We start from the raw sequence: 223,547 nt of genomic DNA, 5'->3' as shown, positions 1-223,547 counted from the left end.
CTGCTGCTTGACCTTGAAGAACCCGGCTGTGGCATGGGGCCAGATCGCAGCATCCCACTCCCGCCGCCATTCGCAGAGCGTGATGCCCCGCGCCTCCAGCAGCGGCGCCGCCTGGGCCAGCCAGTCATGCAGGGGGCCCCGCGTCACATAGCCCGTCGCGATCTGCGTGACGCCGGCGGCGGCGGCCCAATCGACGAGCGTCTCGGGTGTCGCGGCCTGCAGGGCCACGGCTTCGAACCCTGTCCTCGATGCGGCATCGGCGAGCGCCTCGGCTTCGAAGCGCGCGACGGCCTCCGCCACCGGGCGCGGCGAGCGCAGCGGGCTGGCGGCGAGCGTCGCCGCAGCGCGGATATCGAAGCCGGCGAGGTCGTGTTCGTCCAGCCGGCAATCCTCTTCGGTGATCAGCAGGGCCGTCGGCCGGCCGGCCTGCGGCGGCGCCACGCTGCGCAGCGGCTGCGGCGCCGGCAGCCCCTCCGGCTCCTCGTCCTCGATTCCGGCGACGACTTCGGCCAGTTCAGTGTCCGCGGGCGTGAAGCGCCCCTCGGTGAAGCGGGCGATGTTCCAGGCCTGTGCCTGGTAGAACTTGCCGCGCGTGTGCAGTCCGCCGACCCAGCGCCAGCTCAGCGTGTTGGAGGCCGGATCGCCATCGAGCAGATGCCGCAGGAAGAAATCGGCCCCCAGACGCCAGGGCAGCCTGAGCGTGAAGATCCAGATCGAGGCGAACCACATGCGCGCGTGGTTGTGGAGATAGCCGGTCGTCGTGAGCTCCTGCGCCCAGGCGTCGAAGCAGGCGAGCCCCGTGCGACCTTCCTCCGCCGCCGCGATGCGCCCCGCCAGCGCGGGATCGGAGGCGAGGGCTGCGAGATCCCGTTGCAGCCCCTGGACATAGGACGCCCAGATCTGGGGACGCCGCTCCAGCCATCCCTTGAAATAGCCGCGCCAGAAGACCTCGCTGATGAAGGCATCCGCCGCCTCGGGGCCGTGATCGGCCAGCGCGGCGCGGACCGCCTCAGGTTCGGTCACCAGCCGGCGGCGGAGATAGGGCGACAGGCGCGAGACGAAGCCGTGCCGCCCCGGGCCGCGGTCGGTATTGCGCCGTTCGGCATAGCTGCGGCCCATGAGCGGTCGAAAGGCGTCCAGCAGTCCAAGCCCTGCCTCCCGCGTCGCCACATCCTTCACCGTCGCCATCGCGCACCTCGTTCCCGTCGCGCGTCGTCTACGGCTGGCGCGGCCATCTCGGCCCATGCTGCGACGCGATGTCCCAATCGCAGGCCGCGCTCAGGGAAGGTTCTCGCGCAGCACGATCTCGGTGCGCGGCCGCTCGACCCCCTGCGTTGCGGGCAGGCCGGCGCGCAGATTGGCAAAGATCGAGACGCAGTCCATCAGCGCCGCCTGCGGGTTCTGCGTCAGCACGGCATCCATCGCGCCCTCGATCAGCAGGTCGCGCGTCGCCGGCGTCAGGCCGTGACCGACGAAGACGACCTCCTGCTGGCGGCCGGCTTCCTTCAGCGCCCGCGCGATCCCCTCCGGACCGCCGCCGATATTGTAGATCCCGGCAAGGTCGGGATGCTGCGCCAGCAGCGTCTTGGTCTGGCGGTAGTTGCGCGCCTCCTCGTCATGGCCCTCGCGCAGCCCCACGACCTGGATCGCCGGGAACAGGTCCTGGAAGAGATGCAGGAAGCCCATCTCGCGCTCCTCATGGGCGCGGTAGCTCAGGCTGCCGGCGATCATGGCGACTTTGGCCGGGCGGTTGCCGATGAAACGCCCGATCAGATATCCGGCCGTGCGCCCGGCCGAGCGATTGTCGAGCCCGACATAGGCGACGCGCCTCGTATTCGCGATGTCCGAGATCAGCGTCACGGTCGGGATGCCGCGCTCCGCCAGCCTGTCGACCGCCTCGCGCACCGTCGGATGTTCGAGCGCCATGAAGGCGATGCCGTCGACCTCGCGGCCGACCGCCTTGAGATGCTGCGCCAGCAACTCCGGCCGGAAGCTCTCGATATGCTCGACCCGGGCCCGCATGTTGAACGAGGCGAGTTGCGCCTGCGAGCCGCCGATCAGCCGCCCCAGCATTCCCAGGAAACGATTGTCCCCCGCCGGCAGGAGGAAGGCGAGCCGCAGCGGCCTCAGCGCGCTTGCCGGCTGGGCCTCGTCGATCAGATAGCCGATCTCCCCCGCGGCTCGGAGCACGCGCTGGACCGTCAGCGCCCGCACGCCCGGACGCCCGTTCAGCACGCGGTCGACCGTGGCGGTGGAGACGCCGGCACGCGCCGCGACGTCGTCGATCCGGGCCGAGCGGCTGCGCCTGGGCTTGTCATCCACCTCCAGAGTCATCGCCGGGAATCCATCAAAAACCATCAGAAACTGAGTTTGACGCCCATCATGCCCGCTTCCTATCGTCGGGGGAAGAACACCAGAACGAGCGATCGCGCAGCGATCCAAGGGAGGAAGAGATGGCCATCGTCACCCGCCGCGCGGTTCTGCGCACGCTTGCCGCCGCACCCGCCGCCATGCCGTTGATCGGCTTCCCGCACATCGCGCGGGCCGCCGAGTTCGAGCTGAAATACGGCAACAACCTGCCGCTGAGCCACCCGCTCAACATCCGCGCCCAGGAGGCGGCGGAGCGCGTCGCGCGGGAAAGCAACGGCCGGGTCGAGATCAAGATCTTCCCGAACAACCAGCTCGGCGGCGACACCGACATGCTGAGCCAGGTCCGCAATGGCGGCATCACCTTCTTCACCCCCTCGGCGCTCGTCATCGCGACGCTGGTGCCGGTGGCGGCGATCAACGCGGTGGGCTTCGCCTTCGCCGATTACGACCAGGTCTGGAAGGCGATGGACGGCAAGCTCGGCGCCCATGTCCGCGAGGCGATCTCGAAGGTGAACCTCTTCGCCTTCGAGAAGATGTGGGACAACGGCTTCCGGCAGATGACCACGTCGGGCAAGGCGATCGAGCAGGCGAAGGACATGACCGGCCTGAAGATCCGCGTGCCGGTGAGCCCGCTCTCGATTTCGATGTTCAAGGCGCTCGACGCCGCGCCGGCCAGTCTGCAGTTCAGCGAAGTCTACACCGCGCTGCAGACCCGGGTCGTGGATGCGCAGGAGAACCCGCTGCCGATCATCCAGGTGGCGAAGCTCTTCGAGGTGCAGAAGAGCTGCGCGATCTCCAACCACATCTGGGACGGCTTCTGGTTCATCGCCAATGGTCGCGCCTGGCGCGGCCTGCCGGCGGATCTCCAGAAGATCGTCGGCGACGCCATCAATGATGCGGGCGTCAAGCAGCGCGGCGACATCAAGGCTCTGAACGAGACGGTCCAGGCCGATCTCCAGTCGAAGGGGCTCGCCTTCAACAAGACCGACCCGGACAGCTTCCGTGCCAAGCTGCGCGCGGCCGGCTTCTACAAGGAGTGGCAGGAGCGCTTCGGCACCGAGGCCTGGAGCCTGCTCGAGGACGCCGTCGGCAAGCTCGCCTGACCTGCGTCGCTCCGATCACCACCGACCGGCGGGTGCCATGCCCGCCGGTGTCTCCCGACAGGCCGCGTCGCAACCGCCCCTCGCCGCCAGACCACCACAAGGATGCCCGCATGAGCCGCTTCTTCGGCCAGATCCGCCAGGCCGGCTATGTCGTGCCCGATATCGAGGCGGCGATGGACTATTGGAGCCGCGTGCTCGGCATCGGCCCCTTCTTCTACAATCCGAAGGTCCCGATCCGGAACTATCTCTACAGGGGCGAGGCCTACGAGCTTCACAACTCGGTCGCGCTCGCCAATTCCGGGCCGCTCCAGATCGAACTGATCCAGTGCCGCAACGCCGTGCCGTCCATGTACAAGGACTTCACCGATGCCGGCCATTCAGGCCTCCAGCACGTCGCCTACTGGACGGAAGACTACGACGCCGACCTCGCCCGCCTCACGGCGCAGGGCCTCGTGCCGGTGATGTCGGGCGAGGTCGGAGAGCGCGGTCGCTTCGTCTATTTCGACACGCATTACCACCCGGGCACGGTGATCGAGCTCTCCGAGGTCGCGGGCCCGAAGGGCGAGATGTTCCGGTTGATCCGCGAGGCTTCCGAGGGCTGGGACGGCCGCGATCCGGTGCGTCCTTTCCCGGACCTCTCGAAGCTCTGATCGGGCGGAAAGCCCGGATCTGCGGAACGGCCCCCTGCCGCCGACGTTGGCCTCTTAATGCTCCAGCATCCGAGAGGACCCATCATGAGCGACGACAAGACCATCATCAGCCGGCGCAACCTGGTCGGCGCGGCGGGAACCGGCATCGCCGTCGCGGCGGCCGGCAGCAGCGCCTCCGCACAGACGGCGGCGACCTCCACGGCCCAGCCGATGACGGACCCGACGACGAAATACCCCAAGCCCCCCTTCGAAAAGCAGTCCCAGCCCTGGCCGGGCCTCGCCGGCAAGATGAACCCGCGGCCCGACCATGGCGAGAAGAGCTACAAGGGCTCGGGCCGGCTCGCCGGCCGCAAGGCCCTGATCACCGGCGGTGACTCGGGCATGGGCCGGGCGGCGGCGATCGCCTATGCCCGCGAGGGCGCCGATGTCGCGATCAACTACCATCCCGACGAGGAGCCCGATGCGCGCGAGGTCGTCGACCTGATCAAGGCGGAGGGGCGCAAGGCCGTCGCGCTGCCGGGCGACCTGCGCGACGCAGCCTTCTGCGCCAGGCTGGTCGAGGATGCGGTCGCGGCCTTGGGCGGGCTCGACATCCTCGTCAACAACGCCGCGCGTCAGCAGACCCAGGCCTCGGTGCTCGACATCACGCATGAGGAATTCGACGCGACGATGAAGACCAACATCTATGCGCCGTTCTGGATCATCAAGGCGGCGCTGCCGCATCTTAAGCCGGGATCGTCCATCATCGGCACCTCCTCGGAACAGGCGACCAACCCCTCCGCCGAGCTCTACGACTACGCCCAGACCAAGGCCGCGACGACGAACTATGTGAAGTCGCTCGCCAAGCAGCTGGGGCCGAAGGGGATCCGGGTGAACGCCGTTGCGCCCGGCCCGGTCTGGACACCGCTTCAGGTCAGCGGTGGCGCGACGCAGGAGAAGCTGCAGACATTCGGCGGCAAGAGCGCGCTCGGCCGGCCTGGCCAGCCGGCCGAACTGGCCTCGATCTATGTCCAGCTGGCCGCCAGCGACGCCAGCTTCACCACCGGCGGCATCTACGGGGCCAATGGCGGCGGCACTGTCGGCTAGCGGGCGTCTGGGAGACAGCCGGGCCTTTCGCCCGGCTGTCGCTTCCGCGAGCGGCAGAGGGCGAAGCCCTCGCATGTGATTGCGAACAAAACCGGAAACTGATCGAGTCCGGTCCATGCTCGCCATCGATTCGCCGGCTCCGGCCACCGCCTATCTCGACACGCTGAATCCGGCGCAGCGCAAAGCCGTGACCCATGGCGGCGGGGCTGCCCCGGCGCCGCCGCTGCTGGTGATCGCGGGCGCAGGCTCGGGCAAGACCAATACGCTGGCCCATCGCGTCGCCTATCTCATCGTCAGCGGGGCCGATCCGCGGCGCATCCTGCTGATGACCTTTTCGCGCCGCGCCGCCGCCGAGATGACACGGCGCGTCGGGCGCATCGCCCGCAAGGTGATGGGGGAGGGCGCCAGCGCCGTCACCGACGCGCTGAGCTGGGCCGGTACTTTCCACGGGCTCGGCGCGCGCATTCTGCGCGACCATGCCGACCAGATCGGTCTCGACCCCGCCTTCACGATCCATGATCGGGAGGACGCCGCCGACCTGATGAATCTCGTCAGGCACGAGCTCGGCTTCTCGAAGACGCAGGCCCGCTTTCCGGCCAAAGGCACCTGCCTCTCGATCTATTCGCGTTGCGTCAACGCGCAGGCGCCGATCGAGACAGTGCTCACCCGTTCCTTTCCCTGGTGCGCCGCCTGGAGCGCCGAACTGCGCGAGCTGTTCGGTGCTTATGTCGAGGCCAAGCAGCAGCAGAACGTGCTCGATTACGACGATCTGCTGCTCTACTGGGCCCAGGCCATGGCCGATCCCGGTCTCGCAGCCGAGGTCGGCGAGCGCTTCGACCATGTCATGGTCGACGAGTATCAGGACACCAACCGCCTCCAGTCCTCGATCCTGCTGGCGCTGAAGCCGGATGGTCGGGGCCTCACCGTCGTGGGCGACGACGCGCAGTCGATCTACGCGTTCCGGGCCGCGACGGTGCGCAACATTCTCGACTTTCCCGCCGCGTTCTCGCCGCCGGCGGAGATCGTCACGCTCGACCAGAACTACCGCTCGACGCAAGGGATTCTCGCGGCCGCCAATGCCGTGATCGACCTTGCCGAGGAGCGCTTCACCAAGAACCTCTGGACGGATCGCGCGACGGGCGCTGCGCCCCAGCTCGTCCATGTTCGCGACGAGACCGACCAGGCGAGTTTCATCGCCACGCGCGTGCTGGAGAACCGCGAGGCCGGCGAAACGCTGAAGCAGCAGGCGGTGCTGTTTCGCGCCTCGCATCACAGCGGGCCGCTGGAGATCGAGCTGACCCGCCGCAACATCCCCTTCGTCAAATTCGGCGGGCTCAAATTCCTCGATGCCGCGCATGTGAAGGACACTCTGGCGCTGCTGCGCTTCGTCGAGAACCCGCGCGACAAGGTCGCCGGTTTCCGGCTGATGCAGCTTGTGCCCGGCGTCGGACCGACCTCCGCTCGTCGCGTGCTGGATCTCGTCGCAGCGGCGCCCGATCCCCTGCAGGCCCTGGCCCAGGCGCCGGCCCCTCCGCGAGCCGGCGAGGACTGGCCCGCCTTTCTCGACGTCCTGGATGAGCTTGCCCGCGGCCGGGCCGGCTGGCCCGGCGAGATCGAGCGGGCGCGCCTCTGGTACCAGCCGCATCTCGAACGCATCCACGAGGACGCCGCGACACGACAGGCCGATCTCGTCCAGCTCGAGCAGATCGCGGGCGGCTATCCCTCGCGGGAGCGCTTCCTGACCGAATTGACGCTGGACCCGCCCGACGCCACCAGCGACCAGGCTGGCGTACCGCTGCTCGACGAGGACTATCTCATCCTCTCGACGATCCATTCCGCCAAGGGGCAGGAGTGGAAGTCGGTCTTCGTCATGAATGTCGTCGACGGCTGCATTCCATCCGATCTCGGCGTCGGCACGACTGAAGAGATCGAGGAGGAGCGCCGGCTGCTCTATGTCGCGATGACCCGCGCGAAGGACGACCTGCACCTGATGGTGCCGCAGCGCTTCTTCACCCACGGCCAGTCCGCGACCGGCGACCGGCATGTCTATGCGGCGCGCACGCGCTTCATCCCCAATGCGCTGCTCGACCGGTTCGAGCGCACCGCCTGGCCGATCGCCCAGCCGGAGGCGGCTCGGGTGCCGCGCGAGGGTCCGCGTATCGACCTGCGCGCCCAGATGCGCGGCATGTGGCGCTGAGCCCTCGCGAGCCGGGGCGACCTCGCCATATCCGCGCTTGCCGGTCTCAGTCCAGCGAGACGCTGATATTGCGCCGGAAGAGCTCCTCGTCATCGGGCGTGCCGCTGATCTTGTCCTGGTCCGGCAGCGGCGCCACGAGCGTGAAGACCACACCCGACGCCCTGTATTGAAGGTCGCCGGTGCCGCCGAGCTCGGCGGCGAGAACCTTCTCGATCAGGCGGGTGCCGAAGCCGCGCCGGCTCGGCCGGCCGCTCACGGGTGGGCCGCCCGCCTCCTGCCAGCGGAACTCGATCATCGGCCGCGACCCATGCCGGACGATCTGCCAGTCGATGAAGACATGGCCCTCCGGCACCGAGAGAGCACCGTATTTCACCGCATTGGTCGCCAGCTCGTGCAGCGCCAGCACCATCGCCATCGCCGCCCGCGGCGGCAGGCTGAGATAGGGGCCGCCGATGCGGAAGCGCCGCGACCCCGGGATATCGAAGGATTCGGTCGCGCTGGCGACGATCTCGGCGATCGTCGCGCTCTGCCACTCCTCCCGCGTCAGCAGGTCATGGGCCGAGGCGAGCGACTGCATCCGCGCCGTCAGAACCTCCGTCGCCTCCTTCAGCGATTCGGCATGGCGCAGCGTCTGGGTCGCGATCGACTGGATCGTCGCCATCGAGTTCTTCACCCGGTGCTTCAGCTCTGCCGTCAGCAGCAGCCGCTGCTCCTCGTTGCGGCGGCTCTCGGTCACGTCCAGCGTCACGCCCGACATGCTGATCGGCCGGTCGTCGGCCGCGTAATGCGGGCGGCCGCGGGCCATGATCCAGCGCGTGTCGCCGGCCGGGGTCACGATCCGGTATTCGAGCTCGTAGTCCTCGTGGCGCGCGATCGCCTCCTGCACCGCATGCTCCATCTTCGGCCGGTCCTCGGGGAGAAGCGCCGCCAACAGATCGTCATGGTCGAAGGGCTCATCGGCACGGCGGCCGAAATTCGCCTTGCAGATGTCGGAGCAGGTCAGCCGCATATCGTTGAGGTCGAGGGTCCAGGAGCCGAGCCGCGCGGCGCGAATGGTGAAGCGCAGGCGCTCCTCCGAGAGCCTGAGATCGCGCGTGCGCCGCTCGACCTCCTTTTCGAGCTTGTCGTGGTCCTGCTGCAGCCGCACCATCCGGTCGCGCTCCAGCGTGACGTCGAACTGCGAGGCGAAGAAATAGGAGAGGTGGCCGTCCTCGTCGAAGACGGGGGAGATCAGCACGCGGTTGTGGAAGCGCGAGCCGTCCTTCCGGTGATTGATGAGCTCCATCTCGATCTGGGCCCGCCGGCCGATTGCCTCGCGCAGCCGCGCGATATCGTCGGGTGCCGTCTCCGGGCCCTGAAGGAAACGGCAGTTGCGGCCAATGACCTCCTCCCGCGTATAGCCCGTCAGCCGCAGGAAGGCGTCGTTGGCGAAGACGATGGGGTTGTCCGGCTGGTTGGGATCGGTGATCAGCATCGGCATCCGCGTGGCGCGGACGGCGGACGCGAAGGGGTCGGACGATTTGCCGATCTTCTCGATCTCCGCATCGATGCGGTTGTGTTCGGTCTGCGCGGTCATCGGAATCGAAAGCTCCGGAATCGGGACGCTGGCGGTTCGTCGTCGGGCGGGTCGGTCGGGCTTCGCGCACCGGGCGGCCGCCGACGGTGAGGCGGTCGCCCGGGATCGCGGGAGGCGACCGGAGGAAATGGGCTCGACCAGAACGCGCAGCGCCCCCCGCCCGTTCCGCAGGCCGGAGACCGTCTGATCCGCGGCCGCGGCTGACCCGACGCGTCGCTGGCCAGCCGGTTGACCATCGGCATGCGCCTCGACGGCGCGCCTTCGGTGAGGGCGACGGCGAGAATTCACGCGGCTGTCATCTCGCGTTCATGCTGCCAACAGGCGTCGCTCAGATTGGCTCGCCATCTCGGCTTCAGTGGCCAATCCGGCCCCTGGGAGATGATGATGTCCATGCATTCGACGAAGCGTTCGGTCCTGTTCGGCGCGCTTGCCCTGTCCATTCTATCCGGCCAGGCCGGCGCCTTCGATCTGCAGAACGGCGTGATCAGCGAGCAGGAGGTGCTGGGAGCCCAGAAGGCCTGGGGCGATGCGGTCGTCGCGATCGGCCGCGATCACGAGACGGGCGGCGTCGCGGCCGCGAAGGCCAAGGCCGAGGCGGCGCTCGATGGCGCCTATGGCTACCAGCTCGGCCCGGTGCTGTTCAAACCGACGTTGACCAAGCAGCCCCACACCTTCCGCACCACCCGCGAGGCCGCGCTGTCCTATTTCGTCGGCGGCAATCCCAAATTCCCCGAGGACACTGGCTTTGCCCTGAAGGGCTGGCGCAAGGTCGAGATCCGCAACGTCGCGATCCAGCTTCACGGCCAGACGGCGACCACGCTCGGCAACGTGATGTTCACCGACAAGGACGGAAAGGTGACGACGGTCGACAAGTCCTGGACCTTTCGCAAGGACGACAGGGGCGTGGTGCGGATCGTCCAGCACCATTCCTCGCTGCCCTATACGGGCAACTGAGCCATTGCCGCCGCGGGGATGGGCCGTCAGCTTTCGAGCCGATAGCCCAATCCCCGCAGCGTGCTGATCAGCGAGGTCTCCGCGGCGCGGTCGAGCTTGCTGCGGAGCCGGCGGACATAGACGTCGACGACATTGGTGAGGGGGTCCTCGTCCACTCCCCAGACATTGGCGAGAATCCGTTCGCGGCTCAGCACGCGGCCGGGCGCGGACATGAACAGCTCGAGCAGGGCCAGTTCCCGCGCGGTGAGCGAGATCTCCTCGCCGTCGCGGAACACCCGCATCGTCGCCCGGTCGAGTTCGAGGCATCTGACCACGAGGCTGCGGTCCGCCACGGGCCTGATGTCCCGCGAGCGGCGCATCAGCGCCTCGATCCGGGCCAGCAATTCGTCGAAGGCGAAGGGCTTGACCATGTAGTCGTCGGCGCCCATGCGCAGGCCGGAAATCCGGTCACTGACGGCACCCAGCGCGGTCAGCATCAGGATCGGCGTCGCGATGCCGCCGGCCCGCAAGGTCTGGCAGACCTCGATGCCGTTGATGAAGGGCAGCATCAGATCGAGCAGGATCACGCCGCTCTGCTCGAGCTCGCGCCAGCTCGCCGCGAGTTCGCGCGCCTGCTCGATCCCCGAGGGGCCGTCGCGGGCGACATGGACGCGATAGCCTTCGCCCCGCAGCCCCCGCTCCAGGAAATCCGACACGCGCGGGTCGTCTTCGACGATCAGGACGTTCACGCAGATTGCTCCCGGGGAAAAGCCTGCCCCTCGCCGATGATCGGGAAGCGGAGCGTCACCGTTGTGCCTTCGCCGAGGCGGCTGTCCAGAACGATCGTGCCCTCCTGGCGCTCAGTGAGATGCCGTGCGATGGCGAGGCCGAGGCCCATCCCGTTGGGCCGATGGCTGCGGGCATTGCCGGCACGGTAGGTTCGCTCGAAAACCCTGTCGAGATCGTCGGCCGCGATCCCGATGCCGTCATCGACGATGTCGAGGCGCCATTGGCCTGCCCCGGCGCCGCCGCTGTCGGCCTGGCTCGCCACCCGCACCCTGCCTCCCGGATGCGAGTAGCGGACCGCATTGTCGAGAAGCAGGGTGATGATCTGCTGCAGCCGGACGGGATCGCAAAACAGCGTCGCCGGCGTGTCCACCTCGGTTTCGAGCCGGATTTGCCGCTGTTGCGCCGCCGAGGTGACGGTGACGAGCGCCTCTTCGACCGGCAGCCTTGCATCGACGGGCTGCCGGTCGAGCGGAAGCGTCTCGCCGTCGCTGCGGGCCATCATGATCAGGTCGTCGATCAGCGCCGCGAGCTGTTGCGACGCCTGGCCGACGCGGGTCAGGGCGGCGCGATACTCCGCTTCGCTGCGCGCGCCCCTCAGCGTCACCTCCGCTTCCCCGCGGATCGCCGCCATCGGCGTGCGCAATTCGTGGCTGATCTCGCCGAGCAGTTGCCGGCGCCGTCGCTCGGACTGGCGCAGCCCGTCGAGCGCCTCCTCGAGCGCCGCCGTCCGTTCGGCCACGAGCCCCTCGAGTTCGCCGCGGATCCGCGCTTCCTGGTCGCGGCGCAGGCTCAGCTCCTGCGCCATCCGGTTGATGCTGGTGGCGGCTCCCGCGAATTCGTCGCGACCGCGCACGGGGATGCGGTGGTCGAGCTCCGCCCTCGCGAAGGCCTCGGCCCCGCGCACGAGGTCGTGGAGCGGCCTGCGCAGGGCGCGGGCGAAATAGACGGCGAGGCCCAGCGCCGCGAGGCCAAGAAGCACCGTCGTCGCCAGCGACAGCTGGTTGAGCCTGACCAGGGCCCGGTCCGCATCCGCCCGCCGGCTGGCGAGCAGGTCGGTCTCGGTGCGGATGCTCTCGTTGAGCACCTGGCGCAGGTCGCGCCCGGCCCCCTGGTCGAAGATGGCCTCGATCGCGGCCCAGGCGGCGAGGATGTTGCCCGAATTGCCCTGCGCGCTGATCGTGGCGATGGCGGGCTGGAGCGCGACCACGCTGGCGGCGAGAAGCTTCAGCGCCTCGTCGCGGCGCTCGTCGTCCTGCGACGCGCCGCCGGCCGAGCCGTCCAGCCTCTCCGCCTCGCGGCTGAGCTGCTGGAGGCGGCCGATGGTCTCGGCCATCCGCACCCGCAGCATCTCGCCATCGCCCGCTTCGTGGTCGGCGCCGATCAGCACGCGAAGAGACCACGCCCTCAGGCGCTGTTTGGTCGCCGAGAGATCCAGAAATCCGGACTGCAGATCGCCCGCGACCCGCCCGCGCAGCACCTGCCGTTCGGCCGTCTGCGAAATCCACGCATTGAACCCACCCTGTGCCAGGGCCAGCAGGCCCATGGCGGCGAAAGCGATAAGAAGTCGAGTCCTGAACAGCATGCGGGACAGCTTACCACAGCGTCCTCGGCCATAGCCTGCCGTCCCGAACGCGATCAGAAGGCGTGGGGCGGCAGGCCCAGTTCCGTGGTCAGCCACTGGGTGAAGAGGCGCACCGCGCGACGGGATTTGGCGACCCGCGGAAACACCAGGTAGTGGCCGGTATAGCGCACGTCGCGTGCGCGCCCGGCCAGCGGCGCGACGAGGCGGCCATCCGCGAGTTCGCGCTCGGCGAGACGCGTCGATTCGAGCGCGACGCCGAGCCCGTCGACGGCGGCCGCGATCGCCATGAAGGATCGGTCGAAGCGCGAGCCGCAGGGCGCGGGGGGGATGATCCCGTTGGCGCCGAACCAGTTCGTCCAGCGCACGCGCTTGTTGTCGCTCTCGATCAGTCTGGCGCCGGTCAGATCCTCCGGCGACGTGATCCGCGCGGCGAGTTCGGGCGCGCAGAGCGGGGTCACGGTCTCCTCGCCAAGCGGCACGACGATCAGCCCTTCCTGGCGGGGTGGGCCGTAGCAGATGTCGGCATCGAACGCGTCATGCTCGAAGCGCGGATAGTCGATGCCGGCCGCCAGGCGAACTTCCAGGCCGGGCTGCGCGATGAAGAGATGGCGCAGCCTTGGCAGCAGCCATTGGGCGGCCATCGAGGGCGCGCAATGCAGCCGCAGGAGATTGCCGGATCGGGCGCCGATGGTTTCGACGCCCTGCCGCAGCTGGTCGAAGCCCGCCGCGACATGCGCGAGCAGCGCCTCGCCCGCCCCGTTCAGGCGGACCGTGCGGCTCTGCCGGTCGAACAGGGTCGTGCCCATCAATTCCTCGAGCTTGCGGACCGCATGGCTGATCGCGCTCGGCGAGATGCCGAGCTCCTCGCCGGCGGCGCGAAACGATCCCGTCCTGGCCGCCGCCTCGAAGGCCTGCAGCGAAGACAGCGGCAAGCGGCTCATCAAAGTATCCTGTCTGCTCGGGTATCACGGTCGATGAGTGAACCAGATTCACTTCATCACGCAATTTTTGCGCTTATTGGCCCGGGAAAAACAAGTCAGTCTCACCGCCAATCAAAAAGCGTCAGGGACGGACATGCTTCTGCAGGGTAAGACAGCGGCCATTTCGGGCGCCGCAAGCGTGCGTGGCATCGGGCTGGCCACCGCCAGGCTCTTCGCCGCGCAGGGTGCGCGCGTCGCCATTCTCGACATCGACGAGGAGGCCGCGCGCGAGGCCGCGTCGGCGCTGGGCCCGCAGCATCTCGGCCTGCGCTGCGACGTCGCCGACAAGGCCTCCTGCCAGATGGCTGCCGACCGGGTCATCGACGCCTTCGGGCAGATCGACATCCTCATCAACAACGCCGGCGTGACGCAGCCGGTGAAGACGCTTGATATCGACGAGGCGAGCTGGGACCGCATCCAGGACATCAACTGCAAGGGCGTGCTCTTCCTCAGCCAGGTCTTCATCCCGCATATGCAGGCCCGGCGGCAGGGCTCGATCGCCTGCATGTCGTCGGTCTCCGCCCAGCGCGGTGGCGGGATCTTCGGCGGGCCGCACTACTCTTCGGCCAAGGCGGGTGTGCTGGGCCTCGCCAAGGCGATGGCGCGCGAATTCGGGCCGGATGGCATCCGCGTCAATTGCGTGACGCCCGGCCTGATCGAGACGGATATCACCGGGGGCAAGCTGACCCCCGAGATGCGGGCCGACATCATCAAGGGCATTCCGCTCGGCAGGCTGGGCAAGGCCGCCGACGTCGCTGGCATCTACCTGTTCCTCGCCTCGGACCTCTCCGCCTACGTCACCGGCGCCGTCATCGACGTCAATGGCGGCATGCTGATCCACGGCTAAGGAGGACACCGACCATGGACAGCGCTCCGATCGGCCATAACGTCTCGCTCGAACGCCGGGCCTGGAACATCCGCCGCCACGCCATCCTGATGGGCGAGGTGCAGGGCCAGGGCTACATTGCGCAGGCGCTCGACATCGCCGACGTCCTCGCCGTCGCCTATTTCCACGCCATGAAGTACCGGCCCGACGATCCGGACTGGGAAGGGCGCGACCGCTTCCTGCTCTCGAACGGCCACTACGCGATCGCCCTCTACGCGGCGCTGATCGAAGCCGGCTTCATCCCCGAGCAGGAGCTCGAAACCTATGGCTCCGACGAGAGCCGGCTGCCCATGTCGGGGATGGCCGCCTATACGCCGGGCATGGAGATGTCCGGCGGCTCGCTCGGACTCGGTCTGTCTATTGCCGTCGGTCGGGCGCTCGGGCTCAAGCGCAAGCAATCGGACGCGACGGTCTACACCCTGTTTTCGGATGGCGAGCTCGACGAGGGCTCGGTCTGGGAGGCGATCCTGTCCGCCGCCCATCACAAGCTCGACAACCTGATCGCGGTCGTCGACGTCAACAACCAGCAGGCGGACGGGCCATCGACGAGCGTCATGGCCTTCGAGCCCCTCGCAGAGAAGCTCGCCGCCTTCGGCTGGTTTGCCCAGCGGGTCGACGGGAACGACCTCGACGCCGTCCGGCGCGCCTTCGATGCCGCGAAGGCCGAGCGCGGTCGCCCCAGCATGATCGTCGCCGACACGCTGATGGGGAAGGGCGTGCCCTTTCTCGAAGCGCGCGAGAAGAACCACTTCATCCGGGTCGAGGCTCATGAGTGGCAGCTCGCGCTCGCGGCTCTCGACGAGAGGAAGCCGTCATGAAACCCAGCGCCCCGACTCCCGCCGGGAAGCCCCGGCTGACCACCTCCGCGATGATCGCGTCGATCGCCAGCGAGGGACAGCGCACCAAGCCCGCCCCCTTCGGCCATGCTCTCGTCGCGCTGGCTGAGAAGGACGAGCGGGTGCTCGGCATGACCGCCGATCTCGGCAAATACACCGACCTGCACATCTTCGCGAAGGCGTTTCCCGAGCGGCATTACCAGATGGGCATGGCCGAACAGCTGCTCTTCGGGGCGGCCTCGGGTCTCGCCGCCGAGGGCTTCCTGCCCTTCGCGACCACCTATGCCGTGTTTGCATCCCGGCGGGCCTACGACTTCATTCACCAGACGATCGCGGAGGAAGACCGCAATGTTAAGATCGTCTGCGCGCTGCCGGGGCTGACCTCGGGCTACGGCCCTTCGCACCAGGCCGCGGAAGATCTCGCGCTCATGCGCGCCATGCCGAACATGACCGTGATCGATCCCTGCGACGCCCATGAGATCGAGCAGGCCGTGCCGGCGATCGCGAGCCATGCGGGGCCGGTCTATATGCGGCTTCTGCGCGGGCAGGTGCCGCTGGTGCTCGACGAGTACGGCTACACCTTCGAGATCGGCAAGGCCAAGCTCCTGCGCGATGGCGGCGAGGTGCTGTTCATCTCCTCGGGCATCATGACGATGCGCGCGCTCGAGGCGGCTCAAGCCCTCGCGAAGGATCGGATCGGCGCCGCCGTCCTGCACGTCCCGACCATCAAGCCGCTCGATACCGCGACCATCCTTGAGGCCTGTTCCAAGCCCGGCCGCCTGGTCGTGGTCGCCGAAAACCACACGGTGATCGGTGGCCTGGGCGAGGCGGTGGCGGGCCTGCTCATGCGCGAGGGCGTCCATTGTGCCTTCCGCATGATCGGACTGCCCGACGAGTTCCTCGCCGCCGGCGCCCTGCCAACCCTCCACGATCGCTACGGCATCTCGACCGATGCGATCGGCGAGCGGGTGAAGAAGTGGCTCGGCTGAGCGGCTGGGGCTGAGCCGCCGTCCGAGGCCGGACATCCTGGCGCAGCTCGCGGCATCGCCGAAAGGCGAGGTCGTCTTGCGCCTCGGCAATCGCAAGCCCCGCCGCACGGCGATCTCTGCCGTGAAATCCGCTTAGGCGGCGGAGCCAACTTTTGCGACGTCCTTGCTGCGGCGCAAGGGCAGGATGTCCGTCGTCTCGATGAGCGTGTGAAGCTGATTGCGGACAGCCCACCGGAGCGGGACCACACCGGGCTGGCGCGTGCTTGTTAAAGCGCGACCCGGTCGAAACCCAGTGGACCACCCGACCGTCTCACTCGGGCGTCCCGTATCTATCGATTTTCGCTAAGGTCTTGAGGTTGGTAGCCCCTCAAGAAAAGTGGTGCCCAGGAGAGGACTCGAACCCCCATTCAAGGCGAAAAAGCATTATTTTACAACGAATTGAATAGGCTGCCGCTGTTGCTGGTGTCAAAGCGAAGTTGCAATGACGGTGTACTAAACTTTTAGCACGTCAGTGAGCTGACGCTAGCTCAAATCCTGAACGGTCGCCGCTTGAAACATCGCCACGAACCTGCGTGTTGGTCCGGCGCGCCCGTTCCCGCGCCCGGAGGGCTTCGATGCCCCACTCTTTCTTTGATATCGACGACGGCTCTGCACCCTGCATCGACACTACCGGTCGCGATCTGCCCGACGACGCAGCAGCCCGCTGGTTCGGCCTGGACACCCTCCCGGACATAGCCCGCGACAAAATCCCCGAGGGCGACCACCGCACCTTCGGCGTCAGCATCCGCAACTCGGACCAAGTCGTCATCTACACCGCAACGCTCGCGCTGATGGGCGGCTGGAAAAATGGTCACCAGAAGCCCTCGAAACAAAAGCCTCGACCGCCGGTCGTCCTGCCGTCGATTAAACCCACGATGGCGTACTGAAGGTCACTGAGAGCATCGGGCAATCAACCGGGCGAAAAGCGGTGAGGCCTAGGCGTGACCTATTGAGACGGCCTGCTGGTGCCGCCGCGATGGAAACGGCATCGTGGCGGGCGCGCACGTCGTGCTGCGTGTATTGGGCGACCAGCATCCGCCGGTCTCCGTGGACGTAGGCGAGGTGCCCGGTGTCTGAGGCGCCGGGCGGCGACTAGCACGGCGTGGATGCCGTAGCGATCACGGGAAAGACATTGGGCTCGCCGGTTATATTCGATAGTGAGGAACCCTCGCTCCATTCCCCATCTCAGGAAATCTCCCGTGACCAACAGCAATCCACTGTCGTGGAGCGCCGATAGCCTCCGTCTCGCGATCAGCGCGGCCGGCGTGGCCCTTTGGTCATGGAACGTTACGAACGATCACTTTTCGATGGATGGGAACGGTTTCGCGCTGTGGAACCTGCCGCAAAGCGAGACGGTCACCTTTGAGGATCTGTCTGCCCACATCCATCCTTCGGACCGCGAGCGGGTCCGGTCGGCCTTCGTCGCGACGCGGGCCATCGTCGGTGCCTACGAGATCGATTTCCGGATCGTCGTCGCCGGCGAGATCCGCTGGATCTCCGCGCGCGGCATCGGCGATGATACCGCCGTGCACATGGGGCTGGCCTACGGCATCTTCCTAGACGTGACCGGCCGCAAGCAGGCCGAGGAGGGCCATGAGCTTCTTGCCGGCGAGATGAGCCACCGCGTCAAGAACCTGTTGGCCATCGCAATGGGGCTGACGCAGCTGACGTCGCGGTCGACCACGACCGCCAAGGAGATGGCTGTGGAGTTGATCGCCAGGCTGGCCGCCCTGGGGCGGGCCCACGACCTGGTTCGCCCGCTACCAGGCCATCAAGGGACTGCCGCCTTGCTCGGCGACCTAGTAGCGGTCCTGTTGTCACCTTATGAGGATACCGGCGCCTTTAGCGGCCGCATTCGGGTCGCCGTCCCCCGTATGGGGGTGGGCGAGGCCACGGCTACGACGCTTGCCTTGGTTTTCCACGAGTTGGCGACCAATTCCCTGAAGTACGGAGCGTTGTCGTCCGATACAGGGCAACTCGACATTTCTGGAAATAACGAGGGCGAGGACATCCGGATTATCTGGACGGAACGCGGCGGCCCCACCGTCAAGGTTCGCGAGCGCCCGGCAGGATACGGCAGCCGCCTGGTCGAACGCAGTGTTGCCGGCCAGTTAGGCGGGTCGATCGATTATAACTGGTCTCCGGGGGGCCTGATCGTCACGCTGCGGGTTAAGGCTTCGAAGCTTTCGGACTAGGCGGCCTTCGCGAGGACGGCCAGTATATCCTCTTCCCGATATGGCTTAGGCAGGAAGACCGTGTCGGAGGGCATTTCCTCCACACTGGGCGAGACGCGCCCTGACGCCAGGATCAGGATGACAGGCGGCCAGCGTTTGCGAACAGCATGCATCAGCTTTAGGCCGTCCATTGAACCCGCCGGCATTTCTATGTCCGAGAAGACCACGCGAATTTCCAGGCGCGTTTCGAGCAGCTTGATGGCCTCGTCGGCTTCAGCGGCCTCGATAACGCCGTAGCCGGCGTCTTCGATCATCGCGACCGTGCTCATGCGAATGAAGGGCTCATCCTCCACGACTAGAACGAGCATCTTGGTCATGGCGAGCTTTCACGGGTCCAACTCGATCTAACTTAAGTGGAATGGAATGGTTGCACTCAAGTGCAGGCAAATCGCTAACGCGTCGTTCAGCCACGTGGCAGCGACAAAGCGCGAGGAATGCGCTGAGCCGCCGCAGGCGACGAGGTTACCTTAATCGGTACCGGTCTTTTGACAGGGACGTTCTCATGAAGCCCCGCTAAACGCCCACCCGTTTCCGTTCAGGTGGTTGCGATGGGTGCGACAATTTGGCATAAAGACGTCATCCCTGAGTGCGAAATGGCGTCGCAGTCATGTAGGGGGCGAGCATGCCATTCCGATCGATAACCGCCGATCCCGCCGATCTCCAGAAGCTGGCCGATGCCTTCGACGCCGCTTGGATCGCCGTGAACCAGCCGACGCCGATCGAGGCATCCGCAAGGCCTGCCGAGCGTGAGCGACTTAGCCACATCATCATGAGCGTTTGGCAGCGCGATCCTGGAGCGGACCTGGCGGAGACTGCCGTACAGGCCTTCAACGACGGTTCGGCCCGCATCGTTCTTCCGAGGCGGCAATCAGCCGGATAGGATTCGGGTTGGCCGTCAGTTGGTCAGCCGCGGCATCGGTGACATACGCGTCGGGCCGCGATCGCTCCCTCGCTTCTCGATCGCGCTGGCTCGACAGGTCCTCAGCATCGCATCACGGAACGAGGTCGCGTAGGCGTTCGGCAGGACCAAGTTCCGCGTCGTCCAGAATGGAGTGGCAATCTCTTCAGCCAGGCAGAGGCAGGTCTGCATCCGTAGAAGGGGCGCTTGTTCGCGTTCGGCCTCCACGCAGGGATGAACGACATCGTTGAAGGTCGGCACCCGGGATGCGACGAGATACGCGGCTCCGGAGCCACTCGCCAGCAGCACCGCGCAGGCGACCGCGACGGTCCGGATCACGGCGCGGCCCTTTGCGGCAGTTCGGCAACATCGTGCACGACCCAGCGCTTGATCTCACCCGCCACCTCGAAATTGAAATCGAGGTCGTTGGCCTTCCGGCGTGCCTCGGCCTCGTCCCCTGCTTCCACGACGACCGTTACGGATCGCTCGATATCCATCTGGACCATAAAGCTCTTGACTGGCTTTTCCATTGGTTCTCCCTCTCGCGCGACTTAATGCAAGCGGGCGATGACGCATAGTCAGTCGATCGGACTAGCGGCTATTAGCCGCCCAGCCGATCAGCCAGTTGACCGTCATCGCGGCGGCCGCGATCCAGACGATCACGACGAAGGCCAATCCGCCCCGGCTGACCGGTCGCTCAGTTCTTTCCGAGGCGGCCGCCCGGAACTCGATCATAAGCGATGCGGGGATCAGCTTGACGGCAAGCATGATGCCGACCGGCACGATCAGCAGATCGTCGAGGTATCCCAGCACGGGGATGAAATCCGGGATAAGGTCGATTGGCGACAGCGCGTATGCTGCGACGGCCCCCGCTGTGAACTTGGCAAGCATCGGCGTACGGCCATCCCGCGCGGCTATCCATAGAGCGACTACGTCCCGCTTTATGGCGCGGGCCCATGCCCTGATGGCGTCCAAGCCCATTATGCCCCTCGTGGCGCGAACATGAATATGGCGCTGCCGACCAAACAGACCGCCGCCCCGACGACGTCCCAGCGGTCCGGCCTATGGCCTTTGAAGCCCCAGAGCCAGAGGATCGCGGCGACGATGTCGATGCGCACTTGCTGACATTGGGGCATTGCCCATTAGGTGACATTCTCGTAGCGCCGATGTCACCTACACCTGCAGCCGTCCACCAGTAGACACTTAAGCGAAATGCCCTCCGTGAAACCTGGCGCGGTTCACCTCCAGCTTCAGCCGGGCCTTCAAACAAGAGTTTGGTTTGAAGCCGCGGGATGTGCGGGGTGCAGTGGCGTTGCCCCCTGTTTTCCCTCGTTCAAAGCTGGACTCCGTTCTCGATTTGTGGTGCTCCCCGAACCATAGCGTGATGGCGAACAGCCGCTCGTCAGGTATTGTATTCGCACACGATTTGATCTCGAAGTCATAGCACAGGACATCGATTCTGAGGATCAGCCCGTTCTGATGCAACTCTATTGCGAGAAAGGCTGAGGCTATCATTTCGGCGGTCGATGACCGTGTCTCGTTTTGTAGCTGTCCTCGCGCTGATGGACGAGCAAAAGGATCAATCCTTTGGGAACGCGGGATAGCTCTGCCACCTCACAAAACTGACACTTCAATCTCAGGTTGGAGCTAGCACTGTCTGGGTGTGAAGCGCGGTTCACTTTGGCTGCTGGTTGGCTACCTTGCACAACCTCCCGTGAGGTATCACAGGTTAATGTAACGAGCCCTTCGGTCGGTACGTTGCTCCCCAATGATTGCCTGCACATTCATCATTGGAGCCAGCATTGATGACCCACCACATCCGGCCAATACGGGCCATCGATAACGCTGTCGAATGGCAGCGTGCGAAGGTTGGGCCTCGCCCTTCGACGAGGGTGCTGAAGGTCGCTGACCTATGCATAGATTCGGCCTACCAGCGCGACCTGTCCCCCAAGTCGGTTCGCCTCATCCGGAAGCTCGTCGAAGAATGGGACTGGCGGCGCTTCAAGGTCCCAGTGGTGACCCGCGTGGACGACCAGTGGCATGTTATCGACGGCCAGCATACGGCAATTGCCGCCGTCACCCATGGCGGCATCGAGGAGCTCGAGGTGCTGGTGGTCGAGGCGGGTGAGCGATGCGACCGCGCGGGCGCCTTCATCGGCCACAACAGGGACCGGGTGCAGATCACCAACAGCCAGCTCTTCTTCGCTGCCGCAGCGGCCGGCGACGAGGATGTGCTGACGGCGCTGCAGATCTGTGAGCGGGCCGGCGCCTGCGTGCTACGCAACCCCTCGCCCGGCCGCCCCTTCCGCCCGGGCGAATTGATTGCGATCGCCGCGCTGATGCAGCTCGTGAAGCGCCGGACCGCGGTCAAGGCCCGCACCGTCATCGAGACGCTGGTGCGCGTCCGCGCCGCGCCGATCACCGCCGACCTGATCAAGGCGGTCGACATGGTCCTGCATGACCGCAACTACGGCGAGGTCGACCCAGAAGAGATTATCGTGGCCTTCGAGAGATATGGCAGCGTGCTCAATGCCAAGAGTGTCGAACTTGCTCTCGCCAAGGCGATCCCGCGGGCAAGGGCGATGGGCGTCGTGCTCTATCAGCACACCCGCAAGCGGAAGACCTCGCGGCCGGCCGAGTCGGCGAACGGCCATGAGACGGCCGGTGTGGCGTTGTCGTGAGCCGTTCAGAGTAAGCCCACGATCGGCGGCTCGGTCGGGACGCACGGGGCAGGGCTGAGGATGGCCCCCATGGATAATGACGCGCAGCCTCTCGCGCCCTTGCTACGCAAGTTGATTTCGCTCGGCCCAGTGACGCAGGGCGAGGTGGCGGCTACGGAAGCGCTGCCGCTGACCCTTTGCGAATACCGTCCGGGATATGAGATCGTGCGTGAGCGCGACCGGCCGGCGCAGGCTTGCATCCTGTTGAGCGGGATGTGCTGTCGCTTCAAGATCATCGGCGACGGAGACCGCCAAATCAATTCCTTCCATATCCCGGGAGACATGCCCGATCTGCAGAGCTTGTTGCTGCACCAGATGGATCACGGCTTACTGACGCTGACGCGCGCGAAAGTTGCGCTGGTGCCGCATCCGACACTGCTTCAACTAGTCGCTGCGTACCCTCGGCTCGGTCTGCTGCTCTGGCGCGACACGCTTATCGACGGCTCGATATTCCGAGAGTGGATGTGCAGCATTGGCCGGAGATCCGCACGCGTCCGCGTTGCACACCTGATCTGTGAGCTCTTCTTGCGCTATCGTAACGTCGGTCTAGTTGAGGACATGACGATGCCTTTTCACCTGACGCAGACCCATATCGGCGATGCGCAAGGGCTATCCGTCGTCCATGTCAACCGGGTCGTGAAATCGCTGAAGCGGGACGGGCTGATCAGCCTCTCCAACCGGCGGCTCACCATCGTGGACTGGGAGTCCCTGACGCAGATCGGAGATTTCGACGAGGCCTATCTCCATCTCACGCCGGAGAGCTAAGCGGCCGAGCCGGCCGGTAGCACCGTTCTGTCTCGGCCCGCTCGGTGCGACGTGCCCGGACGCCTGAGGTTCGCAACGCTTTCCCAGTCAAAGCTTTGGCGTCTGCGCTTTTGGCGCGGATTGCGGAACCGCTCTTCTGCACTTCGGTTGGCCATCGTGGATCGAACACAGGAGGACAGAATGGATCAGCAGCGCAAGTTGGCCGTCGTCACAGGTGGCTCCTCCGGAATAGGGTTGGAACTTGCGCGTCTCTGCGCCGCGGAGGGTTTTGATCTGGTGATCGCCGCCGACGAGCCTGAGATTCAGGCCGCTGCCGAAGAACTGCGGGACGAGGGTGTGGACGTGACGGCGGTAGAGACCGATCTCGCCACAATGGATGGAGTGGATGAGCTGCTCGCGGCCATTGAGGCTACATGCCGCCCGGTCGACGTCCTCTTCGCCAATGCGGGGCGTGGCCTTGGGCGAGGCTTCCTTGATCAGGACATCGCCGACATCAGCCATGTCATCGACACCAACATCACCGGTACGGTTTATCTGGTCCACAGTATCGGCCGGCAGATGCGCGAGCGGAACGCCGGCCGCATCCTGCTCACTGGTTCGATCGCTGGCTTCATCCCCGGCAGCTTTCAGGCGGTGTACAACGGGACCAAGGCCTTCATCGACAGCTTCGCCTTCGCCATCCGTAATGAGTTGAAGGACACGCGCGTGGTCATTTCCTGCCTCATGCCGGGTCCGACCGACACGGAGTTCTTCCGGCGTGCGGACATGCTGGACACGGCGGTCGGCCAGCAGGACAAGGACGATGCTGCCATGGTCGCCAGGGTCGGCTTCGACGCGGTGATGAACGGCGATGGCGACGTCGTCAGCGGCTGGAAGAACAAGCTCCAGACCGTGCTTGCCAATGTGACGCCCTCCGGGCTGCTCGCCGAGCAGCATCGCAACATGGCCGAGCCGGGCTCGGGCAGCGCTGACGGCCCATGACACAGGCCGTGCTGGAGAGGCGACCCTTCGCTGCCCCGTCGCCGCTGAAGAGTTATTTCATGGGCGGCTTCGAGTGTTCGACGCACCGTCGGCGGGACGGCCGTCGCCTGGATGTGATCGCCGCCACGCGCCATGACGAGATGGCTCTTGCCGATTATCGGCTGGCGGGATCGTTGGGCCTGGGCACCCTGCGCGACGGCGTTCGCTGGCACCGCGTCGAACGCATTCCGTATCGCTACGACTGGTCGAGCCTGCTGCCAATGCTACGGGCAGCGGGGGCAGCCGGTGTTCAGGTCATTTGGGATTTGCTACATTACGGCTGGCCCGACGGGCTCGACATTTCCTCGCCCGCCTTTGTTACACGCTTCGCGCGCTACGCTGCTGCAGCTGGCCGGCTGATCGAGAGCGAAAGTGGCGAGCCGCCGGTGGTTAGCGTCGTCAATGAGATCTCATTCACGGCCTGGGCCGCCGGCACGGCAGGCCTTTTTGCGCCCTATGGCCGGCGACGCGGTCCGGAGATCAAACGCCAGCTCGTCCGCGCCAGCCTCGCCGCCATCGCTGCCATACGCGAGGTCTGTCCGCGTGCCCGATTCATCCAGATCGACCCCTTGATCCATGTCCATCCCGATCCGCGGAACCGCCGCCTCGACGGACGCGCGGCGGCGCTCAATGCGGCGCAGTTCGAGGCCTGGGACATGATCTGCGGGCGGCGCGAGCCGGAGCTGGGCGGATCTGAGGAGGCCCTCGATCTCGTCGGAGTGAACTATTATTGCCACAACCAGTGGATCGTCGAAGGCGGCTCGCTCGATTGGCGTGGGGGGCATCCATTGCGACGCCTGAGCCACATGCTGGCGGACGTCGCCCGTCGCTATGACCGGCCAATCTTGATCGCCGAGACGGGGATCGAGGCCGAAGAGCGGGTGCCTTGGCTGCGTCATGTCGGCGCCGAGGCGCGTGCCTCCGCCGCCTACGGGGTCGACGTGATCGGGTTGTGTCTCTACCCGATCCTCAATCATCCCGGCTGGGACGACGATAGGCACTGCCCTAATGGCATGATCGACTATGACCGGACGAGCTATGCGCGCCGTGTCGAGCCCGCTTTGGCCGATGAGCTTGCCCACCAGATCAGCCATCACAAACAGCACGGCCTCCGCCAAACTTTGAACAGATGCTGCCCTGATCGGGCCGCGGACTGCAAAGACCAGTGACCGTCTCGAATGGAACTCTGTCCCGGATGGCGACCAACCATCGGGGGCAGAGGGTTTATCGACGGCATGAAGGCCTAGGGAGCGGCCTCGCCGTTGAGGTCGCGCAAGAGGATCGCGGGTGCGAGCTCACCGAACAATGCCGTTGCCTGAGAGGCAGCTGCACGGCGCTTGATCTCAAGCGCCTTACGGCTCGACAGTGGCACTGCCTCATCGATGCGACGGAAGGTTGCCAGGGCCTGACCCACGACCTGGTCCATGTTGTAATACCGATAGGTCGCCAGCCGACCGACAAACCAGACATTCTGCGTCGCCCGCGCCAGCGCCTCGTAGCGCTTGTAAAGCGCCTGCGATTCCTCGGTCGGGATTGGATAGTAGGGTTCACCCTCGGCGCGAGGATGTTCATAGACCAAACTGGTCAGCGGATGCTTCTGCCCCGTGAGGTGTTTGAACTCCGTCACGCGTGTGTAGTCCTGCGTCTGCGGAAAGTTGACGGTGCCGGTTTCCTGGCTCCATTCGCGGTCGAGCGTGACATGCTCGAAGGCGAGCGAGCGATAGGGCAGCTGGCCAAAGCGGTAGCCGAAATACGAGTCGATCGGGCCGGTGAAGATCAAACGCTGGAAGGGAATGACATCGGCGATCTCGCTCCAGTCGGTGTTGAGCATCACCTTGATCTGCGGATGCCCCAGCATCCTCTCAAACATGCGCGTATAGCCATGTCGCGGCATGCACTGGAAGCTGTCGGTGAAATAGCGGTCGTCGTCGTTCGTGCGCACCGGAATGCGAGCCGTGACGGATTTGTCGAGCTGCGAGGGGTCGAGCCCCCACTGTTTGCGAGTGTACCCGCGGAAGAACTTTTCGTACAGGTCCCGCCCGACCTGCGAGACGACCACGTCTTCCGAAGTTCGCAGTTGCGGCACCGGCTCGGCGCGGCTCGCGAGGAACGCGGCTGCTCCGGCTTCGTCCAGGTCGAGATCATAAAGCCGATTGAGCGTCGTGCGGTTGATCGGAATAGGAACCCGCCGCCCCTCGACCTCCGCCAGCACGCGGTGTTCATAGGGCCTCCACTGCGTGAACAGGGAGAGGTAGTCCACGATCTGTTGAGCGTTAGTGTGGAAGATGTGCGGCCCGTAGCGATGCACCAGAAGCCCGGCCTCGTCATGATAGTCGAAAGCATTGCCGCCGATATGGGAACGCCGGTCGATCACCAGCACCTTCTCATTGCGCTGCGTCGCCAGCCGTTCCGCAAGCACGCTACCGGCGAACCCGGCGCCGACGATAAGCCAGTCAAACATGGGCGGCCTCCGCCGTGATGGGAGTGGTCTGGGCGGGCGCCGGCAGCTTTTGCTCAAGGAGGCGGAGCATCTGCGCCCAGGTCGCGTCCCATGACGTCGTGGCGATCCGCGCATTGGCGGCCCGCAGACGTTGCGGATCGTCGCGCTCACTCAGGGCTTTTTCTAGCCTTGCGATCATCTCGGTGGGGCCGTCTGCAATCTCGACGAGGCCGTCATCGCCATAGCCGCGCACAACATCACGCACCGGCGTCGAAACGACGGGCAGACCGGCAGCCAGGAATTCGGGCGTCTTGGTGGGGCTGATGAAGCGGGTGGAGTCGTTGAGGGCGAAGGGCATGAACCCCGCATCCCAGCCACCGAGATAATTGGGCAGCGCGTCATAGGCTTTAGCCCCGAGCCAATGAATATTGGACGGGCGCGGCAGCTCGGCCGGATCAATCTTCACCACGGGCCCGAGCATGACGAAATGCCAGTCCGGCCGTGCCCGGGCGATCGCCGTTAGTAGGCTCAGGTCCAGCCGCTCGTCGAGCACTCCGAAATAGCCGATGCGGGGTTGGGGGATGTCAGCCTGGTCGGACGGCTCCGGCCTGTCTGCAGCCCGGGCTCGCTGGAAATGCGCCGCGTCAATGCTGCTCGGAAAGCAATGGGCGTCGGGGCGGTGGCTGCTCTTCGATTCCTGCAGGCTTTCACCGCCAGTGAAGAGCAGGTCGCAATCGCGCAGTAACTCCTGCTCCCGCTCGCGCAGATGCGGCGGCGGGTCCTTGAACATCGATAGTTCGTCCATGCAGTCATAGACGACACAGTCCGGCTCCAGGCCAGTGCCCAGAGGCAGCGCCATCGGGGTGTAGTACCAGAGCACCAGCCGACGCGATCGGCACATCGCCGCCAGCTGCCGAACCCGCTCCGCGACGACCGACTCGACGTCGATCGTGCCGTCGGCAACGATCGGCGTGGCAATCAGGACCTCCCCGTCCCAACGCAGCCGGACATCGTCGCGGTCCCCTGGCAGGGGCTCCTCGACATACACCACCCGGAAGTCCCGCGCGGCTCGATTGAGGAGGTGGTGCGGGCGCTGGACCACCAAGTCCCACCGGAGATGCGAGAGGCAGATCAGCAGGTCTCGCGGAGAACCGCTCGACATCTCGGTGAGGCTCATGGGAAGATCCTTTATCAGAGCACGGCGGGCGATCAGCGGCGGGTCAGATCGGCCTCGGCCGCGACTTCGCCGCGGTTCATCGCCTGCATGAACGGGATGATCTGGTAGAGAGCCGACAGGCCAACCGCGATGTAGACGAGGCGGCTCAGCATCGAGCCCGCGCCGAAGATGGCGGCGACAAGATCGAAATTCGCGGCGCCGACCAGGCCCCAGTTCACGCCACCGATGATGATCAGCAGCAGGGTCAGGATGTTGAGAAACTTCATGGGCGAGAACTCCGTGAGAGGATGATCTCAAGCCAACCGGCGAGCGGCGCGATGGTTCTCTCTGCAATGCGGAGGCTAAGCATGATTGGGCGGAGCCAGAGAAAGCCGGCTAATGAAAGCGCGCGTCATTTCGTTAGCGGGGCTGGATATCGGGCCAATCTTCATCAGCTCCATTAGTCGTCCGATTTGCGCGACTCCTGTGGAGGAGGCGGGTCAGCTGGGCTCCTGATCTAGAGCCGAACTGTATGGCGCGAAGGCCAAAGCTCTAGTCTGCGCGGTGCGGACCGGCGGCGATGTCAGGGCAGTGGTGCCGGGACGGGTCCAGCTTCGTCGTCCACATCCAACGCCATACCGCCGCGACGGCTGCGCCATCGGTGGCGGCAGACGTTTTGTCTGGTGGTGCGTTTGTGGTGATTGGCCCGCCGAAAAGAACGTCGTTCCAACGAGCCGTCGGTCCTTGCCTTCTGAAGTAATCTAATGGGGCGTTAGGGCTTGTCGGCGCTGCGGGGGTCGATGATGGGATAGACGCCTGCGGGTTGTTGAGCAATTGATCGGGCTCAACGCGATGACGCGCAGCGAGTTAACGCACGTGGGCAGCCGAACCGAGATCGGCCGAACGGTTTATCCCATGTTAATGCGGCGATCTGTCGCCCTGCCAGTCTGGAACCTGCGGGGGAACAAGACTGCGAAAGGAGCCGGCTATGATTACCGGCGATGCGAAGACGGTGCTTTTGCCCTGCTACTCCCCGATCGATTTTGCCCCTGCGGGGGACGCGACAGCCGGCTTTAGCGGCTACAGTCGGTGGCGCACCGCTGCGCGGCGCGAGCTGACACGCCATCTTGCCGAGGGATACGTGGTCGAACTTGTCTTCGTGCGACGGCATGAGTTCGAGGCTTGGAGGGTCGCCCATGACATCAAGGACGGACTGCAGGCGCGCCTCAATTATGTCCGGACGGCGCGGGTGGCGCCGCGCCGGACGCTCCGGCTGGGGACAGCGGGTGGGATGAGCCTCCGGAGATACGTCTCGTGAGCCGCCTGGGCGATTGCACATCGTGCCATCTTCTAAATCTGGCACCATACTGGGTAACCCACTTCTCATGGCCTCTTCACGTTCCAAAAACCGCTCATGAGCATCCCGGCTGACCCTTGAAAAAGCGCCTCTTCCTTCTGGCTACCGCCGCGCTGACGCCCGGCGCCGCTTTGCTCGGCATCAACGAAGTCACTTACCGCGCCGAGCGGGAGCAGGAGGTGCACCGCATGGCGCAGCAGGCCAGCCGCCAGGCCGCCTCCGAACTTGAGCGCATCATCGAAGGTATCGATGGGCTGCTGATCGCGGTTGCAGCCAATGCCGAAGTTTCGGAAACTGATCCGAGCGCCTGCAGCCGGGCGCTCGCGGCTGTCGCAGCATCTGTGTCATCCGTCCGGGTGATCTTCTTGATGTCCGTCGAGGGCCGCATCGTCTGCGACAGCGTCGGCGCGTCGCTCGGGCATGACCTGTCGGACCGCGGCTATCTGCAGGAAGCTCTGGTGTCGGATCGGACGGCAGTTGGTGAGTATACGCACAGCCGGATTACCGACACCGCCGTCTTGCCGCTCGCACGGGCCGTTCGGGACGCCCGGGGTGAGGTGCGGGGCGTGCTTGCAACCGGAATCCGCCTCGACTGGCTCGGCGAACGGCTTCGAGAACGCGGTGTCACCCCCTCGGGCGCATTGACCGTCGCCGACCGCAAGGGCGTGATCTTGGCACGTTACCCTTTGCCCGAGCGCTTCGTGGGCACGCGGATACCGGCAGCCTTTCGGCACCTCCTGCGCGGGCCGAAGCCGGGCAGCATCGATCTGACGAGCCAGGACGGGGAGGCCCGGATCGTCGGCTACCAGCCTGTGGGCATGCCGTTGCAGGGGCTCTACGTAAGTGCCGGCCTGGCCAGGTCGGAGGCCTTCGCGGCGCTCAACCGGTCGAGCCTGATCGGAGGCATCATCGTCGGGTTTGGTGCGCTGCTGACCTTTGCCGCGGCGTGGTTCGTAGGCAACGCCTTCGTCCGCCGGCCGATCATGCAGATCAATCAGGTTCTCGCCTCCTGGCGCCACGGCGAGAGCCGTCACCGCACCGGCATGAGGGGCAGCCAAGGGGAGATCGAAAGCGTTGGCCACGCCGTCGATGACCTGCTCGACGAACTGGCTGTGCGCGAAGAGGCGGCGATCCGGGCCCGTGAGCAGCGTGATCTGGCGACGCGCGAACTTGCTCATCGCGTCAAGAACCTGCTGACCGTCCTCCAGGCGATCGCGCGGCAGACCTTCGGACCTTATGTCGATGCCGAGCGCTCGCAAATCTTCTCAGACCGTGTCGTGGCGCTCTCGGCCGCACTGGATGTCCTGCTGTCCGATGAGGATCGCCAGGGTGCCATCGGCGACATCATTGCAACCACCCTGCGTCCTCATGTCGATCGACTGAGCCGGATCAGCAGTTCGGGGCCGATCGTGAGGTTGGAGGGCAAGATGGGGCTCGCCCTCTCGATGATCGTTCATGAACTCGCGACGAACGCGCTGAAATACGGCGCGCTGAAGGACGAGGAGGGTAGGGTGGAGATCCATTGGGATCTGGATGCCGAGGGCCGCATCACCCTGCTCTGGCGCGAATGTGACGGGCCGCCGGTGCTTCCGCCGGATCGACAGGGCTTTGGGAGCCGCCTGATCCGGCGGGCTCTCCCGGCCGAGTGCGACCCGCAGGTCGAGCTGGATTTTCCGCCGACCGGGCTAGTGTTGCGCCTGTCCTTCAACACGGAGAGCCGTAGACCAACAGACGCCGCGGGCTGACGACATCACGTACTCAGACGCTCATTGGCCTCCGCGGCGTCGATCAGAAGCCTGACTTCTTCGCCCTCGACTGTCGCGATGGTGGCCACATCGAGATAGCGGTGCGGCCCGAGCTTGGGATCACCTGCCTCGAGCGCGAGGAGGCTGCCGGCGAGGCCGGTGACCCGCCCGATAGCCTTACCGTCCGCGCCGACGACGCGCTGCCCCTCGCGTATGCGCTCCGTGATCGTCTGGGTGCCTGCCATCTCGCTTCTCCTGCTCCGCCACCGCTCTCATCAAGGCGCAGCACCGCCGCACTGTTCCGGCGGCTCAGCCGCCCGCCTCGTCGATCCGCCGCATCACCTGCTCGGGCCGTACATCACGGCTCGCTTCGGCAAGGTCGGGTGGCGGTTCACCGAGCGCGTCGAGGCGGCGTGCGATCGCCGTGACAAGCTCGATCAATCGGGTGATCTCATGCTCGGCCAGGAGGTTGATCTGCAGGTCCAGGTCGGCTCTGCGGTCCGCTGCCGCCGACATTGCGTTCTGGCTGATCAGGATGAAGGTCGACAGGAAGATCGCCTCGACGGACGCCACCATGGCCAGCACAACGAAGCTCGGATCCCAGGGTGGCACGGGGAGCAGGTCGAGATTGGCGACGATCCAGACGCCGAACACCGTCACATGCAGGAAGACGAAGGTCATGCTGCCCGTGAAGCCGGTAATCGCGTCGGCTATCCGCTCAGACAGGCCTTTGGCCGCCTGGCGCCGCTCCGTTTCCTCCCGCAGAGCGGCGATGTTCCGCTCGACGATCGCCGCCATCTGGCCCTCTGGCCTGTCCTGGGCTTTTTTCATGAACACTCGCTACCACGGCTGCTCCGGCAGAGCGCCAACCAGCCAAGTGAGTCTGCAGGCCATGGCAACCGGCTCTGGGCCGGGCCTGAGAGGCGAAAGGGCTACTTTGCAGATCGGATGCTCGCCTCCTTTTTGGAGGCCGAAGCTTAGTTCGGGGAAGACGGACCCGCCTTGTCAACGCAGTGACGGCAGCTCGATGAGCCGCCGCCACGGCACGCGCCATCCGACGCGCGTCAGAAATTGCGCTCGATCGCACCCTCAATCGTTCCCAAGACGCCGGTGGCACCGGAGTTCGAGTTCTGCGCCGCCTGGGCGCCGCTGTCGGGCCGTGCTGGCGCCAGCACGGGCTTGCCGCCCAGGGGCTCCGAGGCGCGGGCGCTAAAGCGCCCCTTGCCATCGAGGCTCTCGCCCTCGCTCCAGCGACCCTTCGGGATCGAACCGTCGGTCATGTGGCCGAGATAGACATAGGAGAACTCCGTATTCTCCTGGTCCTGCGGGAAGCTGTCGGGGATCGGGAGGTTGGCGGTGCCGCCCATCTCCTCGATGGCCGCGAGCCATTGCTGCTGGTGCATCGTGTCGCGGGCGATCAGGAAGGACAGCATGTCCTTCATGCCGGCGTCGTCGGTCATGTTGTATAGCCGGGTCGCGAGCACGCGGCCGGACGCCTCTGCCGTGACGTTGGCATACATGTCGGCGGCGATGTTGCCCGACGCGTAGACATGCGAGGCGTCGAAAGGCACGCCGTTGGCGTCCGACGGCAAGGCGCCGAGGCCTGTCGAGAGCAGGTGCCGGAAATCCATCCCGTTCAGAACCGAGCCGGCAACCATATTCGCGGAAGCCTCCTCCTGCATCGACAGCGGAGCTCCCTCGAGATTCAGCGCAACCGCCGTCGCCAGCATTTCGATATGGCCTAGCTCCTCCGTCGCGGTGTTGAGCAGCATGTCGCGGTACTTCGAGGGGCCGCGCGCGCCGAAGGCCTGGAACATGTACTGCATGGCGACGCGAATCTCGCCCTCGACGCCGCCGATCGCCTGCTGAAGCGCGCGGGCGAACGTGGGGCTGGGCTTGTCGACCCGCACCGGGTATTGAAGCAGTCCATCGGTGTAAAACATCTCGTCCTCACATGTTCGGCGCGCCGGCGCCTTATGACAGCGGCTCCACGTGGAAGCGCGGCGGGGACGCGTCCCCGTCCTGTCGCAACAGAACGGGCGGGGCGCAGTTCCAGCTTGGCCGGGTGCCGCGGGGGTCAAGCTTTGACCTCTTTGCAGGGTCGAATTCGCGATGCAGGAGCAGCATCTGCGGAGGCAGCTCTCATCCGGCCCATTCAGAGGGTGCGCGGCATCTTGTTTCCCCCTACCTGGGCGGCCAGCTGCGAAAACGGTGCGCCCTCAGCGCCCGGCTGTGTTGCGCAAGCGAGATAGCGGGCTGGAAACAGGAGGGATTCCCGCTGGCTCGCCCTGAGCTGGGCCAGCCGCTGGCCATCTGCGGTGATCACGGCCTCGGCACGTTTCTACCCCTCTTCGAGTTGAAGTTGGCGCGTCGGGTCGCCGTCGGCGAAGAGGCGGGCTAGCTCGCTCAGGACGACGAGCAGCCCTTCGAGCTGAAGATTAGCGACGTTCATCGGGGGGCCGAACTGTTGGCGTTCCTGCTGGGCGCGGGCCGGCCTCGCCGAACGTCCGTCGCTGACGCAACGCGGCCAGCGCTGCGTCCATCTGGCGAGCGCAGCCCTGGCGCGGGCGGCGATGGCTTCGCCATCCCCGTGCGGTTGAAGAGTCGGGTGTTGTGCGTCCATCGCGATGCCTCCACTGCCAATGCAGGGAATGACGCGCGAGGGGACGCTGGGTTCAGCGGTGGTCAGTTCTTTCTGCAGAGGTAGAGATCGTCAGCGGCCTGCATCTCGATGGTGAACCCCGCGCTGCGGATCATCGCTTCGAGGCAGGCACGGTTCGGGACCCACCAGTTCGTTGGGTCGCCCGCCAGGCGATGTTCGATGAAGGTGAGCCGCGGGGCGCCTTCGTCGGCGAAGAAGGCCTGCTCGGTGAAGTCATGATCCTGCCGCGGCGGCGTGATCGCTTCCGATCCCCTGATCAGCGACTGACAGACCAGCCGGTCTGCCGCGACGTGCTCGGCAATTAGGTCGAGCGCCAGCAACGGATGCCGCAGATGGTAGAGCACGCCCATGAACAGCACGAGGTCGAAGCGCTCCTTCAGCGCGGCGATTTCGTAGACGGACATGAGCCTGTATTCGATGTCGAGTTCGTTGACTTCGGCCGCCAACCGCGCCTGGTCGAGGTAGCGCGGATCTGAATCGATCGCGACCACGCGCTCAGCGCCGCGCCGCTTCATCTCGAGCGCGTAGAAACCGCCATTGCAGCCGATGTCGAGGACGCTGCAGCCGCTGAGATCGGCAGGAATGGCATGGGCAAAGCTGTTCCATTTGAAGCGCGGGTAGTCGCCGAGAAAATGCTCGGGTGCCGTGGCGATACCGTCGAGGTCGAGGTTGTGGAACCAGGGCCCAAGCGCACTGATGCGCTCGCTCAGCGCGCTGTCCCGGTTGCGCCGGGCCGGCGCGGTCATGCCACCCCTCCTGCCGCCGCAGCGAGCGCGGAGTCCGACGGAGCCGTCTCGCGCCAGGGCCGCGCGATGCCCGCGTCGAACCAGGCGATCGTCGCGGCAAGTCCCTGGCGGACCGGGACGCGCGGGCGCCACCCGAGAACTTCGGCAGCGCGGGCGATGTCCGGGCGGCGGCATTGGGGATCGTCCTGCGGCAAGGGTTGGTAGACCACCTGCGAGCGGCTCTGGGTCAGATCGAGCACGAGCTCCGCCAAGGCGTTGATCGTGTACTCCTCGGGATTGCCGAGATTCACTGGTGCCTTAGGATTGGGGTCGACCCGCATGAGGCGGATCAGGCCGTCGACGAGGTCGTCGACATAGCAGAAGGACCGGGTCTGCTCGCCGCCGCCATAGATGGTCAGGGCGTCGCCTGCCAAAGCCTGGACGATCAGGTTCGAGACGATGCGGCCGTCATCGGGCCTCATGCGCGGTCCGTAGGTGTTGAAGATCCGGGCGACCCGCACGTCCACATCGAAGCTGCGCAGATAGTCGAAGCACAGCGCCTCACCGGCGCGCTTGCCCTCGTCATAGCAGGCCCGAATGCCAATCGGGTTGACGCTGCCGCGATAGCTCTCGCGCTGCGGATGCTCCTCGGGGTCGCCATAGACTTCGCTGGTGGAAGCCTGCACAAAGCGCCCGCCGCTGAGCTGCGCCACGTCGAGCAGATTGCGGGTGCCGACCACGCTGGTCATCATCGTGTGGACGGGGTCTGCCTGGTAGAGCGGCGGCGAGGCAGGGCAGGCGAGGTTGTAGACCCTGTCCGCCCGCAGGCTCGCCGGCAGCGGGTCGCAGACATCGGCCTCGATGAATTCGAAGCGGCTGTCGCGGGCGAAGCGGCGCAGATTGTCCAGCCCGCCTGTCTGCAGGTTGTCGAGGCAGATGACGCGCTCCCCTTCGGCCAGAAGCCGCTCGCAGAGATGATTGCCAAGAAAGCCGGCGCCTCCGGCAACGAGGGCGCGCAGCCCCGATTTGCGACTGGTCATGCTCATCTCCTCGGGTCGAAAGCGGTGGCGGAGGCCTTGGGTCGTTCGGGCGACGCAGCCGCCCTTCGGGCGGCGCGGCCGGATAGGAGCGCCAGCAGTTGCGCCGCGCGATTTGTTCCGGTGTGGTTTGCAAGAATGATCTCGCGGGCGCGGGCCGCGCGTTCTCGCGCCTCCCTTGGGGGCTCCTCAGCAAGGACGGCGACAACGCGCTCCGCCTCGTCGGCGATGACGATGGCCTCGTCCTCGGGCAGCAGTTCATCGAGGCCCCGCCAGCGGTCGCTGATGATCGGCACGCCGCACGCGGCTGCCTCGAACAATCGCACGCTGGGAGACCAGCCGGCGGCGATCATGTCCTGGCGGGTGACGTTCAGCGTATGGCGCTGGGCGGCGTAGAAGGCCGCATGGTCCTCGGGGCCGACATGCTCGATCCGCTCGACATTGGCGGGCCAAGCGATCCCAGCCGGATATTGTGGACCTGCTACGACGAAGCGCAGATGCGGCAGCCGGCGCGCCGGCTCCAACAGCAGCCGCTCCAGCGCGGGCTGGCGGTCGTCGCTATAGGTGCCGAGATAGCCGAGGTCCCAACGTTTGGTGATGTCCAGGGGTCGGTAGCGGTCCTCATCTACCGCGCAATAGAGAGCATGGGGCGCGACGGCGCCGAAGTGATCCGCCAGAACATCCAGAACCTCGCCTCCCGAAAAGGAGAGATAGGCGTCGAGGGCCGGTATTTGGTGGCGGGCGAGATAATCGCAGTCGCCGCGTTCGAGGCGAGCAAGCGTCACCGGCGTGTCAATATCGTAGAAGGCGCGCACGCCCTGCGCCCGCGCCAGCACCTCGTCGATTACGGCGATGCCCTCGGGAACGAAGGAGCCGACGATAACGGCATCCGCGCCCGCGATCCTCTCGCCATAATCGCGGATCAGCGCGGCGCGGTCGCTATAGAGTGCGAGGTTGCAGAAATCCGGCCGGGGCAGGTCGCGGTTCTCCGCATACCAAGAGACGTCGCGCTCCAGGAACAGGGCGCGGTGGCCGAGACGCGCCAACCCGCGCAGCAGCGCGCGATAGGTGGTGGCGTGGCCGTTTCCCCAGGAGGAGGTCAGCGACAGGCCGATGAAGACGATGTCGAGGGGCTTGGTCATGCCGCGAGCTCCCGGCGCTTGATAGCGAGCGCGGCGCGCAGCTTGGCGTCCAGTTCGTGGGCCCGGCGGTCATAGGTGTGTTCGGCCAGCACCCGCGCGAGGGCCGCCTGGCCGATCCGCCTCGCCTTCTCCGGCGTTAGCGCGCTCAGGATCTCGGCGACGTCGGTGCCATCTTGGGCGACCAGGACTTCCGTACCCGGCGTGAGGAAGAGCTCGATCCCCTCCCAGGCGTCCGTGATCAGGCAAGCACCGGCGCCCGCCGCCTCGAAAACGCGAGTCGCCGGCGAGAAGCCGGTGGCCGCCATGCTCTCGCGTGAAATGTTGAGCACCGCCAGCGGCGTCACGTTGAAGGCGTTGTGTGCGGCCGTCGGTACATGGTCGAGCTTGCGGATATTGGCTGGGCAGGGCTTGTCGCCCCAGCCCGAGCCGCCGAGCAGAAAGCGTCGCTCCGGCAGCGCCCGCGCAGCGTTCAGGAAGAAGCGCTCGACCCGCACTTCGCGGTCCGGCAGCCGATTGCCGAGGAAAGCGAGATCGGCGGCGAAACGCGGATCGGGCGCGACCGGGTGGTGGCTCTGTGGATCGAGTGCGTTGTAGACGGGCAGGCATATTGCCGCTCCCAGCGCCCGGTAAGCCGAGACGACAGGCTCACCGCCACCATAGGTCAGCACGAGGTCGAGCCGCGGCAGCGCCGCCCGCAGGTGATGTCCCGGTTGAGCTCCGATCTCCGCCAGCGTCGCGGGGGCATCGACGTCCCACCAGATCGTCAGCGCAGCGGGGCGCGCCTGCGCCAGCACGCCGGCGAGCAGGGCTTCGTCGCCATAGCCGACCCCGCTCGCCTTCACGACCGCGTCAGCCTCGCTCGCTTCGGCCAGCACGTAGGCAAGGCCCTCGTGCGTCGCCGGATAGACCACGACACGGCACCAGTCAGGCGGCTCCATGTCGAGATGCGACTGCCGGTCGAAGGCGTCAGGCTCATAGAAGACGATGTCGTGTCCGAGTCGTGCGAGCCCCTGCAGAATGCCGCGGTAATAGGTCGCCGCACCGTTCCAGTAGGAAGACAGCAGGCTCGATCCATAGAAGGCGATGCGCATCAGGCGAACTCCGGGTCGACGAGGGCTTGGCGGGCGCGCTGCGTGCCGTGGCGGGCGAGGATCGCGAGCAGCTCGTCGACTCGATGCGCGCAGCTATGGCGGGCGCGGACGGTCTCCAGCCCTTGGGCCGCGACCGCTGCCGCGAAATCGGCATCGTCGCGGATGAGGCGCATGGCGCGGGCCATCTCCCCGCCGTCGCGGACCCTGACGAAATCGGTCTCGCGAAAAAGGCCCTCGGCATCGTCCCAGGGCGCGCTGATCAGCGGGATGCCGCAGGCCAGCGCCTCGAAAACACGGATAGTCGGGATGCCCGGCAGGCTTTCCACATAGGGCCGCCGCGGCACATGGACAGTCATGCGATGGCGGGCGAAGGCCTCGGGCACCTCTGCATTCGCGATCGATCCACCATAGCGCAGGCCGGCCTGCGCCACGCGCTCCAGCGCCTCCGCGGGATAGCGCACGCCGCGCACGGCGCCGGTCAGCGTCAGGAGCTGCGCCGGCTCGATGAGGAATTCCGTCAGTTCCTGTGCCCGTTCCCCGTCGCCCCAGTTGCCGACGAAGATCAGATCGGCCTCCGGCAGCGTCGCCGGCCGCGGCCCAAACAGGCGCAGATCCGCGGCCTCGTGCCAGGTGTGGACATGGTCGCCCCAGCCGCGCGCCAGATAGCGCTGCCGCAACGTCTCGCCGAAAGCCAGCACGAGATCGTAATCCGCCAGCGCAAGCGAGGCGATGTCGGCTTCCGCCGAGACGGCGCGGTGATGCGTGTCGTGGAAGCAGAGGGTGAAACGCGCGCCGTCATGGCGCAGTCGCCCGATGCGCGCCACCAGCTCCGGCGGAGTCCATTCATGCACGACCACGACGTCGGCATCCGCCAGCGCCGCCTCGTGGTCGAAGGCTTCGTCATGAAAGTCGACGTTCAGTTCGGGGAAGGTCTGTCGGAACCCGTCCTCCGCAGCCGCGCCACGCTCGGCCAGAAGATGGCTGCGGCTCCAGCCGTCGCGCGGTTCGAGCGCCAGCGTGCTGTGACCGCGGGCCTCGAGTTCGCGCAGGACGCCCCGCAGGAAGTGGGCGTTGCCATGGTTCCAGTCGGAGATCAGCGAATGGGTGTAGAGGACGATGCGCATTTCATTCCGCCGCGGCCAGAGTAGAAACTGACGCGCCGAGGGCGGCGCCGTAGCAGCGCAGCACGCCTTCGATTTGGCGCTCCGGGGAAAAATCAGCCGCGCGCCGCAACGCTGCTCCGGCTAGGTGGGCCCGCTCGCCTTCGTCGCCCGCGAGCCGGGTGATCACTGCAGCCAGCGCCGCCGGGTCTCCTGGTGGGACGAAAAGCGCCGCACCCCTCCACAATTCTCGGAAGGTGGGGATATCAGAGAGCACCAGCGCGGCGCCGCGCTGGGCGGCTTCAAGCACGGCCAGACCGAAGGGTTCGTAGAGCGAGGGCGAGGTGAAGACGGCCGCGCGCTCCATCAGCGTGGTCAGCGTCGCCGGTGCGAGGTCGCCCAGCGCGAGGGCGTGGGCCGGCTGCGGGCAGAGGCTATCGGGACCATCCAGTCCGCCCGCCATCAGAACGGGCCAGGGAGAGAGCGCGGCCGCCGCATCCAGCGTCGCCGCTCCCTTTCCCTCGTCCCACCAGCGCCCAGCCGAAAGCACGACTGGCTTGCGCTGGCGGGTCGGCGGGCAGACGGCCAGGCTCGCATTGTGAACGACATCGATGGACGCGACGTCCCCATAGGCGGTCCGGGTCGCGGCGGCATGGCTCGCACTCGGAGCGAGCACCCGGGCCGCCTGCGCCAGCCCTTCGCCCGTGAGGCACCGCTGCCAAAGCCATTCGGCCGGCAACGGGGCCCCGCCGCATACCGCTTGCCACCACGTCGCAAGGCAGGAATGGGTCGCCGCGACGACGGGGCACGAGACCTGGAGGCCGACTGCCTGCGAGGGCAGGTTGAGATGAATGAGGTCGGGCCGCCAGTCCGCCGCCAGCCGCTGAAGCGCCGGGGCGACACCTGTCAAAGCGGTCGCGTCCGACACCATCCAATCGAGCGACTCGTCGACCCACACCAGTGATGCGCGCCCAAACCGCTCGATCTCGCGCAGGCGGTCGGGGCTGGGTTTGGGGCCGAACCCGACCAGCAGGACGTCGATCCCGGCTTCGCCCAGTCCTTCGGCGAGATCGAGTGCGTAGCGCCAGACGCCGCCTACCGCATCGAGCGTCATCAGGACCCGCCGCGGGCGGGGCATTAATGGGCCGGACAGCATGACGCCTCCAGCTTTTCGAGCGGAACCGGCAGCTTCTCCTGGATGTCGCTGAAGGCTGAAAACGCCTGGAGATAATAGGCGTGCGCGCGTTCCCATGCGGCATCGTCGGGCTCGCCCCAGAGGCTACGGTAGCTGGGCGAGCTAGGGTAGGGATAGAGCGGCACGGGCTCGTTGGCCCAGACCCCGGCCTTCAGCAGCACGTCGCGCCAATAGGTCACGAGTTCGGCGCTGTCCTCCTCCATCCCGATCAGGTTCGCCTGGACGAAGGGAACATGGCGGCGCGCCTCGATGAGCAGCGCGGCAAGATCCTCGGTCTCCAGCCGGCAGCGCTTGGCCAGTGCCGCGCGGCCCTCGACGGTCAGGCTCTCGATGCCCGCCTCGATCGAGACGCAGCCGGCCCGGCCGAGCAGTTCCAGGAGATCTGGTTTCCACAAGTCGATGCGGGTCTGGATGCCGAACTGCACGTCGCGCTCGACCAGAGCTTCCAACAACGGCTTCTGCGGCAGGAAGATCTCATCAACGAAATAAATGTAGCCCACGCCCTGCGCGATCAGCGCGTCGATTTCCGACAGCACGAGATCCAGGCGGCGGCGCCGATAGGCATCGCGAAATTCGATCTTGGCGCAAAAGGAGCAGGTGTAGGGACAGCCTCTCGAGGCTTCGACCTCGGCCCCCAAGCCGCGGCGGTTGTCGTCGAAACGGTGGTGGTGATGGTGGTGTCGGGCGATCCACTCCGCCGGCCAGGTCAGGGCCGGAGCCTCCACGAAGGGGCTGGCGGCGGGCCCGCCATTGACGATTAGCTCCTCGCCTTCGCGAAAGGCGATCCCGGCGATACTGTGCAGGGGCAGACCGTCGGCCAGCCGCGCCACGACCTCCTCGCACTCGCCGCGCACGATCACGTCGCAACCGAGTTTGCGCAGCGTGGCGCCCGGCGTGACCGAGCCATGAGGGCCGACGGCGACGGTCTTGCCGCCGCGGCCGGCGAGGCTGCGCAGGAAGTCGGCCGGGACCCGCAGCTCGGGCGGCGCGCAACGCCAGAAGAGATAGCTCGGCGCCGTCGTGACGACGGTCATGTCCGCGCCAAAGGCGGCGATCTCCGCAGCTAGGCTCTCGTGCTCGCGGTCCATGAGATGGCAATCGAGCATCAGCGTCTGGTGCCCGGCGCGCTCCAGCAATGCGCGGCAGTAGCCGAGTTCCAGCGGCAGATGCGGCTCCCGGCAGCCGAAATAGATGCTGCCCTCGAAGCTCCAGCGGGGGTTAACCAGTGCGACCCTCATGCCGAGACCCTCCGTCGTGCGCTCGCCGCGGCCGCGACGGGCGCAACCGGGCCATGGCCGAATTCGCGTGTGGCCCAGCCATGGAGATCGCGCAGGCCGTCGCGCCAGTCGAAGCTCGCCCGCCATCCCAAAGTCTTCTGGAGTGCGCGGGTATCGGCGACGAACCAAGGCTGGTCGCCAGCGCGCCAGTCCTGATGATGCAAGGTCGGAGGCCGGCCGATCAGCATGCCGATCTCGGCGATGACGGTCGCGAGGCTGACGGAGTTGGCGGGACCGCCGCCGAGGTTGAAGGCTCGGCCACTGACGCTGTCGATGGCGCCGAGGACACGGCAATACGCATCGACCGCGTCGGCCACGTGAAGGATGTCGCGAACCTGCTGTCCGTCTCCGAAGATGGTGATGGGCTCGCCCCTCAGCGCCTTCAGTAGAAAATGCGCAACCCAGCCTTGGTCTTCTGTGCCGAACTGGCGCGGCCCAAAGATGCAGCTCATTCGCAACACGGCGGTGCGCAGCCCGAAGCTGTGGGCATAGTCCAGCACATACTGGTCCGCGGTGCCCTTCGAGCAGCCATAGGGCGTGCAGAAGTCGAGCGGGCGCGTCTCGTTCACGCCGTGGCGTCGAAACAGCCCGTTTGCAGGCGCCCAACCGTTCTCGGTCTGCTCCATGTCGAGGCTCGCCAGCGAGCCATAGACCTTGTTGGTACTGGCGAAGACGAGCGGGGTCTCGGGCGCTTGGAGACGCAAAGCCTCGAGAATGGTGAGCGTCCCCTGGGCGTTGACGGCGAAGTCATGACGCGGGTCGACGAGACTGTCGGTGACCGCGACCTGGGCGGCGAGATGGAAGCAGGCCTTGGCGCCGGTGACGGCGGACCGGACCGCCGCCTCGTCCCGGATGTCCGAGAGCCGCGTTTCGAGCGCAGCCCCGTGCCGTTCCTGAAGCCAGCGCAGGTTCCGCTCAACCCCCGGCCGGCCGAGGCTGTCGAACAGCATCACGCGCTGGCCCTCGCCGAGCAACCGCTCGCAGAGATTGGTGCCGATGAAGCCGGCGCCGCCGAAGACGACGACGGGCGCCGGGCGTACCGCGCGCAAGGGCCGCGCCGGGGGAGCGTCGGGCATTATGGTATCGAAGCCCGCCGACCCCTCCGTCTCCAGCAGGCGCCGCAGCAGCTTGGGCCGCCCATCCTCGCGGGTGACGCCGAGATGATAGTGGCGCGGGTCGAAATAGAGCCCCTCCTGCACGGGCACGTCGCGCGGCACGTCCTGCCAGCCATACCAATAGAGGCGGTCTGCCGGGGCTTCGCGCGCCTCGGTGAAGCGCCGCACCTGCTCGGCCTCGTCCTCGCGCCAGGTCGAATAGCCGGCCTCGGTGATCCAGATCTCGCAGTCGGGGTTGTGTCGTGCCAGAATCGCCCGCGCCTCGGCGATATGCGCGTCATAGCCGCGCCAGGTCCCGACTTCGCTGTCCCATGTGCCGGGGAACCCGTGCAACCCCACTGCCGAGACGACGCCGAGAACGCCGCGCTCGCCCATCAGCTCCAGCCAGTGTGGATCGAAGGGGGACGGGCCGCCGAGCACGGCGCGCCAGCCGCGATGCTGCACCCAATAGGCAGCATTACCGATCATTTCGCAGAACAGGCTCCAGTCGGGGTCGACGCGCCAATCCCAGTCGAGCAGGTTGTTGGGCTCGTTCCAGACTTCCACGTCGCGGAAATGCTCGCCGTAGCGGGTCAGCACGCCATCGATGAAGTCGGCATAGTCCTTGAGGACCCGCGGCGCTCCGGAGGAGGCGCCCGTCCGAGACAGCGACGGCGGCGTGTAGTGGATGCAGGGCAGAAAATCGAAGCTCTGCCCGAGCCGCGGGATCAGCCAGTCATACCAGTCCCGGCCGCCGTCGCCGTGATACTCAGCCCATGAGAGATGGCTGCGCAGCCGGTTGACGCCTGCCGCCTGAAGCCCGGCGATCGCCGCTTCTACGCGCCGGTGTTCGCCGGGGCGAAACCATTCGACGAAGCCGACGGCCGGCTGTCCTGCGGTGGCGGACGCGATGCCGCTCATGCCACCAGCCCCCGTTCCTCGAGCTGCCGACGGGCGCGTTCGCCGCCATCCTCGGCCCGCGAGGCTGAGAGCCACTCGACGACCTCCTCCATCGAATCCTCGAGGCGATGAGCCGGCCAGTAGCCGAGCACCTCCTTCGCGCGGCTGATGTCGGCAAAGCAGTGCCGGATATCGCCCGCGCGCGCCTTACTCAGGATCTGCGGTGCGAACCCTGTCCGCCCCAGCGCATCGGCCAGCAGCCGGGCGACGGTCTCGATCGTGTAGTCCTGACCACTACCGATATTGATGATCTGCCCATCGACATGGGGAGCGTGCATCGCCAGCGCGAAGGCGGTAGAGACGTCGCGCACATGCACGAAGTCGCGCTTCTGCTTGCCGTCCTCGAAGATCATGGGGGGCTGGTTGTTCAGCAGGCGGGAGCCGAAATTGGCGAGCACGCCGGTGTAGGGATTGGAGAGCGCCTGACCTGGTCCAAAAACGTTGAACAGCCGCAGCGCGACCGTCTGGACGCCATAGGCGCCGCCAACGATGAGGCAGGCCCGTTCCTGGGCATATTTGGTCAGGGCATAAATGGAGGCGAGGTCAACGGGCTTGTCCTCGGCCGTCGCGACTGGCAGGAGCGTCTCGCCATCGGGGCCGTGCGGATCCCAGTCGCGCTGGCCCCCCTTCAAGACCCGACGCACGGCGTTGAAGCGGGTGCCATCAGAGCCCTCATAGAGGCCCTCGCCGTAGACGCTCATCGAGGAAGCGACGACCAGCCGCTGGATCGGACTGCGCGCAATCTGGTCGAGCAGGACGGCGGTGGCCAGGTCGTTGCCGCCGACATAACGCTCGATCTCGTACATGCTCTGGCCGACGCCGACCTCGGCGGCGAGGTGAAAGACGCCGTCGATGCCTTCCAGCGCGCGTTGGACGAGGTCCGCGTCGCGCAGATCGCCTGTCAGAACCTCGACATCGGCTGGAGCCTGCCTGCTATCGCCGTGAACCTGTGGCACGAAGCTGTCGAGGATCCGGACATCGTGCCCGGCACCGAGCAGTTCGGCACAGAGATGGCGCCCGATAAATCCGGCTCCGCCCGTGATCAGATATCGCGCTGTCATTCCGGCCTCCGGCTGTCGCTCAGTTGCAGGATCAACAGCAGCAGCAGGAGGCGGTTCCTGAAGATGAAGAAGTCAAAGAAGTAGATGAAGAAGATGGTCTTCTGAGCGGGCCGCGAATGCCGTCATGCACAGCATCTTGATGACGCCGGTCGAGTGACCCCGTCAGTCTGGCGCAGATCCCGTCCGTATCCGCATCCGCGGTGCGGGCAAATCTGGCTGCGTGATACATGCGCGTGCTGCCTGTGCCGAGCTACCGGAACCGGCCCCAAAGCTTTGGTGCGCGAGGGGATGGCGAGGCTCAGTCGTCATCCTTGCGTAGAGCGCTGATGAAGGAGGGCACACCACTCATGGGGAGGAACTCCTCGTTCTTCTCGGCCTTCGGCGGCTTCGTGCGCATCTCGGGCTCCGAGCCGGATTGCGATGGCATCCCCTTATTGGAAGGCTGGACGATCGTGCCAGCCTCGCTGTCGATTTCCATCGGAGCGTCGACGTCGTTGGTTCGCGCGGCGAAAATGTCGTCCCGCCTGTCACCGTTCTGTGGGCGCAGCAGCGCCTCCACCTCTCCGGAAGCCTCGCGCAGGAACGGCGGCAATTCGCCGTCCTCTTGGAGATACCGCTCGACATCCCCCCGAGGCCGTCGCGCCGCCATGGCAAGCGCCGCCATCCAGTCTCGGCCTGGATGGCGGCGCTGCAGCGCGAGGGCGAGCGCTGGCCCGGTCGTCGGCAGATCCTGCGCGGCTTCGGTCATGCTCTCCGTCCTCTTCGTCGGCGGGTGCGGGGGCGGGGCCGACGGCGCTGCCTAGATCCCCGCGGCATCTGCAGGTGCGGCGGGATCCCATGTCTGCGACCGCTTTAGCACTTCGATAGCCTTCGGCCGTCGCAGACTGTTTCCCCCTCAACGAGCGTCATTGTCCCACGTTCCATGGGGCACAGGGGCCGCGCCAAAGCTTTGAGCCGGAATGGCCAGCAACGCGGCACCGCGCCGCCGTGGGGCTCTGCTACAGGCCTCGAACTAGGGGGTAATCCATCCGTTGAGGCCGGGAGCGGCGAGCGGGACGATCATTCGGAACGATGACAGGAAACGACATGGCAGCGCAGAGTAGATCCGCGGCGGGCGCGATGACGGCGCTGACGAGTTCTGCTACTGGCGATTCAGCACCGATCGTGATCGTGGGGGGCGGCTTCGGCGGCCTCGCCTGCGCCCGCCAGCTCGGCGCCGCTGGTGTCCCCACCGTCCTGATCGACCGCCAGAACTATCACCTCTTCGTGCCGCTGCTCTACCAGGTCGCCACCGCCGCGCTGTCGCCGGCCGATATCGCCCAGCCCATCCGGCGCATCCTCAGCCGCTATCCCACCGTCTCCGTCGTGCTGGGCGAGGTGGTGGGTGTCGACGCCGCCACAAAAAGGGTTCTGCTGGCTGGCCAGGCGCCCCTCGCTTACGGGAGGCTCATCCTCGCCGCCGGCTCCGTCTGCAACTATTTCGGTCACGACTCTTGGGCCGAATACGCCCCCTGTCCGCGCGATCTGCCCGACGCGACGCTGCTGCGCTCCCGTATACTGCTCGCGCTGGAGGCGGCGGAGGCCAGCACCAACTCCCGCGAGCGCGCGGCTCTGCTCAGCTTCGTTGTCGTCGGGGGCGGGCCGACCGGCGTCGAGATGGCTGGCGCCATCGCCGAGCTGATCCGTCCTGCGCTGCGGCGCGACTTCCGCTCGATCGATCCCGGCATTGCGCGTATTGTGCTGGTTGAGGCCGGCCCGCGCCTGCTCTCTGCTTTCCCGGAGGATCTGGCGCAGGCCGCGGCCCGTGGCCTCCAGCGGCTGCGAGTTGAGATCCGCACCGGAATCAGCGTCCGTGAGATTTCCGCAAGCGGGGTCGATCTCGCCGACGGCGCGCGGATCGACGCCGCGACGGTGGTCTGGGGGGCAGGCACCCGCGCCGCGCCGGCCGCCGACTGGTTACCCGGCATCGAGACGGCGCCCGGCGGGCGCTTGCTGGTCGAGCCGGATCTTAGGCTCCGCAGCCATGACGATATCTATGTACTGGGCGACCTGGCGCTGTGCCTTGGGAAGGACGGGAAGCCACTTCCCGCCCTCGCACAGGTCGCCAAGCAGCAGGGCGAGTATCTCGGGCGCGTCCTGTCAAAGCCTTTGGCGCCAGAACAGGCGGCTGCGCCCTTCATCTTCCGCAATCGCGGCAATGCGGCCATCATCGGTCGGAATGCGGCGATCTTCGATTTCGGCAAGGGCCGCACCCTGACCGGCCGGATAGCGTGGCTGCTCTGGGCGTTGGTTCACATCTACCTTCTTAACGGGCTGGAGCGCCGCTTCCTCGTGGCTGCGCAGTGGCTCGTGCGCTACGTCACGCGCCAGCGCGGGGCCCGCCTGATCACGGCGCGACGGCTGCCGGAGGCGGGACCGCGCATAGATTGATGCGCCCAAGCGCCGCAAGGCCCAGCAGCAGGCTCGTCACATGAAGCGATTGGCCGAGGATGCCGGTCGCTAGCCCATCCAGGACAGTCTGCAGCGGAAGGGGCGCGAGCGTCAGCCCCTCTTCGCCTACGTCGAGCCGAGGGGGGCCGACGGCCACCACCTCGGTCGCGATGCAGACATGGACTTGGTTGTTCTGGATGGCGGGGTTGGGATGCAGGGATGAAACCAGCGCGATGGCGCCGGCCTCGTAGCCGGTCTCCTCCGCCAGCTCGCGCCGGGCCGCAGTCTCCACCGCCTCGTCGCCGTCGATGACGCCGCCCGGCAGTTCGAGAAAGCTCTCGCCCGCACCGTGCCGGTACTGCCGGACGAGCAGCACTTCGTCGCGTGCGTTCAGCGCGACCACATGCACCCAATCGGGATAGGTCAGCACATAATAGGGCGCGATCGACTGTCCCGACGGCGTCACGCAGTCATCCGCGCGCAGGTCGATCCAGCGGTCCCTGATCACACTGCGCGAGGACAAGACGGTCCATCCCATCGGTATCCGCTCCAGCATGGCCGCGCTGCGCGGAACGCCGCCTTCCTCCGCCCGTTGGCCTCCAAAGGACCATTCGTCGGGAGGTGACCATGAGGGCGTTGTGCTGGCACGGCAAGGGCGACATCCGTTGCGACACGGTGCCCGATCCCCAATTGCAGGACGACCGCGACGTCATCATCAAGGTCACCGCCTGCGCGATCTGCGGCTCGGATCTGCATCTCTATGACGGCTATATGCCGACCATGGAGAGCGGTGACATCCTCGGCCACGAGACCATGGGCGAGGTCGTCGAGGTCGGGCGTGCCGTGACCAATCTCAAGGTGGGCGAGCGCATCGTCGTGCCGTTCAACATCGCCTGCGGCGACTGCTTCTTCTGTCGCAAGCAGCTCTTCTCGCTCTGCGACCGCTCCAACCCCAACGCCAAGATGGCAGCCGCCGCGATGGGCCACTCGCCGTCAGGCCTGTTCGGCTATTCTCACATGCTGGGCGGGTTCGCCGGCGGGCAGGCGGAGTATCTGCGGGTGCCCTACGGCGACGTCGGCCACATCAAGGTGCCCGACGGGCTCGATGACGAGATGGCGCTGTTTCTCTCCGACATCTTCCCGACCGGCTACATGGCCGCGGAGAATGCCGAGATCGAGCCCGGCGACACTGTCGCGGTCTGGGGCTGCGGCCCCGTCGGCCAGTTCGCCATCCAGAGCGCCTGGATGTTGGGCGCCGGACGCGTCATCGCCATCGACAACGTGCCCGAGCGGCTGGCGATGGCCCATCAGCACGGCCGGGCCGAGACGATCGATTTTGACAAGGTCAAAGTCTACGACCAGCTGATGGAGATGACTGGCGGACGCGGCCCCGACCGCTGCATCGATGCCGTCGGGACGGAAGCCCATGCCGGCGGCGCCATCGACGCCGTCGTCGACAAGGTCAAGGCCTCGCTCTATCTCGGCACCGATCGGCCCCATGTGCTGCGCGAGGCGATCATGTGTTGTCGCAAGGGGGGCACGATTTCGGTGCCGGGCGTTTATATCGGCTTCCTCGACAAGATCCCCTTCGGTGCGCTGATGAACAAGGGCATCACCATCCGCACCGGCCAGACCCACACCCATCGCTATCTGGCGCCGCTGCTGGAGAAGGTCGTGTCCGGCGAGATCGATCCCTCCTTCGTGATCACCCATCGGGCTTCTCTGGAAGAAGGGCCAGACCTCTACCAGACGTTTCGCGATAAGCAGGACGGCTGCATCAAGGTTATGATGAAGCCCTGATCGCGCAGCTATAAAGTCGCTTTTGGCGCGAGGACGAGCGTCTGTGCCATCCTCTCCCGCCATCAACACGCATCAGCTTGAGCGGATGAAGCAAGCGAGCCCCGGGCGGATGCCGATTAATCAGCGGCAGCGGTGATTTGATCTTCGCCATGCATGTAAGCTGTCCAGGCAAAGGCGCAGCACGTGATCGCATAGGCGGCGCCGAGAGCGCTGATATCCATCGCGCATGTGCGGTGAGCGCCAAGCTTCAGGCAGGATTTTTTGAAGATTGGCCTTCGGGTGCCCTTCGACCTTTCGGGCGCGTGTTTCGACAAGTGGCAGGGTAAGGAAGTCCGTGCAGATAGGTTTGGCTGGGCGAGTTCAGTCGGCCAGCATTTCGGCGACGAGTTCGAGCGCGGACAGGATCGTCGCGCTGATCAGGATGTCGGGCGCGGCCTCCAGCCAGTGATTGCGGCGGTGCCGCGTTGTACCTGCACGGGCGCAGGCGATTTCGACCAGCCCGACGGGATTGCCATCCTCATCGCAGGAAGGGCCGAGCACGCCTGTCACGGCGACGGCGATCTCGGCGCCAGAGCGCTGACGTGCGTTCTCCGCCATCAGCCGTGCCACCGTTTCCGTCACGGCGCCGGTGCTGGACTGCAGCGTCTCGGGAGGAAGGCCCAGCATCCGGACCTTGGCGTCCTTGCTGTAGCAGACGAAGCCGCCCTGTAACGCAGCTCCGGCGCCGTTGCCGGCTGCAAGCGCTCCGGCCAATCGTCCCGCCGTGCAGGACTCCGCGGTGGCCAGCCGCCAATTCCTTACACGAAGCGCATCGAGCACGCGTTGGGAGGCGGCTTCGACGGCCTTGTCGCTCGTATCTTGAGACGGGTCACTCGTCATGCCGCGCTGTCCCAGCTTGTGCAGTGGATGGCACTGCCTCGGCCGCCACCCTCGCCGTCACCTTTCTGCGGGCGGCGCAACCAAGGACCTATGAGCGGATCGGCAGGCTCGGCCAGGGGCTTGCACCGCCCTGTGTTCATGAATCCAGCCCTTCTACCGAGGTGAGCGCCGCCTGTATCGTCTCGATCGCGACCTGTCGGGCCACGCTGCCCTGCAACTCGCCGAGTGCGGCGCCCAGAAGGCCAGTCGCAGCATAGCACCGCAGCAGTGGATCATCCTGCGCGTCGATCACGGAGACGCCTTCGCTCTCAGCGCGCTTCATGACCCGCTCTCCGATGATGGTGAGACGGCGCAGAGCCGCGAGATCGCTCATGCCCCAGCTCGCCGGATGAAGTTCCTGATCGCCTTGTGGTCAGTTAGCGTGTCGCTATTGCTCATGGCCTCCAATCCTCGAAAGCTGTGCGCCTCGGCAAGGTACACCGCCTGTTGGAGCAACGGCGGGCGGCGATCACGGTTTCAAGCCGTCCCACCCGCCGGATGTGGTCCTTGCGCACGCGACGAGTCGGTGCTCTGCCGCCGCGGCAGACAGATCGCGCCTGCGCGTTCGAGATGTCTATCATGCTCGTGACAAGGCCCTGCTGGAACTGCGGGTCTACGGTCGGGTTCGCGTGGGGGGAATCGCGTGGTCCCGATCCCGGATCCAGCGTCCCTTGGAGGGCCGATCAGGCGGCATTCTGAGCCGGTCCCGGCGCTCTATGCCCAAGGCCAAAGCTTTGGTCAGAGGGTCGAGAAGCCAGCGGGCGATGTCGGACCGGCAGGTGCCCGGCCAAGTTGAGCGTTCATCGTCCGTGTCGGAAGGGCCATTATGCCGCAGCTCGATTGTGTCATCATCGGCGGGGGACCTGCGGGCCTCACGGCGGCGCTCTATCTCGCCCGCTTCCGCCGGCGCGTCGCGATCTTCGACACCGGCGCCAGCCGATCGAAACTCATTCCCCGCTCCTATAATTGTGCCGGCTTCGCGGAAGGCGTTTCTGGGCATGATCTGTTGACCTCGCTGGCCCGGCAGCTGTCTCGCTACCATCTTGTCCCTCGGCACGAAGAGGTGCTGAGGCTCGTGCGCGAGGATGCGGGATGGCGTCTGGTTACAGCGAGGGCCGAGGTATCCGCCGCCAGCGTGCTCATCGCGACCGGTATCCGCGATCTGCACCCTCCGATCGACGATCATGACGAAGCGGTCCGGGCGGGACTGCTGCGCTATTGCCCGATCTGCGACGGGTACGACGTTCAGGGGCAGTCGCTGTGCGTCATCGGTCCGCTGCAGCATGCCGGCCCCAAGGCACGCTTCCTGCGAACGTTCTCTGAGCGGGTGACCGTGGCGACGACCGACGAATGGCTGGCGCCGGGGACCCAAGCGCTAGAAAGCGACCTTGCGAATCTCGGCGTGGCGGTCCGCGCGGCCGCATCGGGAGCTGCTCTGCAGCGGGAGCGCAATGGCCTGGCGGTGACCTTCGCCGACGGCGGCCGGGGCGTCTTCGACACGATCTACCCCGCCATGGGCGCTTCGAAAGGTTCAGCGCTCGCTAAACCGCTGGGCGCCGCGATCGACCCGGAAGGCTGCCTCGTGGTCGATGCCCATAACAGGGCGACCGTGCAGGGGCTCTACGCGGCGGGCGATGTCGTCTCGGACCTCCATCAGATTTCCGTCGCTCTCGGCCACGCCGCCGTCGCCGCGACGGCGATCCATAACGATTTACCCGCGCAACCTGCCTGAGGCAGGACGTGGCCGAGCGGGAACTGCGCTGCGAATGGGGCGTAGGTGAGGGACAGGTCAGGGCCGGCCGTTTGAGGCGCCCTTCTGAGGAAAGGGACCGACATGAACGGTCGCAGTACAGCATATGTGGCGACGACGAGCTTGGTGCTCGCGGCGCTGCTGGGCTTCGTGGCGTCGGTGGATGCGCAGGTCGTGCCGTCCGGCCCGCCGCCGGACGGGGGCCCGGCAACCAGCGAGCTTCGCGCCGGCTCCAACAGTTTCACGCAGGAACAGGCGCGCGATCGCCTCGAGCGCTCTGGTTATTCAGAGGTCACCGGCCTCACCAAGGACGAGAGCGGCATCTGGCGCGGCAAAGCCCGCTATGGCGAGGCCCTTGTCACCGTCGGTCTCGATTATCGCGGGGCGATCCTGCGAACCCAGCCCTGAGCGCGCGATGGCCGGCCGCCGAGGCCCCGCTATCGAACCACCTGTGAGGTGCCGCATGACGTTCATTAATGATCCTCTTCCGCTTCTGCCGCGTCGCGCCCTTCTGGCTCTTGCGATGGCCGCAGCAGCCACGGCCCCTGTCGACGCGCGCGCCCAGGCTACGGGGGGCCGGGACGACGAACTGCAGCATGCGGCAGCGACACTTTCTTACGGCGCTGCCTCCCTCGACATGAGCCGTCTGGCTTTGGAGAAGGCGCAGAACCCCGCGGTGAAGCGCTTCGCCGACGCCGAGGTTGCCGAGCAGGAAACGCTTGCCACCGTACTGGCCAGCCTGAGCGAAGGGCGCAACAGCGTCGCGCCTCAGATCCAGCCGAAGTTGGAGCAGCGCCAGGAACTTGACCGCATGCGCCAGCTCAGCGCGGGCTTCGACCAGGCCTATGTCAACCACCAGATCGGCACCCACCGCGAGCTTCTAACCCTTCAGGAGCGCTACCTCGCCAAGGCGCAGGAGCCGGTCTTCAAGGCGGTCGCGATGCTGGCGCGTGGTCACATCAAGGAGCATCTCGCCACGCTCGAGGTTCTGAAACAGGACGTTCAGTAGGAGCGACAACATGGACCGTAATGACAGGCATTATCCCAATGGCAGCGGCTCCGTTGTCGCCATTATGGGTCATCCGCTGCATCCGATGATCGTGCCCTTTCCGATGGTCTGCTTCATCGGCGTGCTGGCGGGAGACCTGGCTTATCTTTCGACCCTCGACACGTTCTGGTCGCGCTTATCCTTCACGCTCCTCGCGGTTGGGCTTTTGACCGGGCTGCTCGCGGCCCTGCTCGGGGCTCTGGAGGCCGCCTCGCTGCAGCGGGCCCGGTCGGCGGGGGCGCTCTGGGCTCATGCAGGCGCCAATGTGCTGGCGATGATCGCATCGCTCGCCAATCTCAAGCTCCGCTGGGAGGCAGAAGGCCTCTGGGTCGGAGCCGGACCCTATCTCTCGGGCGTCGTCGTCGTGCTGCTCCTGATCGGCGGCTGGCTCGGCGGCAGCCTCTCCTACAAGCACGGTATCGGGGTCTCTGGGCGCGTCGGCTCAATGGCGCCCGATCAGAATCCCGACCTCACACCTGGTGGCCGCGTCGATGTCGCGCGCGAAGGCTGATCGATTTCCGGCCCGTCAACGCCCTGCTCGCATCTGGAGACTGCCATGGACGTCGTGAACCGGACCTATGCGAATTTCGAGGACGCCCGCAATGTCGCCCTGCGGCTCGAGGCGGCCGGTATACCCGCCGACCATATCAGCTGATCGGCCGTCAGCAGACTGGTGACGATCAAGCCGCACGGGGAGCGGCCATTGGCGGTGTCGCAGGGGGTGCCTCCGGGCTCCTGGCTGGTCTCGGCATGGTGACGATTCCCGGTCTCGGTCCCGTCGTTGCCATCGGTTGGCTCGCTTCGACCATCATCGGCGCCGGGACGGCGGCCGCGGTTGGAGGCGCCATCGGTGCAGTGACTGGATCCGGCCCTCAGGCTGCAACACCAACGCAGCCATGCTGCCGAGCGTAACGTCCATCCTCGACGAGGGCATGCCAATCGAAGCGCCCGATGAGCGAGATCAAGGCTCGAGCCCCGAGCGGGCAAGCGACCTGTCACGTTCGCTGTCCTGAACGTCGGCCGAAGGCCGCCGCCGGGAAGTGCCCGCCGTTCTGCGCGCCGCAATCGCAACCTAGGAAGGGCGTCCATCCACCGCCGTCGCAGAGATGACTGATGGAGTAGGTGCGCGACGCGATGAGATGGGACAACAGCGGCGACGATACGGCGATGGCTGGCCGCATCGCGCACTCCCGAACTGCGGGAGAGGATCGAACTGCATCTTCATCAAACCGAACACGGGCCTCGATGATCGAGGCGTGCATCAGCGACAAGGCGACGCTCTGAGGATTGGTTGGGCGCGCGCATTCCCGGGAAGAGGTGCACCTGGCGCGGTGTCTCGCTGAGGACCTGCCGCGCCTGATGGCGCGTACCTGTCGCGCGGGGAAACACCTGGCCTGGACGCGCAACCCTTTCTTCCGAGGCTGACACCTGGCGGATCCCTTCCGCCCGCTGATCCCGTTGTCGATCTTGTCGGGGCTGCGAACTGGCCGCGCCGGTTCTCCCATGCGGTACAGCCGCTGCTGCTTATCTCTTTCTCAAGACCGCGACCGGTAACTGCGCCAAGGCCGCCGCCACCAGTAACCCACCGTCACCCGTCACGATCCTCCCGCCGGTCAGGACATCCTCCCATTCACCAGCCACATCAGCCGTAACGCCCGCCCAATGCGGCCCGAGCGGCAGCGCGTCGGCGGCCGCTTCGCTGCCCACGATCCGGGTGGCCAGCACCAGCAGCGTTCCAGAGCGGTCGCTGCGCGTAAAGCCGACGAGGTCCGCCGCACGATCGCCGTTGAGCGCGAGCGGCTGGTAGTCTCCCTCTGCATAGAGGCGCGGGGATTCCGCACGGTCCGCGAGCAGCGCCGCGACGATGCGCTGCTTGATCCGCCCGTCCGGCCAGGCGGCGAGCAGGGCAGCCGCATGAGCGTCGTCCGCCAGCGCACGCGCCCTCGCGCTGTAATCGACCGGGCGGCGGTTGTCGGGATCGACCAGCGAGAGATCCCAGAACTCGGTGCCCTGGTAGAAGTCCGGCACGCCCGGCAGTGTCAGCTTCAGAACCGTTCGGCTCAAACCGCGCACCATGCCGCGCTGCGCGATCTCGCGCGCCAGCGGCCGGTAGGTCGCGAGGAAGGGGCTGCCCTGCGCCAAAGCCGAGGCGATCAGATCCTTGGCTGCCCGTTCATAGGCCTCTTGAGGGTTGACCCAGCTCGTCCGGCGCTTGGCTTCGCGCAATGCCTTCTCGACCCAGGCCTGCATCCGCTCGCGAAAGGCGTCGAGCGCCGCCTCATCGTCGGCTTCCAGCAGCTCGACAGGCCATGACGCCAGCAATTGCTGGAGAATGAACTGCCGGTCGTTCGCATCCGGCCTGGCCCGGTCGGGCGCCAGTTCCAGGCTGAGCGCGCGCCAGCGCCGGCTCGCCTCCGCCCAGCGCTGCGGCATCTCCGTCAGGGACAGGAGGCGGGCACGCCCGTCTTCGCCGCGCTTGGTGTCGTGAGTGGCGGTGGCGATCATCGCATGCGGCCAGGAGCGGCGACGCGCCACGTTGGCCGCGTGGAAATCCTCCGCCGAGACGCCGTGATGGCTCGGTTCGCCGCCGACCTCGTTGAGAGCGAGCAGCGGGCCGAAGCGGTAGAACAGCGTATCCTCCAGGCTCTTGGCGGTAACCGGGCCGCTAAGCTGCTGGAAACGGCGGCGGAAACGCTCCAGATGCTCGGCCGGGGGCGGGGCGCTCATCGCCTCGCCGGCCTCGCCGAGCAGGAGTGCGGCGACGAACCGGTGCAGGGACGTATCCGGCATCGGCGTGCCGGCGATGGCGGCTGCCACCGTCTCCTCGATCAGCGTCCGGTCCTCGGGCGACGGTTCGCTCGCGATGTAGCTGCGATAGACCGGCAGGCGCTCGATGATCTCCGTCAGCACCTGGCGCATGGCGTGGATCGTGTAGTCGCGGCTGCGCCGGTCGCCATGGGCGAGCCGGGCGAGATCCGACACCAGCACTTCCAGCTCACTGGCGAAGCTGGCATGCAGCGTCTCGCGCTTCGCCCGTCGCAGCAACTCCTCGAAGTCGTCGTGCTGGCCGGTGATCTCGCGATAGCTCTCTTCGATCGCCGCCGCTCCGGCGCGGTCGAGCAGGATCCCGTCGATCAGGTTGAGGACTTCGTAGCCCGTGGTCCCCGACATCGGCCAGGGCCGCAGCGTCTCGCCATGGCCGAGGATCTTCTCGACGAGGATGTAGAAACCCGGGCCGACCTGGGCCTGCAGCGTCCGGACATAATCTTCCGGGTCTGCGAGGCCGTCGATATGGTCGATCCGCAGCCCCTGGATGCGGTCGGCTCGCACCAGTTCGAGGATGAGCGCATGGGTCCGTTCGAACACGGCCGGCTCCTCGACGCGCACTCCCGCCAGCGTGTTGATGTCGAAGAAGCGACGGTAGTTGATGTCGCTCGCCGCGACGCGCCAGTTCGCCAGCCGGTAGCTCTGCATCTCGAGGATGCGGTGGAGCGTGTCGAAGCTTTCCGGGATGCCCTTGGCGCCGTTGACGAGGTCGAGCGCCCGGTCCGCCGCTTCGGTCAATCCCGGCGATTCGGCAAAGACCCGCTCGAGCCGGCGCTTGAGCGCCTCGCACTCGGCGACGAGGCCATCGGGGCCGGCGGTGGCGGTGTTCTCCGACAGTGCCCGCAGCCGCGACGAGATCGCGAGCAACTCCCGGTATTCCGGCCGCGCCTGGTCGGCGGCGAGGATCAGGACCCGGTCGAGTAGGATCGGATAGCTCAGCGGGCTGATCGGGAAACGGTGCTCGAAATGCCATAGGCTGAAGCCGCCGCCGCTGTCGTCGCGTGTCAGCTTCAGCTCGCCTTCCTCGAGCGCATCGCCATAGCGCCTGCCGAGGAAGGGCAGCACCAGCTTGCCGTTGGCGCCGAGGCGTTCCCAGTCGATGTCGAAGGTGACGGCATGGGGCGAGAGCTGCCCCCATTCGATCACCGAGAGCCACCACGCATTGTCGGCGCCGCCGATGCCCATATGGTTGGGCACGATGTCGAGGATCAGGCCGAGGCCTTCCTGCTTCAGCGCCTCCGAGAGCCGCAGGAAGCCTTCCTCCCCGCCGAGCTCCGGATTGATCCGCATGTGGTCGACGATGTCGTAGCCATGGGTCGAGCCCGGCCGCGCGGTCTGGATCGGCGAGGCATAGACATGGCTGATGCCGAGCCGGGCCAGATAGGGCAGGATCGCAACCGCGTCGTCGAAGGTGAAGCCGGCATGGAACTGCAGCCGGTAGGTCGCCCGCGGCGGAGGAGCCGCCAGGGCCGTCGCCACATGCGCCTCGCCGCCACGCCCCTCATTGGCGAACAGCGCGCCGAGCCGCGCTAGGCTCCGCCCCGGCGCCGTCAGCTCCGCCAGATCGAGCGAAAGCTTGCGCTGCCAATTGGGATGATCGGTGCCGGGGCCGGGCAGGTTTGGCTGGTTGAGTTCGCCGGCCGCATCCTCGAGCTGGATGGCCGCAAGTGCCGCTGTCGAGCGCCCTAGATAGACGCAGGCGGCCTCTACCGGCGGCTCGGCCGACGCTGAATCGGGCGGCAGTAGATCCTCGGCCGTCAATGCCGCGGTCAGCCGGTTGCGATCGCGCGCGCGTTCCTCCTGCTCGTCCGAGGCCTCGGTGGAAGCTATGCGTCCTGCGGTCTGGCGCATGTCGATATCAAGACCGCGCCACCAGCCCCGGAAGGTCGGCAGGTCGTGCGTCGTGAGCACGGCGAGCGCGCGCCGCGGATAGGCGACTGGCGGCTTAAAGGCGCTGTCCGCCTCCCTTTCGAAAGGCAGCACCCGATAGCTGTAGAGGCCGGCGGCCATGATGGAATCGGAGAAGCCGTCCGGCCCGGTCCCGAGATCCTCGGCGATCACCATACAGCGGGCGCGGTGGCTCTCGATCCGCAGGACGCCCAGCAGCGCCTCGAAGGGCATCGCCACATAGGCGCCCTCGCTCGCCGGCGCGCCTTCCGGGATCAGGAAGAGCCGCTCGAGCTGGAATGCGTGGTCGATGCGGACGGCGCCAGCGTGGCGCATCGCCGCTGCCACCATCCGGCGGAAGGCGGAAAGCCCGTCCTCTTCCATGGCGAAGGGGTCGAATGGGGGAAGCCCCCAATTCTGGCCCTCCGGTCCCAGCGGGTCTGGCGGCGCGCCGATCGACAGCGTCGGCGCAAAACGACCGGGTGAGGCCCATAGTTCCGAGCCCGCCCGGTCGACGCCCACCGCGAGGTCGCAAAACAGCCCGACATCCATGCCGGCCCCGCACGCCGTCGTCTGCGCAGCCCCCAGCTGTCGGTCGGCCTCATATTGGAGCCAGGCATGGAAGGCGACGCGCTGCTCATGCTCCGCTGCGAACCGACTCACGCTCTCACTGCCGGGATCGCGGAAGGACTGCGGCCATTCGCCGACCCAATGCGCGCCCTGTGCCTTGAAGTGCGCGGCCAATGTCTCAAACAGCGCATGGGACTGAAGATCCGCGCCTCCCGCAGCTCGGAATGCCGCGAATCCCGCATCGCCGCCCGGGCCGTCGCGCCAAAGTGCTTCTAGCAGCGGGAGCTTCAGCGCCCATGAGGCCTGCCGGTCGACCAGCGGAGCGGCGCGCAGCGCCGCCAGGCGTTCCTGCGCGTCCGCCGTCTCCAGCAGCCGCTGCGCCGCGCTTCCTGCGAAGCCGGGGACAAGCGATGGGTTGATGAACTGCACGTCGAGAAACAGCCGAGAGGACGGCGAGTAGGGCGAGACCTTGGTGAAATCGGAGGCGAACAGAGCGTGGACCGGGCTTAGGCCTAGGAAGTCGGCGCCGAGGCCGGCGGCCCGTCCGGCCAACATGGCGAGGTCGCCATAATCCCCGATGCCGAAATTTTCAGCGGAGCGAAGCGAATAGACCTGCGCCGTCACGCCCCAGGAGCGTCCGCCCTGCCCGAGAGAGGCCGGCTCGTAGCAGCGCTCGGGCGCGCTGATGACGAGGCCCTCCGCCTTCCGGTCGCCCTGACCGACGCGCAACCGCCAATAGCCCTGCGACAGCGCGGGTAGCTCGATCTGCAGGCTGGCACCATCCGCTACAGCTAACGTTGTTCCTTCGCGAATGACGCCGGCCTCGTCGGTGAGGGTGAAGACGGTGCGTCCGGCCCTCGCGCCGGGGCCCAGTCGCAATTTCGCTTGATGCTGCGTGCGGGCGACTACGAGAGGCGCGACCAAGCTGTTGTGCCGCCGCATGAGCCGCTTGAGGCTCTCCTGCGCTTCGGCGGGCGTGTCGGTTGGCAAGCCCAGGCCGGCGAGCACGGCGCGGCGTGCATCCAGACTGGTTTCGACGAGGGCGCCGGTGGCATCGCGATAATCGGCGGCGACACCGGCAAGGTCGGCCAGGCGGGCGACCAGCGCATCAGGGGCGCTCATGAGCGGTTCACCAGAAAGGCGCCCGTCCAGGGCTGAAGGCGGATTTCGGCTCCGAGTTCGACGCCGGGGCTGGCCCAGATCAGGCTCGACGAGCCAGGACCCTCCACGACCGCTTCGCTGTCGCCGAAATGAGCCACGAAGCGCAGCGTCCCGCGTTCGAAATCCCAGCGGATGTCGAGCGTGTCCGGCGCGGGGCGTTGGCACGTCGCACCGCGAAACCGTGTCTTCGTCACCGGCACAACCTGCTCCTGCCTGAGCCGCAGCAGGGCCTGGGTTTCCGCGAGCACCGCGGCATGTGGAGGGCGCTCGATCTCCGCCCAGTCCAGGCGCGAGCGGGCGAAGGTCTGCGGGTCCGTCGGGTCGGGCACTTCTTCCGCCGCGAAGCCGCCGAAACCGCCGAATTCCCGCCGCCGCCCGTCCCTGACGGCACGCGACAGCTCCGGATCGGCGAAATCGACGAAATACTGGAACGGCGCCGAAGCCTGCCACTCCTCACCCATGAACAGCATCGGAATCTGCGGGGAGAGCAGCAGGCCGGCGCGTGCCAGCGCGAGTTTCGCCGGCTCGGTCAGCGCGCCGATCCGCTCGCCCTGAGCCCGGTTGCCGACCTGGTCGTGGTTCTGCAGGAAGTTGACGAAAGCCGAGGGCGGCAGATGGGCGGAAGGCTCGCCCCGGACGGCGCCCTCATGCGCCGAGAACTCGCCCTGATAGGCGAATCCCTCGGCGAGGCAGCGGCCGAGATGCCGGGCCGGATCGTCGTAATCGGCATAGTAGCCGTCGCTCTCGCCGGTGAGCAGCCGGTGCCAGGCGTGATGCGTGTCGTCGGTCCATTGCGCATTGTGCAGGCTCGGGCGGCCGGCTTCGTCGCGTTCAAGCCAGCGCGCCTCGTTGGCGGCGTTTTCCAGAACGAGGTGAATCTCGCGCCCGGGCAGCCCTTCGCGGACGCGCTCGGCCAGTTCGCCGATGACGTGCCGGCTGCTGTCGTCTGCGATGGCATGCACCGCGTCGAAGCGCAGGCCGTCGAAATGATATTCCTCCAGCCAGTAGAGCGCATTGTGGACGAAGTAGTCGCGCACCACGGCGGCGGCCTCGCCGTCGAAATTGATGCCGGCGCCCCAGGCCGTCTCGTGCCGTTCGGTGAAGAAGGAGGCGGCGTAGTTGGGCAGATAGTTTCCGGACGGGCCGAAGTGATTGTAGACCACGTCGAGGAAGACCATCATCCCACGGCGATGCGCCTCGTCGACCAGACGCTTCAGCTCCTCGGGCGTGCCATAGGCATGGTCGGGGGCGTAATGCAGCACCCCGTCATAGCCCCAGCCGCGGTCGCCCGGAAAATCCGCCACCGGCAGCAGCTCGAGCGCGGTGATGCCGAGATCGTGCAGATGGTCGAGTTTCGCCGTCAGCGCCGCGAAGGTCCCTTCCGGCGTCGCCGTGCCGACATGGGCCTCGTAGAGGACCGTCTCCTCCCAGGGGCGCCCGCGCCAGTCGCCGTCGCTCCAGGCGAAGGCGCCGGGATCGATCACCTGGCTCGGCCCCTCGATGTCTTCAGGTGGGAAGCGCGAGGCGGGATCGGGAATCGAAAGCCCGCCCTCGATGCGGAAGCGATAGAGCGATCCCGGGCGCGCCTGCGGGTCGTGGAGCTGGTGCCATCCCTCGGCATCACGCGTCATGGGCCGCTCGGTCCCGTCAATCATTAGGGTGACCTCGCGCACGGAGGGTGCCCATATCGAGAATCGGACGGCCCCGTCGGCGACCTCGGCACCGAATGGCATGGAGTGGACGCGGCGCATGCAAGAGATCCTGTCGGGATGGCGGGGATGGCTTGCTCCCGCCAACAGCAACACGAGCTCGCTGAGGCAGTTCCGTGGGACATGGTCCCTCTCGCCACAGCTTTGTCGCAATAGGGCGACCGGCGGGAACAGACATGGCCGCAGGCCGGTTGCTGCCGGATCGCGATTAACTCGGGCTATGCTCATGAATGCTTCGTTCGATTCGCCAGGCATTATCAGTGCCGCAGCGCCAAGCCGCCCGACGTGTCCGCGTTCTAGGCCAAAGCAAGTCCGGGCTGATGCCGGCTCTATCGTCCCGTTACCAGGCGCGGACCGCTTCGGCATTGAAGGCGAAGTAACTCGCACTTTCGAGCCGGTCGCACAGGCCTTCATCGACAACTTCGAGCGGGAAGGGGAGGTGGGTGCCGCTCTCTGTGTGATCTGCGGCGGCGTCACCGTGGTCGATGTCTGGGGTGGCATTGCCGACCCGCAGGCTGGCACGCCCTGGCGGCGCGAAACGCGGGCACCGCTGTTCTCTACGGGCAAGGGCGCGATCGCCGCCGCCTGCGTGATGGCCGTGTCGCGCGGTCTCTTCGCCTATGACGATCCTCTCTCGCATAGTTGGCCGGCTTTCGGCTGTCTCGGGAAGGAGCGGATTACATTCCGGCAGATCCTCGACCACAGCGCAGGGCTCGCGCTGTTCGGCCAACACATGGATGCCGCCACGCTTGACGATCCAGAGGCGACGGCGCGGATCATCGAGCAGATGGAGCCGGTATGGGCGCCCGGCGAGCGCTGGGGCTATCATCTCGCGACCTTCGGCACCGTGCTGTCTCAGGCCTTCAGGCAGGCCGATCCGACCGGCCGTAGCGTCGAGAGCTTCTTCGCCGAGGAAATCGCCGCTCCGCTTAGCCTCGACATCACCTTCGGCTTAGCTGAGGGTGACGACTGCGCCGCTCCTGCGCTGCCGGGGATGCGGCAGATGACCGATCTGATGATGCGCGGCCGCTTCGGCCTGCAGGCCCAAATGCTCAATCCTTTGTCGCTACTGCACCGGACGCTGCGCGAGGTCGGCCTTCGGCTTGAGGACCGCTCCTGGCTGCGGCACGCCCTGCCGTCAGGAAATGCGGTCGGGAGCGCCCGTGCGGTAGCTCGTCTTTACGCCGCTCTGCAGTCAGGAATCGGTTTGGGACTGGACCCAGTTATGACCGCGGGACTGGCGGGTCCGGTTTGCGAGCCGCCGCTGGGCTGCCGCGACGAGGTGATGGGCGTCGCCAACCGGTGGGGGTTGGGGTTCGTGCGACCCAGCATCGACTTCCCCTTCAGCCCGTCCCGTCAAGCGTTCGGTATGCCCGGACTCGGCGGCTCCTTTGGCTTCGCCGACCCGCAGCGCAGGCTCGCCTATGCCTATGTACCGAACCGCCTGGGAATCCTGCCCTTCGACGACCGGCGCGACGCCCGTATCCGGCAGGCGCTGGACGGAGTATTGGCCGAGTACGAGCCAGCAAAAGGCTCCTAGACCGTTCCCTTGCCCTTACCGTCGGCAACATGGCTATGGTGCCGATCGCGCTCCCCGCCACCGCCCGACACGTCGCTGCGCGACTTGGCCGGGTCGCGCGGTCCCGGCTTTCTGGGATCGGGTGCCTCCTGCGCGTTTTCGAAGGATGCACCCGGCCCGCCCTGGCGGATGCTGTCGTGCGTCTTCCGCGCGGTCAACATGGCGCTCACCTGTCCTGCTGATACCCCTGATGCGTGATGTTCTGTTTGATGTCGGCTTGCCGCCCGGTGCGATCACTGGGCTGTGTTTTACGGTCGCCGGCCGCAGTGACGTCCGTCCGGGAACCGCCACCTGTCCCCTTGAAGCTGCGGTTCGCGGGCGGAACGGGCGGTGTCTTGGTGGTATGGTTGTGCTCCTTCACTCAATGGTATCAGCCGGAGTCGAGCGCTGGCGGGCGCTTCCACTCCTCTCACAGCGCGCGATGCGATGAGGCCGCCAACCTCGTCAGCGGAGGCCTCATCGCGGGCTTTGCTCAGGAGCGCGACGCACGCTCCACATGCGCCGCATGCCTCTGAAGGGTCGGCAGGGTCTGGCGCGCAAAGGCGGCGAGGCGGGGATTCTCGCCGTTCGTCCCATAGGTGCGAAACAGCGTGACGGCCTCGTCATGCGCCTGCGACTGCAGCGCCAGATAAGCCGCGTCGAATTCCCTATTCGGAGTGCTGGCGAGCTGATCCAGCATTGTCTGATGTCGTGTGCTCAGCACGGCCGGGGGCGTCGCGATCCCGGAGGCTCGGGCCACCGAGGCCATCCGCTGCGACGCGCGGCGATGGTCGCGGATCATCTCGTTCGCCAGCTGACGCACATGCGAGTCGCGCGAACGGCTCAGCGCCAGTCGGCTGCTCTCGATCTCCAGAAGATTGGAAGATACTGCCATCGGCACAAACGCGTCCGTGGTTGTCGCGGTGGTTACGGCCAATGTAGCCATCGGCTGGCTTGGCGCCATGCAGCCCCCCAGGGCGAGGCCGACGGCAACTGCGTAGGAAATTGATCTGATCATGTCCGTGCCCTTTGAGCAGGTTGCTTCTCCAGGGCCAACAATGCGCGCCGGCAGCTGTTCCGCGCCGTTGCGATGGGCCGGTAGCCGCGGCGGATTTTTGGATGCCGCATGCGCGGGCAGAGCTGTTGGAAGGGCTTGGCACTGACTATGCCCGCGTCGGCGAGGCTCTGATTTGGACCGAAGCTGACACTTCATGCCCTAAAGCATGGAGGCGGTCAGTGGAATTGGGGAGGGGGCCCTTCTTGGACACCCGTTGCTGAGGGTCACCGGTTTCACATCCGGCTGCTGCTTCTGTCAGTCATCGGCCCCGCACGACCTGATCCGCCCACAGCTTTGATAGGGGCCCGTCGGCGCCATGAACGGGATCTGATGCAGGAAAACTGAGCACCGCGATCTGGTTCAGCATGGCGGGCGTGGCAGCCTTCAGGACAATGTCAGGCACCTGGCCGGGCGGATAGGCGCCGATCACGAGGAAGTCGTCCGAGTGCCGGACGCAGCGGTGGCCGGTGCCGACGGGCAAAAGCAGGACGTCGCCTGCACTCACCTCGATGCAGCGGCCGCCTTCTCCGCCGAGAACAAGCGTGGCCGATCCCGCAGCAATGCCCAGCACCTCGTGCCCTTGCGTGTGGTAATGATCGTAATCGTAGATTCCGTTGCGCCACTGCGGCGGCCAGCCATTTGCCGCGAACCGCTTCTCCATCTGCGCCGCCAGGTCGACTGTGTCGGACGGGAAGGCAGCGTCATACACCACCAGCGGCAGGCGCGGGTTGTTGGGGATGAAGCCTCTCATTTCCAGATGGATGGCTGTCGCCGTCGTCATGGTCGTAAAGCAATCCTCTAACGGTAAATGGGAGATGGTCTAGGGCTTTGGCCGTCACCTGCTTCGTCTGGCGTTCGCGAGGGGGGGCGGCCATCGCCGGGGCCCCGCCACATTTGCTGCTGCCAAAGGCTGGGCGGCCGGCGACCGCCTTGGCCTAGAGGATCGGTTTGCCGCCGGTGACAGCGATGGTCGCGCCCGAGACATAGCTCGACAGTGGTTCCGCCAGCATCACGTAGGCCGTCGCCAGCTCTGCCGGTTGACCGGGCCGCTGCATCGGAACCTGCTTGCCGAAGTTCTTTACGGCCTCCGCGGGCATGGTGGAGGGGATCAGCGGCGTCCAGACCGGGCCGGGTGCGACCGCATTCGCACGGATCCCCTTTTCGGCCAGCAGTTGCGCCAGCCCGGCGGTGAAGTTTTGGATCGCGCCCTTGGTCGTCGCATAGGCCAGCAGGTGAGGACTGGGTGTGTCGGCATTGATCGAAGCCGTGTTGATGATGGCGCTGCCGGCGGGCATATGCGGCACGGCGGCCTTCGTCAGATAGAACATCGCGTGGATATTGACCTTGAAGGTCAGCTCCCATTCTTCGTCGCTGATCTCGCCAATGTCGCCGAAGCTGGCTTGGTGGGCAGCGTTGTTAACGAGGATGTCGATGCCGCCGAGCTCCGAGACGGCGCGATCGATGACAGCCCGGCAATGCGAGGCCTCCTGCAGATCGCCCGCCACCAACACGGCCTTGCGGCCGGCCTCCTCGATCAGGCGCGCCGTTTCGCGCGCATCCTCGTCCTCGTTGAGATAGGACACCAGCACGTCGGCGCCCTCGCGGGCATAGGCCAGCGCGACGGCACGGCCGATTCCGCTGTCGCCGCCGGTGATCACCGCCTTCTTCCCGGCGAGACGGCCGGAACCACGGTAAGAGGTTTCACCATGGTCGGGCACGGGCTCCATCCGCTCGGTGAGGCCGGGCATTGGCTGCTGCTGATCTGCGAAGGGTGGGGTGGGGTGGGTGTCGGACATAGTCGGAGTTCCTCCTGTCCTCGGCCAACGTCGCCGCCGTCGCACCGGTTCCTGAACGCTGCCGAGGCCGGGCCAACATCGCTGCCGGCCGGTCATGGGCGGCCTTTACCGGCACAGGTTTTCAATATCAGGGCATCGACGTCACGGGCGGAACGGCCGACGGCATTAGCGGTTGCCGCGGAGACAGCTCTCTGCGCAGTGGCGGCAGGCCCCATGAACGAACAGCACGCAGCAGACTGCGATAAGATGCCGCCCACCGCGCCGCGACCCTCTGCAGCCCTTCCACGCGGCCAGGCGCGGGCGCGTCCCTGGAGTGATGATCCGCCAGCATGCGAAGGCGGGGCCACTCCGGGACCTTTAGCAGGAATCGGAGTCCGAATAACGGAGAAAGCCATCCTCATCGGTCCTGAATACGTCCATATTGCCGAGGTCGGCACAGGGGCTCCCGTGATCTTTTTACACGGACTAGGAAGCTTCAGCGGGGAGATCCTGAGTGCGTTTACGACGCAGCCGCCGGCTGGTCGCTACATCGCGGTCGATCGGCCTGGCTACGGCTTTTCCGATCCCTTGCCGGCGGCGGCGTCTGGGCCCGACGCCCAGGCCGGCTGGCTCGAACGCGTTCTGGACGCCATGGAGATCAGGACGGCTGTCATCGTCGCCCACTCCATCGGCGCCGCCACGGCTCTGCACTTCGCCTCCCAACGACCGGAACGGGTGGCCGGCTTGCTGCTGCTCGCGCCATACGGCCGGCCGACCCGCCCCGCATTCGTGCCGCTGCTGCGCGCTGCCATGCTGCCGCTGATCGGCGGGCCGCTGAGGCGTCTGATCCGGGCCGCACCAAGCCGGTTTGCCCGGGCAAAGCTGGCGACGGTCTTCTATCCCAACGCAGTTCCGGCTCGCTTTCGGCGATTTCCCTTCCGTCATGTTACGCGTTCGCGTGCGCTCCTTGCCATCGGATACGAACTGCGCGGCTACAATCAGGCGATGATGCGTCTCAGCCTGCGCTTGCGGCAGATCCAGGCGCCGACGGTGATCCTGGCCGGAAACAAGGATCGCATTGCGCAAAGCGAGCGCCATGCATTCTGGCTGGCCAGTCGTCTGCCGAAGGCTGACCTTATCCTGCTGCCGAGAGTCGGACACATGCCGCACCACGCGGCGCCGAAGGTGGCCGACCGAGCCTTGCGTCGCCTCATCGGCACAACTGGTATAACGTGTGGTATAACGTGCGGATCAAAGCAAGGGCTCGGCGGCTTTAGGCCGTGACGATTGTCAACCCTAGCGACGCGGAGTGGTATGCAGTTCCGCGCATTCGGTTTTGATTGTGCGAGCCGCAGGGGTTGCCGCGGGAGTGTAGCCCCGCGTCACGTCGGACCGCCAGTTCGCCTTACATCTTTGGCAGTCCTGGACCGAGGCCGCCGCCACGACTGTGATTGGTAAGGTCGGTTCTGTGAATTTCACGGGCTGTCTTGCTTTGGAACCTCGGTCAACCGGTTGAGGCCCTAAGGATTTGCCCCTCGACGGCTCCCCTCAGCACACAATCAGCAGCGGGAACAGTGCCGCAGTGCTGCTGTTCATGCTGCTCAAGAGGAGCACGAACATGCTAGACAGCCACCGCTTCGACAGGGAGCCTGCGGAGGGTTCGCGGGAGGTCGTAGAGCACGAACTGAAGGAGAGCGGCCCCACGCCTCCCTCCGGTACCTCCGCTAAGCGAGCCGAGGACGGTGATGTCTTCGACAAGGCGCGCGACGACATCGAGGGTCAGCGCGATGAACCGTCTTCGCTCTCGCGGGAAGCTGCCAAGCGTCCCGCCAGCGGGCCCCACGCCCGTCCGGAGCTCACAAACGAGGACGCAACCCCGGGCGCGGGCACCTTGCCCGACCCCGACGAGACGGAGGTCGAGGCGACCTCTAGCTGAGACCTCGCAGCAGGATTGAAGGCCTTAACTGACCTGCGCACCTCCGATGCGGGCGTGAAAGGCTGAAGGCAATAGTCGGCCGGCGGGCAGTCGTGAAGTCGCCGCTGCAAAACAGGCTCCGCGAGGAGCACGCCAAGGATGTGGGATTGCGCGGACGATTTGGACTGGTGGTCGACAGCTCTGCGCGCGAACCGGACGCTGATGCGGCTTGTCCGGAGAGTCTCCAACACGGGTCTTCGCGTGATGATTGCGACGAAAGCGGCCGGCCACCGGGCCGGCTCCGAGAGCGGCAAAACCCTCATCCGCGGTCTGGGTACCGTCAGCATTGCGTTGGGCCTTGCTGAGATCTCAGCCAGCGGCCGGATCACGCGAGAGCTGGGTCAGCGCGACGGCGGCGGTCTGGTACGGCTCTACGGGTGGCGGGAGATCGGCAGCGGATTATTGTGCCTGGCCCTCGGCCCCACCGGCGTGGCCAGCCGCCTTGCGGCGACGCGCTCGACCTCGCAACGCTCGCGCCCGGCTTCTACGAGCGCAATCCCAAGCGCACTAATGTCGGCCTGGCACTGGCGATGGCCGCAGGCATCGGCGTCGTCGACTTGATCGCCGCAGTGCGTGCCCTTCGAAGGCGGGGCGCCGTCTGATGTCCCATCAAGTGCAGGAGGCTGCGATGAATTAGCAGATGTCGGCGAGGTCGGGGATGCGCCCCGAAGAGGACGGACCCGGGAAGACCAGATCTGAGGGATCGCCTATGAGCTTTGGCAGGACGCCGCGCAAACCGATGGCCAGGCTGATCGCCATATTGCCGGGCCTCCATGACCAGAGCGATGGCAACGTCGCGCCGTCTAATGCTGTCGTTCGGCGTCCCAGCTCCCAACGAGTCAGCGTTTGGATGCGTGCTCGGGTTTGCCTTTGCGTTTGGTCGAGGCCAGTTCGTCGAGCTGCTTCTCGGTCATCGATTTTTCCATCGATTTGGACGCGCCCCTGAGGTCGGTGTCAGGAATGTCGCCGCGCTTGGCCGCGAGCGCTGCGCCGGCCGCCTTTTGCTGCGCACCCGATTTTGCAGGCATTGCACCTCTCCCTGGTCATCGTGCTGATCAATGCGGCAACGAAGAGCCCCGTCTGCGAGTTCCATGGCGGAGCCGCATGCGGCATCAATGATGGCGAGAGCTGAAAGTGGACATGGACATAGCGGTCTGGGACGAACTCGATCTCGTCCTGCGTCTGTTCGCGGGAATGGCGGCTGGCGTCGTCGTCGGATGGGAACGTGCGCTCAAGCAGAAGAGCGCCGGCATCCGGACGTTCGGCCTCGTCGGACTTGGCACGGCAACCGCTGCGGCCATCTTCACTGAGGTCGGTCAGGTGGATGCCGCGAGCCGCGTCATCCAGGGCGTCCTGACGGGGATCGGCTTTCTCGGCGCCGGCGTGATCACGCTGTCGCGGGGCGAGCGCACGCCGCGCGGTCTAACGACAGCAGCGGCTATCTGGGTCACAGCTGCGCTCGGATGTGCCGCCGGGCGACGGTATGTTCGGTCACGCCGATGGGTCGACGCACGGTTCCGCACGTACCTCAAGCTTGGCCTGATGGACCGTCCGCCGGTGCTCATCGACTACCGTCAGCACGATCGTCAGAGGGCCGCTTTGTCCATCTGCGGCCATCTCGCGGACTGCAATTTCAGCCGCCTCGCATGCTGCTTCGAGTTTAGGGTATTCGAGCCAATCATCCGCGTCGGGCTCACGGCCCGCGAGATCCTGCGTCTGGAAGAGATAGCGTGGCATGCCTCACAAACGCGAATTGACGCAAATGGGTTCCCGGGCTCGACGGCCTTCGTTTGTCCAGAGCCGCCGCCGGGTCCCCGGCTGTCGAGACGCTGTTCAATTCAACATGCGCCGCCGCAACGCGCCGCTGCCTGCCGTCGCGAACTGGGCACGGCCACCATCCCGCAATGGAACCTGTTTAAGGACGAGGTAAGCGGGATCGAATTCGGCGAACCGGCGCAAGCGCTCGATATCGGGCACATGGACGGAGCCATCGTGAAAGCTGGCCATCCCCATCTTGCGCAGCGCACTCAATGTTCGGTTCATGTGGACAGGCGATAGGCCTAGCGCGTCCCCGAATAGCATCTGCGACAGCGGGAACGGGAACGCGCGTTCGACAACCAGCCCGACCGCGTCCGCCCTGGCATGCAGTTCGCAAAGGAGGCGCCCAGTCCGTTGAAGGGCGTCCATGCGGCCCATGCCGCACAGCCACTCTTGCCGAATGGCCTGTTCGAGAAGACCGAGTGTCCAGAATGCTTGAGCGATGGGCGGATGCTCGTCGACAAGCCGGAGCAGGGCGCCTCTGGAACACATCGCGACCTCGCAGTTCGACGCCGCAATGATCTGCTGCCCAGCGGCGCGGACGAAGAGCGAGTCGATATCGCAGGCGTCACCCGCGAGGTGAAACGCCAGAATCTGACGTCCGCCGGCGCGTGTCATCCGGCAACGATAGGCGAGGCCGCTCAGGATAACGTGGATAAACTCGGACATATCCATGTCGTCCACGATCGAGCCCCCTGCCCGAACGGGAGGCAGCAGCCGCAGAGCGCGGTCCAGCTGGGCTGCTGCGCAGGTAGACAAGGCACACAGTGTCTGCATCTTTCGGCTGAAGGGGCTCCCCATGCCGCATCTCCTCTCTGAACAGAAGGCTCAGCGAGCGCCTCGGGCACAAAATCGCCAAAAGAGGCCCGAGTTCCCGTTTTGGAGGCATTTTTTCGGCAGTGTCTTTAGGTTGTTTGAGAATCCCGGATCGGACCGATGGACGAGTGCGAGCGCGAATTTAAGAATCTCTCGAACGGAAATGACTTAAGGGCGTTGGAGGCTGGGAGAAGCACAGGGATGACACTCGGAGACCCTTCAATAATCCATCATCTGTCCGTCGGTACGAACGACATCGTTAGCGCGCGAAGGTTCTATGACGCCGTTATGCCGGTTCTCGGCATGCGTTTGCTCAACGGCTCTGCAGGGTCGACCGACTACGGCGCTACCTCATTCCTCATCAGTGTCGAGACGCCCGTAGACGGCAGGTCCACGACGCCTGGCAACGGCGTCCACGTCGCCCTTGCCGCTGGTCGACGGGCGATGGTCGAACAAAATTCAATCAGGCGGCCTTGGCCCATGGAGGGCGGGACGCTGGCCCGCCCGGCCTGCGCCCCCAGTACGACGCCCATGATTATGGCGCTTTCGTCTTCGATCCCGATGGCAACAAAATCTAAGCAGATACCTATTCCAGCAAGTGAGACCTATTAGATTTTCGCCTGCTGCCCTTGGTCCGCGAGCGAGAGAAACCGCAGCGTTGTCGGTTCGATCTGGGTCTCCAGCCACTCCTGCATCGCAACTTCCTCATCCAGGTTCTGGCGGAGGGCATCGATCGCGGCATGATCGCCTACGCGTTCGGCCATGGTGATTAGCGACTTGTATGCGGCGATCTCGAAGCTTTCGAAGGCGTAATTAGCGAACGAGTTCTTAAGGATCTCATCGCCGGCCATCGAGTGTCCAATAGCCGCCATATTGCCCATGACGGCTTGGACAGCATCCTTGATCGCCGAGCTGTCAGTGCCGTGCGACTCTAGGATTTTGACAAGGCGCTGTTGCTGGCCTTTCGTTTCGTCGATGTGCTGCCGCAGGCGAGCTTCCAATTCGGGATAGCTCGTCAGCCTCTCAACCTGTCGCCCCATAATCTGCAGGGCTTCGCCCTCCAGCGCGTGAGCGTTCCTCAAGCCGGTGAGATAGAGGGACCCGGATTCGGTGTCGTTGATGGCCATGTTCGCCTCCAGCGCTGATTAAATGATGATCTCAAGCTCTAACGACGCGAGGAAGTAGCAGTTCCGTCCGAGGTGACGGTTACGGACGGCCCTTTTCGCGGAGACCAAGGAATGCTCACCTGCTCTCACTCTTTCAGATCGAGCCGATCGAGAGGCGGGTCGAGCGGCACAAGCGCACTCCTTTCGACCGCCGCACGGAGATCGAGCTGTAACCGTCTTCGAGATGGATGAGTTCGGCGATGAGCTAAGTCCGAGCTGCGCGAGCGGGAAGGTGCCTGTCAGCGTCCGCCAGGGTCTTGATGCCAATGGAGGTGCCAGCTTTGGCCGGAGAACCCAGCAGGATGTAAGGTTGCCCGACCCGCGCCACGACACGCTCCGGCGAGCACCCGTGCCTGTCCGTGGTCGGCGCCAGGGGCGATGATGGCGAACTCGTCGCCTACAACGCTGGCGATCGGGTCGCCCTCGCGAGTTACCGTCGCCATTCCATGGCGACCTGGAGAAGGAGGTCATCGCCTGCGGCGTGGCCCAGCCGGTCATTCACCGCCTTGACCTGTCGAGGTCTAGCAGGTCGAGCGAAGGTCGTTAGGCCGTCACTAGCGATCTCAACATGCCGGCAACACGGTTCGCACCAGACCTCAGCCAGCCGATAGCTCTGGCAAGTTTTGATGCCGCTTGAGTCCGCCTGAGTGCTGCACCGCTCGGCGTCATAGGTTCAGCGCCGATCACGAATGGAACATCCATTGGTAGCTGACGGGCTAGCCATATCTCAACCGCAAAGATGGTTGCGGCTAGCTCAGCCTCGTCTTGTGTTCCCTCTAGGGCGCCGGCCAGCTCGGCAATACGTTCCTCAGCTCGCGTCAGATCGGCGGCGGTGTTGATCCTGATTATCGTAGTCATGTGGGCCTCACCTATTGGCCTCACAACTCGACGAGGGGCCCGCTGTTTCCGCTACGTGTCAGGACAGTAGAATCATCCCAAGTGAGCGGCAGACTAAGGGCGGCGTCCGTTCCGCCTCCTGCCGGGCTGGGAAACTCATCTCCCAATTGCCGGTTTGCCCACTGCCGGCAACATGCCACATCATAGCGCGCGACGATGTGGCGAGCGGGCGCTGCACGAGATCGCGCTCAGCATCAAGGCCAAGACGCTGTGGCTGTCGGCTTTCGACGAGGACCGCAAGCTAGTTCACCGCACGCTGCTGGAGGTGATCTACGAAGAGGGCGGGAACTCGACCGCCAGCGTGCGCCATCTTCGGATAGCTTTACCGCGAATGTACTGCCGAGCTGAGTCGTCCGGCTGCCGACGACTTTCATGCAAGGCCGGACCGTGCCAACGGGTCGAACGTTTCTGGTCGCGTCGCGCCCTCATCGCTCACGCGCATCACGGGGGTGTCCAGGATGTCGTAGCGGCGCACCGCCATCATCCGGGCTGCCTCGTTGTCTGGAATGATCGAACGCGGAGACGTGTCGACGAAGGCTATCGACCGCCTCCTTGAAGGCCAACTCGACTGGGAGCATAGCAATTTGAGAAGCGCTGCCTCGTGCGGATGCTAGCACCGTCGGTGCGTGCGCCGCGGATTTAGCGTCGCTGCCCATGGTAAGGGCCCGCCGAGTGCCGCTCGGCAGCCTTCCGATTGGGGCCCGAAATCAGGCCGCCCTTGCAACGGCCGCCTCGTTAGTCGAAGCGCTGATCTGCGTCAGCAACTCGTCCGCCTTGGTCTCCTCGGTTAGCGTGGCTTCAAGTAGGGTGACCGCTTCCTTCTGGCCGAGCTGCTAGGCCCAAGCCTTTAGCGTGCCATAGCGAGTTATCTCATAGTGCTCGACCGCCTGTGCGGACGCGACCAGCCCGGCATCGAGGGCCGGGCTGTCGGCATAGTCCTCCATGACTGCCTTGCCCTCCTCCAGGATGCCGAGGATCGCGTCGCAGGTCTTGCCACGGGGTGCCTTGCCGATCGTCTCGAAGACGTCGCTTAAGCGGTCGACATGGCCCTCGGTCTCCGTTCGATGCGTCTCGAAAGCCTTCTTCAGTTCCGGCGACTTCGCCATCTTGGCCATCCTCGGCAGGGCCTTCAGGATCTGCTTCTCGGCGTAATAGACGTCCTGAGCATGTCGTGGAACATGTCGTCGAGGGCTTTGGGCGGGGTTGCCATCGTCATCTCCGGGTTGGAATGGATTGCCTGGATAACTGGAGCCGGTCGGGCCTTTTTCCAGGTGCCCCGGTACGAGGATTCTAAAAAGGAGCGAGGACATCGCAGGTTAATGTTCAGGCGACGAACCCGCTTCAGATTTCCCGTTGCAGCTGGAAAACAAGTGGCCGCACCAGCGGGCCAGTCGTGGTGAAGCTCTCATGATGACGGTTCGGGCTCTGGTCACCGAAGGACAGCGGGACGAGGCGATCCGACGACTGCGTACGGAGCAAATCTCGGAAGAAGAAAAGCGACTGCTTTGGCAGGTTGTCGAGGACTGGAACGCATCGGTTCGATTTCCTCGGTGGTGCGCCCCCGTCAACAATAATCGGCATGCGCGCGACAGCGGCGGTTGGGGAAGCGATTTTTTCGAGTGAGGAAGAGGCCAGGACGGAACCATGACCTTTTCGCCGAGGCTGACGTCGCGGGCGAACGGCAGGCACCGACCGGGGGATGCACAATGGATCGTCGGACACTCATTCAAGGCTCGCTGGCGGCGACGATATTGTCGACGAGCGCTTACGCACAGAGCAACGTGAACGCGCCGACGCCTGGAACGGGCCACGCGGCGGCGATGCGGGTGTCCTGGCTGATCCGCCATTTCGCGGGCAGGAGAGGTCCCAGCACCTTGGCCACGAAGTCTCGGCGCGTTGGCATCCGAGGAGGCCGGGGCGGTTCAAAAACGGTGCGATGAAGCGCCATTCCTCATCCGTCAAATCCGTCGGGTAGAGCTTGGCATGCTGCTCAAATCCAGCCCTCGCTGGCCGAACACGTCAAAGCCGGCGCCGGGGCACAAGATCTTCCCCTATCTCTTGCGCAAGCTGCCGGTGACGCGACCTAATCAGGTCTGAGCGATGGACATCACCTACATCCCGATGGCGCGGGGCTTCGTCTATCTGACTGCCGTCGTCGACTGGTTCAGCTGCAAGGTCCTGGCCTGGCGGGCTCTCGATCACGATGGACGTCGCCTTCTGCATCGAGGCCGTCGAGGAGGCGATGGCGCGCTTCGGCAAGCCGGAGATCTTTAACCCGCCGCAGCCAATCCCGGTTGCGGCATAACCAGGGCCGAAATCCACTTAACAACAGACAGCAACTGTTCAGACAAACCGAGCCAGCTCTAATTGGCGTCGCAGTCATGTAGGGGGCGAGCATGCCATTCCGATCGATAACCGCCGATCCCGCCGATCTCCAGAAGCTGGCCGATGCCTTCGACGCCGCTTGGATCGCCGTGAACCAGCCGACGCCGATCGAGGCATCCGCAAGGCCTGCCGAGCGTGAGCGACTTAGCCACATCATCATGAGCGTTTGGCAGCGCGATCCCCAAGCGGACCTGGCGGAGACTGCCGTACAGGCCTTCAACGACGGTTCGGCCCCCATCGTTCTTCCGAGGCGGCAATCAGCCGGATAGGATTCGGGTTGGCCGTCAGTTGGTCAGCCGCGGCATCGGTGACATACGCGTCGGGCCGCGATCGCTCCCTCGCTTCTCGATCGCGCTGGCTCGACAGGTCCTCAGCATCGCATCACGGAACGAGGTCGCGTAGGCGTTCGGCAGGACCAAGTTCCGCGCCGTCCAGAACGGAGTGGCAATCTCTTCAGCCAGGCAGAGGCAGGTCTGCATCCGTAGAAGGGGCGCTTGTTCGCATTCGGCCTCCACGCAGGGATGAACGACATCATTGAAGGTCGGCACCCGGGATGCGACGAGATACGCGGCTCCGGAGCCACTCGCCAGCAGCACCGCGCAGGCGACCGCGACGGTCCGGATCACGGCGCGGCCCTTTGCGGCAGTTCGGCAACATCGTGCACGACCCAGCGCTTGATCTCACCCGCCGCCTCGAAATTGAAATCGAGGTCGTTGGCCTTCGGGCGTGCCTCGGCCTCGTCCCCTGCTTCCACGACGACCGTTACGGATCGCTCGATATCCATCTGGACCGTAAAGCTCTTGACTGGCTTTTCCATTGGTTCTCCCTCTCGCGCGACTTAATGCAAGCGGGCGATGACGCATAGTCAGTCGATCGGACTAGTGGTTATTAGCCGCCCAGCCGATCAGCCAGTTGACCGTCATCGCGGCGGCCGCGATCCAGACGATCACGACGAAGGCCAATCCGCCCCGGCTGACCGGTCGCTCAGTTCTTTCCGAGGCGGCCGCCCGGAACTCGATCATAAGCGATGCGGGGATCAGCTTGACGGCAAGCATGATGCCGACCGGCACGATCAGCAGATCGTCGAGGTATCCCAGCACGGGGATGAAATCCGGGATCAGGTCGATCGGTGACAGCGCGTACGCCGCCACCGCCGCTGCAATGACCTTCGCCAGCACCGGCGTCCTGCCGTCCCTGGCCGCGATCCAGAGCGCGACGACGTCTCGCTTGATCGAGCGGGCCCATCTCTTGATGGTCTCGAATGCTTTCATGGATTCGCGCTGGACCGCCCTTTGCCTGGAGGGATAGCGCGCATAGGAAAGGCCCGCCACGTTTGAGCTGGCGGGCCTTTCTTGATTACCTGTTTGATTAGGCTGCCTTGGCGCCCTTCGGCACTGCGGCCGCGTTGGTCGACGAGCTGATCTTGGTCAGCAGTTCGTCCGTCTTGGTCTCCTCGGCGAGCGTCGCTTCGAGAAGTTTGACCGCCTCCTTATGCCCCAGCTGCTGCGCCCAGGCCTTCAGCGTGCCGTACCGCGTCATCTCGTAGTGCTCAACTGCCTGTGCAGAGGCGACGAGGCCAGCGTCGAGGGCCGGGCTATCTTCATAATCTTCCATGACGGCCTCACCTTCCTTCAGGATGCCGAGGATGGCGTCGCAAGTCTTGGCGCGCGGCGACTTGCCGATGAGCTCGAACACCTGGCTCAGGCGCTCGATCTGTTCGGCCGTCTCGGCCTTATGGGTTTCGAAGGCCTTCTTGAGCTCAGGCGACTTAGTAGCCTTTGCCATCTTGGGCAAAGCCTTCAGGACCTGCTTCTCGGCGTAATAGACGTCCTTGAGCATGTCATGAAACAGGTCGTCGAGGCCTTTGGGTGCGGTCGCCATGGTGCGTCTCCCGGTGGTTGATTGGAATGCCCGGTAAACGAACTGGAACCATTCCTGTTCCTCACGCATCCGTGATTTGGAACGGAACCAGAAGAGGCAAGTCGCCGTTTTTCCGAGCAGCGCGGCACGACCGCAAATTCTCGGGAGCCCACCATGAAAAAGCTGATCATCGCTTCGCTGATCGCCACGGCGACCTCCTTTGTCGCCATGGCACAGACGTCGACAACCGCACCGACGCCGACCTCTCCGGTCGATGCCAACGCCCCGTTGCCGGGCGCCAATAGCTTCACCGAAGGCCAGGCCAAGAGCCGGCTGGAAGCCAACGGCTACACCGATGTAACCGACCTTAAGAAGGACGAGAATGGCGTCTGGAAGGGCTCGGCCATGAATGCCGGCGCCAAAGTCGGCGTCTCAGTCGATTACCGCGGCAACATCGTCAAGAACTGACGAAATGCCCCTCTCACCGAGACCTATGGAGACCGACATGACCCGGACGATCACCCGTTCCTATGGCGACTACGAGACAGCCCGTTCAGCAGTCGAGCGGCTTGAAGAAGCCGGCATTTCCAGCAGTAACGTCAGCATCGTCGGTCGCAACGGCGGCGGCGAGACCAACGCCGAGGAAGGCGCAGGGATTGGCGCAAGCGTCGGCGGCGCGGCTGGCCTCCTCGCCGGCTTGGGCATGCTGGCCATTCCTGGCATCGGCCCCGTCGTCGCCGCCGGTTGGCTCGCAGCCACCGCAGCTGGCGCGGTTGCGGGTGCCGCCGCGGGCGGCCTAGTGGGCTCGTTCATCAGTTCGCGCCGAGCCCGACAAGGAGTTAATCGTGGAGGAAATCCTTGACGGCGCAACGCCGCTCGATCGGACCGCGCGCACGGCTGAGCATCGTCAGGAGGGCTGGTCGCGCTTCGACGAGAATGCCGATCCTTATGATCGCAGTGCAACCGCCTCCAGCCGCATGACCCCGCCGGTCATCTGGCCTTTGCTCCCCGCCGTGCCGAGGCCTCCGGAGGGTTCCGGGGGCCTTTTCGTTTGGCGCCCTTCCTCAAGCAGCAATAAATCAGATCGCCACAATAGCTGGCTCTCCGGCGACACCCGCGCTGCCTCAGACCTTCGGAGCCTATATCATGAAGCTCAAACCCTGAGCCGGATCTGCGTGAGCTGCTGATCGGCATCAGGGCTGCTGCCCGCAATGGGCCAAAAGCCCGAGCCGCCTTTGCCCGCGAACGTCCGGTTCCGGGCCGGGCCTGCACGGCACCTTTTGGCGCATTCTGCTGCGGCGATGGTTAAACGATTTTTGCCCAAAGCCAACGCCCCGATAGTCCGCCTGCCGGAAATCTGCATTTTTAAGCTATGTGACATGCCGGCAGTGCGCTCGCCTTAAACCTGATCGCTCGCAGATTTTACGATCGGCTCCCTTGTTGAGTTAACCTCCGAACGATGTGCAGGTGTGAAGACTTCCTCGGACACTGAGATCTCACCTACCAATGGCGATCCGGGCGAACCCGGCAGCACGAGCCGAGAGGGAGTAGCAGGTCAGAAAGCGCCCGGCCGCCTTGAGGAGTTCCTGGTGCCTTGCCGCTGCCCCCAACTCAAATCAGAATGGCCGCGCCGGCCGGACTGGTACGGCGCCGGCAGTGAAGCCGGTCAATACAACAGGAAGATCAATCGAGGCCGGCGGTTCTACTGAAGCGTCCGGATATATAGCTGGCTGATAGCAGCCGTGACGAGACTGGCGTGCGGCACGCACGAGCCCCCGGAAATTGCTGCGTTCACAACGCCAGGGTCAGGCAAATTGTTCAATCGGCCTGATCCGCACAACTCACTCCTCAACCACGATGCACGCCGCTCTTTTTGAACTTGTCGATCGCGCGTTTGGCCAGATCATCCTCGTCCTCTGCCATGATGAGGAGCTCGACGATCATGGATGCAAGCCGAATGCGATCGCTTTCAGGGGCCACCAGAAGATTGTCTGCCTTCAGGCGCCGCCAGGCCAGGTCCAGAGCCCCTTCCGCTCGGGCCAGATCGAGAGGCTCTTTCAAGGTCGATAGAGGCATTACCGGTTCCGCGCCATAAAGTGCCGGACGCTAGCCGCAGACCCTTTGACGTCAATGTCTTTTGACCGGTTACCCATCGTCAAACGCCACAGCCCATATCCCAGCAGGGCAATCCACCCGCACTCCAGGACAATGAGCGAAACGGTCAGGAGGTAGGCAACGACATCGGCTGAGAGCCGCTCGCGCCGGTGAGGCTTCATGCTCAGGTCAGAGCTTGTGCCATTTCGAACCTCCAGGCGGCGCCTTGCAGCACACTGCAAGGCATGGGCCGGCAGGTTATGGGCGCGGTTGGGCAGCCTCTGCTTCCGTCCGGCGATAGAACTCCCGAAACGGGTCATGGATGGCGGTGAGTGTGGCGAGACTGGCCAGAATCGCAATGATGATTGTCCAAAGCCATACATTGGGAAATGACCGCATAACCCCAGCACACCCGTCACATTCGGCTGCCACGCCGCATTTTCTCTTTCTACGGCGCAGCGGTTTAGAAGGTTCAGTCCAGCGAAAGATTTGTAATGCCCATTGGATCGCGAAGGCCCGCTGCCGGCCTTTCGTACGATTCATTGCGAACGAAACCTCGCCTAAGGTGTTGGTGGCGGGGTGAGCTGCCGGAGTGGCCGATGCTTGAGTTCGTTTTAACCTTTTCCGCCGTTATCGGGGGCATGCTGATGTGCAGTGCGTTGGGGTGGCAGATCGGGCGGATCATGACGCCGCGCCCCTCCGACCTGCGCGAGCAGGCGCGGCTCCGCTTTCCAACATAGCCCAAGGACGGGAGCGGAAGTCAGCCCGCCTAAGGGCTGGCAACGTTCGAGGGCCACGGGCGCACCGGGTCCCGCGGGTGTGGAAAAAACCAGGAGCGTTGAGCCCTCAACGACCCGGTGGTGGTTACCGCCAATATGGCCCGGTCCAGGTCCTCCTGCTTTCCATGCACCGGCGGCAAATCCGCAAAGTCGGCCAAGGCTTTTGAGAGACATACATTGAGATCAGCGGCGGCACGGACCTGTTGCGACACAAACACCCATTCGACCCAGCCACGGAGCGACGCATCTTTGGCCGAAAGACATCGGCATGTGCTGGTTCTCACCCGATACGGGAGTTCATCGTGTTCCCTGATACAGGCAGAGGCAAAGCGGTTGGTCTCCGATGGAATGGCTTCGGCCAGTGAACCGGCCGTAACCGCCAGGGCCATCACGAGCGACAGGGGAGATCTCATGGCTACAACCGAGGGGCACAGGGCACGCGGAGGCCGGAAGCCCTATCGAAGGGTAAAAACTTGAACAAATGGTTGCGCGCTGCTCGCTTGCATCACGCTTTTGGCTCGGATGGGGCCGATGTCTGGACTTGCGCCCGTCAAAGACCCGAAATATCCCTGCTCGATGACGATCTATACCATCCGCCAAATGGCAGACGAGTTTGGGCTGACCCTGCGCGCCCTACGGTTCTACGAGCAGCGCGGGCTCATCAAGCCGTCCCGGATTTCGCCAGACCAACGCTCTCAGCGCGTTTACGACAAGGAAGACCGCGCCCGGATCGCCGAAATTGTGAATTTGACAAAGATGGGCTTCACGCTCTCTGAAATTGCCGAACACACGATCACCGACGAACAGTATCAGACTCAACTCAAATATTGCAGGGATACGATTAGAGAACTTGAGCAGGCTGTGCTTATGATCAAAGAGAGGCTCCGGTCCAAGCAATAGATCTTATGCTCGGTCCGCAGCCCGATAATATTGCTGATTAAAGGCCAAATTTGACCCTTGACGGTCCGGCTCAAGCCGCCTTCATGTCGGCGAAGAAGGTCCCGACCGCGCTACGCAGCGCATGGGCCTCCCGCGCCAGATTTTCGGCGGTGCTCAGCGCCCGGTTCGCCGACAGCATGGCCGACTGGGAGGTCGCGGTCACCTGCTCCATCTGATGGGCCACACCCGCCGTGCCATTGGCGGTGGCCTGCGCGCTGCTGGCGATCTCCGAGGTCGCGCCCATCTGCTGGGAGGTGGCGCCCGCGATGGCGACCGTGTGCTGCGCAACCTCGCCCATGACGCGCGCGATCGTCTCGATCGCTGCGACAGCACCCTTCGTTTCGCTCTCGAAGGCGATGATGCGCTCGGCGATCTCGTCGGTGGCCTGAGCGGTGCGCTCGGCCAGCAGCTTGACCTCGCCGGCGACGACCGCAAAGCCGCGCCCCGCCTCGCCGGCGCGAGCCGCCTCGATCGTCGCGTTGAGCGCCAGCAGATTGGTCTGCGCCGCGATCTCGCGGATCAGGTCGACGACCCGGGCGATGCTTTCCGAGGCACCCAGCAGGTTGCCGACATTGACGCGTGCCCGCGCCGCATCCTCGGCCGCCGACCGGACCACGCCATCCGTATGGCCGATGCGTTCGGCGATCTCGGTAATCGACTCCGACAGCTGCTCGGAGGCGGCCGCGATCGAGCGGACGTTGTCGGACGCGTCGAGGGCTGCGCCCCTTGCCTCGTTGGCCTGGGATGTGGCGCTGGTGGCGACGGCGTTGAGGCTGCGGGCCGTCTCCTCCATCTCGTCGACGCTGACCCGAACCGTGTTGAGAACCTGGTCGATGCGGATGTTGAACTCGGCGGTGAGTTCGTCGCGCTTGGCCTGGCGGCGCAGCCGCGCAACATCGCCCGCCTTTGCCTCTGCCTCAAGCCCTGCGCGTTCAGCGGCAGTCCGGTGGAACACCGCCACCGAGCGCGCCATGTCGCCTATCTCGTCGCGCTGCAAGATTGACGGAATCTCCGCGATCGGCTCAGCATCGGCGAGACGCTGCATTGTTGCCGCAAGCTGGTGCAAAGGCCGTGAAACCCTCAGATGAACCAGAGTCAGCGCCCCCGCGAACCCGGCCACCACCAGTAGTCCACACCCCAGCTGCCGCCAAAGACTGTGGCGTTGCAGGACGTCCCGCTCGGCATCCGTTACCGCGGCGCGGCTTTCATTAAGCATGGCGACGTTCCTCAGCGCCGCATTCAGCGCCTTTCTGTTGTCGCGGTTGCTCTCGTTGTTGCCAAATAAACGTGCAGCCGCGGGCCCCTCCGCCCGCGTACGCTCGACCAGCTCAGTCCTGAACCGCACGAAACTGTCGAGCTGCTCGGCCACCTCATCGAATGCGGCCTCGGCGTTGCTCCCAGGCAGCGCCCGCCAGTCCCGGACGAGGCGCTCGATCTCAGCGAGATTAGTGAGAAGCGGTGCCACGAAGCGCTCGGCATCGGCGATATCCGTCGCCAGATAGATCCCGCGCGACTCCATCACCACACCGTTGACCAGGCTGTCCATGCGTTCAGCCATTAGGATACGGCGCGTCTCTGCCTCCATCTCGCTTGTCATCGCCGCATAGCGCGACAGCGTCTGGACGCCAAGCCCCACCGCAAGCGTGGCAGCAAGCGCAAACGAGGCGAAAGCACCGAAGATTTGTGTCGAGATTTTGCGCGGGCCCATCATCTCGCAATTTTCCGACAGGGACACTGATGATTCCCTTTTCGTGGCATGATGGTGCGAAAGGATTAAGGGCGCCTAACTGAGGTTCTAAGGCCAGACAGGGGCCACCCGTTCGGGTCGCGGCAACTGATCTCCCATTCGTTATGCCAACTGGGTGCGCAATTTTGTGAGTGAACCGCTCCGGGTTTGTCGAAGGCTCCAACTCCTCAGAAGGTGGAGCCATGACGAGCAAGACAACGAACAAGTTCTCGCCTGAGGTGCGTGCCCGCGCGGTTCGGATGTTGCTGGAACACGAGGGCGAGCATCCGTCCCGCTGGGCGGCGATCATGTCGATTGCGGGGAAGATCGGCTGCACGGCGCAGACGCTGAACGAGTGGGTGAAGAAGGCCGAGGTCGACAGCGGCCGGAAGCCCGGTCTGACGACGGAGATAGCGGTGAAGCTCAAAGCTCTGGAGCGCGAGAACCGGGAGCTTCGACAGGCGAACGAGATCCTGCGCAAAGCATCGGCGTATTTTGCCCAGGCGGAGCTCGACCGCCCATTCAAGCGATGATGGCTTTCATCGACGATCACCGTCAGGTCCATGGGGTCGAGCCGATCTGCAGAGTGCTGCCGATCGCCCCCTCGACCTATCATGCCCATCTCGCCAGGCGCGCCGATCCCGAGAAGCTGTCAGTGAGGGCGAAGCGGGATATCGCCCTGCAGCCTGAGATCGCCCGCGTCTTCGCCGAGAACTTCGAAGTTTACGGCGTGAGGAAGGTCTGGCGCCAGATGGTGCGCGAACGCTTCGACGTGGCGCGCTGCACCGTGGCGCGACTGATGCGCGGCATGGGCCTGCAAGGCGTCATCCGTGGCAAGCCCGTGCGCACCACGGTGCCGGATAGGACGGCGCCGTGCCCGCTCGATCATGTGAATCGGGTCTTCCATGCTCCTGCGCCGAACAGGCTTTGGTTCTCCGACTTCACCTATGTCAGCACCTGGTCGGGCTTCGTCTACGTCGCCTTCGTCATCGACGCCTACGCCCGCCGTATCGTCGGCTGGCGCGTGTCGCGAACTGCGCACGCCGGCTTCGTGCTCGACGCGCTGGAGCAGGCCCTGCATGAGCGACGGCCTATCCATCGCGGCGGCCTCGTCCATCATTCCGACAGGGGATCGCAATACGTCAGCATTCGCTACACCGAGCGGCTGGCTGAGGCCGGCATCGAGCCCTCCGTCGGCAGCGTCGGTGACAGCTATGACAACGCACTCGCCGAGACGATCAATGGCCTCTACAAGGCCGAGGTCATCCATCGTCGGGGGCCTTGGCGATCCTTCGAGGCCGTCGAGTTTGCCACGCTGACCTGGGTCGACTGGTTCAACCATCGCCGGCTGCTGGAGCCTATCGGCAACATCCCGCCGGCCGAAGCCGAGGAGCGCTACTACGTCATGCTCGGTGAGCAGCAAATGGCGGCGTGACTTAAACCAAATGGCCTCCGGTGAAGCCGGGGCGGTTCAGTTCAGACTGGCCGGGTTTTCGGGGCGCACGTCAGTCGTAGGCGGCGCTGGCGCCATGCTTCTCGCCCTCTATTTTTTGCTGGCTTGAGCAGCGGCCGGATTTGAAGACGGCGAATTCCCTTAGCGTTGTACCGGTAGTACGGCATCTCGCAATAACGAAACAAGTTGGCTCTGTTGTTGTGTATCTGTCTTCTGGAAAATTCGTGAAAGATGAGTGCGCGCCGTCGAAACTCTGATGCTATGCAACTCAGCGGCCTCTGAAAGTGATAGCCCGGCGGCTAGTGAAGAGGCGATTTGAGCCTCAGAGCTGGTCAGATTGAAGAGTTCACGGCTGGTGACAGTAATGTCCTCCATCGTGCCCAGTGGCTTTATCGCTAAGAGATACAGTTCATTTGGATGGTGAGCTGCGGGCGAGGGCGGACACGGAACGATGCTGACTGATAGGGCCGCCAACGTCTTGATCTCGCTCCTCAAAAGCAAGCTGCGCCGATGAACTGTGCCGTGGCGGGCTGCTCCACACGCCCCCTCCAGAAATCGCCGGAAAGTCTTTTGGGTGTGGGGCTGTGAAGCGGTGATTCGCCCTTTGCTGAGATGGAGGAGGCCTGGTGCTGATAACAACCTACAGCCCGTTCGATTGATGTAGACGAAGCGACCGCTTCGCTCGACCAAGGCCATGGCGACTGCCACCGCATCGAGAGCCCCCAATGCGTAATCTCGCTGCATCTTGAGGTCGAAATTCTCTTGAATGAGCTCCGACACCAGGTGGGAAGGGTTGGTCACCCTTCGCTCTGACGCAGTTCGGCCAAAACCGATGAAGCATACTGGTAGGCGTATGACATATCTGCTTCTCGCTGACCCGCGATAGAGCCACACGCTAGCACCCACTGTCAGCAAGAAGAAGTCCAAAAGCACTCCAAACGGAAGGGCAAGTGATTCCAGCTGTCCAACTCGTGTCGTAAAGCGCAGGCAGCACGGCGGCCGTCATGCCAAGCTCGGCCGAGCGCACGACCATCTCTAAATGGAAAGGCCTCTCATAACGGTCGCGGGCTATTATCGTTGAGTGACGTACGAGCTGATCCCCATGATCGAGGGAAATTTAGCCATTGCCGCAATCGGACAAGCGAAGCAGCAGCCATGTCTGTGAAGAGGACGAAAAGGCCAGCATTGCTCAATCGATCAAATATGCGGTCGAGGCGCCTTGCAATTCAACCGCTCCAGGATAACGGTCTGCGCTCTCCGTCAATTGGATGACGCTGGCATAGGACCAGCCATCGATACTGCAGGGCAAATCACGAATGTGGCGGAGGCAGTATGCGGATGCGGTTTTGGTGCCTCGCGGCCTTCACTATGGTGGCGGCAATCAGCAGCTTGATGGCGTATGGGGGCGGTGCGGCTCTGGCCCAGGCCGCCGTCTCACCCAAGCGCCTTGCCTTCGTCATCGGCAACGGCACCTACAGCACCATCCCTCGACTGCAGAATGCATTGAATGATGCAACAGCGACGCGCACCGTGCTGCAGGAAGCTGGCTTCGAAGTGGTGCCTGCCAGCGATGCGACTTTGACGGACCTTCGTAACGCGCTCGATCGCTTTATTGATCGGGTGAGCGAAGCAGGCCGCGGCACCACCGCTCTAGTCTATTACGCCGGCCATGCGGTCCAGCTGGACGGGACGAACTACCTGCTTCCGATCGATGTCCGACCGCAGCGCTCCGCTGACATTCCAAACCAAGCGCTCTCGCTCAGCGAAATCCTTCGGCGCCTTGACAGCACGGATGCCGCCTCCAAGATTGTCGTGCTCGATGCCTGCCGCAACAACCCGTTTGCCACCGCGGAATTGTCACGTGGACTGGCACTGCAGCTCGTCGACGGAGCGCAGGAAGGCGTGCGATCCGAGGCAGGATTGGCACGTATCGATTCCGGCAGCGGCACCTTCGTTGCTTTTTCAACCTCACCGGGCGCTACCGCGGCCGATGGCACCGGCCCTAACAGCCCCTTCACCACGGCGTTCCTGCACGAGATCCGAGAACCCGGTTTGCCAGTCGAGCAACTTTTCCGGCGCATAAGGCTATCCGTTCACGACGTCACCGGTGGGCAGCAGATCCCATGGGAGACGTCCTCGCTGATCTCTGACTTCGCATTCTTCCAGCGGGCGGCAGCTTCCAGCGTACCGGGGCCCCAAACTCCTCAGCCGACCGTGCAAATGCCCTCCCTCACCGTGCGCCCCACAGCGGCTTCGCTTCGCTCGATGGCTCCCGCCGACGCCTATCGCGTGGCTATCGCTTGGGACCGTCGAGACATCTACCGGGCAACGCTTGATGCGCATCCCGACGACGAGAGGGCGCTGCGACTGCACCGAGGTCTCGCGCTGCGCACAGAGGAAACTGCGTGGGCCGAAACTGTGCGGGCTGGGGACGCAGAGTCCTTTCGGCTGTTCGCGCGGCTTTATCCTGGCTCTACCCATGTTGCTGAGGCACTGCGTCTTGCGCAGGCGGCCCCAAGTCGCAGTCGCGTTCAAACCGCTGCGATATGTCCTGTCTGCCCAGCTGCGGCACCACGCCCCCGCCGCGCGGACTACACACCGCGCTCAGTGGATCCGGCTCGCATAGTGCCTGTTCAGGCCGCACCGCCGCGTCTGCAGGTGCAAGTCCCAGCTCCTGCGGCACCCGAGGGCATCGAGCCACTGCCACCGGCCTTGGTTCCGGGAAAGCCGCGCTGGACGGGTTTCTATGTCGGCGGGGCGGTTGGAGGGGCCAGTCAGCGCTCGCCTACGCGCATCCAAGGCGTCGGGCCCGGAAATGAGGTGCAAACCTCAATCGACGCCGGCAATGTCGCGTCGCGGCTTTCGCCTTCCGGCAACAACGCCGTCTTCACTGGGCAAATAGGCTTCAACTACCAATTGGGACCGATGGTGCTGGGCGCCGAGACGGATTTTTCAGCCATGCATACTGGGGGCCGCAAAGCCTCGACGGTCAATCCGTTCGGCGTACAGGTCACAACTCAGGCACAGACCGAGTTATTTACGCTAGGAACAGTGAGGGCACGGGCCGGCGTTGCCTTCGGCGACCTGCTCGTGTTCGCCACCGGCGGTTACGCCTATGGCTATTTCGGCCAGCGCGGCGCAATAACTCCCGTGCCAACGAATAACCCAACATATGCTGGGTCCAATCCGCAGATGGCCTCTGGTTGGGCGCTCGGCGGCGGCCTTGAGTATGCTGTGGGCCCGATGGTCTCGATAAGGCTCGATTATCTGCACTACGATCTGGGAAGGCAGCGGCTTGTTATTGGCGAGACCGCCGGGTTCTTCACCGATGAATATGCAACCATGCGGGCGAAGACGAGCGGCGATACCGTACGTATGGGACTCAACATTGGGTTCTGAATACCGGGGGGAAGCGTGACAGGGGAACCTTTCGGCTCCCGCGGCTCGTACCGGGGGGATCAGCCGCTCGATGAGCCCCCCGCACATCGCCCGTCACGTCGGCCGAGGCCGCTCATTAATGGACACCGATTTTGGTGTCTCGGCAACTGTTATCCGCCGTCGACGATATGAACGCCTTCCCAAATTCGACAGGCTCCTAAGCGCGAACGTGATACAATGACACCCGAGGTCTGGAGTGGATGACGGAAGCGACCTACGAGGGCCGAACGGCAGCCGGCGCGGGAATGGCCAAGCCCGGCTCTGGGAAATACATCCAGACGATAACGGCCGTGAGGGCAACAATGCCCGAAACTCCTAGCCACAGCCAAACATCTATCGAGGGACGCATATAAGACTCTCGGGTCGCGGGAAGCATCCAGTTCGAAAGGTTTGTACGACGCCAGCGGCGCGCGGTTCACTATGAGGCCCAAAGATGGAGACGCTGACCTGGGCGCCCTATCGGAAGCCTTCCGCTCAAGCGGCCCCTTTTCATGGCGTCGCCGAGGCCGGAGTAAGCTTGACATCATAGCGACCAACTCTGAGGGAATTGAACGTCGGTCGAGCTCAGGTATCAGAGCGAGCGACATCCAGAACTTCGCGCCAGTCCGCGAGTTAAAGACGAGAGCGGGGGCAGCAACTGCGGAGCTGGCTGCATGCCGATCTACTTTTTTGATTCTGATGATGAGCTTCTCCAGGTCCTGGATGATGTCGGCATCGAGCTCCCGAACGACCAGACTGCCGAACGGCACGCACTCCTGGGCCTACGCGAGATGGCCTATTTTTCGAACGCGTCGGGGCCTAAGAACAAGTTTCACATCCGTGTTCGTCGCGCGGGCTGCGCTGTTGTCTTTGTCGCGTCTCTCACGTTAATCGCAGGCCCAGAACGATTGATCGACGCACTTTGGCCGCCGGATTAGCGGGTTTCACGTCGTCCGCAAGACGCCGATGGACGTTGATAAGCGATACGCTGCTGGAACCGGATCGCAATACGGCCATTGTTAGGTCGCCGCTGACCCCGATAGCGTCAGCCAGAACCTACTCCGTGCAGGTGCCAGAAAGGGGCACTTTAACATTTTCCGCCACGGGCTTGTGACGAGGATATGGTCATGGAGCGCCTGATACGAGCGCTGTCGCTACGAGACGAGCTGTCAGAGGAAAACCTGCAATTGCTGCGGTCCCTTTCATTCACACAAAAATCCGTCAGTCGAGGTAAGACGTTCGTCGAAGCCGGTAGTTGGCCGCAGGCGTGCTTTCTCATGCTGTCAGGCATCGCTTGCCATGAGCGCAAACTGGAAAACGGCAGGCGTCAGCTGACAGGTCTGCGTCTTCCCGGAGATCTAGTCGCTATTGGCGCATATCTCTCTAAGCAGATCGGAAGTAACCGTCCGGTGTCGGCCCTTTCAGCGTTCTGATAGGCGGCTTTTGGCGAAGGCGGCTTTTCCGATGGCGCGACGCCTGGTCAGCTTTGCGATGTTGGCCTTGATGGTGGGAAGGTCGATGTCCTCTGGGTCGAAGACGCGTCCGTACCATTCGATCAGGCGTTTGCGTTCGGGATGTCTGGGCTTGGCCATGGCCTCGACGAACTCTTCGAAGCCGGGGATTCCGCCGACGTCTTCCGGCGGAGCGCGGCGGGCGCCGTCGACAAAGCGCGGGTAGTCGAGGCCGGGATCGGCGTCACCGGTGGCCTCGATCGTGAGCGTGTGCTCCCAGTTGTCGCCGAAGTCGTAGGTGTAGGCGAAGCGCTTCAGACCGCGATTGGTCAGCGGCCCGAGCTTGGTGTTCTTGGCGTCGCTGAGCTTGATCCACCCATCCGGGTCGGGGATGCCGTAGCGCCTGCTTTGGCCGTCGATCTCGATCGTGAAGTCGAAGAGGTGATAGTTCTCGAACAGCATGACGGCCTGGATGACCTCGTGGAGGCCTCTCAGGCTCGTCGTCAAGGGAACCTCGACGCGCCGCCAGATGGCCGGCTCGACATGATCGAGCACGATTTTGATGCAGGCGATGCGATCGACATGGGAAGCGGCCGAGATCATGCCGCCAGCATAACGGCCTCTCGTGGCGTCTGCCAGTTCCAAGGCACGAGTTCGCCGATCCGGTTGATGGGATGTTCGCCGATGCGAGCCAGGACGTCCCGGAGATAGGCCTGCGGATCAAGGCCGTTGAGCTTGGCCGTCTCGATCAGGGTGTAGATGACGGCGGCGCGTTCGCCGCCGCTGTCGGAGCCGGCGAAGAGCCAGTTCTTGCGGCCGATGGCGAGCGGCCGGATCGCGCGTTCGGCGGCGTTGTTGTCGATCTCCAGACCGCCGTGATCGGCATAGCGGGTCAGAGCCGGCCAGCGCGACAGGCCGTAGCGGATCGCCTTGGCGAGTTCGCTCTTGCCCGACAGCTTGGACAGCGTCGCGTCGAGCCAGCTTCGCAGATCGGCGAGCCGTGGAAGGGCGTGCTCCTGACGCGATCGTCTTCGTTCGTCGGGCGGGCGACCGCGGACGGCGTCCTCGACCTGGTAGAGCTCTCCGATCCGGCGCAGGGCCTCGGCAGCGACCGGCGAGGCGTTGGACTGGTGGATATCGAAAAACTTGCGCCAGACATGGGCCCAGCAGGCGACCTCGGTGATCGCGGTGCGCTTACCGGGGCTGTCGGCATATAGCTTGTCGAAGCCCGCATATCCGTCGGCGTGGAGATATCCCGCAAAGCCCTGGAGATGGCCTTGCGGGCGGATGCCCTTGCGATCCGGGGTATAGCGATAGAGGACGGCGGGCGCTGCATCACCGGCATGAGGGCGCTCGTCGCGGACATACACCCAAAGCCGCCCAGTCGCGGTCTTGCCGAACCCGGGAGCGAGCACCGGCACGGGGGTATCGTCGGCGTAGAGCGCGGGCCCGGCCATGGCATGCTTGCCGATCGCCTCGGCCAGGGGCGTCAGCAGCGCCGCCGCCGATCCGACCCAATCGGCCAGGGTCGAGCGGTCGAGCTCGACGCCTTCGCGGGCATAGATCTCGGACTGGCGGTAGAGCGGCAGGTGGTCGGCATACTTGGCCACCAGCACATGAGCGAGCAATCCAGGGCCCGGCCGCCCGCGCTCGATCGGAAGGGAGGGCATCGGCGCCTGCACGATCGCTTCGCACTGGCGGCACACGATCTTGGGGCGGATATGGCGGATTACCTTGAACAGGGTGACGCGCTCCAGCACCTCGGTCTCGTCCTGGCCGAGCCGGCGCAACTGTCCGCCGCAAGCAAGGCAGCCACAGCCGAGATCGTCACTGGCGATACCCACTGGCCAGTGGATGACCTCCTCGCGCGGCAGGTGGTCGGGCAAGGGACGACGAACCGGATGCTGACGGGCGTCGGGAGCTGCCGGCATGACCGCGCGCTCCAGAACCGTACGCGCCGCCGTGCCCTCCTCGACATCCTCGAGCGCCAGCTCTAGCTGGAGGATGGCGGCGTCGAGCTTCTCCGACGACTGCCCGAACTGCATCCGGCGCAGCTTCGCCAGTTGCGCCTTCAGCTTCTCGATCATGAGCAGATGGGCGGCGCTCTGAGCCCGCGCCGCGATCAGCAGCGCCTGAAGCGTCGCGACGTCGTCGGGAAGGTCTGCGGAAGCGCTTGCCATGGTCTTTTCGAGATTATCGCGAGGCCGGCTGCCAAGCCATTGAATCATGGTCGATCTTGACCGCGGATCACAGTCCTGAATCGGCTCGAAGCCCTTCGCTTCACAGCGCGAGGCTGGGGCGATCGGTTCGGATCGGTGCGCGCCAGTCGATCCCCTCCAGCAGCATTGAGAGCTGCGCCGGCGTCAACCGCACCACGCCTTCGGTTGTGGCTGGCCAGATGAAGCGACCCCGTTCCAGCCGCTTGGCGAACAGGCAGAAGCCCTGTCCATCCCAGTACAGCACCTTCAGAAGATCGCCCCGGCGACCACGAAAGACGAACAGGTGACCGGAGAACGGATCCTGCTCCAGTGCCCCCTGCGCCAGCGCAGCCAGGCCGTCGAAGCCCTTGCGCATATCGGTGGGGCCCATGGCGAGATAGACCCGCATCCCGGCGGGGATCGCGATCATCGCCGGTCCAGTACGTCGAGCACCCGCCGAAGCGCGTCCGCGTCGACATCGCGATCGACCCGCAGCCTGCGGCCCGAGCCGAGCGCGATCTCGATCATGCCGGACGAACGACGGCTCCGGCGCGCGGGCTCCGCGACGGCGACCTCGGCAACCGGCGTGGGCGTGACGTCGGTCACGACAGGAGCCAGTTCGACAGGCAGCAGAAGCGGCGCCGGGCTGCCCCCTCCCAACTGACCCAGCTTCGCCTGTCGACGCCATGTGAAAACCAGGCTTGCCGCGACGCCGTTGCGCCGCGCGACATCCGTCACCGTCATGCCAGCCGCGAAACTCTCCTCGACGATCCGGACCTTGTCCTCATAATGCCAGCGCCGCCGCCGCTCGATCGCGCCCAGAACCTCCGCCCGAACCATCGCCATGACCTTAAAGCTAGACTTAAGGTCACACCGTCCGGGAAACACCGCCCACCGCGCAAGGCGGCCGAGACCGGACGGTTACGATCGGAACCGATATTGTAGCGCTTACCGACGTTGAGATCGGGGTCATTCCTCATTCCGAACTTCAGACCATTCTGGAAGCGTCCCCACACCTGGCAAGGTTGATATGGCTATCGCTCGCAGTCGACAACGCTACCCAGCGCGCTGCTCTGGCGGTAATGGGCCAGACTTCAGCAACAGCTCGGTTGGCCCATTTTTATTGCGAGCTGTACCTGCGTATGCGCTTTGCAGGCGTCGCTCAAGAAAACCGTTTTGATCTCGAACTAACACAAGAGGAACTGTCTGACGTCTTGGGTCTCTCGCTGGTGCATGTAAATCGCTCGATCAAGGGGCTCCGTGCAAAAGAGCTAGGTGTGCAGTCCCGAGGAGTGATGGTGCATCATCGATCCTGAATCGTCAGGAGGAGGATGCCCTATGGCAAGCGTTCTTCACGGCAGCGCCCGCACGACGCCGTGTCTTCGAGCCGAGTTCCAAGCGTCGAAAGAAAGCACCCGGTCCCTTGCCGCTCGCTACGGCTTGAACCCCAAGACGGTGGGCAAGTGGCGCAAACGGACCACGACGTCCGACGCACCGATGGGGCCGAAGTCGCCGAAGAGCACGGTGCTGACGCCAGCGGAGGAGGCCGTCATCGTGGCGTTCCGGCAGAAGACGCTACTGCCGCTGGACGATGTGCTCGGCTGCCTGAGGGACACCATCCCGAACCTCAGCCGTAGCGCGCTGCATCGCTGCCTCCAGCGCCATGGCATCTCCCGGCTGCCGATCGACGAGACCAAGGCGAACCGCAAACGGTTCAAGACCTACGTGATCGGCTACGTCCACATCGACAGCTGCGAGTTACGCCACGCTGATGGCAAGCTGATCATGTTCCTGGCCATCGATCGAGTCTCGAAGTTCACCCATGTCGAGTTCCACGACAAAGCCGGTAAGATGGCGGGCTCAGCCTTCCTTCGGACCGTAGTCGAGGTCTTCCCCTACAAGATCCACACCGTGCTCACCGACAATGGCATGGCCTTCGCCGACCTACCCAAGTATCGAGATGGCCCAACTGGCGGCTCTCCCGGCGGTCATATCTTCGACCGCGTCTGCGCCGACAACGACATCGAGCACCGGCTTACCAAGCCTTACCATCCTTGGACCAACGGCCAGGCCGAGCGAATGAACCGCACGATCAAGGACGCCACGGTCAAGGTCTACCACTACGACGACCTGCAAAGCCTGAAGGCCCATGTTCTGACCATTCGTCGCCACCTACAACTTCGCCAAGCACCTGAAGGCTCTGCGCTGGCGAACACCCTACCAGGTCATCTGTGAGGCCTGGACCAAAGACCGATCAATCTTCAAGATCGACCCGCACCACCTCATTCCGGGACCACACACCTAGTCAGACACGAGAGAAAAACGGTCGTTATCCTGAATTGGGAAGGGTTGCTTGCAGAAGCGGAATTTGAAGGCACCTATCTCAGTTTGATGAAATGCCCCCGATAAGGGGGGGCCGCGTGGTGCCCGCTACTGTCGGACGGGCGTTGGCACCGGCCCCAAAGCGGCAGCCACGCTTGCTTCCCGCAAGTGAGTGGAAAGCGTCTCCGCCATTGCGGCCGAAAGTGCGACTATGACTTGTGCTCCTTCCTCTGCCTCTGGACACCGCAGATTTAGCCTGACCGCAACGACCCCAGAGGCAAGACCCACCTGAAATCCTGACAACGCGTAATCCCATTGAACTTCGTCGTCAGCCATTGCTCCCGTACCTCATAATCTCGACAACCAACAACATTTGTTTGGATCATCGCCACTCCCACCACTGCGGCTCGCCGCGCAAAAGTGTGCTAGCAAGAATAGCGAGCCCCAGGATTGCTAGAGCCGCTCTCAATATTCGGATTAAATCTGGACCTTCGTTGAACATCTGCACGGCACTAACTTTTCAATAGGCCGGCAGCAACGGTGGTGAACGAATGCCTGCATAACAAAAAAGGCATGTTGACCCTGCGAGCGGTTTCTCGATCTGATTTCGCTGTTTCCCAGCATCGCAAATTGCGGACTACTACCAGGCACGTACATCTCAGCCTGCCGGCATGCGAGCATTCTAGCCCAGAGGCTCTACTCGAACTTGCTCCGGCATGGTCGGGCAGGTGGTAATTTCGACTATCGAGCCGCGACGAGCGCCGTGACAATCTCGCTCTTCATGCCCCTTTGGCAGTCCAACGACGGCAAGCGTCGCCACACAACCCGCAAACATCAGTGAAGCGAAAACCTGCGTCATTGAACGGCTCCTCATGATGGAAGCCAACGCCATACACGAGCGTCCCGTTCCACCGGCTGAGGTGGCACGTGATTGAAAGGTAACGATAGCTCGCTCCCATGCCGGCGCGTCGTGTGCCCCAAGTCAACTGAGCCTACGCCTTCGCGACGACTGACCCAGTGGGCGATGCCACAGCGGGTTGGCGACGCTAAGGCTGGCTAGGCCTGCGATTTAGCGAACCGCTTGCCTTGCTTGTAAGCTTGCTCGACTTTCGCTCCTGCCACACTGACATCGCCACGTCGGATCGCACTTTCGCATGTGCAGGCGCTACCATGGGATAGTCGGGAGGCAGATTCCATTTCGCGCGATACTGATCGGGCGTAAGGCCGTAGGCGGTGCGTAGATGTCGCTTCAGCGACTTGTACCGTTTTCCGTTCTCAAGGCAGATAATTGCCTCGGGCGTCACTGATTTACGGATTGGGACCGCCGGTACGAGGGTTGTCGCGGGCAGCATCTCCGGACCTGAGACCAGCTTTTTCAGCGCCGCATAGACGCTGTTGATGATGTCCGGGACGTCTGCAGGCGTAACGCTATTGTTGCCGACATAGGCCGCCACAACCTCGGCGGATATCTTGATCAGGTTATCGATGGGCTGAACCAAAACATACCTCCTGCCGCCTATAAAACCGCTTCGCTACTTAACTGGCCAATTATTGTCGCGCAGCACGGGTGTGCGATATCATCGAATGCCGCCAGATAGAAGCTTTATGGGCTGGCAATGTCGGCTGGTAGACGGCGCAGCGGGTCGCGCGGCCTGGGGATCAGCCAAGACGGCGAAAGCCTTAGCGACTCTTTAACATCCCCAGCCGCTCGACTGATTTCGATATCATCCTTGCGCTCCTGAACCGGCGGCAACGTCGCTGAATTGCTGAGCGCGGCTGACGTGCAGATATTGAGGTCGCTCGCTTGACGAATAACCCGCGCAACAAACATCCATTCTATCCAGCCACGGAGTGATTCAGCCTTTTCGGTTAGGCACCGACACATGCTGACCCTGATGCGATGGGGTAGCTCATCATGCGCGGAGACGCATGATGCCAACGGATCGCCAGCATACACGAACGTCGATGCCGTCACGAGTGAGGCGGTTGTCATAACAGCAAGGACTATTGGCGCACGCATCATGGCAAAGCCTGAGTCCGATAGGTAGGGTGGGATGATTTACCAGACCAGACCTCAAAAGTTAAACAAACGGTTGCGTACCGTCGTTGTCAGGACCGTCACTCGCGAGCGCATCACCTCCCTATGGGAAGGCCGCGGGCATGCTTTACGGATGAGGGGCTGCAATTCAGGCTGACCTGCCACTGGTTTGTCATCCAGCGGCGATTAGAGCCTCAGCCGGTTTTACGCCGTGTGGCGTCGGGCTAGCAACGGGCGATCGGCGGAGCTGGTCGGGGTTGCGCAGCCGATCGTCCGTTGCGGTGAAGTTGGCGGCATAGGCCGCTGGCGTGAGGTATCCGAGCGCCGAGTGTGGGCGCGCGGTGTTGAAGTCAGCGATCCATGCCGCGATCTTGGCGCGGGCGTCATCAAGATCGAAAAACAGTGTCTCGTTGAGAAGCTCGTCGCGCATGCGGCCGTTGAAGCTCTCCACGAAGCCGTTCTGCATGGGCTTGCCCGGCGCGATGAAGTGCCAGTCCACGCCGTTGTCGCGGCACCAGGCGAGCATTGCGTTGCAGGTGAACTCCGTGCCGTGATCGCTGACGATCATGCCCGGCTTGCCGTGCCGTTCGATGATCGCCGTCAGCTCACGCGCCACGCGCCGGCCCGAGATCGAGGTGTCCGGGATCGCGCCCAGGAACTGCTTGGTGACGTCGTCGACGATGTTATTATCCGGAAGCGTCGGCCGTTGGCGAATTGGTCGTGGACGAAGTCGGTCGACCAGCGCGCATTCGGCTTCACCTCTACCAGGATCGGCGCCCGTGCTCCTACGGCCTTGCGGCGGGCTCTCCGCTTGCGCACGGATAGGCCCTCTTCGCGATAGAGCCGATGGATGCGGTTGATGCCCGACGGTTCGCCCTCCCGCCTGAGCAGGATGAATAGCCGTCGATAGCCAAACCGGCGTCGCTCATTGGCAAGCTCCCGCAACCGGGTGCGAAGCTCCGCATCCGGCGGGCGGCGGGATTGGTAGCGGACCATCTTCCGGTCCGCTCCGACGATACTGCAGGCCCGACGTTCCGACAGGCCCATTACGGCCTGCAGATGCGCGACGGCGTCGCGCTGCACGGCGGGCCCTACCATTTTTTTGAAAGGAGCTCCCGCATCGCTGCCGCATCCAGCATCTGCTCGGCCAGGAGCTTCTTCAGCTTGGCGTTCTCGTCTTCGAGTTGCTTCAGCCGCTTGGCCTCGGAGACATCCATGCCGCCGAACTTGGCCTTCCAATTGTAAATGGTCGCCTCCGAGACGCCGTGCTTGCGGGCGAGGTCGGCGGTCTTCGCCCCGGCCTCGTGCTCCTTCAGCACCGCAATGATCTGCTCTTCCGTGAATCTTGCTCGCTTCATCAGTCCGTCCTCATCAGGGCCGGACTCTAACTCCGCGTGGAGGAAAAACTCAGTGGCAGGTCATCGGCTACGAGCCCATTGTGGTGATCCTGCCGGTCGACCATCCTCTGGCAGGGCGTAGCGAGATCGATCCGCGCGAGATCGACCCACAGCAGTTCATCGGCTACACGGACACTCCGCATGTCCTGCGCGGCATTGTCGGGCGCTATCTAAGCGAGCGCAACATCGCGGTCTCACCCACCCGCTTCCTCGACAGCTTCGCAACCGGCATCTCGCTGGTCGCCTCAACTGGCGGCGTCACGCTGCTGCCGGCCTATGTCGAGCGGCTGCTGCCCGCTTCGCTTATCAGCCGACCTCTCATTGGCAACGCTCCCGTCATCGAGATCGCCGCTGGCTACCAGGCCGACAACCCGTCGCCGGTCCTGAAGATGTTTCTGGAGAATGTCGATCAACTGATCGCGGCGCGTTCTGATCGTACTCATTCGGTCGCAGCTCTCGGTCGCATTCAGTCACCCGCTTGATGTCGTCCTGTGGCTCAACATCGGTGTTGCCGTTCAGCTCGGGATCAGAAACTATCAAAACGAGATCCGTCAGGCAGTGTCTGGTCTCCGGCAGCCCTGCAGTGCAAGCGATGCAAAGCTTGGCTCGTTGCTTAATGACCTCGACAAGGAGGCGTCTCGCCGCCAGCCTGGCTCTATCCCCAGAGAAAGCTCACTGAGGAGCGCCTCCTTCACGTGTCAGCATTTGTACTAATTGATCGCGGCGTTGGTGACCACCGCCGCGATCGCCCGGACCAAGTCCTGCTGTGCGAACGGTTTAGACAGCCGGAATACGTCGCGCATCTCTAACCCTGACGGCAATTCGGCGTAGCCGGTTGCCAGGATGACTGGCAGCTCCGGTGAGCGAGCCTCGATCTCCGAAATCAATTGGGCACCGGTCATCTGCGGCATCGCATGGTCGGTGATGACGAGGTCGAACCGCCGCTGCGAGAGCTGATCAAGCGCTTCCCTTCCCGAGTGAGCGAGAACCACGTCATGACCGAGGTCTTCCAGGAGGTCGCCTGTGTTCATCAAGACCAGCGCATCATCATCCACGGCCAAGATCGTAAGCCGACGACCTTCAAGTCCGACTTGCTTATGCTCGTCCGTCGGCAAAACCGGGACAACATCGCTGCCGCTTTCTGAGATGGGCAGAATGATCTCCGCGGTCGTTCCCCGGCCTACCTCGCTTGTCAACGAGAAGCGACCACCGGATTGCTCCGCGAATCCGTAGACCATAGACAGTCCAAGACCGGTGCCTTTGCCGACGCCTTTGGTCGTGAAGAATGGTTCGGTCGCGCGTGCAAGCGTTCCTTCGTCCATCCCTTCGCCATCGTCGCTGACCGACAGGCAGACGCGTTGTTGACCGCTTTCTCGATCTTGGACTTGCTTCGCTTCGATAATGATTGTCCCGCCGTCCGGCATCGCATCGCGAGCATTCACCGCCAGATTCAGAAGAGCTGCCTCTAGTTGGTTGCCGTCCACCTCGATAGCCGGGAGGCTCTTTGGGAGGCGGACCCGAAGATTGACCATTGGCCCGAGAGAACGCTGGATTAAGTCCTGCATGCCCTGAACCAGTTTGACCGCATCCGTTCGCTCGGTCCTCAGCTCTTGCCGACGCGCGAAGGCGAGCATTCTCTGAGTTAATGAGCTGCCTCGCTTAGCCCCTTCCATCGCATTATCCAGAAGTCTCAGGAGAGCCTGATCCGCAGGCATCCGTTTGCGGAGCAGCTCCAGGCTACCGATCACCGCCATCAGAAGATTGTTGAAATCGTGGGCGATGCCCCCCGTGAGGTTCCCAACCGCCTCCATTTTCTGGACTTGCTGCAGTGCCTGCGTCCGCTCAGCGACCTTCGCCTCCAGCTCTTCCCTGAAACGCTTCTCTCCCTCACGAACGGACGCCTCGGAACGGACGCGCTCGATGTGAGCCCAGCAACGTTCCGTGACTTCGGTCAACAAGGCAAGATCGTCGTCGGTCCACCGCCGTGGCCTCGCATTGTGAATGGCCATCAAGGCGGTTAGCAGGCCGCGCTTGACCAGCGGCATGCAAATGGTGGCGGCAAGGCCAATGTTCAGGAATGTCGCCGCTTCGGCCGGCTCTAACTCTGCCCGAATGTCGTGCAGGACCAAAGGCTGCCCGGCGCCAAGGTTGGCGACGGCAAGTTTGCCAAAGTCTGCGAGCTTGTAATGGCCCACGATGCTGGGCGAGACTGCTGCACTCCAATCCCCGCGAATGGTAAAACCGTTTTGATCTTCGTCCATGTCCGCATAGGCGCAGACAGAGACATTGAGGTGCTCACCAAGGGCGCGTGTCGTCTCGGCCATGATTTCCTCGGCCTGCGTGCTCGCCGCAGTTGCCTTGCCAAGCGCGTCGAGAAATCGAAGTCTTGCTTCGTTGCAGCGCACGGCCTCCTCCGCACGCCGTCGCGCGACCGCGTTCCGGGTCAGGGCCGCGACTTCACCGATCAGTGCTAGTTCGTTTTTCGTCCAGTGCCGCGCTTCAAAATGATTCAAGTATAATAGCGCGACGAAACCACCCAGTTCCGTGACCGGCATATTGACGACGGACCGCGCTTGGATTGCCTCGAGAGCGTCTGCATTGTCGACCGTTCTGGGGTCACACTGCGCATCATCGAACACGACGGTCCGGCCCATCTTCAGGTCGTCGATGTAACTGCCATAGTCCCGGAAACGGAGCGTCCCTGCTAAACTAACGACTCCCGGCATCGTCCAGTCTCTTTCGATGTGGATCGTCTCCCGCGCCACGTCGATGGTGCCATAGCCGGCGCGGCCAACATGGAGCGCCTTGCCCAAAATCTCTGCCGCTGCGAAAGCCAGCTCATCCGCGTCTTCAACCTCGCGCATCTTTTCTCCCAGCGCGGCCAGGACTGCGCGTCGCAGCTCCGCGTGATGAGATGCAGTGACATCGAACCCCTGGCAGATGACGGCGGGAGGGCGATCGGGATCGTCATTCATCGGCCCGCATACGAAGCGTAGGTAGCGCACCGCCTGGGTGTCGTCCGCTTCAATAACCGTTTCGACATCTGTAGATTCGGTGACCACGCCGGAAGTCATCACAGCGTTGATCGTGTCCGTCACGGTGGATTGCGACGAAGGGGAAACGTCACGCAGCGGACTTCCGAGCCAATCGGTGCTGTTGAAGAGCTGTCTGTGTCGGGAATTGACGCACTCCACGACTTGATCAGGACCTCGGACGACGATGGTTGCAGACGGAGCAAATTCAGTGACGCCGAGGAACGAGCGGCCAAGAGGAAGAGGATCAAGCGGTTCTGAGTTTCCTGTTTTCGCTTCCCGCCCGAACATTGTCATTCGACTATTTTCCCTAGCCATCTTCGTCGAGCCTTCTGCAAGCGATGGTGCGCGGCGCGAAAACGAGAGCCTTGTTTGATCCTGAGTCGCATCATAGTGACCCCAACCAACGCGAGCTATGGCATTTGACCTACAGCCCGCACTGACGGGCGCTGCCGCTGGGCCTGAGCTGATTTTGCGGGCCCGGAAGGCCAAGTCTGTAGGAGAGCCGTCGCGGACAAAGGTAACGACGTTTGCACTGTCTGCTTTCACACATCAGGCGTGCGGCAGCGGTTGGCGCAAGATCACAATGCGCCGACAATAGGTCTTTGCCGGGGTCACGAGGGTCTTCGGCCGACGTTCTGAAGCTTGACCAAGGCGTCGGATAAGCGCGCCGCCTCATCGTAGCGGGTCTCGACGTGAGGAGCGGGGGCGTCGGCGTCAATGACGATTAACTCCGCCGAGGAAGCTAATCGGCGTAGCGGAGTGGTGACCCATTGCGCGCCCAGGATGAGCAATGCCAGGGCGACCAACGCGCCTGCCCCCAACATACTCCAGAAGGTCCGCACCAGCTCGCGCGTCGGCCCGAGCGCACTACCCGTCTCTTGCCGGATGAGCAGAGACCACCCGAAGCTTGGCAGATTGTCGTGACCCACCGCAGGAATGACCACGGTGATGTAGTCTTTGCCGTCCGGCCAGCGCTCGTCGAGCACGATCGATGTGGCCCGGTTCGCAGAGAGAGCCGAGCCCACCGCCAGAGGCTTGTTGATCAGGTCCGCTGGGCCATAGAGCACGGTGCGCTCGCGTGACAAGAGCAAAACGTCGATCCCCGGGGCCTGCATGCTGGCGAGGTTGGCCACCACCCAGCGCCAATCGAGGTGGGCTCCTAGTACGCCAAGAGTGGCACCGTCTGCCTGTCGAATGGGGGCGGCGAGATCGATGAACCGGGGGGGCTCAGATTGCTGAGGCAGGAGTTGCGCCAGCAGCTGAGCCTCGTGAACATCAACCGCCGTCGGCCCGGTCAGGCCTCGCCGGAACCAAGGCCGCTGGGCTACACTCGCGCCTTCCAGCATGCCGCGCGTTGACGCCAGGACCCTGCCGTCGACATTGGTGACACCGATCCAGGAGTAACGCTGGTCCAGATCACCAATGAAGTTGATCTGCCCACGCACCTTATCGAGTTGCGCCAGATCGGCCGACCGAGAAAAAGCGTCGACTTGCAGCCAGAGCTGGTGGAGGCGGCGTGCTAGCAGATTGGCACTCAGTTCGCCGCGCCCGGTGAGCTTGTCCACTAGCAGCTCCTCGGCTCGTTTCTGCAGGGCGGCCGGTGTAAAAGCTGCCGGCAGTGACAGCGGGGATCAGCATCAGTAGTGCGCCCCCGACGATCAACCAGGTCCGAAGACTGATGCGTTTTGCACGCTCGGCTGCCATGTTGCTGTCTCCTTAGCGAGTGAGGGCCCGCGCCAGCTCGCGGATCATCAGGCTGATGTCGCCTTTGTCCGTGCCTGGCGTTTGCGATGCGGTGTGGAGCTTGGCGATGATGAGGCTCCGCTGCTCTTCGCTGGGCGCAAGACTCAGCTGATATCCGTCGCGTGTTGGCTCCCGAACCGACGCTGCAATCGACCCGATGATTGGCAGCCGAAGCCATACGTTCTGTCCCGGCGCAAGTTTGGCCAAGCCACTGACCTGTGCATGGTCCGTCCCGAAATTGATGAGCCAGCCGCGAAGTTCCTCTCCTGACCTCTCGACCACGACACGCTGAAGCGACTGCCGTTGAGGCTGATTGAGGCGAGGTCGCTCAATACAAGCGGCGATCACGACCAAAAGGACGAACAGATTGTAGATCGTCCAGAACATGACAACGACCATGCCATCGCCGGCTGTGCCTGCGTTGTTAAAGACGAAGTCCGAATGCAGGTTGACCAGCAGCCCGCCGATCGTCAGCGCGAACAAAACCAGGAAGGGCCACATCAACGGCCATTGCACGACGATCTTGGTCCGGTCTCCGCCTTTGGCTGTGACAGAAAACTTGTGCGGACCTTTTGTTAGCAGGCCTGTCGCTGCAGCACGCGTGATCGGCCATGCGGCCACCAACTGCCCAACATCGTTCACAACCGGAATGAACAAGCCCTTTGAGAGCCAATTCAAGACCGCCATCACCGCAATATAATAGGGGCAGTAGTAGATGATGATGTCGACGAGAGACGCATTCACAACTGTCACGCCGCACCACCAATACAGCAGTGGACAAACGATACCGGCCAGACGAAATGAAAAGGTCGTGTTCCAGTACAGCAGCGAGTCGAAGATGCTCAGTCGGTGCAGAAACGACAGCCCGTGCTGGCCAAGCGGGCTGTAGACGTTCCGGACGATTTGCATCATGCCCAGACACCAGCGGCCGCGCTGGACGATGTATTCCTGCAATCCCTCTGGGGCGAGGCCCTCTGTCAGCGCCTCATTCAAATAGACGGTCTTCCAACCGTTCTCGGCCAGCCGCAGCGTCAGCAAAAAGTCTTCAGTGACACTCTCCGTCGGCAAACCTCCGATCGCCTCGACAGCCGCGGTTCTAACCATCGACGAGGTGCCACAGCAAATCGCGATACCCCAGGCGTCGCGTGACGGCTCGACATTATCGAAGAAGTGGCGCTGCTCATCGGGATATGCCGAACTGATGCCAAGGTTGTGCTGAATGGGGTCGGGATTGAAGAAGTGCTGTGGCGTCTGCACTAGGCCGACCGAGGCATCATGAAACAGGGCGAGCGTGCGGTCGATGAAATCGACATGAGGAACGAAGTCAGCGTCGAGGACAGCGACGAATTCCGGCGCATCGGGGTCGGCCGCGCGCGCGCGCAAGGCATAGTTGATGTTTCCGGCTTTGGCATGAGCATTGTCCGGCCGGGTGAAGTACCCGACACCAAAGCGCTGGCAGGCCTCGGCCAGCCAAGGCCTCCGGCCGTCGTCGAGAACGAAGACTTTAGCGGGGAAAGCTGAGGCTTTGGCGCCAATGATCGTCCGCTCCAGCACCTCCAGCTGCTCATTGTAAGTGGCGATGAATATGTCCACGCGGGGTGGCGCGCCGGGCTGCCACCAACGCTCGTTCCGCCGCGCCTCATCCTTTCGGTCCTTGACCCGAGCCAAGATGAAAAAGGCAACCGACGAGGAGACCACCGTCAGGGCCTCGAGGATCGCGAAGCCCCAGCTGAAGACGGCATCCCACGTCCATGCCAAGGGAGCCGTAGTCTCGGTCAGGCGCCAGATCATGTAGCGCCAGGCCAGCGCCATCGCGCCGCCTAACAGCAGGGCGCGCCAATACCATCGTCGCGGATCTAGCAACGGCAGCAGCAGCAGGCGCAGTCCGATTACGACAGCGGTCCCCGCGAAAGCCGACACAAAGGGCGAGAGCGCCAGCATCAAATCCCGTAGCGCGTAAGGAAGCGGCGCATGGCGGCGATCGGTCCTGCGCTGAAAATGACGCGCCCGGTGCGACCTATCGCGCAGCTCAGGTCACTTTGCCCGGCCAGTGCTGGCACGCTGACTGTCACATCGAACCGCTGTAGATGCTCGGCGCTCGGACCCACAGCTAGATTGGTATAGAGGCTTGATGCGCCGGAGCCTCCGAGCCGGGTGACCGTGCCGTCAAAGACGCGATCGTCGCCGAAGAGACGGAACTGGACGGGAAAGCCAATCGACAAGCTGTCATACAAGGCTTCCGTAACGCCGGCGGTGACGATCAACGTGCCACAGTCGACGAGGCGAACCAGATCCTGCCCCCGTCGGGCATACTCGCCATCGTCGATCAGAAAATCCCACGCCATACCGGAGACCCGCGTTGTCAGAGACGCCGATGTCAGCCGGTTGACCCTCACGCGTTCAGCCCCGATCTGCCGTTCCAGCTGAGCAATCCGCGCCTCGTGTTGTGTCTGCTCCGCGTCCAGCTCCGCCAGACGCAGATCAAGCTCGCGGACTCGCTGGGAGGAGAACGGAGCGTCGTTGTAGGAATCGCCGATAAAAACGCCGGTGCGCGCTGCAGCCAGCTCGGTCACCAGATAGTTCGTCCGCTGCCTAGCGCTCTCCAGCTCCTGTTGGGCAACATCCGAGGCTGCGCGCGACCTTTCGAGATTGGCGGCAGTCTGAACGCCGCGATCATTCAGCTCGTTGGCTCGACGCAACGTCCCTTCCGCTTCGCGCAGCCTTGCGGCTGAAGCATCTTGGGCGCCCGAGCCTCTGCCAGCCGGGCCTCGATCTGGCCAACACGCCCTTTCTGGTAGCTCGCTAGCTGCGACGCAAAGCCATCACGCGCCTGCGTGAGCGCAAGCTTCTGAGCAGAGGCCCGCTTGCCGTCCAACCGCTGGCCGTCGAGCTGACGCTCCAAGTCGATGAGGCGTGCCGTATCAAACCGGTCATCAACAACATCAGCGATGAGCTCACCCGCCTTGACGCGCGCTCCGATGCTGCGCACCGCGAGGGATACCACCCCTTCGATCGGCGCGCGGACTACCGTGATGCGTGCATTGACAGTGGCGTCAGCAGACGTTCCGGCGAAATGCTCCCCAACCAAAACGTAAAGCCCGCCGATCAAGAGCACCAAGCCGGCAACGAGACGGAAAATCTTCATACCCACCAATCCGATTAGCGTGCAGCGTCTCGCGAATTCGTAAACAAGCCGCTACAATAAAACCGTCCTTCATCGCCGCATGAAAAAGTTGCATTTGCGTGGTGGCGCGCCCGGCGCCCAAAATTGCTTCAGAACGGCCGAGCTAGCCAAGTATGGGTTGCCCGCTCGGTGGACAGCTGCTCGCGAAGAGGTTGGTACAAAAGAAACTGGCACGGTGCCGCTGCCTGTGCGCGGAGCGACAGACGGTTGCCAGCGGCATGAGCATGATAAGGGATGCAGGCACTGGTGATACAATGATGCCTCACCGGCGAGGCTGCCGCACTCGTAACGGCCCCGGCAGTCCTTGATCCAGCCGCCTCGAACCCCTGATTGGGATCAAGGCGCCTACCCGCAAGATCCCTGTCGCACTCCTTTACCTTCTCGCTGCACTGTCGGAACTGCAGGCTAGAACCGTCAGCAAGCCGGCCCTCCTGTCCTGGGCTTCCGTGAATTTGATGATGCAGGAACGCGAGCGATCGCGCTTCGACCCGCGAAGTCGATGGCGGAACTTGGCGTCACGTTCCGCCCCATCGAGGAGACGCTCTCGGACGAAATTGCCTGGTTCCAAGCAAACGGCATGTTGCTAGGTCAGCCATCACGGCCGGAGCGGGTTCTTTCGTTCGCAAAGAAGCAGCACACAGCCTGACGATCGGGCTTGGGCGGGGCTGTAAACGCTATCGGGGGGCCGTGAAACGTCTGGCTCTAGGCACGGCCTCGAAGTCGGCTCATGGCCGATGCCGTTGAAAAATTGGGCCATTGTAGCGCAGCCGCGGGGTGGCGGATTTGGCCGATTGATCCTCGCCCTCTCATGCAGGCCTGAACTGCGGTCGGTTCGGCGGGAGCCTGCCGAGTTTCCTGAGGTTCTGGGCTGCCGCGGCGAGGTGGAACTCGTCTCTGGCGCCGTTCGGTCCGCGTAGGCGCAGGCGATCGAGTTTCAGGATGCGCTTGAGATGGGCGAAGTGCATCTCGACCTTCTTCCGCTCTTGCCGCGAGAGGACATAGGCGTCGGTCTGCGCGATGTCCCTGGCCATGTCGAGCGCGCCCCGTGGATCGAGCGCAGGATTTTGCGGGCCGGCGCAGTACTGCGGCTTCAGCGAGCAGGCGTCGCAGGCAAATTTGCTGGCGTGGTAGCGCATCAGGCCGTTCTCATCAACGAGCGGGTGCTCGGTTCGATAGACCCTCTGGCGCTGCCTCAGCTCCTTCCCGCCCGGGCAGGTGTAGAGATCGTGGGCGTGGTCATAGGCGAAGTCGGAGCGGCTGAAGGTGCCGTCGCTGCGCTGGGATTTGTCGAAGACCGGGATATGCGGTTCGATCCCGCGCTCGTGCACGAGCCAAGCGAGGTTCTCGGCCGAGCCGTAGGCGCTATCGCCGGCGAGCCGGGCCGGCCAGAGGCCGAAGCGCTCCTGCGTCCGGTCAAGCATGGTTCGAGCCGAGCCGACCTCGGCCTGCCGGATGGCCCGGCTGGCCTCGACATCGACGATGACGGCGTGATCGAGGTCGATCAGATAGTTAGTGGCGTAAGCGAAGAAGGCATGGCCCTTCAGGGCTCCGGTCCAATGCCGCCGGATCAGACCGGGAGACGAACTTCGGCCTGGCCTCGCTGGCTGCGCCCCAGGTGGCCTCGTCGAGGGTGTCGAGATACTCGCGCACCAAGCGCCGGGCGAGATGGTCCCCATCGACCGGCTCGGAGGCTTCGGCCGAGCGTTGCTTGTTGGCGTAGGCCTTGATCAGGCTGGCATCGACCGCGAAGCCAAATCGAGGCAGCGTTAAGGTCGCGAAGGTTGCTCTCGCACGCCGGCTTGCCGTGATCATGCATCGCATGTGGACCGACGGTACCGAGTTCCGTTGGTCAACGACGCCCGGGTCGGCCGCCGCGTAGTGGTGAGATCCATGTAGCGATCGACCTTCACAGTTCGTCGCCGCGGCGGAGAAGAGCGCCTGGGAGGGTGCGAGGGTCGGACGAGCACGTATCGCTGGTTGCGATGGCACGGCATTCGCCGGTCTGATCGCGAGGCAGAGCTAGGCCGTTCAATCCTTCTCAACCCATCCTGTCCGCCGACGTAGCCAGCGTCGAGCACGCAAAGAAGCCTGAACTCGTCCGGGCGCTCCCGATCCCCGCATCCTCAAAAACGGAGTTGACACATGCCCGCCTAAAGAAACCAGCGATAGGCCAGGTTGAGATGCATTTCCTCGTAGAGGCGCCGCTCCGAGCGGTGCCGAAGCAATAGCCGATGAGCAGCATCCGGATCATCAGCTCCGGATCGATCGAGGGCCGCCCCATCTCGCTGTAGAACGGACGCAGATGCGCGCGGATCTTCGAGAGATCGACGAACCGATCGATGGCTCGCACCCAATGATCGGCCGGGACGTGCCGCTCCAGGCTGAACTCGTAAAACAGCGCCTCCTGCACCACTCGCCGTTCGCCCATCATCGTGCCGCCCTCCGACCAAGGACAACTGAATCAGGACTTCATGCCCCCAGCAACAGCGACTTTTTCAACGGTATCGACTCAACACCTCCGCAGCGCCCGAACGATGAAGACAAGCTGGAGGAAGAACAAGGCGGCCTTTAAATGGCCGGTTTGCAGTCTCTTGCATATGCTCATCTGCACGGAACCATGTCCTGCGTTGGCGATGTAGCTTGCGCTTTTGTCTGGTGAGACGAGATGGAGCATGTCCCCAAGCTTTCGCCGTGTGTCTTCGAAATTTCGGACCTGCGCGTTGCGCATTCGGTGAATGAGCTTGGCGAAGCGCTGCTCGATCGGGTTCAGGTCGGGGACCATCGGCCGGCCGCAAGAGCATGGGTGCACCGGGTTTGCGGATGCCCGGCGGGCGGCTTTTGCCCTCGTGGCTGCCCGGAATGTCGCGGACGAATGCCGCCCTCGCCAACCAGCCGACAATATAGACCGTTCCGAGCCTTGAAGGACACGGTGACCAGCGCCTAGATCATCGATCTCCGCTGTATTCTTACGGCGCGGATCCAGACCTATGTTGCTTCGAGGAGGAATGGTTATGGCAGTGCTGCCTTCCGACGAGTTCCAGCGACCCGTCGTGGTCCTGACCGCCTTCGGTCATCCCACCGCTATCTCCACAGCGATGGAGGCTTACATGTTCCTGGTGGACTTTCCGCCGTCTCGGCAGGACGCGATCCACAAAGTGACGGCCAACGCGTGCCTCGCCACCGTTAGTGGGGAGATTGCGACCGACACGGCTAGAGGACTATTTGCGTCCTGGGCGGAGAGGAACGGTATTCTGGCGCCCGACGTAGCAGCGTTCGTTCCGAACGGGCGGAATGGCTCCCACGGCGTCGCCTAACAAAAGGCCGCCGCGGCCCGTTACGGCGGCGCCAGCTTTATCGTCCGCTGCACAGACGAGATCAAGGATCGGTGTGCTCGGGCATGAGCTGATGACTCGTGCATGTGGTGACGGCATGTACGTCGTGGCACTCGTCACGCGTGTATCCGAGTCGCTGGCCGAAACGGTGACTGGCATTGCGCCGATGCTGAGGAAGCCACGCGAGCCTAGGAGTAGCACCGCCTCGTCATTTGCGATAAGGCGACCCGTCGCGATCTCACGTATCTGCGCCTCGTCGAGAGAAGGCTGGCCCCAAAGTCCAATCCGCTGAGGTCCCGCACGAATGGGAAACCGCCACACCCAAGGACATGTCTACGCGGCGCTGGTCGCGACGCGCGACCTCGCGCTGGAAAACAGCATCAGCGCGTCCCGGATCGTGAGTTTGCTGCGGCCGGCCGCGCCGATCCGGCTGTCGAGGTGATCGCCCAGCGCCGTCAACTGCAACCTTGTCGAGATCAAACTGTCCGCCCTGTCCGCACTGTCCGCCGAGGTGATAACGGCGGACGAGACGGACAGGGCAGACGAGGTATTCGGGGCAAGCGCGGTTAGGCTGCCCGTTTCGTAATGGCAATGGTGCGGGTCTGCCCTTCCCTTGCGGTCGAAATCGACATCGAGCCTGTTGGAGCGCAGCACGGGCGCGAGCCGGCGCAGGCGGCCGGCTAAGGCGGCCAAATAGCCGCTTGGACGGGATCATGCGCGGCTCGAGGGCCCTGGCGAGACCGGTGGCGGTTCCGTTCCACGGCTTCCATCAGGCCTGCGCCTTGAATGGCGTAGCCAGGGCCCACTCGCAGCGAGAGCAAACTGCTAAAGCCTAGGACAGCCTCACCATACCGCCCGCCATCAGATTCGTGCGCCTGATGTCGTCGCTATTGGCAGCTCTTTGGAAATCAACCGTCGCGTTCGCCGGCAGTTCGCGGCGCAGGCGTCGCTCAGCAATTGGCTCCGAACTCCCATCGACCAAAAACTTTTGTTTCACCGTGCTGCACGGGGCGCTAACGGCAAACTGAAATGCTTTTTCAGACAGGTTGGACGTCATTGGGGACCTCATTGTTGAGGCCCGACGATCAGATGCACCCGATAAAAATTCAGTGAAAAATGAGGCGCGAAACTACGTCCAATCCCGCTTTGTGGCTCTCCCAGCGTCGCTGCAGGCACGCAGGGAGTAAAGCCAGCCGAAGATCGACGGCCGCCAGCGGAATGGCCCCGCCCACCCGCTGACGGCCGGCCCGCGACCTTCATGAGATCAAGCGGGCCGTACCAATGTGCTGCAGCAATCACGCGCGTTCAAGCACCATGGCCGCAACCGTGAGATTATTCGGTTAACCATGTCGGCAAGAACCGCATAGCCGCCTTTTGTCATAGTTCAGGGGTGACTTTATCTCTGCACTATGCCTACGACCTCAAAACAACCTACGCCGGCGGCACAAGCTGAACGAGAGTTCGGACGCCGGAAGCCTCAGGTGATTAAGCCAGCATACAGCCCCAGCCAAGGCTCTCGAACGCTTATGGTTGTCGGCGGGACCATCGCGATGCTCCTCGCCGTGTATCTCGTACTCTCCTAACCAGCGCCACACTGAAAGAAGACCGAAGCCGCCAGCGGGCCGGATTGCTCCATTCCGCTGACGGCCGGCCCGCATATCGGGGGCGATGAAGCGGGCCTTCGCAAGGTGTAACAGCGCACTTGGATGTTCAACGCGGCAAACTGCCTAGCGCCATCCGCCAAGCAGTACGCGAGCCTCGGAAAAAAGGCCGCCGCATTCTTCTGTGCGGCGGCCCTAACGACGACTTGCGAGCCTGTAATCAGATCAAAAGCGAGGGCCATAACCCCGATCGTACCCACGACGGCCATAAGCCCGTGCATGCGGCGGCGGGCCACCATAGCGACGGCCATAGGCATAGCCGCGCGGCCCATAGGAGCGACCGTAACGGCGGCGCTCGTCTCGGACGCGATACTGCGCCTGTTCGACCCCGGCCGCCTCGGTCGAAGCTGCTGTCGTGGTGAGGGCATTGACGCCGACCAGTGACGGCGCCGCCATTGCAGGCGCCGTCACTGCAGCGCCGATGGCGACGAGTGTAGCTATCAGAAAGTGTCGCATGGACGTCTCCCGTTGGTTTTGAAGGCCTCAGCAATGCCGAGGCACGCACCAACTGCGGATGAACCGAATAGTTCGATCCCGTTCATGTTATGGCGCGATTGCGATTTAGCGACCGGCTTCGACCGCCGATGGATTCTCGCAACGGCAGTAATGTCGCCCTGGCAGCTTCTAACTGGGCTGGCAACGCTGCTTAACCGCTGGTCGAGGCACCCCGCTGCCAACTGCGATAGCAGCGGCGCCTGCCGCCTTTTAATCCCTATCTGTTTGGCACGCATAGGGTCACCCACCCATTAGCACTAGGATGCGTCATGGATAATAATAGAATTAATGCCATGTAGATTACGCTGAATATTGAATTTGATTCCGTCGCTTGAAAAAAATGGACATTAACGTTAGATGAGCGGAAATATCCGACAACGTTCATCGCTATTCGAGCTTGGTTGGATTATCCAATTGCCGTATGCTCGGAATTCTCCCAGCACGGTTTTGTGGAGGAGACGTCCATGATCAAAGCATTTGCTATTCTGACGGTCCTCGCAGCTCTTCCCGCAACCGCTTACGCCCAGCAAAACCCGCAGGGTGCTCAAGGCGGCGCTGCAAGTGGTGCGCTGACAGGCGCAGTCGGTGGCGCGGTCGTCGGCGGCCCCGTGGGAGCGGTGGTAGGGGGCGTCGGTGGCGCAATCGTCGGTGGTATCATCGGCGATAACACGCCAAAGTTTCGCGAGTACGTCGTCACTCAGCGCCGACCGTCGTACACCTATTCCGAGCCGGTCGTGGTCGGCGGTACCTTACCTCGACAGGGCGTGACGTATTACGAAGTGCCAAGCGAGTACGGCCGGACGGAATACCGTTACACCGTCGTCAACAATCGCACCGTGCTGGTTGACCCCGCTACCGGCCGCATTGTGCAGGTTCTCGATTGAGTTCGGGCTGCGCGTCGATCGACTTCTGAAATGACGCGCTGAACAGATTACCGCCAAGGCTGACGAGAATGTTAGTCAGCCTTGGCAAGCCGGATACCGATAGCCCACTTTTCCGTGAGTCAGTACTCATATCTGGTCACCATGCCCGTGCAAAAGGCTGGCTCATTTCGACGCATGCCGCCGGATAGAGAGCGACTGGCTGACTTAGGCTCCCATTAACAATCGCTTCGCATCATCTCCAAACCAATCCTTGGCGAGCGTCCAAATGGCACAGTCGAAACCGATCATTCGAGATGACATTGAATTCGACGCTGCATTGGACCGGATCACGGAGTTGATAGAGGCTGATCGGGAATCTGAAGAGTTTTCGGAGATGGTCGCCTTGATGCAAGCGACAAAGGATTACTCTCAGTTTTTGCGTGCTACCCGGCCCGCCGAGGGCCAAAGGCTTCAGTGAGTGACGAGGATGCGCTCGCGCTGATGCCTTGCCATAACATGGGCCGTAGTGCCTCTGACGGACAAACAGATGACGTGTGGTGGTAGATCCATCGTGAGCCGATGGCTCGCATTCGTGTCGATCGCAATGTTCATCATGCCGGCGACCGCTGCCGAGCGCCGCAAAGCAGATTTCCTCCAAGATTACATCACCTGCGAGATGTGGATGACGCACCATCGCACCTCTGCCATCGAGCTTCACACTGCTGTGGGACGCTGGATTGTCGATTGGCTTCGACAAAATTCTCCAAACCGGCTGGCTCACCTTGATGACGCTATCATCGTCCAAGGCGGTTGAGCGCCATTGTGGCGCGCTTCCTGACCAGTCCATCAGCACGGCGGTCTTTCTGTCGGGGCTCAGGTTGCCTGGACCCTGACTCCTCCGGTGTTGTGGTTGAGCCCGCGCAGGAGAGCTCGGCGCGATGCGCTAGAGCTTCTCGTACTTCTCGTTGATGAGCCGGACCTTGATGTCCGCGTGACGTGCTCCCCGATTTTGGGCCAGCGCGAGCTGGAATCGTCCGGGGTATGAGCCTGCCCCCGATGTTGGACCGGCCTGCTGGCCGCTTCCAGGGGGTAAACGGTCACCGCGGGCTGCATGCCGGTGGCCGATTGACGAGCGATATCGGGGTCTTGTTCCCGATCGCGCTATGAGGTCGTAGCTCGTTGTACTCCCTTCGCCAAGCTCCGCTTTCTACCGGGCATCGGGCATCGGGCAGGCTCATGAACCAGTGAGCGTTGAGGCATTCGGTCCGGAACTTCCCGTTGAACGACTCGATGAAGGCATTGTCCGTTGGCTTGCCCGGGCGGGAGAAGTCGAGGGTGACGCCGCGCTGATAGGCCCACAGGTCGATGTCGCGACTGACGAACTCGGTACCTTGGTCGACCCGCATAATGGCCGGGAAACCGTGGGCCGCACCGCCCTGCTCCAGCACCTCGACGACGTCGGCGCCGCGGAAGTTGAAGCGAACGTCCAGCCCCGGCGAGAGCCGGCTGAAGGTGTCGACGATGGTCAGAACCCGCAGCTTGCGGCCGGTGGCGAGTTGGTCGTGGACGAAGTCCATGGCCCAGATCTCATTAGTCCGCGTAGCCGGACGACGATCGTTGCGCAGCTTCGCCTTGACCCTGCGCTTGAGCGTCTTTTTCCAGAGCTGGAGGCCCAACTCCTCGTAAAGTCTGTAGATCCGCTTCGAATTGACATTCCAGCCCTCCCGCTTGAGCAGCACATGAATCCGGCGATAGCCGTAACGCATGCGCGTTTCGGCGATCTCCTTGATCCGTTTGATGAGGCCGGCCTGCCCTTTCCGTCGGGAGCGTTAGTGATAAGTCGAGCGCTCGACTGGCAGAGCGCGGCAAGCACGACGGATGCTCACCTGCCAGACTGCGCGCACATGATCGACCATCGACCGCTTGCGGGCAGGCCTTAGAGCTTTTGCTTGATGACGTCCTGCAGCATCTCCTTTTCGAGCGACAGGTCCGCCACGATCCGCTTCAGCCGGGCGTTCTCTTCCTCGAGCTGACGCAGCCGCTTCATCTCCGAGGGCATCAACCCGGCGTACTTCTTGCGCCAATTGTAGAAGGTCGCGTCGCTGATTCCTGCCTTTCGGCAGACCTCCGGAACCGGCGTCCCTTCCTCAGCCTGGCGCAGGATGAAGGCGATCTGCGCCTCCGTGAACTTCGACTTCTTCATGCCGAAAACTCCGTCCGCAGCCCGTGCTGCTAAACTGGAATTTTCCAGCTTTGAACGGTCCAGGAAACCGGAGGCAGGTCAGAAGTTGTCTACGTCGTCTTTAAAGCCCACACCGAGGCAAGCACAGAAGCGCTCGCTGACATCCTCGACCGCGGAGCGTTGCTCGCCCGATAGATGGCGATGCCGGAGCCTGGGCTGCAATCCCGTCCATGGGATCTTTTCGACGCGGGACACGTCAGCGATGCCTAGCTCTCCCGACCATTCCCTGATTTTCGACCCGCTGGACTTCCCGCCGTTGGGCGGGCGAATTCGTGACGTCTCTCGAACCTGCGGTCGAAACCGGCTTTGCGCGCGCGCAATCTTGATCGATGAATCAGCCACTACCTTAACGAGATTGCGGAACATGACACGCCAAGGCACAGAGATCGACCGGCTCCGGGTTCGCAGGACGAGATCCTGCTGGTTGATCAGAGCGCATGTCTATTATGTCATCCCGAGTGCCGCACGCCCGCTACCAAGGCTGCACTGTAGGACCTGGTGTGAGACATGAAGTCTATCCAAGAAGAATTGGGTGTCCGGTGCTCGACATCTTCAGTGAGTGACCGACTCGCGCGAGGGCGTGTAAGCCTTTGAGCGCCTTCGCTGCCGATACGCCGGGCCCGCCGACTTCGGCGGCCTGCCTGGGCTCTTTGGCGGCGGAATTGAGGCGGAGGGTTCTGGATCCAGTCTTTCTGGGGTAGTCCGTTTGAACCTAACAAGGCGGCGGCGGGAAATGCCGAGATGCCCACCATACGCATCCGCACGGAAACTCTCTTCAAACCATTCATGCGTCGGATCACGGTCGTAGCGCCGCGTTCTGAGGCAGTAATCGACCGTCCTCTCGATGTGTCGGCGCCTGCGCAAGATCCGCTTCATCCAGATGCGGACGTCACCCGGGCCATCGGTCCCATGAATCTGCCTGTTGAGCTCCCTGATGACGTCGTTGAATTCCGATTCGCGCGAGATGGGGAGCGCGAGGACGTGATCCCAATGCGGGTATCGCGAAGCATCGAGATGGAGAGACCTGACGTGGCCTGTCACGACCTTCGAAATCCGCCACCAAATGTAGCGACGTACATCCTGGAGGCGCCGGGCGTGATGCAATCGACAGCGGGTAGACCTGACGTTCAAGACGAGATGATAGTAACAGTGGCTGTCAGCCAATGCCCATAATCTGTCCACTGCGGCGCTTCCGCGCCTGCACAGCTCCATGCGGCGGTAAGACTGGATGTCCGGATAAAAGATGTCTCGCTGGTCTGGCTCACCGTGTCGGCGCGCAGGTCGATACGGGAAGTCGTTGCGCATGTTCGTGAAGGCGAGCTCGCGCGTCTTTCGCTCGAGATACTTCGCTTCTGCGTCTTTGAGATGCCATCCATGAACCTCCGGAAAGTTTGGCGTTGGCTTCTGGGGGCAAGCTTGCGCCAGGACAATCCGAGGGCGGCCTTTGCGAACGGCCTGTGGTGCAGCAGCGGTCATGCATTGCCTTTTAGCAGTGCGGAGTTAAGGACGTGTTCTTAGCTCTAAAAAGGCTTTAGCTGATGTTAGCCGACATCGAATTTACATTATTCGCCTGAAAACGTCGGTCTTTCAGGTGTTTATCATGCGTAATCGAGCGTTTTCCGCGGTGAAATGCGATTAATTTGTTTAAAAATTGGCGAATTTTCCTGCGCACCGCTGCGCGGTGCGTGCTCAGGATTCAGAAGAGAATTTCTTTTGCAAGAAATTGCAGAAAACCCCTGATGAATGAGGATCGCATGATGTACATCACACTCTCAAAGTCCGTGAACAACTGCTTCGGCCATGTCAGCTTCGACGACGCTCCCCGCGTCGCCGACGCGCTCAGCGATCTCATCGATCGCGCGCCTACCGGCGCCGTCGCGCGACAGCTCTACCTGCGCACCTTCGGCGCGAAGTCGAATGCCGGCCGCTATCTCGGCCGTGCATGGAAGCGCCTTGGGGCGCTCGCAGAGGCTCTGGAGGCACGCCGTGGCGCTCATCTCAGCCACGAGTTTGGGGAGGCGACCAAAGGGGCGACGATGCTGATCGGCGCAGACCTGGCCGCCGCGATGCTGGTCGACCCTTCCTGCGAGACCCGAGCCAAGGTCTTCGCTCTTCTCGGAATCGCCTTCCCTGAGGCCGGGATGCTCGATCACGTCCATGAGTTCGAGGTCGGCGTGGTCGGGAGCCGGCAAGATGCGGACGCGATCGTCGCGATCTCGAGCGAAGCCTTCGAGCGAGAGTTCCCGCGGGTCGCCGCCTGGTACCAACGCGTCATCGTGAGCCCGATGCCTGAGCGCGTGCAGGCCCCGGGGCTACTCCAAGATGCCGCCTTCGTCAGGCATCAGCTTCTGGCGCCACTGAAGGGTGCTGATCCTGACGCCCTCGGTGACCCGCCATCGGTCCGTGCGCTCCAAGCCAGCTTCATCGCGCTCGCCGTCGGCCTCCAGATGACGCAGCGAGATTTCACTCCCCACCGCGCGCCCGTCGCCGCCTGAGAGCGGCCAGCGGCGGGGCGAAAGCCCCGCCGTACTTTCACCTCGACGAGGGACCGACGATGACCATAAAGTCCATCACGCGCGCGCATACACCCGCCAATGAACGCGCCGCGAGGCCGCCGAAGCTGAAGGGCTTCCGTGTAACGCTATACGGCGAATACAGCAGGCCACTGTTCCAGTGGAACGGAAAAGCCGAGACGGCCGCCAAGGCTGAGATTCTCTGCTGTGATATCTACGAGCTCGCCGTCCAAGCACTCTGCCAGACGCAGGGCGTAACGGCGTCACTTTCAGCGCTCGACCTCAAGGTCAGCGCCTCGAACGTCCAGACGTCGTCGGCGGCGGAGGGCTGGCGCATCCGCTTCGATGTGCCTGACACGATCAAGGGGCAGAAAGGTGCCCGGTGTGCAGGCCTGCCTGACCAAGACCTGCTCGCGCTGGTGGCGAGCGCTGCGTTGACAGACCCGGCCTGTCGCGATGCTGCGCGCGATCTTTGCCCAATGCGCGTCGGCTTCTGGTACTGCCACGCCGGCAGTGACGGGTTAGAAGATGTGGGCGCATGCCTGCTCGTCAGCCGGAATGGCCGAGAGGTTCGGCATTCATTCGAGAATGCGGCGCTGTGCGACGCGCTACGGTTCGTCAGCCTGCGGACGAGCATCCCGTTCGGGCCTGGAACGGGGCTGCCTCGATTCCACCCTTTCCCCGGACCCACGTGCAAGGTGATGCTGCCTTCAAGCGCAACCATCAGAACCATCTGCCTAACGGAGCCTCCCCAGCCTCCTCAGCTCCTGCTTACCTGGCTGGACCGGGAAGGCTACGGCATCGTGGCGGATCGTCTCCGCGCGTCTGGTGGCTGGCGGGCGGCCGTCGGCTCGATGCCGAGCAATACGGCAGCACCCTAACTCCCAGGGTTCCGGCCGGCGCTGCAGCCGTAAGTCTCCCTCTTCAAAGGAGAGACGCTGCCAGCGGCGAATGCTCCGCCGCTAGGCCGAAACGGAGGCTCTCGTCTTGCCGAACGCCATCCCTTCAGCGCCCCCGACCCGGATGATCGGCGAAGACTGTTTCGCATCAGACGAAACGGACGAGCCCCGGCCCTTGCGGGCCTCCCGAGCAAAAGGCTCAACTCGGGCGGGGGTGATCTTCCCAAGCGGCGTATTCCAAGGAAGGGCACAGCTTCGCGATCGGCGGGGATCTGCCGTTCCACTCGGGTGGCGGGCCGGAACGGCCCGCAGCGGCACCAGGGCCCCGCCCTCAGAGGGAAGAGGTCCTTCGCCGGACCTCGGGAAGAACCCCCGGGGAAAGGACGAGACCGAAGCCCTCGCCCGCCATGGCGTAGCGCTCGCCAAGAGACGGCCTTCCGACAGGAGGCCGTCCCCCCGACAAGACGTCGGGGCTGGCCGGGAGGGCAGAGGTCCCATCGGACCCGCGGGCACAACCCCACGGGGAAGAGCCACCGCTCCCCATGGCGCAACGCGCGCCAGGAGACGATGCCCTCACGGGCACCGTCCCCTCGACAAGCCGTCGGGGCTGGGGAGGGCGGCGCGATGGGGCCCGTCGGCCTGGGCCAGCCGGCCCGGGTCGTCCGTGGGTCGCCCCGTGGCGCGCGAGGCCGGAGACCCGGCCGCCGGCGCGGATGCGGGGGCCGCACCATGCGGGCGCAGGCCAACGAAGAAGCCGGCCCCTCCGGGTGCCGGCTTCTTCCATGGCAAGCCAAGGCGCCATGGAGTTCCCGTCCGAACGCCGTTCGACCAGGGCACCGGCCAAGCCCGCTGCCTTCCTCGCGCCTCCCCTCATGGGACGCCGACCACGGGAAGACAGCGACGACTGTTTCGCGTCAGCCGAAACGGAGGAGCTCCGGCCCCCAGGCCCGCAGCAGTCGCAATGCTCCCGCCATTCCAAGCGGACCAAGGGGCGTCGTCCCATGAGGGCCGACAGGGACGAGAAGCCCCTCCCACCATAGAGGCTGACGCCAGGGAGGGACCCGTCCCAGAGAGGCAAGCCACTCCCCCAAGGGTCCCCGAACGCAAGGCGCCGGCCCGAGGGCCGGCGCGCGGGGAGCGATCCGAAGGAGGATCCCGGCCTCAGGCCGAGACGAAGCGCCCGGTCCAGGCCGGGACGTCCCGGAGGACACGGCCGCCCGGGACGTAGTCGGCGCCGTACTTGGCCAGCTCCTCCTCCGTCGGAGGCCGTGACGGGTAGGCCAAGCCGGACCGGGAGAGGTCGAGCCAGGCCTCCGGCCGCTCCCGGATCGCGCCCGCCGCCCAGACCGGGCCGGGCCGATCGGCCAGCTCCCGGTAGCAGCGGGCGAGGCCCTCGCCGCAGCTCGGCCACTCGACGTCGTCGGGGCCGATGATCGTCGAGCCGAAGATGCTCGCGAAGAAGGCCGCGAAAGGCCCCTCCCGGCACACGACCTTGCCCGGGCAGTCCGGGTCGTCGTCGCACGCATGCGACAGCACGACGTCCCGCACCAGCATCGTCCGCCAGGCCAGGGTGTAAACGCCCGCCCCCCGGAAGCAGCGGGCCGGGACGTCATAGGCGTTGAAGGCGTCGTCCCAGGCCCCGAAGATCAGCCCGTCGCACGCGAACGGGACGAGGCCGGCGAGGCGCCGGCGATGCCACATCTGGTAGGTCGCCAGCCTCAAGCCATCGGGCAGCAGGTCGAAGCGGACCTCGGCCACGCGGTCCGCGAGGAACTCGCGCGAGCCCGGGGGCAGGTCGACCACGCCGGCCGCGTTGGCCTCAGGCCCGACGACGTCCGCCATCGCGAGGCGCTCGCGATCGGGAAACCAGCCCTCCGGGACCTCGACGTACGTCCTCGCGACGTGCAGCGCAATCGCGCGATCGGCCTTCGCCCTAGCGGCCCAGGCCTTCGGGAACTCCTTCCTCAAACGCTCCGCCGTCCCATCGGGACGGGCCCGCACGATCGGCATGCCGAGCCGGCCGAGCGCCACGTCGACGGGGAGCATCCGGGGGATGGGTTGCTCCTTCCCCTTCGGGTCGAAGACTCCAAGCAGCTCGATCACCTCATGAGGCTCGAACCTCGCCATCGCGAGGACCTGCTCCGGAACGGGCTTCGCACCAGGAAGGGCCGGAAGACCAAGCTTCGCCCGAAGCACCCGCCGGCGCAGGCTTTCCTTCGAGAGCTCATGCGCGGACACGGCGTCAGAGGCCCTGCTGCGCGAGATCGTACTTGACGGCCGCCAGGATCATGGCGCGCTGCTTGCCCGTCGCCTTCAGGGGAAGCGGAGCCGTCAAGCTCGGCTCCGTCTGCTCCGCATAGGCCAGATGCAGACGCTCGAGGAAGCGGTTGAAGCCGATGTAGGCGCACTGCTGGTTCATGATCGCGCCCATCAGCTTCGCCGACGACGTGATCTGACGCTCCAGCACCGCGCCCGAAACCGCGGACTTCGGCTTCGCTGCCTCGGCCTCGCCGTCCTCATCGTCCAACTCGGCCCCGGACTCGGCATCGGACCCATCCTTGCCGTCGCCCGCGCCCCAGTGGGCGACCCGCTTTCGCAACGTCTCCTCGACCTGCCTCTGGAAGACGTCGGTCCGGCCGACGAGGAGGAAGACCTCCCAGATCGCGTCGGCCACCTGGTCCGCGATCACGTCGACTTCCGCACCCTTCGGGACGAGCCCCGTCTCACGCGCCTTGCGCCGATCGGCGTGATCGCCCATGAGGGACGCCGCATAGTCGAAGACGTCGGGCCTGATCTTGCCCGTCTTCTGCTCAAGCGCGACGAGACACGCCGCACGCCGGCGATCGCGCGCATCCTTCACAAGCTTGAATTCGGCGATCATCGATGCCTCCGGTTTGATTCTCGTCCCGGAGTATAGCAGCCCTACACGGGCCCGTAGACCGGCGACAAAAGAAATTGTCGTCTTCCGATAAAAGCGCCTCTCCTGAGTCTGTGCAGCCTTCGGGAGCGCTTGTAGGCCGCAAACAATATCAGGGCAGACCTACAAAGGGGACCACTGTCGAATTCGCCAGGATTCCGGCATACAGGGATCAACGAGCTACCTACCACAGGCTGTATGCCGACTACAGGCCATTGAAGGCCTACGATCAGCGGTTTCACGCTGTCCGGGGGCTCTACCACGAGCCTGAGGAAGAGGGCCCTCCAGACGTCCTGAAAAGGATAGGATCAGGGCTCTACAACGAGCATTTTCAAGGACTTACAAGACAGGCTAGAAGGGTGGAGAGCTACAACGCTTATAGCCTGTCAGAGGAGGGGAGTTAGGGCACGACATACAAAAGTTACGGTGGCCCGTATCTTTTGTCGGAAGCCGCGCTCCCGCTTGTCTTCCCCGTGCTCTCCGAGGGGTCCTGCAGACGGCGGATCGGGGCGCTTCGCGGCCGCCGATCGGTGCTCTCGAGACGGTCTGGCGACCTCAATCCCGCGCGTCTCGTTCCGAGCCGCACCACCCTGACAGGGCGGTGGCAGGTTGTCGAGAGCCAAGTGGATCGACGGGGCAGGTCGGAGGCGAAACCTCCTCGGAGCCCCGTCATTCCAGGGCCCGGTGGGCCCGTAAACGCCGTATCCGGCGGACTTTGCGGCGATCCCGACAGGATTCGCCGCCGCCCGCCGTGACGGGCAAAATGCGCTTGACATGCTGATTCGCGCCATGCGCGCCGCTCCCGGAGGACCGACCATGGCCAAAGAGCCCGACGACAAGACGCCGCCCAAGAAGCCGCGCCTGACGCTCGTCCCCAAGGTGCCCAAGGAGCGAGCGGCCAAGGAGCCGACGAAGATCGTCATCAAGGGTCATGAGACCTTCGAGCACGCCGGCATGACGGCAACGATGATCGACGGCCAGATCCATTTCCTCGACCGGTCCTACGCCGACTCAATCGGCAGGATCGGCTATAACATCCACTATACGATCGAGGAAAATTCCCTTGAATTGCAGGCCTTTGGAACACTCAAGTTAGTAAATGGAGTGTTCGCCATCGGCGGCAACGGCGCCGAGATACCGATCAAGGCCTACTGGCTCAACGCCGACCAGCTGATGATCCTGACCATGCAGTCGCGCACGCCCAAGGGGGTCGCGTTCCGGAAGGTGCTGGTCGACCTGATCAGGGCGCTCAGGGAGGGTCGGCTGGTCTACGCCGACGGCGCGATGATCGAGGCCCAACCAAAGCCGGCCGACGTCAGGGCGATCCCAGCTGAAAAGCGGCCTGCCATCCGCCAAAGGGAGCTCGGCCCGCGCGATCAGGTCTCGCCGTACCTGCGCAGCATCGACAAGCGCGACGACGCCCGCACCGCCGACAGCATGGCCCATGACGCCCGAATGGCGAAGATCGCCCCGCCTCCGGAAGCGTTCATAACGGACGAGACGGGCCAGCTGCGCATGCGCTACTCGACGCTCGCGACGGTCATCGAGAAGGACCTCTATGACGTCTACTACAGGTGCCTGGAGAGACATGGGACCGCCTTCAAAGTCGCACCCAAATGGACGAGGGAGGAGCTCTACGGTCACTACTCCTACGCGCCCAACGACGACGGCCGCCATGAGGCTCCCTACGTGACCCTCGCGCAGGCCGTCGCGGTCGCCTTCGACATGCGCGCGAGCGACCGCGAAGACGACATCGTCGAGGCCTTCCGACGCTTCATGCGCGTGCTCTCGGGGTATGCCGAAGAGACCGCGAGGCATGCCGCCCAAAGAGCAGAATGGGAGGCGAGGCTCGAGAACGCGCCGACCGTGCTCGGGCTGCTGAAGCGCAACGCCGACGGCCTCGAGCGGCTGGCTGAGAAAATCGACCGGCAAACAGACGCGTTCAGAGAGATGCAAGTCCGGCTCGCTGGACTCGAGACCGCGATCACGGCCAAGCAGAGCCGTCCTATATGGCAATTCTGGCGAAGGGGCTGATTTCGGCACGCGAGCTTCTTGCCCGTCAGGTCAATCCCAGCTCCCATGCCCGCCCGGACGCCTCAAGGGCAGGCGCCCCCTTCTCCTCGCGCTACCCAGAAAACGGGTCGACGCAGGACGAGGGACAACCGACGGTGGCCGCCATGACCGACGCAAACATCGATATCCAGCCCGCCGTATCAGACGCCACCCGCAACGTCATGCGCGCGAACAAGCGCCGCGACACGGGCCCAGAGATGAAGGTCCGCCGATGGCTGCACGGCGGGAAGGACGCGGTCGCCGGGCTAATCCAGGCCGGCCGCAAGGCCGACGCGAGCTTCAAGGCGACGGCTCGTCAGACTTTCGTGCCGGCCGCGAGTCGGACCGACCGAACCGCCATCATGTTTGACGTGCCCTACTACACCGAGACGAGCCGCGGCCTGATCCCGGCTTGGCGCAACGAAGTCGATCCAGGATTCTGGGAGAGCTGGCTGACCTTCGACCCAATGAAGTACGCGCCGAAGCTTTCGCAGCCTTTCCTGATGGTCAAGAGCGAGGCGGCGGCGCTGCCAGCCGGGGCGCGGCAGTTCGTCACGAAGGTGCCTGGCGACAAGCACGAGCTCTGGCTCGACGGCGTGAGCCAATTCGACTTCTACGATCAGCCTGCTGTTGTCTCTGTCTCGGTGGATACCATCGACCACTACCTTCAAAACATGCGGCGCGCTTAGCGCCACCTACCGACATTAGCTCGTTGCTGGGAAGCAGACCTTGCTGCGGGGCACGAGGCAACACAATCCACCCGGAACTTATCCGGCGGTCGGGACGGCGGAAACTGGCTCGACTGGGGCTGAAATGCCAGCGCCGGACCGGACCGCGCGAAATGACAAGGTCGCTTGCGCGTGTCGGGATGGCGCGGCCGGCGCGGCCCGGGCATTGTGCGCCGGGCCCGCCGGGTAGTGTCTCAGTTTGAAATTCAGGGCGATTGACGCCCGCCACACGATGGCCGAATCCCATGCTATGCTAACCGGCAAGCATGGGGAGATAAGGCCTTGGATGTCGCGACCAAACTAGCCCGCCAGATTTTCGAGAAAGCCCACCCTGGCCGGCGCTGGGATTTCGCCTTTGCCGAGCCTGGCACCGACGAGAGCGCCAATCTGGATCACGCGACCGATGCAGAGCGTGACCACTATTTGTCGCTCGCACACAAGCAAATCCTCGAAGAAGCCTTCAAGGAAGATGACAATGCCTAAAGGCCCCAATGGCGAAAAGCGCCCCGCCGACGTGATCGGTAACGCGGTTCGCATCATGCAGATCGCGACAGGCGAAGTTGACGACACCACGCCCGACGACGGCAAGGACAAGGCTGCTCAGGCGTTAGGCGCGAAGGGCGGGCGCAAGCGCGCCGAGAGCATGAGCCCGGAACGACGCGCCGAGATTGCCAAGGCGGCGGCGGCGAAACGGTGGGCGAAGTAGCAAGCAGAACTGCACGAGCTGGACCGCCCCTGCTTGCAGCAGGTTAGCAAGCATGCCATTGTCGGCCCATCAGCAAGCAGATGGGTGATTCTCCATGAATGACACTCCACAGAGCCTTGGCGGGAAAGCGCGGGCGCAGCGGCTTTCGCCTGTTGCCAGAAGTGAGATCGCACGCAACGCGGCGTTGGCGCGCCACCAGAAGGCTGAGCCGGATGGCATGCCAAAAGCTGTTAGCCAAGGGTCTCTGTCGATCGGCGAGGTCGTCATTGACGTTTATGTACTCTCCGACCGGCGCAGGTTGATCCACAAGCGCGGGATGGCGCGGGCCCTGGGGCTGAAATCTGAGGGCGGCAACGCCTTTATGAAGACGATCACAAGTAAAGGCTTGGGATCCGTAATTAGCGATGAACTCAAGCAAAAAATCGCAAACCCTATTGAATTCAAGCCCTTAATCGGGGATCCCGCCCACGGGTTCGCCGCCGAGGTGTTTATAGAAGTATGCGATGCTATTATTGATGCATACAAGCAAAAGAAGCTAACTCCCTCTCAGAATTTCCTAGGAATACAAGCGGAATTCATTGTAAGATCAGCTGCCAAGATTGGTATTATTGGATTAATCGATGAGGCTACCGGCTTCATCGCAGATAAGAGGCGAGAGGAGTACCGCGAGCTATGGGCGCAGTTTATCCGCGAGGAATGTCGCGCTTATGAAGCTGAGTTCCCCGAGCGTTTTTTTGACTCCCTCTACCGCCTCTATGGCTTGAAGCGGAAAGACCCAAAGTCGTTCAAGCATCCCCGGTTCTTTAGCAAATTTATCCGCAAGTATGTGTACGCGCCCTTGGCCAATAGCCAGGGCGCGATCTTGGAGGATCTCGACGCCAAGAACCCTGTTGTCTACGCCAATGGCGGCCGGCGCTATAAAATGTTCCAGTTTCTATCTGATGAGATTGGGATGCCTGCGTTGAAGGGACACCTTTGGCAGGTGGTCGGTATCGCTGCCGGCGCTACCGACAAAAGCGCGTTCGAGCGCGCATTCTATCGCGCTTTCCCTGAATCTATCCCGCTCGGGATTACAGGCGACCTGTTCGACCAGATTGACCATGATGCTTGACGCTAAGCATGAAAGTTCATATCATACTCGGCATGAACAAGCTCTCCGTTGCCCAGCGCGCCCAGATCCTCGCCATGCTCTGCGAGGGTTCGTCCATGCGGTCGATCTCGCGCCTTGCGGATGTGTCGATCAATACGGTGTCGAAGCTGCTGGTGGATGCGGGACGCTTCTGCGCTGGCTTCCATGACGCCAAGGTTCGCGGCGTAAAGGCTAAGCGGGTCCAGGTTGACGAGATCTGGTCCTTCGTCGGCGCGAAGCAGAAGAACGTCGGCGCGATGAAGGCCCCGATGGACGGCGCTGGCGACGCTTGGACTTGGACCGCGATCGACGCCGACACGAAGCTGATCGTTTCGCACTTCGTCGGCGGTCGCGATGGCGAGTGCGCAAGCTGGTTCATGGACGATGTGGCGTCGCGCCTCGCCAACCGCGTGCAGCTCACGTCAGACGGCCACAAGGCCTATCTGGAGGCTGTTGAGGGCGCGTTCGGTGCCGATGTCGATTACGCGATGCTGATCAAGGTCTATGGGGCGGCCCCAGAGAGCGCCAAGGGCCGCTACAGCCCGGCCGACTGCACCGGCATCATCAAGAAGCCGATCGAGGGCAAGCCCGACCCCAAGCACAACAGCACGTCCTATGCCGAGCGCCAGAACCTCACGATGCGCATGAGCATGCGACGGTTCACTCGCCTGACGAATGCGTTCTCAAAGAAATTCGAGAACCACGCGCACATGGTCGCGATCTACGCCGTGCATTACAATTTCCTGCGCATCCACAAGACGCTTCGCGTCACGCCTGCGATGGCCGCAAACCTCTCGCACACGCTGTTGAGCTGGACCGACATTGTTGAGCTGATGGATGCAGACACGCCGACCAAAAAGCGCGGGCCTTACAAGAAGGGCGCTCTTGTATGAGCGCAACTTATTGTTACAAAAAAGCGAAACCCCGCGAGGACCTTGCGGCTGTCGCGGGGTTCTTTCTGTCCGAAACCGTGTGCAAGCAGTGACGAATTTCGGCTCACCAGAATGAGATGCATCTTGCCGTTCAAATTGTCAACGGGCGATTAATCGAATGCCTCAGCCCGTTATCGACACAATGTCACAGCGCCGCTTTGAGACCTATTTGCAAGCTGCCGGCCACAACCGGACGCGTGCAGTAGCGCTGTATATATGGAACGCGAAAATCGGTGCTTCGTTCCATATTCCAATTCAAGCGGCCGAAGTCGCTTTAAGAAATCGAGTAAATCATGCGCTTGTGTCGGAATTTGGCGCGGAGTGGTGGCGCGAAACTCGGTATCTGAATCTAGCAGATCGAGAGCGAGAGCGCGACCTCGAAACGGTGAAGTCCCGGCTCGTCCGAAAAGGCATCCGGTTAGAGACGGACCAAATTGTCGCTGGCCTCTCGTTTGGCTTTTGGGTCGGCATGCTGCACCGACGATATAACCCCCCGATATGGGGCGCCAGGCTGCGCGCAACGTTTCCGCATCTGCCTACGGCAGAAAACAGAGAATCGTTGTTTAGGCGGTGCGGCGAAATCGCCGGGTTGCGCAACCGCATATCGCATCATGAGCCACTCATTAAGCTCGACGCGATGAAACAGCATAGCGACCTGCTCAAGCTTTTGAGCTGGATTTGCCCGGCGACGGCTCAATGGGTGCGACCACATTGTGATCTGCCAACGCTCGTGCGCGCGAAGCCCTGAATTTCAAACTGAGACACTACCCGCTGTGGCACTGTGCCGTTCATCGAGCCGCTCGCGCCATCGGTAGATTTGCTGCGCTTGAATGCCATGCCGCTTCGCCGTCGCGATGACGTTCCCGCTCGACAGCGCCTCGGTCACGACCGCGCACTTCTCCTCCGCGCTCCAGCGGCGGCGCCGGACATAGGTCTCATCGTCCATGAAAAGCTCTCCAGCACCGCTGCCGGCACTGGTGCCGGATTACGAACGCGAAAAGCTGGACGTCGAAATCCTTCTCAACAAGGCGGCCTACGGCGTAGGCTTACGGCCAGTATGAGTTACCTCTCGCTATAAAGCCTACATCGCGCTGAACTATCAGAGTTTACATTTCAGCGCGCACAACCCCGCTGCCGCGCCACATAAAAGGCTGGCACTTGTCCGTTGTCTTGGGTAGAAATCACCAATCACAAGCTGCAATGAAAACCGTTGATCATAAAGAAATTAGCTACGGTATTCTTGCCTTAAGCCAAATAGCGGCTGGTTGGTCCGTTGCCTCTTAGAAAGCAACGATCCAACCAGCGACTGTTTTTGCAGACTTAATTCGAAACGCCACCTGTCTCTCCAAGGGGGGCATCGGCGTCCTCAGCGATCATCTCGATGCTGGCGTTGACCTTGGCGGCGTCGTCGCCGTCTGGATGATCCGTCTGGATCGACGACAGATGCACAACCTGTTTTGCGAAGCTGGCGGCCAGTTCTGCAATCGGATCCGGCTTGCTGTTTCGACCATGTCCCGCGCCCCGTGCACCATCGATCGGGTCTTCAACGGCCGTGGTAATCCCGCCCGTGCCAGTCGTGCGACCAGCTGTGCATTCTCATGGGCGAGGCGGCAGATCATCCGCTCCGCGCTCGTCGTTTTTACGTCGAGGTCTAGGGCCTCCTGGCGCTCATCCAGTTGCTGAGCTGCTGAGCTTTGAACGACCTCGTCCGATAGTCTGGACCGCAACATCCGCTGGGCACACATGACGCAACTCCAATCTCGACTGGAGTCGCGAACGGCCGGCGGGGCTAATCGTTCCTATGGAGCAGAGACGCCAGTACGACGACGCGACCGCTCGTCACTAAACGTCGTGTCGCTGCATCCCGCGCGCCACCTCGCTTAGGGCCCGCGCATCGGCCAACCTTGAAGAGCAGGACAGCCTCTTCCTAGATGTCCTGAAGGCGCAGCAGCGGCAATTGGCCCGCACGTCCTGGAGGACCTGGAAATGGCACCAGCATCTGATCAATTCGAGCGTCCCGTGACCGTGTTTGCCGTATCGGGAGTGCCGACCGCTATCTCGTCAGCATCGGAAGCTTACATGTATCTGTCCGACTGCCCCATCCGGCACCGCGACGCCGCGCATGAGATAGCGATCAAAGCGTGTCTCGCTGTGATGCAAGGTGACATCGAAGCTGAAACGGCCAGAGGGCTCGTGGCTTCATGGGCAGAGCGTAACGGAGTACTCGCGCTGGATGCAGCAGCCTTTGTAAGCAGTACCCCTGTTAGCGGCCGGCGAACCCCTTAAGACGCGACTCAATGGCCGCAGAACGAGCCGCTAAAAGATGCCACCGACAACAAAATTACTGAGAGGGCCGAAATCTACGGCTGCAGATCCTGGGATTTAATCTATTATTGAGAGATGTGATCGACTGTCTCGCACTTAACACCAGAAAGGTGAGGACTGTGGGATGGGCGTCATCGTCGTCACCAAGCTGCTCGGGCCATGGCGACTGCCGGGTCTATACCGAGATCAACGCGGATCGGCGTTGGTGCTCTTTTGCGTCGCCCTACCTGTTTTGGTGATGGGCGTCGGCATCGTCATCGATTACGGAACTTTGTCCAATCAGCGCTTCGCTTTTCAGACGGTAGCAGATGCCGCCGCCCTTGCTGCTGCGCGAGAATTCCGCCTTGCAAACGCAACTCCGACGACCGTGCAATCGGCGGCCGAAAAATTTGCGAAGGTCCAACTTGCCGCGGTCAACCAGACGGCGACGGTTGCGACCTCCGTTGATCTCAAGAAGTTCGCGGTGACAGTCGACGTTTCGACGGTGGCACGCACCAACATCATGCACATGTTCGGGCATGACATGGTGACGGTCGCCGCGAGCGCGACCGCGCGTGTCATGGGCACGGCCTCGATCTGCGTCATCGGCCTCGAGACCTCGAAGAACGAGACGATCTATCTCGAGAAGGAAGCGAAGCTCGAGGCGCCCGAATGCGCCGTCTACTCCAACTCGAACAAGAAGGATGGCCTCAAGGCCAAGGAGAACTCCCAGCTTCGCGCCCGGTTCATCTGCTCGGCCGGCGGTAGCTACAAGGACAAATATGACAGCTTTGTCCCCAGCCCGACCCTGGACTGCCCGATCCTCAACGACCCGTTGGCCTCGCGGCCGCCGCCCTCGACCGGCGCCTGCGCGGCGACTGACCTGAAGGTGACCGCCAGCACCACGCTCAGCCCCGGCACCTATTGCGGCGGCGTGCGCATCAGCAAGGGCGCCGTGGTCACGCTGAACCCGGGCATCTACGCCTTCAAGGATGGCCCTCTCGATGTCTCGGGCGGCGCCGCGCTCAAAGGCGCCAATGTCGGGCTCTACTTCAATGGTAAGAGCGCTGTGCTGCGCTTCGATATCGACACGAAGATCGACCTCACCGCTCCCAAGGACGGTACCATGGCCGGCATCCTGATCTATGAGGATCGCGGATCGCCGCTCAACCAGAAGCACGAGATCCTCAGCAACGACGCGAAGGTGCTGCTGGGCACGCTCTATCTGCCGCAGGGCGAGCTCAACATCGGCGCCAACAAGCCGGTTGCAGCGGATTCTGCCTATACCATCGTGGTGGCACGGCGGTTCACGCTCTCGGCGGGGCCGACCATGGTGATGAACGCGAAGTATTCCTCGACCAACATCCCCGTGCCCGAGGGGGTCGGCCCGGGTTCGACGGCGGCGCAGCTGGCCCGGTGAGGCTCTAGCGTCAGCGCGCTTGCCGAGGGGTGGAACGCGCCGCTCCAGGGTGTTCAGCCGGGGGATGCACTCACTGGCAGGCCTCAGGCCTTCGATTTTACCCGGAAGCAGAAGCTGCGCAAATCTTATGCTGGCACCAAGGACGGATGGATTTGAGCTTTATTTGGCGCACGGCGTTAATGGACCCGGTGATATCGATGGCTTCATGCCGGATGGAACCGTCAACATAAAGTGCAGCCAATGCACTGTTGTCCCGCTCTGAGTCCAGTCGGCGGAGGATACACATATTCCGTCAGCAAATTTGAATTAGATCGATGTCCTGTCATTCGCGAGAGGTCACTACCCCAAGGCCAGATCGTCAACGATTTTGACTGTGATAATCTTCTCGATACCGTGGTCAGCGAATACAGGCGCCTGTTGCGACAATAAAATCTCGCAAGCCGGGTGAAAGGCGTATCACAACCACCATCTTAATAGCGCATTCAATAGATATGCTCACGATATGGTCAATGATCGGGAGGGGCATCAACCTTTACTCTCTCCCGCGATATCAGCGACATGATCGCGATATTGTTTAAGCTCGAATTCCTAGCCAACCTTCAAAAGAAGCGATCTCGGGTTGCTGCTGTATCTCCAGAAACCCTACGCGATAAAGTTTACTGACCGACCTTGGTCAGCGTTTATTGAGGCGCTCCTCGATGAGCAAGACTGCTTTTTCCAGCTCATCGATCTTGTCGGTGCAATACGTTAGCTGCGCTTTGTACTGCTGATCTGTAATTCGCCCTTTCGAGATTTCAGATATTGTGAAACCCATCTTTGTCAGGTTCACTATTTCTCCTAAACTGGACCGATCGTCCTCATTGAAGACCCGCGGAGCGCCAGATTCTTGGCAAATACGGGACGGACTCAACAGCCCCCTTTCCTCATAGAAGCGGATCGCCCGCAGCGTGAGCCCAAATTCATCAGCAAGTTGGCGAATCGAATACCATTTCATGCTCTATCAATAGGATCGGCCGTTGCTTTTGCAACATGCCGGCGTCGTTCAAGCAGGCCCATCCTGACGATCCGCGAATAGAAGAGGTTCCCGTCTCGATTGCGCACGATCAAGTGCTTCGAGTCGTCCAGATTGAGCCCCGCGTCCCCTCCGTGTCGACTGTTGTAAACCACCAGTCTGGCATCGATGGGTCTCCGCATCCCCGAAGGCGATCGTGCGCTTTCGACCGCAAGTTCTGATGCAGAAAGGCGGCGGAGCCGGGGCTCCGCCGCCTTCTTGTCTTCGGCCCACATCCTGTGGGCTGCCCGCTTTCTGCGGACGAAGGATCAGAACAGACGCGGGACGGCCTGGTCGGACTGCGAGGAGAGCGACAGAGCCGTCTGGGACAGCTGCTGGCGGGTCTGCAGCGAGAGCAGGTTCGCGGCTTCCTCGTTGGCGTCGGCGTTCACCAGGTTCGAAGCGCCGGTCGAGAGGACGTCGGCCAGGTCCTTGGTGAAGTCCTGGCGGGTCTGGGCGACCGACAGGTTGGCACCGAAGGTCGAGGAGAGCGACTTCAGCGAGGTGAGGGCGCTCGTCAGGGCCGTGGTGGCTTTTTCCAGATCGGAGTCGTCTGAAAGTTGATCGTTCCCGCCACCTGGGCGTTGCCGGCCTGGGCGATGCCGATGTTGTCGGCGCTCAGGCTGGTGCCCTGGATGTCGAGCTTGGTCTGGTTCTTGCCGCCCTTTTCGTTGAAGGCGATCGAGACCTTGTCGCCCTGCAGCAGGTTGACGCCGTTGAAGCCCGCATCCTTGGCCAGCGAGTCGATCTGCGTGCGCAGCGTGTTGTACTGCTCGATCAGGTTCGAACGCCTCGCCGAGGTCACGCCGGAGGAGGCGATACCCGTGGTGCGGTCGGCGGCGTTCAGGCCGAAGGCCGCACTCTGTGCGCCGGTCGACGACGCTGTGACAGCCGCCGCGGCGGCGGCGCCCGTGCCGATACCGACGCCGAGCGTCTCGGAGCCGTTGCCCTTGACGTTGAGCAGGCCCTTCTCGTCGACGAAGGCGGTGGCGACACCCGAGCCGTTGATCGCGTTGACGACGTCACGGACTGAGGTGTTGGCCGTCAGCGTGATGCCGATATGGTGGTGGAGGTCGGCGCACCGGCCGGGCCCGTGGTGATCTGGATGTTCAGTTCGGGCGTGGCGGTGATGTCGACGCCAAGGTCACCCGCGGTGCTGGCGGTGGCGGTGGCGGCGGTGGTGTCACCGGCGCTGCCGATACGCTTGTCGAGCGCGATGTCGTTCAGGCTCTTGCTGGTCAGCGCGGCTTCGCCGGCAGTGGCCCTGGCCAAAACCTTGTCAATTTTCGCGTACGGGCCGCCGAGGGGCGGCTTGTCTCACTAAGGCCCGGAGCGCCTGACAGGCGTGGAGGGATGCAGAAGACACGTGCCGGTCGTTTTTGCCAAATCGTAATGACTAGACACTCAAAGTTGACCCATGAAACTGATACTGCCAGCCGCGATAGCCGACGCCGCTGCGCTGCGAGAGCAAGCGCGGCTTAATGCGCTCGCCTCATATGATGTCTTGGACACAACCCCCGAAGAGACGTTCGATAGGCTTACACGGTTGGCGAAGCGGGTCTTCGGCGTTTCTATGTCTACCATCACATTTGTCGATGGCCACCGACAGTGGTTCAAGTCGAAGCAAGGGATCGAAGCCTGCGAAACGGACCGCGAGCCAGCCTTCTGCAACATCGCCATTCAATTGCCTGACGCGCTGATCGTGCCAGACGCAGCCGCCGACGAGCGTTTCGCGAAGAATCCATTTGTGCTGCGCGAACCGAAGCTGCGATTCTACGCGGGGATGCAGCTACGCTCGCCTGATGGCCAGGCCATCGGGACATTTTGCACCATGGATACCCACCCACGCAGCTTCAGCGACGCGGATCGCGCAGCTCTGGATGATTTAGCTGGCATAACCATCGACCTACTTGAACTGCGTCGAAAGGCCAGTCTCATGGCTCCCGGCAGTCAAACAACAGGCGCTCATCGTGTGATGAAAGCCGGCCGACTGGTTTTTAACGGCGGCAAAACAACAATGAGATGCACGGTTAAATCGCTGTCACCGAAGGGAGCGTCCGTTGATGTGCTATCGAGCGCTGGCATCCCAGACCGTGTTGCGCTTCTGATCGACGCCGATTCCACATCGAGGCTATGCGATATTGCGTCTAAAGCTGACAGGCAAATTGAGCTTTCGTTTGAAAGTTAGCCTGCAGGCATGGCCAGCGCCTCGCCGGTTTCCGCCTGCCCTGCGAACCGACGGTTCGGTTTCTCGAGAGGGCGGCTGTCAGACGATCCCTCAAGGGTCCGGCAACTTAAGTCCCGAGAGAAAAGCCGCTGAGCTAATGTTGTTGTCCGGAAGCGCGTTACAATGACGTTCGACTAATGAATCCCGGCTTGCAGACTGGCCTTGCTCTGGACCCTGAACCGTTGTTCCTTGACGTGCGGCCTCGGCCGCCGTGACGGGCGATGGGCGGGGGGCTCATCGAGCGGCCGCATCCCCCGGTCCGGGCCGCTGGAGCCGAAAGGCTTCCCTGTCACGGTCGAACAGTGCATTACCTCCTTGCTACGAGGCCTGCCGTGCCGTTTAGCAACTGGACACCCGATGGCCTGCGCCGCGCCATCCAGGCGGCCGGCGTTGCCCTTTGGTCATGGAACGTTGAGGCTGACACGTTCGTTGTGGACGAGCAGGGCTTCACCATGTGGGCCGTTGATCATACCGGCGATCTCAAGTTCGAGGACCTTTCGGCGCGCATTCATCCCGCCGATCGCGATAGAGTCCGGGCTGCCTTTAACTCCACGCGCGGTGTGGACGGCGCCTACGAGATGGACTTCCGCATCATGATCGGCGACGACATCCGCTGGATCTCCGCGCGTGGCCTGGGCAACGACGTCGGCATGCACAAGGGCTACATGTACGGGATCTTCCTGGACGTGACAGGGCGAAAACAGGCCGAGGAAGGTCATGAACTCCTCGCTGGCGAGATGAGCCACCGGGTTAAGAACCTGCTCGCGATTGCCGCTGGGCTGACCCAGATCGCATCGCGCTCCTCAACGACCGCCGCCGAGATGGCCAAGGACCTGACGGATCGGTTGACGTCGCTCGGCAGGGCACACGACCTGGTGCGCCCGCTTCCCGGCCACCAAGGCACCGCAGCGCTTTGAGGCGACCTGCTGTCGATCCTACTTTCACCATATGACGACATGGGCGCTTTCAGCAGGCGCATCCGTGTCTCCGTCCCCCGCATGGGCGTTGGTGAGGCCGCAGCGACAACGCTGGCCCTTGTCATGCATGAATTGGCGACAAACTCGATGAAGTACGGCGCGCTGTCGTCCGATGTGGGGACGCTCGACGTGTCGGGTTCGCTGGAGGGCGACGACATCAAGATTGTCTGGATGGAGCGGGGCGGTCCCATAGTCGGCACGTCAAAACCGGATGGCTACGGCAGCCGCTTGGTCGACCGGAGCGTGAAAGGACAACTGGGCGGCACGATCGACTACGAATGGGAGCCGTCCGGCCTTATTGTGAAGCTATCGTTGAAGGCCTCGAAGCTCGCCAATTAGCCGACGGCCTCCAGAACCTTGATCACGTCCTTCTCGAAGTAAGGTTTTCGCAAAAACACGGTGTCTTTCGGCATCGTGGCGACGGGGGGCGAAACACGCCCCGACGTTAGAATGAGAACGGTTGGGGGCCACCGCTCTCGGACCACCTGGATGAACCTCAGGCCGTCCATAGACCCCGGCATCTCGATGTCCGAGAAGACTACGCGGATCTCGGAGTGGGTCTCCAGCAGCAGTATCGCGTCGTCAGCGTTGGCAGCCTCCAAGACGCCGTATCCCGCGTCCTCAATCATAGCAGCAGCGTTCATCCGTATGACGGGCTCGTCTTCGACGATCAGGACGACGAGCTCCATTTGCAGCCTTCACCGGTTTTGCGGGGGGAAACTGTCGTAGGACGATGTGTTTCAGAAGGGCGGAAAAAAGGCCAGTTACGGTTCGGTGCATTCAGGCTGGGGCCCAAACTGCGTTTCGCCCACCTTACATAGGGTAGTAGGCTCATTGCGCTGTCTGCGAAGAGCGCATCCGCCTTGTGTGATGGGTTCCGCGTGTCCGCTAACGACCCGTGGCGGACGCGGTGCGCCAACGGCGCTTATCAGCCAGCCTGCCAGCATATACGGCTTGCCCGAAAGCAGGCGTTCCCGGCGTTAGGTAAGGGCCAAATTCGTCAGCCGGCCCCCCGGCAAAGAGGCGCCACAGGACTAAGCCGCTCTCGCGGCAGGGTGCTGCGGCGCGGTCATCAGTGAGATTTCGCCTGTGAGGCGCTGCATCCGAGGATTTGGGGGTCGTTTCCCCTGATCCTCGGAGGTTTCCATGACCGGTTCCGTCACCGTCAGCCCGCTGCGCCAGCGGATGATCGAGGACATGACCATCCGCCGGTTTGGCGAGCACACGCAGCGCGATTATGTCCGGCAGGTCCGTGAGTTCACGGCCTTCCTCGGCTTGCCGCCGGACCGGGCCGAGCCCGAGGATCTACGGCGCTATCAGCTTCACCTGGCTTCGCTCGGCGCCAGCTACGCGCGGATGAACCTGGCCTGCACGGCCCTGCGCTTCTTCTTCCACGTCACGCTGGGCCGGATCGGCTTCGGTGACCGCATGGCGCGGATCCCGACGCCGGAGCGGCTGCCGGTGGTACTGAGTACCGAGGAGGTCGCGCTGCTCCTGGCACATGCGCGGAGCCTGAAGGACCGCGCCGCGCTCAGCATCGCCTATGGCTGCGGCCTGCGGGTCTCAGAGATCGCCAACCTCAAGGTCGCCGACATCGACAGCGCGCGCATGCTGATCCGGGTCGAGCAGGGCAAGGGCCGCAAGGACCACTACGTCATGCTCGCGCCCGACCAGCTCGATCTGCTGCGGCAATGGTGGCGGGTGAAGCGCCCGCGTGGCTGGCTCTTCCCCGGCCAGCAGCCGGGCCAGCCGATCACGACGCGCCAGCTCAACCGGGCCTGCCATGCCGCAGCTGAGGCCGCCAAGCTCGACAAGCGGGTCTCGATGCACACGCTCAGGCACAGCTTCGCCACCCATCTGCTGGAGCGGAAGACCGATATCCGCGTCATCCAGGTCCTGCTCGGCCACAGGAAGCTCGACACCACCGCCGTCTACACCCGCGTCGCACTGAAGACCCTGCGCGAGGTGACGAGCCCGCTCGCGCTGCTGGCGTCGCCGCCTCCACCATAGCGGCCCCGCGCCGATCATGGCGCGGCCTTCGCTGGAGGTCGCAGACATCCTGAACCGGCATGGCGAGGCCTATCTCGCGCGTCATCGGCTCAGCCGCGGCCAGCTCAAGGTGATGGGTGCGATCCGGGCCTGCCGCACGGCTGCGCTCGGCGGCCATGTCATGGCCTGCGGCGACTGCGATCACGCGACGATCGCCTATAACTCCTGCCGCAACCGGCACTGTCCACGCTGCCAGGGCGCGGCTGCGAAGGACTGGCTCGCGGACCGGCAGGCCGATCTGCTGCCCGTGCCTTACTACCATCTCGTCTTCACCCTGCCGGCGCCGATCGCGGCGATCGCCTACCAGAACAAGGCCGAGCTCTACGGCCTTCTGTTCAAGGCCGCGGCCGAGACGCTCGCCACCATCGCCATCGATCCCCGGCATCTCGGCGCCCGTATCGGCTTCACCTGCGTGCTGCACACATGGGGGTCGGCGATGACGCACCATCCCCATCTCCACATCATCGCGCCCGGCGGCGGCTTGTCGCCGGATGGCTCGCGCTGGCTCTCGTGCAGGCCCGGCTTCTTCCTGCCCGTGCGCGTGCTCTCGCGGCTGTTCCGCAGGCTCTTCCTCGCAGGCCTCTCCGCCCTGCACGCGGCCGGGCGGCTCGCCTTCCATGGCGATCTCGCCGATCTGACTGAGGCCGATGCCTTCGCCGCCATGCTGGCGCCGCTGCGACGAGCCCACTGGGTCGTCTACGCCAAGCGCCCCTTCGGTGGTCCCGACGCCGTGCTGGCCTATCTCGCCCGCTACACCCATCGCGTCGCCATCGCCAACAGCCGCCTCGTCGCCATGAAGCGGCACGGGGTCACGTTCCACTGGAAGGATTATCGCGCCCGCTCATCCGGCAAAGCCTGGCGCAAGACCATGACGCTGACGGCCCCCGAGTTCATCCGCCGCTTCCTGCTCCCCGTCCTGCCCGACGGCTTCCACCGCATCCGACACTACGGCCTGCACGCCACAGGCCGGCGCGCCGCCACCATCGCTCGCGTTAGGCAGATCATCGCGGCGGCGACGCCGGCCACCACGACGGCAGATCGTGGAGCAGAGATCTCGGCCGAACAATCCGATCCGGTCGATGAGCGGAGGCCTCCTTGCCCCTGCTGCGGTGGCCGCATGATCCTCGTAGAGCGCTTCGCCCCGGGCACAGCGCCGCGCACCATCCTCGCCGTCAGGATCGACACCTCATGACTATGGCGCCGGGACGACACCCCGAGGAAGCACTGCCGATCTCGGCCAGAGAGCGGGCGATCCCGATCGCCCCGATGGCGGAAATGGACCTTTCGGCGATCGCAGATCCCGCCCAGACGCATCAAACTTCAGGCTTCCGGGCATCTCGGTCGGAGCATCGCGCCACCGCCGCGCGCCTCGCACGATCCCGCCGACCAGGCCGCGCGGCGAAATCCCCATAGCCCACGGCACCGGTCCGCGGCTTCCTCCCCTGGAGGCTTTCGGACGCCGGCCCTCAGCCCAGTCCGAACCCCATCGCACGGGCCGGCATCCGAAACCCTTGACAGAGGCCGACATTCAGTAGCTGCGCGAAAGCGGACGCACGGGCCGGCGAGCATCCCGATGCCGGTCCACACCGTCTTCGCTTCGACGGGTTACAGGAATCCGAAGGTTCACAGCTTCTGGATTTGTCCCGAGAGGCCTTCAGGGACGGCGCGACAACTCGGAATGAGTGAGGCGACTGAGCGCCATTGGCACGCGTCGCAGTTCACCGGCCGGGGATCCGAGCCGATCTTGCGGGGTTTGATTCCGCCGATTCAACGCACTCCCTCGGGGCCCTCCTGGAACCGCACAATTTTCTATCGAGTTTCGTTTCCGGCACCGCTAGCGTTGGGGCTCGGCGCTTTTTCGCCAAGCCATACGGAGCCGGCCCATGACCGAGACGCTTCCTGCTTCAAAGGTAAAATCGAACGGCCGTTCGTCCAAGAGATATGAGACGCCTGAGGCGGTCGGCGCGGGCTTGGCGACCTTGACAGCCACGGATGGATCCGTGCTCGACCTGAACGAACTTCTGGATGCGTTGCAGTCGATGCGTCAAGGCGAGTTCAACGTCAGGCTGCCCGGCAACCAGACCGGCCTGGCTGGCAAGATCGCCGACACATTCAACGACATCGTCGCCGCGAACGAGCGCATGGCTCACCAGCTCGAGCATGTTGGTCAGGTCGTTGGTCGCGACGGCAAGACGCGCACCCGGGTTCGCTTTGGCCTCTCGGGCGGCGCCTGGTCTGACATGGAGGGATCGGTCAATACATTGATCGACGATCTTTTGTGGCCCACGACGGCGGTGACCCGCACCATCACTGCCGTGGCCAAGGGCGATCTCATCCAGAACATGCCGCTCGATGTCGACGGCCGTCCGCTGAAGGGCGAGTTCCTGCGCTCGGCCACGATCGTCAACACCATGATCAAGCAGCTCAGCGTCTTTACCTCCGAGGTGACGCGCGTGGCGCGCGAGGTCGGCACCGACGGCAAGCTTGGCGGGCAGGCGCAGGTCAGCGAAGTGACGGGCGTCTGGAAGGATCTGACTGAGAGCGTCAACTCCATGGCCTCGAACCTCACGGGGCAGGTCCGCAATCTGGCCGAGGTAACGATCGCAGTCGCCAACGGCGACTTGTCCAAAAAGATCACCGTTGACGTGCGCGGTGAGATCCTGCAGCTGAAGGAGGCCATCAATACTATGGTCGATCAGCTTCGCTCCTTCGCCTCGGAAGTCACGCGAGTTGCCCGAGAGGTCGGCACCGAAGGGAAGCTCGGCGGCCAGGCGCTGGTACCCGGCGTCGCGGGGACATGGAAGGACCTCACCGACTCGGTCAACGCCATGTGCGGCAACCTCACCGCGCAGGTTCGCAATATCGCTCAGGTCACCACCGCCGTCGCGCGCGGCGACCTGTCACGCAAGATCACCGTCAACGTTTCGGGCGAAATTCTTGAGCTGAAGGAAACCATCAATACGATGGTCGACCAGCTCAACGGCTTCGCCGGCGAGGTCACCCGCGTCGCGCGCGAGGTCGGCACCGAGGGTCGCCTTGGCGGCCAGGCGCAGGTGCCCGGCGTCGCCGGCACCTGGAAGGACCTCACCGACAACGTCAATTCGATGGCCTCAAACCTCACAGCGCAGGTCCGCAACATCGCCGAGGTCTCGACAGCAATCGCCAATGGCGACCTGTCGAAGAAGATCACGGTGACAGTGTCGGGCGAGATCCTCGAGCTCAAGGAGACCATCAACACCATGGTCGACCAGCTCAACGCCTTTGCTTCGGAGGTGACGCGCGTGGCGCGCGAGGTCGGAACGGAGGGCAGACTCGGCGGGCAGGCCAATGTCCGCGGCGTCGCCGGCACCTGGAAGGACCTGACCGAGAACGTCAACTCGATGGCCGGCAACCTGACCGCGCAGGTCCGCAACATCGCCGAGGTTTCGACCGCGATCGCCAATGGCGACCTGTCGAAGAAGATCACCGTCGACGTGAAGGGCGAGATCCTGCAACTCAAGCAGACCATCAACACCACCGTCGACCAGCTCAACGCCTTCGCCTCGGAGGTGACGCGCGTGGCGCGCGAGGTCGGCACCGAGGGCAAGCTCGGCGGTCAGGCGCAGCTCAAGGGCGTCGCCGGCACCTGGAAGGACCTGACCGACTCGGTCAATTCGATGGCGTCCAACCTGACCGGCCAGGTCCGCAACATCGCCGAAGTCGCCACCGCGGTCGCCCAGGGCGACCTCTCGAAGAAGATCACCGTGACAGTGTCAGGCGAAATCCTCGAGCTGAAGGAAACCATCAATACGATGGTCGACCAGCTCAACGGCTTCGCCGGCGAGGTCACGCGCGTCGCCCGCGAGGTCGGCACCGAGGGGCGTCTCGGCGGCCAGGCCAACGTGCTCGGCGTCGCAGGCACCTGGAAAGACCTGACCGACTCGGTGAACTCGATGGCCGGCAACCTGACGGCCCAGGTCCGCAACATCGCCGAGGTCTCGACGGCCATCGCCAATGGCGACCTCTCGCGCAAGATCACCGTCGACGTGAAAGGCGAAATCCTTCAGCTGAAGGAGACGCTGAACACCATGGTGGACCAGCTCAACCGCTTCGCCTCGGAGGTGACACGCGTGGCGCGCGAGGTCGGCACCGAGGGCAAGCTTGGAGGGCAGGCGCAGGTGCCAGGTGTCGCCGGTACATGGAAAGACCTCACCGAGAACGTCAACTCGATGGCCTCGAACCTGACGGGCCAGGTCCGCAACATCGCCGAAGTAACGACGGCTGTCGCGCGCGGCGACCTCTCGCGCAAAATCACCGTCGACGTAAAGGGCGAGATCCTCGAGCTCAAGAACACTATCAACACGATGGTCGATCAGCTCAACGCCTTCGCCGGCGAGGTCACGCGCGTCGCCCGCGAGGTCGGCACCGAAGGCAAGCTCGGCGGACAGGCGCAGGTGTCGGGCGTCGCCGGGACGTGGAAGGATCTCACCGACTCGGTGAACTCGATGGCCGGCAATCTCACGGCCCAGGTCCGCAACATCGCCGAGGTGGCAACCGCCATCGCCAATGGCGACCTCTCGCGCAAGATCACGGTCGACGTGCGCGGCGAGATTCTGCTGCTCAAAGATACCCTTAACACGATGGTCGACCAGCTCCGCTCGTTCGCCGGCGAGGTCACCCGCGTCGCGCGCGAGGTCGGCACGGACGGGCGGCTCGGCGGCCAGGCCGTCGTGCCGGGCGTGGCCGGCACCTGGAAAGACCTGACCGACAACGTCAATCTGCTGGCCGCTAATCTCACCACGCAAGTCCGCAACATCGCCGAGGTGACGACCGCCGTCGCGCGCGGCGACTTGTCGCGCAAGATCACGGTCGATGTGAAGGGCGAGATCCTTGAGCTGAAGAACACCATCAACACCATGGTGGACCAGCTCAACGCCTTCGCCGGCGAGGTTACGCGCGTCGCCCGCGAGGTCGGCACCGAAGGCAAGCTCGGCGGGCAGGCGCAGGTGCCGGGCGTCGCCGGCACCTGGAAGGACCTCACCGACACGGTGAACGTGATGGCGGCGAACCTGACGGAGCAGGTCCGCGGCATCGTCAAGGTGGTGACCGCGGTCGCCAATGGCGACCTCGAACAGAACCTCACCGTCGCCTCCAAGGGCGAGGTCGCTGCACTGGCCGAGACGATCAACAACATGACCAAGACGCTGGCGACCTTCGCCGACCAGGTCACAAGCGTCGCCCGCGAAGTCGGCGTCGAGGGCCGACTGGGCGGTCAGGCTAACGTTCCTGGAACGGAAGGCACCTGGAAGGACCTGACCGGCAACGTCAACCTGCTGGCCGCCAACCTGACCACGCAGGTCCGGGCCATCGCGGAGGTCGCCACCGCCGTGACCAAGGGCGATCTGACGCGCTCGATTCAGGTCGAGGCCCGCGGCGAGGTCGCGGAGCTGAAAGACAACATCAACACGATGATCGGCAATCTGCGCCTGACGACCGAGCGCAACACCGACCAGGACTGGCTGAAGACGAACCTCGCGCGCTTCACCAACATGCTGCAGGGGCAGCGCGACCTCTCGACCGTGGGTCGCATACTGCTGTCTGACCTTGCGCCGCTCGTCGATGCCCAGCACGGCGTGATCTACCAGGTCGAGGGCGATGCCGAGGCGTCGAGCCTGCGTCTCCTGGCCACTTATGCCGACGATCCGGTGCAAGGCCATCCCGAACGCGTAAAAATGGGCCATGGGCTGATCGGCCAGTGCGCGCGTGATGCACGGCGCATCCTGATCACCGACATGCCAAAGAACATCGTGCCGATCGGCTCCGGTATATTCAAGGCCAAGCCACGCAGCGCCATCGTGCTGCCTGTGCTGTCGGAAGGCCAGGTCAAGGCGGTGATCGAGCTCGCCGCGGTCGGCAATTTCACCGACCTCCAGTTGTCGTTCCTTGACCAGCTGACGACCTCGATCGGCATTGTGCTGAATTCGATCGAGGCGACGATGCAGACCGAGGGCCTGCTGAAGCAGTCGCAGCAGCTCGCAGGCGAACTGCAGACGCAACAGCGAGAGCTTCAGCAGACCAACGAGCAGCTCGAGCAGAAGGCCCAGCAGCTCGCTGAGCGCAATGTCGAGGTCGAAGCGAAGAACCAGGAGATCGAGCAGGCGCGCCGGGCGCTCGAGGAAAAAGCGACGGAGCTCGCGCTTACCTCGAAGTATAAATCCGAGTTCCTCGCCAACATGTCGCACGAATTGCGCACGCCGCTAAATTCGATCCTGATCCTAGGCCAGCAGCTAGGCGAAAACCCGGACGGCAACCTCTCGGGCAAGCAGGTGGAATTCGCCCGCACGATCCACGGCGCCGGCACCGACCTGCTCAACCTGATCAGCGACATTCTCGACCTGTCGAAGATCGAGTCCGGCACGGTCTCTGTCGATGCTGAGGAAATCTTCTTCAACAGCCTGCTGGACGTCATGACTCGTCCGTTCCGCCACGAGGCGGAGAACCGCAAGCTGTCCTTCGAAGTGGTGTTGGCGCCTGATCTGGAGCGCAGCATCATTACCGACTCAAAGCGGTTGCAGCAGGTGCTCAAGAACCTGCTGTCCAACGCCTTTAAGTTTACCGACGAAGGCGGCGTCAGGCTCAGCGTGTCCCCGGTGAAGAGCGGCTGGAGCGCCGACAACGTCTCGCTGACGAATGCCCCATCTGTCGTCGCCTTCGAGGTTACGGACACCGGCATCGGCATCCCGGCGGAAAAGCAAAGGATCATCTTCGAGGCGTTCCAGCAAGCCGACGCGTCGACCAGCCGGAAATACGGTGGCACGGGCCTTGGCCTCGCCATCAGCCGCGAGCTGGCCAACCTGCTTGGCGGCGAAATCCAGCTTCGCAGCATTCCCAACGTGGGCAGCACCTTCACGTTGTACTTGCCGCTGACGTTCGTCGGGAATGCGCCGGCGGCCGTGCGTCCAAGCGAAATGGAGGCGTTGAATGCGGCTGCGGTGTCGATTGCGGCGCTGACCGCGGGTCGGCTCGGCGACAAGGTCGTGGAGCAGATCCATGACGATCGGCATCTGATCGCGCCGGGCGACGCCGTGCTGTTGATCGTCGAGGACGATCCGCACTACGCGAGCGTGTTGGTCGATCTCGCGCGCGACAATGGATTCAAGGTCCTCGTCGCCATGCGCGGCGCCGACGCGTTGGCATTGGCGCGGGAGTACCGCCCAACCGCCGTTTCACTGGACGTCTTCCTGCCCGACATGCTCGGCTGGACGGTCCTCAGCCAGCTTAAGCAGGATCCCGCGACGCGGCACATACCGGTTCAGATCGTCACCCTCGACGAGGACCGTCAGCATGGTCTTGCCCGCGGCGCATTCGCCTTCATGAACAAACCGACGACCAGCGACGGGCTCGACAAGGCTTTCGCCAAGCTGAAGGGCTATGCCAAGCCGCGCCGCCGGCAGTTACTGCTGGTAGAAGACAATGAGGGTGAGCGCTTGGGCGTGACTGAGCTCCTCGGCCATGACGACATCGACATCACCAGCGTCGAAACCGGCGCGAGAGCGCTCGAAATCCTGAGCGAGGGCGCAACCGACTGCGTGGTGCTCGATCTCAAGCTGCCCGATATGTCGGGGTTCGAGGTACTGGAACGGATCCGCGACGATGCGACGATCGCCGATGTGCCCGTGATCGTTTTCACCGGCCGCGAGTTGTCGCCGGAGGAGGATGCGCAGCTTCACACCATGGCACGTAGCGTCGTGGTGAAGGGGGTTGAGTCGCCCGAACGTCTCCTCGACGAGACCGCCTTGTTCCTGCATCGGGTTGTCTCTGACCTGCCGCCCGCCAAACAGGCTATGCTCGAGCGTCTGCACAGCTCCGACGAGGATCTCGTCGGCGAGACGGTGCTCCTGGTCGATGACGACGCGCGGAACATTTTTGCACTCAGCAGCGTTTTGGAGCGCCGCGGCATGAACGTGCTGACGGCGACGACCGGCAATGAGGCCATCGCGATCATCAATGCCCAGCCCGAGGTCGCGATCGTCCTGATGGATATCATGATGCCGGGAATGGATGGTTACGAGACGATGCAGGTGATCCGGTCCAATCCTGCGTTTCGCAGGCTTCCGATCGTCGCCCTTACGGCGAAGGCGATGAAGGGGGATCGCGAGAAATGCCTGGAAGCTGGCGCCTCTGACTATCTCGCGAAACCTGTCAACACAGAACAGTTGCTATCGTCGCTTCGCATGTGGCTACATCGCTGAAATTAAGGGCGGATTCGCGATGGAACCGGTCAATATCCTGCTCGTCGATGATCAGCCTGCAAAGTTGCTGAGCTATGAGGTTATCCTTCAGGAGCTCGGCGAGAACCTTATCAAGGCGAAGTCTGGGCGCGAGGCACTGGAACACCTCCTGAAGACCGAGGTCGCCGTCATTCTGGTCGATGTCTGCATGCCCGACCAGGACGGCTTCGAACTCGTCGCTATGATCCGCGAACATCCGCGCTATCAGAAGACGGCCATCATCTTTGTCTCCGCGATCATGATGGCAGAGCCCGATCGGCTGCGCGGCTATCAGGCGGGCGCGGTCGATTACGTATCGGTTCCTGTCGTGCCAGAATTACTTCGCGCCAAGGTCAAAGTTTTTGCGGAGCTGTTTCGAAAGACCCGCGAGCTGGAACGACTGAACGCCGAGCTCGAACGGCGGGGTAGCGGAACGCACGGCCGAACTCGAGACTTCCTCCGGTCAGCTTGCCCTTCTCAACGAGCAACTCGAGCACCGCATCGAGGAGCGGACGCGGGAACGGGAGGAAGCGCTGGCCCAGCTCTTCGAGGCGCAAAAGCTCGATACGATCGGCCAACTGACCGGCGGCGTCGCGCATGACTTCAACAACCTGCTGATGGCGGCGCTGGGCAGCCTCAACCTGCTCAAGAAGCGCCTGCCGCTGGACGATCGCGATGGCCGCTTGCTCGACAATGCGATTCAGGCAGCCGAGCGTGGGGCGGCGCTAACGCAGCGGCTTCTCGCCTTCGCACGACGTCAGGAATTGCAGCCCCAAGCCGTAAACGTCATTCAAGTTATCGATGGGATCGAGAACCTGCTGCAGCGGGCCATCGGGCCTGGCGTGCGGTTCGCAAAACAGCTTCCGGGCCAATTGTCACCAGTTCTTGTCGATGCGAACCAGCTCGAACTCGCTCTGCTCAATCTCGCCGTGAACGCGCGCGACGCCATGCCCGATGGTGGCATCATTACCGTGTTGGCCGAGGAACAGAGTGTCTCGACTGCCCGCCCTAAACCGAACCTAAAGTCTGGCCATTATGTCCGTATTCGGGTCTCCGACAACGGCTGCGGGATGGATGAGGCGACGCTTGCCAAGGCGGCGGAGCCCTTCTTCACGACAAAGGGGCCTGGCAAAGGCACGGGGCTGGGATTGTCGATGGTCCACGGCCTCGCAGCGCAATCAGGTGGAACGCTCATGCTCTCAAGCGCGCCAGCTCAGGGAACATCGGTCGATCTTTGGCTGCCGGTAGCGGCCGCGGGTTCAGCTCCAGCGGTCGTGTCTGCGGATGCGCCCGATCCGATCCCTGCTTTGAATTTCGTAGCGCGCACCGTACTCGTGGTGGATGACGATGCTCTCGTCGGCATGGGAACCGCAGCCATGCTGGAAGACCTTGGTCACACTGCTATCGAGGTCATGTCCGGCGCCAAAGCGCTCGAGGCATTGACCGCCGACCAACGCATCGACCTGGTCATCACCGATCACGCCATGCCTGGGATGACTGGCGCAGAACTCGCGCGCCGGATTCGCGCGTCACGCCCGGAGCTGCCCATCATTTTGGCTTCGGGCTATGCCGAGCTTCCCGACAACGAGGGACTGGCCGACTTACTTCGCTTGGGCAAGCCATTCGCCCAAGCTCAGCTGGCCGCCGCCATCGAGCGCGCCGTCAAAATGGTCGCATGAAGCAGTGTGCTGCATCCTAAGCAGAAATCATAGCGGGTTGCGAGCCCGAAGACCCTGAGGCTGCTCGGCTGGTCGCCTCAGCAGCTTGGCGTTCTCGTCCTCAGTTGCTTCAGACGCCTGGCTTCGGAGAGGCCTCCGAACCTAGCTTTCCAGTTGTAGAGGCTGGCCTCGGAAACACCGCGCTTGGGCGCCAGATCGGAGGTCTTAGCACCTGCCTCATGTTCGCGAGAAACCGCTAAGTCTGTACCATCCCGTGAATCGTGTTCGTTTCATCTGTCCGCCCTTCAGAAGGCCGGACTCTAAGCTCGGGGGGTCGTAAGTCCGGCGTGGACGAAGCATTCCAAAGCCAGTCGGAATGGAACCATCCCGGATCGACATGGTTTTCCGTGTCGGTCGGCGCTCGGCGTCGGGAGGGAGACCGATTGTGCTACAGAAAGACGACTGGCACCTGACGGAATTGCTGCATCACGAGCACGGCCGGGGCGACCCGTTCGCGGCCGCCGTGCGCGCGACGCGCATGGCGATGGTGATCACGAACCCGTCCCTGCCGGACAACCCGATCGTGTTCTGCAACGAGGCATTCCAGAAGCTGACCGGCTACGGGAGAGAAGAGATCCTCGGCCAGAACTGCCGCTTCCTGCAGGGCCCCGACAGCGATCCCGCGACGGTGACGCGCATCCGCGAGGCCATCCGCGCCGGGACCAGCGTGGACGTCGACCTGCTGAACTACCGCAAGGACGGCTCGACGTTCTGGAACGCGCTCTACCTCAGCCCGGTGCGGGGCGACGACGGCGAGGTGAAGTTCTTCTTCGCGTCGCAGCTCGACGTGACGCCGCGCGTCGAGGAGAGGGAGGCGATCGAGGCGCGCAAGGATCTCGTCGAGCGCGAGGTCCAGCGCCGCACCGTCCTGCTGGAGGAAGCGCTGGCGGCCAAGACGCTGCTCCTCCACGAGGTCGACCACCGGGTCAAGAACAACCTGACGATGATCGGCTCGCTGCTGAGGCTCCAGTCGCGTCAGTTCGACAACCCCGAGATGACCGCCAAGCTGGAGATCATGATGGAGCGCATCGACGCGCTCGCGACCGTCCATCGCCGCCTCTACCAGTCCGACGACGTCACCCGGTTCGACATCGCCGGATTCGCCGAGAGCCTGGCCTCCGATGTGATCGCGTCGAGCGGTCGCGACGACATCCGGCTTGAGGCGGCGGTCGAGCCGATCGAGGTGCCGTCCGACTTCGCCTCCTCGCTCGGGCTCATCCTCAACGAGATCCTCACCAACGCGATCAAGCATGGCCTCGACGGACGGGGAGGCGTGATCCGGCTCTCGGCGGTCAAGAGCGACGGCAAGGCCTATATCGCCGTCGAGGACGACGGCCACGGCATCAAGCTGGACAAGGCCGCCGGCGGGCTCGGGCGCACGCTGATCACGCGCCTATCGAAGCAGGCGGACGCTAAGGTCACGTGGGTGCGGCTCGACCGCGGCACCCGGGTCACCCTCACCATGGCAGGGACGATGTAGCGTGATGAACAGGACGACGCCGTTGAAGGTGCTCATCGTCGAGGACGAGCCGATCCTGGTCATGGACGTCGAGATGATGGTCGAGGATTCCGGCCACGTCGTGCTCGGCTACGCAGACTCTCTGGACGAGGTCGAGGGGCTTTCGCTCGCCGACAATCCCGACCTGGTGTTCATCGACATGCAGCTTGCCCATGGCGACAATGGCCTGGACGTTTCCGCGTTCGTGCAGCGTCGCTGGCCGGACGCGTGCATCGTCTACGTGACGGCGAACCCTCGCATGATCCCGGACGATTTCGCCGGCGGCCACGGCGTGATCGCCAAGCCGTTCTCGCGCATCGGCTTCCTCGCGGCCCTGCGCTACTTGTCGGAAGGCATCCTCAGGCCGCCGCCGTCCGTATCGCGACCGCGCGATTTCGTCGCCTCGCGCGCCCTGGCGGAAGGCTGGGCTGCCGGTTAAGGACGGCGGCGCGTCGGATGCCCGCCGACGTGGTGGCGCGGGTGTTCGAACCCTTCTTCACGACCAAGCCTCTCAGCCAGGGAACCGGGCTGGGTCTGTCGCTGGTCTATGGCTTCGTCAGGCAGAGCGGCGGGCAGATCGCGATCGACTCACTCGAGGGGAGCGGGACGTCAATTACGCTATATCCCCCGAAACACCTTGGCCCCCCGGAGATCGAGGAGATCGGCGGCGACGATGCGGAGGTCGCCCACGGACGCGGCGAGGCCGTCTTGGTCGTCGAGGACGAGCCTATGATCCGGCTTCTCATCGTCGATGTCCTGGACGAGCTCGGCTATCGTACGATCGAGGCGGGCAATGGGCCCGACGCCCTTAAGGTCCTCTTCATCACAGGCTACGCCGAGAATGCGTCAATGGCGACGGGGTTCCTGAAGCCCGGCATGGAGCTGATGACCAAGCCATTCGCCGTCGAGGCACTGGCGATCAAGGTCGAGCGGATGTTAGGGCCGTCGAAGCCCTGATTGGCGCGATGCGCCATGTCACGGGCATGGCGCAGTCTCGTTTCGACCCGGTCAATTTTCATGGCGATGCCGCCGGACAGGCATCCTCCAGAGGGCGAACGATCGACATCGAGTTGGTCGGATCTGTCTATGCCGATCATGGAGCGAATTACTGGACCGTCCAGCAGGACAATCTGCGGCGCGTTTTCACGCGCAAGGTGAAAAAGCGGATTGAGCAGAAGGAATCAAAGAAGCTCAGCGTCTTCGCTCTAGCGCCGCAGCCGCTTCTGATCGAGCTTGGACATCTTTTGGGTGATATAGTCCCGGTCACAGTCCATCAGAGATACCGCGAGCCGGCGACGTGGCGTTGGCAAGCTGAGCAGCCCGCCATCACGTTTCGGGTCGGGGATTATTCCGGTCCGCCCGACGCCGGGGTCGCGCTGAAGCTGGCGCTGAGCACAACCGTCTCGGACGATCGGGTACGGGCGGTGCTAGGAGACGATGTCGCAATGTGGTCGTTGACCGCGGAAAATCCGCACAACGAGATCATGCGGCGGCCCGACGACCTGGTCGAGTTCAAGCGCGATCTCCGGCGGCTGCTAGATCGGATCAAGGCCGTCCACGGCGAGAAGGCGACGATCAATGTTTTTCCGGCAGTGGCAAATTCGGCGGCGGTTCGAGACGGGAAGATTGCTGATGCCGAAGGCTGACCTTCCGCTCCTTACCATGATCAGAACCGCGCTGGAGGCGGGTTTATTCCGACGGTGACGGTTGCTGGGTATCCGAACAGGCAACAAGCCGACCTTCCTAGCGTCAGCTATGAGCCACCCGCGACTGCTCGACTGACAGCTGCAGCAGACCGCCCTGAAGCAGACGTTCCAAATGTCCGCTAGGGGCCAAACTAGCGCGTTGGCCAGCACGACATGCTGCGAAGGCTTCAAGGAAAATGGGGTGACCGGAACCCATTGGTGGGAACCCCTGCGAACCTGAGCCGACGAGCCGTTCCGGGAGAGATGAACCGGAGTGGGTATGAGGATGAATAGCAACACGGAGGGCGGCGACACTGCCCGGGACGAGGCGCGGCCGACAGCTGCGCATCTGTCGCGCTACAAACGCAGCTACCAGATGACGGCCGATCAACCGGAGCGGTTCTTCTGGCTCTGGCAGGAAGCCTTGACGCATGCGCTGCTGCTCGAGCAGCAGCCGGAGCGGTCGTTTCCTGAGCATGGCAATCTGACGGCCCTGCAGATGGCGGAGGGAGCTCGCGTCCATGCGCGCCTCTACGCCTTCATGCTGGCTGAAGCACCGGCGCGCGAGATCGGGCATGTCGAGAGCAAGATCATGGTCGCCGAGGCCATGGCCTTCGACGAGGAGGAAATCCACCGGACACGGACCGCGGTGATGGTCGAGGCCGCGATGCAGCAGGATGCGCGCGAGCTCGGCATCACCCTGCGCAAGGCGCCGATGCCGCCTGGCTCGCCGAGCCGGCACTGAGGACCTGAAGCCGATGTCCTTCGTGATCTACGACCTTGAGACGAGCGGTCTCGAACCGCAATGGAACGTGCCGTTGCAGGCAGCCCTGATCCATGCCGATGAGAACCTCCAGCCTTTGGGCGAGCTCTCGCTCCGCTGCCGCCTACCGGCTCATATCGTGCCGTCGCCCGGTGCTCTCCTGACGACAGGCATCCGGCCGGAGCAACTCGAACAGGCGCCGCTGTCCTCTTCGGAGATGCTGAACGTCATCGCAAAGGCCCTAACGTCGTGGGCGCCCGCCACCATAATTGGCTACTCCTCTATCCGGTTCGACGAGGAGATCCTCAGACACGCTTATCTCACGCATCTTCTGCCGCCCTATGCGATGCAGTTGAACGGCAATCGGCGCGCCGACCTGCTGACCATGGTCAGGGCCGTGGCGATGCTGGAGCCTTCCGCTCTGACCATACCGCTTGGCGCAAGCGCTAAGCCGAGCTTCAAGCTCGGCGAAATCTGTCGCGCAAACGGCATCGCGCTGTCCGAAGACGAAGCGCATGACGCGCTGGCCGACACCAGGGCGACGCTGGCGCTGTTACGGCACCTGCGCGCGGTCGCGCCAGTGACCGTGGCGACCATGCTTGGATTGGCCGACAAGGCCGTGCCGAACCGGATGCTCGCCGGCGGCGAGGTCCTGCTGCTCGGCGGCTTCTCCCGACTGACGCCGGTCGTCGGCGTGACGGTGAACCCGACCGTCGGGACCTCGTGGGCGGCAGTCGACCTGACGGTCGATCCGGCAAGCTATCTCGACCTGCCCGCCGAGGAGATCATCAGGCTGTTCTCGCAGCGAGGCGTTCGTCCGATCCGGACGATCAAGACCAACGCCCAGCCGATCCTCGTCGCCTATGAGCAGGGCTGCCACGCCTTGCAGCCTGATCAGCGGGATCTCGCGCTCTACAGCGAGCGCGCGGCGCGTGTCCGCGAGCACGCCGGCTTCAGGGGGAACCTCGCGACGGCCCTGGCCAATCGCTTCGCCGATCGTGAGGCATCGCCTTACCCCGAGGCGACGCTCTACAGCGGTGGCTTCATCTCGAACGACGATGTTCGTGCCTGCGCCCGCTGGCATGCCTCGCCGTGGGAGGACCGTGCCGCGATCTCGGCAAGCTTCGGCGACGAGCGGCTCAAAGCCTTCGCCAACCGACTGGCGCTGCTGGAGGCGCCGCAGACGTTGTCGGCTGCGGGCTGGCAGAAGGGCCAGGCCTGGCTGCGCGACCGGCTGACGACGCAAGCCGACGTGCCGTGGCTAACCTTACCGAAAGCGCTCAATGAGGTCGCGATCCAGCGCCAGACACTACCCCCAGGTGACGCCGCCAGACATGCGCATCTCGATGCGATCGAGCGGTGGCTTCGCGAGCAGAGCCGGTTCTTCCAACTTGCGGCCTGAACCAACAGCCCGGGACGAATGAAGATGGAGAAGGCGCCGGCGACGGCGCCTTCGTCGATTCCGGGAGGACGGAGGTGAAGCGCAGCCGATGGGGCTGTGACCCACAGGATTCAAAAGACCATGACGAACGCCAATCAGGACCGCGACCTCACGCCCGTGGTGACGGATCACGAAGGCGGCGGCGACCGGCCGCTCGGGCCGATCCGCGACCCGCTAGACGAGGCGATCCGCAGCATCGGTAACGATCCTTCGCTCGCCGAGTTGATCGCGGTGCGCGACCATGCGCCAGACCTCAAGGTCGTCGCGCGCGAGGCGAAGCGCTGCAACGACGAAGCGGACCGACTGCCGCTCGGCCTCGAACGGACCTACGAGGAGCGGATGGCAGAGGTCGGCCTGCAGATCGTCGGCTTGAGCTGCGCGGCCATCGTCGCGATCTGGCCCACCGACACGATCGACGACGCCGATGCCAAGCGCGCGCTCGCCCGGGAGACGCAGCCACAGTACGAAGAGACCGACTTCGCGATGGCGCCGCTGCTCTCGGCTGAGGACGCGGCCCGCATCAGGCTCCACCGCGCCGCCTTCGACGTCGGCGCGCTCGTCGTGCCCTCAGGCCCTCCCGGACCGGCCCCCTCCGACAGGGGTCTCGCGACCTGGCCGCTGTCGCGGTTCGATCTCGACGACACAGTGCCGCTGGCTGGCGGGCCAGCCACCCTGGATGCACGCGGCATCGCCCGCTGGAAGGCCTTCGTCGACGCCTATCCAGACCTGACCACGCTGGTCGACCGCTTCAGCGCGATGATCGCGATCGCCGATCGCCTCACCGTGATCGCCCATCGCAACGAGCCCGATAGCGCGGCGCAGCGCCGGGCTGCGGAGGGCGCCCGCATTCTCGCCTACCTCGCCGCGGCCCGGGCCGCAATCTGGCCGGCCCTGCTCCACTCAGCGGACGCCGAGGCCAAGCTCAGGCTGGTGGCGCTGATCAACGATCGCGCCTGCCGGCACGATCCTTTGCATCAGCAGGCCGCGATCCGGCATCTGGTCACCGAGGCGAACTTCATCGCCCGGCGGTTCCGGTTCGGGGCAACGCTCGAGCTCAACCCACAATGGCTCCCGATTGTGTAACGGAATCGCCGCAGAGAGGACAAGGCGATGGCGTCCTTGCGAGGACGCCATCTGCGATTCTCAGGAGCGGAGGGAGACATGCGGCCAGATGGTCGCGACCCCATAGGAAAGTTCAAAATGACCAAGAAGACTGAGGATGGCGGGCGCTCGCTCGCCAAGCGCGGCGAAGGCGCCGTGGAGGAGCCCGCCAACCGGGCGCTGCGCGATCCGATCGCGATGGCGGTCGAGATCATCAACGGCGATGACCCGAGCGTCGCGGAGCTGGTGGCGTTCCGGCGCCAGCCGATCGACCTGAAGGCGGCGGCGCGCAACGCCAAAAGCCTGTCGAACGAGGAGTTCCGGCTCAGCCTCATCAAGGAACTCGGCGAGCGCGAGTACGACCTCGCCTGCGCTGGGCTTCAGATCATGAGCCTGAGTCTGGTCGCGCTGACCGCGATCTGGCCGGCGGACAACCTCGACCAGGCCGAGGCCAAGCTCGCCCTCGCCGAGGCGACCGGCGCTCTGCACCATCGCCGCGACCAGACCTTCGTCTCGACGATGGACGCGACGCTGGCGCGCCGCCTGCGCTGGAAGCGCACCGCCTTCAGCGTGCCGGCCTTGATGTTGCCTCCAGCGCCGACGGCGCCAGAGAGCGACAGCCGCGGGCTGGCAACCTGGCCGATCGAGCGCTGGGAACTCTCCGCCGGCCGGGAGCTGCGCGGCGGTCCCCCCGCGTTCGCGCATCGGGAGATCGCAAACTGGGTCGGCTACGCCAGCACCGCCCCCGATCTTGACGTCCTCCGGCAGCGCGCCGAGACCATGTTCGAAACCTGCGACCGCTTGATCGCGCTGGCCCAGCGCGGTCCGGAGAACGCGAGCGAACTGATGGCTGCTGCCGAAGGCGCTCGTATCGCCGGCTATCTGGCCGCAGCGCAGGTCATGATCTGGCCTGTGCACAACCGCGCCGCGCTGGCGACCAAGAAGGCGGTCGTCACGCTGGTCAATCTGCGCGGTGAGATCGGCGATCCTGCTCACATGCAGGCGGCGATCCGGCACGTTACGGCCGACGCAGCCTGGGTCAAATCGCTGCCGCCGGACAGCCGCGACCGGCTCGTCTTCGAGTGGTCCGAGCTGGTCTAATAGGCGCGCAGAACAGCCCATCTGACGACATGAAGGGAGGCGTCCGCGCGCGGGCGCCTCCTTTCTGATTCCGGGACCAGACGGGACAGCGCAGCCGCGTGGCTGTGACCCCGACGAACCTGGGACGAACACCATGAACACTCTTCTTCCTCTGTCGCTCGCCGACATCGAGCTCGACCTGCCGCTTCGGCCCGTCACCGACGATCTCGCCGGCTTCAGCAACGAGCTCTCGCTCAAGGCCGGGCTGGAGCGGGGCTATGCCGCCTTCGCGGCGAAAACCTTCTCACTCGGCGAAATCAGCTCCCGGGCCATCGGCTATGCCGACGAGGTCACGCGCTTCGTCGCGCTGGCCGGCACCTCCGACCGCCAGCAGGTCGCCTATCTCTTCGACGTGCTGATCGCGCTCTCGCTGCTTGATGCCGCCGCAACCGTCACGGTCGCGCTCGCGCCGCCGCGCTCGCAGGGCGACTTCGCGGCCCGCCGGCGCGTTCTCGACGACGTCGTCGCGGCTGTCGGGGACGACGAGGCGTTCGCGGCGCTCGCCCGCAAGGCCTTCACCTACCCGGGCATGGACGACACCGCCCCTGACGACCTGAGCTTCGACGCAGCGACGGTTCCCGGCCTCGACGAGGTCCGGGAGGGTCAGCCCGCGATGCTCGGGATCGAGCAGGGACTGAGCCTCATGACCTTCCTGCGCAATCTCGCGCCGGCGGACACGCTCATCGAGCGTGCCGACCTGCAGCTCGACGATGCTGATCGCTTCACCGTTGCCAGCGAGGCTGACGAGATCGATCGCGAGCGGCTCGACCGGCTTCAGGGCGCCTGCCACGGCGCCAGGCTGCTGGCTGCGGCTGATCTGGCGCGGGCCTCCCTGATCGCCGCCGCCGCCACCAAGGACGACGAGACGGTTCGGGACCGCATCAAAGCAATCGCCGTTCGGCTGCAGGATGAGCGGCTGCGCGACGTCGTCCTGTTCGCGCAGGCCGCCGCCGAGCGGCTGAAGGAGCTTCGGCTCATGCAGCGCCGGATCGCGGACCGCGAGCGCCAGCGCTGACCGGCGCACCCTGCAGAAACGCCGCCCATCACGATGAAGGGCGCCGCTGCTGGCGGCGCCCTCGTTCGTTGCCAGGGATAACGGGGAGGAGCGTAGCCGACCGGCTAGGACCCCCGTGAGAAGCAACTATGAATACCGACATTCCTCAAGAGTTCCGGCCGCAAAGCGACGGCCCGGACAAAGATGAGCGCGAGCAGGAGGTGGCGGAGGCGACCTGCGGACGCTTTCCGCTCGTTCAAGTGATCGACGAGTTCGAGGCGCTGGAGCGTCTCGTCGATGATGATGCGCCGCCGCTGCGGCGCTTCGCTGCGGTCTGGCAGGACCGGCCTTCGCTGGTGGCCATCCGCGCCCGCGCCCGTTTCCATACCGATGAGCTTGGCCGCCTGCTTGATCAGGTGCGCGAGGGGCAAATCACGGCCTCTGCCGAGGTCCTTAACTGCGCCAGGGCGTTGGCGCTGCTGATCGACAGTGCCAATGTCGCGACAATGCTGATCGCGCCACGGGATGACGAGGATCACCGGGCGCTTGCGAGCTTTCGTCGAGCGCTCCGCGCGCACGCGCGGCGCTCGCGAGATGCGGCGCTCCGACAGCAGACGGACGTGATCTGCGGCGGTGCTCTCGTCGCGATGAGCGAACAGCACCTTCGCCTACCCCGGCTGCCGCAGCCGTCACCCAATGGGCTTGCGGCAAAGCCGGGCGAGGCGGCGGCCTACCCGCTCGCGCTGACGCCGTCGCTCCAGCTGTGGCTGGAGACGGGGATCGATCCCGGCGACGGGCTCGCCAGCGCGCGCGCCCTGTTCGCGCAGATCGATAGCTGGCGACGCGTGCAGCAGCGGCTCAAAGACCCGGGCCTGCTGGATGTCGCGATCGGGGGCGCGATGCTGCTCGCCTATGCCAGGCTGGCGCGGCTGGTCCTGTGGCCGGCTCGCGACTCTGACGAGATCGCGGTCCAGTGCGCCGCGCTCGATCTGATCGCGCCGCGCCATCGCGATCCCGATCATCTCCGTGCCGCGGTCGCATGGGCCGCGGCCCGCGACGGCCTCTGCATGGAGCGCTGAGGCCTGCAGGCATCGCAATTGTCCCAAAAGTCTTTGAAGGCGCGACGGCCTCCGTCGCGCCTTTGATCGTGACGGCCGGGGCGAGGGGGCAGCTCGACTGAGCCGACCCACAGAGACCAAGAACATGACCGACGATCATCCCGACTATGCTCATCCTCCTCGCGCCCAGCGCCGGCGCAGCCAGCGCTTCGCCTCCCCCGCCCAAATCCCTGTCCATGGCGCCGAATTGCCAGAGCCTTCGCCGGCCAGCGCGATGGCGGCACCTCGCGAGATCGCGATCTTCGACCGCAGCGCGCTGCTGCGCCAGCTCGAGCTGGTTTATGGCCGACGCTACATGTTCGACGACGAGGTCGAGCTCGGCCTGCCGCAGCCTTCGCTGAGCACCGAGGAGCAACTGCGCCTCGACAAGCTGCGCTGGCTCGCCGATGACGAGCGCGGGCCGCTGCGCCCGCTTCTGTTCGGCTCTGAAGGGATGCGCGACCGGCTGGCGCAGGCGAGGCTGGCCTGCCCGAACGTTGCGACCGTGATCGACCTGATCGACCGGGCGGTTGCGCTCTCCGTCATGACGGGGAGCGCGCTGACGGTCCCGCCGATCCTGTTGCTGGGGCCACCCGGGGTCGGTAAGACCCATGCGAGCAAAGCAATCGCTTCGGCGCTCGGCACGGCGATCCAGGCCATCTCCTGCGCGACCAACAGCGATTGCCAGCAGCTCATCGTCGGACACCCGACGAGCTGGCGCGGGGCGCGCATGGGCGTCGTCAACGAGGCGCTGCAGGGCACCGACACCGCCCAGCCCGTGCTCCTGCTTGACGAGATCGACAAGTTCGAGAGTCATCGCGACGAGCAGCCCTACCACGTGCTGCTGAACCTGCTCGAACCGCAAAACAGCGGCGCAATCCTGGACGAATATCTGCGCGTACCCTTCGACCTATCGCACGCGATCATCATCGCCACCGCCAACGACGCCCATCGCCTGCCATCCTTCATCCAGGACAGGCTTCTGATGGTCGAGATCGCGCCGCCCCTTGGCGCTGACCTGCTCGGCATCACCCGCCGGATCGTCACGGATGCGATCGCGCAGGCAGGCGGCGCGATCGCAGCCCCATGCGAAGAGGTCATCGCCCGCCTCGCGCGCGCCCATCCCCGGCAGATCAAACGGATCGTGCGGTTGGCGCTGGGCTTCGCCGCCGGGGTCGGCCGCAGCCATCTCACCGTGACGGATGTCGAGGCGGCCGAGCGGCTGGCGGTCGGAACAGTCACGCGCGGCCCGATCGGGTTCCTGCAGGCGCGAGGGTGAGGTCCAAAGAATGGCACCGGAACACCGGAGGGTTGAGGGTGAGAACGGGAATGCCCCCGGGAAGCCCGGCACGACGGATCAAAAACATGACCACCAAAAACCAGGACACGGCCGCGGCGGGCACGGCCAAACGCGCCATCGGCGCAAGACTGCTTCCGCGGGGTTCCGCGGGGGCCGTCACCGAATGGTATCCCACGCGCTGGCCTCGCATCGGCGGGCAGGCGGTCACGACCCTTCCCCAGGATGCCTTCGTCCGGCCGGCGTTCGTGACGGCCTACCGGCCGGGTAGGCTCGTCCACATCTACGCCGCCGGCTGCGGCGAGGACCATCGCATGACCATGGCGACCGGTCTGCTCGGCCTGGCCCGCCGCCTGCGTATGGCCGTGCACAAGGTCTCGGTCACCGCCCAGGTCCATCTGCGCGATCGCCTTCGCGAACTGAACGGCGATCGCTATGGCGCGCTGACCACCAGCCCGGACGGCCATCTCGCCAGTGACCTCGGCTACGACAACTGGATGCTCCAGCACATCCTGCCGCAAGCCGGGCCCCTCGAAGGCTCGCCCGTCACGCTTACCGAGCGGGCGCTGGCCGTCCGCCTGCCCGATGACCTGTCGGTGCGCGAGTTCGACAAGCGGCTGCACCATCGCATGCGCAACGCCGCGCTCAATCCTTGGCTGAACAGCGCCGAAGGTCAGGACCACTGCGCGCTGCTCGGGATCGCGCCGGAGCAATGCATGCGCGCGACCGCCTATAGCTTCGGCGAGGTCATGCGCGTGAGCGAGGCGCAGGAGTTCTACTTCTTCCGGCCCAAAAGCCGCGATGCCGAGCGCCTCCTGCGTATCGCCGAGGCCATCATCCACGACCACGTCGTCAACCCGCGGCGCCGGGTCGCCGCGAGCTGGAAATCTAACGGGCAGGGCTACGGGCAGGTTGCGCAGACGGCCGTCTGACGCTTGGGGTCCATTCCGTTATCGGCTCGCGACCGGGCCGCGAGCCGATGACGGAACGGCACGAGGAATCGCGATCGGGTCAGTCCTCCTCGTCGACGCCAGCCCCGGGCGCGGCGCCCGACTCGTGCGGCTTCACATCGAGATCGTAGCGCGGATAGCAATCGATGATCTTCTTCAGTTCCGCGGCGCTCGGCGCATAGTAGCCGTCGCTGGCATCCTTGGCGGTGTTGTGGCCGGTGATCGCATTGCTCTTTCGCTTGGCGATCCCGGCATCCTCGGCTCGCGTGATGAAGGTATGGCGCCAGCCGTGGTTCGGGCTGAGGCTCGGATCCAGCGTGACCTGCTCGCGGATCCATTCTGACAGTTCGCTCGCGCGCTGCTCCTGCTGGGTGCGGGTGGCACCGGGCTTTTGGGGCACGTCGCCACAAAACAGGTAACCTGAGGGGGCCTGGGCGTGGAAGGCGAGCAGGCCCTCCTCGATCAGCGCGGGGTGAAGCGGGACACGCCGGGCGATGTCGATCTTGGTCTTCGGGAAGTTGATCAGCCAGACATCGCCGTCGCGGTAGATGTCGTCCTTCGTGACCCAGCAGGTCTCTTGGATACGGCAGCCCGTGTAGGCGCAAATCCAGGGAGCCCAGCGCCGCGATGCCGACGCGCGTGGCATCTTGGGGTTGAAGCGCGCGTGCCGCGCGGCGAGCAGGATGGCAGCGATCTCGCTGTCACGGAACCGTTTCTCGCGGGTGACCGTCTTCTTGTCTTCGGGGAGCCTGATCTTGTAGGCCGGGTTTGACGCCAGGAGCTTCCCGGCCAGAGGGCTCGTGGCCCACCCCAGGATCGACGAGACGGCAACGAGATCGTTCTTGTTGAAGGTCGCCGCTGGGATGGTCTTCCGGCGCTCTTTGGCGAAAGCCAACACATCGTCAGACGTCATCAGCCTGACGTCCCTCTCGCCCCAGAAGGCGATCAACGCGTCGATCGAGAAGCCATAGCGGCGAAACGTCGAGGGCGAGCGCGAGGTGGCGTGCTCCTCTTTCCATTTGGCGAACAGCTTCTCCATGGTCAGAACGCCGCGCGGCGCAGCAACGGCACCAGGCGTCACAGGCTTCGGCGCGTTCCAGGCGGGCAGCCCCGCGCCGAAGGGGTCGCTGAAGTCCAGGCTGGTCAGCCGGCGCGTTGCCATCTCCCCGAAAGCGTCCGCGGCTTGATCCATGACCTCGAGCGTTTTGCTGCGGGACGTCTCGTCGACGAGGACCTGCTTGCGGGCGATCTCACCGTCGACGAGCGGGCCGTAAAGCTGTTCAAGCGCGACCGCGCGCTTGGTGGGATCGGTTTCGTATTTCACAGCCCAGGCGGCGAGGGCTCTGGAATCGTACATATCGATCGCGGCCAGAAGCTCGGCCGTCTTTTCGTCAGCCGGTCGCGCAGGGATGCCATCCAGCGATTCGTCGGCGGGCGTGCTGCCGAGGTGGTGGGCGACATTGGCGTCGAACTCGGTGGTCGTCGCCTCGATGGCATCCAGAAAACTGTCGTCGGTCTCGAGATCGCGCACGGCCTCCCGGTAGATGTCGCCAACGAGCGCGGTCCGCTGGGTGCGTGTCAGCAGCTGGGGCCCTTTCTCCAGGGCCTCGAAGTATTGACCGAGCGCCTGCACCGCCAGGCGAAAGCGCGTTTTTGCCGTCTCCGGGTCCTTGGTCCTCAGCGACAGGACGACCTTTTCACCGATCATCACGCTGTGCTGCTCACCCGCCACGGGGAGGCTGACGCGTCGGCCTTTGGCCCGCGTGCGAAGGGCTTTGGGCACCTTCACATTGAGGTAGTAGGAACCCTGCTTGGTAGTGAAGGGTCGGGACATTGCGAGAGCCATGGTGTCAAACCGCGGTGTCAAAGCGGATACCATGTAACTCGTTATCAATGCTTAACTCTTTGACGCCAAAGGCGAAAAAGAGTGGTGCCCAGGAGAGGACTCGAACCTCCACGCCCTTGCGAGCGCCAGCACCTGAAGCTGGTGCGTCTACCAATTCCGCCACCTGGGCAACGGCGGTTCGTTTACGGAGGCGCTGCGGGGCTGTCAACGGCTCCGCAGCAATTTGTTGGCAATCGTGCAAAATTCCTGTGACGGGCCCGTCAGGCCGCGTGGCGCTGCAGGGCCTGCGAGGGGTCGCGATAGGCGCCGCCATGGCCGATCCCCTCGGGCCCGGTCCTGAAGGCCGCGACGAGGTCGTTGAGCTGGCCGATGCGGTTGGAGAGCGAGCCGGCGGACGCCGCGCTCTGTTCGGCGAGTGCCGCGTTCTGCTGGGTCATCTCGTCGAGATGGGCCACAGCCTGGCTCATCTCGTCGATGCCGTTGGCCTGTTCGCCCGACGCCGCCGAGATGTCGGCGATGGTGGCGGCGACCTTCTTCGAGGCGGAGAGGATCTGGCTGAGCTGCTCGCCCGCCTGACGGACGAGCTTCACGCCCTCGCCGACCTCGCTGTTGGAGGAGGAGATCAGCGCCGAGATGTCCTTGGCCGCCTCGCTGGAGCGTTGGGCGAGCGTGCGAACCTCGGAGGCCACGACCGCAAACCCCTTGCCGGCATCGCCGGCGCGGGCCGCTTCCACCGCCGCGTTGAGCGCCAGCAGGTTGGTCTGGAAGGCGATGTCGTCGATCACCCGGATGATGTCGGAGATCTTGGTCGAGGCGCCCTCGATGCGGGCCATGGCGTCCACAGCCTGGCCGGCAATGGTGCCGCCGGTCTGGGCCGCCTCCATGGCTTCGTTCGCGATCGAGGCCGCCTGGCGCGAGGCCTGGGCCGAGGCCTTCACCGAGGCCGCGAGCTCTTCGGTGGTCGCGGCGGTCTCCTCCAGCGAGGAGGCCTGCTCTTCCGTCCGCTTGGAGAGATCATCCGCGCCCATGTTGATCTCGCGGGCGGCCAGACCGACCTCCGACGAGGTCAGCTGGATCGTCTTCACCGTAGCCGAGAGGCGGTCCACCGTCTCGTTGATGGCGCCCTTCAGCTCGGCGAACTTGCCGCGATAGGCGGCATCGACCCGCACCGTCAGATCGCCGGCGGCGACCGCCGAGAGCGTGCGGGCGAACTCGCTGGTGGCGGAATCCACCACCGCATTGATCTCGTTGATGCCGGCGACGAGCTTCTGCATCTGCTCGTCGGCCTGGTCGATCTGCAGACGCGCCGAGAAATCGCCCGCCGCCGCCGCAGCCACCACCTCGCCGACATCGGAAACCACCGCCTCCATCGACTGGGCACGGGCCAGGCGCGCCGCAGCCGCAGCCTGCTCCTGCTGCTGCAGGATCGCGACCTTCTCGCTGGTCTCGCGCAGCACGGAGACGGAGCGGGCCATGGCGCCGATTTCGTCGCGCCGCTGCGCATGGGGCACGTCGATGGCGGTGTCGCCGGCGATCAGCCGATCCATCACGCCGCCGAGATCGAGCAGCGGCTTGACGATGGCACGTCGCGAGAAGGCGATGGCCGCCGCGACCGAAATGCCGAGCAGCACCAGCAGCGTCAGCGGGATCAGAACCCGCATGCGGGCGCCATAGGCGGAGGATTCCGCTTCGATGGCATCGCCGGCCTGCTCGTTCAGCCGGCTGAAACCGGCGAGCTCGTCGATCAGGGCAGTCCGGTTGCGGCGGCTGGCCTCGCTGTTGCCCCAGGCGTCGGCGGCGCGCCCGGAGACCTCCTGGGCGAGCTTTGCGGTCTCGGCGCGGATACCGGCGAACTCGGCGACCAGCTGGCCGATCTTGGCGGCGCGGGCCTTCTCGTCGGCGGGGATGATCGCGGTGAAGAGCCTCAGACGCTCGTTGAGCTGGGCGAGCCCCTTCTCGATCGCGGCGGCGGCGTTCTTCGCCTCGTTGGGATTGCGCGACATGTAAGCCAGACGCGAATCCTCGCTCAGCTGGTTGACCGCAACGTTGAGTCGCTCGGTCGCGAGCGCGACATCGTTCTGGCGCGAGACCCGCTGCCCCATGCCTTCGATGCCTGAAAGCGCGACCAGCGCGAAGGCCAGCGCGATCGCGGCCCCCGCCGCGACGATGCCGATCAGGCCGAGAATCTTGTTGCGAATGGAGCTCACGACGAACCTCGGCCTGACGTTTGGGAAGATGTCGCGCATTTTAAGGTCCGGGACTGAAGGACTGGTTAAGTAGAGGAGAGACATCGCAAGAACATCGACCTTAACGAGCTGTTTTCGCGGTTCTATATGCCTCAATTGCGGGCGGTGCTGCCTGCTTCCGCGGCAGCTCGGGGGCGTCGGTCCCGGCAGCCGCGCCTCTCCTGCGCAAGCACCTTTCCAGACGGGGGTGAAATGCTTTAGGAGCCATCGCGAACCCGCGCGCATGAGGCCTGCCGACGATGGCGAACGACCTGTCCCTTCCGAGCCAGCAACTCGTCACGGTTTTCGGTGGCTCCGGCTTCGTTGGCCGCCATGTGGTCCGCGCCCTCGTCAAGCGCGGCTATCGCGTCCGCGTGGCGGTGCGCCGGCCCGATCTCGCGGGTTTCCTGCAGCCGCTCGGCATGGTCGGACAGATCCATGCGGTCCAGGCCAATCTGCGCTATCCCGACTCCGTCGCCGCGGCGGTGAGGGGCGCCTCCGCCGTCGTCAATCTCGTCGGGATCCTTCAGGAAGGCGGCCGCCAGAACTTCGCCGCCGTCCAGGCCAACGGCGCCCGGGCGATCGCGCAGGCCTGCGCAGCGGCCGGTATCGCACGGCTCGTCCACGTCTCGGCGATCGGCGCTGATCGCGCGTCGAAATCCCTCTATGCGCGCAGCAAGGCCGAGGGCGAGGCCGCGGCCCTGGCTGCGGTGCCCGGCGTCGTGATCCTGCGGCCCTCGATCGTGTTCGGTCCGGAGGACGGCTTCTTCAACCGCTTCGCCTCGCTGGCGCGGATGCTGCCCGTGCTGCCGCTGGTCGGCGGCGGTGAAACCAGGTTCCAGCCCGTCTTCGTCGGAGACGTTGCCGAAGCGGTGGCCCGCGGCGTCGACGGCGTCGTCACCGGCGGCCGCGTCTACGAACTCGGCGGCCCGGAGGTGAAGAGCTTCCGCGAGCTTCTGACCTATATCTGCGAGGTGACGGGCCGCAAGCGGCTGCTGCTGCCGCTGCCCTTCCCCGTGGCGCGGATCCAGGCGAGCATCTTCGAGACCCTCGACATGCTCACGCTCGGCCTGCTGCCGGATGCGATCAAGCTGACGCGCGATCAGGTCACGCTGCTGGAGAGCGACAATGTCGTCTCGGATGCGGCCGTGGCGGAGGCGCGCAGCTTCGAAGGGCTTGGCATCGCGCCCGTCTCTGTCGAGGCGATCGTCCCGTCCTATCTCTGGCGCTTCCGCAAGACCGGGCAGTTCGACACCGCGCGGGCCGAGTGAGCGCCTCCGCGCCGACCGCCGCCATGCCGGATCTCGTCATCTATGACTGCGACGGCACGCTGATCGACACCGAGACGCTCTATGGCGAGGTCAGCCTTGGCGCCTGCCACGCGCTCGGCCTGACGAGCTGGACGCTCGACCACTATGTCGACAGCATCGTCGGCATTCCCTGGTCCGAAGGCATCAAGATCATCGAGGCGGCCCATGGCCGCCCGCTGCCTGCCGATTTCGAACAGAAAATCGAGGACGCGGTGGCACTTCGGCTCGAGACCGAACTGCGCGCGCTGCCCGGCGTGCGGGAGGCCGTGACCGCCATCGGCGGCCGTCGCTGCGTCGCCTCTTCGACCAGCCTTGCGCCGCTGCGGCGCAATCTCGCCATCACCGGGCTGATCCAGCTGTTCGACCCGCACATCTACTCCGCATCGCAGGTCGCCCGCGGCAAGCCGCATCCGGACGTCTTCCTCCATGCCGCAGCGAGCATGGCGGCTGCGCCTGAGGCCTGCCTGGTGATCGAGGATTCCGTGCCCGGTGTACGGGCCGCGCTGGCGGCGGGCATGCGCGTGGTTGGCTTCACCGGCGTCGCCCATGACAAGGCGCGCAGCGCACGGCGCCTGGCCGAAGCCGGCGCCTTCGCGGTGATCGACGATTTCGCGCAGTGGCCGCAGCTGGTTGCAGAGCTGCGCGCCTGAGCGGCCGCGCTGCCTGCGCGGCAGCCTCAGAGCATGCTGGGCAGCACGCGATCCGGCGGCTTGTGGCCGTCCATGAAGGTCTTGATGTTGACGATGACCTTCTCGCCCATGTCGGCACGGCCCTCATGGGTCGCCGAGCCCATATGCGGGAGCACCACGACGCGGTGCTGGCGGGCGAGCTTCAGCAGCCGCGGATTGACGGCCGGCTCGCTCTCGTAGACGTCGAGCCCGGCTCCGGCCAGTTCGCCCGCCTCCAGCATCCGCGACAGCGCCGTCTCGTCGACGATCTCGCCGCGCGCCGTGTTGACCAGGATCGCGTCGGGCTTCAGCAGCTTGAGCCGGCGCGCCGAAAGCAGGTGATAGGTCGCTGGCGTGTGGGGGCAGTTCACCGAGACGATGTCCATGCGCGCCAGCATCTGGTCGAGCGAATCCCAATAGGTCGCGTCGAGCTTCTCCTCGATGCGGGCATCGAGCCGGCGGCGGTTGTGGTAGTGGATCGAAAGCCCGAAGGCAGCCGCGCGCCGTGCCACGGCCTGGCCGATCCGGCCCATGCCGACGATGCCGAGCCGCTTGCCGGTGATGCGCCGCCCCAGCATCCAGGTCGGCGACCAGCCCGCCCATTCGTCATCGGGGATGACGCGCGCGCCCTCGGCGATGCGCCGCGCGACGGCGAGGATCAGGGCGATCGTCATGTCGGCGGTGTCGTCGGTCAGCACGCCCGGCGTGTTCGTCACGGTGATGCCGCGCTGCACGGCGCTCGCGACGTCGATATTGTCGACGCCGTTGCCGAAATTGGCGATCAACCGCAGCTGGTCCCCGGCCTGCGCGATGATCTTGGCATCGATCCGGTCGGTGACGGTCGGGACGAGAACATCGGCCGTCTTCACCGCTTCGACGAGGGCGGCCTGGCTCATCGGCGTGTCGTCGATGTTCAGGCGGGCGTCGAAGAGTTCGCGCATCCGCGTTTCCACCACGGCGGGCAGCTTGCGGGTGACGACGACGAGCGGCTTTTTCTTCGACATGGACGCCTCCTCCTCCGCTGCCGCTGACGCCCGCCGCCTTTTGGCCTCAACCCCCCATTAACCGCAGGGCTTCAGGAATGAGGCGGCAGAACGCTCGGCTTCGCCCGTTCTCTAAGTGGCGTAACGGCGGATGACAACATGACCCTTCGCCGGGGGTGTCCGGCTGCGGGCCGATCGATTGAGTGGAGATCTGACGGATGGCGGCGGCGAGGCGGAGCGTTCTGGCGGGGCTGGTCTTGCTGGCGGCAATGACGGCGGCCCCTCTGGCGGGCGCCCAGGATATGCAGGCGGGTTCGGTGACGGGCCTGCCGGTGCCGCGCTATGTCAGCCTCAAGACCGACCGCGTCAATTTGCGCGAGGGACCGTCTAAGGAACATCGCACCCGCTGGGTCTATCAGCGGGCCGGGCTGCCGGTCGAGATCGTTGCGGAATTCGAGACCTGGCGGCGCGTGCGCGACGCCGACGGCTCGGAGGGCTGGGTGCTGCACAGCCTGCTTTCGGGCCGGCGGACGGCTCTGGTCGCGCCCTGGTCCAAGACCAAGAGCGAAACCTTCCCGCTCCGGCGCGAGGCCGGGGAAAATGCGGCTGTAGTGGCGCGGCTCGAAGCGGGCGTCATCGCAAATGTGATGTCCTGCGCCGGTAGCTGGTGCCGCGTCAGCGTTGGCGACACGCAGGGCTATCTGCGCCAGGATCGCCTCTGGGGCGTCTATCCGAACGAGAAGGTGGATTGACTGGCGGGGGGCTTCAGCCCTCGGCCGCCTCGATCTTCCGCAGGCGCACGACCACGTCGACGCGCGCGATCTCGTAGCCGGCAGGGGGCTCCGGCAGCGCGGCGACGTCGACCGCCTCGGCCGGAATGTCGATGACGGTGTTCTCGCCATCCACAACGAAGTGATGATGCTCGCTGCTGTCGGTGTCGAAGAAGGTCTTCGCGCCATCGATGGCCAGTTCGCGCAGCAGCCCGGCCTGGGTAAATTGGTGAAGCGTGTTGTAGATCGTCGCCAGCGAGACCGGGATCTTCTCCTTCATCGCCTCTTCGTAGAGCATCTCGGCACTGATGTGTCGGTCGCCCCGGGCGAACAGGACCCAGCCGAGCGAAACGCGCTGACGCGTCGGCCGCAGGCCGACCCGGCGCAGCCGCTGGCGGATGTCATGGAACGGGCAGCCCTTCCGCGCGGTCGATCCATAGCCCGCATCCTGGGAAATCAGATCGCTCATCGCTGCCGGCGAAGCTCCCTCGGAGGTGGAACGGTCGCCCACCCTGCTTGTTGAGAATGGATGTAAGCTTTCGCAGCCGGGCTCGCAAGCGCCCCGCGATGGGGCGGCGACGGGCGGTGCTCTTTCCCTGCGCCCTTTCGTTCGGGCGGGACGGCGTGTTAGGCACGGGCGGAGGGCCGCCCGGAGGCGGCCGGGATGGAGCGACACGGGATATGCAGCGGCAATCGTCTTTCAGCTACGAGGAGATCCTCGCCTGTGGCCGTGGGGAGCTGTTCGGGCCGGGCAATGCGCAACTGCCGCTGCCGCCGATGCTGATGTTCGACCGCATCACCGAGATCGCGGAGGAGGGCGGCCCCAACGGCAAGGGCCTCGTCCGGGCCGAATTCGACATCAAGCCGGACCTCTGGTTCTTCGACTGCCACTTCAAGGGCGATCCGGTGATGCCGGGCTGCCTCGGCCTCGATGCGCTCTGGCAGTTGACGGGCTTTTTCCTCGGCTGGCTAGGCCTGCCCGGCCGCGGCCGGGCGCTCGGCGTCGGCGAGGTCAAGTTCGCCGACCAGGTGCTGCCCTCGGTCAAGCAGGTCGTCTACGGCGTCGATTTCAAGCGCGTCTTCAAGTCCAAGCTCGTCCTCGGCATCGCCGATGGCTGGCTGGAGGCCGATGGCAAGCGCATCTACACGGTCAGCGACATGCGCGTCGGCCTGTTCAAGCCAGAGGCGGCCTGAGCGTTCTGAACGTGCCGACGGCCCTGTCGGCACGCTGATTCGCAGGATGCATCTGGGGGAAAAGCGCGCTGCGACCTTGCGCGCGCCAGCCGCGCGGTCCATTTGCGCGGGATCGACGAGCGCGCGCCGGACGACAGATCCGTCCGGCCCAGGCGCGATGAAGCCGGAGAGAAGAGCATGAGACGCGTGGTGGTCACCGGGATGGGCATCGTCTCGTCCATCGGCAACAATACGCAGGAAGTGCTGTCCTCGCTGCACGAGGCGAAATCCGGCATCTCCTTCATGCCGGATTTTGCGGAGCACGGCTTCCGCAGCCGCGTCGCCGGCGTTCCGACGCTCGATCCCTCGACCGTGCTCGACCGTCGCGCCATGCGCTTCCATGGCGGCGGCTCGGCCTGGAATCAGGTCGCGATGGAACAGGCCATCGCCGATGCCGGTCTCGAGGAGAAAGAGATCAGCCACGAGCGAACGGGCATCGTCATGGGGTCCGGCGGTCCCTCGACCCGCGCCCTGATCGATGCCTATGACAAGGCCCGCGAGAGCGGCTCCTCCAAGAAGGTCGGCCCCTTCGCCGTGCCCAAGGGCATGTCCTCGACCGCGTCCGCCACGCTGGCGACCTGGTTCAAGATCAAGGGCGTGAATTATTCGATCTCCTCGGCCTGCGCGACCTCCAACCACTGCATCGGCAATGCCTATGAGCTGATCCAGTGGGGCAAGCAGGACGTCATCTTCGCCGGCGGCTGCGAGGAACTGGACTGGACCCTGTCCGTCCTGTTCGACGCCATGGGTGCGATGTCGACCGACTACAACGAGACGGCCTCACGCGCCTCGCGCGCCTATGACGTCAACCGCGACGGCTTCGTCATCGCAGGCGGGGCCGGCGTCGTCGTGCTGGAAGAGCTCGAGCACGCCAAGGCGCGTGGCGCCAGGATCTATGGCGAGATCGTCGGCTATGGTGCGACCTCGGACGGCTACGACATGGTCGCGCCGTCGGGCGAGGGCGCGGTGCGCTGCATGCGGATGGCGCTGCAGGGCGTGAACGCCAAGGTCGACTACATCAATCCGCACGGCACCTCGACGCCCGTCGGCGATGCCAAGGAGATCGAAGCGATCCGGGAGGTCTTCGGTGCCGGCGACAAGGCTCCGCCGATCTCCGCGACGAAGTCGCTGACCGGTCATTCGCTCGGCGCTACCGGCGTGCAGGAGGCGATCTATTCGCTGCTGATGCTCAACAACGACTTCATCTGCGAAAGCGCCCATATCGACGAACTCGACCCGGCCTTCGCCGACATGCCGATCGTGCGCAAGCGCATCGACAATGCGGGCCTCGGCTGCGTGCTCTCGAATTCCTTCGGCTTCGGCGGCACCAACGCCACCATCGTGATGAAGAAGCTCGAAGCCTGAGGGCGCGACCGATGCTGTTCATGGTGATCGAGCATTTCGACCAGGCGCGGGTGAAGGAGATCTACACCCGCTTCCACGAGAATGGCCGGATGATCCCGGACGGCCTGACCTATGTCGACAGCTGGATCTCCGCCGACTTCGCGCGCTGTTTCCAGGTGATGCAGTGCGACGACGTCACCAAGTTGCAGGAATGGGTGCTGGCCTGGGGCGACCTCGCCCGCTTCGAAATCGTGCCGCTGGCGTCGTCCAAGGACACGGCCGCGGCGGTGAAGAAGCACCTGTAATGTCGTTGCCGACGCGACAGAAAACGTCGTTGTTCGAATTCTGTTGTCTCTACTGGCCGCCTTCACATTCTCGACGCTGACCTCCGGGATTTCCCCATGCTCCCCCTGATGCACAACAAGCGCGGCCTCGTCATGGGCGTCGCCAACCAGAACTCGATCGCCTGGGGTATCGCCCGGACCCTGCACGCCCATGGCGCGCAGATGGCCTTCACCTATCAGGGCGACGCTCTCGGCAAGCGGGTGAAGCCGCTGGCCGAGAGCGTCGGCTCGACGCTCGTCCTGCCCTGCGATGTCGAGGACATTTCGACGGTGGACGCGACCTTCGCCGCCATCGACGAGGCCTGGGGCGGCGATCCCGAGCGCAACACGCTCGACTTCATCGTCCATGCCATCGGCTTCTCCGACAAGAACGAGCTCAAAGGGCTCTATGCCGATACCAGCCGCGAGAATTTCTCACGGACCATGGTGATCTCCTGCTTCTCCTTCACGGAGGTCGCAAAGCGCGCCGCGCAGCGCATGCCCAAGGGCGGCAGCATGATCACGCTGACCTATGGCGGCTCGACCCGGATCATGCCGAACTACAACGTCATGGGCGTGGCCAAGGCGGCGCTGGAGGCCAGCGTGCGCTATCTGGCGGGCGACTACGGCCCGCGCGGCATCCGCGTCAACGCGCTCTCGCCCGGGCCGGTGCGGACGCTGGCCGGCGCCGGTATCTCGGATGCGCGCGCGATGTATTCCTGGCAGCGGGCCAACTCGCCGCTGCGCAAATCGGTCTCGCTGGAGGAGATCGGTGGCTCGGCACTGTATTATCTCTCCGACCTGTCGGGCGGCGTCACCGGCGACGTGCACCATGTCGATGCCGGCTACCACATCACCTCGATGCCGGTGCTGGACGGGCTGCGCGCGGCCGATCAGGGCGAATAGGGAACCCTCGCAGGCTCCTTCGGGTTGCTCTCGGGCAATCAGGAGATGGTGCGATGGTTACGGTCAGATACGATATCGTCGAGCATGACGGCGGCTGGGCCTACAAGGTCCAGGACGTGCTCTCGGAAACCTATCCTTCCCATGAGGCGGCCCTGAAGGCCGCGAGCGATGCAGCCGCGCGCCAGACGCTCGCCGGCACCACCGACGGCATCGTCTATCAGGACAAGGACGGCGAGTGGCATGAGGAGCTGGCCGATGGGCGTGATCGCCCTGCCACCCGAGTCATCGACGCCCCTTGACCCGCGTCCGGCTTGTCGGCGTTTTTACGCTGACATAGCCTGCCCCGATGATCGCAAGATCGACAGCCCGATTGGGTCTCTTGCTTTGCGTGGCGGCAGTGGCGGTCCCAGAGGCCGTCGAGGCGCGCAACAGTTCGCCGCGCCGCCCGACCATTCTCGATGACACACAATGGCACGTGGTCGCCATCGACGGGGTGGCGCCTCTCGGCTATCCGCCGCTGATATCGTTTCACAACAATGGCGTTGTGAACGTCACCACCTCCTGTAATATCGCCAGCGGTAACTTCCACGTTTATGTGCTCGGATGGATATCGACGAGCTTCTTCCAGGCGACAACGAGGGTTTGTCCCGACCCGGCTGGGCGTGAGGAAGCGGCTGTCCACGCTGTCCTGACAAGCTTGCGCAGCTTCCGGATCAGCAATGAAAAGGCACTTGTGCTGAAAGCGCGCGACGGGCGCACTGTCGAGGCCCGCCGCTAGGATTGTGATTTGCGGGACAAGGCGCGGCTGCCGCCCCGCCGTTACCGGGCCGTGAAGAAGGTCAGCAGCACCTTGTCCTTCTCGCCCAGCAGGCAGAGGAAGCGGCGCGGCTTGTCGGAACGGTCGGTCCGGAGATAGGCCTCGGCCATGATGATGCGCGTGACCGGCGTATCCTCGACCTTCGTCTCCGAGACGGCGATGGTCGCGCCATCCTCGTCGACATAGATGTCCTTGATGTCGGGCTCCCGGGCCGAGAGCGTGCTGAGCGCGGCATTCTTGCAGAGCGCGACCGCGGGCGAGGCCGGCTTTTCGGCCGGTGCGCCGGAGGTCGGCCCCGCGGTCTGGGCCTGCGCGGTCGCGGCGAGCAGGGCAGCGGCGAGCAGGGTGGTCGGAAACAGGCGGATCATGGCGTGACCTCTCGGGAGCGGGTGCCTTCCAACGCCCGAGAGGTCGTTTGGTTCGCTCAGCCGCGCAGCGCGTCGGTGATCGTCGTCGCGAAGGGCGTCGTCGGCCGCCCGATCAGGCGCGACAGCGTCCGCGTCTGGTCGTCGAGGGCGCCCTTGGCCGCCGCCGCGTCGGAGTCGGCGATCAGGGCCGCGAAACCCTCCGGCAGGCCGGCGCCCACGAGCGCGGCCGCATAGGCGGCTTCGGGCATGTCGACATAGGGGATCGTCTTGCTCGTCTGCCGCGTCAGCTCGGCGGCGAATTCCGCCAGCGAATAGGAGGCGTCCCCGGCGAGCTCATGCACGACGCGCGGCGCCTCGTCGGTAATGAGAGCGACCGCTGCCGCTTCGGCATAGTCGATGCGGGCGGCGCTCGCGATGCGCCCCTGGCCGGCGCTGCCGATGAAGGCGCCATGGGCGAGGGCCGGCGGAATGGAGGCGGTGTAGTTCTCCGTGTACCAGCCATTGCGCAGGAGGCTGTACGGCAGGCCGGATTCGGCGAGCGCCGCCTCGGTCTCGCGATGCTCCGCGGCGAGGCCCAGCGGTGAGATGTCCGCGCGCAGCAAGCTGGTATAGGCGATCCGCGACACGCCGGCCTGCCGGGCGGCCGCAATCGCGTTGCGGTGCTGGGGCGTGCGCTGGCCGACCGTGTTCGACGAGATCAGCAGCAGCCGCTCAATGCCCGCCAGGGCGGTCGCGAGCTCCTGGGGCTGATCGTAGTCGCCCTTCCGGACCGCCACGCCCTCGGGGAACAGACCGGCGGCCTTTGCGGGATCGCGGACGATGGCTGCCACGGCGGTGGCGCCGACGCGCGTCGCCAGGGCCGCGACGACGAGGCGGCCGAGCTGGCCGTTGGCGCCGGTGACGGCATAACGGGGATTGGACATGGAATACTCCGGTCTCATGTGGTAACCCAGTCTCAGATAGAGACTAGGCGAAGCCGGCGAAAGACGGCACTTTCGCGTCACCAGGTTACCGTGGAGGAACCCGATGGATGCCTGCGAGGCGCTCGGCGCCAAATTCGCATTCTGGCAGACGCTGCCGCTCGATCGGGACAACTGCCCGGTTCGCGGGCTGCTGGACAAGATCGGCGATCGCTGGTCGACGCTGCTGCTGTGCAGTCTCGCAGCCGGGCCCAGGCGCTTCGGCGCGCTGCACCGTCAGATCCCGGACATCTCCAAGCGCATGCTGACGCAGACGCTTCGGACGCTGGAGGCGGATGGCCTCGTCCATCGCGACGTCCAGCCGACCGTCCCGCCCAGCGTGACCTATTCGCTGACGCCGCTCGGCCGCAGCTTTGCGGGCCCCCTGCTTGGCCTCGTCGAGTGGGCGGAGACGCATTTCCCCGCTGTGCGGCAGACGAGGGCGGAAACGAAAAGGGCCGCCTGAGGGGCGGCCCTTGATCGCGTCGTCGAAGCCCGGAAGCGAGGCTTAGAGGCCGAGCTTCTTCTTGCGCTGGCCCAGCGTGCGCAGGCGCAGCGCGTTCAGCTTGATGAAGCCGGCCGCATCGCGGTGGTCATAGGCGACAGCGCCTTCCTCGAAGGTCACGAGGTCCTGGTCGTAGAGCGAGTAGGGGCTGGAGCGGCCGATGACGTGGACGCCGCCCTTGTAGAGCCTGAGGCGGACCTGGCCCGCGACGAACTCCTGGCTCTTGTCGATCAGCGCCTGCAGCATCTCGCGCTCCGGCGAGAACCAGAAGCCGTTATAGATCAGCTCCGCATATTGCGGCATGATCTGGTCCTTGAGATGGGCGGCGCCGCGGTCGAGCGTGATCGACTCGATGGCGCGGTGTGCGACCGCCAGGATCGTGCCGCCGGGCGTCTCGTACATGCCGCGCGACTTCATGCCGACGAAGCGGTTCTCGACCAGATCGAGCCGGCCGATGCCGTTGTCGCGGCCGAGCTCGTTGAGCTTGGCCAGCAGCGTCGCCGGCGACATCTTCACGCCGTCGATCGCGCAGGCGTCGCCGGTTTCGAAGTCGATGCTGATCACGGTCGGCTTGTCGGGCGCGTCCTCCGGCGAGATCGTGCGCGAATAGACGTAGTCGGGCACCTCCTGCGCCGGGTCCTCGAGCACCTTGCCCTCGGAGGAGGCGTGCAGAAGGTTAGCGTCGACCGAGAAGGGCGCCTCGCCGCGCTTGTCCTTGGCGATCGGGATCTGGTGCTGCTCGGCGAAGGCGAGGAGCTGTTCGCGCGAGCGCAAATCCCATTCGCGCCAGGGCGCGATCACCACGACGTCGGGCTTCAGCGCATAGGCGGTCAGTTCGAAGCGGACCTGATCGTTGCCCTTGCCGGTGGCGCCATGGGAGATCGCGTCGGCGCCGAGCTTCTCGGCGATTTCGATCAGCTTCTTGCCGATCAGCGGCCGCGCGATCGAGGTTCCCAGCAGATAGACGCCCTCATAGGCCGCATTGGCGCGGAACATCGGGAAGACGTAGTCGCGGACGAACTCCTCGCGGAGGTCCTCGATGAAGATGTTCCCGGGCTTGATGCCGAGCAGCAGCGCCTTGTCGCGCGCCGGGCCGAGTTCCTCGCCCTGGCCGAGATCGGCGGTGAAGGTGATGACCTCGCAGCCATAGGTGGTCTGGAGCCACTTCAGGATGATCGAGGTGTCGAGGCCCCCTGAATAGGCGAGCACGACCTTCTTCACGCTTTTCTCGGTCATCTTGGTCATCATCCTGCTGCTGCGGTGAGGCGGCCGCGAAGGCCGCTTTTCGAACGCAATGGCGCACTATCCCAGCGTCGGAGGCGACGCAATCGGAACCTTTTGATCGATCGCGCGTCCCCGCCTGATGGATCGATGTTGATGACCCCGGCAGGTGGCCCTTCGACATCGCACCGCAGCTTGCAGTCGCGGCTCAGGAGGCTCAGCTTCGTGAAGCGCGACGCTACACCGAACAGACCGCCCCGGAGGCCGAATGCCCAATCGTCCTGTTCTGGACTTCTGGTATGAGTTCGCATCACCCTATTCCTTCCTGAGCGCACTGAGGATCGAGCCCCTGGCGGAGGCGGCCGATGTCAGCATCCGCTGGCGCCCGTTTCTTCTGGGGCCCATCTTCGCGGCCAATGGCTGGTCGACCTCGCCATTCGCGCTCTTTCCGAGCAAGGGCCGCTATATGTGGCGGGACGTGGAGCGCCGTGCCGGTCGCATCGGCCTCCCCCTCGTCAAGCCCGAGACCTTCCCCCAGAACTCCCTGATCGCCGCCCGGCTGGCGCTGGCCGGTCGCGAGGCGGGCTGGATGCCGGCCTTCTCGAAGGCACTGTTCCGGGCCGGGTTCGGAGAGGGCCGCAACATCGCGGAAGAGGCGGTGCTGAACGCGGCGCTCAAGGAAGCCGGCGCCGATCCGGGCGTGGCCTACCCCGCGTCGCGCAGCGAGGAGGTCAAGGGCCGGCTGCGCGCGGAGATCGAATACGCCAAGTCGATCGGCATCTTCGGTGCGCCGACCTTCGTCACGGAAGACGGAGAGATCTTCTGGGGCGACGATCGTCTCGAGGAAGCGCTGGACTGGTCGCGCCACGGCCGCTGACGCCGGCGCTCTCGCTGCCGTCTCAGGGGCTGGCGCTGCCACCCCCGGGCGGCCTGGCCCAGGGACCGCGCGCCGCCGGATCGACCCCTGCGGCCGATTCCTCCACCATCGTCTGCAAATCCTGACGCTCAGCGATGCGCGGCGGATGCGGCGGCATAGCCGGCATCCGGCCGCCGGCCGTCTGGACCAGGGCCTGCACGCGCTTGGTGACGGAGGGATGGGTCGAGAACAGATCGGCGAAATCGTCCGGATCGTTCTCGAAGCACATGTCCATCACGCCAGACGGAACGCCCTCGATATCGGCGCGGCCGGCGATCTTGAGCAGGGCCGAGATCATCGCATCGGGGTTCTTGGTCAGCTCGACCGCCCCCGCATCCGCCAGATATTCCCGTGAACGCGACAGCGACAACCGGATCACCACGGCCAGGAACCACGCCAGCGCGATCACCGCGAAGCCGATCAGGATGGCAACGCCGCTGCCCTTCTTGGAATCGTCTGAGGACAGGCGCATGCGGCTGCGCGACAGCCCGCGGAAGACGATCTCGCCGATGAGCGAGATCACGCCCGCGATGACGACGGCGATGATCATCAGCCGGACGTCGCCATTGCGGATATGGGTCAGCTCATGGGCCAGCACCGCCTCCACCTCGGCGTCGTTGAGCTGCGCCAGCAGGCCGCTCGTCACCGTGACCGTGAACTGCTGGTCGTTGACGCCGCTGGCGAAGGCGTTCAGCGCCTCGCTCTCGACGATGGCGAGCTTTGGCACGGTCAGACCGCGCGAGATGCAGAGGTTCTCCAGCATCCGGTAGAGCTTGGGGTTGTCCTCGCGGGTCAGCCCCTTGGCCCCCGAGACCGCACCGATCAACCCGACATTGATGCGGAAGCCGATGAAGACCCACGCCCCCGCCGCCAGCGTGGTGAAGGGCAGCCAGCGCCAGAAGGTCCGCCCGGCCTCGGCATAGGCGGTCGTCCCGCGCGGCACGCCGCCATAGCCGTAGCCGACGAGCAGCAGGCCCCAGACGGTGACATAGACAAGCAGAAACAGGCCCGCGATCAGGAAGCCCGACCTGATCCGGTTGTTGCGCATGTGGCTGTAGAGCCCGAAGGCCTGGCCCAGCATCGCAGCCGCCCCGTTCGCCGCCTGTGGCGTCGCCTCAGAACTTCACGCTCGGCGCCACCTCGATCTGGGCGCGCGTGGTTTCGCCGACATCGAAGAATTCGCGCTGGGTGAAGCCCATCTGGGGCGCGAACAGGACGGCCGGGAAGGCCTGGATCGCGGCGTTGAACTCGCTGACGGCGTTGTTGAAGAAGCGCCGCGCCGCTGCGAGCTTGTCCTCGACATGACCGAGATCGACCTGGAGCTGCTGGAAATTGGCGCTCGCCTTCAGGTCGGGATAGGCCTCGCCCAGTGCCAGCAACCGTCCGACCGCCCCGGACAATTGCTGCTCGGCCGCCGCCTTGTCCTGGAGGCTGCCTGCGCCTTGCGCCGCGTTGCGCGCCGCGATTACCGCATCCAGCGTCGTCTTTTCGTGGGTGGCGTAGCCCTTCACCGTTTCGACGAGATTGGGGATCAGGTCGTGGCGCTGCTTCAGCTGGACGTCGATGTCCGCGAAGGCCTGGTTGACGCGCTGCCGCATCGCCACGAGGCCGTTATAGGTCATGATCAGGTAGACGGCGATCGCGGCGATCAGCCCCAAGACGACCCAGCCCATGGCGTGCTCCTCAAAAGCGCAGGCGAAACGAGGCTCAGCGTGGCACGAAGGCGGGCGGTGGGGAAGCGGTCCGAAGCGTCGCCGCCACCCTGCCTTCGCCGCGGTGATAAAAGTCCAGACGCAACACGTGGATTATAAAGGATTCTTAACTATCGTTACGTCAAGCTGACAGGTGCGCTGTCAATCCGAACCACTATCGACGTGATACCCGCCATGACATTCCCGTTTTCTCGCCTTGTTTCCAGTCACGCGGGCGAGTGGGCCGCCATTCGACGCTCCCAGGCCGTGATCGAATTCAAACTCGACGGCACCATCCTCGACGCCAACGAGAATTTCCTGAAGGCGGTGGGCTACTCCCGCGACGAGGTGGTGGGGAAGCACCATCGGATGTTCGTGGAAGAAAGCGAGCGCGGTTCCAGGGACTATGCCGCTTTCTGGGAGCAGTTGAACCGGGGGGAGCCCATCGAAGTCCCCTGCCTCCGAATGGCGAAGGGCGGCCGCCGCATCTGGCTGCTGGCGAACTACACGCCGATCCTGAACGCCAGCGGCAAGGCAGTGAAGGTCGTCAAATTCGCGAGCGACATCACGGCTCGACGCGAGGCGATGGCCAATCTCGAAGGGCAGATCGCCGCCATCCGCAAGTCGCAGGCCGTGATCGAGTTCGATCTCGCCGGCCATATCCTCGACGCCAACGATAACTTCCTCTCCGCCGTCGGCTACAGCCTGGCCGAGATCAAGGGAAAGCATCACCGCCTCTTCGTCGATCCGTCAGAGCAGGGCAGCGAGACCTATCGGCGGTTCTGGGAGAAGCTGGGGCGCGGCGAGTTCGACGAGGGGCAGTATCGCCGGCTCGGCCAGGGCGGGCGGGAGATCTGGCTGCAGGCGACCTACAACCCGATCTTCGACGCCATGGGCAAACCCTGCAAGATCGTCAAATTCGCCACCGACATCACCGCCAGCAAGCGCGTCCAGAACGCCCTGCGCGCAGCCGTCGCCGACACGCGTGGCGTGGTCCAATCCGCCATGGCAGGGGATCTGACGCGCCGGATCTCGCTGGCGGGCATGACGGGCGAGATCGCCGAACTCTGCGGCGGCGTGAACGAACTGGTGGATGCGTTCGCCCAGATCATCGGCACCGTCACCACCATCACCACCATCTCGCAGGACATCATCGTCGGGGCGGACCGGATAGGCCTCGGGAGCCGCGAACTCGCCCTGCAGGCCGAGGCCCAGGCGGACAGCCTTCAGGAAGCGGCCACCACGACCGACGCTCTCTCGGCCTCGGTCAAGCGCAGCGCCGGCCGTGCCCGCGAAGCCACCAGTCTCGGTGAAGCGGCCAACGGCATCGCCAATCGCGGCGGCGGCATCGTCGGCGAGGCGGTCGGCGCGATGGAGCGTATCGAGAAGGCCTCGGGGGACATCGCCGAGATCATCACCGTGATCGACAACATCGCCTTCCAGACCAACCTCCTGGCGCTGAACGCCGCCGTCGAGGCGGCTCGCGCCGGCGCGGCCGGCAAGGGCTTCGCCGTGGTCGCCTCCGAGGTGCGGGCCCTGGCCCAGCGCTCAAGCGACGCCGCCAACGACATCAAGGCGCTGATCTCGAACTCGACGCAGCAGGTCGCGACCGGCGTGCGCCTGGTCAAGGACGCCGGCGCGGCTCTCGCCGAGATCGTCGGCTCCTCGACCAGCGTCGCTGCGGCGCTCGCCGACATCTCCAGCGCGTCGAACGAGCAGGCCAACGGCATCGGCGAGGTCGCCAAGGTGGTCGCCCATATGGACGACATGACCCAGCGCAATTCCTCGATGGCCGAGCAAAGCGCGAACGTCGCGCGCGAGCTGCAGCAGGCGACCGACGAACTCAAGCGGATGGTCGAACGCTTCACCGTCGGCGGCACGCCGTCCCGAAGCCCGGTGGCCGCCTCATCCATGCCAGCCGCCAAGGCGGCGGCGGCCAGGATCGCGCCCTCACAGGGGACGACGCCCAAGGCGTCCGCCCGCCGCGAGGCGGGGGGAGGGTGGTCGGAGTTCTGAGCGGGAGGCCGACGACCGGGCTGTCCGGTCCGTCAGGCGGGGCTCAATCGTCGCTGTAGCGCTCTTCCGACCAGGGATCGCCGCGGTCGTGATAGCCGCGAACCTCCCAGAAGCCGGGGCGGTTCTCAGGCGCGAACTCGATCCGCTTCAGCCATTTCGCGCTCTTCCAGAAATAGAGCTTCGGCAAGACGAGCCGCAGCGGTCCGCCATGCTCGCCGGAGATAGGCCGGCCTTCCCAGGAATGGGCGAGGATCGCGTCCTCGCTGGCGAAATCGGCCAGCGTCAGATTGGTCGTGTAGCCGTCATAGCTGTGAAGCACGACGAAGCCGGCCTCGGATTTGGGGGCCGCGAGATCGAGGATCGTGCGGGTCGCCACGCCGTCCCAGCGATTGTCGTAGCGCGACCAGGTTGTGACGCAGTGGATGTCGGACACCTCCGTCGCCTGTTCCTGCGCCATGAGATCGTCCCAGCGCCAGTGCAGGGGATGCTCGACCAGCCCATCGATGTCGAGCGTCCAGCTGGAGAGAGCGATCGTGGGCTGCAGGCCGAGGTCGAGCACCGGCCAGTCCTTCACCAGATGCTGGCCGGGCGGCAGCCGCTCGTTTTCGGGCCGTGCGACACGGCCGGTGATGAACTTGCCGGCCTGCGCCCAGGCCTGCTTGGTCCGGGTCAGCTTCGTTTCCGGGGGCGTCTCGGGATCGTCGGACATGGATGTCTCTCCGTCTGAACGGCGGTGGACGGCGACCGGGCTCGGCTCATTCTGGCACGATCTCTTCGCAGCGGCGAGCGCGTGACGGCCTCCGCCCGGTCGCCGCCCGTAGCCGCAGCCAGGGCGATGGCGGCGTCCGCCCTTGCCCCGTCGGCGGATTTCCACTACATCGCGCCTGTCCGATAAGGCCGTGATCGATCACAGCCGGGGGCGGCCTTTCCGGCCTGCTCCCGTTTCGTGTTTGGGGCGGACCGATCGGATGCGGATGCGGAACCGGCGGCCTGGCGCCGTTCGCCTGCCCGGCGCCTCGAGCGTGGGCATGGCGGCGAGCCTCTGACGAGGCGCCGACGGGAGCATCCGGCCTGCAACACGAACCCAAACGGGCGCTTGCCGGACATCCGCGGGAGACGCGGCCGGCGTCAGGAGCATACATGTCAGCCGTAGAAAGCTTTTCGGGCCGCGAGGATTTCGCCGCCCTTCTCGAGGAATCGTTCAACCGTAACGAGGCCCTCGAAGGTTCCGTCATCAAGGGCAAGGTCGTCGCCATCGAGAAGGATATGGCGATCATCGACGTCGGCCTGAAGACGGAAGGGCGCGTCGCGCTCAAGGAATTCAACGGCCCCGGCCGTGACCAGGACATCAAGGTCGGCGACGAGGTCGAGGTCTATCTGGACCGGATCGAGAACGCGCTCGGCGAGGCCGTCATCTCGCGCGACAAGGCGCGCCGCGAGGAGAGCTGGGTCAAGCTCGAGAAGGCCTTCGAGGCCCGCGAGAAGGTTTCGGGCGTCATCTTCAACACCGTCAAGGGCGGCTACACCGTCGATCTCGACGGCGCCGTGGCCTTCCTGCCGCGCTCGCAGGTCGACATCCGTCCGATCCGCGACGTCGGCCCGCTGATGGGCCAGCCGCAGCCCTTCGAGATCCTCAAGATGGATCGCCGCCGCGGCAACATCGTCGTGTCGCGCCGCACCGTTCTCGAAGAGACCCGCGCCGAGGCTCGTTCCGAGCTGGTCGCCTCGCTCGAAGAGGGCCAGGTCATCGACGGCGTCGTCAAGAACATCACCGAATACGGTGCGTTCGTGGATCTGGGCGGCATCGACGGCCTGCTCCATGTCACCGACATGGCTTGGCGTCGCGTCAACCATCCGTCCGAGGTCGTGACCATCGGCCAGACGGTCAAGGTCAAGATCATCAAGATCAACCAGGACACGCACCGCATCTCGCTCGGCATCAAGCAGCTGCTTGCTGACCCGTGGGATGGCATCGCGGCGCGTTACCCGGTCGGTGCGCGCCTCAAGGGCCGCGTCACCAACATCACGGACTACGGCGCCTTCGTCGAAGTGGAGCCGGGCATCGAAGGCCTCATCCACGTCTCGGAGATGTCCTGGACCAAGAAGAACGTCCACCCCGGCAAGATCGTCTCGACCTCGCAGGAAGTCGACGTCGCGATCCTCGAGGTCGATCAGGTCAAGCGCCGCATCTCGCTCGGTCTCAAGCAGACCCTCCGCAACCCGTGGGAGGTCTTCGCCGAGCAGCATCCGAGCGGCTCGACGGTCGAGGGCGAGGTCAAGAACAAGACCGAGTTCGGCCTGTTCCTGGGTCTCGAAGGCGACATCGACGGCATGATCCACCTCTCCGATCTCGACTGGAACCGTCCGGGCGAGCAGGTCATCGAGGAATACAAGAAGGGCGACATGCTGCAGGCTGTCGTTCTCGATGTGGACGTCGAGAAGGAGCGCATCTCGCTCGGCCTGAAGCAGCTCGGCGGCGATCCCTTCGTGGATGCCGGCGAGTTCAAGAAGGGCCAGGTCGTCACCTGTGAGGTGATCGAGGTCAAGGAAGGCGGTCTCGACGTCAAGATCGCCGGCACCGACATGACCACCTTCATCAAGCGCGCCGAGATCGCTCGCGATCGCCAGGAGCAGCGCCCCGAGCGCTTCGCTGCCGGCGAGAAGGTCGACGCCCGCGTCGTCCTCTTCGACAAGAAGGCCCGCAAGATCCAGGTCTCGATCAAGGCTCTGGAGATGGCCGAGGAGAAGGAGGCGATGGCGCAGTACGGCTCCGCCGACTCCGGCGCTTCGCTCGGCGACATCCTGGGCGCCGCCCTCAAGAAGGCGACGACCGAGAAGAAGTGATCGTTCGGCCGCTTCGGCGGCCGGATCGTCCAACCAGCCCGCGCGGAGCAATCCGCGCGGGCTTTTGTTTCGGATCGAGGATCGGACCATGACCCCCGCCGCTATCGGCATCGACTTCGGCACCACCAACAGCGTCGTCGCGCTCGCCGGCGCCGACGGGAGCGTCGTGACGCGCTCCTTCGCGACGAAGCAGGGGGCCGTGGACGCCTATCGCTCGGCGCTGATGTTCTGGCGCGAGGGGCGCCCGCCCGCGACGCGCATCGCCCATGTCAGCGGGCCCGACGCGCTCGACATGGCGCTGGGCATGACGACCGAGCACCGCTTCCTGCAGTCGCTCAAGACGCATCTCTCCAGCCGCGCCTTCCAGGAGACGCGGCTCTTCGGCAAGCTGTTCCGGCTCGAGGACCTGATCGCGGTGTTCCTCGCCGACATCGTTGCGGGTGTCGACGCTCTCGCCGCGACCCCGCTGGTCTCCGGGCGCCCGGTGGTCTTCGCCGGCGAGCGACCGGACGAGGACCTCGCGCTCGGCCGCCTGCGGACCTCCTATGCCGAGGCCGGTATGAGCCAGGTCGATTTCGCCTATGAGCCGCTCGGCGCCGCCTATTGGTATGCCCGCGACCTCAAGCGTCCCCAGACCATGCTGGTTGCAGATTTCGGCGGCGGCACCAGCGATTTCTCGGTGATGCGCTTCGCGCCCGGCGAGGCCGGGCGGCTGGAGGCGACGCCGCTCTCCCATGCCGGCGTCGGCGTCGCGGGCGACACCTTCGACTATCGCATCATCGAGCATGCGATCTCGCCGCGTCTCGGCAAGGGTACGCAGTACCGCTCCTTCGGCAAGCTCCTGCCGATCCCGGCGCATTATCACGCCGCCTTCGCGCAGTGGCATCGCCTCTCGCTGATGAAGAGCCGGGAGACCATGGCCGAGCTCAAGGCGCTGATCCGCGACGCCGTCGAGCCCGACCGGCTCGAGGATCTGCTCACCGTGATCGAATACGATCTCGGCTACGAACTCTACCGCGCCGTCTCCGCGGCGAAGATCGCGCTGTCGGGCGCTGACGAGGCTGTGCTGCGCTTCGAGCAGACCGGGATATCCATCGAGCGCCGCATCAGCCGTGCCGATTTCGAGAGCTGGATCGCGCAGGACGTCGCCGCGATCGAGGCGGCACTCGACCGGGCCCTCGCCGAGGCTGGTGTCGGCGCGGACGCGATCGAGGCCGTCTTCATGACCGGCGGCACCTCGCATGTTCCCGCGGTGCGTGCGCTGTTCGACCGGCGCTTCGGCGCCGGACGAATCCATGTCGGCGATGCCTTCCGCTCCGTCGCCAGCGGGCTCGCCTTGCTCGCCCTCGACCGCGCGCGCGCCTCGGTCGCGGCCTGAGGAGCGCCTGTCGCCTTGCCCCCGAACGGGCGCAGGGCTACATCACGGGCGCCGGAACGCGATGCCCGGCGCCGGGGAGCGGCGCCTTTGCAACCCGTCCGCACCGGTCCGCAACCCGCCAGGAGTGCCTTGATGTCGTCCGATGCCGATCTGCTCGCCGACCGTCGCAGCCTGCGCCGCAAGGTGACGCTGTGGCGCCTTCTCGCGGTCGTCGGCGTGCTCGGCGCAGCCGTCGTGGCCGGCCTCGCCTGGACCGGGCGCACGCCCGGCTCGCTCTCGCAGGACCACATCGCGCGCGTCACCATCTCGGGCTTCATCTCGGGAGACCGCCGCACGCTCGAACTGATCAAGTCGCTGGAGGACAGCCGGGCCTCCGCGGTGATCCTGCGCATCGACAGCCCCGGCGGCACCGTCAGCGGCTCCGAGGCGCTCTATGATGCGCTGCGGCGCCTCGGCGCCAAGAAGCCGGTGGTCGCGGTGGTCGACGGGCTCGCCGCCTCCGGCGGCTATATCGCCGCGCTCGGCTCGGACCGGATCGTGGCGCGCCAGACCTCGCTCGTCGGGTCGATCGGCGTGCTCTTCCAGATTCCCAATGTCGGGCAGCTGCTCGACACGATCGGCGTCAAGGTCGAATCCATCAAGTCGAGCCCTCTGAAGGCGGCGCCGAGCGGCTTCGAGCCGACCTCGCCCGAGGCGCGTGCGGCCCTGCAGCGCGTGGTCGACGACAATTACGACTGGTTCAAGCGCATGGTCCGGGAGCGGCGCCGTCTGGCCGAGCCCGAGGTCGCGCTGGTCTCGGACGGCCGCGTCCACAGCGGCCGCCAGGCGGCGACGCTCAAGCTCGTCGACGAGATCGGCGGGGAGGCGGAAGCCATCGCCTGGCTCGAGCGGGAGAAGGGCATCGCCAAGGGCCTGCGCGTGCGTGACTGGCGCCGCGCCAGCGAATCCTCCTCGATGGGGCTCTGGAGCCTGAGCGAGGCGCTGGCTCGCGCCGCCGGTCTCGACACGCTCGCCGCCGTGCTGGCGCGCGCCGCCGACCAGCCGCTCGGGTTGCGGCTTGACGCGCCTCTGGCGCTCTGGCAGCCTGCCGTCGAAAAGTGATGCTGATACAAGCGGTTATATTGCAGCGATGATCAAATCAGAACTCGTCCAACGCATCGCCGAGCGCAATGGTCATCTGTATCAGCGCGACATCGAGAACATCGTGACGGCGATCCTCGACGAGATCGTCAAGGCGCTCTCGCGGGGCGACCGGGTGGAACTGCGCGGCTTCGGCGCCTTTTCCCGCAAGGCCCGTTCCGCCCGCGTCGGCCGCAACCCGCGAACCGGGGATGCGGTCGAGGTCGAGGAGAAGTTCGTGCCCGTCTTCAAGACCGGCAAGGAGCTTCGCCTGCGGTTGAACGGCAAGGCCTGAGCCCGCCGCCGGCGACGCGAGGCCGGTTTCACGAAAGCCGCGAGGGCAGGGCTCCGTCTTCCCTCGCGATCCCGTCGGCAGCACCTGGGCCGTTTCGTCGCCCGGCGATGCGGTGCCGGTCCGGCGACCTCGCAAAGGAAGCGCGATGAAATCCTTCTTCAAGGCCCTCGTCCTCGTCCCGATCGCGCTGGCAGTCGTGCTCTTCGCGGTCGCCAACCGTGCGCCGGTGCGGGTGTCCTTCGATCCCGTCAGCCGGGACGCGCCTCAATTCGCCTATGACATCCCGCTCTTCGCCGTTGTGCTGGTGGCGCTGGCGATCGGTGTGCTGATCGGCGGCTTCGCCGCCTGGATGGCGCAGGGAAAGCACCGCAAGGCCGCGCGCCGCAACCGCCGCGAGGCTGAGGCGCTGCGCTCCGAGACGCAGATGCTGCGCGCCGCCGTGCCCGATTCCGCCCTGCCGGCGCTGACCAACGGACGCGGCTGATGCGGTTGTTCGGACAGGCCGAGATCGATGCGGCCCTCGGCTTCCCCACGCTGATCGACACGTTGGCGGAAGCGTTCCGGGGCGAGGCGGTGGTGCCGCCGCGCGCGCATCACCGCATCGAGCGGCCCGGGGAAGAGGCCGTCTTGCTGATCATGCCGGCCTGGAGCGCGCCCGAGGCGCCGCATCCCTATATCGGCACCAAGATCGTCTCGGTCTTCTTCGGCAACGGCACGCGCAATCTGCCCGGCGTGATGGGCGCCTATCTGCTGATGGATGGCCGCACCGGCGAGCCTCTGGCGGTGATGGACGGAACCCGTCTCACCCTCTGGCGGACGGCTGCAGCCTCGGCCCTGGCTTCGCGCCACCTCGCCAATCCGACGGCGAGCAAGATGCTCATGGTCGGAGCAGGCGGGCTCGCGCCCTTCCTAATCAAGGCGCATCGCTCGGTGCGGCCCCTGACCGACATCGCGATCTGGGCACGGCGGCCGGAAGCCGCCGAGGCCGTGGCGGCGCAGCTTGTCGCCGAGGGCATCGAGGCTCGTGCGGTCGCCGATCTGGAAGGTGAGGCCCGCACCGCCGATATCATCTCCTGCGCGACCAATGCCACAGAACCGCTGATCCATGGGCGCTGGCTCAAGCGCGACGCCCATCTCGATCTGGTCGGCGCCTTTACCATGCAGATGCGTGAGGCCGATGCCGAGGCGCTGCACCGCGCCCGCGTCATCGTCGACTCGGAAAAGGCGATCGACGAGGGCGGCGATGTCGCGATCGGGATCGATGAGGGAAACTATGCGGCTGACCAGGTCGCCGGCACGCTGGCGGACATCTGCCACGGCCGCGTGCCCGGCCATGCCGAAGGCGGCGAGATCACCGTGTTCAAATCGGTCGGAATGTCGCTCGAGGATCTCGCGGCCGCGATCGCCGTCTGGGAGAACCGCACGCCCCTTTGAGAGGGCGCGCGGTCGTTCGGGTCAGACCCGGACCGGCGCACCACCGAGCGCACCCAGCAGCCACAGAACCAGCAGCACGACGAGGACGAGGCCCAGCACACCGCCGAGACCCGCCGTCCCATAGGACCGGTGCCCGTAATATCCGCCGCCTCCGAGCAGCAGGATGACGAGCAGGACGATGACGAGCGTGGACATGGCCGGGACCCTTCGACGGCGCATCGCGACGGCGATGCGACTGGATGCCGAGGCAACGCCGCGGCGGGAGGCGGGTTCCCTCCCGGGTCCGGCCGGTCCGGCTTACTCGGCCTTGATGCCGATCTCCTTGATCAGATCGCCCCATTTCTTCATTTCGGACTGCAGGAAGGCGGCGAGTTCGGCCGGCGTTCCTCCCACGGGCTCGGCCGCGAGCTGATCCATCTTGGCGCGAAGGGCCGGGTCGGCGAGGCCGGCCTTGGTGTCGGCCTGGATCTTGTCGATGATCGCCTGCGGCGTCTTCGCCGGAGCGAACAGGGCAAACCACGAGGAGACGTCGAAGCCCGGCACGGTTTCCGCGATCGGCGCGAATTCCGGGGCGGCCGTCGAACGCTTCGCGGTCGTGATGCCCAAGCCGCGGATCGAGCCGGCGCGCACATGCGGCAGCGCCTGGGTGATGTTGTCGAAGATCAGGTCGATGCGCCCGCCGATCAGGTCCTGCGTCGCCTGTGCGGTGCCGCGATAGGGGACATGCACCATCTTGGTGCCGGTGAGCTTCTGAAAATACTCGCCCGAGAGATGCACCGAGGTGCCCACGCCCGAGGAGCCATAGGTCAGCTTGCCGGGATTGGCCTTGGCATAGGCGACGAGCTCGGCCACCGATTTGACCGGCAGGTCCTTGTTCACGACCAGCAGGTTCGGAACCAGCGCCACCATGGTGACCGGCGCCAGATCCTTGGCCGGGTCGTAGTTCAGCTTCGGATAGAGATACTGGTTCGTCGCCATGCCGACGGAGACGATCAGCAGCGTATCGCCATTGGGCTCGGCCTTCGCGACGACGTCGGTGCCGATATTGCCGCCGGCGCCGGCGCGGTTCTCGACCACGAAATTGATGCCCCAGCTCTGGCCGAGCTTGTCGGCGACGAGGCGGCCGAGCACGTCGGTGGCACCAGCCGGCGGAAACGGCACCACGAGCTTGATGGTGCGGCCCTGCGGCCAGGGCGCCTGCGCAAGGCCTTGGCCCGGCAGGGTGATCGCGCCGGCGCCCAGCGCGGCGAGCAGGCTGCGGCGGTCGATCGAGAATGACGTCATCGGTATTCTTCCCCCAAGGCTTGGCGGACGCTCCGGGTCCGCCGTTGTTTGGGTCAGAAGCTGCCGCCTCGCGAGGGGGTTGTCCATCGGCAAATCGTCGGCGGCTTGACCCGCCCGGCGGATCGGGACGACTCTGGCTCATGCCCCGTCTCCATCGCCGAATCGCCGCCGCCTGCCTTGTCGTCGCGGCTCTCCTGCCCGCCGTCGCCCGTGCGCAATCGACCGCGGACGAGGAGGCTAAGCGCCGCGCCGCCAACATCGCCGCCTTTCCCGATGCGGCGCGCGCGCTTTTCGGCCAGAAGACGGCGCCGGCCAGCCTGCAGGCCCGCGCCATCGGTTCATATGCGCGCGGCTGCCTCGCCGGCGCGACGGCTTTGCCGGTGGACGGGCCGAGCTGGCAGGTGATGCGGCTCAACCGCAACCGCAACTGGGGCCACCCGGTCCTGATCGAGTATCTCGAGGATCTCGCTCGCGAGGTCCCCCGGATCACCGGCTGGCCGGGGCTTCTGGTCGGCGACATCTCGCAGCCGCGGGGTGGGCCGATGCTGACCGGCCATGCCTCCCACCAGATCGGGCTCGACGCGGATCTCTGGCTGACGCCGATGCCGCGCGGCCGGCTCGACCGTGAGGCGCGCGAGAACATGCCCGCCGTCAACATGGCCCGCGCCGACTGGCGCGATGTCGATCCCAAGCACTGGACGCCGGCCCATACCCGCCTGATCAGGACTGCGGCGAGCGAGCCGCGGGTCGAGCGGATCTTCGTCAATCCGGCAATCAAGGTCGCTCTCTGCCGCGAGGCCGGGGCCGACCGGACCTGGCTCAACAAGGTCAGGCCGATCTGGGGGCACAATTATCATTTCCACATCCGGATGAGCTGTCCGGCGGGCATGGCGAGCTGCAGCGGCCAGGAGCCGCCGAATTTCGGCGATGGCTGCGGGCAGGAGCTCACGGACTGGATCGAGCGTCAGCGCGCTGCGATCTTCGCGCCGCCCAAGCCGCCGCGCACCGGGCCTGCGCCGAAGCCCAAGCCGCCGATGTCGCTGGACGACCTGCCGGCCGAATGCCGCCAGGTGCTGGTTTCGCGCTGAGTGCTTTCGTTCAGCGCCGCGGCGTCGTGCGCCCGGAGCTGTAGGCGAAGGGATCGCGCTGCGGCGAGATCAGCGGCTGGGCCTGATCGTAACCCTCCTGATCGACCACGCCCGTGCCCTCGTCGTCGCCGATCACGACCTCTTCCGTCGGCGGCACCGAGCCCGGCAGCATGAGAGGGCCACGCTGCTCGCTCGGCAGCCCCTGCGCTCCGTTCGTGCGGTTGGAACGCGGCGGATTGAGCGGCTTGTTGTCGTATTCCTCGAGGAAGCGGCGCTGGGCGTCCAGCCCCTGTCCCTGATGGCTGGCGACCGGATAACCGCCCGACGACACCGCCCCCGGCGGGCGCAGGCCACCGGCCGGCTGGCGCAGCAGGGCACCGCCCGCAACCATGGCCGGCGCGCTGTCGCGCAGGTTCGGCTGGGCCGAGGAATAGGGCCGTGCCGGATCGGGCGGCGGCAGGTTGTAGTTCGGCGTGTACTTGATCACCGGCTTGCAGATGTGGCGCCCCTTGGAGTGCCGGGCCAGGTCGATGTGGAAATGGTCGTAGTGGAACATGTCCGCGCCCGGGCCGAGCACGGTCGAGAAATGCTCGCAGGCGCCGACGAAGATCTCGCGCAGGAAGTTCTGCTCCTCGGGCGAGCCGCGCCAGCCATCCTTGACCGTGACGGTGCGGCCGTCGTTCAGGCGGAAGGAGAACACATCCACGGCGTTGCCATAGGCGTGCTCGGAGGTGCGGCTGGTCCCGGTGCCGTTGTTCATCGCGCGGCAGGAATAGGAGCCCGCGCGGATCTCGATGACCTGCGCGCCGAGCACGTTCTGCGCGGCGGGCTGCACGACCTCGGCAAGCCATTTGTCGGTGGTCGCGACAACGGGGCAGGCGAGGGTCGCATTGCTGGTCAGACCGATGCCGCCGTCCGCGAAGGCGGAGACCTTGAGCGGCCTCTCCATCCCGCAGGTGCCGGGGCCGTCGATCGGCTTCTCGCGCAGGCTGACATAGGCCGAGAGCTGCACCTGGCGCGAGGCCAGGCAGGCGGCCTCGGCCTGGTCCCGCCAGGCCGCGCGCTGCGGCTTCTGGAATTTGCCGCAGCCGGCGAGCCCGGTTCCGAGCAGGCCGAGAGCAATGAGGGCGAGGTGAACGCGTCGCATGACCGATCAATTGCGACCCGTTTCGTGAACGGTTTCTCAACCGGGTGAGCCCGGCGCGACACAGCTTCATGAACTTTGCCGGAGCGGTTAACCGCGCCTTAACGGGCCGCGACCACCTGCCCGAAGGCGACCGCGTGCATCAGCCGGCCCGGCAGCAGCGTGAAGGCACCGGCGATCACGAGGCCCAGCAGGAGACCGATCATCGCGGAGCGATGCGCCGCGATGTTGCCGCGCCGGCGCGACAGCACCGCATAGGGCAGGCTGACCAGCGTCAGGAGTGTCAGCAGATGGATCGCGCTGTAATGGCCGCTTCGGGCGATCAGCAGCGAGCTCAGGGCGACGAGGCCCATCGCCGGGACGAAGACCCAACCGATGCGCCGGTGCAGCGGCGTGCCCTTCGGAAGCAGCGCGACGGCGGCGCCGGCGGCAAGCGCAGCGATCGCACCGGCGACATGAATCTGGATGACCGGCGACGCGGCGGCGAGGGGAGCAAGGGAGGGCATCGCGGATCGTCTCGATGTTAATCGCATTAACATGAGCGGACGCCGAGCCAGCGTCAAGACGACAGGAGGCCGCCAGCGATGTCGGAACGGCGAGGCCTCATGTCGTCACGTCACTGGCCTGTGCGGCAGCCCCGTGCGACACAGCCCGGTCATAACCTCGCAGGAGATCGGCCGATGACGGGCAAGGCACGTTTCATCTTTCCGGTGCTGATGGCCGGCATCATGGCTTTCCTGATGACCGCGCTGGTCACCTGGCTGAATCTGGGTCTGCCGGCCGATTTCGTGCGCCACTGGCTCGCGGCCTTCGCCGTCGCCTGGCCCTGCGCGGCGGCCACCGCTTTCATCGCCATTCCGGTCGCGCGCCGCGCGACGGGCCTCGTCATCCGCGTCATCGGAGAGTGACATGCAGAGCCTGCTCGACACCCTTGGCCGCATCGCCCGCGGCGAGACCAGCCCGAAGGAGGCGCTGGACCGGAACGCGGCGCTGATCGCCGAGCACGAGCCTCGCATCCAAGCCTTCGCCAGCCGGCCGGAGAGCCTGACGCCGGGAGCTGGACCGCTGGCCGGCATCGCCTGCGGCGTGAAGGACATCATCGATACGGCCGAACTGCCGACGATGATGGGCTCGTCGATCTATGCCGGTTGGCGCCCGCGGGCCGATGCGCCGATCGTCATGGCGCTGAAGGCCGCCGGCGCCACCGTCGCCGGCAAGACGCACACCACCGCCTTCGCCTTTCTCGACCCCGCCCCGACCTTCAACCCGCATGATTCTGCAGCGAGCCCCGGCGGATCCTCGGCCGGCTCGGCCGCCGCCGTCGCGGCCGGGATGATCCCGCTCGCGATCGGGACGCAGACGGGCGGCTCCGTCATCCGGCCGGCCTCCTATTGTGGTGTCGCGGGGATCAAGCCCTCCTATGCGCTGCTGCCGACCGTAGGCGTAAAGCCCTTCTCTTGGTCGCTCGATACGCTCGGGCTGATGGCCGCCACTGCCGACGATGCCGGGCTCGCCCTGGCGGCCATCACCGGCCGCCCGGAACTCGACGCCCCGGCGGCAACGCTGGCCGGCCTGCGGATCGGGCTTCATCTGCAGGATTATGCCGGCGCCCCGGAGCCCGCCTCCGCGGCGGCTCTGGAGCGCTTCCGGGAGCTGGCTGCGGCGGCGGGGGCGATCCTCGTACCGCATGAGGGGTCGGTGGCGCTGGCCGAGGCGTTCCATGCTCATGGGCCGCTGCAGGATTACGAGGCGACGCAGGCGCTGGCCTGGGAATACGCGCATCACCGCGAGGCGCTGCCGCCGAAGCTGCGCGCCTATCTCGACACGGCGCGTGCCGTGACGCCCGCTCAATACGACGAGGCGCGGCGGCGCTCCCGCCGCGGCCGCGACGCCGCCCGCGCCTTCTTCGCCGAGGTCGATGTCGTCGCGACCTTCGCGGCCCCCGGAGAGGCGCCCGACACGCGCGACTCGACCGGCGACTCGCGCTTCAACCGGCTCTGGACGCTGCTGGGCGTGCCCTGCGCCACCGTGCCGGTCGCTCGTGGACCCCGCGGTCTGCCGACCGGTATCCAGGTCATCGCGGGTTTCGGGCGGGACGAGCAGGTCGTCGCGGTGGCGAAGGCGATCGAAAAGCTTGTGGCGCAGGCTGCTTAGCCCAGATCACCCCCAAGACTATTCAATGCTTTAACCGACATTTAAGGATACTCTTGGCTTCGCCGCCATCCTGACACCGTGTCGCCCTCTTGCAGTCGCCGCCAGTTCTGCTAGCGTTGTGTCAGGTCAATGACACAGGAGGGTGTGATGAGCCTCACGCTACGTCTCGACCGTCTGATCATGGGGGCGGCCTTCGCCTTCATGATGCTGATCGTGCTGGGTGCGTTCTGACGACGTCAGTCTCGAGTCGCTAAGACCATTGGGCTAAAGGCGCGCCGCCGGGGCATTGTCCCGGCGGCGCTGCCATTTCCGGGCCGGGTGCCGATGGCGCGGAGCCGGGCTCAGCTTTCGGGACAGGGGTTCTCCGTCACCTGCCAGGACATCATGTTGATGACGCGCCCGCACAGCGCCATGCGGCGGCCCTGCGTGGTGCGGATGCAGGCCGCGCTTCCCTCGGCGATCTTGCGCCCGTCGTTCCAGCAAAAGCAGAGCGGTTCGGGCGCCTGGGCGTGGCGGGGCGGATCGAGAGGGATTGCCGGTTCGGCGGCCGCGGCGGCGAGCGGGAAACAGGCCAGCGTCGCAGCGATGAAAAACACGCGCGACGTTAGGGAAATCCCGCAGGATCTGCGTGTTGTCGCGGGCGGCCCGGTGACAAAGGCAGTCATATCTCGCTCCTGCGAAACGAAAGGTCGTCTGCAGCGGCATTAACGGCAGTCTATCACGACCGGGGCCGGCAGCCCAGCGTTGTTATAGTTTCATATTATTGTGTAGTCGCAGGCGCTTAGTCGCGAGCGTCTTGCAGAACCGGAACGCATGCCCCATATTCGCACGAAGAGAGCCCAAGGGGGGCTCCGGGAGGAACCATGTCTCTGATCTCGCTCGCCCGTCGTGGTCGTGTCGTCGCCGTACTCGCTGGTGCTCTGCTCCTCGTGCCCGTGCTGGCCGAAGCACGCCCGGGCGGCAAGGGTGGAGTCGGGAGCCGCGGCTCCCGGACCGAAGCGGCGCCCACGCGCACCGACACCACGCCCAATGGCGCTCAGCCTTTCCAGCGCAGCGCACAGCCGTCGCCGACGCAGGCCGCCCCGGCGGCCGGTGCAGCCGCCGCTGCCGCGCAGGCCGCGCGGCCCTCGATGGCCCGCAACCTGATGATGGGCCTCGGCGCTGGCCTGCTCGGCGCCGGCCTGTTCGGCCTGCTCTCGGGTTCCGGCTTCTTCAGCGGCCTCGCGTCGCTCGCTGGCGTTTTCGGCTTCCTGCTCCAGCTTGCCTTGATCGGCGGCGCGATCTGGCTGGCGATGCGCTTCTTCCGTCGCCGCTCGGAGCCGCAGCTCGCCACCGCTGGCGCGCCGCTTTCGCGTGACGCGATGCAGCCCCAGCCGCGTCCGGCGGCGCCGGTTGGCGCCATGGCGGGCGGCCTTGGCGCCGCGGCGGCCCCCGCCGCTGCGCAGACGACCCCGATCGAGCTGACGGGTCAGGACTTCAACGACTTTGAGCGTCTTCTGGGCGAGATCAACACTGCCTATTCGAACGAGGACGAGCAGGGCCTGCGCGATCGCGTCACGGCTGAGATGTTCGGCTATTTCGACGACGACCTGACGGCCAATGGCCGCAAGGGTCTGGTCGACCGCGTCTCCGACGTGAAGCTGCTGCAGGGCGACCTGTCGGAGGCCTGGAATGAGTCGGGCTTCGATTACGCCACCGTCGCCATGCGCTTCAGCCTCATCAACGCGCTCTATGAGCGCGCCAGCGGCAAGGTCATGGAAGGCAGCGCCACCGTCCCGCAGGAGGTCAGCGAATACTGGACCTTCGTGCGCTCGCGCGGCGGCCCGTGGAAGCTCTCGGCGATCCAGCAGGCCGCCTGAGCCATCCGCATCTGCAATCCGAACGGCCGGGGCGACCCGGGCCGTTTTTCGTTGTGCGGTTTCGGGTGTCGCACCCGCCGGATCCGTCCTATAGGCGGACTCGTGCGATCGGGCGGTGCGTGCCGCTACGGAGCCCAATGACCTGCCTTTGGAGATTCACGTGATGTCGGACATGCGTCTCGTCGTCGTCGGAGCAGCCGGCCGCATGGGCCGCATGCTGGTGCGCGCCATCCACGACGCGCCGGGCTGCGTCCTTTCGGCCGCGATCGAGCGGCCCGGCTCGCCACATCTGGGCCAGGATGCCGGCCTGCTCGCCGGCCTGCCTGCCAATGCCGTTCCGATCACTGACGATGCGGCGGCGGCGTTCGCAGCGGGCGATGGCGTCCTTGATTTCACGACGCCGGAAGCGACCGTCGCCTTCGCAGCGCTGGCGGCACAGGCCCGCATCGCCCACATCGTCGGCACCACCGGTCTCGAACCCTCGCATCTGACGAAGCTTGCCGAGGCCGGGCGCGACACCGCCATCGTCCGTTCCGGCAATATGAGCCTCGGCGTCAACCTGCTCGCCGCGCTGGTGCGCAAGGTCGCGGCCACGCTGGGGACGGACTGGGACATCGAGATCGTCGAGATGCACCACCGCATGAAGGTCGATGCGCCTTCCGGTACGGCGGTGCTGCTCGGCGAGGCGGCCGCCGCAGGCCGCGAGGCCGATCTGGCGCAGCAGCGCGTCGCCGTGCGCGACGGACACACCGGGGCCCGCGTGCCCGGCACCATCGGCTTCGCCACGCTGCGCGGCGGCACCGTCGTCGGCGACCACAAGGTCGTTTTTGCTGGCACGGGCGAACGGCTCGAACTTGCCCATGTGGCGGAGGACCGCGGTTTGTTCGCGCAGGGTGCGGTCAAGGCTGCTCTCTGGGCGCGCGGGCGCCCGCCCGACCTCTATTCCATGGCCGATGTCCTCGGGCTCGACAGCCTCTGAGCGGAGGCTGCGATGACGCGCCTCGCCGTCGCGCCCGGCGTCGTCCACTGGCCCGGCTATCTCGGGCCTGAGGCCCAGGCTGCGCTCGTTGCGGATCTGCGTGCGGTCGCGACGAAGGCCCCCTTCTTCCAGCCGCGCATGCCGAAGACCGGCAAGCCCTTCTCGGTCCGCATGACGAATTGCGGTTCGCTCGGCTGGGTCTCGGACGAGACGGGCTATCGCTACCAGCCGCACCATCCGGTCACTGGCGAGCGCTGGCCGCCGATGCCGGATGTCCTGATGCAGACCTGGCGCGACCTCGCCGGCTATCCGCATGATCCCGAGGCCTGCCTCGTCAATTTCTATGCGGCCGATGCGCGGATGGGGCTGCACCAGGACCGCGACGAGCAGGATTTTGACGCGCCCGTGCTCTCGCTCTCGCTCGGCGACACCGCAGTCTTCCGCATCGGCGGCACGCAGCGCGGCGGCAAAACGGTCTCGCTGAAGTTGGCCTCGGGCGATGCGCTGCTCTTCGGCGGCGAGGCGCGGCTCGCCTATCACGGCATCGACCGCATCCTCGCGGGCTCGTCCGCGCTCCTGCCGCAGGGCGGGCGGATCAACCTGACCTTGCGCCGCGTGACGAAGTTGGTCGTTTGATAATCCGCTGCTGTCTAGGCCGAGTAGACGGCATACCTTCTTGTGATGAGCGAATCAGACGCTCAATCCACTCGTTGGCGATTCCGCCGTAGAGCGTCGCAAGTTTTTGATATTGTTGCGCAAGTTCAGTGCGACGCGCCTCTTGACTCGCATTCAGCTGCATGGCCTGTTCCTCCCGTGGCAAGACATTGCTAACAGGAGATTAATGAACGGTGAAGACGGCCACAGCCGATCAACAAGGAAATTTGCTGTTTCCAGAACTTCTCTTTGCTTTCGTTGCGCCAATAGGTGCGAATTTAGAATCCTCTATCGAGGCGCTGACGAAGCAGCTAAAAGTGCACGATTATCAGGTAGAGCCTATTAAGATATCTGATTTTTTCGATAAGCTGAAAAACAACATCAAACCCCAGGTTCCTTTGGAGAAATCTCCTGAACATCGGCGGTACGAAACTTATATTAAGTACGGAAATCAACTGCGAAGCGATTTTGATCGCGATTCAATATTAGCAGAACTCGCTGTTGCTGAAATTTGCGTGCGAAGGCTAAAAAAATTCCGGAAATCGGTGCCTCAGAAATAAGCTTATATACTTTTTCAATTCAAGAGATCAGAAGAAATAGAATTATTGAGAAACATTTATGGAAAGCTGTTTTTCCAAATATCGGTCTACAATCGAAGATCGGTAAGGGTTGATAATCTCGCAACGCAATTTGCCGCTGCTGACGCTTCGGGGGATAGCGGGCCTTACAGGGCTTTCGCAGAAAATCTAGTGTGCGTTGATGAGAACGAAATTGTTGATCGGCATGGGCAGAGAGTTTCAAAAATATTCCACGAGGCGGATTTTATTGTAAATGAAGACTCTGATGTCACTGTAGAGAAGCAGGTTGGGAGATTCGTCGATCTCGTATTTGGTGCAAATGATATATCCCCCACCCGCGTTGAATACGGGATGTTTCTTGCCCAAGCGGCGGCGTTACGTACAATTGATCTATCGCGGCAAGTGGGGGCTGCGATTCTTTCACCCGATTCTGAGATCATCACCCTAGGGTCTAACGAAGTTCCAAAAGCGGGTGGAGGTACATATTGGGAAGACAGTAAATTTGATGACCGTGAATATAAAAGGAAAGTTGATTCTAACGATAAACAAAAAGAAGCGATACTTAATGAGCTTCTTGATATATTGGGCGTCAGAAGCGAAGATATAGATCCGGTAAAGTTGAAATCCATATCTGAGAGCGCCTTGATGGGGGCGTTAGAGTATGGTCGAATTGTACATGCTGAAATGGGAGCGATAAGCGACGCCGCAAGACTTGGCAGGTCGGTGAGGGATGCCACACTATTTTGTACGACTTTTCCTTGTCATATGTGCGCAAAACACATTATAGCATCTGGTATAAAGGACGTCTGTTTTCTTGAGCCTTATCCGAAGAGTCTTGCTGCTACGCTGCATGGCGATTCAGTCCAAGTCGAAGGAATTGGGAGGGGAAAATATTCCAATTTTCCTGCAGTTAGATTTTTACATTTTTCAGGCATAACGCCGCGTCGATATGGTGAAATATTTAAAAGAGGCAAAAGAAAAGACGAAAAAGGTAAGTTTAAAAAGTGGAAAGAAGGATACGCGAGGCCGATAAATATTATAAAGCTACCATTTTATTTTGCCTTGGAGAATTTTGTTCTTAGAAACATAGAGGCGTCAATAAGCAATGAGGCGCTGAAGAGGATTGTGTTGCCAAAATCATTGCGCGCGGACTGATCATTCAGGCAGGCTCGGAAACGACCAGCCCAGCAGGATCGAGCCCGCGCGCAGGCCGAATCCCGCGGCCAACCCACCGAGCATGACGACGGGAGCGCTGAAGCCTAGCGTCGTCAGCACTGCGGTGGCACCGGCGCCCGCGGCGGCTGCGGTGACATAGAAATCCCGGCTCCACAGCACCATGGCGCGGTCGCCCGCCAGAATGTCGCGCAGGATACCGCCGAAGGAGGCGGTGACCGCTCCGAGCGCCACGGCCGAAAGCGGCGGTACGCCCGCCGCCAGCGCCTTCTGCGTGCCGGAGACGGCAAAAAGCGCTAGCCCCGCCGCGTCGGCCCAGATCAGCAGGCGCTTGGCACTCCAGCTGTCCATGCGGCCGGGGCGGAAATAGGCGATCGCCCATGCCACTAGGGCGACGGCGGTGCAGAGGATGACGCTCAGCGGCGCCTCGACCCAGGCGACGGGGCGGCCCAGCAGCAGGTCCCGCAGCGTGCCCCCGCCGACACCCGTGACGGTGGCGAGGAGGATGAAGCCAAACGGGTCCATGCCCTTGCGGGCTGCGACGAGGGCGCCGGTCAGCGCGAAGACGGCGACGCCGGCGGCCTCGATCACGGATCAGTGCGCAGTCGGGGTGGGGTCGCCGCCCTCGGTCGCCTGCGGCTTCGGTCCGCCGGCGGAGATGCCGACCAGGGCCGGGCGCAGCACGCGCTCGCCGATCTTGTACCCGGACTGCACGACCTTCGAGACGAGCCCCTTGGCGACCTCGGGATCGGGCGCTTCGAACATCGCCTGATGCATATTCGGGTCGAACTTCTCGCCAAGCGGGTCGATCTTGCGAACGCCATGGCGTTCCAGCGTCTTCAGGAGATCGCGCTCGGTCAGATCGACGCCCTCGATCAGGGCCTTGAGAGCGGGCTCCTCGGTGGAACGCGCGGTGTCCGGCAGGCTCTCGAGCGCGCGGCGCAGATTGTCCGCCGCACCCAGCATGTCGCGGGCGAAGCTCGTCACGGCATAGGTCTTGGCGTCGCCGATCTCGCGCTCGGTGCGGCGGCGAAGGTTTTCCATGTCGGCGAGCGTCCGCAGCAGCTTGTCCTTGAGATCGTCGCGCTCGGCCTCGATCTTCGCAAAATTCGCCTGGATGATCTCCTCGGGCGACAGCGTCGCGGTCTCGTCAACGGCGGGCTCGGCGTTCGGATTGTCCGTCGCAGGGTTCTGCGTCATGGCGTGTTCCAACTCTCGCAAATCATGGCCGTCGGCGATCGGGCGTGCCGTCGGCGTTCGTGGCCGATATCGGGCTTGTCGGGCCTTAAATCAAGCGCGGGCCGGTGCCCGCGCCCGCGTCGCCACTGCCTTCTCTCCCTCGGGCTCGAACACCTCGAGCAGCGCCTTGCGGATGGAGAGCTGCCGCGCGGTCGAGACGATCTTCGCATTGGTCAGGTCGGTGACATAGAAAACGTCGACCGCCTTCTCGCCGAATGTCGCGATATGGGCGGATGCGATGTTGAGGTTGAGCTTCCCGATCGCGGTGGTCAGGTCGTAGAGCAGGCCCGGCCGGTCGAGCCCCGCGATCTCCAGCACCGTGTGGCGGGCCGAGAGCACGTTGTCGATGATGACCTCGGGCGCGACCTGGAAGGTCTGGCCGCGTGGCGGCGGCGCCCGGCGCTGCGCGACGAGATCGGCGATCTTGATCTCCCCCTTCAGGGCCCGCTCGATCGCAGCCGCGATCCGCTCTGCACGGCGCAACTCGTCGTCGTCGCGGTCGAAGGCGCGCGAAACCGAGATCGTGTCGAGCACGAGCCCGTCGGTGGTGGTGAAGATCTGGGCGTCGACGATGTTGCCGCCCGATGCCGCGCAGGCGCCGGTGACGATGGCGAGCAGCCGTGGATGGTCGGGCGCGAGGATGGTGAGTTCGGTCACGCCGCGGAACTGGTCGGTCTCGACCAGCGTCGCGGTGGTGCGCCCTTCGGCCTCCGCGCGGGTCATGAAGCGGGCATGCTTCTCCTGCCGGCCGACATCGGTCTTGATCCAGTAGGCCGGGTAGTGCCGGGCGAGATAGGCGTCGCGTGCGGCGTCGCCCCAGTCCGAGAGCCGCTCCTTGAGGGCATCCTGCTTTTTCTCGACGCGCGCCTTGCGCTCGATCGCGGAATGGCCGCCGGCGAGCATGATCTCGGTCTCGTAATAGAGCGTGCGCAGGAGCTGGCCCTTCCAGCCGTTCCAGACGCCGGGGCCGACGGCCTTGATGTCGGCCACCGTCAGCACGAGCAGGAGCTTCAGCCGCTCCAGCGTCTGCACCGTCGCCGCGAAGTTCTCGATCGTCTTGGGGTCGCCCAGATCGCGGCTCTGCGCCACGGTCGACATGTCGAGATGGTGCTCGACGAGCCAGGCGACCGTTTCCGTCTGACCGTCGGTGAGGCCCAGCCGCGGCCCCAGCTTGCGGGCAATGCGCGCGCCGGCCACCGAATGATCCTCGAGCCGACCCTTGGCGACGTCGTGCAGGAACAGCGCGACATAGAGCGCGCGGCGATTGGTGACCGTAGGCATGATGCCATTGGCGAGGGGGTGCTCGGATTCCAGCACGCCCGCGTCGATCTCGGCGAGGACGCCGATGCTGCGAATGAGATGCTCGTCGACCGTATAGTGATGATACATGTTGAACTGCATCATCGCGACGACGCGGCCGAAATCCGGCACGAACTTGCCGAGGAGCCCGGATTCGTTCATCCGCCGCAGCACCGCTTCGGGCGAGCGCCGTGCCGTCAGGATCTCCAGGAAGATGCGGTTCGCCTCGGGGTCGTTGCGCAGTTGCGGCGTCACCAGCCGCAGCGACTGTGTCACCAGCCGGCTCGCATCGGGATGGATCGCGAGATCATCGCGGCTGGCGATCTCATAGAGCCGCAGCAGATTGACCGGGTCGCGCCGGAAGGCGTCGGGATCGACGACATTCAGGCGCTGGCTCTTCAGCGTGAAATCGGGATGGCCCAGCGCCCGTACGCGCTTGCGCTTGGCAAACGAGCCGAGCAGGCGCGAGAGCGATGCGCGCGGCTTCTGCTGCCGTGCCTCGAGCGCGGCGCAGACGATTGCGGTCAGGTCGCCGACATCCTTGGCGACGAGGAAATAGGCCTTCATGAAGCGTTCGACCGGCGCCTGGCCGCTGCGCCCGGCATAGCCGATCGCTGCCGCGACCTGTCGCTGCAGATCGAAGGACAGGCGCTCCTCGGCGCGGCCGGTGATGAAATGCATCCAGCAGCGCACACGCCAGAGAAACTCCTCCGAGCGCTGGAACATCAGCAGTTCCTTGCGGTCGAACAGCCCGGCTGCCACGAGCTCGCGCGCATCGTTGACGCGGTAGGCGTATTTGGCGATCCAGAACAGCGTGTTGAGATCGCGCAGGCCGCCCTTGCCGTCCTTGACGTTGGGCTCGACCAGGTAGCGCGAGGTGCCGGCGCGGCGGACGCGCGTCTCGCGCTCCTGCAGCTTCGCCTCGGTGAAGGCCGGGGCCGTGCCCTCGACGACCTCGCCGCCGAAGCGCCGTACCAAATCGTGGAACAGCAGCACGTCGCCCGCCACGAAGCGTGCTTCCAGCATCGCCGTGCGGATGGTCATGTCGGCGCGCGCCTCGCGCACGCAATCGTCGAGCGAGCGGACCGAGTGGCCGACCTTCAGCTTCAGGTCCCAGAGCGGATAGAGCATCGCCTCGACGACGCTCTCGCCCCAGGCCGTCTGCTTGTGCGGGAACAGGAAGAGCAGATCGACATCAGATCCCGGCGCGAGTGTGCCGCGGCCATAGCCGCCCACGGCCACGACGGCGATGCGCTCGGACTGGGACGGATTCTGCGCGGGGTAGAACAGCTCGGTCGCCGCCACATGGAGGCAGCCGACGATGCCATCCATTACGGCCGAGAGATGCTGGGCGCAGATCAACCCATGTCGCGGGCGCTGCAGCAGGCCGCGGGCGGAATCGAGCCCCTGGTCGAGGACGCCGCGCAGGGCCGCGACGAGGGCGGGGCGCGCCTGCGCCGAGGGCGCAGCGGCCACATCGGCCAGCAGCGGAGCCATGGCACGTCGCGGATTGGCGAGAACGGCGTCGAGTTCGAGAGCCGGCTGATCGGCAGAGGATGACACCAGCCCTAACCTCGCTTGCTGGGGTGCGCGGCGCTGGGCCGTTTGTGCTGGTTACCATGGGGACGAGATTCGCAAAGAAGTTTAAATAGCGGTCTTCGAACGTGAAATTATCTAATCAACGTTCCACGATGTCCTGTTTGACATACAGAACGAATGGACCTACAAGGCGGATACGCGCCGATTTGAGCCACCAGCTTGCGGGCGCGAAACAAGTGCAGCTAAAGCGTGGGGCATGGGCGCCAACCTGTCGCTCGGTCCCTTCGCGCATCGAAAGGACCGAGTATGACCATTTCCCGCCGTATCGCCCTGGCTGGCCTCGCCGCCTCCTTCGTTCTTTCCGCCGGACAGACCTTCGCCCAAGCGCCGAAGGAAATCCGCATCGATTTCGCGACCTATAATCCCGTCAGCCTCGTGCTGAAGGACAGCGGCATCCTCGAAAAGGCGCTGGCCGCCGACGGCATCACCGTGCGCTGGGTTCAGTCCGCCGGCTCCAACAAGGCGCTGGAGTTCCTCAACGCCGGCTCGCTCGACTTCGGCTCGACCGCCGGCGCCGCCGCGCTGATCGGCAAGATCAACGGCAACCCGATCAAGTCGATCTATGTCTATTCGCGGCCGGAATGGACGGCGCTCGTCACCGGCGCCAAGAGCGACATCACCAAGGTCGCGGACCTCAAGGGCAAGCGCGTCGCCGTCACCCGCGGCACCGATCCTCACATCTTCCTCGTCCGGGCGCTGGCCGAGGCCAAGCTGACGGAGAAGGACGTCAAGCTCGTCCTCCTGCAGCATGCCGACGGGCGCCTGGCGCTGGAGCGCGGCGATGTCGATGCCTGGGCCGGTCTCGACCCGCTGATGGCCGCCGCCGAGGTCGAGAGCGGCGCCAGGCTGTTCCATCGCAAGGCCGCCGACAACACCTGGGGCGTGCTCAACGTTCGCGAAGCCTTTGCCAAGGACAATCCGTCGCTCGTGCGCAAGGTGCTGGCGGCCTATGAGGAGGCGCGCGCCTATGCGCTCGCCAACCCGGCCGAGCTGAAGAAGACGCTGGTCGGCTATACCAAGCTGTCCGACGCGGTCATCGAGCGGCAGCTCACCCGCACCGAACTGACGCATTCCACGATCGGGCAGGCGCAGGCCGACACCATCGTCGCGGCTGGGCTCGCGCTGCAGGAGGCGGGCGTGCTCCCCGCCACCACCAATGTGAAGGCTGTGGTCGACGATCTGCTCGACCGCCGCTTTGCCGTCACCAACTGACGCCTGAACGGCATCGGATGAGCGCGCTCGGCATCGAGACGGCAGGGCTGGGCGAGCAGGGCGGCCCCGCCCGGCCTCGGCCCCGTCGGTCCGGCCTGGCGTTGGCGGGGTTCGCGCTGCCGGTCCTTCTGGCTGTGCTGTGGGAGGTCGCTGTCAGGACCGGCTTCGCCAATGGGCGCCTGATGCCGCCACCGAGCGTGGTCGGTGCCACGCTGTGGTCGCTGGCCGTCTCGGGCGAACTCTTCACCCATGCCGCGGCGACGCTCTGGCGCGTCGCAGCCGGGTTTGCTCTCGGCGCGGCGATGGGCACCTTGCTCGGCGCCATCACCGGGGCGCTTCCGGTGGTGCGCGGCCTGATCGACCCGACGCTGCAGGCCCTGCGCGCCATCCCCTCGATCGCCTGGGTGCCGCTCTTCATCCTCTGGCTCGGCATCTTCGAGGCGTCGAAAGTGGCGCTGATCGCGGTCGGCGTGTTCTTCCCGGTCTATCTCGGCGTCGCCGCGGCGATCCAGGGCATCGACCGCAAGATCGTCGAGGTCGGTCGCGTCTTCCGGCTCGGGCGGCTGGCGATGACGCGACGGGTGCTGCTGCCGGCGATCCTGCCGGCCTGGATCACGGCGCTGCGCTCGGGGCTGGGGCTGGGCTTCATGTTCGTGGTCGCGGCCGAGATCATGGGCGCCAGCGAAGGCCTCGGCTACCTCCTCGTCGACGGCCAGCAGCTCGGCCGGCCCGACACCATCATCGCGGCCATCATCAGCTTCGCTGTCCTCGGCAAGCTGGCCGACAGCCTCCTCGTCGCCCTGACGCGGCCGGTTCTCGCCTGGCAGGACACGGCCCGCGACAAACTCTGAGAAAGTCCTCGATGCTGAGCTTCGAGACCCTGTCGAAAACCTATGCTGACGGCACGCAGGCCCTGTCGGCCGTCACGCTCGATGTCGCGCAAGGCGAGATCCTGGCATTGGTCGGCGGCTCCGGCTGCGGCAAGACCACGCTGCTGCGGCTGATCGCCGGCCTCGACCGTCCGAGCGCGGGACGCATCCTGCTCGATGGCGAAGCGATCGCCGAACCGCGTGCCGATGTCGGCGTGATCTTCCAGGAGCCGCGCCTCTTTCCCTGGCTCTCGGTCGCCGAGAATGTCGGCTTCGGCCTGTCGCATCTCTCGGCCTTCGAGCGCGAGGGGCTGGTCACCAATGCCCTCGTTCGGGTTGGGCTCGGCGGGCATGACCGGCGCTGGCCCCGCGAACTCTCCGGCGGCCAGCAGCAGCGGGTCGCCATCGCCCGCGCCCTCGTCACGCGCCCCAAGCTGCTGCTGATGGATGAGCCCTTTTCGGCGCTCGACGCCACCACCCGCGCCAGCCTCCATGGCCATCTCCTTGCCCTGTGGGGCGAGAGCCGGCCCACCGTCGTCATGGTCACCCATGATGTCGAGGAGGCGGTGACGCTGGCGGACCGGATCGTGGTGATGCAGCCCAAGCCCGGCCGCATCTTCGACGAATTCGACAACCCGCTCGCCCGCCCGCGCGATCGGCTCTCCCCTGCCTTTGAGGCGGCCAAGCGCGAGGTGCTGCGCAGCCTCGACCGCTCGCTGCGCGATGAGGCCCCGCACCAGCAGAAGGCCGCCGAGACCGCGGGGATGTGGTGGTGAGCTGCACTGTGGCGCACGGCTTTCCGATGGCCTGCGATGGCGAGAGCCTTTATCAGCGATCCCGACCGGCTCATTCGACTTGAGGTTCTGACACCATGGACGTCACCGCTCTCCGCGCCCTGCAGGCCCCGCTCAAGGATTCCTATCGCTCCGACCCCGGCGCAGCCGTCGTCACCCTGAAGGCCAAGGGCGAGCTCGACGATCAGCACATCGCCTGCAAGGTCGAGACCGGCCGTGCGATCGCGCTCGCGGGACTGCACCCGGCCACCGGCGGCTCGGGCGCCGAACTCTGCTCGGGCGACATGCTGCTGGAGGCGCTCGTCGCCTGCGCCGGGGTGACGCTGAAGGCGGTTGCCACCGCGCTCGAGATCGAGCTCAAGAAGGGCATTGTCCATGCCGAGGGCGATCTCGACTTCCGCGGCACGCTCGGCGTCGCCAAGGATGCCGCCGTCGGGTTCAAGGCGATCCGGCTGTCCTTCGAGGTCGAGACCGACGCGCCGCAGGAGAAGCTCGACACGCTGCTGAAGCTGACCGAGCGCTACTGCGTCGTCTTCCAGACGCTCAACGTGAAGCCCGAGCTCAGCGCGACCCTGTCGGTCGCCTGACCGCCGTCCGCTCACTCGGCGGCCTTCCTGAGGGCCAGCCCCTCGGCGAAGGGCAGCGTCGGCTCGCCCTTCGCCTCGTCGAAATCGAGCGCCACGATGCGCTCGCCGCGGCCCACAATCTTGCCCGCTGAGGTCCGCAGCCCCGCGACATCGTCCTGCGCCTGGCGGAAATGCAGGTCGAGCTTCTCGGCCCGCTCGCCGAGCCGCCGGACATCCGCCAGCAGCTTGCCGACCTCGCTCTGGATCACCTGAGCCTCCTCGCGCATCCGTGCATCGCGCACCAGCGACTGCATCAGCTGGATCGCCAGTGCCAGCAGCGAGGGCGAGACGATCATGATCCGGGCGCGATGCGCCTTCTGGATCACGTCGTCGAAATGCTCGTGCAGATCGGCATGGATCGACTCCGACGGCACGAAGAGCAGCGCGAGGTCCTGCGTCTCGCCGGGCAGGAAATAACGCTCGGCGATGTCCTTCACATGCACGCCGACATCGTTGCGCACCCGGGCAGCGGCCACCTTGCGCGCCTCCTCGCCGCGGGCCTCGCGCAATTGCGTGAAGCTCTCCAGCGGGAACTTGGCGTCGATGACGAGACCGCGCCCGTCGCCCGGCAGCGTCACCAGGCAATCGGGCCGCTTGCCGTTGGAAAGCTGCGGCTGGAAGGCGAAGAAGGCGCCGGGCAGCCCGTCCCGGATGATCGCCTCCATCCGGCCCTGGCCATAGGCGCCGCGCGCCTGCTTATTGGCGAGCACGTCGCGCAGCGTCACCACCTCGGAGGTGAGGTTGGTCAGGTTCTTCTGGGCGCTGTCGATCACCGCCAGCCGCTCCTGCAGCCGGCCGAGGCTCTCGCTGGTCTGGCGGACATTCTGCTCCAGCCCTTGGCCGACCTGGTGGCGCAGTCCCTCCATCCGGTCGGCGACGAGGCGCGCGAGATCGCCCTGCCGCGTCGAGAGGATCTCGGCCATGGACTGCATCCGGCCGGTCAGCTCCGCCTGGAGGCGGTTCATCTCGGCGACCTTGTCGTCGGTCTCGCGGGCGCGCTCTGCGGCGATCAGCGCCTCCAGCGCCCGCCGCCGGCTGCCGCGCCAGGCGGAGAGCGCCAGCAGCAGGAGCAGGCCCAGCGTCGCCCCGCCGAAGCCGAGCGCAGCCTGCGCCCAGGTCACAGGCCGGTCGAGAAGGATGAAGGCGATCTCTGTCATCCCGTCAGGATAACCGATTCGGGTGAATCAATTCGAACGAAAGCGGAACGGTTTGACCCACGCGGCGCGAGCGCTTATGTGGCCGGTTCATCATCCGAAAACCGCGCAGACACAGCTCCATGGCCATCCGCCCGCTCGTCATCCTGCCAGACGCCCAGCTCCGGCTGGTCTCCACCCCGGTGGCCGAGATCACGCCCGAGATCCGCACGCTCGTCGCTGACATGTTCGAGACGATGTATGACGCGCCGGGCATCGGTCTCGCCGCCATCCAGATCGGCGTGCCCTGGCGCGTGGTGACGCTCGATGTCGCCAAGAGGGCGCCCGAGCCGGCTGCGGAAGAGGAGCCGGCCGAGGCCGACACCGATGGCTCCCAGGAGAAGCGCGACCGCCAGCCGCGCAATCCGATCGCCTTCATCAATCCGGAGATCACCTGGTCCTCGGAGGAGCGCAGCGTTTATGAAGAGGGCTGCCTCTCGATCCCGGAATATTACGAGGAGGTCGAGCGCCCGGCTTCGGTCAGGGTCGCCTACACCGATCTCGACGGAAAGCGGCAGGAGATCGAGGCCGACGGTCTGCTCGCAACCTGCATCCAGCACGAGATCGACCATCTCAACGGCGTGCTGTTCATCGACCATCTCTCGCGCCTCAAGCGCGAGCGCGTCACCAAGCGCTTCGCCAAGCAGGCGCGGCGCGAGGGGTGACGCAACGGCGTTAATTCGTTCCGCGGCCCTCATCCTGAGGAGCGCTCGGCACGAGCGCGTCTCGAAGGATGCTCCTGATGGTTCCGGAGCCTCCTGGACCATCCTTCGAGACGCCGCTTCGCGGCTCCTCAGGATGAGGGCTCAGATGATCAGGCGGCGGGCCATCCCTGCCCAGTTGAGGTAGTATCCAGCGTATGAGTTTGCGCGTCATCTTCATGGGCACGCCCGATTTCGCGGTGCCGACCCTGACCGAGATCATCGGCCAGGGCCACGAGGTCGTCAGCTGCTACACCCGCGCCCCGGCCCAGGCCGGCCGTGGCCTCGAACTGAAGCCGTCGCCGGTCCATAGGGCGGCCGAGCGGTTCGGTATCCCCGTCTTCACGCCGTCGACCCTGAAGACGCCCGATGTGGCCGAGCAGATCGCCTCTCATCAGGCCGATGTCGCGGTCGTCGTCGCCTATGGGATGATCCTGCCGCAGGCGATCCTCGACATTCCGGAGCTCGGCTGCCTGAACCTGCATGCCTCGCTGCTGCCGCGCTGGCGCGGCGCCGCGCCGATCCAGCGCGCCGTCATGGCCGGCGATGCCGAAAGCGGCGTCTGCGTGATGAAGATGGAAGCCGGCCTCGACACCGGCCCCGTCGGCATGGTTGAGCGGCTGGAGATCGGCCCCGACATGACCTCCGGAGAGCTGCACGACCGGCTGGCGCCGCTCGGCGCCGATCTCATGGTCCGCGCACTCGCCGCGCTCGGCCGGGGCGGCTTGCGTTTTACGCCGCAGCCGGAGGAGGGCGTGACCTACGCCGCCAAGATCGCCAATGCCGAGGCGAAGCTGAACTGGGGCCGCCCGGCCCGGCAGGTTCACGATCTTGTCCGCGGGCTCGCCCCCTTTCCGGGCGCCTTCGCCGATGTCGATCTCGGCAAGGGCCCGGAGCGGCTCAAGGTCCTGCGCACGGCGCTTGCGGGCGGCGCGGCCGAGCCCGGCATGCTGCTGGACGAGGAGGGCACTGTCGCCTGTGCGGAAGGGGCGGTGAAGCTGCTTCAGGTCCAGCGCGCCGGCGGGCGGCCCATCAGCGGCGCCGAGTTCCTGCGCGGGGCGCGGCTTGCTGCCGGCCACAAGCTCTGATGCCGCGCTACAAGCTCGTCATCGAATATGACGGCACGCCCTTTTCGGGCTGGCAGCGGCAGCTCAACGGCCCCTCCGTGCAGCAGAGCGTCGAGGAGGCGATTCAAGCCTTCTGCAATCATCCTGTCAGGCTGCACTGCGCCGGGCGCACCGATGCCGGCGTCCACGCCACCCATCAGGTCGTCCATGTCGATCTGGAGAAGGAGTGGCGCACGGATGTGGTCCGCGACGCCAGCAACGCCCGCCTCAAGCGCCTCCCCGTCGCCGTCTGCAGCGCCGAGGCCGTGTCCGACGAATTCGACGCGCGCATCTCGGCGAAGCGGCGCTACTACATCTACCGCATCCTCGATCGGCGCGCCCAGCCGGCGCTCGACCGTGACCGGCTCTGGCACGTACCGGTGAAGCTCGATCACGAGGCGATGGATCGCGCCGGCAAGGCCCTGCTCGGGCATCACGACTTCACCACCTTCCGCGCCGCCGAGTGCCAGGCCAACAGCCCGATGCGGACGCTCGACCGGCTCGACGTCCGGCGCGAGGGCGACGAGATCGTGGTCTACGCCCATGCCCGCTCCTTCCTGCACCATCAGGTCCGCTCGATCGTCGGATGCCTGAAGATGGTCGGCGCGGGGCGCTGGCCCGAGAACAAGCTTGGCAAGGTGCTGGCGGCGCGCGACCGGTCGCAATGCGCGGCGCTGGCGCCGCCCTGCGGGCTCTATCTCGCCGGCGTGGACTACTGACCCCGTCCCGGCGGCGCGTGGCTCAGCCCAGCAGCCCGAACAGCCGCAGGACCGCGTAATCGGCGATGACGCTCGCAAGCACGACCGGCGCCGCGACCCGGCTCGCCGCACCGAAAGCGGCCCTGGCAACGCAATAGCGCAGGCGCAGCACGATCACCGCAAACGCGATCATCTGGACGAACGCGATGTCGTCATTCGACCAGCCGATCGCGAAAACCGTCGCAGGCACGGCCATCAGGCTGGCGGAAACGATGCCCGCCCAGTTCCAGGCGATGACGAAGCTGGTGAAACGCTGCGCCCGGACCAGGTTCGGCGCCAGGACGATCAGCAGTGCCGGCACAGCCAGGATGCTGGCGAGCCCCGCGGTCATGACCGCCAGAGCGAGCGCGGGGGACTCGAACAGCCCCTCCGTGTTCGGCAGGCCGGCATGGAGGCGCACCGCCGCGAGGATCGCGATGGTCGCCGGCAGCATCAGGGCCAGCGCCAGATAGGAGCGCCAGAAGCCCTCCCGCGACAGGTCGAGTTCGTCGAGCGCGGCTTCGCCGCGCGTCATCAACTGCCAGGAACCGCGCAGCGAGCGCGCGACATCGTCGGTGGCCAGCCCCATGATGAGATCCTCTTAGACTTTCGTCTAAGACGACTATCAGGCCCGGAAGTTCCGGCGTCAAGCCGTATGCTGCGCTGCAAAATACGTCTGGAGCAGCCGGCGGGTGATGGATTCGAGGGTCAGCAGGTCCGCGACCGCGACGCGTTCGTTGACCTGATGCATCGTCTGGCCAACGACGCCGTATTCCACGACCCGGGCAGTAGCTCTTGATGAAGCGCGCATCCGAGGTGCCGCCCGTCGTCGACAGGGCCGGCCGTCGCCCGGTCTCGGCCTCGACGGCATCGGCGACCATCGCCACGAAGGGGCCGGGTTCGGTCAGGAAGGCGACCGCATTGGTCGGCTCGAAGACGATCTCGTAGCGAACGCTGTTGCCGGCGGCGTCGCGCAACCGCCTCTCGATCTCGGCCGCCAGCGTGTCCGGTGTCCAGACATCATTGAAGCGGATGTTGAAGACGGCCCTGGCCTGGGCGGGCACGACATTTGTCGCCGGATTGCCGACGTCGAGCGTCGTCACTTCGAGATTGCTCGGGTCGAAATGCGCGGTGCCGGTGTCGAGCGGCGAAGCTTCCAGCGCCGCCAGCAGCCGCACCATCCCGCGGATCGGGTTCTCCGCGAGATGCGGGTAGCCGACATGGCCTTGCTTGCCATGGACAGTGAGGCGCCCCGTCAGGGAGCCGCGCCGCCCGATCTTGATCATGTCGCTCATCGTCGCCGGATTGGTCGGCTCGCCGAGCAGGCAATGGTCGAAGCGCTCGCCACGGGCATGGGCCCATTCGAGCAGCTTGACGGTGCCGTTCACCGCCGGCCCTTCCTCGTCGCCCGTGACGAGGAAGGCGATCGAGCCCGGCGCGTCCGGGTTCTCGCGGCGGAACCGCAGCGCCGCGGCGATCATGGCAGCGAGGCCGCCCTTCATGTCGCAGGCCCCGCGCCCATGCAGCACGCCGTCGCTGATGGTTCCGCCGAAGGGGTCGCGCGTCCAGGCGCCGGCGTCTCCGACCGGCACGACATCGGTATGGCCGGCGATGACGAAGACGGGGGCCTCACGGCCGATCCGGGCGTAGAGATTCTCGACATCGGGCGTGCCGGGAGCCGAAAAGACCGGCCGCTCGATGGTAAAGCCCTCGGATGCCAGCACCTCGGCGATGAGGGCCAGTGCGCCACCCTCGGTCGGCGTGACCGAGGGGCAGCGGACCAGCGCCTGCGTCAGCGCGACGGGGTCGAGGGGATCGAGGGCGAGCGGGAAGCGGGGCTGTGTGTCCATGCGCCCGCTTTAGCATCGGGCCCGTCCGCCGCAAGCGGCTCGCGCTCCCGAGCCGAGGGCATCAGGCCGAGATCGACCAGCGCAAACAGCCAGGCGATCACCGAAATGGTTTCGAGGGAGGGCGCCCAGGCGATCGGCATCAGGGGCCGCAACTGCCCGGGCAGCACGATCGCGCAGATCAGGATGATGCCGTAGAGGCCGCTGCTGCCGCGGTCGGTGGCGCGCTTGGCCGCCAGCGCCGCCCAGGGGAAGAGGGCGAAGGCATGCGCGAAGGCCACGGCCTGCTCGGCACGATAGCCGAAGAGCGACGGCGCGACCCGCTGGATGCCGAACAGGGCGAGCGCGACGACGGCGCTGCCGAGCCAGAAGCGGCCAAGGCCGATGCGTCCGTCAAAATCGGTGAGCAGGCGGAAAAGGTTCATCGATCAGGCTCCGATGCCACCGTTGTGGCATGCCGATCCGCGGCCCGAAAGGATATGGTGAATAAAAGGTTAACGCGTTGATTCGGGCCGATCCGCGAAAGAGCTTGAACGAGGCCGGCTGCCCCGTTAGCTGCGACGTAAGGAGCCGTTTCCCTGCAGGGGTGGGCTCCGGTTCGGCCGGGCTCGAACCCGGATGCCAGCGGCGCGACGGTGCCGAGCGAGGTTGCAAGATGACGATCCGATTCCACCGCGGCGACCTGCCGGACGGCTTCGACGCCGGTGCCAGCATCGCGATCGACACGGAGACGCTCGGACTCAACCCGCATCGCGACCGTCTCTGCGTCGTCCAGCTTTCGCGGGGCGACGGCACGGCCGACGTGGTGCAGATCCTCAAGGACGGTCCCAAGCCTGCGAACCTGATCCGGCTGCTGCAGGATCCTGCGGTCCTCAAGCTGTTTCACTTCGCCCGGTTCGACGTCGCGGTGCTGCGCCATGCCTTCGGCATCGTCACTGGCCCGGTCTACTGCACCAAGATCGCCTCGAAGCTCACCCGCACCTATACCGACCGCCACGGTCTCAAGGATCTGGTGCGCGAGCTGCTGGGGATCGAACTCTCCAAACAGCAGCAATCATCGGACTGGGGTGCCGATACGCTGAGCGAGGCGCAACTCGCCTACGCCGCCTCCGACGTATTGCATCTCCACGCTCTGCATGGTCGGCTCGAGGCGATGCTGGCGCGCGAGGGACGCACCCATCTCGCCAGGGCCTGCTTCGACTTCCTGCCCTTCCGGGCGGAGCTGGATCTGGCCGGTTGGCCCGAAAACGACATCTTTGCTCATACTTGACAAATTCTAAGCCTTCTTGCGTCAGTTTGACCGTGGTGTCCGACGGGGGCGCGTTCGCCGCACGACACGAAAAAGCCGTTTGCGACTGCCATTCTGCGGGGCATGACTGTGGCGATGACAACCAATGACTGGGCCGCCCGCCCGAGCGGGCCGGCGGCGCGGCGGCAGGCGGCGTTCGGCGCCGCGCGGCGGCATACCCGGCTCGTACGCTTCCTGCGCAAGGCCATTCCGGTCGGTGCGGCCGTGGCTGTGGTGGGTTTGCTGGTGGTGCCCTTCCTCAAGCCGCTGTCGGGCGTGGCGAGCCTTTCGCTCGGCGCGGTCGGCATTTCCGGCGGTAAGGTGAAGATGGATACGCCGCGCCTCTCCGGCTATCGCAAGGACAACCGCCCCTATGAGGTGACCGCGGAGGCCGCCCTGCAGGAGATCCGCAATCCGACCCAGGTCGAGTTGCAGACGCTGACGGCGAGGCTCCAGATGGAGCGCGAGGGCTGGGTGACGGTGAACGCCAAGAGCGGCCTCTTCGACACCCAGAAGGAAAAGCTGCGCCTCGTCGACGACGTCCATGTCAGGACGGAGAACGGCCATGACATCCGCATGCGGACGGCCGATGTCGACTTCAAGGGCGGCACGGTCGTCTCCAAGGAGCCGGTCAAGGTCAGCTTGGGCACCACCACGGTCGACGCCGATTCCCTCGACGTGAAGGACAGCGGCGCGTTGATCGTCTTCCAGGGGCGCGTGCGCGCCTACATCCCCAACGCTCCGGCCGGCACGATCGCCGGTCCCGAGCGCGAAGGCAGCACTCCACAGCCGGAACTGCTCCGGTCGGGTAATTCAGAGGCCGGAGCGCGGGCACCGGCCAGTGCCGGCCGCTCCAGCGCGACAGGACAGTGACCATGCAGACCTCTTTCTTCGCCCGGCTCCCCCGTCTCGCCGCCTCGGCCGGCCTCCTCGCGCTGACGATGACCGTGATGCTGCCGCAGGAGGCCGCGGCGCAGGCCAAGGCGCGCGGCGGCAACGCCAGCTCGCCCCTCGGCGGTCTCGGTGGCGACAGCAAGGAGCCGATCAAGATCGATGCCGACAAGCTGGACGTCCTGGACAAGGAAAACCGGGCGGTCTTCAGCGGCAACGTTGTCGCCGTTCAGGGCGAGACGACCGTGCGCTGCACGATCATGACGGTGTTCTACGAGGGCCGCGGCGGCCAGGGCGCCGGCGCCAAGCCGGCGACGCCGACACCGACGCCCGCCGCCGCACCCGGCCAGGGCAACGACAGCTCGATCAAGCGCATCGAGTGCAAGGGGCCGGTGACGGTGGTCTCCAAGACGCAGGCCGCGACCTCGGACAACGCGATCTTTGACCGCTCGACCAACACCGTGATCATGACCGGTAACGTCGCGCTCAACGACGGCCCTAACATCACGCGCGGCGAGAAGCTGACCTACAACACCGTCACCGGCATCGCCAATGTCGAGACCAACAAGGGCGGTCGCGTGCAGGGCTTCTTCGTGCCGAATGCGGCCGACGCCAACAAGGGCGCGCCCGGCGCCAAGCCCGCGACCCCGCCGACCAACTGAGGGGCTGACTTCGCGCTCGCTGCGCGCGCTCCCCTCTCGATCTCTCCAGTCCAGGCGCACCCCTCCACGTGACCCTCTCCGACATCTCGCAAAGCGTGACCGCACCCGGGCGCGAGGCGCCTTCGGCCCAGCGGCGGGGCGGCGGCCTGCTCGGCCGCCTGTTCCGCAAGTCGGAGAAGGCGGTGCGGGAGGACGGTTCGGCGGGCGTGACCGCGCTGGGCGGGCCAGGCATCCTGTCCGTCAGCGGGCTGCGCAAGAGCTATGGCGGCCGCACGGTCGTCAGCGACGCCAGCCTGTCGCTGCGCCAGGGCGAGGCCGTGGGCCTGCTTGGGCCCAACGGTGCCGGCAAGACGACGATCTTCTACATGATCACCGGGCTGGTCGCTGCCGATCTTGGCACGATCTCTCTCGAGGGCAACGACATCACCGAGTTGCCGATGTACCAGCGCGCGCGCCTGGGGATCGGCTATCTGCCGCAGGAAGCCTCGATCTTTCGCGGGCTGAGCGTCGAGGACAACATCCGGGCGGTGCTCGAGGTGGTCGAGCCCGATCGCCGCGAGCGCGAGCGCCAGCTCGACCAGTTGCTCGAGGAGTTCACGATCTCCCGCCTGCGCAAGGCGCCCTCGATCGCGCTGTCGGGCGGCGAGCGGCGGCGCTGCGAGATCGCGCGCGCGCTGGCCGGCAAGCCCTCCTTCATCCTGCTCGACGAGCCCTTCGCCGGTATCGACCCGATCGCGGTGGGAGACATTCAGGCACTGGTTCGGCAGCTCACCGATCGCGGCATCGGCGTGCTGATCACGGACCACAATGTCCGCGAGACGCTCGGTCTCGTCGATCGCGCCTACATCATCCATTCCGGTCGCGTGCTGACCGAAGGCTCGCCGGCCGAGATCATTGCCAATCCGGATGTGCGCCGCGTCTATCTCGGCGAGGATTTCCGCCTCTGACGGACGCCCGGCCGCGAATCGGGCCGTCCCGCCAGGGCCGTTTGCCCGCCGCCGGGAGGCAGGCATCTTATCGCGCTTGCGAGATGATGTTGCACTGCATTAACTTCGCAGCCTGAAGCCGGCGTGAGGCCTTTGACGTGCGGCGCTCGTAGCGCTAGGCTCCTTTCCAAAGCAAGAAGCGTGCCGTTCTGGGACGCTGGGTCGGGAAGGTCTGACGCGCATGGCGATGATGCCGCGCATGGAGCTGCGCCAGGGGCAGTCCCTGGTGATGACGCCGCAGCTGCTGCAGGCGATCAAGCTTCTGCAATTGTCGCATCTCGAACTTCAGAATTTCGTCGAGGGCGAGCTCGAGCGCAATCCGCTGCTGGAGCGCGAGGACACCTCCGAGGGGCCGCTGCAGGCGAGCGCCGAAAGCGCCCATGCGGCCGATCAGGAGAGCTACGACCGGGCCGAGAGCCTCAACAGCCAGGAAGGCATGGAGACGCGCCTCGGTACCGGACTCGACAATGTCTTCCAGAGCGAACAGCCCACCGTGGCGCGCCTCGACAGCAGCGGAGCCGACAGCCTGCCGATCATCGGCGGTGCCTATGGCGGCTCCGGCGGCTCCTTCGAGGAGGGGCCCGACGGGTTCGAGAGCGGGCTGGCGGCGGATATCTCGCTGCATGATCATCTCAGCACGCAGCTGGATCTTGCCATCCATGATCCCGCCGAGCGGCTCATCGGCCGCCACCTGATCGATGCGGTCGACGATTCCGGCTATCTCGGCGAGCCCCTTCCCGAGATCGCGGAAAGGCTCGGCGTGCCGGTCGCCCGGGTCGAGGGCGTGCTGCATATCGTCCAGAGCTTCGACCCCTCCGGCGTCGCGGCGCGCGACGTCGCCGAATGCCTGTCGATCCAGCTGCGCGACCGCGACCGGTTCGATCCGGCCATGCAGACCCTGGTGGCGAACCTCCACCTCGTCGCCAAGCGCGACTTCGCCGCCCTGAAGCGGCTCTGCGGCGTCGATGACGAGGACATCGCCGACATGGTTGCCGAGATCCGTCGGCTCGACCCGAAGCCCGGCCGCGGCTTCGGCGGCTCCACGGCCGAGACGGTGGTGCCGGACGTGTTCATCCGCGCGGCGCCCGACGGTTCCTGGCTCGTCGACCTCAACCCCGACACGCTGCCCCGCGTGCTGGTGAACCAGACCTATCATGCCCGTGTCTCGAAGGCGGCGCGCAACGATGAGGAGAAGGCCTTCATCGCCGAGTGCCTGCAGACCGCCAACTGGCTGACGCGCTCGCTCGAGCAGCGGGCGAGGACGATCCTGAAAGTCGCCAGCGAGATTGTCCGGCAGCAGGACGGCTTCTTCGCCCATGGTGTCGAGCACCTGCGCCCGCTCAACCTGAAGACCGTCGCAGATGCCATCGGGATGCACGAATCCACCGTCTCGCGCGTGACCTCGAACAAGTACCTGATCTGCTCGCGCGGCGTCTTCGAGATGAAGTACTTCTTCTCCGCCGCCATCGCCGCCACCGGCTATGGCGAGGCGCACTCGGCCGAGGCGGTACGCTTCCGCATCCGCCAGATGATCGAGGATGAGGCGCCGGCCGATGTCCTGTCGGACGACGCCATCGTGGCGCGGCTGAAAGAGGGCGGCATCGACATCGCTCGCCGCACCGTCGCGAAGTATCGCGAATCCCTGCGCATCCCGTCTTCGATGGAGCGCCGACGCGAGAAAGTCGCGATGGCGATGGGCAGCCGCTGATCGGCGTCCGCCACGCCGGCGACGGCTTTGGGCCATATCATTGACAGACCCGGTAGCGAGTTCTTAGCTCCCAAAGACGGCCGATCTCCCGGCCGTGGCTAAGAAGGGGAAGCACTCCATGAGCTTGCGAATCTCCGGCAAGAACCTCGATGTCGGCGAGGCCCTGCGCGGCCAGGCCGAGGCCCGCGTCGCCGCCGCTCTCGGCAAGTATTACGAAGGCGGCTACCAGGGTCATGTGACCGTCGGCAAGGACGGGACCGCGTTCAAGACGGACGGCGTCCTGCACCTGTCTTCGGGCATCACGCTCGAGGCGTCCGGCACGGCGCACGATGCCTATGCCAGCCTGGACAAGATGGCGGAGCGCATCGAAAAGCGCCTGCGCCGCTACAAGCGAAGGCTCAAGGATCGCTCCGCCAGCGCCAATGGCCGCGAGCCGGCGCTCGAAATCCCCAGCTATGTGATCGCCGCGCCCGATGAGGATTTCGAGGAGGCGGAGGCCGATGGCGCCGGCGACAACCCGGTGATCGTGGCGGAATCGACCAAATCCCTGCATGTCATGACGGTCGGGGACGCGGTCGCTGAGCTCGATCTCACCGGCGCGCCGGTCGTGATGTTCCGCCATGCTGGTCACGGCCGGATGAACGTCGTATACCGCCGCCGCGACGGCAATATCGGTTGGATCGATCCCCCCGCGTCGCTGTCATAGGTCTGGCGGAGTTCCGCGCGGGCCCGAACCTTGACCCTGCCGCAGTATCGGAATCGCGGCATGGGACATGCATGGACTGGCGCATGACGCTGATTGATCTCCTGAGCCCCGCAGCGGTGATCTCGCCGTTGCGGGCCAACGGCAAGAAGCAGGCCCTGCTGGAGCTCGCCCAGCATGCCGCGCAGCTGACCGGCCTGTCCGAGCGCGACCTCTTCGAGGCGCTGCTGCAGCGGGAGCGCCTCGGCTCCACCGGCATCGGCGACGGCATCGCGATCCCCCATGGCCGGATGGCCGGCATCGACCGGCTCGTCGGCCTCTTCGCCCGCGCGGAGAAGCCGATCGACTTCGACGCCCTGGACGGCCAGCCCGTCGACCTCGTCTTCGTTCTGATCGCACCCGAGGGCGCCGGCGCCGATCATCTCAAGGCGCTCGCCCGTGTCGCGCGCGTTCTGCGCAACCCGGCCGTGCTCGAGCAGGTCCGTGCCGTCCGGGACCCGGCCGCGATCTACGCGATTCTTTCCGAATCGGCGGCGCAGGCCGCCTGAGCCTCATCGGCCGCACCCGCCCGGCCGTCTCTCGCATTTGACCAGATCGCAACATCGGCTATTCGCTTGCGCGAAGCTCCCGCCCGGAGGGCGAGGGGAACGTCGTTGCATGCCGGAGTGCCGCCGATGGCCTATACCCATGTCGATCTCTTCCCGCTCGGACCGGACGAGACGCCCTATCGCCATCTCGGCAGCGAGGGCGTCTCCGTCGAGAAAATCGGCGACCGCGAGGTGCTGAGCGTCTCCCGCGAGGCGATCCGCCGCCTCAGCGAACAGGCCTTCATCGACATCAACCATCTGCTGCGGCCGGGCCACCTCGCCCAGCTCGGCAAGATCCTCGACGATCCCGAGGCGACCTCGAACGACAAGTTCGTCGCCTATGACCTGCTGAAGAACGCCAACATCGCCGCCGGCGGCGTGCTGCCAATGTGCCAGGACACCGGCACCGCCATTATCATGGGCAAGAAGGGCCGCCGCGTCTGGACCGATGGCGAGGACGAGGAGGCGTTGGGCGAAGGCGTCGCCGACGCCTATTTCAAGCGCAATCTGCGCTATTCGCAGGTCGCCCCGCTGTCGATGTTCGAGGAGAAGAACACGGCGACCAATCTGCCGGCGCAGATCGACATCTACGCCGAGGGCAAGGGCCATGGCGAGGACGCCTACAAATTCCTCTTCGTCGCCAAGGGCGGCGGCTCGGCCAACAAGACCTTCCTCTTCCAGGCCACGCCGTCCCTCCTGACGAAGGAGCGCATGATCGCCTTCCTGAAGGAGAAGATCCTGACGCTCGGCACCGCCGCCTGCCCGCCCTATCACCTCGCCATCGTCATTGGTGGCACCTCGGCCGAGCAGAACCTCAAGACGGTGAAGCTCGCCTCGACCAAATATCTCGACGCGCTGCCGACCCAGGGCTCGCCCAGCGGCCACGCCTTCCGCGACCTTGCCATGGAGGAGGAGGTCCACAAGCTCACGCAGTCGCTCGGCGTCGGCGCGCAGTTCGGCGGCAAGTATTTCTGCCATGACGTGCGCGTCATCCGCCTGCCGCGCCATGGCGCCTCGCTGCCGATCGGGCTGGGCGTCTCCTGCTCGGCCGACCGCCAGGCCAAGGGCAAGATCACGAAGGACGGCATCTTCCTGGAGGCGCTGGAGACCGATCCGTCGAAGTACCTGCCCGAGGTCGAGGACGCGTCCCTCGGGGGAGACGTGGTCAAAATCGATCTCAACCGGCCGATGAGCGAGATCCTGGCGACGCTGACGAAGTATCCGGTCAAGACCCGCCTGTCGCTGACCGGCACGATCATCGTCGCCCGCGATTCCGCCCATGCCAAGATTCGCGAGCGGCTCGAAAGCGGGCAGGGCATGCCCGATTATCTCAAGAACCATCCGGTCTATTATGCCGGCCCCGCCAAGACGCCCGACGGCATGGCCTCTGGTTCCTTCGGTCCGACCACGGCCGGGCGGATGGATTCCTTCGTCGACCAGTTCCAGTCCTTCGGCGGCTCGATGGTGATGCTCGCCAAGGGCAACCGGTCCGCGGCGGTGCGCGAGGCTTGCAAGACCCATGGCGGCTTCTATCTCGGCTCAATCGGCGGCCCAGCCGCCCGGCTGGCGCAGGACTGCATGCGCAAGGTCGAGGTGCTGGAATACCCCGAGCTCGGCATGGAGGCGGTCTGGCGCATCGAGGTCGAGGATTTCCCGGCCTTCATCGTCATCGACGACAAGGGCAACGACTTCTTCAAGGAGCTGAACCTCGGATGAGGCGGCTTCTCCTCGCTGCGGCTGCGCTCGCCTCGCTGCCCGCCTTGCTGGCGACGGCCGAGCCCGCCGTGGCGCAGGCCCGTCCGGCGACCTGCGCGCGCGATCTGTTCCAGAACGAGGCCGCGCTGCGTCGGCAGCAGGCGCGGCTCGCTGGCGTCGCCAATGCCGATCAGCCGACCCAGTGCCGGACCTGGCGCGAGCATGTCGGCTTCCTGCAGAGCGCGCGCACCGTCTTCGCGACCTGCCAGGCCGGAACCGAGCGCGAGCAGAACGTCGCGATGATGGATTCCGACCTGGCCGAGTACCGCGCGCTGATTGCAAGCCGCTGCGGCAAACGCTGACAAAGCGGGCGCGGCGCCGTCGCGTCTCGCCGCCGATATCGAGGGAAACGCCCGTGACCGACCAGCCGAAGACCCCGCTCCAGATCGCCGTCATCCCGGTGACGCCGTTCCAGCAGAACTGCTCGATCCTCTGGTGCACGAAAACAATGCAGGCCGTCATCGTCGATCCCGGCGGAGACGTCGCGCTCATCCGCGGTGCGCTGAAGGAGGTCGGGGTTACCCCGGCCGCGATCTGGCTGACGCATGGCCATCTCGACCATGCCGGCGGCGCGGCCGAACTGGCCGAGGCGCTGTCGATACCGGTGATCGGGCCGCACGAGGCCGACAAGTTTCTGCTGGACGAACTGCCGACAGCGGGCCTGCGCTTCGACATCCGCGACATGCGCGCGGTGACGCCCTCGCGCTGGCTCGTCGAAGGCGACGAGGTCAAGGTCGGCGATGTCGCCTTCTCGGTGCTGCAAGTGCCCGGCCACACGCCGGGTCATGTCACCTTCTTCCAGAAAGAGCTGCGCTTCCTGCTGGCTGGCGACACAGTCTTCGCCGGTTCCGTCGGCCGCACCGATTTTCCCTATGGCAGCCACGAGACCCTGATCGCGGGGATCCGGGACAAGCTGCTGCCGCTCGGCGACGACGTTCAGTTCCTGCCCGGTCATGGACCTGCCGGCACGCTCGGCGAGGAACGGGCGAACAATCCGTTCCTGCGCGGCTGAGCGGGCGGCCGCAGCTTTATTTCGTGTTGAGGCGGGTGACCGCGGCCCTGACTTTGCCCTGAGCCTGAGCCTGAGCCTGAGCCTGCACGGGTGTCGGCGGCAGGCGCCTGCCCGACCCTTGCGGAGCGGGTTGCGGGGGCGCCAGCGGCGAGGAAAGCGGTCCCCGGTTGGCCCGGCTCGGCACGGGCGGACGACGCGGAAGGTTGAGTTTCTGGCCCACGGTCATCCAGGCGCCGCCGAAGCTGTAGTACTCGACATCGTGCCAGTCGGTGCCGGGCAAGTTGCGCTGGAGCAGCTTCACGAAGCTCAGCATGTGGATTTCCTGCGAGCGATAGTGACCGTTTTTTTCGTGGATGCCGCGGATGCGGCCTTTCTCGACCTTGACCATGCCGGCGGCGAGGATCGGAGCGCCGCACAGGAAGCTCGAATGGTGGAAGCTGCCGCTCGTGTGGATGCCGACATAGAGCACGTCCTGCGGGCTGAGCACGAAAGCGCCCCAGCCGTCCGTCAAGCCGGACAGCGCGCGGGATTCCCAGGTCGAGGTATCCAGAAGCTTCTCCTCCGCTGCCGAGAGGATGGCCTGCCGGCTATCCGCCGTTTGTGAGTTGGGCTTCTTGACCGCATCGACGATGCGCAGCTGCAGGCCGGGTGTCATCCTTGAAAACATCCGTCCGCCACGAAAATCGATCGCAAACAGATCTCTGAACGTCAGGTCATCGATGTAACTGACCTCCAATGTGGTCAGAGCTACCAGAGACGTCCGGTCCAGTTTTTCGAGGTACTCCCAGAAGCTGCAGGGGTCCTTCGAGGCCTGCCAGTTCAGGAAATGGCGTTTGAGCTCCTGTCCCTGGCGGTGGTGTTGGTCGAGAACCTCGAGCCAGTTCTCGCCCTGGATGATCCTGACGGGCCTGCCATCGGCGCCATGGGTGGAGCCTTCCGGGATGATCTTCTTGACGTCTCCAAGCGTCTTGTCCCAGTTCTTCTTAGCCGCGATGTGTTTTTTCACCCGCTCGAGGACCTTGATCCCACGCAGGGCGCTCACCGCAGCCTCATGGAGATTGCGGATATGAGGTGCCCGGAACGAGCTGTGGCCATCGATCTTCGTCTGTTTTTCACTCAGCCACCGGCTGCACAGCGAAATCATGCTGGCGAGCATGATCGTCCGACGGTGTCGATCGTCCCGGGGAGTGGTGGGGTAGCTCGCCAGCAGGAGATCCAGGTGCAGCAGCACCTCATTGTTCCGCTTCCGGAAGATCTTGGAGGTGTCTTTCTTGAACCGCTCTGCGCCGCCCGGCTGCAGGTAGATCATTCCCTTCGGCTCCGCCATCGTCCCCTCCCGCCTTCATCGAACCTCGATGAAAGACAGTCGCGGCGGCGGCGGAGCACGTTCAACGCAGCAAAGATATATCGCAGGGAACAGCAAGGGCTGAAAACGTTAACGGCCATGTCCTGAAGGGTGCGCGTACATCCGGCGTCACACTTCGAGCTCATGGCCGTCTTCTACAGCGCTGGAGCACAGTGGAACGCCCTCGACATCGCCGTGATGCTCATATGGGGGAGCAATGCGGCGCTTTCAAGGGCGCCGGCCTCAGCTGTCGAGAACGCCGAGCAGGAAGTCCTGCTTGCCGATCTGGATGCCGTTCTTGCGCAGGATCGCGTAGGCGGTCGTGGCGTGGAAATAGAAGTTCGGCACGGCGAAGCGGGTGAGATAGGCCTCGCCGCGCATCGTCATGGTCGCGTTCTGGCCGCGCGGGAAGGTGACGTCGCGGTCAACGCCGGCCTCGAAGGCGGCCTCGTCGATGCCCTCGACGAAGGCGAGCACCTTGGCGATGCGCGCCTTCAGCTCATCGAAGCTCTTCTCGTCGTCGGGGTGCTTGGGGTTGTCGCCGCCGGCGAGCCGGGCCGCCGCGTTCTTGGCAAAGTCGCAGGCCAGCTGGATCTGGCGCGAGAAGGGCAGCATGTCCGGCGCCAGCCGTGCCTGGAGCAGCACCTCGGGCTGGATCTTGCGGGTTGCCGCCTGCTCGACCGTCTTGTCGAGGATGGCGTCGAGGGCCTTGAGCGTCTGGACGAAGCCGGTGAGGGCGGCAGAGCGGGCGGTGATGGTCATGGGCGATCCTCGGAAACGAAAACGGGCCCGGAAAGGGCCCGTCGCATCGCCGATATAATCATGCTGCCGGGGATTGCACCGGAAGCAGAAATCAATCCTTGGCGCGCTCCACATAGGAACCGTCTTCCGTCATCACCACGATGCGGACGCCGGGTCCGATATGCGGTGGCACGGCGGTGCGCACGCCGTTGACCAGGATCGCGGGCTTGTAGGAGGAGGAGGCCGTCTGGCCCTTGGTGACCGGCTCGGTCTCGGCGACCACGACCGTGACACGCTGGGGCAGCTCGATCGCCACGGCCTTGTCCTCGAACACCGAGAGCGAGACCTTCATGCCTTCCTGCAGATAGGGAGCCATGCTGCCGACCACGTCGCCATCGACATTGATCTGGTCGAAGGTCTCGGGGTTCATGAACACGTACTGCTCGCCATCCTGGTAGAGATAGGTGAAGTCGCGGTCCTCGACATAGGCGCGCTCGACCTGCTCGGTCGTCTTGTAGCGCTGGGTCATCTTCACGCCGTCGGAGATGCGGCGCATGTCGATCTGCGTCGTCGGCGTGCCCTTGCCGGGGAAGAAGCTCTCGGCCGAAAGGACCGAGCAGAGGTGACCGTCGAGTTCGAGCACATTGCCCTTGCGAACGGAGGATGCGATGACCTTGACCACGTGACTTGTCCTTGAGCTTGCGCCGCGCCATGGCGCCCTTGGCGAAATCCTTGCCGCGCCACTACCGCATTCGCAGGCGAAACGGAAGCTTGCCGACGTTCTGAACCCGAGACGATGACAAACGCTCTTCCGCCATTCTGGCGGCCCGACATTCATGCCGACCGTCGCCCGGCGCTTCTGGCGCGCGGCCGCATCAGGGCGGCGCTGCGCCGCTGGTTCGAGGCTCGGGACTTCGTCGAGGTCGAGGCCGCGATCCTGCAGGTCTCGCCGGGCAACGAGACGCATCTGCACGGCTTCGCCACGACACTGATCGACGATGCCGGGGCCCGGCATCCCTATTACCTGCACACCTCGCCGGAATTCGCCGCCAAGAAGCTGCTGGCGGCCGGCGAGCCCCGCATCTTCGATTTCGCCCGCGTCTTCCGCAACCGCGAGCGCACGGCGCTGCATCACCCAGAGTTCACGATGCTGGAATGGTATCGGGCCGGCGAGGGCTACGAGACGCTGATGGGCGATTGCGCCGACATGCTGGCCGCGGCGGCCCGCGCCGCCGGCGTGACCACATTGCGCTGGCGCGGCAGCGAGGCCGACCCCTTCGCGCAGCCCGAGCGGCTGACGCTCCAGGAGGCCTTCCAGCGTCACGCCGGCATCGACCTGCTTCGCACTGTCACCGCCGACAATGACGTCGATCGCGGCGGGCTCGCCGCCGATGCGGCCGAGGCCGGCATCCGGGTCGCCGAAGACGACAGCTGGTCCGACATCTTCAGCCGCATCCTTTCCGAGCGGATCGAGCCGCATCTGGGCCGTGGGCGGGCCACGATCCTGTGCGAATACCCGATCTCGGAGGCCGCGCTGGCGCGCCCGAAACCCGGCGATCCCCGCGTCTCCGAGCGCTTCGAGCTCTATGCCTGCGGCGTCGAGCTGGCGAATGCGTTCGGGGAGCTGACCGATCCGGCCGAGCAGCGCCGCCGCTTCGAGGCCGACATGGCTGAAAAGGCGCGCATCTATGGTGAGCGCTATCCCGTCGACGAGGATTTCCTGAGCGCGCTCGCCGCGATGCCGCAGGCCAGCGGCATCGCGCTGGGCTTCGATCGTCTCGTCATGCTCTGCACCGGCGCCCGCCGGATCGAGGATGTGCTCTGGACGCCGGTGGCGGAACCGGGCAGGGGAGCGGCATGACCCTTCACCAGCCTCCCGGCGGACAGCCGCTGCGCAGCGTCGGGGCCCTCATTGGGGCCGGCCTCGTCGCGCCCGCGGCACGCGAGGCGCTGGAGGCGGTGGCTGCGCGCTACGCCGTCTCGGTGACGCCGGCCATGGCCGCGCTGATCGACCCGGCCGATTCTGACGACCCGATCGCGCGCCAGTTCGTCCCCGATCCATCCGAACTCCGCACGCTGCCGCAGGAGAGCGCCGATCCGATCGGCGACGAGGCCCATTCGCCCGTCGAGGGCGTGGTGCATCGCTACCCCGACCGCGCCCTGCTCAAGCTCGTCCATGCCTGCCCGGTCTATTGCCGCTTCTGCTTCCGGCGCGAGATGGTCGGCCCCGGGGGCGACGCGCTCACGGGCGGGAAGCTCGAGGCGGCGCTGGCCTATCTCGCCGATCATCCCGAGATCTGGGAGGTCATCATGACGGGCGGCGATCCGTTGATCCTGTCGGCGCGGCGGGTGCGGGAGGTGGCGCAGCGTCTGGGCGCGATCGACCATATCAAGGTCGCGCGCTGGCACACTCGCGTGCCGATGGTCGAGCCCGACCGCATCACGGCCGATTATGCCGCCGCCCTGCGGATTCCGGGTAAGGCGAGCTACATCGCCATCCACGCCAATCACCCGCGCGAGTTCACGCCCGCTGCACGGGCCGCGCTGGCGCGGCTGGCGGATGCCGGCCATGTCCTGATCAGCCAGAGCGTCCTGCTGAAGGGCGTCAATGCGGACGTGGCCACCTTGTCGGCCCTGATGCGCGCCTTCGTCGTGAACCGGGTGAAGCCCTATTATCTGCACCATCCGGACTTCGCGCCCGGGACGGCGTCGTTCCGGCTCTCGCTGGAAGAAGGCCAGGCCCTCGTCAAAAGCCTGCGAGGCCATCTGTCCGGCCTGTGCCAGCCGACCTATATCCTCGACATCCCCGGCGGGGCGGGGAAGATCCCCGTCGGCCCCGCCTTCCTCTCGGCCTGCGAGACGCCCGGCGCCGAGGCTTTCGCCGAGGACCGCCATGGCGAGCGGCACCTCTATCCGCCGGGTTGAAGACAATGGCTGCTTTGGTAAACTAACTCAATTGAACTAACCTGAGGTCGGCCATGGAGAAGGTGAACATCCACGACGCGAAGACGCATCTGTCGCGCCTGGTCGACCGCGCCGCGAAGGGCGAGGCCTTCATCATCGCGAAGGCGGGGAAGCCCATGGTCAAGGTCGTCCCGCTGGAGCCGATCGAGGCCAAGCCGCTCCAACGCACTGGTTTTATGGTCGGGCAAATGACGGTGCCCGATGATTTCGATGAGATGGGGCGGGCAGAGATCGAAGCCATGTTCAACGGGCGATCGTGAAGGCTCTTCTCGACACGCACCTCCTGCTGTGGAACGCGGGTCGACCCGACCGGCTGTCGGCGGAAGCGCGACGCATCATCGACTCAGCCGACAGCGAGTTGTATTTTAGCGCGGCGAGCCTGTGGGAGATCGCCATCAAGACCAGTCTCGGCCGGAGTAATTTTTTCGGTTGACGCGAGACTTCTGAGGCGCGGCTTCCTCGACCATGGTTTTGCCGAGTTGCCAGTCACGGGCGAGCATGCGGTTGCGATCGACGGATTGCCGCCGATCCATAGGGATCCGTTCGATCGCATCCTGGTTGCTCAGGCCAAGGTCGAAGGAATCACCCTGTTGACGTCCGACAACACGGTGGCCCGCTATGGCGGCGCGATCCAGAAGGTTTGAGAAGGAGACCGCCATGAAAGAGAAACTGCCCATCGCGATCGTCTCCGATCTCGCCTGCCCCTGGTGCTTTATCGGCAAGGCGCGGCTGGAGAAGGCGCTGGAGAACCATGGCCTGACCGAGCGCGTCGCCATCACCTGGCTGCCCTATGAGCTGAACCCCGACATGCCGGCCGAGGGGATGGACCGCACCGCCTATCTCGACGCCAAGTTCGGCGCCGGAAAGCGCAAGGAGATCGAGATCCGGCTGTCGGAGGCGGCGCTCGAAAGCGGCGTCACCTTCAACTGGGCGCGCGTCACCAAGAGCGTCAACACCCGCATGGCCCATATGCTGGTCGCCGCCGCCTCGACCGTGCAGCGCGGCACCGAGATGAAGGCCGCGCTGTTCAAGGCCTATTGGCAGGACGGCCGCGACATCGGCGATCTCGACACGCTCGTCGCCATTGCCCGAGAGCAGGGCTTCGACGAGCAGGCCGCGCGCGACGAGCTGACCAATGAGGAGCTGCGGGAGACCGTGATCGGCCTCGAGGCGCACGCCCAGCAGGTTGGTGTCACCGGCGTGCCCTTCTTCATCATCGACGGCAAGCTCGCGGTCTCCGGGGCGCAGACCGGCGATGTCTGGGCGCAGGTCTTCAAGCAGGTGCTGAGCGACGCGGCCTGAGCGAAGGGGGCTTGCCGGGCGCGCGGCCTTGCGCCGGCGCCCGAATCATGGCCCATCCCCGCAAACAGCGGGGAGTGGGCCCATGACCCAGAAGATCAACGACCTGCGCGACCGCATGATCGTCGCGCTCGACGTACCGACGATCTGGGACGCCTATCGCATCGTCTCGCAACTCGGCGACGCCGCGAGCTTCTACAAGATCGGCTATGCGCTCGCCTTCGCGGGCGGCCTGCAGCTCACCCAACAGTTGGTGGCCGAAGGCAAGAAGGTCTTCCTCGACCTGAAGCTCCACGACATCGGCAACACCGTGACCGAGGGCGTCGCCTCCCTCAGCAATCTCGGCGTCGACCTGCTGACGGTCCACGCCTACCCCCAGACGATGCGTGGCGCCGTCGAGGGGCGCGACGGGGCGGATCTGAAGCTCCTCGCCGTCACCGCGCTCACCTCCTATGACGATGGCGATCTGCGCGATGCCGGCTATGGGCTGGCCGTGCGCGACCTCGTGCGCCTGCGAGCCGAACAGGCCCGCACCGCCGGCATCGACGGCATCGTCTGTTCCGCGGCCGAGACCGAGATCGTCCGCGACGTCATCGGCTCCGATATGCTGATCGTGACGCCGGGCATCCGGCCCGCCGGCAGCGCCGCGGGTGACCAGAAGCGCACGCTCACCCCCGGCGAGGCGATCCGCGCCGGCGTCGACCATCTCGTCGTCGGGCGTCCCATCATTCGCGCGGCCGACCCGCGTGGGGCGGCGGCTGCGATCATGGACGAGATCGCGGCAGCCTCCTAAGTTCGCGCTCCAATCAATCTCTCAGAGGATTCGGATCATGGCCAAGGGATATGTCGTGGCGCGCGCCAAGGTCAGCAACGCGACGCAATGGGCGGCCTACGCGGCCAAGGCCTCCGAGGCGATCCGTAAGTTTGGTGGCACCCCGCTGGTGCGCGGTGGCATGATGACCGTGGCGGAAGGCGAGGGCCGGGCCCGCAACG

General features: G+C 65.0%; 214 protein-coding genes, 1 tRNA gene, 13 pseudogenes and 1 other annotated feature (2 of these 229 only partly in view). Of the genes and pseudogenes, 125 read left to right on the top strand and 103 right to left on the bottom strand.

All coding sequences use genetic code 11. The features are described 5' to 3' along the window. A protein-coding gene (locus ABIE41_RS01190) for an FAD-binding domain-containing protein (protein WP_192643026.1) crosses the window boundary here: on the bottom strand, window positions 1-1,188 show its 5' portion. The gene continues 36 nt to the left of window position 1, outside the view; the window shows 1,188 of its 1,224 coding nt (coding positions 1-1,188); the start codon lies at window positions 1,186-1,188; the stop codon falls past the left edge of the window. 90 nt (window positions 1,189-1,278) lie between these two features. Beyond that, the gene (locus ABIE41_RS01185) at window positions 1,279-2,334 is read right to left on the bottom strand and encodes a LacI family DNA-binding transcriptional regulator (RefSeq protein ID WP_192643025.1); all 1,056 of its coding nucleotides are present in this window, start codon (window positions 2,332-2,334) and stop codon (window positions 1,279-1,281) included. 119 nt (window positions 2,335-2,453) lie between these two features. Between ABIE41_RS01185 and ABIE41_RS01180 the strand changes: the two genes are divergently transcribed. From ABIE41_RS01180 to ABIE41_RS01165, 4 genes are all read left to right on the top strand, one after another. Beyond that, window positions 2,454-3,473, top strand: coding sequence for a TRAP transporter substrate-binding protein (locus tag ABIE41_RS01180; RefSeq protein WP_192643024.1), 1,020 nt, complete (start codon window positions 2,454-2,456; stop codon window positions 3,471-3,473). A gap of 110 nt (window positions 3,474-3,583) precedes the next feature. Then, a complete protein-coding gene (locus tag ABIE41_RS01175) occupies window positions 3,584-4,123 on the top strand; it encodes a VOC family protein (RefSeq protein WP_192643023.1) in 540 nt (179 codons plus the stop codon). Window positions 4,124-4,333: 210 nt separating this feature from the next. Continuing rightward, window positions 4,334-5,209, top strand: a complete 876-nt coding sequence (locus ABIE41_RS01170) for an SDR family oxidoreductase (RefSeq protein ID WP_465247106.1) — start codon at window positions 4,334-4,336, stop codon at window positions 5,207-5,209. A 115-nt stretch (window positions 5,210-5,324) separates the two neighbouring features. Further along, a complete protein-coding gene (locus tag ABIE41_RS01165) occupies window positions 5,325-7,406 on the top strand; it encodes an ATP-dependent helicase (RefSeq protein ID WP_192643021.1) in 2,082 nt (693 codons plus the stop codon). Between the two features lie 46 nt (window positions 7,407-7,452). Here the strand turns inward: ABIE41_RS01165 and ABIE41_RS01160 are convergent, their stop codons facing one another. Continuing rightward, window positions 7,453-8,982 carry a PAS domain-containing protein gene (locus tag ABIE41_RS01160; RefSeq protein ID WP_192643020.1) on the bottom strand — a complete coding sequence of 510 codons (1,530 nt, stop codon included), beginning with the start codon at window positions 8,980-8,982 and terminating at the stop codon, window positions 7,453-7,455. Window positions 8,983-9,372: 390 nt separating this feature from the next. Here ABIE41_RS01160 and ABIE41_RS01155 point away from each other — a divergent pair, with 390 nt between their 5' ends. Next, on the top strand, window positions 9,373-9,936 hold the full coding sequence (locus tag ABIE41_RS01155) for a hypothetical protein (RefSeq protein WP_354191562.1): 564 nt from the start codon (window positions 9,373-9,375) through the stop codon (window positions 9,934-9,936). A 26-nt stretch (window positions 9,937-9,962) separates the two neighbouring features. On the opposite strand, the gene ABIE41_RS01150 is transcribed toward ABIE41_RS01155, so the two are convergent. From ABIE41_RS01150 to ABIE41_RS01140, 3 genes are read right to left on the bottom strand one after another with little or no spacing between them, the layout of a single operon-like run. After that, complete coding sequence (locus tag ABIE41_RS01150) at window positions 9,963-10,664, bottom strand: response regulator transcription factor (protein WP_192643018.1); 702 nt, start codon at window positions 10,662-10,664, stop codon at window positions 9,963-9,965. Next, the gene (locus ABIE41_RS01145) at window positions 10,661-12,286 is read right to left on the bottom strand and encodes a sensor histidine kinase (RefSeq protein ID WP_210320948.1); all 1,626 of its coding nucleotides are present in this window, start codon (window positions 12,284-12,286) and stop codon (window positions 10,661-10,663) included. The genes ABIE41_RS01150 and ABIE41_RS01145 overlap by 4 nt, the downstream gene beginning before the upstream one ends. Window positions 12,287-12,339: 53 nt before the next feature. Next, window positions 12,340-13,230: a LysR substrate-binding domain-containing protein gene (locus tag ABIE41_RS01140; protein ID WP_192643017.1), complete on the bottom strand. Its 891-nt coding sequence runs from the start codon at window positions 13,228-13,230 to the stop codon at window positions 12,340-12,342. A 130-nt stretch (window positions 13,231-13,360) separates the two neighbouring features. Between ABIE41_RS01140 and ABIE41_RS01135 the strand changes: the two genes are divergently transcribed. The 5 genes from ABIE41_RS01135 (at window position 13,361) to ABIE41_RS01115 (ending at window position 18,211) form a co-directional block, all read left to right on the top strand. Then, window positions 13,361-14,113: an SDR family NAD(P)-dependent oxidoreductase gene (locus ABIE41_RS01135; RefSeq protein ID WP_192643016.1), complete on the top strand. Its 753-nt coding sequence runs from the start codon at window positions 13,361-13,363 to the stop codon at window positions 14,111-14,113. 14 nt (window positions 14,114-14,127) lie between these two features. Next, complete coding sequence (locus tag ABIE41_RS01130; RefSeq protein WP_192643015.1) at window positions 14,128-14,970, top strand: transketolase; 843 nt, start codon at window positions 14,128-14,130, stop codon at window positions 14,968-14,970. Beyond that, window positions 14,967-15,977: a transketolase family protein gene (locus tag ABIE41_RS01125; protein ID WP_192643014.1), complete on the top strand. Its 1,011-nt coding sequence runs from the start codon at window positions 14,967-14,969 to the stop codon at window positions 15,975-15,977. The genes ABIE41_RS01130 and ABIE41_RS01125 overlap by 4 nt, the downstream gene beginning before the upstream one ends. Before the next feature lie 614 nt (window positions 15,978-16,591). Further along, window positions 16,592-16,903 carry a DUF6894 family protein gene (locus ABIE41_RS01120; RefSeq protein WP_192643013.1) on the top strand — a complete coding sequence of 104 codons (312 nt, stop codon included), beginning with the start codon at window positions 16,592-16,594 and terminating at the stop codon, window positions 16,901-16,903. A 312-nt stretch (window positions 16,904-17,215) separates the two neighbouring features. Then, window positions 17,216-18,211 (top strand): sensor histidine kinase, encoded by a 996-nt coding sequence (locus tag ABIE41_RS01115; RefSeq protein WP_354191557.1) that lies wholly within the window; start codon window positions 17,216-17,218, stop codon window positions 18,209-18,211. Here ABIE41_RS01115 and ABIE41_RS01110 read toward each other — a convergent pair. The 5 genes from ABIE41_RS01110 to ABIE41_RS01090 form a co-directional block, all read right to left on the bottom strand. Next, the gene (locus tag ABIE41_RS01110; protein WP_192643012.1) at window positions 18,208-18,567 is read right to left on the bottom strand and encodes a response regulator; all 360 of its coding nucleotides are present in this window, start codon (window positions 18,565-18,567) and stop codon (window positions 18,208-18,210) included. The two genes, ABIE41_RS01115 and ABIE41_RS01110, sit on opposite strands and share 4 nt — an antisense overlap. A gap of 578 nt (window positions 18,568-19,145) precedes the next feature. Next, on the bottom strand, window positions 19,146-19,487 hold the full coding sequence (locus ABIE41_RS01105; protein ID WP_192643011.1) for a hypothetical protein: 342 nt from the start codon (window positions 19,485-19,487) through the stop codon (window positions 19,146-19,148). After that, on the bottom strand, window positions 19,484-19,678 hold the full coding sequence (locus ABIE41_RS01100; RefSeq protein ID WP_192643010.1) for a hypothetical protein: 195 nt from the start codon (window positions 19,676-19,678) through the stop codon (window positions 19,484-19,486). The genes ABIE41_RS01105 and ABIE41_RS01100 overlap by 4 nt, the downstream gene beginning before the upstream one ends. 61 nt (window positions 19,679-19,739) lie before the next feature. Beyond that, entirely contained in the window at window positions 19,740-20,132 is a 393-nt protein-coding gene (locus ABIE41_RS01095; protein ID WP_465247105.1) for a YkvA family protein, read from the bottom strand. Next, entirely contained in the window at window positions 20,129-20,284 is a 156-nt protein-coding gene (locus ABIE41_RS01090; protein WP_192643008.1) for a YnfA family protein, read from the bottom strand. Before ABIE41_RS01090 ends, ABIE41_RS01095 begins: the two co-directional genes overlap by 4 nt. Before the next feature lie 879 nt (window positions 20,285-21,163). Here ABIE41_RS01090 and ABIE41_RS01085 point away from each other — a divergent pair. From ABIE41_RS01085 to ABIE41_RS01070, 4 genes are all read left to right on the top strand, one after another. Then, the gene (locus ABIE41_RS01085; protein ID WP_354191554.1) at window positions 21,164-21,829 is read left to right on the top strand and encodes a hypothetical protein; all 666 of its coding nucleotides are present in this window, start codon (window positions 21,164-21,166) and stop codon (window positions 21,827-21,829) included. 69 nt (window positions 21,830-21,898) lie between these two features. After that, a complete protein-coding gene (locus tag ABIE41_RS01080) occupies window positions 21,899-22,633 on the top strand; it encodes a Crp/Fnr family transcriptional regulator (RefSeq protein WP_192643006.1) in 735 nt (244 codons plus the stop codon). Window positions 22,634-22,813: 180 nt separating this feature from the next. Continuing rightward, window positions 22,814-23,614 carry an SDR family NAD(P)-dependent oxidoreductase gene (locus tag ABIE41_RS01075; RefSeq protein WP_192643005.1) on the top strand — a complete coding sequence of 267 codons (801 nt, stop codon included), beginning with the start codon at window positions 22,814-22,816 and terminating at the stop codon, window positions 23,612-23,614. Next, the gene (locus ABIE41_RS01070) at window positions 23,611-24,822 is read left to right on the top strand and encodes a glycoside hydrolase family 1 protein (protein WP_192643004.1); all 1,212 of its coding nucleotides are present in this window, start codon (window positions 23,611-23,613) and stop codon (window positions 24,820-24,822) included. The genes ABIE41_RS01075 and ABIE41_RS01070 overlap by 4 nt, the downstream gene beginning before the upstream one ends. 74 nt (window positions 24,823-24,896) lie before the next feature. Here the strand turns inward: ABIE41_RS01070 and glf are convergent, their stop codons facing one another. Genes glf through ABIE41_RS01055 form a run of 3 tightly spaced genes read right to left on the bottom strand, consistent with a single transcriptional unit; the run spans window position 24,897 to window position 27,536 of the window. After that, window positions 24,897-26,114 (bottom strand): UDP-galactopyranose mutase, encoded by a 1,218-nt coding sequence (gene glf / locus ABIE41_RS01065; RefSeq protein WP_192643003.1) that lies wholly within the window; start codon window positions 26,112-26,114, stop codon window positions 24,897-24,899. Further along, window positions 26,107-27,270, bottom strand: a complete 1,164-nt coding sequence (locus tag ABIE41_RS01060) for a glycosyltransferase (RefSeq protein ID WP_210320947.1) — start codon at window positions 27,268-27,270, stop codon at window positions 26,107-26,109. Before ABIE41_RS01060 ends, glf begins: the two co-directional genes overlap by 8 nt. A 32-nt stretch (window positions 27,271-27,302) precedes the next feature. Next, window positions 27,303-27,536 (bottom strand): DUF378 domain-containing protein, encoded by a 234-nt coding sequence (locus tag ABIE41_RS01055; protein ID WP_192643002.1) that lies wholly within the window; start codon window positions 27,534-27,536, stop codon window positions 27,303-27,305. A 701-nt stretch (window positions 27,537-28,237) separates the two neighbouring features. Between ABIE41_RS01055 and ABIE41_RS01050 the strand changes: the two genes are divergently transcribed. Further along, window positions 28,238-28,567 carry a hypothetical protein gene (locus ABIE41_RS01050; protein ID WP_192643001.1) on the top strand — a complete coding sequence of 110 codons (330 nt, stop codon included), beginning with the start codon at window positions 28,238-28,240 and terminating at the stop codon, window positions 28,565-28,567. Window positions 28,568-28,683: 116 nt separating this feature from the next. Then, window positions 28,684-30,351: a sensor histidine kinase gene (locus ABIE41_RS01045; RefSeq protein ID WP_192643000.1), complete on the top strand. Its 1,668-nt coding sequence runs from the start codon at window positions 28,684-28,686 to the stop codon at window positions 30,349-30,351. 5 nt (window positions 30,352-30,356) lie between these two features. Here the strand turns inward: ABIE41_RS01045 and ABIE41_RS01040 are convergent, their stop codons facing one another. The 13 genes from ABIE41_RS01040 to ABIE41_RS00980 form a co-directional block, all read right to left on the bottom strand. Continuing rightward, complete coding sequence (locus ABIE41_RS01040) at window positions 30,357-30,596, bottom strand: DUF2171 domain-containing protein (protein WP_192642999.1); 240 nt, start codon at window positions 30,594-30,596, stop codon at window positions 30,357-30,359. 64 nt (window positions 30,597-30,660) lie between these two features. Beyond that, the gene (locus ABIE41_RS01035) at window positions 30,661-31,149 is read right to left on the bottom strand and encodes a DUF1003 domain-containing protein (RefSeq protein ID WP_354191549.1); all 489 of its coding nucleotides are present in this window, start codon (window positions 31,147-31,149) and stop codon (window positions 30,661-30,663) included. A gap of 266 nt (window positions 31,150-31,415) precedes the next feature. Then, the gene (locus ABIE41_RS01030; RefSeq protein ID WP_192642997.1) at window positions 31,416-32,294 is read right to left on the bottom strand and encodes a manganese catalase family protein; all 879 of its coding nucleotides are present in this window, start codon (window positions 32,292-32,294) and stop codon (window positions 31,416-31,418) included. 742 nt (window positions 32,295-33,036) lie between these two features. Beyond that, on the bottom strand, window positions 33,037-33,759 hold the full coding sequence (locus tag ABIE41_RS01025; protein WP_192642996.1) for a TIGR04290 family methyltransferase: 723 nt from the start codon (window positions 33,757-33,759) through the stop codon (window positions 33,037-33,039). Then, window positions 33,756-34,778 carry a UDP-glucuronic acid decarboxylase family protein gene (locus tag ABIE41_RS01020; protein WP_192642995.1) on the bottom strand — a complete coding sequence of 341 codons (1,023 nt, stop codon included), beginning with the start codon at window positions 34,776-34,778 and terminating at the stop codon, window positions 33,756-33,758. The genes ABIE41_RS01025 and ABIE41_RS01020 overlap by 4 nt, the downstream gene beginning before the upstream one ends. Window positions 34,779-34,780: 2 nt before the next feature. Then, window positions 34,781-35,917, bottom strand: a complete 1,137-nt coding sequence (locus ABIE41_RS01015) for a CgeB family protein (RefSeq protein ID WP_192642994.1) — start codon at window positions 35,915-35,917, stop codon at window positions 34,781-34,783. Then, on the bottom strand, window positions 35,914-37,008 hold the full coding sequence (locus tag ABIE41_RS01010) for a CgeB family protein (RefSeq protein ID WP_192642993.1): 1,095 nt from the start codon (window positions 37,006-37,008) through the stop codon (window positions 35,914-35,916). The genes ABIE41_RS01015 and ABIE41_RS01010 overlap by 4 nt, the downstream gene beginning before the upstream one ends. After that, window positions 37,008-38,132 carry a CgeB family protein gene (locus ABIE41_RS01005; protein ID WP_192642992.1) on the bottom strand — a complete coding sequence of 375 codons (1,125 nt, stop codon included), beginning with the start codon at window positions 38,130-38,132 and terminating at the stop codon, window positions 37,008-37,010. The genes ABIE41_RS01010 and ABIE41_RS01005 overlap by 1 nt, the downstream gene beginning before the upstream one ends. A 1-nt stretch (window position 38,133) precedes the next feature. Continuing rightward, window positions 38,134-39,222 carry a glycosyltransferase family 4 protein gene (locus tag ABIE41_RS01000; protein ID WP_192642991.1) on the bottom strand — a complete coding sequence of 363 codons (1,089 nt, stop codon included), beginning with the start codon at window positions 39,220-39,222 and terminating at the stop codon, window positions 38,134-38,136. Window positions 39,223-39,245: 23 nt separating this feature from the next. Next, the gene (locus tag ABIE41_RS00995; RefSeq protein WP_192642990.1) at window positions 39,246-40,541 is read right to left on the bottom strand and encodes a TIGR04295 family B12-binding domain-containing radical SAM protein; all 1,296 of its coding nucleotides are present in this window, start codon (window positions 40,539-40,541) and stop codon (window positions 39,246-39,248) included. Continuing rightward, window positions 40,538-42,595, bottom strand: a complete 2,058-nt coding sequence (locus ABIE41_RS00990; protein WP_192642989.1) for an NAD-dependent epimerase/dehydratase family protein — start codon at window positions 42,593-42,595, stop codon at window positions 40,538-40,540. The genes ABIE41_RS00995 and ABIE41_RS00990 overlap by 4 nt, the downstream gene beginning before the upstream one ends. Further along, window positions 42,592-43,695 carry an NAD-dependent epimerase/dehydratase family protein gene (locus tag ABIE41_RS00985; protein WP_192642988.1) on the bottom strand — a complete coding sequence of 368 codons (1,104 nt, stop codon included), beginning with the start codon at window positions 43,693-43,695 and terminating at the stop codon, window positions 42,592-42,594. Before ABIE41_RS00985 ends, ABIE41_RS00990 begins: the two co-directional genes overlap by 4 nt. Before the next feature lie 298 nt (window positions 43,696-43,993). Then, complete coding sequence (locus tag ABIE41_RS00980; RefSeq protein WP_192642987.1) at window positions 43,994-44,443, bottom strand: hypothetical protein; 450 nt, start codon at window positions 44,441-44,443, stop codon at window positions 43,994-43,996. A gap of 338 nt (window positions 44,444-44,781) precedes the next feature. Between ABIE41_RS00980 and ABIE41_RS00975 the strand changes: the two genes are divergently transcribed. Beyond that, the gene (locus ABIE41_RS00975) at window positions 44,782-46,125 is read left to right on the top strand and encodes an NAD(P)/FAD-dependent oxidoreductase (protein ID WP_354191542.1); all 1,344 of its coding nucleotides are present in this window, start codon (window positions 44,782-44,784) and stop codon (window positions 46,123-46,125) included. Here the strand turns inward: ABIE41_RS00975 and ABIE41_RS00970 are convergent. Continuing rightward, window positions 46,082-46,663 carry an NUDIX hydrolase gene (locus ABIE41_RS00970; protein WP_354191540.1) on the bottom strand — a complete coding sequence of 194 codons (582 nt, stop codon included), beginning with the start codon at window positions 46,661-46,663 and terminating at the stop codon, window positions 46,082-46,084. The two genes, ABIE41_RS00975 and ABIE41_RS00970, sit on opposite strands and share 44 nt — an antisense overlap. Before the next feature lie 89 nt (window positions 46,664-46,752). Here ABIE41_RS00970 and ABIE41_RS00965 point away from each other — a divergent pair, with 89 nt between their 5' ends. After that, entirely contained in the window at window positions 46,753-47,925 is a 1,173-nt protein-coding gene (locus ABIE41_RS00965; RefSeq protein WP_192642986.1) for a zinc-dependent alcohol dehydrogenase, read from the top strand. Window positions 47,926-48,285: 360 nt separating this feature from the next. Here ABIE41_RS00965 and ABIE41_RS00960 read toward each other — a convergent pair whose 3' ends face one another. Both ABIE41_RS00960 and ABIE41_RS00955 read right to left on the bottom strand, forming a co-directional pair. Continuing rightward, complete coding sequence (locus ABIE41_RS00960; protein WP_192642985.1) at window positions 48,286-48,804, bottom strand: CinA family protein; 519 nt, start codon at window positions 48,802-48,804, stop codon at window positions 48,286-48,288. A 136-nt stretch (window positions 48,805-48,940) separates the two neighbouring features. Next, window positions 48,941-49,177: a hypothetical protein gene (locus tag ABIE41_RS00955; protein ID WP_192642984.1), complete on the bottom strand. Its 237-nt coding sequence runs from the start codon at window positions 49,175-49,177 to the stop codon at window positions 48,941-48,943. A gap of 492 nt (window positions 49,178-49,669) precedes the next feature. Between ABIE41_RS00955 and ABIE41_RS00950 the strand changes: the two genes are divergently transcribed. The 4 genes from ABIE41_RS00950 (at window position 49,670) to ABIE41_RS00935 (ending at window position 52,152) form a co-directional block, all read left to right on the top strand. Then, window positions 49,670-50,575 carry an NAD(P)/FAD-dependent oxidoreductase gene (locus ABIE41_RS00950; protein WP_192642983.1) on the top strand — a complete coding sequence of 302 codons (906 nt, stop codon included), beginning with the start codon at window positions 49,670-49,672 and terminating at the stop codon, window positions 50,573-50,575. 126 nt (window positions 50,576-50,701) lie between these two features. Next, window positions 50,702-51,001 (top strand): PepSY domain-containing protein, encoded by a 300-nt coding sequence (locus tag ABIE41_RS00945; protein ID WP_354191537.1) that lies wholly within the window; start codon window positions 50,702-50,704, stop codon window positions 50,999-51,001. A 115-nt stretch (window positions 51,002-51,116) separates the two neighbouring features. Then, window positions 51,117-51,602 carry a DUF4142 domain-containing protein gene (locus ABIE41_RS00940; protein WP_192642981.1) on the top strand — a complete coding sequence of 162 codons (486 nt, stop codon included), beginning with the start codon at window positions 51,117-51,119 and terminating at the stop codon, window positions 51,600-51,602. A 10-nt stretch (window positions 51,603-51,612) separates the two neighbouring features. Beyond that, the gene (locus tag ABIE41_RS00935) at window positions 51,613-52,152 is read left to right on the top strand and encodes a DUF2231 domain-containing protein (RefSeq protein WP_192642980.1); all 540 of its coding nucleotides are present in this window, start codon (window positions 51,613-51,615) and stop codon (window positions 52,150-52,152) included. Between the two features lie 1,013 nt (window positions 52,153-53,165). Here the strand turns inward: ABIE41_RS00935 and treY are convergent. After that, window positions 53,166-58,046: a malto-oligosyltrehalose synthase gene (gene treY / locus ABIE41_RS00930; protein WP_192642979.1), complete on the bottom strand. Its 4,881-nt coding sequence runs from the start codon at window positions 58,044-58,046 to the stop codon at window positions 53,166-53,168. After that, a complete protein-coding gene (treZ, locus tag ABIE41_RS00925) occupies window positions 58,043-59,836 on the bottom strand; it encodes a malto-oligosyltrehalose trehalohydrolase (protein WP_192642978.1) in 1,794 nt (597 codons plus the stop codon). Before treZ ends, treY begins: the two co-directional genes overlap by 4 nt. Before the next feature lie 184 nt (window positions 59,837-60,020). Between treZ and ABIE41_RS00920 the strand changes: the two genes are divergently transcribed. Continuing rightward, complete coding sequence (locus ABIE41_RS00920; RefSeq protein ID WP_192642977.1) at window positions 60,021-61,334, top strand: serine hydrolase domain-containing protein; 1,314 nt, start codon at window positions 60,021-60,023, stop codon at window positions 61,332-61,334. On the opposite strand, the gene ABIE41_RS00915 is transcribed toward ABIE41_RS00920, so the two are convergent. From ABIE41_RS00915 to ABIE41_RS00895, 5 genes are all read right to left on the bottom strand, one after another. Further along, entirely contained in the window at window positions 61,331-61,534 is a 204-nt protein-coding gene (locus tag ABIE41_RS00915; RefSeq protein ID WP_354191532.1) for a hypothetical protein, read from the bottom strand. The genes ABIE41_RS00920 and ABIE41_RS00915 overlap by 4 nt on opposite strands. 5 nt (window positions 61,535-61,539) lie before the next feature. After that, complete coding sequence (locus ABIE41_RS00910; protein ID WP_354191530.1) at window positions 61,540-61,734, bottom strand: hypothetical protein; 195 nt, start codon at window positions 61,732-61,734, stop codon at window positions 61,540-61,542. A gap of 111 nt (window positions 61,735-61,845) precedes the next feature. Then, complete coding sequence (locus ABIE41_RS00905; RefSeq protein ID WP_192642976.1) at window positions 61,846-62,370, bottom strand: DUF4142 domain-containing protein; 525 nt, start codon at window positions 62,368-62,370, stop codon at window positions 61,846-61,848. A gap of 298 nt (window positions 62,371-62,668) precedes the next feature. Beyond that, window positions 62,669-63,190 (bottom strand): cupin, encoded by a 522-nt coding sequence (locus tag ABIE41_RS00900; protein WP_192642975.1) that lies wholly within the window; start codon window positions 63,188-63,190, stop codon window positions 62,669-62,671. A 154-nt stretch (window positions 63,191-63,344) separates the two neighbouring features. Then, a complete protein-coding gene (locus ABIE41_RS00895) occupies window positions 63,345-64,205 on the bottom strand; it encodes an SDR family oxidoreductase (protein WP_192642974.1) in 861 nt (286 codons plus the stop codon). Window positions 64,206-64,652: 447 nt separating this feature from the next. On the opposite strand from ABIE41_RS00895, the gene ABIE41_RS00890 reads away from it, so the two are divergent. The 3 genes from ABIE41_RS00890 (at window position 64,653) to ABIE41_RS00880 (ending at window position 66,761) form a co-directional block, all read left to right on the top strand. Further along, window positions 64,653-65,468 carry an alpha/beta fold hydrolase gene (locus ABIE41_RS00890; RefSeq protein WP_192642973.1) on the top strand — a complete coding sequence of 272 codons (816 nt, stop codon included), beginning with the start codon at window positions 64,653-64,655 and terminating at the stop codon, window positions 65,466-65,468. A gap of 298 nt (window positions 65,469-65,766) precedes the next feature. Further along, the gene (locus ABIE41_RS00885) at window positions 65,767-66,120 is read left to right on the top strand and encodes a hypothetical protein (protein ID WP_192643780.1); all 354 of its coding nucleotides are present in this window, start codon (window positions 65,767-65,769) and stop codon (window positions 66,118-66,120) included. Window positions 66,121-66,563: 443 nt separating this feature from the next. Next, the gene (locus tag ABIE41_RS00880) at window positions 66,564-66,761 is read left to right on the top strand and encodes a hypothetical protein (protein WP_192642972.1); all 198 of its coding nucleotides are present in this window, start codon (window positions 66,564-66,566) and stop codon (window positions 66,759-66,761) included. A gap of 237 nt (window positions 66,762-66,998) precedes the next feature. Here the strand turns inward: ABIE41_RS00880 and ABIE41_RS00875 are convergent, their stop codons facing one another. Continuing rightward, entirely contained in the window at window positions 66,999-67,187 is a 189-nt protein-coding gene (locus ABIE41_RS00875) for a DUF3008 family protein (protein ID WP_192642971.1), read from the bottom strand. 112 nt (window positions 67,188-67,299) lie between these two features. On the opposite strand from ABIE41_RS00875, the pseudogene ABIE41_RS00870 reads away from it, so the two are divergent. Then, window positions 67,300-67,632 (top strand): annotated as a pseudogene (locus ABIE41_RS00870) (MgtC/SapB family protein); the annotation flags it as partial. An 18-nt stretch (window positions 67,633-67,650) separates the two neighbouring features. Here ABIE41_RS00870 and ABIE41_RS00865 read toward each other — a convergent pair. The 4 genes and pseudogenes from ABIE41_RS00865 to ABIE41_RS00845 form a co-directional block, all read right to left on the bottom strand. Continuing rightward, window positions 67,651-67,896, bottom strand: a complete 246-nt coding sequence (locus ABIE41_RS00865) for a DUF6894 family protein (RefSeq protein WP_192643779.1) — start codon at window positions 67,894-67,896, stop codon at window positions 67,651-67,653. Window positions 67,897-67,992: 96 nt separating this feature from the next. Further along, on the bottom strand, window positions 67,993-68,778 hold the full coding sequence (locus tag ABIE41_RS00860) for a Crp/Fnr family transcriptional regulator (protein ID WP_192642970.1): 786 nt from the start codon (window positions 68,776-68,778) through the stop codon (window positions 67,993-67,995). A gap of 623 nt (window positions 68,779-69,401) precedes the next feature. Next, a complete protein-coding gene (locus ABIE41_RS00850; RefSeq protein WP_192642969.1) occupies window positions 69,402-69,920 on the bottom strand; it encodes a ferritin-like domain-containing protein in 519 nt (172 codons plus the stop codon). A 1,643-nt stretch (window positions 69,921-71,563) separates the two neighbouring features. After that, window positions 71,564-72,066, bottom strand: a pseudogene (locus ABIE41_RS00845) (YciE/YciF ferroxidase family protein). A gap of 143 nt (window positions 72,067-72,209) precedes the next feature. On the opposite strand from ABIE41_RS00845, the gene ABIE41_RS00840 reads away from it, so the two are divergent. Together ABIE41_RS00840 and ABIE41_RS00835 are read left to right on the top strand one after the other, a co-directional pair. Continuing rightward, on the top strand, window positions 72,210-72,479 hold the full coding sequence (locus ABIE41_RS00840) for a hypothetical protein (protein WP_192642968.1): 270 nt from the start codon (window positions 72,210-72,212) through the stop codon (window positions 72,477-72,479). 381 nt (window positions 72,480-72,860) lie between these two features. After that, window positions 72,861-73,140, top strand: a pseudogene (locus tag ABIE41_RS00835) (DDE-type integrase/transposase/recombinase); the annotation flags it as partial. A 385-nt stretch (window positions 73,141-73,525) separates the two neighbouring features. On the opposite strand, the gene ABIE41_RS00830 reads toward ABIE41_RS00835, so the two are convergent. The 4 genes from ABIE41_RS00830 to ABIE41_RS00815 form a co-directional block, all read right to left on the bottom strand. Beyond that, window positions 73,526-73,867 (bottom strand): hypothetical protein, encoded by a 342-nt coding sequence (locus ABIE41_RS00830; protein ID WP_192642967.1) that lies wholly within the window; start codon window positions 73,865-73,867, stop codon window positions 73,526-73,528. Continuing rightward, on the bottom strand, window positions 73,864-74,058 hold the full coding sequence (locus ABIE41_RS00825; RefSeq protein ID WP_192642966.1) for a hypothetical protein: 195 nt from the start codon (window positions 74,056-74,058) through the stop codon (window positions 73,864-73,866). The genes ABIE41_RS00830 and ABIE41_RS00825 overlap by 4 nt, the downstream gene beginning before the upstream one ends. A 61-nt stretch (window positions 74,059-74,119) precedes the next feature. Beyond that, the gene (locus ABIE41_RS00820; RefSeq protein WP_192643698.1) at window positions 74,120-74,512 is read right to left on the bottom strand and encodes a YkvA family protein; all 393 of its coding nucleotides are present in this window, start codon (window positions 74,510-74,512) and stop codon (window positions 74,120-74,122) included. 97 nt (window positions 74,513-74,609) lie between these two features. Continuing rightward, entirely contained in the window at window positions 74,610-75,122 is a 513-nt protein-coding gene (locus ABIE41_RS00815) for a YciE/YciF ferroxidase family protein (RefSeq protein WP_192642965.1), read from the bottom strand. A gap of 153 nt (window positions 75,123-75,275) precedes the next feature. Between ABIE41_RS00815 and ABIE41_RS00810 the strand changes: the two genes are divergently transcribed. Continuing rightward, the gene (locus ABIE41_RS00810; RefSeq protein WP_192642964.1) at window positions 75,276-75,569 is read left to right on the top strand and encodes a PepSY domain-containing protein; all 294 of its coding nucleotides are present in this window, start codon (window positions 75,276-75,278) and stop codon (window positions 75,567-75,569) included. Window positions 75,570-75,606: 37 nt separating this feature from the next. Continuing rightward, window positions 75,607-76,078: pseudogene (locus ABIE41_RS24240) on the top strand (hypothetical protein); the annotation flags it as partial. 871 nt (window positions 76,079-76,949) lie between these two features. On the opposite strand, the gene ABIE41_RS00800 reads toward ABIE41_RS24240, so the two are convergent. Further along, window positions 76,950-77,177, bottom strand: a complete 228-nt coding sequence (locus tag ABIE41_RS00800) for a hypothetical protein (RefSeq protein ID WP_192642963.1) — start codon at window positions 77,175-77,177, stop codon at window positions 76,950-76,952. A 617-nt stretch (window positions 77,178-77,794) separates the two neighbouring features. Here ABIE41_RS00800 and ABIE41_RS00795 point away from each other — a divergent pair. Then, window positions 77,795-77,935, top strand: coding sequence for a hypothetical protein (locus tag ABIE41_RS00795; protein WP_192642962.1), 141 nt, complete (start codon window positions 77,795-77,797; stop codon window positions 77,933-77,935). A 570-nt stretch (window positions 77,936-78,505) separates the two neighbouring features. Next, on the top strand, window positions 78,506-78,874 hold the full coding sequence (locus ABIE41_RS00790; protein ID WP_192642961.1) for a MerR family transcriptional regulator: 369 nt from the start codon (window positions 78,506-78,508) through the stop codon (window positions 78,872-78,874). A gap of 70 nt (window positions 78,875-78,944) precedes the next feature. On the opposite strand, the gene ABIE41_RS00785 is transcribed toward ABIE41_RS00790, so the two are convergent. Next, window positions 78,945-80,624, bottom strand: a complete 1,680-nt coding sequence (locus ABIE41_RS00785; RefSeq protein ID WP_192642960.1) for a methyl-accepting chemotaxis protein — start codon at window positions 80,622-80,624, stop codon at window positions 78,945-78,947. Window positions 80,625-80,842: 218 nt separating this feature from the next. On the opposite strand from ABIE41_RS00785, the gene ABIE41_RS00780 reads away from it, so the two are divergent. After that, a protein-coding gene (locus ABIE41_RS00780) for an IS3 family transposase (RefSeq protein WP_192642959.1) occupies window positions 80,843-82,074 on the top strand; the annotation gives its coding sequence in 2 pieces (ribosomal slippage) (window positions 80,843-81,134 and window positions 81,134-82,074; 1,233 coding nt in all). Further along, window positions 81,127-81,243: a sequence feature (AL1L pseudoknot), on the top strand. Its footprint overlaps the gene before it by 117 nt. A gap of 159 nt (window positions 82,075-82,233) precedes the next feature. On the opposite strand, the gene ABIE41_RS00775 is transcribed toward ABIE41_RS00780, so the two are convergent. Continuing rightward, window positions 82,234-82,893: a helix-turn-helix transcriptional regulator gene (locus tag ABIE41_RS00775; protein WP_192642958.1), complete on the bottom strand. Its 660-nt coding sequence runs from the start codon at window positions 82,891-82,893 to the stop codon at window positions 82,234-82,236. A 531-nt stretch (window positions 82,894-83,424) separates the two neighbouring features. Between ABIE41_RS00775 and ABIE41_RS00770 the strand changes: the two genes are divergently transcribed. The 3 genes from ABIE41_RS00770 to ABIE41_RS00760 all read left to right on the top strand — a co-directional run bounded on the left by ABIE41_RS00770 (window position 83,425) and on the right by ABIE41_RS00760 (window position 86,942). Then, window positions 83,425-85,491, top strand: a complete 2,067-nt coding sequence (locus ABIE41_RS00770) for a caspase family protein (RefSeq protein ID WP_192642957.1) — start codon at window positions 83,425-83,427, stop codon at window positions 85,489-85,491. Between the two features lie 692 nt (window positions 85,492-86,183). Beyond that, entirely contained in the window at window positions 86,184-86,447 is a 264-nt protein-coding gene (locus ABIE41_RS00765) for a DUF6894 family protein (RefSeq protein ID WP_192642956.1), read from the top strand. A 189-nt stretch (window positions 86,448-86,636) separates the two neighbouring features. After that, on the top strand, window positions 86,637-86,942 hold the full coding sequence (locus ABIE41_RS00760) for a cyclic nucleotide-binding domain-containing protein (RefSeq protein WP_192642955.1): 306 nt from the start codon (window positions 86,637-86,639) through the stop codon (window positions 86,940-86,942). On the opposite strand, the gene ABIE41_RS00755 is transcribed toward ABIE41_RS00760, so the two are convergent. The 4 genes from ABIE41_RS00755 to tnpA all read right to left on the bottom strand — a co-directional run bounded on the left by ABIE41_RS00755 (window position 86,931) and on the right by tnpA (window position 90,004). Beyond that, window positions 86,931-87,563, bottom strand: coding sequence for a plasmid pRiA4b ORF-3 family protein (locus tag ABIE41_RS00755; protein ID WP_192642954.1), 633 nt, complete (start codon window positions 87,561-87,563; stop codon window positions 86,931-86,933). The two genes, ABIE41_RS00760 and ABIE41_RS00755, sit on opposite strands and share 12 nt — an antisense overlap. Beyond that, window positions 87,560-89,140: an IS66 family transposase gene (tnpC, locus tag ABIE41_RS00750; protein WP_192642953.1), complete on the bottom strand. Its 1,581-nt coding sequence runs from the start codon at window positions 89,138-89,140 to the stop codon at window positions 87,560-87,562. Before tnpC ends, ABIE41_RS00755 begins: the two co-directional genes overlap by 4 nt. 100 nt (window positions 89,141-89,240) lie before the next feature. After that, a complete protein-coding gene (gene tnpB, locus ABIE41_RS00745) occupies window positions 89,241-89,588 on the bottom strand; it encodes an IS66 family insertion sequence element accessory protein TnpB (protein WP_192642952.1) in 348 nt (115 codons plus the stop codon). Continuing rightward, window positions 89,585-90,004 (bottom strand): IS66-like element accessory protein TnpA, encoded by a 420-nt coding sequence (gene tnpA / locus ABIE41_RS00740; protein ID WP_192642951.1) that lies wholly within the window; start codon window positions 90,002-90,004, stop codon window positions 89,585-89,587. Before tnpA ends, tnpB begins: the two co-directional genes overlap by 4 nt. A gap of 236 nt (window positions 90,005-90,240) precedes the next feature. On the opposite strand from tnpA, the gene ABIE41_RS00735 reads away from it, so the two are divergent. Continuing rightward, the gene (locus tag ABIE41_RS00735) at window positions 90,241-90,474 is read left to right on the top strand and encodes a helix-turn-helix domain-containing protein (RefSeq protein ID WP_354191517.1); all 234 of its coding nucleotides are present in this window, start codon (window positions 90,241-90,243) and stop codon (window positions 90,472-90,474) included. A gap of 22 nt (window positions 90,475-90,496) precedes the next feature. Next, window positions 90,497-91,463: pseudogene (locus ABIE41_RS00730) on the top strand (IS481 family transposase). Between the two features lie 1,063 nt (window positions 91,464-92,526). Here the strand turns inward: ABIE41_RS00730 and ABIE41_RS00725 are convergent. Together ABIE41_RS00725 and ABIE41_RS00720 are read right to left on the bottom strand one after the other, a co-directional pair. Beyond that, window positions 92,527-92,979, bottom strand: coding sequence for a Ros/MucR family transcriptional regulator (locus tag ABIE41_RS00725; protein ID WP_192642949.1), 453 nt, complete (start codon window positions 92,977-92,979; stop codon window positions 92,527-92,529). 711 nt (window positions 92,980-93,690) lie between these two features. After that, window positions 93,691-94,876: pseudogene (locus tag ABIE41_RS00720) on the bottom strand (IS3 family transposase). Here ABIE41_RS00720 and ABIE41_RS00715 point away from each other — a divergent pair. Next, complete coding sequence (locus ABIE41_RS00715) at window positions 94,864-95,397, top strand: LysR substrate-binding domain-containing protein (protein WP_210320945.1); 534 nt, start codon at window positions 94,864-94,866, stop codon at window positions 95,395-95,397. The pseudogene ABIE41_RS00720 and the gene ABIE41_RS00715 sit on opposite strands and share 13 nt — an antisense overlap. 228 nt (window positions 95,398-95,625) lie before the next feature. Here ABIE41_RS00715 and ABIE41_RS00710 read toward each other — a convergent pair whose 3' ends face one another. From ABIE41_RS00710 to ABIE41_RS00670, 8 genes and pseudogenes are all read right to left on the bottom strand, one after another. Further along, window positions 95,626-98,244 carry a GAF domain-containing protein gene (locus ABIE41_RS00710; protein ID WP_354191514.1) on the bottom strand — a complete coding sequence of 873 codons (2,619 nt, stop codon included), beginning with the start codon at window positions 98,242-98,244 and terminating at the stop codon, window positions 95,626-95,628. Between the two features lie 317 nt (window positions 98,245-98,561). Next, entirely contained in the window at window positions 98,562-99,515 is a 954-nt protein-coding gene (locus ABIE41_RS00705; protein WP_354191512.1) for a cache domain-containing protein, read from the bottom strand. Window positions 99,516-99,666: 151 nt separating this feature from the next. Continuing rightward, window positions 99,667-101,634, bottom strand: coding sequence for a glycosyltransferase (locus ABIE41_RS00700; RefSeq protein ID WP_354191510.1), 1,968 nt, complete (start codon window positions 101,632-101,634; stop codon window positions 99,667-99,669). Beyond that, a complete protein-coding gene (locus tag ABIE41_RS00695; RefSeq protein ID WP_192645160.1) occupies window positions 101,634-102,392 on the bottom strand; it encodes an HlyD family secretion protein in 759 nt (252 codons plus the stop codon). The genes ABIE41_RS00700 and ABIE41_RS00695 overlap by 1 nt, the downstream gene beginning before the upstream one ends. Further along, window positions 102,371-102,838, bottom strand: a complete 468-nt coding sequence (locus ABIE41_RS00690; protein ID WP_192645161.1) for an HlyD family secretion protein — start codon at window positions 102,836-102,838, stop codon at window positions 102,371-102,373. The genes ABIE41_RS00695 and ABIE41_RS00690 overlap by 22 nt, the downstream gene beginning before the upstream one ends. 845 nt (window positions 102,839-103,683) lie before the next feature. After that, a pseudogene (locus tag ABIE41_RS00685) lies at window positions 103,684-104,629 on the bottom strand (transposase); the annotation flags it as partial. A gap of 286 nt (window positions 104,630-104,915) precedes the next feature. After that, window positions 104,916-105,308, bottom strand: a complete 393-nt coding sequence (locus ABIE41_RS00675) for a transposase (protein ID WP_465247071.1) — start codon at window positions 105,306-105,308, stop codon at window positions 104,916-104,918. Window positions 105,309-105,386: 78 nt separating this feature from the next. Continuing rightward, window positions 105,387-105,659: a hypothetical protein gene (locus ABIE41_RS00670; RefSeq protein ID WP_192645162.1), complete on the bottom strand. Its 273-nt coding sequence runs from the start codon at window positions 105,657-105,659 to the stop codon at window positions 105,387-105,389. Window positions 105,660-105,864: 205 nt separating this feature from the next. Here ABIE41_RS00670 and ABIE41_RS00665 point away from each other — a divergent pair, with 205 nt between their 5' ends. After that, window positions 105,865-106,191 (top strand): DUF982 domain-containing protein, encoded by a 327-nt coding sequence (locus ABIE41_RS00665; protein ID WP_354191507.1) that lies wholly within the window; start codon window positions 105,865-105,867, stop codon window positions 106,189-106,191. Window positions 106,192-106,542: 351 nt separating this feature from the next. On the opposite strand, the gene ABIE41_RS00660 is transcribed toward ABIE41_RS00665, so the two are convergent. The 3 genes from ABIE41_RS00660 to ABIE41_RS00650 all read right to left on the bottom strand — a co-directional run bounded on the left by ABIE41_RS00660 (window position 106,543) and on the right by ABIE41_RS00650 (window position 108,326). Continuing rightward, window positions 106,543-106,863: a hypothetical protein gene (locus tag ABIE41_RS00660; RefSeq protein WP_192645164.1), complete on the bottom strand. Its 321-nt coding sequence runs from the start codon at window positions 106,861-106,863 to the stop codon at window positions 106,543-106,545. A 178-nt stretch (window positions 106,864-107,041) separates the two neighbouring features. After that, the gene (locus ABIE41_RS00655) at window positions 107,042-107,266 is read right to left on the bottom strand and encodes a hypothetical protein (RefSeq protein WP_192645165.1); all 225 of its coding nucleotides are present in this window, start codon (window positions 107,264-107,266) and stop codon (window positions 107,042-107,044) included. Between the two features lie 769 nt (window positions 107,267-108,035). After that, on the bottom strand, window positions 108,036-108,326 hold the full coding sequence (locus ABIE41_RS00650) for a hypothetical protein (RefSeq protein ID WP_192645166.1): 291 nt from the start codon (window positions 108,324-108,326) through the stop codon (window positions 108,036-108,038). A gap of 503 nt (window positions 108,327-108,829) precedes the next feature. Here ABIE41_RS00650 and ABIE41_RS00645 point away from each other — a divergent pair. The 3 genes from ABIE41_RS00645 (at window position 108,830) to ABIE41_RS00635 (ending at window position 110,042) form a co-directional block, all read left to right on the top strand. Then, window positions 108,830-109,249: a DUF1236 domain-containing protein gene (locus ABIE41_RS00645; protein ID WP_192645167.1), complete on the top strand. Its 420-nt coding sequence runs from the start codon at window positions 108,830-108,832 to the stop codon at window positions 109,247-109,249. A 265-nt stretch (window positions 109,250-109,514) separates the two neighbouring features. Beyond that, a complete protein-coding gene (locus ABIE41_RS00640; RefSeq protein ID WP_192645168.1) occupies window positions 109,515-109,706 on the top strand; it encodes a hypothetical protein in 192 nt (63 codons plus the stop codon). A gap of 114 nt (window positions 109,707-109,820) precedes the next feature. Further along, window positions 109,821-110,042, top strand: a complete 222-nt coding sequence (locus ABIE41_RS00635) for a hypothetical protein (protein ID WP_192645169.1) — start codon at window positions 109,821-109,823, stop codon at window positions 110,040-110,042. 283 nt (window positions 110,043-110,325) lie between these two features. Here the strand turns inward: ABIE41_RS00635 and ABIE41_RS00630 are convergent. Then, window positions 110,326-111,431 (bottom strand): annotated as a pseudogene (locus tag ABIE41_RS00630) (IS3 family transposase). 1,778 nt (window positions 111,432-113,209) lie between these two features. Between ABIE41_RS00630 and ABIE41_RS00625 the strand changes: the two are divergent. Together ABIE41_RS00625 and ABIE41_RS00620 are read left to right on the top strand one after the other, a co-directional pair. Further along, window positions 113,210-113,965 (top strand): hypothetical protein, encoded by a 756-nt coding sequence (locus tag ABIE41_RS00625; protein ID WP_192645170.1) that lies wholly within the window; start codon window positions 113,210-113,212, stop codon window positions 113,963-113,965. A gap of 59 nt (window positions 113,966-114,024) precedes the next feature. Then, window positions 114,025-114,864 carry a hypothetical protein gene (locus tag ABIE41_RS00620; RefSeq protein WP_192645171.1) on the top strand — a complete coding sequence of 280 codons (840 nt, stop codon included), beginning with the start codon at window positions 114,025-114,027 and terminating at the stop codon, window positions 114,862-114,864. Window positions 114,865-116,043: 1,179 nt separating this feature from the next. On the opposite strand, the gene ABIE41_RS00615 is transcribed toward ABIE41_RS00620, so the two are convergent. Together ABIE41_RS00615 and ABIE41_RS00610 are read right to left on the bottom strand one after the other, a co-directional pair. After that, on the bottom strand, window positions 116,044-117,009 hold the full coding sequence (locus tag ABIE41_RS00615) for a hypothetical protein (RefSeq protein ID WP_192645172.1): 966 nt from the start codon (window positions 117,007-117,009) through the stop codon (window positions 116,044-116,046). 115 nt (window positions 117,010-117,124) lie between these two features. Then, window positions 117,125-117,763 carry a hypothetical protein gene (locus tag ABIE41_RS00610; RefSeq protein ID WP_192645173.1) on the bottom strand — a complete coding sequence of 213 codons (639 nt, stop codon included), beginning with the start codon at window positions 117,761-117,763 and terminating at the stop codon, window positions 117,125-117,127. Between the two features lie 810 nt (window positions 117,764-118,573). On the opposite strand from ABIE41_RS00610, the gene ABIE41_RS00605 reads away from it, so the two are divergent. The 7 genes from ABIE41_RS00605 to ABIE41_RS00575 all read left to right on the top strand — a co-directional run bounded on the left by ABIE41_RS00605 (window position 118,574) and on the right by ABIE41_RS00575 (window position 124,094). Continuing rightward, on the top strand, window positions 118,574-119,833 hold the full coding sequence (locus ABIE41_RS00605; protein WP_192645174.1) for a hypothetical protein: 1,260 nt from the start codon (window positions 118,574-118,576) through the stop codon (window positions 119,831-119,833). After that, the gene (locus tag ABIE41_RS00600) at window positions 119,809-120,540 is read left to right on the top strand and encodes a hypothetical protein (protein ID WP_192645175.1); all 732 of its coding nucleotides are present in this window, start codon (window positions 119,809-119,811) and stop codon (window positions 120,538-120,540) included. The genes ABIE41_RS00605 and ABIE41_RS00600 overlap by 25 nt, the downstream gene beginning before the upstream one ends. Before the next feature lie 321 nt (window positions 120,541-120,861). Continuing rightward, window positions 120,862-121,062: a hypothetical protein gene (locus tag ABIE41_RS00595; protein ID WP_192645176.1), complete on the top strand. Its 201-nt coding sequence runs from the start codon at window positions 120,862-120,864 to the stop codon at window positions 121,060-121,062. After that, a complete protein-coding gene (locus ABIE41_RS00590) occupies window positions 121,055-121,285 on the top strand; it encodes an RNA-binding protein (protein WP_192645177.1) in 231 nt (76 codons plus the stop codon). The genes ABIE41_RS00595 and ABIE41_RS00590 overlap by 8 nt, the downstream gene beginning before the upstream one ends. Before the next feature lie 94 nt (window positions 121,286-121,379). After that, on the top strand, window positions 121,380-122,396 hold the full coding sequence (locus ABIE41_RS00585; RefSeq protein WP_192645178.1) for a P63C domain-containing protein: 1,017 nt from the start codon (window positions 121,380-121,382) through the stop codon (window positions 122,394-122,396). 32 nt (window positions 122,397-122,428) lie between these two features. Further along, window positions 122,429-123,307: an IS1 family transposase gene (locus ABIE41_RS00580; protein ID WP_192645179.1), complete on the top strand. Its 879-nt coding sequence runs from the start codon at window positions 122,429-122,431 to the stop codon at window positions 123,305-123,307. 157 nt (window positions 123,308-123,464) lie between these two features. Then, the gene (locus ABIE41_RS00575; RefSeq protein ID WP_192645180.1) at window positions 123,465-124,094 is read left to right on the top strand and encodes an Abi family protein; all 630 of its coding nucleotides are present in this window, start codon (window positions 123,465-123,467) and stop codon (window positions 124,092-124,094) included. Window positions 124,095-124,097: 3 nt separating this feature from the next. Here the strand turns inward: ABIE41_RS00575 and ABIE41_RS00570 are convergent, their stop codons facing one another. Next, window positions 124,098-124,292, bottom strand: coding sequence for a transposase (locus ABIE41_RS00570; protein ID WP_192645181.1), 195 nt, complete (start codon window positions 124,290-124,292; stop codon window positions 124,098-124,100). Window positions 124,293-125,332: 1,040 nt separating this feature from the next. On the opposite strand from ABIE41_RS00570, the gene ABIE41_RS00565 reads away from it, so the two are divergent. The 3 genes and pseudogenes from ABIE41_RS00565 to ABIE41_RS00555 all read left to right on the top strand — a co-directional run bounded on the left by ABIE41_RS00565 (window position 125,333) and on the right by ABIE41_RS00555 (window position 127,070). Then, window positions 125,333-125,632 (top strand): DUF982 domain-containing protein, encoded by a 300-nt coding sequence (locus ABIE41_RS00565; protein WP_192645182.1) that lies wholly within the window; start codon window positions 125,333-125,335, stop codon window positions 125,630-125,632. A 163-nt stretch (window positions 125,633-125,795) separates the two neighbouring features. Next, window positions 125,796-125,993, top strand: a pseudogene (locus ABIE41_RS00560) (TadE/TadG family type IV pilus assembly protein); the annotation flags it as partial. A 141-nt stretch (window positions 125,994-126,134) separates the two neighbouring features. Further along, a complete protein-coding gene (locus ABIE41_RS00555) occupies window positions 126,135-127,070 on the top strand; it encodes a pilus assembly protein (protein ID WP_354193542.1) in 936 nt (311 codons plus the stop codon). 673 nt (window positions 127,071-127,743) lie between these two features. Here ABIE41_RS00555 and ABIE41_RS00550 read toward each other — a convergent pair. From ABIE41_RS00550 to ABIE41_RS00535, 4 genes are all read right to left on the bottom strand, one after another. Then, window positions 127,744-128,064: a MerR family transcriptional regulator gene (locus ABIE41_RS00550; RefSeq protein WP_192645184.1), complete on the bottom strand. Its 321-nt coding sequence runs from the start codon at window positions 128,062-128,064 to the stop codon at window positions 127,744-127,746. Window positions 128,065-128,390: 326 nt separating this feature from the next. Further along, the gene (locus ABIE41_RS00545; RefSeq protein ID WP_354193344.1) at window positions 128,391-128,588 is read right to left on the bottom strand and encodes a flagellin; all 198 of its coding nucleotides are present in this window, start codon (window positions 128,586-128,588) and stop codon (window positions 128,391-128,393) included. Between the two features lie 50 nt (window positions 128,589-128,638). After that, the gene (locus ABIE41_RS00540) at window positions 128,639-128,926 is read right to left on the bottom strand and encodes a hypothetical protein (protein WP_192645185.1); all 288 of its coding nucleotides are present in this window, start codon (window positions 128,924-128,926) and stop codon (window positions 128,639-128,641) included. Between the two features lie 239 nt (window positions 128,927-129,165). After that, window positions 129,166-129,393 carry a hypothetical protein gene (locus ABIE41_RS00535; RefSeq protein ID WP_192645186.1) on the bottom strand — a complete coding sequence of 76 codons (228 nt, stop codon included), beginning with the start codon at window positions 129,391-129,393 and terminating at the stop codon, window positions 129,166-129,168. Window positions 129,394-129,538: 145 nt separating this feature from the next. Between ABIE41_RS00535 and ABIE41_RS00530 the strand changes: the two genes are divergently transcribed. Together ABIE41_RS00530 and ABIE41_RS00525 are read left to right on the top strand one after the other, a co-directional pair. Beyond that, window positions 129,539-130,309 (top strand): GAF domain-containing protein, encoded by a 771-nt coding sequence (locus ABIE41_RS00530; protein WP_192645187.1) that lies wholly within the window; start codon window positions 129,539-129,541, stop codon window positions 130,307-130,309. A 371-nt stretch (window positions 130,310-130,680) separates the two neighbouring features. After that, window positions 130,681-131,664 (top strand): annotated as a pseudogene (locus tag ABIE41_RS00525) (sensor histidine kinase). Here the strand turns inward: ABIE41_RS00525 and ABIE41_RS00520 are convergent. Next, the gene (locus ABIE41_RS00520; protein WP_192645188.1) at window positions 131,661-132,014 is read right to left on the bottom strand and encodes a response regulator; all 354 of its coding nucleotides are present in this window, start codon (window positions 132,012-132,014) and stop codon (window positions 131,661-131,663) included. The pseudogene ABIE41_RS00525 and the gene ABIE41_RS00520 overlap by 4 nt on opposite strands. A gap of 457 nt (window positions 132,015-132,471) precedes the next feature. On the opposite strand from ABIE41_RS00520, the gene ABIE41_RS00515 reads away from it, so the two are divergent. The 4 genes and pseudogenes from ABIE41_RS00515 (at window position 132,472) to ABIE41_RS00500 (ending at window position 143,302) form a co-directional block, all read left to right on the top strand. Further along, a complete protein-coding gene (locus ABIE41_RS00515; RefSeq protein ID WP_192645189.1) occupies window positions 132,472-133,335 on the top strand; it encodes a tyrosine-type recombinase/integrase in 864 nt (287 codons plus the stop codon). 16 nt (window positions 133,336-133,351) lie between these two features. Next, window positions 133,352-134,566 carry an IS91 family transposase gene (locus ABIE41_RS00510; RefSeq protein ID WP_192645190.1) on the top strand — a complete coding sequence of 405 codons (1,215 nt, stop codon included), beginning with the start codon at window positions 133,352-133,354 and terminating at the stop codon, window positions 134,564-134,566. Between the two features lie 847 nt (window positions 134,567-135,413). Continuing rightward, on the top strand, window positions 135,414-141,605 hold the full coding sequence (locus tag ABIE41_RS00505; RefSeq protein WP_465247104.1) for a HAMP domain-containing protein: 6,192 nt from the start codon (window positions 135,414-135,416) through the stop codon (window positions 141,603-141,605). 19 nt (window positions 141,606-141,624) lie between these two features. Next, window positions 141,625-143,302, top strand: a pseudogene (locus ABIE41_RS00500) (response regulator). Between the two features lie 63 nt (window positions 143,303-143,365). On the opposite strand, the pseudogene ABIE41_RS00495 reads toward ABIE41_RS00500, so the two are convergent. Next, window positions 143,366-143,575 (bottom strand): annotated as a pseudogene (locus ABIE41_RS00495) (transposase); the annotation flags it as partial. A gap of 151 nt (window positions 143,576-143,726) precedes the next feature. Between ABIE41_RS00495 and ABIE41_RS00490 the strand changes: the two are divergent. The 6 genes from ABIE41_RS00490 to ABIE41_RS00465 all read left to right on the top strand — a co-directional run bounded on the left by ABIE41_RS00490 (window position 143,727) and on the right by ABIE41_RS00465 (window position 148,689). Next, complete coding sequence (locus ABIE41_RS00490) at window positions 143,727-144,821, top strand: PAS domain-containing protein (protein WP_192645193.1); 1,095 nt, start codon at window positions 143,727-143,729, stop codon at window positions 144,819-144,821. Between the two features lie 28 nt (window positions 144,822-144,849). Further along, window positions 144,850-145,278, top strand: a complete 429-nt coding sequence (locus tag ABIE41_RS00485; RefSeq protein ID WP_354193342.1) for a response regulator — start codon at window positions 144,850-144,852, stop codon at window positions 145,276-145,278. Beyond that, window positions 145,218-145,796, top strand: a complete 579-nt coding sequence (locus ABIE41_RS00480) for an ATP-binding protein (protein ID WP_354193340.1) — start codon at window positions 145,218-145,220, stop codon at window positions 145,794-145,796. The genes ABIE41_RS00485 and ABIE41_RS00480 overlap by 61 nt, the downstream gene beginning before the upstream one ends. 8 nt (window positions 145,797-145,804) lie before the next feature. Beyond that, window positions 145,805-146,485 carry an SAVED domain-containing protein gene (locus tag ABIE41_RS00475; protein WP_354191494.1) on the top strand — a complete coding sequence of 227 codons (681 nt, stop codon included), beginning with the start codon at window positions 145,805-145,807 and terminating at the stop codon, window positions 146,483-146,485. 325 nt (window positions 146,486-146,810) lie between these two features. Next, window positions 146,811-147,269, top strand: a complete 459-nt coding sequence (locus tag ABIE41_RS00470; protein WP_192645196.1) for a hypothetical protein — start codon at window positions 146,811-146,813, stop codon at window positions 147,267-147,269. A 13-nt stretch (window positions 147,270-147,282) separates the two neighbouring features. Beyond that, window positions 147,283-148,689, top strand: a complete 1,407-nt coding sequence (locus ABIE41_RS00465; RefSeq protein WP_192645197.1) for an exonuclease domain-containing protein — start codon at window positions 147,283-147,285, stop codon at window positions 148,687-148,689. Here ABIE41_RS00465 and ABIE41_RS00460 read toward each other — a convergent pair. Beyond that, window positions 148,597-148,794, bottom strand: coding sequence for a hypothetical protein (locus ABIE41_RS00460; RefSeq protein WP_354191491.1), 198 nt, complete (start codon window positions 148,792-148,794; stop codon window positions 148,597-148,599). The genes ABIE41_RS00465 and ABIE41_RS00460 overlap by 93 nt on opposite strands. Window positions 148,795-148,809: 15 nt before the next feature. Here ABIE41_RS00460 and ABIE41_RS00455 point away from each other — a divergent pair, with 15 nt between their 5' ends. The 6 genes from ABIE41_RS00455 to ABIE41_RS00430 all read left to right on the top strand — a co-directional run bounded on the left by ABIE41_RS00455 (window position 148,810) and on the right by ABIE41_RS00430 (window position 155,289). Beyond that, window positions 148,810-149,811: a hypothetical protein gene (locus tag ABIE41_RS00455; protein ID WP_192645199.1), complete on the top strand. Its 1,002-nt coding sequence runs from the start codon at window positions 148,810-148,812 to the stop codon at window positions 149,809-149,811. A gap of 117 nt (window positions 149,812-149,928) precedes the next feature. Further along, window positions 149,929-150,930, top strand: coding sequence for a hypothetical protein (locus ABIE41_RS00450; protein WP_192645200.1), 1,002 nt, complete (start codon window positions 149,929-149,931; stop codon window positions 150,928-150,930). 133 nt (window positions 150,931-151,063) lie between these two features. Next, a complete protein-coding gene (locus tag ABIE41_RS00445) occupies window positions 151,064-151,984 on the top strand; it encodes a hypothetical protein (RefSeq protein WP_192645201.1) in 921 nt (306 codons plus the stop codon). A 128-nt stretch (window positions 151,985-152,112) separates the two neighbouring features. Further along, window positions 152,113-153,042, top strand: a complete 930-nt coding sequence (locus ABIE41_RS00440) for a hypothetical protein (protein ID WP_192645202.1) — start codon at window positions 152,113-152,115, stop codon at window positions 153,040-153,042. 124 nt (window positions 153,043-153,166) lie between these two features. Beyond that, window positions 153,167-154,339, top strand: a complete 1,173-nt coding sequence (locus ABIE41_RS00435; protein ID WP_192645203.1) for an AAA family ATPase — start codon at window positions 153,167-153,169, stop codon at window positions 154,337-154,339. A gap of 86 nt (window positions 154,340-154,425) precedes the next feature. After that, a complete protein-coding gene (locus ABIE41_RS00430) occupies window positions 154,426-155,289 on the top strand; it encodes a hypothetical protein (protein ID WP_192645204.1) in 864 nt (287 codons plus the stop codon). A 79-nt stretch (window positions 155,290-155,368) separates the two neighbouring features. Here ABIE41_RS00430 and ABIE41_RS00425 read toward each other — a convergent pair whose 3' ends face one another. From ABIE41_RS00425 to ABIE41_RS00415, 3 genes are all read right to left on the bottom strand, one after another. Then, window positions 155,369-157,141, bottom strand: coding sequence for a DUF6538 domain-containing protein (locus tag ABIE41_RS00425; RefSeq protein WP_192645205.1), 1,773 nt, complete (start codon window positions 157,139-157,141; stop codon window positions 155,369-155,371). A gap of 94 nt (window positions 157,142-157,235) precedes the next feature. Continuing rightward, a tRNA-Leu gene (locus ABIE41_RS00420) sits at window positions 157,236-157,322 on the bottom strand. Between the two features lie 91 nt (window positions 157,323-157,413). Further along, window positions 157,414-159,360, bottom strand: a complete 1,947-nt coding sequence (locus tag ABIE41_RS00415) for a methyl-accepting chemotaxis protein (RefSeq protein WP_192645206.1) — start codon at window positions 159,358-159,360, stop codon at window positions 157,414-157,416. Window positions 159,361-159,638: 278 nt separating this feature from the next. On the opposite strand from ABIE41_RS00415, the gene ABIE41_RS00410 reads away from it, so the two are divergent. Together ABIE41_RS00410 and ABIE41_RS00405 are read left to right on the top strand one after the other, a co-directional pair. After that, window positions 159,639-160,649 (top strand): complex I NDUFA9 subunit family protein, encoded by a 1,011-nt coding sequence (locus tag ABIE41_RS00410; RefSeq protein WP_192645207.1) that lies wholly within the window; start codon window positions 159,639-159,641, stop codon window positions 160,647-160,649. Continuing rightward, window positions 160,646-161,338, top strand: coding sequence for an HAD family hydrolase (locus ABIE41_RS00405; RefSeq protein WP_192645208.1), 693 nt, complete (start codon window positions 160,646-160,648; stop codon window positions 161,336-161,338). Before ABIE41_RS00410 ends, ABIE41_RS00405 begins: the two co-directional genes overlap by 4 nt. Before the next feature lie 26 nt (window positions 161,339-161,364). Here ABIE41_RS00405 and ABIE41_RS00400 read toward each other — a convergent pair whose 3' ends face one another. Further along, window positions 161,365-162,360 (bottom strand): 2-hydroxyacid dehydrogenase, encoded by a 996-nt coding sequence (locus ABIE41_RS00400; protein WP_192645209.1) that lies wholly within the window; start codon window positions 162,358-162,360, stop codon window positions 161,365-161,367. A gap of 197 nt (window positions 162,361-162,557) precedes the next feature. On the opposite strand from ABIE41_RS00400, the gene ABIE41_RS00395 reads away from it, so the two are divergent. Beyond that, window positions 162,558-163,091 (top strand): SH3 domain-containing protein, encoded by a 534-nt coding sequence (locus ABIE41_RS00395; protein WP_192645210.1) that lies wholly within the window; start codon window positions 162,558-162,560, stop codon window positions 163,089-163,091. A gap of 13 nt (window positions 163,092-163,104) precedes the next feature. On the opposite strand, the gene irr is transcribed toward ABIE41_RS00395, so the two are convergent. After that, window positions 163,105-163,578: a Fur family transcriptional regulator Irr gene (gene irr, locus ABIE41_RS00390; protein ID WP_192645211.1), complete on the bottom strand. Its 474-nt coding sequence runs from the start codon at window positions 163,576-163,578 to the stop codon at window positions 163,105-163,107. Between the two features lie 212 nt (window positions 163,579-163,790). Here irr and fabA point away from each other — a divergent pair, with 212 nt between their 5' ends. The 6 genes from fabA to ABIE41_RS00360 all read left to right on the top strand — a co-directional run bounded on the left by fabA (window position 163,791) and on the right by ABIE41_RS00360 (window position 167,693). After that, window positions 163,791-164,303 (top strand): 3-hydroxyacyl-[acyl-carrier-protein] dehydratase FabA, encoded by a 513-nt coding sequence (gene fabA, locus ABIE41_RS00385; RefSeq protein ID WP_192645212.1) that lies wholly within the window; start codon window positions 163,791-163,793, stop codon window positions 164,301-164,303. Between the two features lie 177 nt (window positions 164,304-164,480). Beyond that, window positions 164,481-165,707, top strand: a complete 1,227-nt coding sequence (gene fabB / locus ABIE41_RS00380; protein WP_192645213.1) for a beta-ketoacyl-ACP synthase I — start codon at window positions 164,481-164,483, stop codon at window positions 165,705-165,707. 11 nt (window positions 165,708-165,718) lie between these two features. Continuing rightward, window positions 165,719-165,991: a DUF3303 domain-containing protein gene (locus ABIE41_RS00375; protein ID WP_192645214.1), complete on the top strand. Its 273-nt coding sequence runs from the start codon at window positions 165,719-165,721 to the stop codon at window positions 165,989-165,991. A gap of 96 nt (window positions 165,992-166,087) precedes the next feature. Next, window positions 166,088-166,915, top strand: coding sequence for an enoyl-ACP reductase FabI (gene fabI / locus ABIE41_RS00370; RefSeq protein WP_192645215.1), 828 nt, complete (start codon window positions 166,088-166,090; stop codon window positions 166,913-166,915). Between the two features lie 53 nt (window positions 166,916-166,968). After that, window positions 166,969-167,214, top strand: a complete 246-nt coding sequence (locus ABIE41_RS00365) for a DUF2188 domain-containing protein (RefSeq protein WP_192645216.1) — start codon at window positions 166,969-166,971, stop codon at window positions 167,212-167,214. Window positions 167,215-167,285: 71 nt separating this feature from the next. Beyond that, window positions 167,286-167,693 carry an META domain-containing protein gene (locus ABIE41_RS00360; RefSeq protein ID WP_192645217.1) on the top strand — a complete coding sequence of 136 codons (408 nt, stop codon included), beginning with the start codon at window positions 167,286-167,288 and terminating at the stop codon, window positions 167,691-167,693. A gap of 41 nt (window positions 167,694-167,734) precedes the next feature. Here ABIE41_RS00360 and ABIE41_RS00355 read toward each other — a convergent pair whose 3' ends face one another. After that, on the bottom strand, window positions 167,735-168,100 hold the full coding sequence (locus ABIE41_RS00355; RefSeq protein ID WP_192645218.1) for a hypothetical protein: 366 nt from the start codon (window positions 168,098-168,100) through the stop codon (window positions 167,735-167,737). A gap of 56 nt (window positions 168,101-168,156) precedes the next feature. Further along, window positions 168,157-169,023: an SDR family oxidoreductase gene (locus ABIE41_RS00350; protein WP_192645219.1), complete on the bottom strand. Its 867-nt coding sequence runs from the start codon at window positions 169,021-169,023 to the stop codon at window positions 168,157-168,159. A gap of 103 nt (window positions 169,024-169,126) precedes the next feature. On the opposite strand from ABIE41_RS00350, the gene ABIE41_RS00345 reads away from it, so the two are divergent. Continuing rightward, window positions 169,127-169,525: a winged helix-turn-helix transcriptional regulator gene (locus ABIE41_RS00345; protein ID WP_192645220.1), complete on the top strand. Its 399-nt coding sequence runs from the start codon at window positions 169,127-169,129 to the stop codon at window positions 169,523-169,525. 42 nt (window positions 169,526-169,567) lie between these two features. Here ABIE41_RS00345 and ABIE41_RS00340 read toward each other — a convergent pair whose 3' ends face one another. After that, window positions 169,568-170,800, bottom strand: coding sequence for an argininosuccinate synthase (locus ABIE41_RS00340; protein WP_192645221.1), 1,233 nt, complete (start codon window positions 170,798-170,800; stop codon window positions 169,568-169,570). Window positions 170,801-171,053: 253 nt separating this feature from the next. Between ABIE41_RS00340 and ABIE41_RS00335 the strand changes: the two genes are divergently transcribed. Then, the gene (locus ABIE41_RS00335) at window positions 171,054-171,662 is read left to right on the top strand and encodes a 2-hydroxychromene-2-carboxylate isomerase (RefSeq protein WP_192645222.1); all 609 of its coding nucleotides are present in this window, start codon (window positions 171,054-171,056) and stop codon (window positions 171,660-171,662) included. Between the two features lie 22 nt (window positions 171,663-171,684). Here ABIE41_RS00335 and ABIE41_RS00330 read toward each other — a convergent pair whose 3' ends face one another. Then, a complete protein-coding gene (locus ABIE41_RS00330; protein WP_192645223.1) occupies window positions 171,685-172,782 on the bottom strand; it encodes a M48 family metallopeptidase in 1,098 nt (365 codons plus the stop codon). Window positions 172,783-172,816: 34 nt separating this feature from the next. Next, window positions 172,817-173,374, bottom strand: coding sequence for a LemA family protein (locus ABIE41_RS00325; RefSeq protein WP_192645224.1), 558 nt, complete (start codon window positions 173,372-173,374; stop codon window positions 172,817-172,819). A gap of 213 nt (window positions 173,375-173,587) precedes the next feature. On the opposite strand from ABIE41_RS00325, the gene ABIE41_RS00320 reads away from it, so the two are divergent. After that, on the top strand, window positions 173,588-175,408 hold the full coding sequence (locus tag ABIE41_RS00320) for a methyl-accepting chemotaxis protein (protein ID WP_354191479.1): 1,821 nt from the start codon (window positions 173,588-173,590) through the stop codon (window positions 175,406-175,408). A 43-nt stretch (window positions 175,409-175,451) separates the two neighbouring features. On the opposite strand, the gene ABIE41_RS00315 is transcribed toward ABIE41_RS00320, so the two are convergent. Next, the gene (locus ABIE41_RS00315; protein ID WP_192645226.1) at window positions 175,452-176,117 is read right to left on the bottom strand and encodes a sulfite oxidase-like oxidoreductase; all 666 of its coding nucleotides are present in this window, start codon (window positions 176,115-176,117) and stop codon (window positions 175,452-175,454) included. 431 nt (window positions 176,118-176,548) lie between these two features. Here ABIE41_RS00315 and rpsA point away from each other — a divergent pair, with 431 nt between their 5' ends. The 6 genes from rpsA to lhpI all read left to right on the top strand — a co-directional run bounded on the left by rpsA (window position 176,549) and on the right by lhpI (window position 182,478). Beyond that, window positions 176,549-178,252, top strand: coding sequence for a 30S ribosomal protein S1 (gene rpsA / locus ABIE41_RS00310; RefSeq protein WP_192645227.1), 1,704 nt, complete (start codon window positions 176,549-176,551; stop codon window positions 178,250-178,252). Between the two features lie 88 nt (window positions 178,253-178,340). Further along, window positions 178,341-179,630 carry an Hsp70 family protein gene (locus ABIE41_RS00305; protein WP_192645228.1) on the top strand — a complete coding sequence of 430 codons (1,290 nt, stop codon included), beginning with the start codon at window positions 178,341-178,343 and terminating at the stop codon, window positions 179,628-179,630. A gap of 132 nt (window positions 179,631-179,762) precedes the next feature. Beyond that, window positions 179,763-180,731, top strand: a complete 969-nt coding sequence (gene sppA, locus ABIE41_RS00300; RefSeq protein WP_192645229.1) for a signal peptide peptidase SppA — start codon at window positions 179,763-179,765, stop codon at window positions 180,729-180,731. Window positions 180,732-180,759: 28 nt separating this feature from the next. Next, entirely contained in the window at window positions 180,760-181,044 is a 285-nt protein-coding gene (gene ihfB, locus ABIE41_RS00295; protein WP_066721705.1) for an integration host factor subunit beta, read from the top strand. Window positions 181,045-181,189: 145 nt separating this feature from the next. After that, a complete protein-coding gene (locus ABIE41_RS00290; protein ID WP_192645230.1) occupies window positions 181,190-181,528 on the top strand; it encodes a LapA family protein in 339 nt (112 codons plus the stop codon). After that, entirely contained in the window at window positions 181,528-182,478 is a 951-nt protein-coding gene (gene lhpI, locus ABIE41_RS00285) for a bifunctional Delta(1)-pyrroline-2-carboxylate/Delta(1)-piperideine-2-carboxylate reductase (RefSeq protein WP_192645231.1), read from the top strand. Before ABIE41_RS00290 ends, lhpI begins: the two co-directional genes overlap by 1 nt. A gap of 21 nt (window positions 182,479-182,499) precedes the next feature. On the opposite strand, the gene ABIE41_RS00280 is transcribed toward lhpI, so the two are convergent. Next, window positions 182,500-182,673 carry a DUF3309 family protein gene (locus ABIE41_RS00280; protein WP_192645232.1) on the bottom strand — a complete coding sequence of 58 codons (174 nt, stop codon included), beginning with the start codon at window positions 182,671-182,673 and terminating at the stop codon, window positions 182,500-182,502. A gap of 102 nt (window positions 182,674-182,775) precedes the next feature. Beyond that, complete coding sequence (locus ABIE41_RS00275; protein ID WP_192645233.1) at window positions 182,776-183,762, bottom strand: Bug family tripartite tricarboxylate transporter substrate binding protein; 987 nt, start codon at window positions 183,760-183,762, stop codon at window positions 182,776-182,778. Window positions 183,763-183,902: 140 nt separating this feature from the next. Between ABIE41_RS00275 and mepA the strand changes: the two genes are divergently transcribed. Further along, the gene (gene mepA / locus ABIE41_RS00270; protein WP_192645234.1) at window positions 183,903-184,850 is read left to right on the top strand and encodes a penicillin-insensitive murein endopeptidase; all 948 of its coding nucleotides are present in this window, start codon (window positions 183,903-183,905) and stop codon (window positions 184,848-184,850) included. 10 nt (window positions 184,851-184,860) lie between these two features. On the opposite strand, the gene ABIE41_RS00265 is transcribed toward mepA, so the two are convergent. Both ABIE41_RS00265 and ABIE41_RS00260 read right to left on the bottom strand, forming a co-directional pair. Then, window positions 184,861-185,997, bottom strand: a complete 1,137-nt coding sequence (locus ABIE41_RS00265; RefSeq protein WP_192645235.1) for an extensin-like domain-containing protein — start codon at window positions 185,995-185,997, stop codon at window positions 184,861-184,863. Window positions 185,998-186,095: 98 nt separating this feature from the next. After that, window positions 186,096-186,500: a DUF2306 domain-containing protein gene (locus ABIE41_RS00260; RefSeq protein WP_192645236.1), complete on the bottom strand. Its 405-nt coding sequence runs from the start codon at window positions 186,498-186,500 to the stop codon at window positions 186,096-186,098. A 174-nt stretch (window positions 186,501-186,674) separates the two neighbouring features. Here ABIE41_RS00260 and ABIE41_RS00255 point away from each other — a divergent pair, with 174 nt between their 5' ends. Next, a complete protein-coding gene (locus ABIE41_RS00255; RefSeq protein WP_192645237.1) occupies window positions 186,675-186,902 on the top strand; it encodes a DUF2798 domain-containing protein in 228 nt (75 codons plus the stop codon). Window position 186,903: 1 nt separating this feature from the next. After that, a complete protein-coding gene (locus tag ABIE41_RS00250; RefSeq protein WP_192645238.1) occupies window positions 186,904-188,148 on the top strand; it encodes an amidase in 1,245 nt (414 codons plus the stop codon). 341 nt (window positions 188,149-188,489) lie between these two features. Here ABIE41_RS00250 and ABIE41_RS00245 read toward each other — a convergent pair whose 3' ends face one another. Next, entirely contained in the window at window positions 188,490-188,813 is a 324-nt protein-coding gene (locus tag ABIE41_RS00245; RefSeq protein WP_192645239.1) for a hypothetical protein, read from the bottom strand. 198 nt (window positions 188,814-189,011) lie between these two features. Between ABIE41_RS00245 and ABIE41_RS00240 the strand changes: the two genes are divergently transcribed. From ABIE41_RS00240 to ABIE41_RS00220, 5 genes are all read left to right on the top strand, one after another. Next, window positions 189,012-190,007, top strand: a complete 996-nt coding sequence (locus ABIE41_RS00240; protein ID WP_192645240.1) for a Tim44 domain-containing protein — start codon at window positions 189,012-189,014, stop codon at window positions 190,005-190,007. Window positions 190,008-190,179: 172 nt separating this feature from the next. Then, entirely contained in the window at window positions 190,180-190,986 is an 807-nt protein-coding gene (gene dapB / locus ABIE41_RS00235) for a 4-hydroxy-tetrahydrodipicolinate reductase (protein ID WP_192645274.1), read from the top strand. A 12-nt stretch (window positions 190,987-190,998) separates the two neighbouring features. Next, a complete protein-coding gene (locus ABIE41_RS00230) occupies window positions 190,999-191,622 on the top strand; it encodes an alpha-ketoglutarate-dependent dioxygenase AlkB family protein (RefSeq protein WP_192645241.1) in 624 nt (207 codons plus the stop codon). Between the two features lie 212 nt (window positions 191,623-191,834). After that, entirely contained in the window at window positions 191,835-192,200 is a 366-nt protein-coding gene (locus ABIE41_RS00225) for a hypothetical protein (protein WP_354191471.1), read from the top strand. Window positions 192,201-192,245: 45 nt separating this feature from the next. After that, a complete protein-coding gene (locus ABIE41_RS00220) occupies window positions 192,246-193,373 on the top strand; it encodes a deaminase (RefSeq protein ID WP_354191469.1) in 1,128 nt (375 codons plus the stop codon). On the opposite strand, the gene ABIE41_RS00215 is transcribed toward ABIE41_RS00220, so the two are convergent. The 3 genes from ABIE41_RS00215 to ABIE41_RS00205 all read right to left on the bottom strand — a co-directional run bounded on the left by ABIE41_RS00215 (window position 193,374) and on the right by ABIE41_RS00205 (window position 197,426). After that, entirely contained in the window at window positions 193,374-193,982 is a 609-nt protein-coding gene (locus ABIE41_RS00215) for a trimeric intracellular cation channel family protein (protein ID WP_210321122.1), read from the bottom strand. Window positions 193,983-193,985: 3 nt separating this feature from the next. Beyond that, complete coding sequence (grpE, locus tag ABIE41_RS00210; RefSeq protein WP_192645242.1) at window positions 193,986-194,591, bottom strand: nucleotide exchange factor GrpE; 606 nt, start codon at window positions 194,589-194,591, stop codon at window positions 193,986-193,988. 90 nt (window positions 194,592-194,681) lie between these two features. Next, window positions 194,682-197,426, bottom strand: coding sequence for a [protein-PII] uridylyltransferase (locus ABIE41_RS00205; protein WP_192645275.1), 2,745 nt, complete (start codon window positions 197,424-197,426; stop codon window positions 194,682-194,684). A 348-nt stretch (window positions 197,427-197,774) separates the two neighbouring features. Between ABIE41_RS00205 and ABIE41_RS00200 the strand changes: the two genes are divergently transcribed. The 4 genes from ABIE41_RS00200 to ABIE41_RS00185 all read left to right on the top strand — a co-directional run bounded on the left by ABIE41_RS00200 (window position 197,775) and on the right by ABIE41_RS00185 (window position 200,990). Continuing rightward, complete coding sequence (locus ABIE41_RS00200; protein WP_192645243.1) at window positions 197,775-198,740, top strand: aliphatic sulfonate ABC transporter substrate-binding protein; 966 nt, start codon at window positions 197,775-197,777, stop codon at window positions 198,738-198,740. Window positions 198,741-198,757: 17 nt separating this feature from the next. Beyond that, the gene (locus ABIE41_RS00195; protein WP_192645244.1) at window positions 198,758-199,591 is read left to right on the top strand and encodes an ABC transporter permease; all 834 of its coding nucleotides are present in this window, start codon (window positions 198,758-198,760) and stop codon (window positions 199,589-199,591) included. A gap of 11 nt (window positions 199,592-199,602) precedes the next feature. After that, window positions 199,603-200,385, top strand: a complete 783-nt coding sequence (locus ABIE41_RS00190) for an ABC transporter ATP-binding protein (protein WP_192645245.1) — start codon at window positions 199,603-199,605, stop codon at window positions 200,383-200,385. Between the two features lie 95 nt (window positions 200,386-200,480). Continuing rightward, window positions 200,481-200,990 (top strand): OsmC family protein, encoded by a 510-nt coding sequence (locus ABIE41_RS00185; RefSeq protein ID WP_192645246.1) that lies wholly within the window; start codon window positions 200,481-200,483, stop codon window positions 200,988-200,990. Window positions 200,991-201,001: 11 nt separating this feature from the next. Here the strand turns inward: ABIE41_RS00185 and ABIE41_RS00180 are convergent, their stop codons facing one another. Then, window positions 201,002-202,186, bottom strand: coding sequence for a DNA recombination protein RmuC (locus ABIE41_RS00180; RefSeq protein WP_192645247.1), 1,185 nt, complete (start codon window positions 202,184-202,186; stop codon window positions 201,002-201,004). A 119-nt stretch (window positions 202,187-202,305) separates the two neighbouring features. Between ABIE41_RS00180 and def the strand changes: the two genes are divergently transcribed. The 3 genes from def (at window position 202,306) to truA (ending at window position 204,748) form a co-directional block, all read left to right on the top strand. Then, a complete protein-coding gene (gene def, locus ABIE41_RS00175; protein WP_192645248.1) occupies window positions 202,306-202,887 on the top strand; it encodes a peptide deformylase in 582 nt (193 codons plus the stop codon). Window positions 202,888-203,081: 194 nt separating this feature from the next. Then, window positions 203,082-204,011: a methionyl-tRNA formyltransferase gene (gene fmt / locus ABIE41_RS00170; protein ID WP_192645249.1), complete on the top strand. Its 930-nt coding sequence runs from the start codon at window positions 203,082-203,084 to the stop codon at window positions 204,009-204,011. Further along, a complete protein-coding gene (gene truA / locus ABIE41_RS00165) occupies window positions 204,011-204,748 on the top strand; it encodes a tRNA pseudouridine(38-40) synthase TruA (RefSeq protein ID WP_192645250.1) in 738 nt (245 codons plus the stop codon). The genes fmt and truA overlap by 1 nt, the downstream gene beginning before the upstream one ends. Before the next feature lie 22 nt (window positions 204,749-204,770). Here the strand turns inward: truA and ABIE41_RS00160 are convergent, their stop codons facing one another. From ABIE41_RS00160 to ABIE41_RS00150, 3 genes and pseudogenes are all read right to left on the bottom strand, one after another. Then, window positions 204,771-205,355 carry a hypothetical protein gene (locus ABIE41_RS00160; RefSeq protein WP_192645251.1) on the bottom strand — a complete coding sequence of 195 codons (585 nt, stop codon included), beginning with the start codon at window positions 205,353-205,355 and terminating at the stop codon, window positions 204,771-204,773. A gap of 57 nt (window positions 205,356-205,412) precedes the next feature. Beyond that, window positions 205,413-206,616 (bottom strand): annotated as a pseudogene (gene dapE, locus ABIE41_RS00155) (succinyl-diaminopimelate desuccinylase). After that, window positions 206,559-207,038, bottom strand: a complete 480-nt coding sequence (locus ABIE41_RS00150; RefSeq protein WP_192645253.1) for a DUF805 domain-containing protein — start codon at window positions 207,036-207,038, stop codon at window positions 206,559-206,561. Before ABIE41_RS00150 ends, dapE begins: the two are co-directional and overlap by 58 nt. A 230-nt stretch (window positions 207,039-207,268) precedes the next feature. Between ABIE41_RS00150 and ABIE41_RS00145 the strand changes: the two genes are divergently transcribed. The 10 genes from ABIE41_RS00145 (at window position 207,269) to ABIE41_RS00100 (ending at window position 216,205) form a co-directional block, all read left to right on the top strand. Further along, window positions 207,269-207,883, top strand: a complete 615-nt coding sequence (locus ABIE41_RS00145) for a ribonuclease D (protein ID WP_192645254.1) — start codon at window positions 207,269-207,271, stop codon at window positions 207,881-207,883. A gap of 114 nt (window positions 207,884-207,997) precedes the next feature. Then, on the top strand, window positions 207,998-208,774 hold the full coding sequence (gene lptC, locus ABIE41_RS00140; protein WP_192645255.1) for an LPS export ABC transporter periplasmic protein LptC: 777 nt from the start codon (window positions 207,998-208,000) through the stop codon (window positions 208,772-208,774). A gap of 2 nt (window positions 208,775-208,776) precedes the next feature. Beyond that, window positions 208,777-209,454 carry an LptA/OstA family protein gene (locus tag ABIE41_RS00135; RefSeq protein WP_192645256.1) on the top strand — a complete coding sequence of 226 codons (678 nt, stop codon included), beginning with the start codon at window positions 208,777-208,779 and terminating at the stop codon, window positions 209,452-209,454. Window positions 209,455-209,612: 158 nt separating this feature from the next. Next, a complete protein-coding gene (lptB, locus tag ABIE41_RS00130) occupies window positions 209,613-210,401 on the top strand; it encodes an LPS export ABC transporter ATP-binding protein (protein ID WP_354193335.1) in 789 nt (262 codons plus the stop codon). A 220-nt stretch (window positions 210,402-210,621) separates the two neighbouring features. Further along, on the top strand, window positions 210,622-212,148 hold the full coding sequence (rpoN, locus tag ABIE41_RS00125; protein ID WP_192645257.1) for an RNA polymerase factor sigma-54: 1,527 nt from the start codon (window positions 210,622-210,624) through the stop codon (window positions 212,146-212,148). Between the two features lie 118 nt (window positions 212,149-212,266). Next, window positions 212,267-212,854, top strand: a complete 588-nt coding sequence (hpf, locus tag ABIE41_RS00120; protein WP_192645258.1) for a ribosome hibernation-promoting factor, HPF/YfiA family — start codon at window positions 212,267-212,269, stop codon at window positions 212,852-212,854. 83 nt (window positions 212,855-212,937) lie between these two features. After that, the gene (ptsN, locus tag ABIE41_RS00115; RefSeq protein ID WP_192645259.1) at window positions 212,938-213,399 is read left to right on the top strand and encodes a PTS IIA-like nitrogen regulatory protein PtsN; all 462 of its coding nucleotides are present in this window, start codon (window positions 212,938-212,940) and stop codon (window positions 213,397-213,399) included. 126 nt (window positions 213,400-213,525) lie between these two features. Continuing rightward, window positions 213,526-215,154, top strand: a complete 1,629-nt coding sequence (locus tag ABIE41_RS00110) for a fumarate hydratase (RefSeq protein ID WP_192645260.1) — start codon at window positions 213,526-213,528, stop codon at window positions 215,152-215,154. Next, window positions 215,151-215,495: a hypothetical protein gene (locus ABIE41_RS00105; protein ID WP_192645261.1), complete on the top strand. Its 345-nt coding sequence runs from the start codon at window positions 215,151-215,153 to the stop codon at window positions 215,493-215,495. Before ABIE41_RS00110 ends, ABIE41_RS00105 begins: the two co-directional genes overlap by 4 nt. A 53-nt stretch (window positions 215,496-215,548) precedes the next feature. Next, window positions 215,549-216,205: an MBL fold metallo-hydrolase gene (locus ABIE41_RS00100; RefSeq protein WP_192645262.1), complete on the top strand. Its 657-nt coding sequence runs from the start codon at window positions 215,549-215,551 to the stop codon at window positions 216,203-216,205. 16 nt (window positions 216,206-216,221) lie between these two features. Here ABIE41_RS00100 and ABIE41_RS00095 read toward each other — a convergent pair whose 3' ends face one another. From ABIE41_RS00095 to efp, 3 genes are all read right to left on the bottom strand, one after another. Continuing rightward, window positions 216,222-217,514 (bottom strand): hypothetical protein, encoded by a 1,293-nt coding sequence (locus ABIE41_RS00095; RefSeq protein ID WP_192645263.1) that lies wholly within the window; start codon window positions 217,512-217,514, stop codon window positions 216,222-216,224. A gap of 279 nt (window positions 217,515-217,793) precedes the next feature. Further along, the gene (locus ABIE41_RS00090) at window positions 217,794-218,312 is read right to left on the bottom strand and encodes a DUF1993 domain-containing protein (protein ID WP_192645264.1); all 519 of its coding nucleotides are present in this window, start codon (window positions 218,310-218,312) and stop codon (window positions 217,794-217,796) included. Window positions 218,313-218,403: 91 nt separating this feature from the next. Continuing rightward, a complete protein-coding gene (gene efp / locus ABIE41_RS00085; protein ID WP_354191457.1) occupies window positions 218,404-218,973 on the bottom strand; it encodes an elongation factor P in 570 nt (189 codons plus the stop codon). Window positions 218,974-219,087: 114 nt separating this feature from the next. Here efp and epmA point away from each other — a divergent pair, with 114 nt between their 5' ends. From epmA to ABIE41_RS00045, 8 genes are all read left to right on the top strand, one after another. Beyond that, complete coding sequence (epmA, locus tag ABIE41_RS00080; RefSeq protein ID WP_192645266.1) at window positions 219,088-220,152, top strand: EF-P lysine aminoacylase EpmA; 1,065 nt, start codon at window positions 219,088-219,090, stop codon at window positions 220,150-220,152. Next, window positions 220,149-221,216, top strand: coding sequence for a lysine-2,3-aminomutase-like protein (locus tag ABIE41_RS00075; protein WP_192645267.1), 1,068 nt, complete (start codon window positions 220,149-220,151; stop codon window positions 221,214-221,216). The genes epmA and ABIE41_RS00075 overlap by 4 nt, the downstream gene beginning before the upstream one ends. Window positions 221,217-221,269: 53 nt before the next feature. After that, a complete protein-coding gene (locus ABIE41_RS00070; RefSeq protein ID WP_192645268.1) occupies window positions 221,270-221,515 on the top strand; it encodes a type II toxin-antitoxin system Phd/YefM family antitoxin in 246 nt (81 codons plus the stop codon). Further along, entirely contained in the window at window positions 221,512-221,688 is a 177-nt protein-coding gene (locus ABIE41_RS00065) for a type II toxin-antitoxin system VapC family toxin (RefSeq protein WP_354191453.1), read from the top strand. The genes ABIE41_RS00070 and ABIE41_RS00065 overlap by 4 nt, the downstream gene beginning before the upstream one ends. Before the next feature lie 46 nt (window positions 221,689-221,734). Next, a complete protein-coding gene (locus ABIE41_RS00060; protein WP_354191451.1) occupies window positions 221,735-221,899 on the top strand; it encodes a type II toxin-antitoxin system VapC family toxin in 165 nt (54 codons plus the stop codon). A gap of 13 nt (window positions 221,900-221,912) precedes the next feature. Then, window positions 221,913-222,557, top strand: a complete 645-nt coding sequence (locus ABIE41_RS00055; protein WP_192645270.1) for a DsbA family oxidoreductase — start codon at window positions 221,913-221,915, stop codon at window positions 222,555-222,557. A gap of 82 nt (window positions 222,558-222,639) precedes the next feature. Further along, a complete protein-coding gene (gene pyrF / locus ABIE41_RS00050) occupies window positions 222,640-223,347 on the top strand; it encodes an orotidine-5'-phosphate decarboxylase (RefSeq protein WP_069054013.1) in 708 nt (235 codons plus the stop codon). Between the two features lie 37 nt (window positions 223,348-223,384). Then, window positions 223,385-223,547, top strand: the 5' portion of a protein-coding gene (locus tag ABIE41_RS00045; protein WP_192645271.1) for a DUF1330 domain-containing protein. 125 nt of this gene lie beyond the right edge of the window; 163 of the gene's 288 nt are visible here — the first part of the coding sequence; the start codon lies at window positions 223,385-223,387; the stop codon falls past the right edge of the window.

Source organism: Bosea sp. OAE506 (assembly GCF_040546595.1).
In the GTDB taxonomy this organism is placed as follows: Bacteria; Pseudomonadota; Alphaproteobacteria; order Rhizobiales; family Beijerinckiaceae; genus Allobosea.
Note: the sequence above shows the minus strand (reverse complement) of the source record. Positions and strands in the feature narration are given on the sequence as shown.

What these genes read in the sequence shown, in the direction of transcription:
- ABIE41_RS01185 (WP_192643025.1), bottom strand. Translation starts at nt 2,334, where the DNA reads ATGACTCTGGAGGTGGATGACAAGCCCAGGCGCAGCCGCTCGGCCCGG.
- ABIE41_RS01180 (WP_192643024.1), top strand. Translation starts at nt 2,454, where the DNA reads ATGGCCATCGTCACCCGCCGCGCGGTTCTGCGCACGCTTGCCGCCGCA.
- ABIE41_RS01175 (WP_192643023.1), top strand. Translation starts at nt 3,584, where the DNA reads ATGAGCCGCTTCTTCGGCCAGATCCGCCAGGCCGGCTATGTCGTGCCC.
- ABIE41_RS01170 (WP_465247106.1), top strand. Translation starts at nt 4,334, where the DNA reads ATGACGGACCCGACGACGAAATACCCCAAGCCCCCCTTCGAAAAGCAG.
- ABIE41_RS01165 (WP_192643021.1), top strand. Translation starts at nt 5,325, where the DNA reads ATGCTCGCCATCGATTCGCCGGCTCCGGCCACCGCCTATCTCGACACG.
- ABIE41_RS01160 (WP_192643020.1), bottom strand. Translation starts at nt 8,982, where the DNA reads ATGACCGCGCAGACCGAACACAACCGCATCGATGCGGAGATCGAGAAG.
- ABIE41_RS01155 (WP_354191562.1), top strand. Translation starts at nt 9,373, where the DNA reads ATGCATTCGACGAAGCGTTCGGTCCTGTTCGGCGCGCTTGCCCTGTCC.
- ABIE41_RS01145 (WP_210320948.1), bottom strand. Translation starts at nt 12,286, where the DNA reads ATGCTGTTCAGGACTCGACTTCTTATCGCTTTCGCCGCCATGGGCCTG.
- ABIE41_RS01135 (WP_192643016.1), top strand. Translation starts at nt 13,361, where the DNA reads ATGCTTCTGCAGGGTAAGACAGCGGCCATTTCGGGCGCCGCAAGCGTG.
- ABIE41_RS01130 (WP_192643015.1), top strand. Translation starts at nt 14,128, where the DNA reads ATGGACAGCGCTCCGATCGGCCATAACGTCTCGCTCGAACGCCGGGCC.
- ABIE41_RS01125 (WP_192643014.1), top strand. Translation starts at nt 14,967, where the DNA reads ATGAAACCCAGCGCCCCGACTCCCGCCGGGAAGCCCCGGCTGACCACC.
- ABIE41_RS01120 (WP_192643013.1), top strand. Translation starts at nt 16,592, where the DNA reads ATGCCCCACTCTTTCTTTGATATCGACGACGGCTCTGCACCCTGCATC.
- ABIE41_RS01110 (WP_192643012.1), bottom strand. Translation starts at nt 18,567, where the DNA reads ATGACCAAGATGCTCGTTCTAGTCGTGGAGGATGAGCCCTTCATTCGC.
- ABIE41_RS01100 (WP_192643010.1), bottom strand. Translation starts at nt 19,678, where the DNA reads ATGGAAAAGCCAGTCAAGAGCTTTATGGTCCAGATGGATATCGAGCGA.
- ABIE41_RS01090 (WP_192643008.1), bottom strand. Translation starts at nt 20,284, where the DNA reads ATGCCCCAATGTCAGCAAGTGCGCATCGACATCGTCGCCGCGATCCTC.
- ABIE41_RS01080 (WP_192643006.1), top strand. Translation starts at nt 21,899, where the DNA reads ATGGATAATGACGCGCAGCCTCTCGCGCCCTTGCTACGCAAGTTGATT.
- ABIE41_RS01075 (WP_192643005.1), top strand. Translation starts at nt 22,814, where the DNA reads ATGGATCAGCAGCGCAAGTTGGCCGTCGTCACAGGTGGCTCCTCCGGA.
- ABIE41_RS01070 (WP_192643004.1), top strand. Translation starts at nt 23,611, where the DNA reads ATGACACAGGCCGTGCTGGAGAGGCGACCCTTCGCTGCCCCGTCGCCG.
- glf (WP_192643003.1), bottom strand. Translation starts at nt 26,114, where the DNA reads ATGTTTGACTGGCTTATCGTCGGCGCCGGGTTCGCCGGTAGCGTGCTT.
- ABIE41_RS01060 (WP_210320947.1), bottom strand. Translation starts at nt 27,270, where the DNA reads ATGAGCCTCACCGAGATGTCGAGCGGTTCTCCGCGAGACCTGCTGATC.
- ABIE41_RS01055 (WP_192643002.1), bottom strand. Translation starts at nt 27,536, where the DNA reads ATGAAGTTTCTCAACATCCTGACCCTGCTGCTGATCATCATCGGTGGC.
- ABIE41_RS01050 (WP_192643001.1), top strand. Translation starts at nt 28,238, where the DNA reads ATGATTACCGGCGATGCGAAGACGGTGCTTTTGCCCTGCTACTCCCCG.
- ABIE41_RS01040 (WP_192642999.1), bottom strand. Translation starts at nt 30,596, where the DNA reads ATGGCAGGCACCCAGACGATCACGGAGCGCATACGCGAGGGGCAGCGC.
- ABIE41_RS01035 (WP_354191549.1), bottom strand. Translation starts at nt 31,149, where the DNA reads ATGGCGGCGATCGTCGAGCGGAACATCGCCGCTCTGCGGGAGGAAACG.
- ABIE41_RS01030 (WP_192642997.1), bottom strand. Translation starts at nt 32,294, where the DNA reads ATGTTTTACACCGATGGACTGCTTCAATACCCGGTGCGGGTCGACAAG.
- ABIE41_RS01025 (WP_192642996.1), bottom strand. Translation starts at nt 33,759, where the DNA reads ATGACCGCGCCGGCCCGGCGCAACCGGGACAGCGCGCTGAGCGAGCGC.
- ABIE41_RS01020 (WP_192642995.1), bottom strand. Translation starts at nt 34,778, where the DNA reads ATGACCAGTCGCAAATCGGGGCTGCGCGCCCTCGTTGCCGGAGGCGCC.
- ABIE41_RS01015 (WP_192642994.1), bottom strand. Translation starts at nt 35,917, where the DNA reads ATGACCAAGCCCCTCGACATCGTCTTCATCGGCCTGTCGCTGACCTCC.
- ABIE41_RS01010 (WP_192642993.1), bottom strand. Translation starts at nt 37,008, where the DNA reads ATGCGCATCGCCTTCTATGGATCGAGCCTGCTGTCTTCCTACTGGAAC.
- ABIE41_RS01005 (WP_192642992.1), bottom strand. Translation starts at nt 38,132, where the DNA reads ATGCGCATCGTCCTCTACACCCATTCGCTGATCTCCGACTGGAACCAT.
- ABIE41_RS01000 (WP_192642991.1), bottom strand. Translation starts at nt 39,222, where the DNA reads ATGACGCTCGATGCGGTAGGCGGCGTCTGGCGCTACGCACTCGATCTC.
- ABIE41_RS00995 (WP_192642990.1), bottom strand. Translation starts at nt 40,541, where the DNA reads ATGAGGGTCGCACTGGTTAACCCCCGCTGGAGCTTCGAGGGCAGCATC.
- ABIE41_RS00990 (WP_192642989.1), bottom strand. Translation starts at nt 42,595, where the DNA reads ATGAGCGGCATCGCGTCCGCCACCGCAGGACAGCCGGCCGTCGGCTTC.
- ABIE41_RS00985 (WP_192642988.1), bottom strand. Translation starts at nt 43,695, where the DNA reads ATGACAGCGCGATATCTGATCACGGGCGGAGCCGGATTTATCGGGCGC.
- ABIE41_RS00980 (WP_192642987.1), bottom strand. Translation starts at nt 44,443, where the DNA reads ATGACCGAAGCCGCGCAGGATCTGCCGACGACCGGGCCAGCGCTCGCC.
- ABIE41_RS00975 (WP_354191542.1), top strand. Translation starts at nt 44,782, where the DNA reads ATGGCAGCGCAGAGTAGATCCGCGGCGGGCGCGATGACGGCGCTGACG.
- ABIE41_RS00970 (WP_354191540.1), bottom strand. Translation starts at nt 46,663, where the DNA reads ATGGGATGGACCGTCTTGTCCTCGCGCAGTGTGATCAGGGACCGCTGG.
- ABIE41_RS00965 (WP_192642986.1), top strand. Translation starts at nt 46,753, where the DNA reads ATGAGGGCGTTGTGCTGGCACGGCAAGGGCGACATCCGTTGCGACACG.
- ABIE41_RS00960 (WP_192642985.1), bottom strand. Translation starts at nt 48,804, where the DNA reads ATGACGAGTGACCCGTCTCAAGATACGAGCGACAAGGCCGTCGAAGCC.
- ABIE41_RS00955 (WP_192642984.1), bottom strand. Translation starts at nt 49,177, where the DNA reads ATGAGCGATCTCGCGGCTCTGCGCCGTCTCACCATCATCGGAGAGCGG.
- ABIE41_RS00950 (WP_192642983.1), top strand. Translation starts at nt 49,670, where the DNA reads ATGCCGCAGCTCGATTGTGTCATCATCGGCGGGGGACCTGCGGGCCTC.
- ABIE41_RS00940 (WP_192642981.1), top strand. Translation starts at nt 51,117, where the DNA reads ATGGCCGCAGCAGCCACGGCCCCTGTCGACGCGCGCGCCCAGGCTACG.
- ABIE41_RS00935 (WP_192642980.1), top strand. Translation starts at nt 51,613, where the DNA reads ATGGACCGTAATGACAGGCATTATCCCAATGGCAGCGGCTCCGTTGTC.
- treY (WP_192642979.1), bottom strand. Translation starts at nt 58,046, where the DNA reads ATGAGCGCCCCTGATGCGCTGGTCGCCCGCCTGGCCGACCTTGCCGGT.
- treZ (WP_192642978.1), bottom strand. Translation starts at nt 59,836, where the DNA reads ATGCGCCGCGTCCACTCCATGCCATTCGGTGCCGAGGTCGCCGACGGG.
- ABIE41_RS00920 (WP_192642977.1), top strand. Translation starts at nt 60,021, where the DNA reads ATGAATGCTTCGTTCGATTCGCCAGGCATTATCAGTGCCGCAGCGCCA.
- ABIE41_RS00915 (WP_354191532.1), bottom strand. Translation starts at nt 61,534, where the DNA reads ATGTTGACCGCGCGGAAGACGCACGACAGCATCCGCCAGGGCGGGCCG.
- ABIE41_RS00905 (WP_192642976.1), bottom strand. Translation starts at nt 62,370, where the DNA reads ATGATCAGATCAATTTCCTACGCAGTTGCCGTCGGCCTCGCCCTGGGG.
- ABIE41_RS00900 (WP_192642975.1), bottom strand. Translation starts at nt 63,190, where the DNA reads ATGACGACGGCGACAGCCATCCATCTGGAAATGAGAGGCTTCATCCCC.
- ABIE41_RS00895 (WP_192642974.1), bottom strand. Translation starts at nt 64,205, where the DNA reads ATGTCCGACACCCACCCCACCCCACCCTTCGCAGATCAGCAGCAGCCA.
- ABIE41_RS00875 (WP_192642971.1), bottom strand. Translation starts at nt 67,187, where the DNA reads ATGCCTGCAAAATCGGGTGCGCAGCAAAAGGCGGCCGGCGCAGCGCTC.
- ABIE41_RS00865 (WP_192643779.1), bottom strand. Translation starts at nt 67,896, where the DNA reads ATGCCACGCTATCTCTTCCAGACGCAGGATCTCGCGGGCCGTGAGCCC.
- ABIE41_RS00860 (WP_192642970.1), bottom strand. Translation starts at nt 68,778, where the DNA reads ATGGGGAGCCCCTTCAGCCGAAAGATGCAGACACTGTGTGCCTTGTCT.
- ABIE41_RS00850 (WP_192642969.1), bottom strand. Translation starts at nt 69,920, where the DNA reads ATGGCCATCAACGACACCGAATCCGGGTCCCTCTATCTCACCGGCTTG.
- ABIE41_RS00825 (WP_192642966.1), bottom strand. Translation starts at nt 74,058, where the DNA reads ATGGAAAAGCCAGTCAAGAGCTTTACGGTCCAGATGGATATCGAGCGA.
- ABIE41_RS00820 (WP_192643698.1), bottom strand. Translation starts at nt 74,512, where the DNA reads ATGAAAGCATTCGAGACCATCAAGAGATGGGCCCGCTCGATCAAGCGA.
- ABIE41_RS00815 (WP_192642965.1), bottom strand. Translation starts at nt 75,122, where the DNA reads ATGGCGACCGCACCCAAAGGCCTCGACGACCTGTTTCATGACATGCTC.
- ABIE41_RS00810 (WP_192642964.1), top strand. Translation starts at nt 75,276, where the DNA reads ATGAAAAAGCTGATCATCGCTTCGCTGATCGCCACGGCGACCTCCTTT.
- ABIE41_RS00800 (WP_192642963.1), bottom strand. Translation starts at nt 77,177, where the DNA reads ATGCCTCTATCGACCTTGAAAGAGCCTCTCGATCTGGCCCGAGCGGAA.
- ABIE41_RS00795 (WP_192642962.1), top strand. Translation starts at nt 77,795, where the DNA reads ATGCTTGAGTTCGTTTTAACCTTTTCCGCCGTTATCGGGGGCATGCTG.
- ABIE41_RS00790 (WP_192642961.1), top strand. Translation starts at nt 78,506, where the DNA reads ATGTCTGGACTTGCGCCCGTCAAAGACCCGAAATATCCCTGCTCGATG.
- ABIE41_RS00785 (WP_192642960.1), bottom strand. Translation starts at nt 80,624, where the DNA reads ATGATGGGCCCGCGCAAAATCTCGACACAAATCTTCGGTGCTTTCGCC.
- ABIE41_RS00770 (WP_192642957.1), top strand. Translation starts at nt 83,425, where the DNA reads ATGCGGATGCGGTTTTGGTGCCTCGCGGCCTTCACTATGGTGGCGGCA.
- ABIE41_RS00765 (WP_192642956.1), top strand. Translation starts at nt 86,184, where the DNA reads ATGCCGATCTACTTTTTTGATTCTGATGATGAGCTTCTCCAGGTCCTG.
- ABIE41_RS00760 (WP_192642955.1), top strand. Translation starts at nt 86,637, where the DNA reads ATGGAGCGCCTGATACGAGCGCTGTCGCTACGAGACGAGCTGTCAGAG.
- ABIE41_RS00755 (WP_192642954.1), bottom strand. Translation starts at nt 87,563, where the DNA reads ATGATCTCGGCCGCTTCCCATGTCGATCGCATCGCCTGCATCAAAATC.
- tnpC (WP_192642953.1), bottom strand. Translation starts at nt 89,140, where the DNA reads ATGGCAAGCGCTTCCGCAGACCTTCCCGACGACGTCGCGACGCTTCAG.
- tnpB (WP_192642952.1), bottom strand. Translation starts at nt 89,588, where the DNA reads ATGATCGCGATCCCCGCCGGGATGCGGGTCTATCTCGCCATGGGCCCC.
- tnpA (WP_192642951.1), bottom strand. Translation starts at nt 90,004, where the DNA reads ATGGCGATGGTTCGGGCGGAGGTTCTGGGCGCGATCGAGCGGCGGCGG.
- ABIE41_RS00735 (WP_354191517.1), top strand. Translation starts at nt 90,241, where the DNA reads ATGGGCCAGACTTCAGCAACAGCTCGGTTGGCCCATTTTTATTGCGAG.
- ABIE41_RS00710 (WP_354191514.1), bottom strand. Translation starts at nt 98,244, where the DNA reads ATGACAATGTTCGGGCGGGAAGCGAAAACAGGAAACTCAGAACCGCTT.
- ABIE41_RS00700 (WP_354191510.1), bottom strand. Translation starts at nt 101,634, where the DNA reads ATGCTGGCGCTCTCGCCCTTTGTGTCGGCTTTCGCGGGGACCGCTGTC.
- ABIE41_RS00690 (WP_192645161.1), bottom strand. Translation starts at nt 102,838, where the DNA reads ATGAAGATTTTCCGTCTCGTTGCCGGCTTGGTGCTCTTGATCGGCGGG.
- ABIE41_RS00675 (WP_465247071.1), bottom strand. Translation starts at nt 105,308, where the DNA reads ATGATGGGCGAACGGCGAGTGGTGCAGGAGGCGCTGTTTTACGAGTTC.
- ABIE41_RS00670 (WP_192645162.1), bottom strand. Translation starts at nt 105,659, where the DNA reads ATGGTCCCCGACCTGAACCCGATCGAGCAGCGCTTCGCCAAGCTCATT.
- ABIE41_RS00665 (WP_354191507.1), top strand. Translation starts at nt 105,865, where the DNA reads ATGTTGCTTCGAGGAGGAATGGTTATGGCAGTGCTGCCTTCCGACGAG.
- ABIE41_RS00655 (WP_192645165.1), bottom strand. Translation starts at nt 107,266, where the DNA reads ATGACGTCCAACCTGTCTGAAAAAGCATTTCAGTTTGCCGTTAGCGCC.
- ABIE41_RS00650 (WP_192645166.1), bottom strand. Translation starts at nt 108,326, where the DNA reads ATGCGACACTTTCTGATAGCTACACTCGTCGCCATCGGCGCTGCAGTG.
- ABIE41_RS00645 (WP_192645167.1), top strand. Translation starts at nt 108,830, where the DNA reads ATGATCAAAGCATTTGCTATTCTGACGGTCCTCGCAGCTCTTCCCGCA.
- ABIE41_RS00640 (WP_192645168.1), top strand. Translation starts at nt 109,515, where the DNA reads ATGGCACAGTCGAAACCGATCATTCGAGATGACATTGAATTCGACGCT.
- ABIE41_RS00625 (WP_192645170.1), top strand. Translation starts at nt 113,210, where the DNA reads ATGAATGAGGATCGCATGATGTACATCACACTCTCAAAGTCCGTGAAC.
- ABIE41_RS00620 (WP_192645171.1), top strand. Translation starts at nt 114,025, where the DNA reads ATGACCATAAAGTCCATCACGCGCGCGCATACACCCGCCAATGAACGC.
- ABIE41_RS00615 (WP_192645172.1), bottom strand. Translation starts at nt 117,009, where the DNA reads ATGGCGAGGTTCGAGCCTCATGAGGTGATCGAGCTGCTTGGAGTCTTC.
- ABIE41_RS00610 (WP_192645173.1), bottom strand. Translation starts at nt 117,763, where the DNA reads ATGATCGCCGAATTCAAGCTTGTGAAGGATGCGCGCGATCGCCGGCGT.
- ABIE41_RS00605 (WP_192645174.1), top strand. Translation starts at nt 118,574, where the DNA reads ATGCTGATTCGCGCCATGCGCGCCGCTCCCGGAGGACCGACCATGGCC.
- ABIE41_RS00600 (WP_192645175.1), top strand. Translation starts at nt 119,809, where the DNA reads ATGGCAATTCTGGCGAAGGGGCTGATTTCGGCACGCGAGCTTCTTGCC.
- ABIE41_RS00590 (WP_192645177.1), top strand. Translation starts at nt 121,055, where the DNA reads ATGCCTAAAGGCCCCAATGGCGAAAAGCGCCCCGCCGACGTGATCGGT.
- ABIE41_RS00585 (WP_192645178.1), top strand. Translation starts at nt 121,380, where the DNA reads ATGAATGACACTCCACAGAGCCTTGGCGGGAAAGCGCGGGCGCAGCGG.
- ABIE41_RS00580 (WP_192645179.1), top strand. Translation starts at nt 122,429, where the DNA reads ATGAACAAGCTCTCCGTTGCCCAGCGCGCCCAGATCCTCGCCATGCTC.
- ABIE41_RS00575 (WP_192645180.1), top strand. Translation starts at nt 123,465, where the DNA reads ATGCCTCAGCCCGTTATCGACACAATGTCACAGCGCCGCTTTGAGACC.
- ABIE41_RS00570 (WP_192645181.1), bottom strand. Translation starts at nt 124,292, where the DNA reads ATGGACGATGAGACCTATGTCCGGCGCCGCCGCTGGAGCGCGGAGGAG.
- ABIE41_RS00565 (WP_192645182.1), top strand. Translation starts at nt 125,333, where the DNA reads ATGGCACCAGCATCTGATCAATTCGAGCGTCCCGTGACCGTGTTTGCC.
- ABIE41_RS00550 (WP_192645184.1), bottom strand. Translation starts at nt 128,064, where the DNA reads ATGAAATGGTATTCGATTCGCCAACTTGCTGATGAATTTGGGCTCACG.
- ABIE41_RS00530 (WP_192645187.1), top strand. Translation starts at nt 129,539, where the DNA reads ATGAAACTGATACTGCCAGCCGCGATAGCCGACGCCGCTGCGCTGCGA.
- ABIE41_RS00520 (WP_192645188.1), bottom strand. Translation starts at nt 132,014, where the DNA reads ATGGAGCTCGTCGTCCTGATCGTCGAAGACGAGCCCGTCATACGGATG.
- ABIE41_RS00515 (WP_192645189.1), top strand. Translation starts at nt 132,472, where the DNA reads ATGACCGGTTCCGTCACCGTCAGCCCGCTGCGCCAGCGGATGATCGAG.
- ABIE41_RS00510 (WP_192645190.1), top strand. Translation starts at nt 133,352, where the DNA reads ATGGCGCGGCCTTCGCTGGAGGTCGCAGACATCCTGAACCGGCATGGC.
- ABIE41_RS00505 (WP_465247104.1), top strand. Translation starts at nt 135,414, where the DNA reads ATGCGTCAAGGCGAGTTCAACGTCAGGCTGCCCGGCAACCAGACCGGC.
- ABIE41_RS00475 (WP_354191494.1), top strand. Translation starts at nt 145,805, where the DNA reads ATGCGCCATGTCACGGGCATGGCGCAGTCTCGTTTCGACCCGGTCAAT.
- ABIE41_RS00470 (WP_192645196.1), top strand. Translation starts at nt 146,811, where the DNA reads ATGAATAGCAACACGGAGGGCGGCGACACTGCCCGGGACGAGGCGCGG.
- ABIE41_RS00465 (WP_192645197.1), top strand. Translation starts at nt 147,283, where the DNA reads ATGTCCTTCGTGATCTACGACCTTGAGACGAGCGGTCTCGAACCGCAA.
- ABIE41_RS00455 (WP_192645199.1), top strand. Translation starts at nt 148,810, where the DNA reads ATGACGAACGCCAATCAGGACCGCGACCTCACGCCCGTGGTGACGGAT.
- ABIE41_RS00450 (WP_192645200.1), top strand. Translation starts at nt 149,929, where the DNA reads ATGACCAAGAAGACTGAGGATGGCGGGCGCTCGCTCGCCAAGCGCGGC.
- ABIE41_RS00445 (WP_192645201.1), top strand. Translation starts at nt 151,064, where the DNA reads ATGAACACTCTTCTTCCTCTGTCGCTCGCCGACATCGAGCTCGACCTG.
- ABIE41_RS00440 (WP_192645202.1), top strand. Translation starts at nt 152,113, where the DNA reads ATGAATACCGACATTCCTCAAGAGTTCCGGCCGCAAAGCGACGGCCCG.
- ABIE41_RS00435 (WP_192645203.1), top strand. Translation starts at nt 153,167, where the DNA reads ATGACCGACGATCATCCCGACTATGCTCATCCTCCTCGCGCCCAGCGC.
- ABIE41_RS00430 (WP_192645204.1), top strand. Translation starts at nt 154,426, where the DNA reads ATGACCACCAAAAACCAGGACACGGCCGCGGCGGGCACGGCCAAACGC.
- ABIE41_RS00425 (WP_192645205.1), bottom strand. Translation starts at nt 157,141, where the DNA reads ATGTCCCGACCCTTCACTACCAAGCAGGGTTCCTACTACCTCAATGTG.
- ABIE41_RS00410 (WP_192645207.1), top strand. Translation starts at nt 159,639, where the DNA reads ATGGCGAACGACCTGTCCCTTCCGAGCCAGCAACTCGTCACGGTTTTC.
- ABIE41_RS00400 (WP_192645209.1), bottom strand. Translation starts at nt 162,360, where the DNA reads ATGTCGAAGAAAAAGCCGCTCGTCGTCGTCACCCGCAAGCTGCCCGCC.
- ABIE41_RS00395 (WP_192645210.1), top strand. Translation starts at nt 162,558, where the DNA reads ATGGCGGCGGCGAGGCGGAGCGTTCTGGCGGGGCTGGTCTTGCTGGCG.
- irr (WP_192645211.1), bottom strand. Translation starts at nt 163,578, where the DNA reads ATGAGCGATCTGATTTCCCAGGATGCGGGCTATGGATCGACCGCGCGG.
- fabA (WP_192645212.1), top strand. Translation starts at nt 163,791, where the DNA reads ATGCAGCGGCAATCGTCTTTCAGCTACGAGGAGATCCTCGCCTGTGGC.
- fabB (WP_192645213.1), top strand. Translation starts at nt 164,481, where the DNA reads ATGAGACGCGTGGTGGTCACCGGGATGGGCATCGTCTCGTCCATCGGC.
- ABIE41_RS00375 (WP_192645214.1), top strand. Translation starts at nt 165,719, where the DNA reads ATGCTGTTCATGGTGATCGAGCATTTCGACCAGGCGCGGGTGAAGGAG.
- fabI (WP_192645215.1), top strand. Translation starts at nt 166,088, where the DNA reads ATGCTCCCCCTGATGCACAACAAGCGCGGCCTCGTCATGGGCGTCGCC.
- ABIE41_RS00365 (WP_192645216.1), top strand. Translation starts at nt 166,969, where the DNA reads ATGGTTACGGTCAGATACGATATCGTCGAGCATGACGGCGGCTGGGCC.
- ABIE41_RS00355 (WP_192645218.1), bottom strand. Translation starts at nt 168,100, where the DNA reads ATGATCCGCCTGTTTCCGACCACCCTGCTCGCCGCTGCCCTGCTCGCC.
- ABIE41_RS00350 (WP_192645219.1), bottom strand. Translation starts at nt 169,023, where the DNA reads ATGTCCAATCCCCGTTATGCCGTCACCGGCGCCAACGGCCAGCTCGGC.
- ABIE41_RS00345 (WP_192645220.1), top strand. Translation starts at nt 169,127, where the DNA reads ATGGATGCCTGCGAGGCGCTCGGCGCCAAATTCGCATTCTGGCAGACG.
- ABIE41_RS00340 (WP_192645221.1), bottom strand. Translation starts at nt 170,800, where the DNA reads ATGACCGAGAAAAGCGTGAAGAAGGTCGTGCTCGCCTATTCAGGGGGC.
- ABIE41_RS00335 (WP_192645222.1), top strand. Translation starts at nt 171,054, where the DNA reads ATGCCCAATCGTCCTGTTCTGGACTTCTGGTATGAGTTCGCATCACCC.
- ABIE41_RS00330 (WP_192645223.1), bottom strand. Translation starts at nt 172,782, where the DNA reads ATGCTGGGCCAGGCCTTCGGGCTCTACAGCCACATGCGCAACAACCGG.
- ABIE41_RS00325 (WP_192645224.1), bottom strand. Translation starts at nt 173,374, where the DNA reads ATGGGCTGGGTCGTCTTGGGGCTGATCGCCGCGATCGCCGTCTACCTG.
- ABIE41_RS00320 (WP_354191479.1), top strand. Translation starts at nt 173,588, where the DNA reads ATGACATTCCCGTTTTCTCGCCTTGTTTCCAGTCACGCGGGCGAGTGG.
- ABIE41_RS00315 (WP_192645226.1), bottom strand. Translation starts at nt 176,117, where the DNA reads ATGTCCGACGATCCCGAGACGCCCCCGGAAACGAAGCTGACCCGGACC.
- rpsA (WP_192645227.1), top strand. Translation starts at nt 176,549, where the DNA reads ATGTCAGCCGTAGAAAGCTTTTCGGGCCGCGAGGATTTCGCCGCCCTT.
- ABIE41_RS00305 (WP_192645228.1), top strand. Translation starts at nt 178,341, where the DNA reads ATGACCCCCGCCGCTATCGGCATCGACTTCGGCACCACCAACAGCGTC.
- sppA (WP_192645229.1), top strand. Translation starts at nt 179,763, where the DNA reads ATGTCGTCCGATGCCGATCTGCTCGCCGACCGTCGCAGCCTGCGCCGC.
- ihfB (WP_066721705.1), top strand. Translation starts at nt 180,760, where the DNA reads ATGATCAAATCAGAACTCGTCCAACGCATCGCCGAGCGCAATGGTCAT.
- ABIE41_RS00290 (WP_192645230.1), top strand. Translation starts at nt 181,190, where the DNA reads ATGAAATCCTTCTTCAAGGCCCTCGTCCTCGTCCCGATCGCGCTGGCA.
- lhpI (WP_192645231.1), top strand. Translation starts at nt 181,528, where the DNA reads ATGCGGTTGTTCGGACAGGCCGAGATCGATGCGGCCCTCGGCTTCCCC.
- ABIE41_RS00280 (WP_192645232.1), bottom strand. Translation starts at nt 182,673, where the DNA reads ATGTCCACGCTCGTCATCGTCCTGCTCGTCATCCTGCTGCTCGGAGGC.
- ABIE41_RS00275 (WP_192645233.1), bottom strand. Translation starts at nt 183,762, where the DNA reads ATGACGTCATTCTCGATCGACCGCCGCAGCCTGCTCGCCGCGCTGGGC.
- mepA (WP_192645234.1), top strand. Translation starts at nt 183,903, where the DNA reads ATGCCCCGTCTCCATCGCCGAATCGCCGCCGCCTGCCTTGTCGTCGCG.
- ABIE41_RS00265 (WP_192645235.1), bottom strand. Translation starts at nt 185,997, where the DNA reads ATGCGACGCGTTCACCTCGCCCTCATTGCTCTCGGCCTGCTCGGAACC.
- ABIE41_RS00260 (WP_192645236.1), bottom strand. Translation starts at nt 186,500, where the DNA reads ATGCCCTCCCTTGCTCCCCTCGCCGCCGCGTCGCCGGTCATCCAGATT.
- ABIE41_RS00255 (WP_192645237.1), top strand. Translation starts at nt 186,675, where the DNA reads ATGACGGGCAAGGCACGTTTCATCTTTCCGGTGCTGATGGCCGGCATC.
- ABIE41_RS00250 (WP_192645238.1), top strand. Translation starts at nt 186,904, where the DNA reads ATGCAGAGCCTGCTCGACACCCTTGGCCGCATCGCCCGCGGCGAGACC.
- ABIE41_RS00245 (WP_192645239.1), bottom strand. Translation starts at nt 188,813, where the DNA reads ATGACTGCCTTTGTCACCGGGCCGCCCGCGACAACACGCAGATCCTGC.
- ABIE41_RS00240 (WP_192645240.1), top strand. Translation starts at nt 189,012, where the DNA reads ATGTCTCTGATCTCGCTCGCCCGTCGTGGTCGTGTCGTCGCCGTACTC.
- dapB (WP_192645274.1), top strand. Translation starts at nt 190,180, where the DNA reads ATGCGTCTCGTCGTCGTCGGAGCAGCCGGCCGCATGGGCCGCATGCTG.
- ABIE41_RS00230 (WP_192645241.1), top strand. Translation starts at nt 190,999, where the DNA reads ATGACGCGCCTCGCCGTCGCGCCCGGCGTCGTCCACTGGCCCGGCTAT.
- grpE (WP_192645242.1), bottom strand. Translation starts at nt 194,591, where the DNA reads ATGACGCAGAACCCTGCGACGGACAATCCGAACGCCGAGCCCGCCGTT.
- ABIE41_RS00205 (WP_192645275.1), bottom strand. Translation starts at nt 197,426, where the DNA reads ATGGCTCCGCTGCTGGCCGATGTGGCCGCTGCGCCCTCGGCGCAGGCG.
- ABIE41_RS00200 (WP_192645243.1), top strand. Translation starts at nt 197,775, where the DNA reads ATGACCATTTCCCGCCGTATCGCCCTGGCTGGCCTCGCCGCCTCCTTC.
- ABIE41_RS00195 (WP_192645244.1), top strand. Translation starts at nt 198,758, where the DNA reads ATGAGCGCGCTCGGCATCGAGACGGCAGGGCTGGGCGAGCAGGGCGGC.
- ABIE41_RS00190 (WP_192645245.1), top strand. Translation starts at nt 199,603, where the DNA reads ATGCTGAGCTTCGAGACCCTGTCGAAAACCTATGCTGACGGCACGCAG.
- ABIE41_RS00185 (WP_192645246.1), top strand. Translation starts at nt 200,481, where the DNA reads ATGGACGTCACCGCTCTCCGCGCCCTGCAGGCCCCGCTCAAGGATTCC.
- ABIE41_RS00180 (WP_192645247.1), bottom strand. Translation starts at nt 202,186, where the DNA reads ATGACAGAGATCGCCTTCATCCTTCTCGACCGGCCTGTGACCTGGGCG.
- def (WP_192645248.1), top strand. Translation starts at nt 202,306, where the DNA reads ATGGCCATCCGCCCGCTCGTCATCCTGCCAGACGCCCAGCTCCGGCTG.
- fmt (WP_192645249.1), top strand. Translation starts at nt 203,082, where the DNA reads ATGAGTTTGCGCGTCATCTTCATGGGCACGCCCGATTTCGCGGTGCCG.
- truA (WP_192645250.1), top strand. Translation starts at nt 204,011, where the DNA reads ATGCCGCGCTACAAGCTCGTCATCGAATATGACGGCACGCCCTTTTCG.
- ABIE41_RS00160 (WP_192645251.1), bottom strand. Translation starts at nt 205,355, where the DNA reads ATGGGGCTGGCCACCGACGATGTCGCGCGCTCGCTGCGCGGTTCCTGG.
- ABIE41_RS00150 (WP_192645253.1), bottom strand. Translation starts at nt 207,038, where the DNA reads ATGAACCTTTTCCGCCTGCTCACCGATTTTGACGGACGCATCGGCCTT.
- ABIE41_RS00145 (WP_192645254.1), top strand. Translation starts at nt 207,269, where the DNA reads ATGACGATCCGATTCCACCGCGGCGACCTGCCGGACGGCTTCGACGCC.
- lptC (WP_192645255.1), top strand. Translation starts at nt 207,998, where the DNA reads ATGACAACCAATGACTGGGCCGCCCGCCCGAGCGGGCCGGCGGCGCGG.
- ABIE41_RS00135 (WP_192645256.1), top strand. Translation starts at nt 208,777, where the DNA reads ATGCAGACCTCTTTCTTCGCCCGGCTCCCCCGTCTCGCCGCCTCGGCC.
- rpoN (WP_192645257.1), top strand. Translation starts at nt 210,622, where the DNA reads ATGGCGATGATGCCGCGCATGGAGCTGCGCCAGGGGCAGTCCCTGGTG.
- hpf (WP_192645258.1), top strand. Translation starts at nt 212,267, where the DNA reads ATGAGCTTGCGAATCTCCGGCAAGAACCTCGATGTCGGCGAGGCCCTG.
- ptsN (WP_192645259.1), top strand. Translation starts at nt 212,938, where the DNA reads ATGACGCTGATTGATCTCCTGAGCCCCGCAGCGGTGATCTCGCCGTTG.
- ABIE41_RS00110 (WP_192645260.1), top strand. Translation starts at nt 213,526, where the DNA reads ATGGCCTATACCCATGTCGATCTCTTCCCGCTCGGACCGGACGAGACG.
- ABIE41_RS00105 (WP_192645261.1), top strand. Translation starts at nt 215,151, where the DNA reads ATGAGGCGGCTTCTCCTCGCTGCGGCTGCGCTCGCCTCGCTGCCCGCC.
- ABIE41_RS00095 (WP_192645263.1), bottom strand. Translation starts at nt 217,514, where the DNA reads ATGATCTACCTGCAGCCGGGCGGCGCAGAGCGGTTCAAGAAAGACACC.
- ABIE41_RS00090 (WP_192645264.1), bottom strand. Translation starts at nt 218,312, where the DNA reads ATGACCATCACCGCCCGCTCTGCCGCCCTCACCGGCTTCGTCCAGACG.
- epmA (WP_192645266.1), top strand. Translation starts at nt 219,088, where the DNA reads ATGACAAACGCTCTTCCGCCATTCTGGCGGCCCGACATTCATGCCGAC.
- ABIE41_RS00075 (WP_192645267.1), top strand. Translation starts at nt 220,149, where the DNA reads ATGACCCTTCACCAGCCTCCCGGCGGACAGCCGCTGCGCAGCGTCGGG.
- ABIE41_RS00070 (WP_192645268.1), top strand. Translation starts at nt 221,270, where the DNA reads ATGGAGAAGGTGAACATCCACGACGCGAAGACGCATCTGTCGCGCCTG.
- ABIE41_RS00055 (WP_192645270.1), top strand. Translation starts at nt 221,913, where the DNA reads ATGAAAGAGAAACTGCCCATCGCGATCGTCTCCGATCTCGCCTGCCCC.
- pyrF (WP_069054013.1), top strand. Translation starts at nt 222,640, where the DNA reads ATGACCCAGAAGATCAACGACCTGCGCGACCGCATGATCGTCGCGCTC.